We start from the raw sequence: 228947 nt of genomic DNA on the forward strand, positions 1-228947 counted from the left end.
CCGCGTCTTATTCACGAACAGAACGGCGTTCTCGGGCGCGTGAACCAAGCCTTTGCCAAACGGGTAAACACCGTAGCGTGCGGCACGTGGCCGACAGAACTGCCCGATGGTGTAGAGGGCGTGTTCACTGGCAATCCGGTACGCGCCGCTGTGCTTGAACGGGCAGGTGCAGGTTATATCGCGCCGGGTGACTGGCCGATGTCGGTGCTGGCTATTGGCGGCAGTCAGGGCAGCCGCATCCTGTCCCAAACCGTTCCGGCGGCTATTGCGTTGCTTCCGGAGGAGCTGAAGCGCCGCCTGCGTGTGTCGCAACAGGCCCGCGCCGAGGATCACGACGAAACCGTTGCAGCCTACGCGGAGTCCGGTGTCGACGCAGATGTTTCGCCTTTCTTTGACGATATTCCCGCGCGTATGTCCGAATGCCAGCTTGTGATCAGCCGCTCTGGTGCGTCGAGTGTTGCGGATATTTCCATTATCGGACGGCCCTCTATTCTGATTCCGCTGGCGATTGCCATTCGTGACGAACAAACCGCCAATGCCAAAGGGCTGGCCAGTGCGGGGGCGTCTATTGTAATCCCTGAATCCCAGCTTACAGCCGAGGTTCTGGCGCAGAATATTGCAACCGTTTTGAATGACGGGGAGGGCGCCCTGCATATGGCAAACGCCGCTTTGATGCAGGGCAAGCCGGACGCCGCCAAAGAACTTGGCGATCTGGTGGCCCAACTGGCAGGAGAATAAGATGAATTCAGCAACGAAACTGCCGACCCAGCTTGGCCCGATCCATTTTGTCGGCATAGGCGGGATTGGCATGTCAGGGATCGCCGAAGTTCTGATCAATCACGGCTACACGGTTCAGGGGTCTGACCTGCGGCCTTCCAAGATCACCGATCGTCTGGCCGATATGGGCGCGCGGATTTCCTTTCCGCAGATGGCCGAGAACCTAGAGGACGCTGAGGTCGTCGTGATCTCCAGCGCCATTAAGCCGGGCAACCCCGAACTCGACAGCGCGCGCGCCCGCGGGTTGCCGATCGTACGGCGCGCAGAAATGCTGGCCGAGTTGATGCGCCTGAAATCGAATGTGGCGATTGCAGGCACCCACGGTAAGACAACTACCACGACAATGGTTGCAACCCTGCTGGATGCGGGGGGGATTGACCCCACTGTCATTAACGGCGGGATCATCCATGCCTACGGCTCCAACGCGCGGATGGGTGACGGGGAATGGATGGTTGTCGAGGCGGACGAAAGTGACGGCACCTTCAACCGTTTGCCAGCCACGATCGCGGTTGTGACCAACATCGATCCTGAACATATGGAACATTACGGCAGCTTTGAGAACCTGCGGGAGGCGTTTCACACGTTTGTTTCGAACATTCCCTTCTATGGCGTTGCGATCTGCAACACCGACCATCACGAAGTGCAGGCGCTTGTCGGGCGGGTCGGGGACCGCAGGGTTGTCACCTACGGGTTCAACAAACAGGCCGATGTGCGGGCGGATAACCTGCGCTATGAAAACGGTCAGGCCTATTTTGATGTTTACCTTCAGACCGAAGACAAGTTCATTCAGAACGTCGTGCTGCCAATGCCCGGAGATCACAATGTATCCAACGCTCTGGCGGCGATTGCGGTGTCCCGTCATCTGGGGCTGAAACGGGCGGAAATCCGTGAGGCGCTCAGAAGCTTCAAAGGCGTGAACCGCCGTTTCACCCGCGTCGGAGAGATTAACGGCGTAACCGTGATCGACGATTACGCCCACCATCCCGTGGAAATCACAGCCGTTCTGTCCGCTGCGAAGCAGGCCACCAAAGGGCGCGTCGTGGCGGTACACCAACCCCACCGTTATTCCCGCCTGCATGATCTGTTCGAAGACTTCTGCTCTTGTTTTAACGATGCGGATGTTGTCGGCATTTCAGACGTTTACGCTGCCGGAGAAGATCCGATTGAAGGCGCGGATCGGGACGGTTTGGTGGCAGGCCTGACAGCCCACGGTCATCGCAAGGCCGTTGCTGTGCCAGATGAAGCCGCGTTACAGGCCTTTGTGGCGGAAAACTGCGAAGAGGGTGATTTGCTGGTCTGCCTTGGCGCAGGCACGATCAGCGCTTGGGCCAATAACCTGCCGAAAGCGCTTGGGTAATGTTCGGGATCGGGCTGCATTCGGCTATTTTGTTTGCGGCCTGCTGGATCGGCATCGGTACAGTCGTCGCGCTGTTGCCAGCCCGGTATATCCCGCCCGGCGCCTTCCTGTTGATGCTGCTGCTGGTGCCTTTGCTGCCCTATCTGTGGATCGCAGGAAACCCGTTTCTCGCGGTGTTGTTTCTGGCGGCGGTCGGATCTTTGCTGCGCTGGCCGCTTGTCTATCTCGGGCGCTACATCCGTTCCAAATTCACTGGCGAGGCGTTTGAGGGGCCGAAGTTTGATTTCTATTAGAGGGCAGGCATGTTTGAGATCGGGTTGAATTCGGCCATTGTCTATGCGGCCTGCTGGATCGGCATGGGGACTGTTGTTGCCTTTTGTCGTCGGCCCTATCATCCTCCGGCTGCGTTTTTGCTGCTGTTGTTGCTGATCCCTTTGATCCCGTACCTCTGGATCGCGGGAAACCCTTTCATCGCCGTGATGTTTGTGGCAGGTGTCGGTTCGATCATGCGCTGGCCGCTTTATTATATCGGACGGTTTACATGGGCGCGGATCACTGGAAAGCCGTTCACTTGGCTGGAAGAGCACAACCTTGAAGATGGCGAAAGAAACCCGAATGAGCCTGAGTATTGAGACCCTGCCGCCGGTGCGCGGTACGCTGACGCCAAACCGTCCGATGGACACGCTCAGCTGGTTGCGGGTGGGTGGCCCTGCGGAGATGTTGTTTCAACCTGCCGATTTGCAGGATTTGCAGGATTTCCTAACGGCCCTTGATCCGGCGGTACCGGTCTTTCCCATCGGGGTTTGTTCCAACCTGATCATTCGTGATGGTGGTCTGGACGGGGTCGTTGTTCGCTTCGGGCGCGGCTTCAACGGGATAGAGGTTCTGGATAACAGCCGCATCCGTGCCGGTGTCGGCGCACTGGACGCACACGTCGCGCGCAAAGCGGCACAGGCGGGGATCGATCTGGCGTTCCTGCGCACCATTCCGGGCGCAATCGGCGGCGCGGCCAAGATGAACGCGGGCTGTTATGGCACCTACATGGCGGATGTCTTTATAGAGGCTGAGGCCATCACCCGTTCGGGGCAGCGCATCACACTGAAACCTGCAGATATGGGGTTTGCCTATCGCTCCACCGCTTTGCCGGACGGAATGATCCTGACGTCAGTTACCTTGCAGGGCAATGCGGGGGAAGCTGAGGCGATTGAACAAAAAATGACCGAGGCGCTTGCTAAACGGGAAGCCACACAACCCACGAAGGAACGCTCCTGCGGGTCCACCTTCCGCAATCCGGCGGGTTATTCATCAACGGGGCAGGCGGATGACACCCACGAGTTGAAAGCCTGGAAGGTGATTGATGATGCAGGCATGCGCGGTGCTAGCATCGGTGGCGCACAGATGAGCGAGATGCATTCCAACTTCCTGATCAACAAAGGTGGCGCTTCTGCCGCAGATTTGGAAAATTTAGGGGAATTGGTGCGAAAAAGGGTTTCCGAAAACAGTGGAATAACCCTAGTATGGGAAATCATGCGCGTCGGCAAACCGGCGGCACAATAATTGATAGCCCGTGAGAGCCTTTAAAGGCCGGGGCAAAAGACGAGGCGGTCATGTCGAGCAGGGCATTTCACCGCGTAACAGTTCTAAAAGGCGGCCCTTCGGCTGAGCGTGAGGTGTCACTCTCCTCCGGTCACGAGGTCGCAAAGGCGTTGCGCACAGAAGGTTATGAAGTCACCGAACTGGACGCGGGTCCGGATTTGATGGCGGAATTGCGCGAAACGAATCCTGATGTGGTTTTTAACGCGCTCCACGGTCGCTGGGGTGAAGACGGCTGCGTTCAGGGTATCCTTGAATGGATGCGCATTCCTTACACCCACTCCGGTGTGTTCGCCTCTGCTCTGGCGATGGACAAGGAGAAATCCAAAGAGGTTTTCGCCGCAGCCGGATTGCCGGTGGCTGAACATCGCCTTGTTGCGCGCGCTGAAGTCGCCAAAGGCCACCCGATTGAACCACCCTATGTGGTGAAGCCCTTCAACGAGGGGTCTTCTGTCGGGGTGTATCTGGTGAACGAGGCCGCCAACGGACCTGCGCAGATCAGCGATGACATGCCCGACTTGCTGATGGTTGAAAAGTTTATTCCCGGCCGCGAACTGACCACCACGGTGATGGGGGATAAGGCGCTGACGGTGACTGATATTCTGACTGATGGCTGGTATGACTATGATGCCAAATACAAGCCCGGCGGCTCCCGTCACGAAGTGCCTGCAAATGTCCCTGCCGAGATTTTTGATGCCTGTCTGGATTATGCCCAGCGGGCCCATGATGCTTTGGGGTGTCGCGGGCTAAGCCGGACCGATTTCCGCTGGGATGAAACGAAAGGTCTTAACGGGTTGATCCTGCTAGAAACCAACACACAGCCCGGTATGACGCCAACATCCCTTGCGCCGGAGCAGGCGGACAATTGTGGCATATCGTTTGGTAAACTCGTGGCTTGGCTGGTGGAGGACGCATCATGTCAGCGATAGATATGCCGCGCCAGCGGTTGGTCTACCGTGATCCCGATACGCAACCATCCTACACGGAACGGATGGAGCGTTCCGCGCATCAGTCGACTGCGCGCCCTGATCCAAGTCCGAGCCGCATCAAATACCGGCTGGAACGGATTTGGCTGACGCCGCTCTATCGTTCGCTCATACGCACCGGCCTGCCGATTGCTATTGTGGTCGGGCTGGTGGCAAACCATTTTTCCGACCCGGTGGTGCAAGCGCGTCTTGCAGAAAGCGTGACCAACGCCCGCACTATGATCGAAAACCGGCCCGAATTTGCCGTCAACCTGATGCAGGTTCAAGGCGGCAGTACCAGTGTTTCCAAGCAGGTTCGCGAAGCCATTCCGATGGTGTTTCCGGTCAGCTCCCTGCAGCTGGACCTTGCCGCGCTAAAGGAAAAGATCGAAGCGATTGATGCTGTGAAAAGCGCTGGAGTGTTCCTGCGTGGCGGTGTGCTGGATGTGGAAATCGTCGAGCGTGTGCCTGCACTGGTGTGGCGCGGTGCCGATCATCTGGAGCTTGTCGATAAGGTCGGCGCACGTGCTGGCGTCCTTGAGGCGCGGGAGGGCTACCTCGAACTACCGCTGATCCTTGGGACAGGGGCGCAGGCCCATGCCAGCGAAGCGTTGCGTCTGCTGGCGGCTGCCGGTCCGCTGTCGGATCGCATTCGCGGATTGCGCCGCGTCGGGGAGCGCCGCTGGGATGTGATGCTGGATCGCGGTCAGATCATCCAGCTGCCTGTGGCGCATCCCGTCGCCGCACTGGAACGGGTTGTGGCCCTGCAGCGCGCGCGTGATCTGCTCGGGCGGGATGTAACAGTTGTAGACATGAGAGACGGGCGCCGCCCGGTTCTAAGATTAACCGCAGCGGCAGTCGAAGAACTGCACCGGCTGCGGGCCATAGCCGATGGGGAAAGCGAAACCTGATGACACAATTATACGAAACACAACGTGCTATGAGACAACGCCGTCGCGCGGCCCTGCAGCGGGGTGTTGTGGCTATTCTGGATGTCGGGACCTCAAAGATCGCCTGTATGATCCTTCAATTTGATCCGTCCGTGCAAATGAACGCGCAAGAGGGCATGACGGCAATGGCGAACCACGGCGCGTTTCGGGTGATCGGCGTGGCTACCACGCGGTCCCGTGGGGTGCGTTTTGGCGAAGTTAGCACGATGGAAGAAACCGAACGGGCGATCCGCACCGCTGTGCAAGCGGCGCAGAAAATGGCGAACACCCGTGTCGATCACGTCATTGCCTGCATGTCCGGCGCGGAGCCGAGATCTTATGGGGTGACGGGGGCTGTGCAGTTGGAAAACGGTTCGGTCATGGATTACGATATCGGCCGTGTGCTGGCGGAATGCGATGTGCCCGATTACGGCATGGGCCGCGAAGCGATCCACGCCATGCCGGTGAACTTTGCGCTTGATCACCGCTCTGGCCTGAACGATCCGCGCGGCCAGATCGGCAACCGGCTGTCTGTGGACATGCACCTGCTGACCATTGACACCGGCGCGATTGAGAACCTGCTGAAATGTATCAAGCGCTGTGATCTGGAACTGGCCGGTTTTGCGTCGTCTTCTTATGTGGCCGGTGTCTCGGCGCTGGTTGAGGACGAACAGGAACTTGGCGGCGCTTGCATCGACTTTGGCGGCGGCGCGACCAGCGTTTCTATCTTTCTGAAAAAGCATATGATTTTTGCGGATTCCGTGCGTATGGGCGGCGATCTTGTGACCTCTGACATCGGTCAGGGATTGCAGGTGGCGACCCCCACCGCAGAGCGGATCAAAACCTTCCACGGCGGCGTTGTGGCCACGGGAATGGACGACCGCGACATGATCGAGATCGGTGGAGATACCGGCGATTTTGACCACGACCGCCGCCGGATCAGCCGCTCTGAATTGATCGGGGTGATGCGTCCCCGCGTGGAGGAAATCCTCGAAGAGGTCCGCGCCCGGCTGGATGCTGCCGGTTTTGACCATCTCCCGAGCCAGCGTATTGTATTAACAGGCGGGGGAAGCCAGATTCCGGGTCTCGAAGGCCTTGCGAGCCGGATTCTCGGCCAGCAGGTGCGTCTTGGGAAACCGCTGCGGATACAAGGACTTCCACAGGCGGCAACGGGTCCTGCCTTTGCTGCAAGCGTTGGTTTGGCACTGCATGCAGCCCATCCTCAGGACGAATGTTGGGACTTTAATCTACCGATGGCGGGGCAGGGCAGACAGCCCCTAAAACGCGCTATGCGGTGGTTCAAAGAGAACTGGTAGACTAGGTATGGTTGGTTCGGCAAAATCTTGCAGAATCCCCCATATCCGTTACAATATACGCGGTAATTCCGACGATTTTTCGTGACCTGAGCGAATCAGTCGTTTAGCATACCGAATCAGGGCGTAAGCGACCGTTGAGCAGACGGCGAAACAAAAAAACTACAGGCGGATAGAACATGACATTGAATTTGCGTATGCCAGAGATGGTAGACTTAAAACCACGGATCACAGTATTCGGTATTGGTGGGGCCGGTGGCAACGCGGTCAACAACATGATCGACAAGGCGCTGGACGGCGTTGATTTTGTCGTCGCTAACACGGACGCACAGGCGCTGCAGTCCACCAAGGCAACGTGTAAAATTCAGTTGGGTGAAAAGATCACCGAAGGTTTGGGTGCGGGCGCACGTCCAAGCGTGGGTGCTGCTGCTGCTGAAGAAAGCATCGAGCAAATCGTTGATCATCTTGTGGGCAGCCACATGTGTTTCATCACCGCCGGTATGGGCGGTGGCACCGGTACGGGTGGCGCACCAATCGTAGCGCAGGCTGCGCGGGAACTGGGCATTCTGACTGTTGGCGTTGTGACCAAACCGTTCCAGTTTGAAGGCACACGCCGGATGCGTCAGGCTGAAGAAGGCGTTGAATGCCTGCAAAAGGTTGTGGATACGCTGATCATCATCCCGAACCAGAACCTGTTCCGCATTGCAAACGAACAAACAACATTCACCGAAGCCTTCAGCCTTGCAGATGATGTTCTGTACCAAGGCGTCAAAGGCGTGACAGACCTGATGGTCCGTCCGGGTATCATCAACCTCGACTTTGCCGACATCCGCTCCGTTATGGACGAGATGGGCAAAGCGATGATGGGCACCGGCGAAGCCACAGGCGAAGATCGCGCGATTCAGGCTGCCGAGAAAGCTATAGCGAACCCTCTGCTGGACGAGATTTCCTTGCAGGGTGCGCGCGGCGTTCTGATCAATATCACTGGCGGCAACGACCTAACATTGTTCGAACTCGACGAAGCGGCCAACCGCATCCGCGAGGAAGTGGACCCTGAGGCGAACATCATCGTTGGCTCCACTATGGATCCAAGCATGGAAGACGTGATGCGCGTTTCTGTTGTTGCAACAGGGATCGACGCAGCAGTCGGGGCAGGGGACATTCCTGTACCACGCCGGTCCCTGAAAGAGCCTTTGGCCCAAAGCGCCGCTGAAATCAACGTGGCTGTGCCAGCCTCTGCCCCTGTTGCAGAAGCCCCTGCCGAGCAGCAACCAGTCGCAGCACAAGAAGCCGCACCCGCACCAATGGCAGCATCAGAGCCGGTTCAATCCCAGCCGGAAACCGTTGTCGCGCAAGCTTCAGCACCCGAGCCGAGCCTGTTTGAGCAACTGCCACAGGAGACAGCGCAACACGAAGTGATCGAAGAGCCAGCCACCGAAGACGGTTTGCCTGCACCGGCCTACCAGCCCCAACAGACACAAGTTGAATCGGTCGAAGCTCCTGACAACTTTTTTGATCAACGCTCCGGTTTTGTGGCGCCACAAGCCGTTCAGCCCGGTCAGGTCAGCCCTGAAACCATGCAGCGTCTGGAAGCTGCCGTAGCCAAAGCGCCTCGTGCACAGGAAGCGGCCGCTGAGACGCCAAAATTCTTCAGCGGTGAAGCGCAAGAAGAAAAACCGAAGGGTTTTCGTCTGAACAGCCTGATCTCTCGGATGACAGGTCACAGCGATGTGCAGGCAACCGCGCACCGTGAACAGCCGCAAGTCAGCTCTGCCGCACCACAATATGCGGAAGAAGAAGAGCACGCTGATCCGGAGCAGGAACGCATTGAAATTCCAGCGTTTTTGCGTCGCCAAGCAAACTAGGGCGACCCTTAGTTAACAAGTTTTGGGAAAGGCACGTCACCGACGTGCCTTTCTTTGTTTCAGCACTGTCACATAGCGTCACAAAGCGTGAATTGAGCTTTTGCGGTAGGTTCCCTAGATAAACAGGTAAGCAAAGCCACAGGTGCATGATGCAAAGAACACTGAAAACCCCGATCGAGATTGTTGGAAAAGGACTGCATTCCGGCAAACGCGCCGCGTTGCGCGTCTCTCCGGCTGTGGCGGATTTCGGGATCTGGATCCAGCGTGTGGATGTTACCGACCGCGATAATATGATCCCCGCCCGCTATGATCATGTGAACGATACCCGTCTGTGTACCCGTCTGGCGAATGACGCAGGTGTTGAGGTGTCCACAGTGGAGCATCTGATGGCTGCATTGGCTGGTACAGGTATCCACAACGCGATGATTGAAATTGACGGACCTGAAATCCCGATCATGGACGGCAGCTCGGCCCCGTTTGTGGCAGCGATTCTCAAGGCAGGACTGAAGGAACTGGATGCGCCTTTGCAAGCGATCCGTATCTTGAAAGAAGTCAGCATCAGCGTAGACGGTTTTTCTGCCAGCCTGTCCCCGTCCGAAAAGATCGAGATCGAGTTTGCCATAGACTTTGACGAAGCAGCTATTGGTAAACAGTCAAAAACATTGCAAATGTCCAATGGTGCGTTCGTGCGAGAGCTGTCCAATTGCCGGACATTCTGCCTGCGCCGTGATGTGGACATGATGCAATCCGCAGGTCTTGCGCTGGGTGGTGGTCTGGAAAATGCTATCGTTGTGGATGGCGACACAGTGTTGAATCCCGAAGGGTTCCGCCGTGATGATGAATGCGTGCGCCACAAGATGCTGGATGCATTGGGCGATCTGGCACTGGCTGGACATCCGATCATCGGGCGATATCACGGTGAAAAGGCGGGCCACCGCGCAACGAACTTGCTGCTGCGCGAACTGTTTTCACAGCCTGACGCATGGGAAATGGTCGAATGTACCCCGAACCAGTGGCACGACCTGCCAGGCGCACACATCAAGCCGACCGACTTTGTGCTGGCTTGAACCTGTTACAAACAAACCACAAATCTTCGTGCAAAACTGGACGAAAGCGTTTTTACTCGGTTGGTTTTGTGCTAGTTAACCCGTAAAATGCAGCCTATCGTCGGGCGAGCGGGATGGGGTTATGCGGGTATGATGCACATGGGCAAGAAGGCAGTTTACGGAATACTGACAGCTTCGGTTGTTCTGGTTGCCGGCTGTGGACAGCGCGAACAGGAAGTTTCGCTTGAAAACCAGCCACCGGAAACAATTTACCAGCAAGCCGAGGCCAAACTCGCCACCCGCAAGGGAGCCGAGGATGCGGCGAAATTGTTCACCGAAGTTGAACGCCTCTATCCTTATTCCGACTGGGCAAAACGCTCTATTATTATGTCGGCTTTTGCTTACCATCAGGCGAAGCTTTATGAAGAAAGCCGCGGCGCAGCCCAACGCTATCTGGATTTCTATCCGCAAGACGAAGATGCCGCTTATGCGCAATATCTTATCGCGCTTAGCTTTTATGACCAGATTGACGATGTAAGCCGCGATCAGGGGATCACCTTTCAAGCACTGCAAGCCTTGCGCAACACGGTCGAAAACTATCCCGACAGTGAATACGCCTCATCCGCGCTGTTGAAATTCGATCTCGCGCTGGATCACCTTGCTGGTAAAGAAATGGATATCGGCCGGTTTTACATGAAAAAAGGCCACTTCGGTGCGGCGATCAACCGGTTCCGTGTTGTGGTTGAGGATTTCCAAACCACCACCCACACCCCCGAAGCCCTGCACCGTCTGGTGGAGGCGTATGTTTCGCTCGGGCTTGACAGTGATGCGCAAACGGCTGGTGCTATTCTGGGCTATAACTTTCAAGGGACCAACTGGTACAAGGACACCCATGTTCTGCTGACCGGACGGGGGATTTCCACCGAAGAGGCCAGCGCCGACAGTCAGGGCTGGCTAAAGCAAATCTGGCGTCAGGTGGCACGGGGCGAATGGCTCTGATCGATGGTTTGGCGTTGTGAACCTGCCATCCGTGCAGATGCCGGATGCTGCCACTTGATCCATAGTCTGAACAGGACATAATTCGCCATGCTGCGCGGCCTTTCTATTCGTAATATGCTGTTGATTGACCGACTGGATCTTGACTTCCAGTCAGGTCTGAACGTGCTGACGGGTGAAACCGGCGCGGGGAAATCCATTTTACTGGACAGTTTGGGCTTTGTGCTTGGCTGGCGCGGGCGGGCCGATTTGGTGCGCAGCGGGGCAGAGCAGGGTGAAGTCACAGCCGTTTTTGAAATCCCCGACGCTCACCCCGTTCACCGCGTGCTGGCCGATCAGGAACTCTCGCTTGATGAGGGAGAGCTGATATTGCGCCGCACGAACACGCCAAGCGGACGTAAGACGGCTTTTGTGAATGACCGGCGGGTCTCTGGTGAGGCTTTGCGCAAACTCTCCGAATTGCTGGTGGAATTGCACGGGCAACATGATGATCGCGGTCTGTTAAACCCCAAGGGGCATCGCCTGCTGCTTGACGCCTTCGCAGGTGTTGATCTGGCGCCGGTGCAGGGGGCTTGGAAGACGCTAAGATCGGCGCGCGACACGCTCAACAAGGCGCGGGATGCGTTGGTGCAGGCCCAAGCTGACGAAGAATATCTGCGCCACGCGGTTGAAGAGTTGGACAAGCTTGACCCGCAAGCAGGCGAAGAAGAAACGCTCGACACCCGTCGCCGCCTGATGCAAGGGGCCGAGCGTATCCGCGAAGACATCGCTAAGGCGTCAAATGCACTTGGAGGTGATGCGGCTGAAGGGGCGATGACAGACGCGCTGCGCTGGCTGGAAGGCGCTTCGGATCACGCGGGGCCGCAGCTGGAACCCGCCATCGGTGCTGTCACGCGCGCCCTTTCGGAATTGGCAGATGCGCAGCGCGGGGTCGAAGACTGTCTCAATGCGTTGGATTTCAATCCGCTGGAGCTTGAAGCGACCGAGGAGCGTTTGTTTGCGATCCGTGGTTTGGCGCGCAAGCATAACGTGGTGCCAGATGCTTTGGCAGAATTCGCCGCTGACCTGCGTGGGCGATTGGCGGCGATCGACGGTGGCGCTGACCAGATAGATGCGCTGGAGCAGGCTGTGCGGGCTGCACAGGAACGCTATGACACACTTGCTTCAAAGCTGGGAGAGGCACGCCGCAAGGCTGCACTGAAGCTCGACAAGGCGATGCTGGCCGAGCTGGCACCTTTGAAAATGGAGCGGGCGGTTTTCACCACGCAGATTACCCAAGGAGAGGCTGGATCGGACGGGCGCGATGACGTTGCCTTCACGGTTGCAACCAACCCCGGCGCACCGTCTGGCCCGATTGACAAGATCGCCTCGGGTGGGGAACTGTCGCGGTTTTTGCTGGCCTTGAAGGTGTGTCTAACCAAACGAAGTGAGGGCGTGACGTTGATCTTTGACGAGATCGACAGAGGCGTCGGCGGTGCCACTGCTGACGCTGTCGGGCGGCGTTTGGCGGCATTGGCCCAAAGCGCGCAAATTCTGGTGGTCACACATTCGCCGCAAGTGGCGGCGCAAGGGGCGCATCAATGGCAGGTGTCCAAATCCGTCAAGGCGGGCGAGACTCTTAGTACGGTGGCCAAGTTGGACGTGGACGAACGCACCCGCGAGATCGCGCGGATGCTGGCAGGGGATGTCATCACGCCCGAAGCCGAAGCTGCTGCCAAAACGCTGCTGACCCGTCGGTCCTAGGTTTTACCAATCGAAACGATTTGCTTAAGTCGGGCACAGGTGTGCCTGTGCTAGTTTCCTGTTTTAATAGGATAATCACGATTAACATACTGCAAATATGAAGCTTCTTAAATGAAGCTTCATATAACACGCTTCATATATGAAGCTTCATATTTGCAGGGTCATCCCGCGAAGATGCACCCGCACAAATAGGCGCGGGCGGCAGCACGCCTCGATGAATTTCAAACTGTTTGGATTAGAACAGAGACTGGTTTCAGGCCTTAATCGTCCGCCACGTGATCCGCGTACCACTTGCGCATCCGGTCCCGCACGGATTGATCGCCCGAAAGGCACGCCTCTTTGATGGCTTCTTTCGCCTCCGCCAAATTGACCGAGCGCAACCGATCTTTCACCGGACCAATGGAGGCAGGCCGCATCGACAGCGTGCGCAAGCCGATTGCGGCGAAACACATGGCCTCTAGCGGGCGACCGGCGTCCTCGCCACAGAAGCTGACAGGGGTATCGAACTCGAAACACCGTTCGCAGATCTGCTCCAGAAAGGTCAGGAAGCTGACATTCAGCGTGTCATAGCGCCGCCGCACCCGTTCGTTTTCGCGGTCCGCTGCAAAGAAGAACTGTTTCAGGTCATTGCCGCCGATGGAAATAAAATCCGCCATTTCAAAGAACTGGTTCGGCGCAAAGGCAAGGCTCGGGGTTTCGAGCATCGCGCCAACCTTGATGTCGCTAGGGATAACGTGACCAAGACGCAGCTCGTTTTCGACAGTTTTCTCTAGGATCGCCTTGGCGTCCTTAAATTCGTCAAACTGAGCCACGAAGGGGAACATAATGTTAACCGGACGCCCCTTGGCTGCGCGCAGGATCGCCTCAAGCTGCATCCGCATGATGCCCGGTTTATCAAGCGAAATCCGGATCGCCCGCCAACCGAGCGCGGGGTTCGGTTCATCCTCGGGCTTAAGGAAAGGCACGACTTTGTCAGACCCGATGTCGAGCGTGCGAAAGGTGATCGGCTTCCCTTTGGCTGCCTCAAACACGCGCCCGTATTGCTGGGCGAGATCGGTCCGTTTGGGCATCTCGTTTCGCACAAGAAATTGCAATTCGGTGCGAAACAGTCCCACACCTTCCGCGCCAGAACCTTCAAGACTGGGTAGATCGGCCAGCAGACCCGCGTTCATCAGCAGGTTGATGCGGGTGCCGTCTTTGCTGACTGCAGGCTTGTCACGAATTTCGGAAAACCGCTCCAGCGCCTGATTTGCCATCGCGATTTTGTCGTTAAAGGCAGTGGCCACATTGTCGTCAGGCCGCAGGTGCGCAATGCCTTGGTCGCCGTCCACAAGGATCGGGTCGCCGTTCAGGGCTTCACGGGTAATATCTTCCGCATGGATCACCATTGGAATCGCCCAAGCCCGCGCAATTATTGCAGCATGGGAACCAACTGAACCCTGTTCCAGCACGATGCCGCGTAGTTTCTTGCCGTATTCCAACAATTCGGCGGGGCCGATGTTTCGCGCCACCAGCACTGGCCGGTCGGGCAATTCATCCCCCATTGACCGCCCCTGGCCCGTCAGAATCCGCAGCAGGCGGTTGGATAGATCGTCCAGATCATGCAGCCGTTCCCGAAGGTAAGGGTCGGGCACACGGGCCATACGGGCGCGGGTGGCAGATTGCTCTTTCTCCACCGCGACTTCAGCGGCCAAACCACGGTCAATACTGGCTTCCAGCCGTGCGCGCCAGCCCTTGGAGTTTGCGAACATCCGGTAGGTTTCCATCACCTCCAACTGTTCAACATCCGTATCACTGCGCGAGGTTTTCAGCAGATCGTTCACCGAAATACGCAGGCTGTCCATCGCTTCGTTCAGACGTTCTTTTTCTGCTTCGGGATCATCGGCAACGGGATTGGTGATTACGATCTTTGGATCGTGCAACACGACAGCCCCACGCGCTGCACCTTCTTGGGCAGATGCACCGGTAAACATGATCGGGCGCTGGTGAGGCGGCGTCATCGCCTCGCCTTCGGCTACGAAAGCGCCGAGCTCTTTCATTTCAGCCAGCACCATCGCCACAACTTCAAGCGCGTAGACTTCGTCTTCGGTATAGGACCGCTGATCACGGCTCTGGATCACAAGAACGCCAAGAACCTCTCCGAGACGCTGCACGGGGACGCCAAGGAAAGAGGTATACAACTCCTCGCCAGTCTCCGGCATATAGCGGAAACCCCGTTCAACCGTGGCGTTCTGTGCGTTGATGGGTTGGGCTTCTTTCGCCACACGGCCCACCAGACCCTCGCCATAGCGCAGGCGAGTGACGTGGACGGATTCCTGCTTCAACCCTTCGGTTGCGCATAGTTCCAGCGTCTGGCGGTCCCGACGCAGATAGACCGAGCACACTTCAGTGCCCACCCCTTGTGCAACCAGTTGGGTGATGTGATCCAACCGTTGCTGTCCGTCACCGTCCTCCGCCAATGTGTCACGAAGTTTGGTGAGCAGTTGCCTGCTATCGAGCCGTGAGTGTACCACCGTACCGCCTATTCCACTGCGAGTTCGAACTCATCATGCAGTGCGCGGACGGCCAGTTCCATATATTTCCGGTCGACGAGCACAGAAATTTTTATCTCGGAGGTTGTGATGACGCGGATGTTCACCCCTTCATCGGCCAAAATCTTGAACATTTTCTTGGCAACACCTGCTTGGGACCGCATCCCGTTGCCCACGATCGAAATCTTGGCGACGTTTTTATCGGTGATTAGATCGCGGAAGTTCAGCTCTCCGGAGTCGGCAGCGGCTTGCATGGCGGCTTCGGCCAAAGGCACGTGATCGGTCGGGCAAGAGAAGGTCATATCGGTGCGACCGTCCTCTGAGATGTTCTGCACGATCATATCCACGTTCACCCCTGCGTCTGCCAGCGGACCAAAGATTGCAGCGGCCACACCAGGGCGGTCCGCAACAGAAACGAGGGTCATCTTGGCTTCGTCACGAGAGTAGGCCACGCCCTTAACAACGCGAATGTTTTCCATGATTTCTTCCTCTGAACATACAAGTGTGCCAACGTCGGCAGAGATATCGTCTTCAAAACTGGACAGAACCCGCAGGCGCACGCGGTAAGAGCGGGCGAGTTCGACAGAGCGGGTTTGCAGAACTTTCGCCCCGAGCGAGGCAAGCTCCAGCATTTCCTCATAAGAAATGCGGTGCAATTTGCGGGCATCCGACACGATGCGGGGATCTGTGGTGTAAATCCCGTCCACATCCGTGTAGATGTCGCAACGCTCTGCTTCCAGTGCGGCAGCAAAGGCAACAGCGGTCGTGTCAGACCCACCACGCCCAAGCGTGGCAATCCGCCCGTCATCCATTACACCCTGAAAGCCGGCCACAACGGCGACTTTGCAGCCGGACGCGAAAGAAGCGTCCAGATTTTCCGTCGGGATTGCATCAATCCGCGCGCTTTCATGCTTTCCGGTACACTTCAACGGCACCTGCCAGCCCTGCCAGCTGCGGGCCGGAACACCCATTTCCTGCAAGCGCAGGGCCATCAGCCCCGAAGTGATATTCTCACCCGAGGAGACAACCGCGTCATATTCCGCGCGATCATACAGTCCGTTTTCAGGGGCACTGTCGCGCACCCATCCCACCAGTTCGTTCGTTTTACCGGACATGGCAGACACAATTACAACGACCTCATAGCCGTTTTCGACTTCCTGCCGGACTTTGTCTGCAGCGTTAGCGATCCGGGCCAGATCGGCCACTGACGTTCCGCCAAATTTCATTACCAATCGGGGCATATCGGGATGGGTCCACGGCTATTGTCAATTCGCGCATCTTTTACGCCGGTTGACAGCCAAGGGAAAGAGAAAAGGAATGATGGCCATAACAGGCCGGTCAGTCGTGGGGTTAGTTTGTTTTGCGATTTCCCCAAGGCAGCGGCGCCACGGGGATGCCTTCCTCGATCAGTGCCTTGGCTTCATCCGGTTTGGCCTGCCCGTAGATCGACCGTTCCGGCGCTTCACCTTCATGGATGCGGCGGGCCTCTGTAGCGAAATCTTCACCCACGTTTTCGGAATTTTTCTCAACCATCTTGCGCAGCTCGGCCAGTGCCTGCTCCGCGGGAGAGGCTGGTGCGGACAGCGGGCCAACGGATTTTTCCGAAGTTGGCGTAACAGGGCGGGGGGCAGCATCGCGGCCGGTGCGCACTCGCGGGGCCATGACGGCTTTCTCCACTCCAAGCGCACCACAGACCGAGCAGGTGATCATATCGGCGGCAAGCAGCTTGTCGAAAGCCTCTGCCGATTGAAACCAGCTGTCAAACTGGTGGCCGTGTTCGCATTTTAAAGTGTAAGAAATCATGTCGCTGCTCTTTCTGCACCCTATAGGGAACCTAGGGTATTGTATAGCGATGACAATATTGGGGAGCGCAGTGCAAGGTCAATTACCAGTTAAGGGGACCGTTTAAGTCAGCCGCGGCGTGGCCGTTCGGGCTGCGATCCTGCGCACGCTCCCTTGGGGGAGTGCGCAGGAAGGATGTGTCAAATTGCGTGCCTGATGCCTTAGCGGGCGCGGCGGTCGCGCCGTGCGGACATTGGTTGGAAGGCAACGGCGTTATGGGCTTCGCAGTAGGGTTTGCCAGTCTGAACGCCAAGGCCGCAGAACCAAAAGTCATCTGTCGCCGGATCACCAATAGGCCATTTGCAGGTGCGTTCTGTCAGTTCCATAAGCACCAATTTCTTTGCTTTCTTTTCAACTTCGGCAACAGTGGCCAAAGCTTCGGCGCTGATTTCAGAGTTGGACGGCTGCGGGGGCAGGGGCTGTCCGGCTGTGATGATCGGTTTGCGCGCAGGCAGGCTGACAGGTTTTTCCGCAGCTTTTGAGGCAGGCGATGCCGCAGCAGCGGGTTCCTCGGCCGGTTCGGCTGCGGGTTTTGGCGCCGCTTTTGGCTTGGCAGCTTCCTTGACGGCAGGTTTTTCCTTAGCAGTTTTAGCAGGGGCTGCACGATTGGACAGGCCCAGACGGTGCACTTTGCCGATCACGGCGTTGCGTGTTACGCCGCCCAGTTCCTTGGCAATCTGGCTGGCGCTTTTGCCTTCGCCCCACATGGTCTTCAGCATTTCTACGCGGTCATCAGTCCAGGACATCGTATCACTCCACAGTCATTTCCGGGGCTTTCCCCTGCACCGCACAGAGGCTGGCGCTATTTTTCTGGTCAAACGTCATTCTACCGTGTCACAGGTCGATGACAAGCCGAAAGGAAACAGCGGGTTTCAATAAGGCGGAGTTATACCGAAAATGCCGCAGAAACGGTTCAGGGCAAACCGGTGGCGCTTCAATTTTTGATCCGCATTTCGCGCCATGCCAACAGGGCAGCGCCCCCAAGGATAACAGTCGCGCCAGTAACAGAGATCCCATCGGGCCGCGCATCAAAGGCCCAGAAATCGTAAACTGCGGCGAAAACCAGTGTCGAGTAGGAAAAAGGCAGCACGAAAGACGCCTCGGCGCTGCGCATTGCCTGAATGAACAGCGCCTGCCCGCAAACCATCAGCAATCCGATCAGGCACAGACCGATCCACTGGTCCCATGTGGGGGTGGTCCAGACGAACAATGCGGCCGTTAAGGCGAGCGTTGCACCTATCCCGTTGTTAAAAAGCAGGATTTGCATCGGCGGCTCGCGCCCTGATAGCAGTTTGATCAGCACCACCTCCAGCCCCATGAACAGGGCTGCTGCAAGCGCGAACAAAGCTGCGGGTTGGAAACTGCCACCCCCCGGTCGCAACAGGATCACTGCACCAAACAGGGCGATGCCAGCCGCAGACCAGCGCCACCTGCCAACTTTTTCGCCTAGGATGGGGATCGCAAGCATCATGCCGAACACTGGGTTCAAGAAGCTGATCGCGGTGGCGTCTGACACCGGAATACGGGCAACGGCGGTGAACATCAGCGTCACACCCACCCACCCGAAAAGAGAGCGCCCCAAATGCAAGCCGACCTGTGGATTGGAGATTTTCGGTCGTGTTATGGCTGAAAATGCAAGGAGCGCGAGAAAAGCAAAGACGAACCGCCCCGCTGAAACCTGTAAGGGATGCAGCGGCGTGCCCAGCGTCCCGAGGTATTTGGCAACGATCGTAGTGCTTGCGATCAGGCTGGCGGCCAGCAGGATCATAATGGCGGCGCGTTTGGGATTATGTGCAGCGGGTGCCATGAAAATTGCCTGAGGTAAGGAATGGCACGGACCTATCCCGCGCCCACGCGTTCTGCAAGCGCTCCCGCGCGGGAGGGGGCAATATCGCATGTGGCGCGATCTTTGCTGGACAAGGGGCAAAACAAACCCTATGCCGTTAGCATGTTCACTACCTACGAAACCCATTCGTCGCGACGCCGACGCTAAAGTTTGAAAGGCCCAACTTGCGGGCCCGTTTTCGTTTGTTTGAACCAACCCCCTATCCACAATTGACTCGATGCTTTCAATCCGGCACGGATTGGCTTCATTTTTAAGAAAAGGAAAATCCTGATGATCCCCGCAGTTCTGCCTACATACGCGCGCGCTCCTTTGACGTTTGTCAAAGGCGAAGGAAGCTGGCTGGTGGACGATCAGGATCGCCGCTATCTGGATATGGGGGCTGGCATCGCGGTGAATGCGCTTGGCCATGCTCATCCCAAGTTGGTTGAAGTCCTGCAACATCAGGCAACGCAGCTGTGGCATACGTCGAACCTTTACCAAATTCCCAACCAGCAGGCGCTGGCTGATAAGCTGGTGGAAGCGACCTTTGCGGATACGATGTTTTTTACCAACTCTGGCACCGAAAGCATGGAGTGCGCGGTGAAGATGGCGCGCAAGTATTTCAGCAACAAGGGCCAGCCGGAGCGCTATAAAATCATCGCGTTCAAGGACAGTTTCCACGGCCGCTCCCTCGGGATGATTGCCGCAGCAGGGGCTGAGAAACTGACCAAAGGGTTTGGCCCCATGATGCCCGGCTTTGTGCATGTGGACGTGAACGACGACGCCGCACTGAAAGACGCGATTGATGCGGAAACTGCGGCCATTTTGATCGAGCCGATACAAGGCGAGGGCGGTATCGTCCCTGTGTCGGACGAGAAAATGAAAGCGTTGCGCGATCTGTGTGACGAACATGGCCTGTTGCTGATTTTTGACGAAATTCAGTGCGGTATGGGGCGGACGGGCAAACTGTTCGCGCACGAATGGTCCGGTGTGACTCCTGATATTATGGCTGTGGCCAAGGGCATCGGCGGGGGGTTCCCGCTGGGTGCGTGTCTGGCAACAGAAGACGCCGCGAGTGGTATGGTTGCAGGCACCCACGGGTCCACCTATGGCGGCAACCCGATGGCTTGCGCCGTGGGTGGTGCGGTGATGGATATTGTCGCCACGCCGGAATTTTTGGGCGAGGTTTCCGAGAAATCGGGACTAATGCGGCAAAAACTGGAGGGGCTGGTGGCAAGCCATCCTGATATTTTTGAAGAAGTGCGGGGGCTGGGTCTGATGATCGGCGTCAAATGCAAGGTTACCAATCTTGACGTGGTGCGTGCAGGGTATGACGTCGGTGTCCTGACGGTGCCGGGCGGGGACAATGTGATCCGTCTGTTGCCCCCCCTTAATATCTCAGAGGCCGAGATCGGCCAGGCTATTGATCTTCTGGATCAGGCCGCAACTCAATTGAAGGCAGCACAATGACCCATTTTCTGGACATCCACAAAACCGACAAAGCCGTTCTGCGGGATATACTGGATCAGGCAAACAGCATGAAACAGGCCCGCCTTGGACAGTCTAAAGGCACGCCAGACGCAGAACAGCCGCTCGCCAACAAGATGGTTGCGCTTATTTTTGAGAAACCGTCCACGCGGACGCGGGTTTCTTTCGATCTGGGCGTGCGCCAGATGGGCGGTCAGACGATGGTGTTGTCGGGCACGGAAATGCAGCTTGGCCACGGTGAAACCATCGCCGATACCGCGCGGGTGTTGTCGCGGTATGTGGATATGATCATGATCCGCACCTTTGACGAAAGTATCCTGCTGGAACTGGCGGAATATTCTGATGTGCCGGTCATCAACGGTCTGACCGACCGCACCCATCCCTGCCAGATCATGGCGGATGTGATGACCTATGAAGAACACCGCGGGTCGATCAAGGGCAAGAAAGTGGTCTGGATGGGCGATGGCAACAATGTTTGCGCGTCCTTCCTGCATGCCGCGGGACAGTTCGGGTTTGATTTCACCTTCTCCGGTCCCGAACGGCTGGACCCCGAGGCCGAATTCGTCGGATTGGCGCGGGAGCAGGGTGTGAATGTCAGCATTGAACGGGATGCGGGCAAAGCTGTGGAAGGGGCCGATCTGATCGTTGCGGACACATGGCTTTCCATGCACGACGACCAATCCTCGCGCCAGCGGCGGCACAACCAGCTGCGCCCCTATCAGGTGAATGACGCACTGATGGCGCAGGCCAAGCCGGACGCGCTGTTCATGCACTGTCTGCCTGCGCACCGCGATGAAGAAGTCACCAGCGCTGTGATGGACGGCCCTCAATCGGTGATCTTTGACGAAGCGGAGAACCGGCTGCACGCGCAAAAAGCGGTGATGCGTCACTGTCTGGGTGTGTAAGGCCTTCAAGCGCTCCGCGCGGGGATATTTTTAGCCAGAAGAAATCAGGGGGCGTTCAGGGCAAAATACCTGAGCGCCTCTGCTACGTTTTGGGGTTGCTCCCAGTGGATTGAATGGGCTGCGTCTTTGATGGTTGAGATCTTCAGGTCGCGGATCGGGGCAAGCGCCTCTTTCGCATCGAATTCGGAAAACAGCAGATCATTCGCCCCGAGGATCGCTTGCGCAGGGCAGGGCAGGGGCTTCACATAGGGCGTGGCGTTAAATCCGGTTAGCGCATTTAACTGCAACTCCATAGAGTCTGCCGTTTGCGCGAAGGGATAAGCCTGCGATGCTGCGATTGAGGCGTCCAGATATGCCGGATCGCTGAAGAATGCGGGCGACATGAACCACGGGAACAGATTGCGCAGCCAGAAGCCCTCGGGCAGGTCGGCATTGCGCCGTATCTGCAGGGCTTGGTCAAACAGCAGGAAGTTGCGTGGTCCGTTGATCGGCGCAGAGGTCAAGAGGCTGATAGATGCGAGCCGCTTTGGCGCGCGATCTGCCAGCATCAGCGTCAAAAAACCGCCCATAGAATGGCCTGCGACGTGAACTTCGTTCAGGTCCAGATGATCGAGCAGGGCTGCAATGTCGTTTACACAGTCTTCCAGCGTGAAAGGTGCGCACTTTTGCATCCGGCCCGTGGCGCGGTTGTCCACGCGGATCAGTGTAAAATGCGGGGCCAGCAGCGGGATCAGGGGCAGCCAGCTTGCACTGTCTGACAGCATTCCCGGTATCAGCAGCAGGGGCGGTCCCTCGCCAGAGATTTCATAGTAGAGATCGACGTCAGGGCGGGGGAGTGTGGGCATCAGGTGTCCTCGGACCAGCAGGGTAACAGATCGCCTGCTTTTGGGGTCGCGGAATAGACGGCGCGGGCGATGGCGCGGGACAAACAGTGCGCGGCCGCGTTGCCGAGGGTCATCAGGTCTGCAGCTGGTTCAGCCAATCGTTTGCTGGTGGACAGCGCAAAGATCAAGTCTCCGTCGTGGGGTGTGTGGCTTGGCATGATCGCGCGTGCCATACCATCATGAGCCGCAGTAGCGAGCCGTTTGCATTCGGCTTTGGTCAGCGGTGCATCGGTTGCGATGATCGCGACTGTTGTGTTTGTCGGGGCAGCGTGGGGAACGGTGCCAAAGCGGGACATGGCCGCGACCTTGCGGCTGGGTTCGGGGCTGGCGACGCCGGTTTGCGGGCTGACACCCACACCGCCGAATTCGCCGTTCATTTCAAACGGGGCTGCCCAGAAGTGACGGCTGCCGGGTTGGGTCACGGCGCCGATCGGGTTTGCCGCGACCAGCGCCCCGACAGTGTGGCCGCTGTCGAGCACAAAGGACGCGGACCCCAGCCCCCCTTTGTGCATGGCAGACAAAGCGCCTGTGCCTGCACCAGCTGTACCAATGTCAAAGGTTTCGGATGCGTTATCGTAGGCTTGCAGGCCAAGGTCATAGTAGGGATTGCGATCCCAGTCTTTGTTGCCACCGTTAAGAAGGTCAAAGATTATCGCGGCAGGTACAATCGGGATTACAGCAGGGCCAATGGAAAAGCCGCGTCTGTTCTGGCGCAGGCGCTCCTGAATGCCTGTTGCCGCGTCTAGCCCAAAGGCCGAGCCGCCTGCCAGCACGAGCGCGTCGATCTGATCGACCAGCTTGTCGGGTTCCAGCAGATCGGTTTCCCGCGTGCCAGGCGCCCCGCCCATCACCGCAACCGATGCCACGAAAGGTGCGTCCCCCAGCAGGACTGTGGCGCCGGATTTCAGCCCGCCGTCCTGCGCGTTCCCGACCTTGAGGCCGGGAACATCGGTGATCAGATTACGCGCGCCGATCTGCATCAGATGCAGCGCCCGCCGTCCACTTCCATCGCAACGCCTGTGATCATGGAGGCTTCTTCGGAGCACAGGAAGCTTGCGGCATTGCCCATGTCTTCGGCTGTGGAAAAACGTCCGAGCGGAATGGTCGAAACGAATTTCGCGCGCACCTCGGGGGTATCTTCGCCCATAAAGGACTTCAGCAACGGGGTTTCGCCAGCCACAGGATTTAGCGCGTTCACCCGCACTCCGAATGGCGCGAGCTCTACAGCCATCGCTTTGGTTGCAGTGATCGCCCAGCCCTTTGAGGCATTGTACCAGTTCAGGTTCGGGCGCGGGCTGACACCGGCTGTGGAGGCAATGTTCAGGATTGCGCCGGCTTTATTGGCTTTCATATGTGGCACGATAATGCGACCTGCAAGGTAGATGGACTTCATGTTCACGTTAAAGACGCGGTTGAAATCTTCTTCGCTGACCTCTTCCATCGGGGCAGGAAGGTGGGTCACACCGGCGTTGTTCACCAGAATGTCCAGCTTGCCGAAACGCTCGAGCGCGGTTTGCATCATTGCCTCGACCGAGTCAGCCGAACCAACATCAGCCTGACAGCCCGCGGCTTTGTCCCCAAGAGAGGCAGCAGTTTCCGCTGCGCCGTCGCCATTGATGTCTGCCAGCAGAACCTGCGCGCCTTCTGCAATGAACTTGGCTGCAATCCCTGCACCAAAGCCAGATGCTGCGCCGGTAACAATCGCGGTTTTTCCTGCAAGTTTCATGTGTGATTTTCCTGTGTCTTGGTCTTGTGAAGTTAGGACGGGCGCTGGGGGTCAGTCCCCGCCGCCCTTTGTTAATGCTGCTTGAAATGCGGGCCGGTTTTTCATCCAGTCCACGAAAGCGGCGAGTTTGGGGAAATCTGCCGCGCGGTCCATGCGCAAGGCCACTGTGGCCGGAAAACTGAGCATGATGTCAGCCGCGGACAAATCGTCCAGCACGTAATGGCCCGAGGGACGCAGCATCTGTTCCATATAAGCGAAATGGCTGGTCAGTTCGGACTGGATACGGGGTTGCAACGGGGCTGCCGCATCCCCAAGCCGACCTGTATAGAGGTTCAGAAGGACCGGGATCATTACCGAACCTTCGGCAAAATGCATCAGCTCCATATGGGTGGTATAGGCGTCAGTGTCCTGTGCGGGTATCAGATCGGGACCGTGTTTGGCGCAGATCGCTTCGACAATGGCGGCGGATTCACAGATCAACCGACCGTCCATTTCAATCATCGGACTTTTGCCCAACGGATGTAGCGCCAGCAGTTCGGGCGGCGCGAGATTGGTCTTGGCGTCCCGTTCATAGCGGATGACTTGGTACTCCAGCCCCAGCTCCTCCAGAAGCCAGAGAATACGCAAGCTGCGAGAGCGGTTCAGGTGATGGACTTTGATCATGGTGGTTCCCCCGTTTGCGGTATGGTTCTGCCCTTACCGCTGCGAATGCAAGCCCAGTCAGACAGTATTTCGGCGCGCGACGTTAAGAAGATCGGAAATACTGCTCAATGGATTGGGGGGTTCTATACTGATTAGAAACAGTTTTTACAATCCCGAGCGGGTGTTTCTACAAGCGCGCTACCGTACGTCAGAAGTTTGACCGCATATTCTTCCAGCGGCCTTTCAGAGGAACTTATGCGTTGCTGTAGGCAAGGTTTCGCAACAGTTTTTGCGCCTTTCGGGGCGATACACAAAACAGTTGATCGCTAGAGAACTTATCGTAAGATCACTTTCGTCAGAATATTTGGCACGAATATTATTCTTAAATTATCAGATTGCGACGTATTTCTACCAGAGGTCGCAGTCCTGTGGGGGAAGTTTGAATGGCTCTTTCAACAATTGGTGAAGTTTTTAATATCAGCCCGGGCGGGCACGCCCGAACCTTTGTGGTGGACGAGAAGATTGTCTATCTCTGGTTTGTATCCGAATGGGGGCCGGGCGGGGGCTGGATCTACGGCGAACGTATGTTCTACTCGGTGCTGAATAAGGACGGCGAAGTTTTACAAGAAAAAGTCGCACTTGGGGCACATCTGGACTTTGACGTTGCGCCGGGCGGGTTTGGACAGAATGTCTTTCATGTGTCGGCCAATGGCACTGACGGACTGGTGTTTCACATCTCGCAGTTTACCCATGGCCATTCAAAAGACGGCGTCTTTATTCCCTATGACGAACATAGGGCGACCATCACGTGGGATGCCAAAGGCAAACTAGGTGATCCAGTAAAAACCGGCGAAGGCTATATGAAGTTTGAGGATTCCGACACGGCGATCCTGTCAAATGGCAACTCTGCGTTGCTGTATCTTGACAGGGTGTCCTATACCGCCAAGCTGGAAATTTTGGACGAGAACGGCGTCAGCCTATCAAAAACCTCGATTGTTGGTACGTTTGATAAGTCGGGAATATTTGCGCAGGGCGTGGATGGGCTGGAGGTCTTGCAGGTTGGAAACAAGATTATGGCTCTGCACCGCAATCCGGCGACAGATACAGTGTACGGGCAGCTGTTTAATCTAGACGGGACGGCTACCGGCGATGGAGAATTCGTGGTTTCGGATGGCACACACGGGGACTCCAGCAATGCCGCAGTTTGGCTGGATGGGGTCGTTGATGCAACGGTGTTGGCAGACGGACGCGTGGCTGTTGTTTGGAATGACAGTATGGATGGAACAGACAGCACCGAGGTTTGGCTGACGATCCTGAACGCAGACGGTTCTATCGCGCAGAAACAGACAATGGCGAACGTTAACCACACCACCGGAGAACAGTTCCACGCGCGGGTTTACGCTTTGGATGCGGGTGGGTTCGTTGTGACATTTGATAAGAACTGGGTCATCACCGGCGATCCGCAAGCTTACGCGCAACTGTTTGATGCAAGCGGCAATCCTGATGGTGATATTTTGGGTCTGGCCGATTTTGAAAGCGGCAATAGTGGCACGGGCTATGGCCATATCTTTGCGGATGGTACCGGCTTTATGATCGACTGGTATGGCAACGTTCAGCAGATCAGTGCTGGCGGCAGCGGCGGTGGATCGGACGTGATCGAAGGGACCAAAGCGGCTGACGTTTTGAAGGGGACCAAACGAGATGATGAAATCGACGGCAAGGGGGGCAATGACACGCTCAAAGGTCTTGGCGGTGATGACAAGCTGACGGGGGGTGCTGGCAAAGACAAGCTGCTGGGCAATGGCGGCGCGGATGATCTGAACGGCGGCGGTGGTCGGGACACGCTGAAAGGTGGCGGCGGGAATGACCTGCTGAACGGCGGCGGTGGTAAGGACAAACTGCTGGGCGGCGGCGGCAAGGATGATTTGCGCGGCGGTGGCGGGAATGATCGGCTTGACGGGCAGAAAGGCAATGACACCCTGCGGGGCGACGGTGGCGCGGATACGTTTGTGTTTGCCAAAAAGGGCGGCCACGACACGATTTCGGACTTTCAGGACGATAAGGACACGATCGAATTGAACGCAAACCTGTGGAGCGGGGATTTCGGCGTTGCGAAACTGCTGCGCAAATACGCAACAATCGAAGACGGCGATGCGGTGTTTGATTTCGGGACGGACACGTTGACCATTGAAGGGGTAGATGATCTGGCTGTCCTGAGAAACGATATAGATATTGTCTGAAGTAGAGGGTCGTATTCGACTGGCTTGCGCGGCGTGCCTTAGGGGCGCTGCGCAATCCAGTCTATCTGGGTAATTCCGGCCAGTCGTGCGAAGCGGGTCAATTCGCTTTCAAACTTGCGCAGGCGGGGCGGTCCCCATGTGACCTTGGGTTCGGGCCAAAAGCCGGTGACTTGCATGATGTTCTTGGCGCGATCCGCCCGCAGCTCGACCCGTCCCACGAACCTGTCCCGTTCCAGTAGGGGGTAGACGTAGTATCCCCAGCGGCGTTTGGCGGCGGGAACGAACATTTCATTCACATATTCGAATCCGAACAGGCGCTTTAGACGGTTCCTGTCGCGGATTGCCGGATCAAACGGGTTGAGAATACGCAGGCGGCTGCTTGGGGCCGGGCATTCTGAAAGACGCTGCTCGATGTCGGGGGCGCCGAAAACAGGGTAGGCGCTGCCATCGGCCAGTTCGATTTCCACAGGCACCAGTTCTTTTTGTGCGGCGACCCAACTGCGGGTTTCCTTGGCGTCCATTGCCTCCCAGAACCGCTGGATTTCGCCTTGGGTGCCAAAGGACAACCGCGCCAGTGCATTGCGGCAGAGCCAGTCGATCTGGCCGGCATCATCGGCGGTTGGCTCACGCAGATGCGCAGGCACCACGCGATCCGTCAGGTTGTAGTACTTCACAAAGTTTATGCGATAGCAGGTGGATAGCTCCCCCGCGTACCACATTTGATCCAACGCTTTTTTATGGGGTGGGCGCGCCCACATTTCCCGCGGGCCTTCGATCTTGGTGTCAAAGGCATGGGTGGACAAAGCGCCTTCGGACTCTATCCGCTGCAAGATTTCCTGCTTGGCCGATTTTGCCAGACCGGATTGATACCAAGGCGCGCGGGCCACCCGTTCCCCCCAGCGGCGGAACTGGCGCGCCCACATGGGGTAAAACGCCATCGGCAGCAGTGATGCGTCATGGGTGAAATGCTCGAAAATCTGGCGGTGCGTGCCAAGTAGGGGCCAAAGCATCTTTTCGCGGTAGTTTTGGTTGCGCGACCACAAGATATGATGATGGGCGCGGGTCACATTTCGGATAGTGTCGATCTGGACGAACCCCAGATCGTGGATCATCTGCATCACATCAAGCGGGCCGGTGGGGCTGGCCGAGAGGCCATTACTGTGCAGCCAAAGCGCACGGGCCTGTTTGTTGGAGACCCTAAGCATGGGCCTTCTGCATGGCGGCGCGCAGATCGTCGGGGATCGGTTCGGCACTGCGGCTTTGCAGGTTCATCAGGACCAGCGTGAAGGTGGAGTTGAACACCTCCGTGTCGCCCTTCATGAAGTGGTGGCAAACCTGACAGGACTTGCCCCCGATCTTTAGCAGTTCGGACTGGATGTTCACCGTCTCGCCGATGTGCAGTTCACGAATAAAGTTGGAGTTGGCGTTGACCACCACAAAGGCCAGTTGCCGCCCGTCGCGGATGTCCCGCGGCGTTAAGGTCCATGCGGCTTGCAGGGTGAACCCCGCGTCCGAACACCCGTCCAGATACCGCGCCACGTTCATGTGGCCAAGCGGATCACAATCGGAAGGGCGGACAGTGAAATTATGGGTGTTCAGCAAGGTTTTCATCTGTCTATCCAAGGTCGACGCGGCCCGAGCATGCTCGGGCCCGTTAGGTTGGTTTGCAATCAGCCGTGCAGAGCGGCGACCGTTTTCAGTTTGGAGAAGCCGAACAGGGCTTCGAACCCTTTTTCACGGCCATGACCGGATTTGCCGACACCGCCAAAGGGCAGTTCCACACCGCCACCTGCACCATAGTTGTTCAGGAACACCTGACCGGTATCAATCGCCTTAGCAAGCCGCATCTGACGCGCGCCGTTTTGCGACCAGACCGAAGCCACCAGCCCGTAATCGGTGCCATTGGCAATCGCGACCGCTTCTTCTTCGCTGTCAAACGGGATAACCACCTGAACGGGGCCGAAAATCTCGTCTTGCGCCAGTGTGTGATCGGCGCTGACACCTGCGAACAGGGTCGGGGCCACGTAATGCCCGCCCTCGGGGGCGTCATCGACGATCACGGCCTGCGCTGCTCTCTCCAGATCTTTGCCTTTGTCGAGAAAACCGGTAACGATCTGTTTCTGACGGGCAGAGATCAGCGGACCAACGTTCAGGTCGGACAAGGCCGGACCGACGCGCAGTTCACCGTATTTAGCGGCCATTTTCGCCAGCACCTCGTCATAGACGCCACGCTGCACGAGGATACGAGAGGCCGCCGAGCAGGTCTGGCCCGCATTCTGGATGCCACCATTCACCAGAAACGGCAGGGCAGCGTCGATATCCGCATCATCAAACACCAGTTGCGGGGATTTCCCGCCCAGCTCCAGCGTCACCGGAATGACATTCTGCGCCGCAGCGGTCTGGATGCGCACACCGGTTGCAACCGACCCCGTAAAGGACATGTGATGCACGCCTTTATGGGAGGACAACGCCGCACCAGCCTCGGCGCCGAGTCCGGGAACCACGTTCAATACACCCGCGGGCAGACCGGCCTGATGGGCCAGATCGGCAAAGGCTAGGGCTGTCAGGCAGGCTTCTTCCGCCGGTTTCAGCACACAGGTGTTGCCCATCGTCAGCGCCGCGCCGACCGAGCGACCGATGATCTGCATCGGATAGTTCCACGGCACGATATGGCCGGTTACGCCGTGGGGTTCGCGCAGGGTGTAGACGGTGTAACCATCGAGGTAGGGGATGGTTTCGCCGTGCACCTTATCGGCGGCACCGGCGTAGAATTCCATGTAACGGGCCATCGCAACCGCGTCTGCGCGGGCCTGTGTCAGCGGTTTGCCTACATCGGTGGATTCCAGCCGTGCCAGTTCTTCGGTTTTGGTCAGGATCAAATGGCCAAGCTTGGCAAGGATGCGACCCCGTTCAAACGCAGGCATCCGGCCCCATTCGCCCTTGCGCGCTGCATCCGCGGCGGCAACGGCAGCGTCTACATCCTGTGCGGTGCCCCGCGCAATCGTGCCGATTTCGGCGCCGGTGGATGGATCTGTCAGGCCCAGTTGCTCCCCGCCTAAGGGGGCAACCCATTCACCGTTGATGAAACATTTGGTTGGATCGAACCACAGATCGGGGGGAAGGGGCATCAGAAATTCCTCAGGTCTTCGGGCAGGCGCGGGGCGGCTGCAATTAGGGTTTGTGTGTAAATATCGGTCGGGTTGTCGAAAACACTTTGTGTTTCGCCCTGTTCGACGATTTTTCCATGCTGCATTACCAGAACACGGTCGGTGATGGAACGCACCACAGACAAATCATGGGAGATAAACAGATAGGTCAGTCCGTGGGTTTCCGACAGTTCGGCCAACAGATCAAGGATTTGCGCACGAATTGACACATCAAGGGCCGACACGGCCTCGTCCAGAATAATCAGTTCCGGCTTGATGATCAGGGCGCGGGCAATTGCGATGCGCTGACGCTGGCCGCCGGAAAATTCGTGGGGGTATTTGAACGCATCATCCGGCGTCAGCCCAACCGATCGCAGGGCCTCGGCGATCCGGTCCTCACGATCGGGCGGGGTGGTATCAAGCAGATAAAAGGGTTCAGTGATCAGCCGGTCCACGCGGTGGCGGGGATTAAAGCTGCCATAGGGGTCTTGAAACACTACCTGCATCTTGCGCCGCACCGCGCGGTTCGGTTTTTTGCCGGTAAACACAGGTTCGCCAGAAAGCAGGATCTCACCGCCCTGAATTTCCTCAAGCCCCAGAATAGCCCGCGTCAGGGTGGATTTCCCACAGCCGCTTTCGCCTACCAGCCCGAGGCTCTCGCCCTTGCGGATAGTGAAAGACACGTCGTTGACGGCCCGAAAGCTTTCGGGTTTGGCAAACAGCTTGGTGCGGGGCAGGGCGTAGTCCCGCAGCACATTGCGAACTTCCAGCAGGGGCGTTTCCCCTTGGGGTGGTTCGCGGTCCGGCACATGAGCAGACGCCGCCAGCAGAGCCTTGGAGTAGGGGTGCTGCATGGTCTGGAACAGGCGGTCGGCGGGACCGTGTTCCACAATCTGCCCCTGTTGCATGATGTGGATATAGTCCGCCATATCCGCCACCACGGCGAGGTCGTGGGTGATGATCATCAACCCCATCCCGTCCTCGCGTACCAGACGGGTGAGCAGGGTCAAAATCTCGGCCTGTGTCGTCACATCCAGTGCGGTGGTCGGTTCATCCGCGATCAGCAGCTTGGGGCGCAGGGCAATTGCCATAGCAATCACAACCCGCTGGCGCTGGCCGCCTGACATTTCATGGGGATACCGCGAAAGCGGGAAGCGGCTTTCCGGCAGCTCCACGCGGTTCAGCGCATCCCGCGCCCGCTCCAGTGCCTCGGCTTTGGAGGTTTGGGGTTCGTGGATCAAAATGGTTTCTGCCACCTGCTGCCCGATGGTATGCACAGGGTTCAGCGCGGTCATGGGTTCCTGAAAGACCATCGAAATCTCGGCACCGCGAATGGCGCACATATCCGTTTCGCTGGTGCTTAGGATGTTTTTGCCGTTAAACCGGATATCCCCTGTCGCCGTCAGCCCCTCGGGCAACAGTTGGGTCACACAATAGGCGGTCATGGATTTGCCAGACCCGCTCTCGCCAATGATGCCGACGATCTGGCCTGCATCCACTGACAGGGATACATCCCGCAGGATCGGTTTCTTGCGGATCGACAGGTTGAGGTTGGAAATAGACAGTAAGCTCATCGTTTTTCCCGCCTGATACGTGGGTCGAAAATATCCCGCAGCCCGTCCCCCATCAGGTTCAAACCCAAAACGGTGAAGACAATCGCAAGCCCGGGCAGCAGGGCCATATGGGGCGCAAAGGAGATCATTGTCTGGGATTCCGCCAGCATACGCCCCCAAGACGGGATCGGCGGCTGTGCGCCAAGGCCAACATAGGACAGGCCAGCTTCGGCCAGAATGCCAAGCGAAAACTGGATGGTGCCCTGTACAATCAGTAAGTTGGTGACGTTGGGCAGGATGTGTTCAAAGGAAATCCGCGCCGGACCCTTACCTGCAACCTGTGCGGATAAAACATAGTCCCTCTTCCACAAAGACAGCGCCGCCCCGCGGGTTAGCCGTGCAAAAACTGGCACGTTGAAAATGCCGATAGCGATGATCGCATTCACCGCAGACGGTCCGAATATCGCTGTGATCAGGATGGCAATCACCAGCGATGGAAAGGCAAAGACCAGATCGTTAGAGCGCATAATGATCTCGTCCATCAGCGATCCTTGCGACGCTGCTGCCGCAAGCCCCAAAGGCACGCCAATCACAATCCCGATCCCAACAGCAACGACCGCCACCGCAATAGACGTGCGTGCGCCGACCATGATCATCGACAGGATATCCCGACCGAAGTGGTCAGTCCCGAGCAGATACCCCTCGCTTAAGGGTTTCTTCAGCTTGTTGGCAATATCGACCCCGCTGGTGTCGTGGGGGGTCCACAGGAAAGAAATCAGCGCTCCGGCCACAAAGACCGAGGTCAGCAGCAGGCCGATTGCAAAGTTCCGGTTGGTAAGTAAGGCTCTCATCGGTTGCCCCGCAGTCTTGGGTCTACAATGGCATAGGCAATGTCGACGGCGAAATTTACGATAATCACGGCAAAGACCAGCAGCATCACAACGCTTTCTACCACGATCAGATCCCGCTGGCTGATGGCCTGAAATACCAGACGCCCCAGTCCGGGCAGGAAGAAGACGTTCTCAATGATAATGGCACCGGCCATCAAGAACGAGAATTGCAGCCCGATAATGGTCAGCACCGGAATAAGTGCATTACGCAGGGCGTGGCGCCACAGGGTTTGGCGGCGTGTCAGCCCTTTCGCGCGGGCGGTACGTACGTAATCTTCAGACAGCGTATCTAGCAGCGCAGAGCGCATGACCCGCGCAAGAATAGAGGCTTGGGGCAAGGCCAGCGCAATTGCAGGCAAGGTCAGCGCTTTCATGGCCAGCAGCGGATCCTCCCAGCCCGGAAAACCGCCCGCCGAAAACCAGCGCAGGTTGATCGCAAAGACAAGCACCATCAACATAGCAAACCAGAAGTTCGGGATTGCCACGCCCAGTTGGGTGATGCCCATCACCCCGACATCCGTAGCAGACCCGCGCCGTGTTGCCGCCAGAATACCGGCAGGAAAGGCGATCAGCGTGGACAGGGTCAGCGCATATATCGCCAAAGGCAGACTGATCCAAAGCCGATCTCCGATCATCTCGGAAATTGGCGTGCGATAGGTATAAGAGGTGCCAAAATCCCCCCCGAGCAAACCGGTCGCCCAGTGCAGATACCGCTGCCACAGCGGCACATCGAGCCCGAGCTGTTCGCGCAGTGCAGCGATGGTATCGGGTTGGGCATTCATCCCGAGCATGAAACTCGCCGGATCGCCGGGGACGACCTCAACGGTTGCGAAGATCACAATAGATGCAACAATCAGGCTGAGGATAAGAGACTGGAGTCGTGATAATGTATAGCGCAGCATGGGGCGGAGATTAGGCAGGAGAGCGCGGCTGGTAAAGAGCAGAATGCAAAGGATTTCAGTCCCTTGCGAAGAAGCTTGTAACCAGATGGTCCAGCCCCTTGTTTCTTTGGCAATTCGTCGCGCCGCACCGGGCTGTCCGCGCCAGCCTCCCTGAACCCACGACGCAATATCAACACATTTATAGCACAATTTTAAGCACTTCCTGTTCTAACTTTAGGCAAGTTGCAGAGCTCGCAGAGAGAATCTCTCGGGTGATTAGATGCGAGAACGCGGTATGAGGGGTGCGTAATGAAAATTCTGGCGGTCGATGATGATACTCTCGCGCTTAACGTGTTGCAGGCTACGCTTGAGGCGGGCGGCTACACGGATATTACGGCAGCACAAAGCGGCGCCGAGGCGCTGGCTTCACTGGAAAATACCGATACGCCGTTTGACTGTTTCCTGCTGGATATTCTGATGCCGGATATGGACGGGGTGGAATTGTGTGCAGAGATCCGCACCAAAGCTGCTTATCAGAAAACCCCTGTCCTGATGATCACGGGCCTGAGCGATCAAAGCTCTATGGATCGGGCTTACGGCGCGGGGGCCACGGATTTTGTCACCAAGCCGTTCAACGGATTAGAGTTGGGCGCGCGCATCCGTGCGGCAAACATCCTTAGCGCGCAAGTAAACCAGCACAAACAGTTTGAAATCGTTGCGCTGCAATGGCGCGAGAAGCTGGACGCGCTGAACGCGCTTAATCTTTCCGAAGCGATCACCCTGCAAGGGTTTGACGGGGCGGTAGACACATTGATGCAGGAAAACATTCTGATGCGGATGCCGGACACCGGATTTTCCGGCTGCCTGCTCAGCGTTCGTTTGGTGAATGTTGCCGCTGTGTTTGATCAGCTTTCCGCAACAGACTTCCGCGCCTTCATCAACAGCACCGGTGCGCAGCTGCGCAATGCGGTTGCCGGTCGGGGCGCCTTGATCGCTTATGAAGGGGACGGCAACTTTCTGGTGATGTCACCACGCCCGATCCCGAAAAACCGCGCGATGGCCTATCATACGACATTGGCACCGGAAATCGCCGAAACCGCGCAGAAATTGGGCTTTGACGGCGAAGCGCAGATCCTTCTGGGAGAGCCTAAGCCCTTTCAGACCGATAACACCGAAGCGCGGATTAACAGCCTGACTGTTGCACGCAAAAGCGTTCTGATGCGCGACCTTACAGAGCGAGGCGACACTGCGGTAGCGACCCTTCGTCCCAAAAGCGAACCAATGGTAACAACTGCCCCTGCCGCTTCGTCGCTGTTGAGTGACGTGTCCCAACTGCTCACGCGGCCCAAGGCAGTTGGCCGGTCCCGATAAGACACGCCAAGAATTCCTGCTAAAACGCAAAACGCCCCGACCTAGGGTCGGGGCGTTTGTTTGGGATCGGTCGGGGGCTTACTCGGCCCAGCCAACTGCAGTCAGATCAACCGCTTGGGTCGGCGCATCTTTCCACAGCCCTTGCAGATCGGCTTTGGCAATTGTCGGAATTGCCAGCTGGAACAGATAGGCGTTCACGTAATCTTCAGAGATCATGTTCTGCGCCTTCTTGATCATCTCTGAGCGTTTGTCCGTGTCAGCCTCAACGCTCAGGTCTTCGATCAGGCCTTGGAACTCTGCGTTGTCATACTGGAAGTAGTAATCGGGACGGGCATAGATGCCGATGTCAAACGGTTCAGTGTGGGACACAATCGTCAGACCAAAGTCCTTGCCACGGAAAACCTGCTCCAGCCATTGCGCCCATTCCAGATTGCTGATCTCGGCGTCAATTCCCACTGCACGCAGTTGGGCGGCGATGATTTCACCGCCGCGACGGGCGTAAGAGGGCGGTGGCAGTTTTAATGTGGTTTTGAACCCGTCAGCAAATCCGGCCTCGGCCAGCAGTTTTTTGGCCAGCTCGGGATCGTACTGGCTGTTGCCGGTCAGATCGACATAGTCAGGGTTATGGGGCGCAAAGTGGGACCCGATCGGGGTGCCCAGACCGAACATAGCGCCGTCGATGATCGCTTGACGGTCAATCGCATGGGCCAGCGCCTTGCGCACTTTGACGTTGTCAAACGGGGCTTGTTTGTTGTTGGTGCCCAGAATGGTTTCCCCTTCTGTGTTGCCAAGGATCACCTGAAAGCGGGGGTCTGCTTCAAACTGGGGGATGTTTTCGGGGGCGGGGTAGCCGATGAAAACGTCAATGTCTTCTGCCATCATCGCAGCAAAACCCGCTGTCGGGTCAGAGATGAATTTGAACGTCGCTTTGTCCAGTTTCGCCGGTGTGCCCCAGTAATCCGCGTTGCGGGTCAGATCGATTTTGTCGCCCTGTACCCAGTTGTCAAATTTGAAGGCACCGGTGCCAACCGGATTTTGCTTAATGGCCTCGATGCTTTCGGGTGCAACAATGACCGCATCGCCCCAAGCGAGGTTGAACAGCAAGGAACCATTCGGGGCGGCAAGCGTGATCTTTACCGTTTTAGGGTCCACGGCCTCTACCGCCGAAATGCCGGCGAACAGTGCTTTTTGCGCATTTGCACTGTCTTCAGCGCGGGCGCGATCAAGCGAGAATACAACATCGCTGGCATCAAAATCAGTGCCATCGTGGAACTTCACGCCCTCTTGTAGATGGAAAGTGTAGGTCAGCCCATCTTCGGAAATGTCCCAAGATTCTGCCAGTCCGGGGTTCACGGAGCCATCCGGCCCAAAGCGTGTGAGCCCCTCAAACACATTGGCATAGACCACGTTGTCAATCGCACCAGCGGCTGCTGATGTGGGGTCGAGGTGGGGCGGTTCCAGCTGCATCGCTACGATTACATCGGTCTTGGCAAGTGCCGATGTCGCAAGCAGGACAGCGCTGGCCGTCACTGTAGCTTTGAAAAAGGTCATAGAAGTCTCTCCGTTGATTGGCGCCTGATTTTTGGATGGCGCTTAAATTTGCCGGTTCAGTTGACGCGGATTGGCGCGATCGGTCAAGAGCGGGCGCTGTGGGATTGCGTCAGGCCAAGGGGAATTCGGCAAATTCCCCCTGATATAGAGTTAGGCCGCTTTTTCGACCAGCAGGTCAATCAGGCTTTGTCCCATGATTTTGGCACTGTCCAACATGGCGGATACTTCGACATATTCGTCAGGCTGGTGGGCCAATTCCAGAATCCCCGGACCGTAAGCGATGCAGTTTTTCAGCTGACCGATACGGTCGATGTGCTTCTGGTCGTAGGATCCGGGCGAAACCACATATTCCGCCGGTTTGCCCAAAACATTCTGGATCGCGCTGGCCACGGACGTGACCACAGGGGCGTCTTTGGCTGTCATGGTCGGAATGATCCGCTGAATTTCGCGGATTTTATAGGCGAATCCCTCCCGTTCCGATTTCACCTTTTCCAGAACGTCAGTGATCTCTTTTTGGACATCATCGATGTTTTCTTCGATCAGAAAGCGACGGTCAATCACCATGCGGGCGCTGTCGGGCACGCAGGGGCTGGGTAGGCCGGTAAAGCCCGCTTCCGGTTCGTTCTGCCCGCCGTGGAAGGAATTGATGTTCATAGTGGACTGACGCGCGCCTTTGGGGATCACCGGCATATCGGTGCGTTTCTGCGCGAGTGCGGGATAAAGTTCGGTTTCCATCTCGTTGAGAACCGCCCCCATGTGACGCACAGCGCAATCGCCCAGAAACGGCATGGACCCGTGGGCAATCCGGCCTTTGGTTTCGATTTCTGCCCACCACGCACCGCGGTGCCCGAGACAGATGGAATCAAGGCCAAGCGGTTCGGGAATGATCACATGCTGCACGCGCGCCGGCGCAAAATAGCCCTTTTCCGCCAGGTAAGCTACGCCGCCAAAGCCGCCTGTTTCCTCATCCGCGGTGCCGGAGATTTCCACGGCTCCAGAAAAGTCGGGGAAGGTATCCACGAAAGCTTCGGCTGCGATGATTGACGCGGCGAGCCCGCCTTTCATGTCACAGGCGCCGCGTCCGTAAATCTTGTCTCCGTCCAGTTCACCGCCAAATGGATCGCGGGTCCAGTCCTGACCGAGTTCCACAATATCGGTGTGGCTGTTAAAATGAACGCACTCGCCACTGCGTGCACCTTCGCGCCGTGCGACAATGTTCCAGCGGGGGTATTTTTCGCAATCCCCCGGCGTGTCATGGGCGCGGATCAGTTCACACTGAAAGTAGCGCGGTGCCAGACGATCGCGCAGATATTCGCAAATCAGGCGGTAATTCTCGCCTGGCGGGTTGAGTGTGGGAATCCGGATCAGATCCTGTGTCAGAGCGATAAGATCGTCCTTGCGGCGATCCAGTTCCGTGTTCAGTCGGTCTATATTATCTTGATGAGCCATGGCGTCACCTTGCGCCGGAACCATGTGCGTTATCAAGAGCTTAAAATGGGGTTTGCGCAATTTTTACAGTGCCTTATTGTGAGGCAAAACCAATAGAGATGGCAGCTATGACCAGATCGAAATTGCGACAGGCCGCTGAGGAATTATTCGAGGCAGCGGTAGGGGCTGCGGACCCTGCCGGCGCTGTGGCGCGCGCTCTTCAAGCTGATCCGCTGCCAGATTGTGCAGGCCGACTGGTGGTTCTGGCGGTTGGAAAGGCGGCTTGTGCGATGATGAAGGAGGCGTTGTTACATTTGCCTGAACCATCATTGGCAATAGCTGTGACCAATCACGAAAACTTGGCCGATCTGGACAGTGTGCAAGGCGTGCGCGTGATCTGCGGCGAACATCCGGTTCCAGGCACAGGTAGCGTAATTGCCGGAGATGCGCTGTTAAGCGCCGTGGAGGGGCTTGGCGCGGATGATCAAGTGCTTGCGTTGGTGTCCGGTGGTGGATCGGCGCTGGCCATTGCGCCGGTGGCGGCAATCTCTTTTGAAGAAAAGCAACAGGCGGGGGCGGTGCTGCTGGGCAGCGGGCTGGACATTAACCGCATGAACCTTGTGCGCCAGTGTCTCAGCCGGATCAAGGGAGGCGGGTTGCTACGCGCCGCTGCCCCTGCGCAAGTACACAGTCTGATCTTGTCTGACGTGATCGGTGATGATCTGCGGGTGGTCGCGAGCGGACCCACCGTATCAGCGGTCGGCACCTGTGCTGCGGCGCAGGCGGCGCTTATGGACGCCGGTGTATGGGAGGATATGCCAGCCGCCGTACGCCAGCATCTAGACCAGGGGGAGACCGCGCCACCAGTGACCGCAGCGACAGCCCTTAACCGGATTATCGGGTCCAATCGGGTCAGTCTGGAAGCGGTGCTTGCGGCCTGTCCGGCGGCGCGGATCGTGGAGGATGCCCTGTGCGGTGATGTGGCAGAGGCGGCAGCGTTTATCCTTGCGCAGGCACAGCAATCCCAAAGCGGAGAGGTGCTGGTGTTTGGCGGTGAAACGACCGTGCGGCTTGTCGGGGACGGATTGGGTGGTCGCAATCAGGAACTGGCCTTGCGCGTCGCGCTTGGTGCGCAGGCGCTTGGCGATGACTGGGTATTCCTAAGCGGAGGCACCGATGGGCGCGACGGGCCAACCGACGCGGCTGGGGGGCTGGTGGACAGCGGGACCATCGCGCGCATTGAAGCCGCTGGGCTGAATCCGCAGGCCATGTTGGCGCGCAATGACAGCTATCACGCTTTACAAGCCGCTGGCGATTTATTGATCACAGGCGGCACAGGTACAAATGTCGCAGATGTGCAGCTGTTCCTGCGGCGTTCTTGACGCCCGCGACACCGCAGGGTTTATTGTGCCGATACACTGAGGACCCCATGTTCAAACGCCGACCTAAAGTCATAATCGAAGCCGAGCATGTGACCTTGCGCATGCCTGTGATGGGGGATCACCTGTCATGGGTTCATCTGCGTCAGGACGGTGAGGATTTTCTGAAGCCGTGGGAGCCGGTCTGGTCTCCCGATCATTTCTCGCGCCGTGCCTTTAGCAACCGTGTGTTCTGGGCCCGCAAGACCTATGAGTCCGGAAAGGGCTTGCCTTTATTCATTATTCGCAGGGACGATCAGGCGTTGCTTGGGGCGATCACGCTGGATAATATCCGGCGCGGTCCGGCGATGGCGGGCACGCTTGGTTATTGGATCGGGTCGGATTATGCCCGCTCCGGCTATATGACGGATGCGATCGAAGCGTTAGTTTATTTTGCGTTTCATCAGTTGGACCTTAGCCGGATCGAGGCGGCTACCCTGCCGGAAAACGCGGCCTCTCGCGGGTTGTTGGAAAAGACCGGTTTCAAATACGAAGGGGTGGCACAAAGCTATCTGCAAATCGCAGGGCGCTGGCGGACCCATGTGCTTTACGCGAATTTGCGCAGTGATCGGCGCGGGAAAACCGACGCAGGGTAGGGGCGCTGGGCGCTTTTACGCGCTATCCGGTCATCAATTTTCAAAGATTTCCGAGGCGGTGTGTCCGGTGTATTTTGATGAGCAAACCATCGTTTGTTAACTTTATGAAGCTTCATATATGAAGCTTCATATTTGCAGTATGATGATTGAATAAGAGTAAGCATTAGAAAATCTTAAATGTTGTAGTGTTTCCGTTGCCGCCCAATTTGCAGCAACGTCCCGTTAACCTTTCAAGTTGGTTAGGGACCACCCGTTGCAACTGGCATAGAGCGGCCTCATTCCCGCTTGTTCAGATAATTCCCCCGAAGTCGCGGGACTTCGCGTTAAACTGGTAAGGGAATCACCTAAAGGAGTGTAGCCATCCGGTGTTTTCTGATCCTGTTAAGTGTCCTTTTTGCGCAAACCGCTGTGGCACAGACCCGCTCGCCGAGCCATTGTCTCGCATTTGCTGAAAACGGTCCGCCGATACACCGCGCTGCGCTAACGGTGGATCAGGTGCAGATTACCTACGCCGATCATTCCATGTATGTCATTGATACTTTTGGCGGTATGCGGGTGGTAACGGATTATAACGGATACATCGGGCAAACCGAAAAAGCCCCCGATGTGGTGACGATGAACAAGGGCCATTCCAGCCACTACACCAGCCATCCAGACCCGCAAATCCCCCATGTGCTGCGGGGTTGGGACCCCAAGGGCGGTGTGGCGGATCATGAACTGGAACTGGGCGAGATGCTGATCCGCAATGTCACAACAGACATTCGCAGCGTCTATAGCGGGCAGGAGCCTGACGGAAATTCCATTTTTATCTTTGAAGTTGCGGGCCTGTGTATCGGCCATCTGGGTCACCTCCATCACATTCCGACGGACGAACAATTTGCCCGTATCGGAAGGCTGGATGTGGTGATGGCCGCCGTGGATGGCAGTATGACGCTTGATCTGCTCTCGATGGTGACGCTTTTGAAACGGTTGCGGGCCTCTGTGGTGCTGCCGATGCACTGGTTTGGTCAGTCGACGCTCAACCGGTTTGTGGCCGGAATGCGAGACACTTTTGAAATCGTGACCTTGCCCGACAGCAGCTTTGTGATCAGTCAGGATTTATTGCCAAACCGCCCGACCGTTATGATCGTCCCGCCCCGTTTCATCACCGAATACGAATAGCGCTTCTTGTGCGCCTCTGTTGGATTGGCTAGTCCTTTGCCAGACAGGAGCCTGAACATGCTGAACCCCGCCACAGAAACTCTCCAGAACCAACTGAACGCAGAATCTGCCGGACTGGCCGGTCCGGTGCCGCCCGCCTATCTTGAAGAACCGCGCGGTATGATGCTGGGGATTGGTGGCATTTTGGCCCGCCCGCGCTCAGTAGAGGAGGTCTCTTTGGTGCTTCGGACATGCAGCGCGGCCCGCGTTGGGGTGGTGCCTTATGGCGGAGGAACCGGACTGGTCGGCGGCCAGCTTCTGGCAGAGGGGCCAGCGCCGCTGATCTTGTCGCTGGAGCGGATGAAGGCCCTGCGCCACGTCGATCCGGTGGGCAATACGATCGCGGTTGAAGCAGGTATGACACTGGCCGAGGTTCAGTCGGCGGCTGAAAGCGCGGGTCGGATGTTTCCGCTCTCGCTTGCCTCTGAAGGGTCCTGCCGCATCGGGGGCAACCTTGCCACCAATGCAGGGGGCGTGCAGGTGCTGCGCTATGGCAACACGCGGGAGCTGTGTCTCGGGGTGGAGGCTGTCCTGCCTGATGGCACGATCCACCACGGGCTAAAGCGTCTGCGCAAAGACAACACCGGCTATGATCTGCGCAACCTGCTGATCGGTTCCGAAGGCTCTCTCGGGGTGATTACGGCGGCTGTTTTGAAACTGGTGGCAAAGCCGCTAGAACTGGCCACATGTTTCGCGGTGGTGCCCGATCCGAAAGCCGCCGCGCAGTTGCTGGCGCGGATGCAGGAAACGCTCGACGGGTTGGTCAGTGCGTTTGAACTGGTACATGGCACCGGCTTTGATCTGCTGTCCGAAACCATGCCGGAAATCCGTTTGCCCTTTGCCGAGCGATCCGAATGGATGGTCCTCGCCGAATGCGGAGGTGGAACCGGCAGTGGCGTAGACAGTCGGTTGATGGACGTGCTGGAGCAAGCTGTTGAGGACGGGTTGGTCGAAGACGTCGTACTGGCCCAATCTGCCGCCCAGCGGGATGCCTTCTGGACCGTGCGCGAATCCCTCCCCGAGGCAAACAAACGTGTCGGTGCGATTTCCAGCCACGATATTTCGATCCCGATCGACAGACTGCCAGAGTTTATCGCCGAAGGGCAGCAGGCTTTGAAACAGTTCGGCCCTGTGCGGTTGAACAGCTTTGGCCATCTTGGGGATGGCAACCTGCACTACAATGTGTTCCCACCGGCCGGAGAGCCCAAAGCCGATTGGGTGCACCTGAAACCCGATGTTATGCGGATGATCCACGATCTGGTGGATGCCTATGACGGCTCAATCTCGGCAGAGCATGGGATCGGCCGCTTGAAGGCCGCCGATCTGCAACGCTACGGAGACCCTGCGAAACTGGCGGTGATGCGCGGGATCAAACAGGCGATTGATCCGCTCGGTATCATGAATCCGGGGGCTGTGATCAGCGTTTGATCCCGATCACACTGGACGGGGATCAGTCCCCGTCATAGGCGCAAAGCGCTGTGACCGGCACGCCAAGATCACGCACCACTTGCGCCCCGCCAAGATCGGGAAGGTCGATGATAAACGCCGCGTGCACAACTGTCGCGCCAAGCCGTTCCACCAGCTTGATCCCCGCCGCCGCAGTGCCGCCGGTGGCGATCAGATCGTCGATCAACAGCACCTTGTCGCCCGCTTTCAGCGCATCGTCATGCACTTCGATGGTCGCAGTTCCATATTCCAGCGTGTAATCCTCTGACAGGGTTTTACCCGGCAATTTGCCCTTTTTGCGCAGCGGAACAAATCCGGTGCCAAGCCGCTCTGCCACCGCGCCACCGATGATAAACCCGCGGGCCTCCAGTCCGGCGACCGCGGTGATTTCTGTGTCTTTGAATGCGTCGACAATCTGCGCCACCGCCAGTTTCATGCCCTCGGGGTTGCCAAACAGTGTTGTGACATCGCGAAACATCACGCCTTTCTGCGGAAAATCGGGAATGGTGCGGATGAAATCGGTAATGTCACGGGTCATGGAATGTCTCTTTCAGGGTCGTGTTTAGGGGCGGCGTATCACAGGCAATAGCACGGGCACCACCCCGTCCTTGCGCCTGACGCTTCGGCGCTTGTTTTAACGTTTTGCGGTATCAATCAGTGTTTGTAAAACGGCCCCGTCTTCTGAATAGGACAGCGGCCCCATGACTGGCAGTTTTTGTAGGATCGACAGAACGGTGGGTGACGTGATCGCAACTGTGTGGCCCAGTTTGTCGTCAGAATCGTCAATGTCGGTGACGTTGACGAACTGCACACCGTACCGGCGCAGGGTTTCGGTGTCCTTCAATTGCCCGACCCGATTGCTCTGGCCGGTTAGAAAGGCAGATGCTTTCAAGGCAAGATCCGCTTCATCCCCGAAGATAACAAACGGTTTAGGCAGCGGTTTGATCCGACTGAGCTGCATTTCAAACAGGTTAGTGTCAATATCAGGAGAGATCAACACCACCCCAGCCAGCTTGCGCGCGACCTGTTTCTTACCCTCCAGCGAAATCTGACGCAGAGTTTCCACCACCAGATTGGATCCGATAGAATGGGCCACAATCACAATCCGCTCATAAGATTGTGCGGCCAGTATCTCTAGCAAGGATTGCAGGCCGTCCCGCGCAAACAGCACACTGTCCCGATCACGGGTGTATTCCAGCGTGTTTTGCGTTGCGGGCCATGAATAATGAACTGCTGTGCTGGTGCTTTTCAGGTCGTGGGACAGCTGGGCCATCCTGTAAGTGCCTTCGGCAAACGTGATGTTGAACCCGTGAACGTAGACAATCGCTTCGCGCTGGGCCTTTTGCGCACTTGTTCCCAATGCGGCGCCAAAGTCTTGCGCAGAACCGTAGCGCACGATTTCTCTCGTGGCGAACTCGGTCGCCGGGTCTGTGCGTTTTTCGGGTTTCTCCGGCCATTCGATCCGTCCCGGTTGATGGGTCGGGGGGATGGAAATGTCCAAGCGTGCAAAGGACAGCACAGAGGTGCGCAGGCTGGAAAAGACAAGGCTGCCTTCGGCAGGTTGTCGGGTGGTGGCGATAAAGATGTTTTCAATCGCGGCATCGGGCGGCGTGTTTTTGGCCACCGTAATCATGCCCCGATCCGCGCAGGCGGCCAGCAGCAGCGCCAGTATCATCCCGCGCCCCACAAGCGCCATATGCGATAGGTTCATAGAACGCGACCCGCAATAGCATCAAGCTTGGCAACAAGGGCGGGATCGCGGTCTTGTGGTCCTGTCAGAACGGCAAACTCCAGCGCCTTGTCACACCCGTGCGGGCAATCCTTGCGCTTTGCGCCCAGCAGGTCGGGCAGGCGGGCTACCAGTCCTTTGGCCTTGGAAGAATTGCCCATCAGGGTCGCGATAATCTGCGTCACATCCACTTCGCCGTGATCGGGATGCCAACTGTCATAATCGGTGATCATCGCGACAGAGGCATAACACAGCTCCGCCTCACGGGCGAGCTTGGCTTCGGGCATATTGGTCATGCCAATCACATCACAGCCCCAGCTTTCGCGGTACATGCGGGATTCTGCCAGTGTTGAAAACTGCGGCCCCTCCATCGCGAGGTAGGTACCGCCATCATGCACGACTATTCCTTCGGCACGCGCGGCCTCAAAGCAGGCTTTACCCAAACGCGGGCAGGTCGGGTGGGCGACCGAAACATGGGCAACGCAGCCCGGCCCGAAGAAGGACTTCTCGCGCAGATAGGTGCGGTCAATGAACTGGTCCACAATCACAAAGTCGCCGGGTGCCATTTCATCACGGAAAGATCCGCAGGCCGAAACCGAAATCACATCCGTCACACCAGCCCGCTTCAGCGCGTCGATATTGGCACGGTAGTTGATGCTGGTAGGCGTCTGCACATGACCGCGCCCGTGACGGGGTAAAAACACCATCTTCACCCCGTTCAACCGTCCGACCAGCAGGTCGTCCGATGCTTTTCCAAACGGGCTTTCGACGGTGATCCACTGGGGGTTTTCCAAACCCTCAATGTCATACACGCCGCTGCCGCCGATAATTCCGATCACTGTGTCCATCTGCACACCCCTGTTCTTGTCTGCTGCCTTGGATCTATTTCTGACCGGGTCGGTTCAAAGAGAAAATATCCGTCACGGCGGAATAGTCCCGATAGCCAAGCCGCGCCATCGGTTGGTAGCTGGTCACATCCAGTATACCATCGGTGATATGTTCGTCGCGGATGTGGATGCCGACCACTTCGCCAAGCACCATGACAGCGCCGCCGGGCAGTTCGATTTCCTTGAACAGCTTGCACTCCAGCGCCGCAGGGGCCGCAGCCACGAAAGGCGCTTTCACCACGTTGGGGGTGCCTTTTTCCAATCCGGCGACGGTGAATTCATCCTCATCAGGTGCGTAATGGCCCGAAGATAGGTTCATCGCATCTTTCAGGGCATGGGACACGATCGAAACACAAAACTCGCCAGTATCGCGAATGTTCGTCAGGCTGTCCTTGACCTCATCCCGTCCGATCTTTTTACCGGTGGTAGAGAACATCACCATCGGCGGGTCATCAGCCACACCGTTGAAAAAGGAGTAAGGCGCGAGGTTCGCGGTTCCGTCACGGGTCAGCGTTGAAATCCAGCCGATTGGTCTGGGAGAAACAATCGCTTTGTAGGGATTGTGGGGAAGGCCGTGGTCATCATGGCCGGGGCGGTAAAACATTAGAGTTGTCCGGTTTTCAATTGCGTTGCCCCTTTTGTAGCGGTCTGCTATCGCCGGTGCCAGTAGTTTTCCCCGCAACGCTCTGTTGCTCTCAAAGGTTTGACTTTCAACGATGTTTCAACTGACGCCTGAGACAGAGACCGACCGGGACGAGGTCGAGTATCTTTACGACCTGTGTTTTGCACCAGGTCGCGAAGCGCTCAGTTCTTACCGGTTGCGTGAAGGGGTGAAACCTGTGGCGGGGCTGTGTCTTGTGGCGCGGGATGATTACAACGTGCTTGCCGGTGCGATCCGCTATTGGCCGGTGGTTGTTGGCACGGCCCGCCACGACGCGCTGCTTCTGGGGCCGGTGGCTGTACACCCGACCTATCAGGGCGAAGGCCTTGGCGGCCTTTTGGTCCGTGACAGTCTTGATCGGGCGGCAAATACCGGCTGGGGACGTGTGATCCTTGTGGGCGATGCCCCGTATTACCGCAAGTTCGGCTTTGAAAAGAGCAGGACAATGACTTTCCCGCCGCCAACAAACCCCGATCGCCTGTTGTGCCTGCCGCTCCAACCTGATGCGTTTAAGGGCGTAGAAGGCCTGATTGACCGCGCGGTCTAACGCGCACTCCCAAGCACAACCATATCCATTTTCACTAAAATATCCCGGGGGTCCGGGGGCAGCGCCCCCGTCCGGTAGGGTTAATTCGCAGACACAATCTTTCCCGGATTCATAATGCCGGTGGGATCGAAGGCCCGCTTTATATCAGCCATAACATGCACCGCATCGCCATGTTCGTCGTCAAGATACTTCATCTTGCCCATACCGATCCCGTGCTCTCCGGTGACAGTCCCGCCAAGTTCCAGCGCACGCATGTTCATGCGGTGGGTCAGTTCCTTGGCAAGGGCAAACTCCTCGGCGTTCTGGCGGTCAAACAGGAACAGCACATGGTAATTGCCGTCCCCGACATGCCCCACAATCGGCGCCTGCCATCCGTGGGCTTCCACATCTGCAATGGTGTCTTCGATCGCTTGGGCCAGCTTGGAGATCGGTACGCAGACATCAGTAGACAGCCCCTGTGCGCCCGGGCTCTGGGCCTTGAGCGCGAAATAGGTATTGTGACGGGCATGCCAAAGCTTGTTGCGGTCCTCGGCTTTGGTGGCCCACTGAAAACCGCCGCCGCCGAATTCCTCTGTGATGTCCTTCATGCGCTGGACTTCTTCGGCCACGCTGGTTTCTGTGCCGTGGAATTCCATAAACAAATGCGGGCATTCGCGCATGGTCATTTTAGAATAGGCGTTGATCGCACGGATGCTCAGCGGGTCGATAAACTCCATACGTGCCACCGGCAGGCCCATTTGCACCGCCATAATCACAGAGTTCACTGCACTTGCGGTATCTTCGAATTCGCAGACCGCAGCCGAAACCGATTCCGGTTGCCCGTGCAGTTTCAGCGTCAGTTCCGTAATAATCCCGAGCGTCCCTTCAGAACCAATAAACAGCCGCGTCAGATCATAGCCGGCGCTGCTTTTCTTGGCTTTGGAGCCGGTGCGGATGATCCGCCCGTCCGCCATAACTACTTCCAGCGCCATGACGTTGTCCTTCATCTTGCCGTAGCGCACAGTGGTGGTGCCCGATGCGGATGTTGCCGTCATGCCGCCGATGGTGGCATTGGCACCCGGATCAACCGGAAAGAACAATCCGGTGGCGCGCAATTCTGTGTTCAGCGTTTCCCGCGTGATGCCAGGTTGTACCACGGCGTAAAGATCTTCAGGCGCCACATGCAGTAGTTTGTCCATAGAGCCGAGGTTGATCGTAACACCACCCCGCACCGCCAGCGCATGACCTTCAAGCGAGGTCCCGACACCCCAAGGCACCACCGGACAGCCGTGTTTGTGGCAGATTTTCATGATTTCGGACACCTCTCGGGTGTCTTTCGGAAAGGCTACGGCTTCGGGCGGGGTGTTTTCAAAATAGCTTTCATTTTCACCGTGTTGGTGACGGATGGCCTCGGCGGTGGACAGCCGATCGCCCAAAAGGACTTGAAGTTCAGAAATAGCGGTTTGATTGTCGGACATTCGTCTTCCTCCTAATTGAAGCGCAACGTAAATCCATGTAGGCAAAGTGAAAAGCGCAAAATCCTGCTAGGGTCCAGTCTGCGGAGTAGCAACATGTCCGGCAATCGCCCCCAGAGAGTCTCGCGGCTGTGGAATCGCGAAGGCATGCCGTCCTTTCGCAAGGATGGGGTGAATTCCCTTATGTTCTGGGGGCTTGCCTTGGTCATCGGGTGTGCTGCGGGTTGGGCAACGCTGGGGTTTCGGGTCGGCATTTCCGCATTGCAGACGTGGATTTACGGCGAAAGTGATGTGCAGCTTGCCTCTGCCGCCAGCCAGTTGCCGTGGTTCTGGGTGCTGGTGGTGCCGGTCATCGGCGGGCTGATCGTGGGTATAATCCTGCAACGCTATACGCCTGACGGGCGGGTGCGCACGGTGGCCCATGCGATAGAGGGTGCGGCGCTGAATAACGGGAAGGTAGAGGGTAAGGCGGGGCTGGCCTCGGCTGTGGCGTCGTTCATCACACTTTCAACTGGCGGGTCGTCGGGGCGGGAGGGGCCGGTGGTGCATCTGGCAGCGGTGATCTCCTCCAAAGTCTCGCGTCTGATCAAAGCCAACGGCATAACGGCGCGGGATCTTCTGGGCTGTGCAGTGGCCAGCGCTGTGGCGGCGTCTTTTAACGCTCCGATTGCTGGAACGATCTTCGCGATGGAGGTGGTCCTGCGCCATTATGCAGTACATTCCTTCGGCCCGATCGTGCTGGCATCGGTCTGTGGTGCCCTGATCAGCCGCTTCGGGTTTGGCGACATCACTGAATTTACCCTACCATCCCATGAGCTGGAATTTTACGTGGAGCTGCCGGCCTTTGTTCTGCTGGGCATCGTGTGTGGCATCGTGGCTGTTATTATGATGAAATCCATCTTCCTTGCGGAAGACTGGGGCGATGAATGGCAACAGCGCTTCAAGATTCCGGGCTGGTTGCGGCCTGCAATTGCGGGGTTGGTGCTGGGATCAATGGCGATCTGGGTACCCAATATCATTGGTGTCGGTTATGAAACCACGTTTCTGGCGCTGACCGGACAGATCACCTTTTGGGGGGCTGTTGGGCTGGCGGTTGTGAAGGTGGCCGCGGTTGCTGTCACGATGGCGGGGCGGATGGGGGGCGGTGCGTTTTCCCCTGCGCTGATGCTTGGCGCGTTGACGGGGCTGGCGTTCGGCTGGGTGGCGACCGCGATTTTCCCGACCGTTTCTGGCACACTGTCGCTTTATGCGCTGGCGGGGATGGGGGCGGTCGGGGCGGCGGTGCTGGGCGCACCGATTTCCACAACGCTGATCGTGTTTGAGATGACGGGCGACTGGCAGATGGGGCTTGCGGTGATGCTTGCGGTGGCGCTGTCGACCACGGTTGCTGGCAGATTTGTGGCGCGGTCGTTCTTTCTGGAACAACTGGAGCGGCGCGGCGTGCGTCTTGCTGCGGGGCCGCAGGCCTATCTGCTGGCCACACTGCCGGTGTCCAAACTGATGCGGGGGCTTGATCATCCGCGTATGGGCAGCCGCGAACTGTGCGATACGCTGATCAAAGAGGGTGCTTATGTGATGGAAACCAGTTCCCTAGAGGCGGCGTTGCCCCTGTTTGACGGGGCCACCCACCAGTTCCTGCCTGTGGTGTCTACTAACGATTCCGGCGAAGTGGAGGAACTGTTAGGCACGCTGTTTCAGGTCGATGCCCTGCGCGCCTATAGTGAGGCAATGGCCGAAACAGTGCGCGAACATCACGCCTGACCCATCCGGCCATCGCCCGATTAATTGCGCGGCGATCAGCTTACCAGATCAATGGTAACAGCGCCTTTATGGAATGCCAGATGACCGGCAATTTTTGTCATGGCGTCTATAGGCGCCTCATAGGACCACGCCACGTTTTCGTCGCGCCGGTTTTTGCCCACCAGATGATAATAGGTGGCATCGCCCTTATGGGGGCAATGAGTGGTCTTGTCTGAAGCGTCGAAAAACACCATTTGCAGATCGTCGCGCGGCACGTAGAGCACGGGCTCATAGCCGTTTTCACGCAACAACAGCGCGCGGGAAGTGTCACCGATCACGGCGCCTTGCGCACGGATGCTCCAGTTACCCGGTGCCGGCTCGATCACGATTTCCGGTTCTGTCCCCATTATGTCTCTCCCAAATTCAGTCGTTCATTCAATAAAGCGCCACGGCCCGCTTACCCCCTGTTCGATCTGGCAGTTGCGCAGGTCGAGGGGGCGGGGTGATGACCGGCCGGACTTTAGATCCGTGGCCAGTTTATCATGGCTTTGTAACGTAGTGTTATACTGCTGCGCAGGCCTGTTCCAGCCAGTTTAGTGTCGCAGGGCCGCAACGTCCCGCCAGTTTGGCCAGAACTTCTGTGTGGTAGCTGTTTAGCCAGTCCCGTTCCGTTTGGGTCAACAGAGCGATGTCGATCATTTTGCGGTCAATTGGCGCAAAGGTAAGCGTGCGGAAATTCAGCATTTCCCGATCATCGCCGCCTGCAATCGGCGGGGCTTTTTGCACAACAATCAGGTTTTCAATGCGGATGCCAAAGGCACCCGGTTTGTAATAGCCGGGCTCATTTGACAGGATCATGCCTTCCTGCAAGGCCACATCGGATGCTCGGGAAATCCGCTGCGGTCCTTCATGCACCGACAGATAAACCCCGACGCCGTGACCGGTGCCGTGATCGAAATCCAGCCCCGCCTGCCACAGCGCGTTGCGGGCGAGCGCGTCAATGTCCCGTCCGCTGACCCCTTTGGGGAAACGGGCCATGGACAAGGTGATCATCCCCTTTAGCACCAGCGTGAAAGCGCGGACCGCTTCGGCGGGCGGCGTGCCAATGGCAAGCGTGCGGGTAATGTCCGTGGTGCCATCAAGGTATTGCGCGCCGCTGTCCACCAGCAGCAGGTTATCCGGCTCGATCTGGCGGTTGGTCTCTTCGGTCACGCGGTAGTGCATGATCGCGCCATTCGCGCCGGTGCCGCAGATGGTGTCAAAACTGATATGGCGCAGCTTTCCAGTTTCCGCGCGAAAAGCCTCAAGCTGTTTTACTACGTCGATTTCTGTCACGTCCGGCGCAGGGCCGAGGCTGTCGACCCAAGCAAGGAAGTTACACACCGCAGCGCCGTCCCGCAGGTGGGCCTCTGTGGTGCCGGAAAGTTCCACCTCGTTCTTGCAGGCTTTGGCCAGCAGGATCGGATCGGCGTCATAGGCAACAGGGGTTCCAGCCTTTTGCAATCTGGCATCAAGCCAGACAGGCGCGGTGGATTTATCCACTAGAACAGGGCCTTGCAGCCGATCAACTGCCGCCCCCAACGCAGCGGGATCGTTAATGCCCCCATCGTTTCCAAGATGGGCGCGCAGGGTGTCATCTACTTTGGCAGGGTCGATAAACAGTTCGGCGTGGCCACTATCATCAAGCGTGGCAAAGGCCAGTGCCACAGGGGTATGCCCCAGATCGCTGCCCCGAGTATTCAACAGCCATGCAATGGAATCCGGTTGCGTCAGCACAGTCGATTTATGGCCGGACTGGCGCAGCTTTTCCGCCATGCGGCCCCGTTTATCAGCACTGGATTCGCCTGAAAGCGCAATGTCGTAAGGCACCATCAGGTCTTGGGGCGGGGCTGGGCGGTCCTGCCAGATTACGTCCACCAGATTATCACAAGGGCGCAGAGTAACACCGCTGCCCTCCAGCCGCGCCTTGGCCGCGTCGATTTCGCCTTTGGTGTGCAACCACGGATCAAAGCCGATGACGCTGCCCTTGGGGGCGTTCGCCACCAGCCAGTCGCCGAGTTTCGTTTTAGGCCAGTCCACCGGCGTGAAATGTTCCAGATCGACCTGTTCGCGCACCGCCAGACGATAGCGCCCGTCGATGAAAACCGCCGCGCGATCCTGCAAAACGACGCAAAACCCTGCGGAGCCTGTAAATCCCGTTAACCAAGCCAGCCGCATATCCGCATCGGCCACATATTCCCCTTGATGGGCATCCGCGCGCGGCACCACAAATCCATCGAGCGCACGGTCTTTCAAGACGTCGCGCAACTGCGCCAGCCGTGGTCCGCCGGTTTGTGGTGTTGTGGTGGCCTCAAAGCTTTGGAACATGCGGGTTTCTGCCTGTTAATTGTCGAGTGTATCGGGGCGCAGCAGGGGCCAAAAGGCCCCCGCAAGCAGGCAACCGTCAGGCGCTGCGGCGCAGCACCATTTTCGGGCCGGAATTTCCGGTCGGGTCAAACAGTCCGGCCAGTTGTTCGGTAATGGCACCGGCAAGCTGTTCTGCATCGGTAATGGTTACGGCCCGTTCATAATAGCGGGTCACGTCATGGCCGATCCCTATGGCAATCAATTCCACCTGTTTGCGCTTCTCGATCATCTCGATCACATCGCGCAGGTGTTTTTCCAGATAGCTGGCAGAGTTCACCGACAAGGTGCTGTCATCCACCGGCGCACCATCGGAAATCACCATCAGGATGCGGCGCTGTTCGGGACGGTTGATCATCCGCTTGTGCGCCCATTCCAGCGCCTCGCCGTCGATGTTTTCCTTCAGCAGACCCTCTTTCATCATCAGGCCCAGATTGGGCCGCGTACGACGCCACGGGGCATCCGCACCTTTATAGATGATGTGGCGCAGGTCGTTCAGGCGGCCCGGCGTCTGTTCACGCCCGCCCTTAAGCCAGTTTTCACGGCTTTGCCCGCCTTTCCACGCCCGCGTGGTAAACCCGAGGATTTCACATTTCACCTGACAGCGTTCCAGCGTGCGCGCCAGAACGTCCGCACAAATCGCGGCGATCGAAATGGGTCGTCCGCGCATAGAACCGGAGTTATCCAGCAGCAGCGTCACCACAGTGTCTTTGAACTCTGTGTCGTTTTCCACCTTGAAAGACAAAGGCGTAGTGGGGTTGGAAATCACCCGCGCCAGACGCCCGGCGTCCAGAATGCCTTCTTCCATATCAAACTGCCAGCTGCGGTTCTGCTGGGCTTGCAGGCGGCGTTGCAGTTTGTTTGCCAGTCGCGAAACCGCCCCTTTCAGGGGATCAAGCTGCTGGTCGAGATAGGCACGCAGCCGCTCCAGTTCTGCCGGTTCAGCCAGTTCTTCGGCCAGAACTTCCTCGTCAAACTCGGTGGAATAAACACGGTAGTTCGGATCCGCATCGGAATGGGCCGCAGGCGGGGGCGGATCAAGCGGGGGTTGCCCGTCGGGGGCTTCCATTTCTTCGGCGTCGTCCAGCTCGTCCCGTTCCTCCATAGAGGTCTGGGCCTGTTGCTGTTCGTCGGTTGCTTGCTGGTCCTGCGAGGCTTCGCTGTCGTCGTCTTCTTCGGACTGGTCGCCGCTGTCGGTATCAGGGTTTTCGTCTTCCTGATTATCCTCTTCGGCTTCGTCCTGACGGTCCGGATTTTCCTCGTCCGGATCATCGCCAAGCTGTTCGCCGTAGCCCAGATCGTCAATCATCTGGCGTGCAAACTTGGAAAACGCCACCTGATCGTCCAGCACATCATCCAGATTGCCCAGCGTGTCGGCGGCTTGGGATTCAATAAACCCGCGCCACAGCTCCATCACATGGGCCGCAGCAGGGGGCAGATCGCGCCCCGTTGCCAGATGGCGCACCAGATAGCCAGCAGCCGTGGCCAGCGGTGCACCGGCGGCGTCTTGTATCTGGGCAAAGCCCATTTTGGCGGCTTCGTTGCTGATCTTGGCGTCGATATTTCCCGCCGTGCCAGGCATGGCCCGCGCGCCCATCGCTTCACACCGGGCGGTTTCCATCGCTTCGTACAGCGACCGCGCCATTTCACCTTGGGGTGCATAGCGGTTGTGCGTGGTTTCATTGTGGTAGCGGTGACGCAAAGCATAGGCGTCCGCCGTGCCACGCGCCAGCAGAACCTCGTCCCGCGTCATCCGCCGTGTCACCTGTGGCAGTCGCATGGCGTCATTGGACTGTCCGGGAGGGTCCACCGTATAGGTGACGTTCAGCTCCGGCTCGTTCGCCATCGCCTTGGTCGCCTCGGCCAGCGCCTTTTTGAACGGATCAGCGGGATTGTCGTTTGGTTTGTTCATAGACGTCCCGTCCTTTACCTTTCACTCTTCCATCAACACAACCTAACACAGGTCGCGATTTTTGCTTACCCCAAGCTCACGCTTGCTGCACTTTCCGGCAGTTCTTCGTCGAAACAGCGCTGGTAGAACTCAGCCACTGTCTGGCGTTCCAGTTCGTCGCATTTGTTCAGGAAGGTCAGGCGGAAGGCAAAGCCGATGTCGCCAAAGATGCGGGCGTTCTCGGCCCAAGCGATCACGGTGCGCGGGGACATAACTGTGGAAATGTCACCGTTCATAAAGGACGTGCGGGACAGGTCCGCGACTGTCACCATCTGGGCGATATCCTTGCGGCCTTTCTCGGTGTTCCAATGCGGGTTCTTCGACAGAACGATCGCGGCTTCTGCATCATGGGACAGGTAGTTCAGCGTTGCCACCAGTGACCAACGGTCCATCTGGCCTTGGTTGATCTGCTGGGTGCCGTGATAAAGTCCGGTCGTATCCCCAAGACCCACGGTGTTGGCGGTCGCGAACAGGCGGAACGCAGGGTTCGGCGTGATGATTTCGTTCTGGTCCAGCAGGGTCAGCTTGCCGTCGGTTTCCAGCACACGCTGGATCACGAACATAACATCCGCGCGGCCTGCATCATATTCGTCGAACACGATGGCAACAGGGTTGCGCAGCGCCCAAGGCAGGATGCCTTCGTGGAATTCTGTGACCTGTTTGCCGTCCTTCAGTTTAATCGCGTCCTTACCGATCAAATCGATACGAGAGATATGGCTGTCGAGGTTCACCCGCACAGCTGGCCAGTTCAAACGGGCCGCAACCTGTTCGATGTGGGTGGATTTACCAGTGCCGTGATAGCCCTGGATCATCACGCGGCGGTTGTATTGAAACCCTGCCAGAATAGCGAGCGTGGTGTCGGGGTCGAATTTATAGGTGCTGTCCGTTTCTGGAACGCGGTCTGTGCGCTCGGCGAAGCCCTTGACGGTCATATCGCTGTCGAGTCCGAAAACCTCTCTTACAGAGACTTCCTCGGTTGGTTTTGCGTTCATATCCAGAAAATTATCGGCCATTTATATCGTCCTGCGTCATCGAAAGAAGTACCCTTGCGAAGGGCGGTCTATGCTTAGTGGAATATATTCAAACAGGGCGCAAGGGGGGCGGGGTAATTTGACCCGCTCAAACCCGCCTGACATAGCGTAGATCGGCGCGAGTAGTCCGCTGATACGGAAAGCTTACGGAAAGAAATTCTTAGGGATGTTTTGAAAAAGACTTCTAAACAAGACGGGGGAATGTAAAAGGATTGTAAAATTTAAGTAAAATATAGCGCGTAAGGATTCAGTATTTATGGTCGCCAAATTCATTTCGTCTGTTAAATTTTTCATAGTTATTCTGCCAGCCTTACTGACGTTGTTTCTTGTGTTACGGGCTATCTATGATGCGAATGTATCCGATTACCGGTATGCACTGGCGCTGTTGGTGATTTTTGCCGCGAGCCTGCTGGTGCGCCCTCCTTATGAACCGGATGAAGCCCGCCGTCGCAAACGCTGGGGGCGGCTGTTGGTGATCCTGCTTCCAGTGCTTGTTCTGGTCCCCGCGACCTTTGTGGTTCTTGTCTTTGGAAAGATGGATATGGCGGCTTTCGTGTTCCATCTGGTCTTCGGGATGGATGGGACCCCCACGGCAAACTTTGTGCCTTACGGGTTCACTGTGCTGGTTTACTGGTCCGTATTCCTGGCCAGCCTGTTTCGGGCGCAATATTGGCTGGAACGGGTGCCTTTCAGCACCGTTGCGATCGCGCTGATGCTGCTGGCGGTCAACCCCGTTGTTTGGGATCTGGCGAGCCAATCGCTCGCAGATACTTACAAGCAACGCCCGTCCTTTGTTGAGGATTTTAAACACCCTGAACTTAAGAAAGGCGCGAACAAGCCCAATCTTGTAATCATCTATCTGGAGGGACTGGAACGCAGTTACAACACCCTACCGCCTGCGATGGCCGAAGCCTATGCGCCTCTGGACGCGCTTGCGCTGGAAGGGATTAATCTAACCGGCGTGGACCAGTTGCACGGCACAGCATGGAGCCTTGCTGGAACCGTGGCAAGCCGCTGCGGTGTGCCAGTCTTACCCAACGGTCTGATTTCGGCGCGCGATTACGGCGACGTCAAACTGATCGCCCCGAACCTGACCTGCCTCGACGATATCCTGCACGCCAAAGGCTATGACGTCAGCTATATTTCGACCACCCGCATTCTGGGAAACAAGATGGGGTTTTACGGCTTTGACAATTACTTCACGACCCATGGCACCGAGCAGATTTATGATTTGGGAAATATAGAATACGAAATGACCGCGGATGTGGCCAAAAGCTTTGCCAATGACTGGGGGTTGCGGGATGCCCATGCCTTCGCGAAGGCCGAGAAGCTGATCGCCGCCGCTTTGGATAAAGACGCCCCTTTTGCCGTCACCGTAGCAACCATGGATACCCACGGGCCGGTCGCGCTGATGTCGCAGAGCTGTACCGGTGGGTCAAACAAGTTCAAGTCGTCCAACATGATTGACGCTGTGCATTGCACCGCGCGCCTGACCAGTGCGTTCGTCGAAAAAGTGCGCGATATGACCAAAGGCACCGACACACGGATTGCGATCATGAGCGACCATCTTGCCCATCATAACAACCTCTACCACTTGCTGGAAAAAGCGCCGCGGCGCAATACTGCGATCCTCCTTGACGGGCCTTTTGCGCCACAAGTGATAGACAGTCATGCGGCAATGTTTGACATATTCCCGACCCTGTTGCATTGGCTGGGATGGCTGGAAGGAAAGCAGGCTGGTATCGGGGTGTCGTTGCTCTCCGATGAAGCGACATTGGTGCAGACCCACGGCGTAGACGAGGTGAACGCACGTTTGAAGGTAGATCTGGACCTCTCCCGTGTGATCTGGAACATGGATGGGCATTCGGAATGACACAGAAGAAACGGGCGGATTTTAAACTTGGCGGGGTCATGGTCGCGGCGGGGAGCCGTCAGACGATCGATCTTCCGGTCAGTGTGCTGGCAGATCATACGCCGGTGTCTCTGTCTGCCCATGTGATCCATGGCGCGAAAGACGGTCCGACCGTATTCGCCAGTGCTGGCGTCCACGGGGACGAGGTAATCGGCGTCGAAATCCTGCGCCGTTTGTTGCAGTTTGACGGCTTGAACCGGCTGCGGGGCACACTGATCGTCGTTCCGATTGTGAATACCTACGGATTTTTGATGCGCTCGCGTTATTTGCCGGACCGGCGGGATCTGAACCGCTCTTTTCCGGGGACGAGCAAGGGGTCTCTCGCCTCGCGGTTGGCGAATATCTTTCTGGAAGACATCGTGGAACGCTGTGATCTCGGGATCGATCTGCATTCTGCTGCGATCCACCGCACCAATCTGCCGCAAATCCGTGTGTCCAAGGGATCGGAACGTTTGATGGAGTTGGCACAGGTGTTCGGGCCGCCGGTGATCCTGACCTCTGGCCTGCGTGAAGGCAGCTTGCGGCAGGCCGCACAGGAAAAAGGCGTTGAGGTGCTGCTGTACGAAGCGGGCGAGGGGCTGCGGTTTGATGAAATGGCGGTGCGCGCCGGTGTGGCTGGTATCCTGCGGGTGCTGCGCCATCTTGATATGGTGGCCGCGAAAGGCATCGCCAAGCCTAAGGAACAGCCGGTGTTTTGTGCGGGCAGCAGTTGGGTGCGCGCGCCGGCGGGCGGGTTGATCCGCATTTTCAAAGGCGATGGGGATGTGGTGGAAAAGGGGGAAACGCTGGCCGTGGTGTCTGACCCGTTCGGAGAGTCAGAGGCCGAACTGCTTGCACCCATAAGCGGTGTCATCATCGGGCGTGCCGTATTGCCGGTAGTGAACGAAGGCGATGCGATTTTCCACATCGCCAGCGTCGGTTCTACGCAAGAAACCGAAGATACGGTCGAAGGATTGGCCCAGCAGCTGGAACTGGATCCGCTGTTTGACGAGGATGAAATTATCTAGAGTGCAATCTTCTAGAAAGTGGCGAGGGGGCTGTCTGCCCCCATGCCTGACGGCATTCCCCCGAGGATAGTTTTTCCAACAAGAGCCTTTGGGGGGCGGTCTTATTTGAAAATTTTACTGACTTTGATCTGGTCCCAAGCCCAAACCACCTGTTGCAGACGATCTTCGTCGGCGCGGTTGCCGCCGTTCAGATCGGGGTGCAATTCCTTGATCAACTTTTTGTATTGCTTGCGTAATTCGGCCTTGGTCCAATTGTCCCGCGCTTCAAGAATGTCCACGGCTTTACGCTCGGCAGGGGGGAGGCGGCGGGTTCCGGCGGCCGGATCAGCCTTGCCCGGATTGCGGGTGGCGTTCTGGCCGAGCACTTCGTGGGGGTCTTCGATGCCAAGCCGCGCCCAAGCCTTTTGCTCTACAGAGGGGCGGGCGCTTTCCCCTTTTTTGCCAAAGGGTTTTGTGTCCCGTTCCCAAACGCGGTCTGCGGCGAATTGTTTGTCCATTTCTTCTTCGGAGTGGTTCTCAAAGAAGTTCCACTTGGAGTTAAATTCGCGGATGTGCGTCAGGCAGAACCAGTAGAATTCTTCCAGATTGTCGGGATGCTTGGGCGCGCGGTATTTGCCCGGTTCGCTACATCCGGCGTGTTCGCACTGGCGGGAGGAAGTCTCAAACGCGCCGGACATGCCCCGCCGTCCCTTAGCGCGGCGTTTTTTGTCTGCAGAGACGGAAATATCGAAGTTAAACGGCGTACGTTCGGCCATGTGTGTCTTCCTTTAGCAATGCGTTCCTGTCCGGCCCGAAAGTGACGGGCGACCGCTGGTCCGGATCCGGGTGCTGGCATATTCATCGCTTTGCGCGTAAAGAGCTCTCGACTCGGACAGGGGACTTTAGCCTATTGTGGCAGAGCGCCAAGAGGCATTTTAGGTTTGTGGGGAAAAAGATGGTGATGAAGCAGCGGATGGAGCAGAAATTGCAGGCGGAATTCGCGCCGCAACTTCTTGAGATTATTGACGAAAGTGAACAGCATCGCGGACACGGTGGGTACCGCGAAGGGGGCGAGACACATTTTCGTATAGTCATGCGCTCAGACAAGCTCTCAGGGATGAGCCGCGTAGCCCGTCAGCGCGCGGTCATGGCTTGCGTCAAGTTAGAACTGGAAGAACGGGTCCATGCGCTGGCACTGGACGTGAGCGCACCGACACCGGTGTCAGAATAAGACGAGCGGTGGAGATCGCCTAACGGTCGATCTCTTTGTCTTTATCGGTAGGTTCGGCGAAAGGGCTTTCATCCTTTTTGCCCCGCATCGGCGGATCTTTGGGGTGGCGGTCCTCTTTGCCCTCGCCCCAGCCTTTCGACAGACGGGGTTCATCTTCCGGATCTTTTGGTTTGGAAGGGGCGGGATCATTTGCGCTGTCCTGTGTGACAGGGGCGCGGGAAGGTGCCGCCACAGACGCGGGAGGGGCAGCCACTTCGGGATCGGTGTCATCTGCTGGCGTCGCGGGCGCAACCGCACCGACAGGCGCGGCTTCAGCAGCAAGCGCACGGCGGAACACCAGAATGGTCTGATAAGTCTCTACGCGGGATTTCAGCAGACCGGGCTTTTCTTCAACCGGCATGCTGTCAGAGCGCAGGTATTCCCAGCCCTCTTTCGCCAAATCATTGATAGTATCTGTCAGAACTGCCGCAAAACGGCCGGCCGTTGTTTTAACGCCCTTCACCTTTTTGGGGCGGTTGGGGGCAGGAACGGCTTTGTATTCGTAGCGTTGCATTGGCTGGCATCCTTCGTCGTAGCGACTTGGGTTTTGCCTGATTGACGCGCACAGGGCAAGTGCCTTCCTGCACGCCAACGGCGGGTTGGCTGATGCGTGCCTACTTGCGTTTGATGCCGATGGACCGGTTCAGCCGTTCGGGCGTGCCAAGGGTGCTGTGGGCCTTCAGGATTTCAGCCATGCGGGTCTGGATGTTCGCAGGCATCGGCGCCACACGGGGGCCGGACATATCCACATGCAGGGTCAGCGCCTCGGCTGTGGCTGCCAGCCAACCATCCGCGTGGTAAAGCTCCTGATAGGTGTGAAAGCGCTTTTCGTCGTAATCCACCAGTTGGGTGGTCACATAGACGTTGTCCCCTTCATGCAGCTCTCGCACGTAACAGATGTGGAACTCCGCCACATAGGTCGTATGTTTGTGATCGCGCGCATAATTCGGCCCAAAGCCGATTTGTTCATAGGCCTCATCCACCGAGGTATCAAACAGCACGCTGTAATAGGCCATATTCAGATGACCGTTAAAGTCGATCCATTCAGGCAGAACGGTTTTCGGGGAAGCGCGGAAAGGGGTTTGCATAGGATGTCTCTTGGTCATTGGAACTGCCAGCAGACTAGCGGGGGCGGGGTCCAGCAAGCAAGGGGGGTGACCAAGTGGCGTAGCGTGGTTTTAGATGTCTGCGCGTGCAGGGAGCCGCCAAATGACCGTCAGGGAGTGTCTCCTGTTTGAGGAGCGCCTGACAAATGGCCGATCAAGATGATCCATTTCCAAATGAACCATCCTGATCTGCTTAGGCAGGGTTAACCTGCCAGCTTCGCCGCGATGATTTCGTTCACCGCTTTCGGGTTGGCCTTGCCGCCCGTGGCTTTCATCACCTGACCGACAAACCAGCCTGCGAGCTTGGGGTTCTCTTTGGCTTTGGCCACCTGCGCGGGGTTGGCGGCCATGATCTCGTCCACTGCGGTTTCGATTGCTCCGGTGTCTGTGACCTGTTTCATGCCGCGGTCTTCCACGATCTGTGCAGGGTCGCCGCCTTCGGTGTAGACGATTTCAAACAGGTCTTTGGCAATCTTGCCTGAAATGTCGCCTTTGGTGATCAGCTTGATGATGCCGCCCAATTGGTCAGGCGTAACAGGGCAGGTGGAGATGTCCTTGTCGTCCTTTTTCAGACGGCCGAACAATTCGTTGATCACCCAGTTCGCGGCCAGTTTGCCATCGTTTCCATCGGCCACTTTTTCAAAGAAATCGGCGTTTTCCACGCTCGCGGTCAGGACGGAAGCGTCATATTCGGACAGGCCAAAGTCCGCCATAAACCGTGCGCGTTTGGCGTCTGGTAGTTCTGGCAGGCCGGCTTTGATGTCGTCTACCCAGTCCTGTTCAATCTCAAGGGGCAGCAGATCGGGGCAGGGGAAGTAGCGGTAATCGTGGGCCTCTTCCTTGGAGCGCATGGAACGGGTTTCGTTCTTATCCGCATCATACAAGCGGGTTTCCTGATCGATTGAACCACCGTCTTCCAGAATGGCAATCTGGCGTTTGGCTTCATAATCAATCGCAAGCTGCATGAACCGCATGGAGTTCATGTTCTTGATCTCACAACGGGTGCCCAGCACGCTGAAGTCCATTGTTTCTGCAAATTTTTCGTAATCACCGGGGCGACAGACCGACACGTTAACATCCGCCCGCATGTTGCCGTTTTGCATGTTGCCGTCACAGGTGCCCAGATAACGTAGGATCTGGCGCAGTTTGGTGACATAGGCGGCGGCTTCTTCGGGGCCGCGAATATCAGGGCGGGACACGATTTCCATCAGGGCAACGCCCGTGCGGTTCAGGTCAACGAACGACATGTTCGGGTCCATATCGTGTACGGATTTACCAGCGTCCTGTTCAAGGTGGATGCGTTCAATCCGGACCAGACGGCCCACGCCCGGTTCCATATCCACCAGCACCTCGCCTTCGCCCACAATCGGGTGGTACAACTGGCTGATCTGATAGCCTTGCGGCAGGTCGGGGTAGAAATAGTTTTTGCGGTCAAATGCGGAAAACAGGTTAATTTCCGCATTGATGCCAAGGCCGGTGCGCACGGCCTGTTCCACGCAGTATTCGTTGATCACGGGCAACATGCCGGGCATGGCCGCATCCACGAAAGACACGTTAGAGTTCGGCTCTGCGCCGAACTCGGTCGAGGCGCCGGAGAACAGCTTGGAGTTTGACGCCACCTGCGCGTGGATTTCCATGCCGATCACAAGTTCCCAATCGCCGGTGGCACCGGAAATGACTTTGGGTTTCGGGGCGGTATAGGTCAGATCGAGCATGTGCAGGGCCTTTGCGCAGCGTTGTGGAATACGGCCTGCGTTCTAGGCCCATAGAAGCCGTAGTGCAAGCCGCTTGGCGTGTCAGAGCGGGGGAAACCGTCAGTTCAGGATTTTACCGACGATTTCTGCTGTATCTTTGGACAGATCGGGCAAATCCGCGATCCGCTGCAACTGCGCCTGCATCAACTGCTCGCGCGATGCATCATAGCGGCGCCATGTTTCAAACCCGCCGCACATCCGCGCGGTGGTTTGCGGGTTCACAGGGTCCAGTTTAATCAACCAGTCCGCGAAGAATTCATAGCCCGCACCGTCCTTACGGTGGAAGCCCGCCAAGTTCATCATGGCAAACCCTGCAATCAGGCTGCGATAGCGGTTTGGGTTCTTCCAGTCGAAATCCTTATGCTGCGTCAGGGCGCGGGCCACATCGACCGCCTTATCCGCAGGGGCGCTGGCCACCTGTACGGTGAACCATTTGTCGATCACCAGACGATCCGCCTGCCATTGATCGTAAAACGCCTGCACTTCTGCATCGCCTTGATCGTGGCGGATCAAGGTGGATAGGGCGGACAGTTGTTCCGTCATGTTATCAGCGGCTGCGAACTGGGCTTTGGCAGTGGCGCAATCGGCCTCTACGTGGCTGATCAGCGCCAGAACCGCACCGCGCAAGCTGCGTTTGCCTGCGGCCTCGGCGTCCGGTGTATAGGGGCCGGGGGTGGCAAGATCGCTGTAAAGCCCTTGCAGGTCGCCCGAGAGTTCAGTTGCCACCGCTTTGGCCAGCGTTTGACGGGCCGCATAAATCGCATCGGGGTCAGGCGATGTGCCTTGCTCGAATATCGCCTGCGCCAGCGCATCTTCGGAAGGCAGCGACAGAACCAGTGCGCGAAATGCGGGGTCGAGTGCTTCGTTCACCGCAACCGCACGCATCGCTTTGGGGAAGGCAGGATCTACATCAGCGTCGTTCAGGATCATGCCCTGCAACAACGACAATGCATAATCGCGGCCCGCTTCCCACTGATTGAACGGGTCGCTGTCATGGGTCAGCAGAAACGCCCGTTCCGCATTGGTGATCTGGCGTTCTAGTACCACAGGGGCAGAGAAGCCGCGCAGCAGGGACAGGGTGGGCTTGTCCACCAGTCCGTTGATCTCAAACGACTTCAATCCTGCGTCCAGCACCAGCAATTGTTCCGGCGCGGCCTCTGACCCGTCAGGGGAAAGGAACCCTGTGCGGATCGGCACGACTTGGGGCTTTTTGCCTGTCTGACCCGGTGTATCAGGGTTGGTTTGCGTGAAGGTCAGGGTCAGCGTATCGCCGGAAAAATCCTCGGTCACGGTGATGCGCGGCGTGCCTGCTTGGGAATACCACAGGGCGAATTGGGACAGGTCGGTGTTGCAGGCATCTTCAAACACTTTGATCCAGTCTTCGATCGTGCAGGCCTGCCCGTCGTGGCGTTCAAAATATAGATCCAGCGCTTTGCGGTAATTGTCTGCACCCACCAAACTGTGCAGCATCCCGATGACCTCGGCGCCTTTTTCATAGACGGTCGCCGTGTAGAAGTTGTTGATCTCGATATATTCTTCGGGGCGCACCGGATGGGCGAGCGGGCCTGCGTCTTCGCGGAACTGACGCGCGCGCAGTTGCAACACATTCTCGATCCGGTTCACCGCATGAGAGCGTGCATCGCCGCTGAACTGCTGGTCGCGGTAAACGGTCAAACCCTCTTTCAGGCACAGTTGGAACCAGTCGCGGCAGGTGATGCGATTGCCGGTCCAGTTGTGGAAGTATTCGTGCGCGATAATGCCTTCGATCAGTTCGTAATCGCGATCAGTTGCGGTTTTTGGGCTGGCCAGCACGTATTTGGAGTTGAAGATGTTCAGCCCCTTATTCTCCATCGCGCCCATGTTGAAGTCATCCACGGCAACGATCATGAACAGGTTCAGGTCATACTCACGCCCGTATTCGGTTTCGTCCCAACGCATGGAGCGTTTCAAGCTGTCCATCGCATAGGCGCATTTGCTCTCATCCCCGGGGCGCACATAGATTTGCAGTTCAACCTCGCGTCCGTTCATCGTGGTGAAATGATCGTCGTAGGACACCAGATCACCGGCCACCAGCGCGAACAGATAGGCGGGTTTGGGCCACGGATCATGCCATTTGCCATCCCCCAGATTGTTCCCGTTGGACAGAAGCACCGGCACATCGCCTTCGATTTCTACCGTAAACACTGCCATTACATCGGGACGGTCGAGATAATAGGTGATCTTGCGAAAACCCTCGGCTTCGCACTGGGTGCAATACATGCCATTCGACATGTAAAGCCCGTTCAGCGAAGTGTTGGCCTGCGGGTTGGTTTCCACTTCACACTCCCAAAGGAACCCGTCTTGGGGCACCAGATCGGCGGGAATGCTCAGCCCTTCGGCGTCAATCAGGATTTCATCGGCCTTCAGCGCCGTGCTATTGATGCTGGCGCTGATCAGCTTCAGATCCTGACCGTGCAAGCGTAGATCGTGCGGCCCATCAGTGCGATCCGTATTGCCCTTGAACGCAATTCTGGAGCGAACCCGCGTTTGTGTTGGGTGCAGTTTGAAATGCAGATCAACGGTTTCGATCCAGAATTCCGGTTGTTGATAGTCGGACAGACGGATGGTCGGCGGGGTTGTGGATGGGCGCATGGATAATCTCCTGAGTTGGGTGCAAACTGCATGGGAACAGCAGGCAGGTTCAAGAGCGTTTTTCGCAGCGCAGCGGCAGCACGCGGAAAAACGCGGTTTTGTTCCTGACTTGCGCCGGATTGGTGCCAAGTCAATTTGACTCGTGTTGCACTCTGGCTTAGGTAATCCGGTGAAACATTCAGAGGTATACCATGGTACGCAAAGACAAACACGGGTTGCAGGTAGATGCACAGCTGGCAGAGTTTATCGAAATGCTTGCGCTGCCGGAAACCGGCGTCTCTGCGGACCGATTCTGGAGCGGAATGTCCGCGCTGGTGCATAACCTTGGCCCCAAAAACCGCGAGCTGCTGGAAAAGCGTAAAGAGATCAAAGCGCAGATCGATGGTTGGCACATTGAACGGCGCGGGCAGGATCATGATCCTGCTGAATATAAGGCTTTTCTGCAAGAGATCGGCTATCTGGTGCCAGAGGGGCCGGATTTCCAGATTGAGACCACCAATGTAGACCCTGAAATTGCCGAACTGCCCGGACCGCAACTGGTGGTGCCGATCATGAACGCACGCTATGCGCTGAACGCAGCAAATGCCCGTTGGGGCAGCCTTTATGATGCGCTTTATGGCACGGATGCGATGGGCAGCACAGCACCCAAAGGCGGCTATTCCGCTGATCGCGGCGCAGAAGTCATCGCTTGGGCAAAGTCCTATCTGGACGAGACCTTCCCGCTGGCCAGCGGTTCCCACGCAGATGTGGCGCAATACAGCGTTGTGGACGGAGCCTTGCAAGCGGATGGCGTGGCGCTGGCCACACCGGAACAGTTTGCCGGATACCGTGGCGACGCTGCAAACCCGAGCGCGGTTTTGCTGAAAGCCAACGGATTGCACGCGGAACTGACCATCGACCGTGATCACCAGATCGGCAGTGCCGACAAGGCGGGTGTGGCGGATATTCTGTTGGAATCTGCTATGTCTTCTATCATGGACTGCGAAGATTCCGTGGCGGCGGTCGATGCCGAAGACAAGGTGTTGGCCTATACCAACTGGTTGGGTTTGATGAAGGGTGATTTGTCAGAGAGCGTGACCAAAGGCGACAAGACGTTTACCCGCGCGCTGAACCCTGATCGGGATTATACCGCACCGGACGGCAGCACGTTGACCCTCAAGGGCCGCGCCTTGATGTTGGTGCGCAACGTGGGCCACCTGATGACCAACCCTGCCATTCTGGACCGTGACGGTCTGGAAGTGGGCGAGGGGATCATGGACGCCATGTGTACCACCCTTTGCGCGATCCATGATTTGCAGCGCGACAGCGGCAATTCTGTCAAAGGCTCGGTCTATGTGGTGAAGCCCAAAATGCATGGCCCCGAAGAAGTGGCCTTTGCGGATGAAATCTTTACCCGCGTCGAACAGGCGCTGGGCCTGCCGCAATACACCGTGAAGCTGGGCATTATGGACGAAGAACGCCGCACGACGGTGAACCTTGGCGAATGTATCCGCGCCGCAAAAAATCGTGTTGCCTTTATCAACACAGGTTTTCTGGACCGGACCGGCGATGAAATCCACACCTCGATGGAGGCCGGCCCCTTCCTGCGCAAGGATGACATCAAGGGAGAGCCTTGGATCGCCGCCTATGAAGATCACAACGTCGATGTGGGGCTGGCCTGCGGATTGCAGGGCAAAGCGCAGATCGGCAAGGGCATGTGGGCCATGCCCGATATGATGGCCGATATGCTGGCCGCCAAAATCGCCCACCCGCAGGCTGGCGCAAACTGTGCTTGGGTGCCAAGCCCGACCGCCGCCACATTGCACGCAATGCACTATCACAAGGTAGACGTGCTGGCCCGCCAGAAGGAAATTGCTGCGGGCGGGGCGCGGGCCTCGGTCGATACGATCCTGCAAATACCAGTTGCACGCGGGCAGAACTGGTCCGACGCGGAAATCACCCGCGAAGTGGAAAACAACGCGCAGGGTATTCTGGGCTATGTGGTGCGCTGGATTGATCAGGGTGTGGGCTGTTCCAAAGTGCCTGACATCAACAACGTTGGCCTGATGGAGGACCGCGCCACCTGCCGGATTTCCAGCCAGCACATCGCGAACTGGCTGTATCACGGCGTGGTCTCGCGGGATCAGGTGATGGAGATCATGCACCGCATGGCCTTGGTCGTGGATGAACAGAACGCTGGTGATCCGACCTATGATCTAATGGGGCCGGACTTCAACGGCTTGGCTTTTCAGGCTGCTTGTGATTTGGTTTTCCGTGGAACCGTGCAACCCTCGGGCTATACCGAGCCAATCCTGCACGCACGGCGTCTGGAGTTGAAAGGAACCCGTTAAATGGCTGGTTTGAATTTGGCAAAATGCCGTAAAATTGTCCGCGCGGCTTTCGCAAAGGGTAAGGAAATGGGGATGGAACCCCTGTCGGTTGTGGTTCTGGATCAGGGAGGCAATGTGCTGGCGTTTGAACGGCAGGACGGTGCCTCTGCGGGGCGCTTTCAAATTGCTGACGGCAAAGCCAATGCCGCGCTGATGCTGGGCAAGCCGAGTTCCCATGCGATGGAGCGGGCAGAACGCCAACCGTATGCGACTGATGCGCTGAACGGGGTGTACGGGGGGCGGTTTGTGCCCCTGACCGGCGGCGTGCTGGTCAAGGACAAGAAGGGCGTCATCATGGGCGCGGTTGGTGTCACTGGCGATACATCTGAAAATGACGCGCTTTGTGCGGTTGCGGGGATTGAAGCAGCGACGTTTTTCGCTGAAGCCTGATCTGTTTCTTCCGAGGCAGCTTTGAGTATTTGTTGAACATTGAAGCCGGTTCCGCAGTGTTCTTTGTGCGGGGCTTGCAATCCCTTGGTGCTTCGGACTACTTCTTGAGCATGCAAAAACAAAAGAGAGTGACATGGTGCGCCCAGTAGTCGGAATAAGTGGTAACGCCCATATGATCAACGACGAGTATGCGGTGCAGGCCTGTGGTTTGCACAACCTGTATGCCGTCTCCGAAGTCTGCGAAGCCACAGCACTTGTGGTGCCTGCGCTACCGGATCTGAACCAGATCGACGAACTGTGTGCGGTGTTTGACGGGTTCGTCTTTACCGGCGCGCGGCCGAACATCCATCCCGAAGAATACGGCGAGACCGCGACGCCTGCCCACGGGGATTTTGATCGGGATCGTGACCGTCTGACCCTGCCGCTGATCCGCGCTTGCGTGGAACGGGGCGTGCCGGTGCTGGGTATCTGTCGCGGCTTTCAGGAATTCAACGTGGCCTTTGGCGGTACGCTCTACCCCGAGATCCGTGATTTGCCCGGACGGATGAACCACCGGATGCCGCCCGATGGAACGATCGAAGAGAAATTCGCCCATCGCCACGACATTACCCTGACCAAGGGCGGGATGTTCGAGGGAATCTTTGGCAGCGATGTGGTGTTGACCAATTCCCTGCACGGGCAGGGGATCAAGGAAGCAGGCGAGCGGGTTGTCGTGGAAGGGCATGCGCCTGATGGCACGCCAGAAGCGATCCGCATCGAGGGCGCGCCGGGGTTTGCCCTTGCAGTGCAGTGGCATCCGGAATGGAATGCCGCGAATGACCCTGTTTCGCGCCCCTTGTTTGAGGCTTTCGGGCAAGCGATGCGGGAGAGCGCGGCACAGCGGCGGGCGGCCTGAAGGGCCGAACAGGGTGTATCAGGGCGGACGTGATTGCCACCTGGTGCTTAATCGCTGTATGTTTTAAGGGCTTCCCCAAACACATGCGGACCGCCCCTGTGCGAACAGAGGCGGTATTCTATCAATCGTCGGCTTTGACAGTCTGTTTCTGCGTGCCAAGCCCTGCGATGTTTAGCTCCATCACATCGCCATCCTTCAGGAAGGTCGGGGGTTTCATCCCAAGGCCCACGCCCGGCGGTGTGCCAGTCGCGATTACATCGCCCGGATGCAATGTGAAGAGATGGGAGAGATGTTCGATAATCTCGGCTACGGTGAAAATCATCGTGCCGGTATTGCCAGTCTGCATCCGCTTGCCGTTCACATCCAGCGTCATGTCGAGCGCTTGGGGATCGGGGATTTCATCCCGTGTCACCATCCACGGGCCTGTCGGTCCGAAGGTGTCGCAGGATTTTCCTTTGGTCCAATTTCCGGAAAGATGCTTTTGGTAGTGGCGCTCTGACACGTCATTGACGACGCAATATCCTGCTACATGGTCCAGCGCGTCTTCTTTTTTCACGTATTTCGCGGTCTTGCCTATGACCACGCCCAGTTCGACTTCCCAATCGGTCTTGGTCGATCCGCGCGGCATCACCACGGTGTCGTTGGGGCCGACAATGGCGGAATTCGCTTTCATAAACAGGATCGGGTGGTCCGGAATGCTCGCGCCGGTTTCTGCGGCGTGATCGGAGTAGTTCAACCCGATGCACATGAACTTGCCGATATTGCCAACACAAGGCCCGATCCGCGGTGATCCTTCAACTGCGGGCAGACTGGCAGGGTCGAGCGCTGCCAGTTTCGCCAGCGTTTCGTCAGATAACTGCGAGCCGTCCAGATCGCTGATATGATCCGACAGGTCCCGCAGCGTTCCGCTGTCGTCGATCATTGCGGGTTTCTCGGCACCCGGGGCACCGTATCGGAGAAGTTTCATGGGGTCTTCCTTATCTTTGCTGCATAAACAAGTCCAACGCGCGCGCGAATTGAGCCTGCCCATTTAAGGGCGCAGTTTCACCCTTTGCGCGCTAAACTGCAAGGGTTTGGTCCGCGAAGTTTCGTGCCTAAAGATTGACAGCAGAGTTTGAACAAACAGGGCCAAATCGCTTGTTCCTGACGGGCAAGTTTGTATGACTTATGGTTGTAGAAGGTTTTGGAGTCCGTCACATGCTGAACCCCTTTCGTTCCGGCAGGAAAGCCCGTTTTATCAATCTGTTCAAAGGGGCACGCCGATGATCCGTTTCTTGCATTCTTCCGACCTGCATCTGGGCAAACCCTTTGGCCGCTTCCCCGAAGAGGTGCGCGGCCGCCTGCGCGAGGCGCGCAATGATGTGATTGCCCGTCTGGCCCGCACCGCACGGGACGGCGGCGCGGAGGTGGTCCTGCTGGCAGGGGATACGTTTGATGCGGAAACCCCGACACCATCGCTGGTGCGCCAGACGCTCAACGCCATCGCACAGGATTCCGGTTTGCGCTGGGTGATGATGCCGGGCAACCACGATTCCCTAGCGGCGAGCGAACTTTGGCGGGTCATTTCAAACGACAAGCCGGACAACCTGACGGTGGTTCTGGATAGCCAGCCTTTGACCATTGGCGCGGGGGCTGTCGTGCTGCCTGCACCCTGTACCGCACGCAATCCGGGGCGCGACCTGAGCGAGGCAATGGACCAGCCCACACCTGAAGGGGCCATCCGCATCGGGCTTGGCCACGGCGGGATCACGGATTTCAGCGGTGGTGGCGAAAAGACCATCTCCGAGGACGGTTCGGCGGCGATCATTCCGCCCGATCGGGCCGAACGCTCCGGTCTGGCCTATCTTGCGCTGGGTGACTGGCACGGGCAGATCGAAGTGGGTAAACGCACATGGTTTTCCGGCACGCCGGAGCGGGACAGCTTCAAACACCAGATGCAAGCGAGCGCCAATCTTGTGAGCGTGCAGGGCAGTGGGGCATTGCCAGACGTTAAGACGGTGCCGACCGGCGTGATCCAGTGGCTTGACCTCGGGTTGGAGTTGATGCCGGACGGGGATTGCGTGGACCAGTTGCATCAGGGGTTGCCGGAACTGTCGCGCCGCCGCGATGTGCTGGCCCGTTTGCGGGCGGAAGGGCGGATCGGTCTGGCGGAAAAAACGGCGCTGGTGCAGGCTGTGGCACAGGTCGCGCCGGATTTTCTATGGTTTGATGACGATCTGAGCAGGCTGCGTCTGACCCATGACACCTCTGATCTGGACAGTGTGGACACGGCGGGGGCGCTGCGGATGGCGGCGCAAAATCTGGCGGAACGCTCCGACGATGCCAACTTGTCCGCGGATGACCGCGAAGTTGCGGAAAACGCCCTGTCGATGTTGTTCACTTTCGCATCGGAGGCCCCATGAAACTGCGGTCTCTCAGCCTGACGAACGTGCGCAAATTTGGCGGTAAAACTGCTACGATCCGCGACATCGGGGATGGTGTGACGGTGATCTCCGAAGCGAACGAGTTTGGTAAATCCACCTTCTTTGATGCGCTGCATGCGCTGTTTTTTGCGAAATACAGTGGCATGGGCAAGGATCTGAAGTCTCTGCAACCCCATTCCGGCGGCGCGGTTAAGATCAGCGCCGAGATCGAAATCCCGAGCGGGCGCTTTGTGATTGAAAAGTCGTTTCTGGCGCAAAAGCGGGCGAGTGTCAGCAAGGCAGGCGGTGCGCTGGTGGCGCAGGACGACGAGGCCGAAAGCTGGATTGCGGCGCTGATGGACAACGGGCTGAACGGTCCGGCGGGTTTGCTTTGGGTGCGGCAGGGCACAACGGGGCTGGAACCTGTGGCGGACAAGACTGAAAAGGAACGCCTGCTTGGGGCGCGGCGTGATTTGCTGTCCTCGGTCGCGGGAGAGATCGACAAAGTGACGGGTGGGCGGCGCATGGACCGTGTGCTGGCCCGTTGTCAGGACGAATTGTCAAAGCTTGCCACGGCGAGCGGTAAGGCGCGGGCGAACGGTCCGTGGAAGCAGCTTCAAGATGAAATCACCCATCTGGAGGCGCGGGAGGCCGAGCTTTCGACCCTGCGGCAGGAACTTTCAGACAACCTTGCGGGGCGCAAAACCTGCGAGTCAGAACTGGCGAGGACGAGCGAACCTGACGCGCGAAACCAGCGGAAAGAGGCACTTGCGTCGGCGCAGGAACGGTACAAAGAGGCACAATCACATGCCACGAAATGCGAGCAGGTTCAGAAAGATCTCGACCTGAAGCATCTGCAATCCGATGCCGCGCAGGCCACGCTGAACGCGTTGTTGCAGGCGGGGGATCAACTGCAAAAGGCACAGCAGGAAGACGCGGATCTTCAAGGTGCGCTGGATACGGCGAAGCAGGACCTCGAAGCGGCGCAGAAGCAAGGGCAGCAAGCAGAGGCGCGGTTAAAACAGGCGCAAGGAGCGGTTAAGTCCTTGCGCGAACAGGAAAAAGCCGCACAGCAGGCGGTGCAGTCCCGTCAGGCGCGCGAACAGGTAAAGCAGTTGGTAGAGCGGCTGGAAAAGGGCGAAACCCATCAACAGGCTTTGGAAGACGCCAAGGCACGGCTCGATGATATCGTCATCACGCCCGCATTGATGCAAACCGTTACCAAAGCGCAAAACCGTCTGCAACAGGCCACCGCGATGGCAGAGGCGCAGTCGGTCACGATCACGCTTCGCTACAGCGGTGCGGCGCGGGTTTGTGTGGAAGGACAAGACGTTCGTGCGGATGAAGCGCTGCCCGTGCCGTCCCGCCGCAATTTCGATCTGCCGGGCATCGGTTCAATGGTCGTTGATCCGGGTCGGCGGGAGGACAGTGATCAGGCCGCAGAGGAACTGAAACAGGCGCAAGCGGGATTTGAGGCGGCATTACAAAAGGCGCAAGTGGCCTCGGTCGAGGAAGCCCACACCGCCCTTGCCGCGCGGCAAGAGGCTGCGCAGCGCAAGGATCTGGCGGAGGGGGTGATCGGCTCTCTGGTGCCCGAAGGGATGGAGGCTTTGCGCGGATCGCTCGCCAAGGCGCGGCTTGCGGCGGATGCGGTACCTGCAGGCAAAGACGAGGGCGCCTATGATCTGGACGGGTTGGCCATAGCGCTGGAAAACGCCGAAGCTGAGGAAAGCGAGGCGCGTGCCGGTTATGAACGCTGCCGCGATGTGTTTACCCGCGCACGGGAAGCCGAAGGTTTGATGCGCGAAAAGCGGGGCCGCGCTGGTGCTGCGCTGGTACAGGCCAAAGCGGCTTATGGTGATGCAGACAGTTTTGAGGATCGCAAATCCGCCGCCGCACGGCAGGCCAGCATCGCCCAAACCGCTGCGCAGGATGCGAAGGAAGCGCTTTCGATCCTGCAACAGAACGCGCCCAATCTGGACACGGCGGCTGCGGATTTGAAACGTGCCTCCACAGTGGTGGAGAATGCAGAAAAGCGGATCGGTCAGTTGAGGAGCCAACTTGTCGAGTATAACGCGCATATTAAGGCCCGTGCCGAGGACGGGGTCGAAGAAAAGTTGGAAGAGGTAAAGGGCAAACTTGAAACCGCCCGCACGCGCGAAGCCCGTTACAGCCGCGAGGTGGCATCGCTGAACCTGTTGGTGGCAGAGCTGGAGGGCCGCCGCACACAGGCGCGGGATGTCTATTTCGGGCCGGTCCAGCAGGAGCTTCAACCGCTGCTCTCGATCTTGCATGACGATGCGGCACTGGAATTTGACAGCAGCCGCCTGTTGCCAAACGGGCTGGAGCGGGGCGGCCAGCATGAAGAACTGGACGCGCTGAGTGGTGGTACGCAGGAGCAGATCGCCATCCTGACACGGCTGGCCTTTGCCCGTCTATTCGCCCGCCAAGGCCATCCGATGCCGATTATTCTGGACGATGCGCTGGTCTATTCGGACGACGACCGGATTGTGAAAATGTTCACCGCACTGCACCGTGTCGCCACTGATTTGCAGGTGATCGTCTTTTCCTGCCGCCAGATGGCTTTTGCCCAACTGGGCGGGGAACAGCCCGAACTGGTGATAGAGCAGATGGCCTGACCCGATGACAGGGCAGGCCGCCTTCGCCTAAAGGTCTTTTACCAGCCGCAGCGCATCGTAGATCGCCGCGTGGGTGTTGCGGGCCGACACCGCATCGCCGATACGGAACAATTGGAAGCTGCCGTTTTCATTGCGTTCAAGGCTCTGCGGATCGCCATTGATCAGCGCGTCATGATCCACCGCCCCGCCATTGCTGCTGTGGGGTTTAAGGTCATGGTAAAGATCGTCTAAGGGCAGGGTGCCATAGTTCACCACCACCTGATCGTAGTCCTTTTCCTTTGTGTAATCGCTGTAATCCGTGCCAATTGTGGCCCGCAATTTGTTGCCGTCCTGCGTCACTCCCGTCAGACGGCGGGTCACAGTGAAGGTGACATCCTTATCCTGCAAGGAGCGCATGTAGGGCACTAGATTCATCGCCATCACATCCGGCGAAAAGGTCCGGTCCGGTGTCATAATCTCGACTGTTGAACCGGCCAGCGCTGCGGTTTCAGCCGCTTGTAGGGCAGGGTGGTCGCCGCTTTCGTCATAGATCAGAATGTTCTGCGCCGGTTTCACGTCCCCCGCAATAATATCCCAAGCCGAGACCACATGCGCGGCATCTTTGCCGGTTTCAAACAGTTCCAGATTGGGTATGCCGCCCGTCGCCACGATGACCACATCAGGGTTCAGCGCAGTAACATCTGCGGGTTCGGCCCATGTGTTGAAATGGAAGGTAACGTCCCGCGCGGCACATTGGGACATGCGCCAGTCGATGATGGAGATCATTTCGCGGCGGCGCGGATTCTGTGCGGTCAGGCGGATCTGGCCCCCCGGATCGGGCTGCGCTTCAAACACGGTTACGTTATGCCCGCGCTCGGCAGCGACCCGCGCAGCCTCCAGCCCCGCCGGACCGGCGCCGATGATCACGACCTTGCGCGTGGTTTCAGCAGGGGGAATGTCATGGGGCATGGTTAGTTCACGCCCCGTCGCCGCGTTATGGATACACAGCGCATCGCCCGCCTGATATATCCGGTCCAGACAATAGGTTGCCCCAACGCAAGGGCGGATGTCATCCTCGCGCCCTTCGATGATCTTGCGCACCACGTGGGGGTCCGCCATATGGGCGCGGGTCATGCCGACCATATCCAGCAGGCCTGCGTCTATGGCATGGCGTGCGGTGGCCACGTCGGGGATTTTGGCGGCGTGAAAGGTGGGCATGCCGGTGCGTTTCTTCACCTCTCCGGCGAAGTCCAGATGGGGGGCGTTGGCCATGCCCTGCACCGGAATAACATCTGTCATCGCCGGATCGGTGTGGATGCGCCCGCGAATGACGTTCAAAAAGTCTAGCTGCCCTGTTTCGGCCAGTTTTTCCGAGATCGCCAAACCTTCTTCGGCGCTGATACCTCCCTTTTGCGCCTCGTCCGCGGTGTAACGAAAGCCGATGATGAACTCCGCGCCGACCCGTTTGCGCACCGCTGCCAGCACATCCATCGGAAACCGCATCCGGTTTTCCAGCGTATCCGCACCATAAGGCCCGACCAGATCATTAGTCAGGGGGGACCAGAACTGATCCAGCAGATGGCCGTAAACCTGAAGCTCGATCCCGTCCATGCCACCCGCTTTCATCCGCTCCGCTGCGTCGGCGAAATCAGTGATGATCCGCTCTATGTCCCAATCCTCGATCAGCTTGGGAAAGGCGCGGTGGGCCGGTTCACGGTGTTTGGACGATGAAACCGAGGGCAGCCAGTCCCCCTTGTTCCAAGCGGTGCGCCGACCCAGATGGGTTAGCTGGATCATCACCGCACAGCCGTGTTCATGGCAGCCATCTGAAAGCTGCTGAATCCACGGCACAACGTCGTCACGGTAAGCCAGAATATTGTTGAACACCGGCGGGCTGTCCCGCGACACAGCCGCAGACCCCGCCGTCATCGCCAGCGCCACCCCCGCTTTGGCCCGCTCTGCGTGATAGGCGGCGTACCGTTCCTTTGGCATCCCGTCTTCAGGATAGGCGGGTTCATGGCTGGTGGTCATGATCCGGTTGCGCAGGGTCAGATGTTTAAGTTGATAGGGCTGAAGCAGGGGATCTTTGGTCATGGCTTAGGCTCTGGTTTGGAAGGGAAATGCATTTCTGTCACAGCAGAGCAACTTGACCCGTGTGTCAAGTCATCAGTAATACGGTCATCCCCCTGTTTCCGGAGGTTGCAATTCCGCGCAATCTGCCGACAAATCAGTTGTATGGGCCAGTAAAGCCTGAAAACTTTGCTAAGGGCGGGGACGCATTGATCGCACCAGAGATCAAGACCTGCACCAGCCAAGCGCTTGCGCCGCAAGCGCCCTTCCGCCAATGCCCTTTCCATTTGAGGCGGTTCTGTGCGAAGTAGACCGCTGAACCTCCGCTGCCCGCCAGCGCCCCGCATCCAAAGCCCTGCAGGCGACGAACAAAGTAAATGTCATGAGTGTTAAAGCCGTTACCCCAAACACCCGTCCTGATCCACGCCTGTCCGTGGCCCCGATGATGGATTGGACGGATCGTCACTGTCGTTATCTCCATCGGTTACTGTCGCGCCATACGCTGCTTTACACAGAAATGGTAACGGCGCCTGCGGTGATTCACGGGGATGTGGATCGCTTGCTCGGGTTTGATCCGGCGGAGCATCCGGTTGCTTTGCAGCTGGGCGGCTCTGATCCGGTGCAATTGGCAAAGGCAACGCGGACGGGGTGTGAGTTTGGCTATGGCGAAGTGAACCTGAATGTCGGCTGTCCGTCTGATCGGGTGCAGTCGGGGCGTTTCGGGGCCTGTTTGATGAAGGAACCTGCGCTGGTGGCTGACTGTGTGCAGGCCATGATTGAGGCCTCAACAGGGGCCAAGATCACGGTGAAATGTCGTATCGGTGTTGATGACCAAATTCCGGCGGATATCCTGCCAGAGTTCCTCGATACAGTCGCGGCACGGGGAATCAATTCTTTCACAATTCATGCACGAATGGCGTGGCTGGACGGGCTAAGCCCGAAAGAAAATAGAGATATCCCACCTCTGGACTATGAGCTGGTGCATCGGATGAAGGCGGAGTTTCCAGAACTGGAAATCATTCTGAACGGCGGGATTGCAGATCTTGATACCGCGATAGAACATATCGAGCGCGGGTTGGACGGGGCGATGATCGGGCGGGCGGCCTATCATACGCCCACGGATATTCTGGCCACAGCGGACCGTCGCGTGTTCGGGGAGGGCAGTGACACAACAGCCGAGCAAGCGGTGGCTGGAATGCTGCCCTACATAGAGGATCACCTCGCCAAAGGTGGGCGGCTGAACCAGATCACGCGGCATATGCTGGGGCTGTTCACTGGGCGTGCGGGCGCGCGCCAGTGGCGGCGCACCTTGTCCGAGCAGGCCCACAAACCGGGGGCAGGGCCGGAAGTGGTGGAACAGGCCTTGACGCATCTGACGCAAACGGCTGCGTAAAAACGCTTTTATCCAGACAGGATCGGGGCTATCCAAAGCCGACCTGACTGGAAAGCGAGACTATGCCTGATTTGTCCACCCTTCTGCCGATGATTGTTTTACTGATGGGAATCGGCGCATTCGCTGGCGTTTTGGCAGGTTTGCTCGGGGTGGGGGGCGGTATTATTCTTGTGCCGGCGTTCTATTACGCGTTTTCGGGCCTAGGATATGACAACGCGCAGTTGATGCAGATTTGTCTGGCGACTTCGCTAGCGACAATTGTCTTTACCTCCATGCGCTCTGTGCAGTCCCACAACAAAAAAGGCGCTGTGGATTGGAGCATTTTGCGGGGCTGGGCACCCGGTATCGCGGTTGGTGCTGTGATTGGGGTGATGGTGGCGACCGGTTTGCGTTCGACCCAGCTGATGGTGATCTTCGGCTGTCTAGGCATTGTGATCGGTCTCTATCTGGCGTTTGGCAAGGCCCATTGGCGGTTGGGCGAACAGATGCCCCGTGGAATTGTGCAAAGCCTGCTGTCCACGATCATGGGCTTTATGTCGGTGCTTATGGGTATCGGCGGCGGCAGCTTTGGTGTGCCTACGATGACGCTGTTTGGCGTCCCGATCCACCGCGCTGTGGCAACGGCTGCGGGGTTTGGGTTGGTGATCGCTGTGCCGTCGGTCATCGGTTTTCTGCTTGGCCATCCCGATCCTGTGAATTTACCTCCCTATACAATCGGTTACGTAAACATTCCGGCCTTTCTGCTGATCATCTGTATGACCTTGCTGACCGCGCCACTGGGGGTGAAGATCGCCCATGCGATGGACCCGAAGCCGTTGAAACGGGTGTTCGCGTTCTTTTTGCTGTTGGTTGCAGCGAATATGCTGCGCAAGGTCTATTTCGGCTGAACAAACACAGGCAGTCTGGCTTTGCAGAGGTGGTCCGCAGCCAGATCTATCGGCGCGTTTGGGTGAGGATCATCTTATCCTGTCGCACGATGGTTTCATCAAGTTTGGACAGGAAGCTGCTGCCAAGCAGATTGGAATGGTGCAGTCCTTCCGGCGTTACGGCGGCGTTCACATGGTGTACTAGGATGGCATCGCCAATACCGACCTGATCAAGCGTTACAAGCGCAATATCAAGGGGCCCAGAGGCCGTTGTAACCCGCGTATCAAACACCAGCCCATCCATGTCCACACCAGCCGCTTTCGCTGTCGCGTAATTGATCAAGACCAGCGAGGCGCCTGTGTCGATCAGTGCCTCTGTCTTGGTGTCATTAAAGGTCGCCGCAGTGGAATACAGCCCGTTTTCCGCAGTGATATAGTGCTGCGAAACGGTTTCAAGCGATGCCGCAGACAGGATGATCGTCTCGTTTCGGGCCAGCAGCGTTTCGCGTTGCCATTCCACCGAATACTCCAGCAACCCCAGAAAAATCGTAACAAACAGGCCCCAACCCGCGTACCGCAGTGTGTTGCCTCTTGAGGGCGTGTTGCGCAGGATTTGTCCGATCACCAGCCCGAACAAAAAGATCAGGGCGATTGCGGACCACTTCAGATTGGTGTCCAGTATCAGATCGATCAGCTGAACGTCAGCCCGCAGAAAAACCAAGCCCAATACGGCCACAATGGCCACGTAAATCCACCGCATAGTGTATGCCTTTAAAAAATGCACTCAATATGTGGAAGGTTAAGGAAGTTTTAACGGTTTGTCACCTTTCGCTTTCAAAGCTGTGACAGGTGAGCAGTCAGTCCCGTTTGCGCCCTCGCCGCTTGCCCCGTAGTAGGGATGCGCGGGCAGGCAGTTCTGCTTTGACACGGGCGCGGTCTTCGTCGTTCATCTTCGACCACTGGGCGATTTCATCCATAGTGCGGTGGCAACCGATGCACAGGCGGGCTTCGGGATGGACGACACAGATTTTCACGCAAGGGCTGTCGATCTCGTTGCGTTTCCAGACCTCATCCATCAACCGGCCCTCCGAATGTGGGAAAACCGGTCGAGCGCCCCTTGCAAGATGTAACCGGCGGCCACATGATCAATCAGTCCGGCCCGTTTGGCACGGGACGTGTCAGCCTCGATCAGGGCGCGTTCGGCGGCCACTGTTGACAGCCGTTCGTCCCACAACAGGATCGGCAGATCACGGCGGGCGAGAAAATTGCGCGCAAACGCTCGTGTGGACTGGCAGCGCGGGCCTTCTGAACCGTCCATATTGCGCGGCAGTCCCAGCACCAGTCCGATGGCATTGGTGCTGTCGATGATCGCCTCTAAAGCTGTCGCATCCACGCCGAACTTCTTGCGCCGGATGGTGTCCCGCGGGGTGGAGATGGACCAGAAAATATCGGACACCGCCACACCGATTGTCTTATCCCCGAGATCAAGCCCTAGCAGTGGCGCATTCGGTTTGACCTGTTCGAGAAAGTCTTCGGCGGTTTCATGGGGGTTGCTCATTGGGAGACCTCCGCATCCTGTGCCGCCGCGCGCAACAGATCGAGCGCCGCGGGGCTGTTGGCAAATGTGGTTTTTGCCTCTTTCCAGATGGCACTGGCCTGTGCGGTTTCACCCAAAACACCGTAAGCGCGGATCAGTCGGGCCCATTCGGCTGCGGTTCCGCCCTCTGTGGCCAGCCGTTCCGACAAACCGGCAACCATTCCGGCGATCATCGCGTTGCGGTCTTCCTCGCTCATTTGTTCGGCGCTTTCAACGGCTTGCGCATCCGGTCCGGGGGCGTTCAGATCAGGGGGGGCTATGCCTGCGGCGCGGGCGACATCGCCGATCTGGGCGCTGATCAGCGGTATCCAGGGTGCATTTGGCGGGCTTTCCTGTAGCAGGCTCATCCACATCCGGTAGGCGACATCAGGGCGGCCGGTTTGGGCCAGCGACAGGCCCGAATAATACCGTGCCCGAGGATCGGTCGGATCTGCATTTAAGGCCTGAACCAGCGCCCGTTCGGCCTCTGGCGAGACATAGCCCCCTGCCGCGAGTATCAGAATCTCGCTAAGGTCGGTAAAATCCGACCCTTTCGCCTGATCGCCAAGAACGCCCATGAGCTGTTGTTGTGCGGCTCGTGCTGCAGATAGATTGCCAAGCCGCGCCTCGTTGTCCACCAGCAGGCGCAGTCCTGTGGTATCGTTTGGGTTCTGCTCCAGTGCCTCGCGCAGTTTTTGCACCAGTTCGGCGTGGGCCGGATCGATTTCAACCGGCAGGGACGGCGCGCTCGCTTCGGCGCTCAACTGGTCAGGACGGTTTTCCCGCGCCTGTTGTGCTGCCTCGACCCGCGCCTGAAGCGGCATGTCCGGCATGCCGGGACGCCCGATTTCGAAGTAAAGCCACACAGATCCGGCCAAAGCCACCCCGACCAGCCCAAGCGCGACCGCCGCAGGCCCCCGTTCGGCACTGTCTTCACCCGCATCGGATTGCGCGCGCCGATCCGCAGCCAGCAAACGGCGGGCGACCTCGGTGCGGGCGGCTTGCGCTTCGGCAGGAGCCAGCACACCGCGGGCAAGATCCCGTTCGACTTCAGCCAGTTGGTCCTTGTAGACACCAACGTCCCGCGCTCCGGCTGTCGCCACCGCGCTGCGCCGTGTCACAAGCACGCGCACCATTGGCACCGCGACCAACACAATTACCCCAGCAGTCACAAGCCAGAACATGAGCGCCCATCCTTTCACAAATTGCCTGCCCCGAATACCGCGCGGATTGCCCAAGCACAAACCTTTAAGCTGCGCGATCATGGCGCAGGGGGGCGAAATCGCCCGATTGTCGGAAAATCGGCGTCAGATGTCGCAGGGAAAATCCTGCACCCCTGCCAAAACCGCAAAACCCAAGTAACAGGCCCGCATTGGGCCTTTTGCCCCGCCATCTGACCGGAGTCCGCCCCATGAGACGCTATTCTGCCTTTGCCATCGCCCGTGAAGCCGCCCGATACCATTCGGGCTGGGAGAGGGCTTGGGCCTCGCCGGAACCCAAAAGCGAATATGATGTTATTATTGTCGGCGCGGGCGGTCATGGTTTGGCGACCGCCTATTATCTCGGCAAGAATTTCGGCATCACCAATGTTGCGATCATTGAAAAGGGCTGGCTTGGCGGTGGTAATACGGGGCGAAACACAACAATCATCCGCTCGAACTATCTGCAAGACCCCTCGGCGGCGATCTATGAAAAGGCGCGCTCTCTGTACGAGACGATGTCGCAGGATCTGAACTACAACGTGATGTTTAGCCCGCGCGGCGTGATGATGCTGGCGCAGACCGAACACGAAATCCGCGGCTATCAGCGCACCGCCCATGCCAATGCCCTGCAAGGTGTTGCGACCGAGTTCATCGGGCCACAGAAAGTCAAAGAGCTTTGCCCGATTATCGAACTCAAAGGGCCGCGCTATCCCGTCCTCGGCGCACTCTGGCAGCCGCGCGGTGGTACAGCACGCCACGATGCGGTGGCATGGGGCTATGCGCGGGCCTGTTCGGATATGGGCATGCACATCATCCAGAAATGCGAAGTCACCGGCGTGCATCAAGACAAGGGTGAAGTGACCGGTGTGCAAACCACAAAAGGGCGCATCGGCTGTAAGAAACTTGGCATGGTGGTGGCAGGCAACGCCAGCGCGCTGGCCGATATGGCGGGCTTCCGCATTCCGCTGGAATCCGTAGCACTACAGGCGCTTGTGTCAGAACCGGTCAAGCCTTGTATGGATGTGGTTGTCATGGCCAACACGGTGCATGGCTATCTGTCCCAGTCCGACAAAGGTGAAATGGTGATCGGCGGCGGCACGGACGGGTTCAACAACTACACCCAGCGCGGCAGCTTCCATCACATCGAAGAAACCGTCCGCGCGTTGGTGGAAACTTTCCCGATGATCTCGCGCCTCAAAATGCTGCGCCAGTGGGGCGGGATCGTGGATGTGACGGGGGACCGTTCCCCGATCATCGGCAAAACACCCCTTGGCAACACCTTCATCAACTGCGGCTGGGGCACTGGCGGGTTCAAAGCCATTCCCGGCTCCGGCTGGGCCTTTGCCGAAACCATCGCCAAAGGCGCCCCCGGCGAACTGGCCGCGCCATTCGGTATGGACCGCTTCATCGAAGGCCGCTTCATCGACGAAAGCGTCGCAGCAGGGGTGGCACACTGATGAACCATCAACCCTGCGCAACTGCTGCCCGCTCGCAATCCCCATTCATTCGTGAAGGAGTGACCCCATGCTGATCCTGACATGCCCCAATTGCGGCGTCGCTGCCGATGAAACTGAACTTTCAGCCGGCGGCGAGGCACATCTGACCCGCTATGGCGCCGGATCGTCTGACGCGGATTTTGAAACCTACATGTTCATGCGCAAAAATGCGCGAGGCGTGCATTTTGAACGCTGGCGCCACAGCTACGGTTGCGGCAAGTGGTTCCACGCCGCCCGCTGCACCACCACTCTGGAAGTGTTTGGCACCTATCCCGCCCAGACCACAGAACCACCGGCAGAACTGATCGAAAAGATCAAACAAAAACGCCCCGATTTCGAAGGATTCTCCAAATGAGCCTTCTTCTGGTCCTCAATATCCCCGCCGGAGGCTTCTGCCCCCGCAACAATCGCGAGGTTCGAACATGAGCACACGTCTGCAAAACCACGGCCGCCTGATTGATCGCAGCGCGCGGTTGGAATTTAACTGGAACGGCAAACGCCTGCAGGGTTTCAAGGGCGATACCCTTGCCTCGGCCTTGCTGGCCAATGGCGAGATGCTGGTCGGGCGCTCTTTCAAATACCACCGCCCTCGTGGCATCGTGGCCGCTGGACCCGAAGAACCTAATGCGCTTGTTGGATTGGGGCAGGGCGGCAAATACGAACCGAACCAGCGTGCGACGACCACCGAACTGTTCAATGGTTTGACTGCAAAGTCCCAGAACCACTGGCCGAGCCTTGAATTTGACGTGGGCGGCGTGAACCGAGTGATGACCCGCTTTTTCCCTGCCGGATTTTATTACAAAACCTTTATGGCGCCGTCGTTTGCGTGGAAACATGTGTTCGAACCTGTGATCCGCAAGGCCGCCGGTCTCGGTGCGGCCCCTGATCCTGAAGAACGGGATGCGGATCGCTATGAATATTTCTACGCCCATTGCGATGTGCTGGTTGTGGGCGGCGGGATTGCCGGCCTTGCTGCAGCGCTTCAAGCGGGTAAGTCAGGTGCCAAAGTGTTGGTGTTGGAACAGGAAAACCACTTTGGCGGACGTGCGCCAGTGGATGGTGTGACGGTTGAAGGAAAACCGGCACAGGAGTGGATCGATGCAACGGTTGCGGCGCTGGAAAGCATGGACAATGTAACCGTACGTACCCGCACCATGGGGGCAGGGGTATACGACCACGGCTATGCGCTCGGTTATGAGCGGTTGAGCGATCACGCACCCGAAGTTGCAGGACCGCGCCACCGTCTGTGGCGGATCCGCGCCAAGCGTATCCTGACCGCCACTGGTGCAATTGAACGTCCGTTGTCTTTCGCGGGCAACGATGTGCCCGGCGTGATGCTGGCCGGTGCTGTGCGCGATTACATGGTAAACCACGGCGTGTCCGTAGGGGATCGTGTGGTGGTTGCCACCAACAACGACGATGCCTATCGCACAGCCATCGCGTTGAAAGACGCGGGACTTGACGTGCCAGCGGTGATTGACGCCCGCAGCACGGCGACAGGTGCGCTTGTTGAAAAGGCCCGCGCGATGGGCATCCGCGTTGAAACCGGCACGGCGATTTCTTCGGTCTACGGTAATAAGAAAGTTACGTCTGTCGGGCTGTGTAAACAGTCGGGCGAGGGCACCAAAACGGATGAACTCGAATGTGATGCGGTTGCCATGTCCGGTGGCTGGTCTCCGGTGGTGCATCTGTGGTCCCACTGCGGCGGCAAGCTGAACTGGGACACAGAGATGGCGATGTTCCGTCCCGATCCGTCCCGCCCGCCAATGGGCGCGGACGGCGAGGGTTTCGTTCTGGTCGCGGGTACCGCCAACGGCCACCTTGATGCAGCCGATGCGATTGCAGATGGTCACGCCGTCGGGGCGCAGGCTGCAACCGAGGCTGGGTTCGACGCAAAAGACAGTGCCGCACCCGTGGCAGTGTCCGAAGCCGAAGGTCCGATCCATGCAGTCTGGTCGATGCCGCAGGGGCAGAACAAAAAGCTGCAAATGAAAACCTTCCTCGACTATCAAAACGATGTGAAGGTTTCGGATGTGCGCTTGGCCGCGCAAGAAGGCTATGAAAGCGTTGAACACACCAAGCGTTACACCACGCTCGGGATGGCGACGGATCAGGGAAAACTGTCCAACATCAACGGTCTCGCGGTCCTGGCGGACAGTCTGAACGCGGAAATTCCGCAAGTGGGCACGACCACATTCCGCCCGCCGTATCACCCGATTTCTATGGGTGCGATCGCGGGGGAGGCCCGTGGCTCCCTTTTCAAAGTGCTGCGCCAGACCCCGATCCACGAATGGACCGACAAAAACGGTGGTTTTTGGGAGCCGGTTGCAGACTGGCGCAGGCCCTATTGTTACCAGCAAGCGGGCGAGAGCGTGAAAGAGGCCGTGAGCCGTGAAATCCTGCAAACCCGCAACAGTGTGTCGATCCTTGATGCCTCCACCCTTGGCAAGATCATTGTCAAAGGGCCGGACGCGGGTAAGTTCCTCGACATGCTTTACACCAACATGATGAGCACGCTGAAAGTCGGGCGCTGCCGTTATGGTCTGATGTGTTCGGAAAACGGGTTTCTGTCCGATGATGGCGTTGTCGCGCGGCTGGATGAGGACACGTTCCTGTGTCACACCACGTCCGGCGGGTCGGATCGCATTCATGCGTGGATGGAAGAATGGCTGCAAACCGAATGGTGGGACTGGAAAGTCTACACCGCCAATGTCACCGAGCAATATGCACAGATCGGTATCGTCGGCCCCAATGCCCGCAAGGTGCTGGAGAAGATGGGCACCGATATGGACCTGAGCGCCGAAGCGCTGCCGTTCATGGCGTTTGCTGACGGGGAAATTGCGGGCATCAAAGCACGGCCCTACCGGATTTCCTTTTCGGGGGAATTGTCCTACGAAGTTGCGGTTCCTGCAGCCCAAGGACAGGCGTTCTGGGATGCGGCTCTTGCTGCTGGGAAGGAATTTGGCATCACCCCATACGGCACCGAAGCCTTGCACGTTATGCGCGCTGAAAAGGGCTTTATCATGATCGGGGATGAAACCGATGGTACGGTGATCCCGCAGGATCTGGGGCTGAACTGGGCGATTTCCAAGAAGAAGGAAGACTTTCTTGGTAAACGCGCCCAACAGCGTCCCCATATGGTGGACCCCAAACGCTGGCGACTGGTTGGGTTGGAAACCGAAGACCCAGCGGTTGTGATCCCTGACGGGGCTTATGCTGTGGATGGCACTACACGGGCCAACGGCGTGAAAAACATGATCGGGCGGATTACCTCCACCTACTATTCGCCAACGCTGGATCGGTCGATCGCGATGGGGCTGGTCGAGGACGGGCCGGAACGCATGGGGGACACGATCATGTTCGCGCGCACCGATGGCACCACTATAAACGCCAAAATTGTCGATCCGGTATTTCTGGACAAAGAAGGAGCACGGCAAAATGTCTGATGCAGTCAGTGTTGTAAACGGTGCGCAGTTCGACGGCGCGGTTCAAGTTCGGGATGCGGGTCTGGTCGGTATGGTCACACTGCGCGGAGATCTGGATTCACAGGAACTGGCCAAAGCGGTGAAATCCGCGATCGGTCTGACCCTGCCGGATGCCCGCGGTGTCAAGGCAGGCACCAAAGGCGGTGTTGCGTGGATGTCCCCGGATGAGTTGCTGTTGTTTTGCGACTACGACGAGGCAGATGCGCTGGTCGCGAAACTCGACAAAGCACTTGCCGGAGAGCATTTTCTGGCGGTGAACGGATCGGATGCGCGGGCCAGCTTCACCCTGACAGGGGCGGGCGTGCGCGAAGTTATCGCCAAGGGCAGTCCTGCCGATCTGTCGCCAGAGGCGTTCAAACAGGGCGAGATGCGCCGGTCCCGTTTGGGGCAGGTGGCGGTGGCCTTTTGGCTGTCTGCACCCGACACGATGGAACTGGTCTGCTTCCGCAGTGTCGGCGCATTCGTTTATGACTGGCTTTGTGTGGCGGCAGCGGAGGACACTCTGCCGGAATATTTCAACGCTGGTTGACCCATTTTCAAGATTTCATCGGGGCGGGGCCGCGTGGTTTTTATAATCCACATAACGGCCCCGCCTTATTTATCGGCTTAAATGTGGCGGTTTGCCTTAATTGTCCAAGTAATTGCAAACCATAGAGATTTATCTAATTTTACGCGCGTAAACTTCTAATCCGTTGACCCGTCAACCTCAATAATACCTTCAAATCGGTTAGAATTATCCCTATTTCAGCCCGAATTCAAAGCGACAACAGGTTTCAGAAAACGAAACCGAGGCTCTAACCGGTTGCAGTCCGGTCCAAGGAGAGAAACAATGTTGAAACTTTGTAAGATTGTCGGACTTTTTGCCCTTGCAGCGGCGACCACGGCCTGCACATCCAATCCGTCTTCCCGCAACGGGATGATAGAGGCACCGCGTCCGGTATCCGCTGTAGCGGCCTCGCAAACGCAACTTGGCTTCTTCCCTGAACCCTTGGCCACAACCGTTGCAGCCGCTCCGGCTGAGATGCCAAAACTGGCATCGCCCTATAAGGTTGTGGATGTTCAGGTGGAGGTGCCGGACTACCTTGTGGTGTCCGAAGCTGATGTGTTCCTGCCCAAGGCGGACATTGTCTGGCGTGAAGATCCCCTTGGAAACCGGTACGAACAGGTAGAAGCCATTGTGGAAGATGCGCTGCGCAAGGGAACATCGCCCTTGCTGGGGGAAAAGGAAGTGATCCTTGTAGCCCGTGTCGGCATGTTCCATGCGCTGACCGAAAAAACCCGCAACTCTGTCGGTGGTAAGCATAACGTCCAGTTTGAATATGTGTTGCTGGATGCGAAAACCCGTCAGCCCGTAACGGCGGTGCAAAAGGTCGATGCTTCGCTGAAGGCTTTTGGCGGCAGCCGCGCTTACCGCGCCATGCGACAAGGTCAGACCCAGAAAGTGCGGATCACAAACCATGTGGCCGGTATTGTCCAGACTGCGCTGACCATCGGCTCTGACGCCTGAACAAAAAACGAATTTCCATTCAAACGGTCCCTTGCGGGGCCGTTTTTTGTTTCCTCTTATCGAGAAAGGGCGCTAGGAGGCAGGTATGACACAAAACCGATCAGAACTCCGCTTTCGCCCCAATAAATCGCCACAACGTATTCGCCACGGGTTTCCCTGGGCTTATGACAACGAAGTCGTCACCGACCGCCGTACCAAAAAGATTGCGCTCGGTACGATTGTTGATCTGCTGGACAACGACCGGAACTTTGTCGCGCAGGCGGCGTTTCATCCAGACTCCAAGATCGCAGCGCGGGTGCTTGAACGGGACCGTGATGTGCAGATTGACGCGAAATGGCTGGAGTCCAAGCTTCGCTTTGCACGGGATCACCGCGACCGGATGTTCGACACGCCGTTCTACCGCCTGATCCACGCCGAGGCTGACGGGCTGCCCGGACTGATTATCGACCGTTTCGGTGATGTCCTTGCTGTGCAGCCGAACGCCGCTTGGATTGAGAACCTCCTTCCGGACCTGCAAGAGGCGTTGAAAGCCGTGTTTGATGCGCCGGTTATTATCAAGAACGCCAGCGGTCGGGCGCGGGGGCTGGAAGGCCTGTCCGAAGAAACCGTGGTGCTGGACGGATCGGTTGACGGCCCCATCCCTGTGCAGATGAACGGGGCAACCTACATGGCCGATGTGCTTGGCGGGCAGAAAACCGGCCTGTTCTATGACCAACGCCCCAACCACGCTTTTGCTGCGAAACTGGCCAAAGGCGGCGATGTGCTGGATGTGTTTTCCCATGTTGGCGGGTTTTCCCTTGCCGCGCTTGCAGGTGGGGCAACGCATGCCACCGCCGTAGACGGCTCCGCTGCCGCGCTGGAACTGGCGAGCAAGGGCGCAGCGGCCACGGGGTTTGACGACAGGTTCGACACGATCAAGGGCGATGCGTTTGAGGTGATGACCAAGCTCGCCGATGAGGGGCGTTCGTTTGACGTGGTTGTCTGCGATCCCCCGGCCTTTGCACCGGCCAAACCGGCCCTGCAGGCGGGGTTGCGGGCCTATGAAAAGGTGGCGCGTATGGGCGCGGCGCTGGTGCGGCCGGGGGGGTATCTGGTGCTGTGTTCCTGTTCCCACGCCGCCGATCTGTCGACCTTCCGCCAAGCCAGCCTGCGTGGTGTAGGCAAGGGCGGGCGCACGGGGCAGATCGTCTACACCGGTTTTGCCGGAGAGGATCACCCCGTCCATCCGCAACTGGCAGAAACCGCCTATTTGAAGTCCATTTTCCTGCGGTTGGTATGACCACCCGCGTCCTGATTGACGCTTGTGTGCTCTATCCGTCGATCCTGCGTGCTGTCGTGCTGGGTTGTGCAAAACAAGGTGCGTTCGAACCGCTTTGGTCTGGGCGCATTCTGGGAGAATGGCGGCGTGCGGCCCATAGGAACGAGATCGGGCCGATGGCAGACACCGAAATCGCGCTGTTGCGGGCCGACTGGCGCAGCGCCGAGGTGGATTTTGCGAGCGTTGAACTGGACGATCTGCACCTACCCGATGAAAACGACCGGCATGTTCTGGCGGCGGCGATTGCGGGGCAGGCGGATGAGCTGCTGACCGCCAATACGGGGGATTTCCCAACACGGGTTCTGGCGCGCTACGGTGTGCTGCGCCGCCATCCCGATGAATTCCTGCTGGAACTGGCGCTCGCAGATGCGGTGATGGTGGGTAATGTGATCGACCGCGTTCACAATGACGCCGAAGCGATGAAGGGCGAACGGGTCAACCGGCGTAAAATGCTACAGCGCAGCAGTCTGCCCCGTCTCGCCAAATGGGACGGGGCGCAGCAGGGCGCTTAATCCGCAGCGGGTGCAGCCTGTGTTTCGGTTGCGTCTGCTTCGTTGCTTGCAGGCGCTGTCGGGCTACCGCCAGCGGCGTCGGATTCTTCTTGTGTGGCCTGTTTGCCGTTGGCCCAAAACCCGTCATATTCTTCGCCGGTGGCATAAACCATCTTGCCGCTGCCCTGACGCTGGCCGTTCTTGAATGTGCCGGTGTAGATATCACCATTGGCGTAGGTGGCGACACCGGCGCCGTTGATTTCACCGTTCTCCCAATTCCCGACATAGCTGAACCCGTCGGGCAGGGTGATCTTGCCACGGCCCTGACGTTTCCCGTCCTCATAGGCGCCTTCATAGATTGAACCGTCCTTGAACACGGCGCGGCCTTCGCCTTGGCGCACGCCTTCGACCCATTCCCCTTCATAGGAGTGGCCATCCGCATAGGTGATCTTGCCGGTGCCGTGGTTCTTGGCGTCCTTGAGTTCCCCCACGTAGATCGTACCGTTCACATCGCGCACGGTGCCTGTGCCCTCAATGCGGCCTTCGGTCCATTCGCCCTCATAAGACGAACCGTTCGCATAGACGATCTTGCCTTCACCGTGGGGCAGACCCTTGGCGAATTCGCCGGTGTAGACCGCGCCGTCACTGTAGCTCAACGATCCCTGACCGGACATCTGTCCGGCTTCCCAGTTGCCACTGTATTCATAGCCGTCCTGTCCGGTGAACTTGCCGTCCCCCTGACGTTGGTCGCTGACGAAATTGCCCACAAAAATATCGCCGTTGGCATAGGTGATCTTACCGGCGCCATTGCGTTTGCCCTGTTCCATCTGGCCTTCGTACACATCGCCGTTGGCTTGTTTCAGAACGCCGGTGCCTTCAATCTGGCCGTTTTTCCATTCGCCATCATAGGTCAGCCCGTCCGGCATGGTCAAAAGACCTTTGCCCTCGCGCATACCTTCGACCACATCACCCTGATAGGTCGCGCCGTCGTGATAGGTTATCAGCGCCTTGCCGGTTTTCTTGCCATCCTGCCAGTCCCCTTCATAGCGATAGCCGTTCGGGCTGGTCATTGTGCCTTTGCCGTCATGCTGTGCCTGAGAGAAATCACCCTCATAGACCACGCCATTGGCGTATTTTGCAACGCCGCTGCCTTCGATCTTGCCGTTGACCCAATCGCCTTCATAGGTTCCGCCATCGGCAAAGGTGATTTTGCCTTTGCCTTCGGGTTTACCAGCAACAAAGGTGCCTTTGTAAACTGAGCCGTTGGGGAATTTCGCGCTGCCTTGCCCCTGAATTTCCCCTTCCACCCATTCGCCGGAATATTCATAGCCGTTTGGCAGGCGATAGGTGCCGGTGCCGTGTTGCTTGCCGTCTTTGAAGGTGCCTTCATAGACCCCGCCGGTGTCATATTGTTTGGTCACAACCTGTGCTGTGGCCTGTGCAAAGCCCGCGGTAGGCGCTGTGGCCAGAAGGGTTGCAACAAGAAGGGTGCGGGGAAGCGGCGTCAGTTTGTTCAAATTCTCTTCGCCGGCGCGGGGCCGGGCTCCCTGATGATTGGTCTATCTGTTTGCGCCCAACGTTAAGGCTTTGGAAAATTCATGACAAGGGTTCTTGCGTCTTGTGCTTTGTGATCCAAATAGGTCTAACAAGGCAAAAGAAAATCACCAACGGCGGCTCCAATGACAGAGAAACTGCGTCTCACGCTTGCACAGTTAAATCCAACGGTCGGGGATCTGGCCGGAAACATGGCCAAAGCGCAAGAGGCCCATGCCGCTGCGGCCGAGGCTGGTGCGGATATGCTGGTGCTGCCGGAGATGTTTATAACCGGATACCAAACGCAGGATCTGGTGATGCGTCCGGCCTTTGCTCTGGACGCGATGGAACACGTTTTGATGCTGGCAAAAGCCTGTGACACAGGGCCTGCCATCGGTGTCGGCGCGCCATTGCTGGAAGACGACCTGCTGTTCAACGCCTATTACATCCTGCGCGGCGGTGAAATAGTTGCGACCCTGCGCAAACATGAACTGCCCAACACCCACGTCTTTGACGAGGTGCGCCAGTTCAGTTCCGGCCCGATTGCCGGTCCTTATAATCTGGGCAATGTGCGCATTGGCACGCCGATCTGTGAAGACGCATGGCATGTGGATGTGCCCGAAGCGCTGGCGGAATCCGGTGCGGAAATTCTGGTGGTGCCTAACGGGTCGCCCTATTACCGCAACAAATACGACCGGCGGTTTTCTGCTATGGTGTCCCGCGTGATCGAAAACGACTTGCCGCTGGTTTATCTGAACATGGTGGGTGGTCAGGACGATCAGGTGTTTGACGGCGGTTCTTTTGTGCTGAACCGTGGCGGCCAACTGGCGATGCAAATGCCTCTGTTCGACGAGGCTATCGCCCATGTGGACTTTGAAAAGGGACCGGAGGGCTGGGAAGCGCTTGACGGGGAGAAAATCATCCCTGTGGACGAGTGGGAGCAGGACTACCGCGTGATGACCCAAGGTCTGCGCGATTACATGGGTAAGACCGGCTTTAAGAAGGTTCTGTTGGGGCTTTCAGGCGGTATCGATTCCGCCATCGTTGCGACAATTGCCGTGGACGCGCTGGGCGCTGAAAACGTGCGCTGTGTGATGCTGCCGTCCGAATATACCGCGCAGAACAGCCTTGATGACGCGGCAGAGCTGGCCGCCAATCTGGGGGTGAAGCTGGATACCATTCCAATTGCAAAAGCCCGCGCTGCTGTGACCGAAACTATGGCCCCTTTCTTCAAGGGGATGGAGCCGGATGTGACCGAGGAGAACATCCAATCACGCCTGCGGGGTCTGCTGTTGATGTCCCTGTCCAATAAATTCGGGGAGATGCTGCTGACCACCGGCAATAAATCAGAGGTCGCGGTGGGGTATGCTACCATCTACGGCGATATGTCGGGGGGGTATAACCCGATCAAGGACCTCTATAAAATGCGGGTGTTTGAAAGCTGTCGCTGGCGCAATGCCAACCACCGTGACTGGATGATGGGGCCGAAAGGCGCGGTTATTCCGGTGAACATCATCGACAAACCCCCAACAGCAGAGCTGCGCGAGGATCAGAAGGATTCAGACAGCTTGCCGGAATACGAAGAGCTGGATGCTATTCTCGAACTGCTGGTGGATCAGGACTTATCGGTGGCCGAAATTGTCGCGCTCGGGTTTGACCGCGCTGTGGTAAAGCGGATCGAGCATCTGGTCTATATTTCTGAATATAAACGGTTTCAGTCTGCACCCGGTCCTCGTCTGACCCACCGTGCGTTCTGGATGGACCGGCGCTATCCGATTGTGAACCGCTGGCGGGATACCAGCGGTGAAGGTCTCTAGCGCTCCGCGCGGGGATATTTGAGGAAAATGGAAGGTGGCGCGGCGGGTTATTTCCAGTAGGGCGCGCGCCAGCCTGCTGCGACGGCTTCGCCCTCGTCGCAGAACCAGCGCTCTCCTTTGGACAGGCTGATTTTTGTGCGGTTGTACCAAGGGGACCACGGGGCGTGGTAGATTTTGCCCCCCGAAGAGATGTTTCCCTTGATCGCGCAACCGTCAGGGGCTTTTTGCGCGGCGACTGTCCAACGGGCGGCGCGGTAGTCCCACGGGGTTTGTGACGCCGCCTGCCAGATGCCACGCTGTTGCGCTTTGGCGCGGTTTTGGTCCGATTCATATTCGTCCGAGAATTTCAGGAAGGCCCAAGCCATGCCTTGCGCGACCATTTCGCGGGCAACATCGGTTGATCCGGCAAAGCAGCGCGCGACGATGCGGCCATATCCGTCAGTGGCAAGTTCCTGACAGGTAACTGTTTTTCCCCGCGTCAGCGCGAAAAGCGCATCTGTCGCCGCTGTGCCGCAGGCCCAGTCCTTGCCGGTGTCGGTCTTGCATTTCTGCCCCGCCTCTGGTGCGTCGATGCCGTTGATCCGGTAGCGAATGCCCCCCAGATCCAGCGTGTCCCCGTCCACAATCCGCAAATTATCCGCAGCAACTGGCGCGCACAGGCACGCCAGTGCGATCAGCACTCTTAACATTATCCACTCCTCAATCCCCACCTGTGGTTTAGCAGAACGGATCGGGAACTTTAACCATTTCTTTACAAATTCGTTAACGGCCTTCGCTCTTGGCCTTTGCCGCCTGTCCCTGTATGAGGGGCGCAGATTTATTCCGAAGGTAAAAGCCAGATGACTGTCACCCGTTTTGCTCCGTCCCCTACAGGTTTCCTGCATGTGGGAAACCTGCGAACTGCGCTGTTCAACTACTTGATCGCACGCAAGCAGGGGGGGCAGTTTATCCTGCGTCTTGACGATACGGACCCCGAACGCTCTACGCAGGAATTTGCGGATGGTATTCAAGAAGATCTGGAATGGCTTGGCCTGACATGGGACCGGATGGAGCGCCAGTCAGCGCGGCTGGACCGTTATAATGAAGCAGCGGATGAGCTGCGCACGGCGGGGCGGTTTTACGAGTGTTTCGAAACTCCGGTCGAACTGGATCTGAAGCGCAAGAAGCAGCTGAACATGGGCAAGCCGCCGGTATACGACCGCGCCGCCCTGTCGCTGAGCGAGATGGAAAAAGACGCATTGCGGGCAGAGCGCAGCGGTCACTGGCGGTTCAAGCTGGATCAGGAGCGGATCGAATGGAACGACGGCATTCTGGGCGATTTGTCTATTGATGCGGCCTCTGTGTCCGATCCGGTTCTTATCCGCGGTGACGGGCAGTTCCTCTATACGCTGGCCTCTGTCTGTGACGATGTGGATTTCGGCATCACCCATGTGGTGCGCGGGTCCGATCACGTGACCAACACCGCAACGCAAATCCAGATAATCGAGGCGCTGGGCGGTACAGTTCCGTCCTTTGCCCACCACTCGCTGCTGACAGGTGCGCAGGGTGAGGCGCTGTCCAAACGGCTTGGCACGCTGGCGCTGCGGGATTTGCGGGAACAAGGGATCGAGCCTATGGCGCTGTTGTCGCTGATGGCGCGTCTTGGGGCGAATGAACCTGTTGAACTGCGCAGTTCTATGGAAGAACTGATCGAGGGGTTCGACCTGTCACAGTTCGGGTCTGCGCCGACGAAATTCGACGTGGCTGATCTGGGTCCAATGACCGCCAAGACGGTTGCGGCCCTGCCATTCAGCGAAATGGAGCAGAGCCTTGTCGATCTCGGCGTGCCTGCCGATATCGCGCCGGCATTCTGGGAGGTTGCACGGGAAAATGTCTCCACCCGCGCCGGTATCGCAGAGTGGTGGGCCTTGTGCCGTGACGGGGCAGAGCCGATGATCGCCGCCGAAGATGCGGATTTTGTGACTACGGCCAAAGGCTTGCTGCCGGCCCAGCCTTGGGACGGGGATAGCTGGAAAAGCTGGACGACTGCCGTGAAAGAAGCCACGGGGCGTAAAGGGCGGGGGCTGTTCATGCCGCTGCGCAAGGCGCTGACGGGGATGGAACACGGGCCGGATATGTCCAAACTGATGCCGCTGCTGCAAAAGCACCGGCTCTGATCTCTTGTCCCGACCGGCCCGTTATGGGGTCAGGTCGGGGCGATGATCCTAGCACCCACCATATTGATATGATCATCCACCAGTGCGGTTTCTGTGTCTGACAGAAGCCCTGCGCGGGGGTAAAGCGGTGTGGCACGGTCATTCAGGATTGGCGTGTCCCAGCCGCTGGTGGAGCGGAAGAAACCCCGAACGCCATCGGTGCCGAACACCTGATGGAACCCCTGTACCACGCAATCAAGATAGCTGAGAAGGATAGGCTGGTTCAGGTTTTCGAGCGACACCGCCGCCGCGCTGGCCTTATACATGGCAACACCGCTCAGCGGTTCCACGTCCAGCACCAGCCGGTCATAAGCGGCTTCGCGCAGATCCAGCGCGTCCCAGCCTATATCACCCACATCGGCCACCAGACCGGAAATAGAGGAGAGCGGATCGGGGGTCACGCTGAGGAACGCAACATCCCGTTGGGAAGATTGCACCCAATGCCGCCGCCAGCCCTGAAGCGTGGTAGGCCGCAGGTTCTGATAGCTGTGCGTGCCTGCATTCACCAACGAGCCGTATCCGAAAAAACTACCGGTCATACGATCACCATGCGACCGGCGCGCGGCCGCCTTGGGATTTGGCTATGTTGATGGTCTGAATGGTGCGTGACACCTGAGAGATCCTCTGGGCTGACGGCGGATGCGTGGCGAGCAGCGCTGAAGAGCCTCGGGTCCGTTCAAACGTGCGGGCACCGATGGTCGCGTTGTAACCGGCGCGATCTGCAATATGGGCCGCAATTGTATCGGCCTCCAGTTCAAACTTTTTGGAGTAGCTGCGCCCGCCAATGGCCCCGCCGATGTCTACACCGACCTGCGCATCGCCACCGCCGACCGCAACCAAAATACCACCGAGCACCGCTCCGGCAAGCTGGTTGGCCTGCGTCTGTTCAATATGGCGCGCAATCTGGTGGCCTGCTTCATGGCCGAACACAAAGGCAATTTCGTCGTCATTGCGGAAGCTGCGCAACATATTGACGTTAAAGGTAATAACGGGGCGGCCATCACGTCCGATGGTTTGATACGCATTTGGCGGTTGACTGGCGTCAGTATTCACTTTGACCTGAAAATCGCAGAAGTTGTGGGACTTGTTGGAGTGGAAGGTCCGGCAAACCGTTTGCGCGACGGGCTCTACGCGGGCGGCCACGCGGTAATAGGCGTTCACGGCGGACTGGGTGTCCCGCATGGCAACGGGGGCGGTCGTTTGTTGCGTGTTTGGCGTCGGGCTAGTTGAGCAGGCGGCCAGCAGAGCTGTGGCGGCGGAAGCAATCAGTTTGCGCATGTAATCCTCTGTCAATTGCGGGGATGGACGATCTGTCAGCCCAGTGAGCTTTCCGGTGGGCTTTGGTTTTTAATACGGAATCCCCCAAGTCGGGGCAACTGTTGTGTCAGGCACTGCGCAGCAAATGGCCAAGCCGGGGTTCTGGGTGTGCCTATAAAATAGCCATCTAAGTTAGGTCGTTGTCATTTCAAGCTAAACTGTAAAACCGCGCGTATTTTTACGCACTTACGGCCAATTCATTATAGGGAATCGCGGAAAGTTTCGTTAACCTGTGACCACAATCCCCACCAACGGGGAGCAATTTGGGAGGAAACCATGAAAAATGGTCTGAAAACACTGGCGCTAACTGCGCTGGCTGCAAGCATCGCATCCGAAGGTTTTGCGGAAGAATGGAACGTCTCGGTTTGGGGCAAGCGTCGCGCTTTCACCGAGCATGTTGAGAAGCTGGCGGAACTGGTTTCTGAAAAAACCAACGGTGAATTCACGATGAACGTGTCCTACGGTGGACTGTCAAAGAACCGCGAGAACCTTGACAATATTTCCATCGGCGCATTCGAAATGGCGCAATTCTGTGCCGGGTATCACCGCGATAAGAACCGTACGATCACCGTTCTGGAACTGCCGTTCATTGGTGTGTCCAATCTGGAAGAAGAAGTTGCTGTCAGCCATGCGGTTTACGCCCATCCGGCGGTGCAAGAAGAAATGGCGCAGTGGAATGCCAAGCTGCTGATGACTTCGCCGATGCCGCAGTACAACATCGTTGGCACCGGTGATCCGCGCACGAAGCTGGCTGATTTCGAAGGAATGCGGGTCCGCGCGACTGGCGGTCTTGGGAAAGCATTTGAAGCGGTTGGCGCGGTTCCGACATCCGTGACCTCTGCCGAAGCGTATCAGGCGATGGAATCCGGTGTTGTGGACACAGTGGCATTCGCGCAGCACGCGCATCTGTCCTTTGGCACGATCAATCAAGCGACATGGTGGACGGCTAACCTGAACCCTGGCACCGTGAACTGCCCGATCGTTGTGAACATCGACTCCTATGAAGGCCTGTCAGACGAGCACCGCGAAGCGCTGGACAGCTCTGTGGATGAGGCTATCGCCCATTACCTTGATAACTATGGTAAACTGCTTGCCAAGTGGGATGAGGTTCTGGCCGAAAAGAACGTTGAGAAAGTCATGCTCCCGGAAGAGGAACTGGCCGCGTTCCGTGCCAAGGCTGCTGATCCGATCCGTGCCGAATGGATTGCAGATATGGAAGCCCAGAACCTGCCTGGTCAGGAACTGTACGATCTCGTTATGGAGACACTGAAAAAAGAACGCGCAAGCAACTAAGCGCGGCTTTTCGGTAATTACACGGCCGTCCTCTTTGCTAAGGGGGCGGCCCTTTTTAACTCTGGAGGAGGTCTCACATGGCGTCTTCGGCAGCCGTCCTACAGGACGATAGCCTATTAAGTCGGTTGGACAGTTTTCTGCTGCCCATCGAACGCTTTTGCGCCCTGATCAGCGGAATTGCAGTGTTTTCACTGATGTTTCTTGCCGCTTATTCCGTGATCGGACGCAAGTTTTTTAACAGTCCCTTGTCGGGTTACGTGGACTATATCGAAGCCGCCATGCCGCTGATTGCGATCATGGGCGTGTCTTATGTGCAGCGCGATGGCACCCACATCCGCATGGATATTGTGGTGGCCGCGCTGAAGGGGCGGGCGCTCTGGCTGGTGGAGTTTCTGACCGTAGTCATCATGCTGGTGCTGATGGTCGCGCTGGTCTGGGGGGCTTGGGCCCATTTCGACCGCAGTTTTGATCTGACCAAACCACTGTGGAGCCGTGACAGTTCGATTGATATCGGACTGCCAATCTGGCCAAGCAAATTGATCGTACCCATCGCCTTTGCGGTGCTTTGCGTGCGCCTTGTGCTACAGGCGGTCGGCTATGGCCGCGCCTTTATATTGGGGTTGGAACACCCTGTGGCGGTGCCGCTGGTGTTGTCGGTTGAAGAACAGGCCCGCGCCGAAGCGGCCCAGCTGGAAGGGCATGATTGATGGATAATATTACCATAGGCCTGTGGACCACGGGCGGTATGCTGGTTCTTGTTGTGCTTGGAATGCGGGTGGCTTTTGCAGCGGCACTTGCGGGTTTCGTCGGTTTGGTCTGGCTGCGCTGGAACGGTTACGATTACGATCCCGCGCGCTTTGGCAAAGCCTTGCAAATCAGCGTCAAAATCGCGGGGCAGGTGCCCCATTCCAAGGTCAGCTCACAAGTTCTGAGCCTGATCCCAGTCTTCATCCTGATCGGTTATCTCGCCTATTACGCCAAGCTGACAACGGCCCTGTTTGAGGCCGCCAAACGCTGGATTGCATGGGTGCCGGGCGGCCTGGCTGTGGCCACTGTTTTCGCCACCGCAGGGTTTGCGGCGGTATCGGGGGCGTCTGTTGCAACGGCTGCGGTCTTTGCACGGATCGCCATCCCCGAGATGTTGAAGATCGGCTATAACAAACAGTTTGCTGCCGGTGTTGTTGCGGCGGGTGGCACGCTTGCCTCGCTTATTCCGCCGTCTGCAATTCTGGTGATCTATGCGATTATCGTCGAACAGGACGTGGGCAAGCTGTTGCTGGCCGGTTTTGTGCCGGGTGTCTTTTCGGCCATCGTCTATGCGGTCCTGATCATCAGCATCGCGGTCGGGTTCAAATCCGTTGGCCCGCCAGTGCGCGGTTTTACATGGGGGCAACGGTTTGCATCGCTGCCAGCCGCCATGCCAATTGTGCTGGTGGTCGTGATCATCATCTTCTTCGTCTACAACCCCTTCGGAGAGGCTTGGGGCACACCCACAGAAGGCGGCGCAGTCGGTGCGTTCATCGTGTTCCTGATGGCCCTGTTCCGCGGTATGCGTCTGGGAGAGCTGAAAGACGCCTTGCTGGAAACGGCCAAGCTGACGGTGATGATCTTTACAATCATCTGGGGCGTGCTGATCTATGTGCGCTTCCTTGGATTTGCCAAGCTGCCGGATGCGTTTTCGGACTGGATCACCTCACTGGACCAGTCCCCCATGCTGACGCTGGTGCTTATCCTGCTGGCCTATGCGGTGCTTGGGATGTTCATGGACGCCATCGGGATGCTGCTGCTAACCCTGCCGATTACCTATCCCGCAGTCATGGCGTTGAACGGGGGCGAGATGGTCACGGCGGCGGACAGTGCCTTTGGCATGTCGGGCGCGATGTGTGGCATCTGGTTCGGGATACTGGTGGTGAAAATGGCAGAGTTCTGTCTGATCACCCCGCCCATAGGCCTGAACTGCTTTGTTGTGGCCGGTGTGCGCGACGACCTGACGGTGCAAGACGTGTTCAAGGGCGTAACACCCTTCTTCATCGCAGACGGCGTCACAATCGCGCTGCTGGTGGCATTCCCGGCCATTGTGTTGTGGCTGCCGTCACTGGCTTAAAACGAAAGGGGCGGGGATTTTATTCCTCGCCCCGCTTCAAAAGACCAAAGTCAGATAAATTCAAAATTGTCTTGTGTCAGGTCATCGGGATCAATTTCAAAAAGCAAGATTTCTGTCCCGCTTGATAATGTTACCATCGTGCCCGTGTCGCCCCTCTCAATCGTCAGGTCGTCAAAATCCGCCCCTGAAATTCGCAGTCTGCCCGTTTCTACAGCGAAGCGCGCCACAACATCGGATCCTTCGTCTATCGTACTGTCATAGAGCAGGGTTGCAGACTCTGCGCCCGCGAAGATCCGGTCATCGCCGGTGCCGCCCGACAGCGTGACTTGGGCAGCAGACGTCATGGTGATCCAATCATCACCTGCACCACCGTATGCGTTGTAGTCAGAATTGGAAGAGTCGTATGAGTCAATTCGGTCATCACCACGGCCGCCATACACAGTGTTGTGACCGTTGCCTCCGAAAATGCGGTCATTTCCGTTCCCCCCAAAAAGGAGGTCATCACCGTGCCATCCAATTAACAAATCGCGGCCATTATTTCCGTAAACTGTATCATTACCCGAACCTGCAAATATTGAGTCATTGTAAGACGATCCGGTAATATGATCGTCGCCGTCTTTTGCGTAAACTGTATCCTCGCGGTAGTTGACGGTCAGTTCATCTGCGCTGTCCGTACCATACAGGTGCAATCCCTTGATATCCTCTAAACCGAAACTGTCGGCCGAAACCTTCAATAGTTTAATTTGCGTGCCGTCCGGACGGGTCAGCACCAGATCCTTACCGTCCGTTTCAATCAAAAGTTCTGCGGAGTTGATCCTCTGATAGCGGTCAAATTCCAGCGTATCTTTTTCAGGATTGAAGTCGGTGATCGTAAAATTTTCCGAACCGTCCCGCAGCTTTACCGTATCCGCGCCTTTTCCTGTAGTGATCGTAACTTCTGCGCCGCCAGTTTTGAAAACGTCGCTGCCACGTCCGCCATACATCGTGCTGCTGCCGCCCCAAACCGTATATTCATCGTTTCCACCTCCGCCGTATAGTTCGGACTTAAGGTGGTGGGCACCAATTGAATCGTGCCCTTTGCCGGCTTTAATGTAGTAGAAGGTTTCGCCGGGAGCCCCGGAATAGCCGGGATTTCCAGAATAGAAAGTGTCGTTGCCAGCACCTCCGTACGAGAAATTTTCGTCCTGTGTGTGGGAATAAGTCGAATAAAAGACATCGTCGCCTTTCCCGCCGTATACTTCATCGCTGCCACGGCCAGCGGTAATTTTGTCATCTCCGCGCCGCCCCCAGATGGTGTCGTCGCCGCCATAGCCGTATATACCATTATCGTGCCGGTTTCCGATCAGGGTGTCACCTGCATCAGTGCCGTGCCGGTCACGTTTGTGATATGCTGCACTTTCGGAGAAAGTTGTTAATAACGGGTTTTTCAATAAATCGTTTGAAGCCATAGGTATTCTCTTGTCTGCTAATAAATTTTCTTAAAACTGTCCCGACCCGACTCAAATTAGTGACGGTCGGTTAAGGGAAGTTTAACCTGCGTAGCGCTATTTTACCACACGTTGCAAAATCAAGTGCCCGACTTCCTTGCTGATCGACTGGTGACTTTGCCAGACGGTGCCTGCGCTATCGACCCAATAGCTGTTCTGAAAGGCGCGTTTGTCATTGCCGCAAAGCTCTGTGTATTGGCGTACGCTGTGGTTGCGGCCAAAGATTGTGATGGTCTCGCCTGCATCTTTCGGGGCAATGGCGCAATTGTAGGCGTAATCTGCCAGAATACCTTCGCCGGTCAGGCTGCGCTGTGTGCGGGTGTAGGTCTTGGGAAAGGACCCGCGAAACAGGGAGGACGGCGAAAGGGAAAGGTCCTGGGCGATCAGGTCCACCTGTAATCCCCGCGTGGCTGTCACGATGCCTGATTGCAGGGTCACTGTAGATTGGTCACTGCCCATATAGGTGCGATAGCGCCCGTTCACGGCCAGTTCCACTGCGGGTTGGGTCACGCCAAAGCGTGGCACCGTAACATAGACCACCGCGCGGCCAAGGGCGGCCATTTGCGCGCGGGTTGCTTGTGGGGCGGATTGATCCGCGTCGGCTGTCTCCACGGCCCCCTTTTGCAGGCGCGCTTTGGCCATGCCAAGAGCGATGTCACCTATGCCAGGTTGGGTGCTGTGTTCCGAACTACAAGCGGCCAGAAACAGGGACAAAACTGCAACGGCAATACAGGCCAACCTTGGTTTCAGCTGTGCCATCACCGCCAGAACCGTGCCCAGCCTGCTTCAAGTCCGGGGCGCTGATATTCGCTGACTGTGTCAAACAGGCGGTTGTTCACGTCCAGACGGGCGCCGCCATCACGGGCCAGTGTATTCATATCAATCGCATAGGTCTTGCGGTTGGGTGTCCCAATCCCCCAGCTGAGCGGAATGCTCATGCGCAGGCCCTTAGTGAAACTGCCTTCGCCGTATTCCTCGGGGGAGGAATCCGTCACTGTGGCATAGGCACCGATGGTCCAGCCATTGGCAAAGACGCGGTCCATAGACAGGGTCGCGCCCCAGTCTCCGGCAAGGTAACGGCCCAGATCAAGCTGCGCATCAAGACCGGGAGTCACGCTCCAATAAGCCGAGAGATGGCCCGTGACCACGTCATAATCCCGAAAGCCGAACAACTGGTCGAAATCCCGTTGTTTGACGTAGTTAACCTCTGCACCAAGCCCCCAGTTCTGGCTTGCTGGTTTCCAAAGCAGCTCGGTCGAGATACCGCCGAACATGGGTTCCAGATAGCCCACAGAAACGCGACCAAACAAATCGGGGGCGGGTTTGAACATCATATCCGCTGTCAGCGTCTCAATTGCGGTTTTTCCTTCGGACTTGTAAAGTGCCCGATCAGTGCGCACGCGGGGTAGACCCGAGGGCGGCGGGGTTTCATCCTTCTGGTTGCCAAACACCCGCTGGGTCACAGAGCCCGACAACGAAAAACCCGGCGCGATATAGTAGTCCGCGCTGGCCCGCAGGCCGCCGCTGGCCCGCAGGGGACCGGAACCGTCAAACAGCGACATGGATACATAGGGCGCTATATTCCAGCGCAAGTCGGGGTAAATATCCTGTGCAAAAACGCCATTGTCCGGCAGCGTGCGGGAGCTGCGGACTTCGGCACGGTCGAGCATTTTCTCGGTTCCCATCGGATCGTTTTCCAGACGCTCCAGATCGGAACGGCGGATTACCACACTGGACGCGGGCAGGCCGTTCACCACAGGGGTGATCACGAATTCCTCAACCGAATGGGGCAGCACAAAAGCCATTGCACGGGCAGCGCGACCAATGGCCTGTGCACCGGAATTGAAAGTGTCATTGCGCAAGCGCAGCTCGGCAGAGCGCCCGTTCACCGCTACCGCTTCAACGGCAAGCCCTTGTTCCTTGAGCACGGTCTCAAATTTTTGACGGGCGGTGGTAGAATAGTTCGTATCTTGCGCCCAACCTGTGCTTTTGGAGTAATTCACCGGACGGGCGATCACGGGCAGGGGCGCCCGTTCGCGTGTGCCAACAGCGGGCGGGCGTTTGGGATTGATAGCCGTAGAAAAGCGCAGGGCAACTTCGGAACCATGTAGATAATACAGTCCCACGCTCAGATTGTCCCGGCGCTTGAATTCCATGCCAAAGTTGAACGGGCTGTCACGCTCAACCGCACCGGAAGCAACCTCGCGGGTGTATTCGTCCGAGGAATATTCCGCCTTCAGCGTTAACCCTTTTACCGGGGTGGTCCAGGCAAGCCCGCCAAACACACCGACATCGCCACTAAACCACTGTTCGGCAGTTGGAACGCCGCCTTGTGCATTCGCGCCAACCCGCACGGTGGAGCTATCGCTCAGACGTCCCCAGCCAAGCCCCGCCGTCACGCGAACCTTTGGATGGACTGCTTTTGTGGCGACAAGGTATTCCGCACCATAAGCACCCTTACCCATAAAGTCGCGCAGGCCAATCGCCACGCCGGGCAATGTGTCAGTTTCTTCAAGCAGTTGGAATTGCAGATCGAAAGAGCGGTCGTTGTCCTCGCCCGCGATGGTCCAGTCATTAAGCTCGGAATACCGAAACGAGGCCGAGAGCCGTTTTGTCAGTTGAAAGGACAGCGTAACCTTACGATCAGAAGCGGAGCCTGATATCGTTCCAGTGACCTGCCCGTCGGGCTGGGGTTCGGCACCGGGCATGTCGATCAGACCGGAATTACCATATAGGTTCAAAGAGGGCGTCGCCTGCGCGTTTACCAGTCCTGCTGTCATTGCCAAAACGGAAATCCCGCCAAACGCCGCTTTTACCAGTTTTGCCATTTCCAGCCCCCGACTGACACTTTTAAAAGTCTTTCATGCCTTTTGGCATAAACACCATGAAACCGAAAGTCTTTCGCAGCGGTTTGGCGTTAATAATCTCCCTGAAATCTGCTGTTTTGCAGGTTTCCCGACGGATAGCGCATGTTGTGCGGGCAAGATGCGAAATATATCAGATGTCTGGGCCGGAATTCGATCCTGCAGGGTGGTTGCGCATCTGATTATATTCTGTATTTTCCCCGCCGAACCGCAGGCTTGCCAGTTGTACTGATAACGACCGGAAATCAGCGATGAAATCTTCCCACGCAAGAGTTGACTCTCAGCTTCGGTCTTCCTAAATAGTGCTCTGTTAGCACTCACGGGAGGCGAGTGCTAATGGTCTGATGGCCTCCCGAGAAATGAAAACCAAGAGTTAAGGAGCACTCTCCATGGCACTCAAACCTTTGCACGACCGTGTACTGGTTCGCCGCCTTGAAGGCGACGAAAAAACCGCAGGCGGTCTGATCATTCCGGATTCTGCAAAAGAGAAACCGGCTGAGGGCGAAATCATCGCTCTGGGCGAAGGCGCGCGCAAAGATAGCGGCGAACTGATCCCAATGGCTGTTAGCGTTGGCGATAAAGTGTTGTTCGGTAAATGGTCCGGCACCGAAGTATCCGTTGATGGCGACGAGCTGTTGATGATGAAAGAATCCGACATCCTCGGCATTCTTTCCTAAACCGAACCGAAATACGAATAGGAGCAAGCTACAATGGCTGCAAAAGACGTAAAATTCGGCACCGACGCACGGAACCGCATGCTGGAAGGCGTGAATGTTCTGGCCGATGCTGTTAAGGTAACGCTGGGCCCCAAAGGCCGTAACGTTGTTCTCGACAAATCCTTTGGCGCACCACGCATCACCAAAGACGGTGTGTCCGTTGCCAAAGAAATCGAACTTGAAGGCAAGTTTGAAAACATGGGCGCACAGATGGTTAAGGAAGTTGCTTCCCGGACCAACGACACAGCAGGCGACGGTACAACAACCGCGACTGTTCTGGCCCAAGCCATCGTTAAAGAAGGCATGAAATCGGTTGCTGCTGGCATGAACCCGATGGACCTGAAGCGCGGTATCGACACAGCTGTGGCGAACGTCGTGGATGCGATCAAATCCATGTCCCGTCCGGTTAACGACAGTGCAGAAGTTGCACAGGTCGGCACCATCTCTGCAAACGGCGAAAAAGCAATTGGTGATCAAATCGCCGATGCTATGCAGCGCGTTGGCAACGAAGGTGTTATCACTGTTGAAGAAAACAAAGGTCTGGAAACAGAAACCGATGTTGTTGAAGGCATGCAGTTCGACCGCGGTTACCTGTCCCCTTACTTTGTGACCAACCCTGAAAAAATGACAACAGAGCTGGACGACGCACTGATCCTGCTGCACGAGAAGAAACTGTCTTCCCTGCAGCCAATGGTGCCTCTGCTGGAAACTGTTATCCAGTCCGGCAAACCGCTTGTTATCATTGCTGAAGACGTTGAAGGCGAAGCCCTGGCGACCTTGGTCGTGAACAAACTGCGCGGCGGTCTGAAAATCGCAGCTGTGAAAGCACCTGGTTTCGGCGATCGCCGCAAAGCCATGCTGCAGGACATCGCTGTTCTGACCGGTGGTCAGGTGATTTCCGAAGATCTGGGCATGAAGCTTGAAAACGTTGGCATGGAAATGCTTGGCACGGCCAAGAAAATCCAGATCACCAAAGATGAAACAACAATCATCGACGGTAACGGCGAAAAAGCTGAGATCGAAGCACGTGTTGCACAGATCCGTGGTCAAATCGAAGAAACATCTTCCGATTACGACAAAGAAAAACTGCAAGAGCGTCTGGCCAAACTGGCTGGTGGTGTTGCTGTTATCCGCGTTGGTGGTTCCACAGAAGTTGAAGTTAAAGAACGCAAAGACCGCGTTGACGACGCACTGAACGCGACCCGCGCTGCGGTTCAAGAAGGTGTTGTTGTTGGTGGTGGTGTTGCTCTGGTGCAGGCTGTTAAAGGTCTGGTTGGAATGGAAGGCGCAAACGCTGACCAGTCCGCTGGTATCTCTATCGTTCGCCGCGCGCTTGAAGCTCCTCTGCGTCAAATCGCTGAAAATGCTGGTGTTGACGGTGCAGTTGTTGCCGGTAAAGTTCGCGAAAGCGACGACAAAAACTTCGGCTTTAACGCACAGACAGAAGAATATGGCGACATGTTCTCCTTCGGCGTAATCGACCCTGCCAAAGTTGTGCGGACTGCTCTGGAAGACGCTGCTTCCATCGCTGGCCTGTTGATCACAACAGAAGCAATGGTTGCTGACAAACCTTCCAAAGACGGTGGTGCCGGTGGCGGCATGCCAGACATGGGCGGAATGGGCGGCATGGGCGGCATGATGTAAGAACCGGCTTTGGCCTTTGGGCCAAAACGGTTCCGCCTGTCAGGGTTTTGGCGATAACGCCAAGACCCGAACAGGCCAGCCCCACTGACGTTTTAGTCAAAAAGAACGGCCTCGCAGGTTCCTGCGGGGCCGTTTGCATTTTTGCGCGCTTGGATGCAATATAGCAAATTACGATAACATCATTAAAACTTTTTTTAAGGAGTTAGAAATGGCGGAAGAAAATCAATCTCGAGATTTTCTTGAATTTCAAATGATTAATGAAAAGATAATTGAAATCGCCAATTCATCTATCAAAACGCTTGTACTGATTAATGGCGCCGCAGCGGTTTCACTTCTTACGTTTATTTCGTCGCAGTTAAATTCTACCAACTATAATTCGAATTTGATTACATTGGCGACTGAACCACTGACGATGTTCGCGCTTGGCGTGTTTTTCGCATGCCTTGGAATGCTTTTCAGCTACCTTACGCATTATGCCACTCTTGTTCGGATCAATAAACGAAAAGGTGAGGATAAGGGCGCGTGTATTTGGAGATGGGTCAAGCGTGTCGTGCATCTAGTTTCAGCGGTGGCGATTTCCGGTTCGTTGGCTAGTTTTCTTTTGGGTATTGTTCAATTCAGAGATGCAATAACTGTCGTTTTTTACTAAGCTAGTGAAGCGCTGTACTACCCACTTCGCACTGACGTTTTCGTCATAGCCAAATTTTGCGATTGCGCCGTGTGGCGCCGACTGCTTCAAACCTGTCATGCAATTGATCCTACTGACCATCCTGACAATGATCGCCTTCGCGGCCAATTCGGTTTTGAACCGGATGGGATTGGCGGGTGGCCTGATTGATCCTGCCAGTTTCGCGCTGGTGCGTGTGGCGAGCGGGGCAGGGGTTCTGGTTCTGCTGGTGGTTTTGCGACAGGGGCGGTTGGCGGGATTCTTTGAACCGGCAAGGCCTTGGGCTGTGATCGGACTGGCGGCCTATATGCTGGGGTTTTCTTTTGCTTATGTAGCATTAGATGCGGGAACGGGCGCGTTGATCCTGTTTGGTGGCGTCCAGATTACCATGTTTGCGGGCGCGGTTCTGGCAGGCAAGGCGCCGGTGCCGCTGCAATGGCTTGGCGCGGGGATTGCTTTTGGTGGGCTCGCCTATCTGCTGGCACCCTCCGCCAGTGCGCCGGATTTGACGAGCGCGGGGCTGATGACGATCGCAGCTTTGGGGTGGGGTGTCTATTCGCTGATCGGTCAGAAAACGGCAGATCCACTGGGGGCAACGGCGGCAAATTTTGTGCTGGCCCTGCCGTTCGCACTGGTCGGGCTGCCGCTGGTTTCTGCGCTTCATCTGACACCGGCTGGTGTGATACTCGCCTTTTTGTCAGGCGCTGTAACTTCGGCCCTTGGCTATGCGCTGTGGTATTGGGTGTTGCCGCAACTGGCCACGGCCACTGCTGCGGTGGCACAGCTAAGCGTACCCATCATCGCAGCTTTTGGCGGGACGGCGCTGTTGGGTGAACCAGTCAGCCTTGAATTTGTGATTTCTGCTGGGCTGGTGCTTGGGGGGATCGGGGTTTCGGTGTTCGCTACAAATCGCCAATAAGGTGGCCTCTTTCTTGACAATTCCGGTGCCGCCACCTTTATGCTAGACCATGAAAGCAACCCTGTTCACAGTCTGGATACTTGGAATGGTCACATTCATCGCCCCCGCCGCCCGTGCCGGCGAATGTGTGATCCTGTTGCACGGTCTGGCCCGCAGCGCCACGTCGATGTTGCTGATGGAATGGCGGTTGAAGCGGGCGGGCTACCACGTTGTAAACCTTGATTATCCCAGCAAGGACGCCACGATTGAAGAACTGGCCAACAGCGCTGTTCCTGCCGCCTTGCACAAATGCCGATCCGCCAAAAAGGTGCATTTCGTAACCCATTCAATGGGTGGAATTCTTCTGCGCTATTACATGGGAAATGTGTCCCAGCCCCCCGCGCGGCTGGGCCGTTCCGTGATGCTGGCACCGCCCAATAAGGGCACAGAGGTTGTGGATCAGATGACCGATGTGCCGGGGTTCGAATTTTGGAACGGGATCGCAGGCATGCAGCTTGGCACGGGACCTGACAGCCTGCCTGCGAAGTTGGGGCCGGTGCGCTTTCCTGTGGGTGTGATTGCGGGGGATCAGACGATGAATCCGCTGCTTTCCTCGCTGATCGACGGGCCAAACGACGGTAAAGTCAGCGTCGAAAGCACCAAGGTCGAGGGGATGGCGGATCACATCGTTCTCCATGTGACCCACACATTTATGATGAACAACCCGAAGGTCTATGAACAGGTAGAGTATTTCCTGAAATTCGGCGCGTTCAAGCGGGACCCGTGATCTTGTTCACATGGCCCATCTTGCGGCCCGGTTTTGCCTCGGCCTTACCGTAAAGATGCAGTCCCACGCTTGAGTCCTGCGACAGGGTCGCAACGTCGTTCACTTCTTCACCGATCAGATTTGTCATCACCACATTGGAGTGCCGTTTCCCGTCCCCCAAAGGCCAACCCGCAACCGCGCGGATGTGCTGTTCGAACTGGTCGATGACACAGCCGTTTTGCGTCCAGTGACCGGAGTTGTGCACCCGCGGTGCGATCTCGTTCACAATCAGACCATGCGGTGTCACGAACAGTTCCACACCCATGACGCCGACATAATCCAGCGCGTTGAGGATTTGCCCCGTCAGGATAATCGCATCTGTGTGCTGGCTGCGGTTCAGCTTGGCGGGCAGGGTGGTGGTGTGGAGGATCCCGTCACGGTGGACGTTTTCACCGGGATCAAAACAGGTCACGGCGCCGTCCTGCGCCCGTGCGCCAATGACCGAGACTTCGTGGGTGAAATCAATGAAACCTTCAAGAACACAAGGGGTTTCGCCCAGTTCCTGCCATGCGGATGTTGGATTTGTGCTGTCTTTCAGGCGCACCTGACCCTTGCCGTCATACCCGAACCGGCGGGTTTTCAGGATCGAAGGCACGCCGACTTTCTCTACTGCTGCGGTGAGATCCTCGGCGGTTTCTACGTTGGCATAGGGCGCGCATTTCAGGCCTAGCGAGGTCAGGAACTCTTTCTCGACAATCCGGTCCTGAGAGGTTGCCAGTGCGCGTCTGTTGGGCAGCACGGGCCGGATGGTTTCGATCAGGTCCAGCGCCTCTGCGGGGATGTTCTCAAACTCGTAGGTGATGACATCTACTGACTGAGCAAAGCTGCGCAAGGCGTCTGCGTCCTCGTAAGGGGCGGTGGTCACACGATCGGCCACGTGTCCGGCCGGGGGATTGGCGCCCGGTTCGAAAATGTGGGTTTTGAACCCCAAACGGGAAGCGGCAACTGACAGCATTCGCCCCAATTGTCCGCCGCCCAGAATTCCGATGGTCGCGCCGGTTTGCAAAGGATCAGTCATCAACAGGTTCTTCCGGAATAGAGGCGCTGAGAGCTGCGCGCCAGTCTTCGAGTTTTTCAGCTAGTTCCGCGTCGGAATTGGCCAGAATCGCCGCTGCCATAAGGCCGGCATTGGCAGCACCCGCAGGGCCGATGGCCATTGTGCCAACGGGGAAGCCTTTGGGCATCTGAACGATGGAATAAAGGCTGTCCACACCCGAAAGCGCCTTGGTTTGCACCGGCACACCCAGCACGGGAACGCGGGTTTTGGAAGATACCATGCCGGGCAGATGGGCCGCCCCGCCAGCACCGGCGATTATCACCTGTAATCCCCGTTCGGCCGCGGTTTTTCCATAGGTCCAGAGACGGTCGGGGGTGCGGTGGGCCGAGACGATCTTGCTTTCGTAAGCAACGCCCAATTCATCCAGAATATCAGCTGCATGTTTCATTGTGGGCCAGTCCGACTGGCTGCCCATGATGATCCCGACTTTAACCTGTGTCATCCGGTAATTCCGCCTGTTTGATAATGAAGGCCGCACTATAGGTAATATGTGAATTTAGGCAATAATGTCGGGCGTGATTTCATCTTCCAGGCGGCGGATTTGATCCTTGATCGCCAGTTTCTGACGCTTCAACCGTTGCAGGGTCAGCGCATCGGCGTGGCCCTTGTCGTGCAGGGCGTGAATGGCTTCGTCCAGATCCCTATGCTCCTGCCGTCGGGTTTCCAATTTGACGCGAAGCACCTCTGTGCGATCCATCTGCGGTGAAGCTGTCATGGCAGTCCTGAAAATAAGTCTCCTGTCATCATCTTAACGTGATCTGAAACGGCTTAACAACCAATCGTTTCAATAAGTTCTTGAGAATCCGGCAGGGCCACCCCATATTCCTTACAGGGTCGCCGCTTTTGGGGCCTAGCTAAAGTCGCTTAACCGTAAAGGGCTTACTGTATGACAAAAATATCCTTTGCCTCGCATCCGTTTTTGCTCGGGTTCGAACAACTCGACCGTTTGGTCGAGCGGACCGCGAAATCGGGGAACGAAGGTTACCCCCCTTATAATATCGAACAAAGTGCTGATGATTCCTATCGCATCACGCTTGCGGTTGCCGGTTTCCGCGAGGAAGATTTGGCAATCACGCTGGAGAACGCCCAGTTGGTCATCCGCGGGCGTCAAGTGGACGACAGCGATGGGCGCGTCTTCCTGCACCGTGGGATCGCCGCCCGCCAGTTCCAGCGCTCTTTCGTGCTGGCCGAAGGCGTAGAGGTTGCTGGCGCTTCAATGGAGAACGGGTTGCTGCACGTGGACTTGCGCCGCTCTGTTCCCGAGACGGTGGTTCAGACCATCGAAATTAATAACAAGTAGGAGGCACGATTATGGACGTTAAGTTTAATTTTCCCTTTAAATTCGATGATCGCACGGTTTATGTGCGGCCGGTTGAGTTTTCGGATCTTCCCGAGGATCTGCGAGAGCAGCTTCAAGGAGATGAACATATCTATGCCATCCACTCTGAGAACGGGGAGCGATTGGCGCTGGCCAAAGATCGCGACATCGCTTTTGCGCTGGCCCGAACAAACGAGTTTGAACCCGTAAGTGTTCACTAAAGCGAAACGCTTTAGAAAAGGTTAATATAAACGCTCAAAGCGGGTTTCGACCCGCTTTGGTCACTCCGATCTGGTCCGCAAAGCGCGCGCCTGAATGGATCGGGCCTGAAAAGGCCCTGCCGCATTCCCGAAATATTGGCTTTCAGAGCGTCCCTCTATCGTTCTTGCGCTTTCAGGCTGGAACGGGGCGGATGTTGGGACGCCGGTTAATAATTGGTGGACGTATGCCTTGAAACAGCTGAACCGCTGTATCCAAGTCCGCTTTTGCTTGGGCTCAAGCTCCGGTTTTGGAAATTCCTTCCGCACGGGTTGAAAGGCGGGACGGCTTTTTGATTCTCTGGGCGCAGGGGCTTCGGTCTGGCCAATTGGAACTGGCATACTCTTTACTCCGATATTCAAACTTAGGGACGGTACTAGTCCCTGACTTAACGGAAAGCTACGAGCCGAATGTGTCGAAAATTTGAATAAATCGGTCAGGTTTTAAGGAATTGGCAGTCACCCAATTCATGCAAAAACCCGGCGCGATGGCCGGGTTTTCACTGGTTTCAAAGGATCGCAGATCAGGCAGCGATCAGACCCATGCTTTCCAGCTTTAGCAGAACCTGATGGGCGCAGTTGTCCACATCTGTGTTCTCTGTTTCGATCCGCAGTTCAGGGTGTTCTGGAACGTCATAGGGGTCTGAAATCCCTGTGAATTCCTTGATTTTGCCTTCGCGGGCCAGTTTGTACAGGCCTTTGCGGTCACGCCGTTCACACTCTTCAATAGAGGTGGCAACGTGGACTTCAAGGAAGGCACCAAACTGTTCGATATCTTCGCGCACAGCCCGACGAGTGGTCGCATAGGGCGCGATCGGCGCACAGATAGCGATACCGCCGTTTTTGGTGATCTCGGACGCCACATATCCGATGCGACGGATGTTCAGATCGCGGTGCTCTTTAGAGAAGCCCAGTTCCGAAGACAGGTTCTTGCGCACCAGATCACCGTCCAGCAGGGTTGTCGGACGACCACCCATTTCCATCAGTTTCACCATCAAAGCATTGGCGATAGTGGATTTGCCAGAGCCGGAGAAACCGGTGAAAAACACAGTAAAGCCTTGCTGTGCCCGTGGTGGACGGGTGCGGCGCAATTCTGTCACAACGGCAGGGAAGGAGAACCATTCAGGGATTTCCAGGCCTTCAGACAGCCGGCGACGCAATTCTGTGCCGGAGATGTTCAGGATGGTCACGTCATCCTTATCTTCGATTTCGTCCGCTGGTTCGTATTGTGCGCGGTCTTGCACGTAAACCATGTGTTTGAAATCGACCATTTTGATGCCCATTTCTTCTTCGTGGGCACGGAACAGGTCTTGCGCGTCGTAAGGACCGTAGAAATCTTCGCCTTGGCTGTTGTTGCCGGGGCCAGCGTGATCGCGGCCAACGATGAAGTGGGTGCAGCCGTGGTTTTTACGGATCAGACCGTGCCAGACAGCCTCACGCGGGCCAGCCATACGCATGGCAAGGTTCAGCAGGGACATGGATGTTGTCGATGCAGGGTACTGGTCCAGAACAGCCTCGTAGCAGCGCACGCGGGTGAAGTGATCGATGTCACCCGGTTTGGTCAGGCCAACAACCGGATGGATCAGCAGGTTGGCTTGCGCTTCTTTTGCGGCGCGGAAGGTCAGTTCCTGATGGGCGCGGTGCAGCGGGTTACGGGTTTGGAACGCAACCACTTTGCGCCAGCCCATTTTGCGGAAGTAAGCACGCAGTTCGTTTGGCGTGTTGCGACGGGCGCGGAAATCATAGTGCATCGGTTGCTGGATGCCGATGATCGGCCCGCCAAGGTAAACTTCGCCAGCAGTGTTGTGCAAATAGTTCACGGCAGGGTGGGCCAGATCGTCTGCGCCAAAAACCTTTTCAGCCTCAAGCGCTTTGTTCGGGGTCCAGTTGTCTGTCACAGACATAACTGCAAGAATAACACCTTCAGGATCGCGCAGTGCGATATCCTGACCGATTTCAACAGACTCGGCGAATTTTTTTGGCACGTCGAGTGTGATGGGCATCGGCCACAGTGCGCCGTCTGCCATACGCATGTTTTCAACAACACCGTCGTAATCGGCTTCTGACATGAAACCTTTCAGCGGGTTGAAGCCACCGTTCATCAGCAGTTCGAGGTCGCAAACCTGACGGGCTGTCAGATCCCAAGACGGCAGCTGTGCCGCTTCGAATTTCATCTTTTCGGCACTGTCGTGTGAAACGTAGAGCTCCGAAATAGGGGCGAGATTGTTTTCCATCATTATAGTCCTGTGTTTAAGTGGAACCAGATTGGACGTGGTCCCGGTCAATTCAGCATGCAGCGCGTCATATTCCGCGAATTTACGTGCCAGAAAACTGTCGGTGAGCCGGATTTTCTCCGCCTCACCCCGTGAGGTAAGCGTATAGGTGAACCGCTGGCGTTTATCCGGTCCGTTGCGGTCGCTGATCCTGACCAGCTTGGCCTCGGTTGCGGATTTCAGCAGGGCATTGAGGCGACCCAACGACACCCCGATCGCAGCGGCAAGCGCGCGCTGCGAGGCATCTGAAGCACGATCAATCTGGCGGAGGAGCCGGAAGAGCTGATCTTCTTCATCGTTATTGGGTTTTGCGCTCTGCAATGTCCATACCTGCGAATCAAAGTTTGTTCACGCGTGAACACATAGGCTGGAACGCGCCGTGGGCAAAGTGTTTTCTGTGGTATTGGCAGGAAAGGGCCGGATGTGACTCCGGAGCCACAGGGATGAAGGACAAAACGCAAAAGCCCCGACGGTTCGCATCGGGGCTTTTCCAATCTCACAGCTGAAAGCCGCTTTATTCGTTTTCGGCCAGAAATCGTTCAGCTTCCAGTGCGGCCATGCAACCCATTCCGGCGCTGGTGACAGCTTGGCGGTATTGGTGATCGGTCAGATCGCCTGCCGCGAACACGCCCGGAATAGACGTAGCAGTGCTATCAGGTTTGGTTTTCACATAACCGCCCATGTGGGTTTCCAACTGATCCACCACCAATTCGCTAGCTGGGGCGTGGCCGATGGCAACGAAAACACCTTTGCAGGGGATTTCAGTGATTTCACCGGTTTTCGTGTGTTTAACCTTAACGCCTTCAACGCCAAGCGGATCTTCGGTGCCGGTGACTTCTACCAGTTCATGGAACCACAGAGGTTCGATCTTGGGGTTCTTTTCCAGACGGTCGATCAGGATTTTTTCTGCGCGGAGTTCATCGCGGCGGTGAATCAATGTGACCTTGCTGGCGAAATTGGTCAGGAACAGCGCTTCTTCAACAGCGGTGTTGCCGCCGCCGATCACAACGATTTCCTGTCCACGGTAGAAGAAACCGTCACAAGTGGCGCAGGCCGATACGCCAAAACCTTTGAACTTTTCCTCTGTTGGCAAGCCAAGCCATTTGGCCCGCGCGCCCGTTGCCAGAATAACCGCATCGGCCGTGTAGGTGGTGCCGCTGTCGCCTGCCGCTGTGAAAGGACGTTTGGACAGATCCAGATCGTTAATGATGTCGCCGACGATTTCACAGCCCATTGCCTTGGCGTGCGCTTCCATACGGATCATCAGGTCGGGGCCTTGGACTTCGGTGTCGCCGGGCCAGTTTTCGACTTCGGTTGTGGTGGTAAGCTGGCCGCCTGGCTCTATGCCTTGCACCAGAAGTGGTTCGACCATGGCGCGGGCACCGTAAACGCCGGCGGTATAGCCGGCAGGGCCGGAGCCGATGATCAACAGGCGGGTGTGGCGGGTCTCTGACATGGGGAATCTCCGGTCCGTCTTTAAGGTTTTGCCTTATATAAGGACGCAAAGGTCTAAGGGAAAGCAGAGGATTGTCACGCTGTTGCGATTGCCCAAAGACTGGGGTAGGTGGCGGCCACGGAAATAATATTGCGCAGCTGCGAAATATTATTGCGCAGCAGATGCGTTCTGCGTAATTTGCCGCGACGGCTGTGGAGATATTATGCCTACAATCAAACTAGATCCCATTGATCGCAAAATTCTGGCCGAGTTGCAAAACGACGGGCGCATGACGAATGTGGAACTGGCCAAACGGGTCGGCATTTCCGCGCCCCCCTGTCTTCGCCGTGTGCGCACGTTGGAAGAAAGCGGCTTTATTCGCGGGTACCACGCCGAAGTGGACGAACGGGTGCTGGGGTTTGAAGTTAAGGTCTTCGCTATGGTCGGTCTGCATTCCCAAGCAGAAGCCGATCTAAGCGCGTTTGAAGCCCAGTGCCGCGAATGGCCGTTGGTGCGGGAATGTCATATGTTGAACGGGGAAACGGATTTTGTTCTGAAATGCATGGCGCCGGATCTGACGACGTTTCAGACTTTTTTAACTAACCATCTGACGGCTGCTGAAAATGTGGCGAGCGTGAAGACTTCGCTGGTGATCCGGGGGGCCAAGGATGAGCCCGGCGTGCCGTTCAGCATTCTGGAAGCACGCTCGGTCGACGACTAAGCCGCGTTTGCGGGACATTCGAACAGTTTTATAAAAAAAAGCCCCCGCCACTAGGGCAGGGGTAGCTTTCAGGTGGACGTGCACCGTCGTCCTGAGGGAATGCTGCTGCGGTTCACCCGCGTTTAGCTGGCTGCTTTCAGCTTTTCTTTCTGGGACATTTCGGCTGATTCTTTGAGAACCCATTTCATCCAGCGATTGTTCTTTTTCATCTGTCTTACTCCAAGAGAGTTTCTGTTCCGTTAAGACAGTTTTACCGGTGGATTGCGCCGTAAACTGTGCTGGAAAAAGGTGCTTTTGTGGAGATTGCCCCAAATAGACTAAAGAATGTGGCAAGCTTGCGGTATCGTTCAGTCAATTGAAATAGTTTGATTTTTTACGATTTCCCATCGCATGGGGCGCTTCAAATGTGACGAAATACGACCCCGATCAGACACATTTTCTGATGTTTCGCTACAATATGATGGTTGAAATCAAGCGCCCGTAATCCGCTTCTTTGCGGTGGGTGGCGCGGCGGTAGGAATAAAAGCGATTCTCGTCGAGATAGGTACAGTGCCCGATCCAATGGGCCTCGGCCAATCCGGTTGCGCGCAGTTGATGCAGGCAAAAGCCGGGTAGATCGAACAAATAGCGATCCTCGGTGCCGTTGGTGAAAAAACGGGTGAACTCTGGGTCTTCGTCCATGAACTGTTCAAAGAACTCCGGTCCGACCTCATAACTGCGCTGGCTGATGCAGGGGCCGATGCTGGCCTTGATGTCTTCGCGCCGCGCGCCAAGGTTGACCATTGCGTCCACGGTGCCAGAGATCACGCCCCCGATGGCGCCTTTCCATCCGGAATGGGCCGCGCCGATCACACCTGCATTTGCATCGGCAAACAGGATTGGCGCACAGTCTGCGGCCAGCACGGACAGGCCAATATCTTTACAATTTGTTACCAGCGCATCGGCTTCCGGACGCTCCGCCGCGGTGCCTTCTGTCACCACATGCACCCTGTCGGAGTGGATCTGGTGAACGCCCGCCAGCAAATCGTTCGTCGTGCCCATCGCCTTGGCCACCATTTTGCGGTTCAAAGTAACCACTTCGCGTTGGTCACTGGACCCGAGCCCGCAGTTCAGGCCGCTGAAAACACCCGAAGACGCCCCGCCGCGACGGGTGAAAAAGCCGTGGCGTACGGGGGCGAGGGTATCAGAAGTCAGAATTTCCAATGTCATGCTTAAAACCCCGCCGGTGTTGGCCCGCCCGTCGGCAGGATTGCCATTACCTTGAATAACTCGCCCATTTCATCGGGATGCGTCAAGCGGTGATGGGCGGCGATGTGGTTTTCCAGTTTTTCACCGCTCATTTTCTGTGCCAGTGCCTGCGCGCGCGTGGTTATGCCTAGGCGTTCCAAAAACGCGCCTTGCGGGACGGGGCCGCAAATATCTGCCGTGCGGATCGACTCTTGCAAGGCGGCAAAATTCACATGGGCTGTCAGATCCGCCTGACCGGGCGTGCTAAGAGGATCGACTTTTTCATGTCCCCGCAGCGCCTGCAAAGTGTCGCCGCCCCCCGATCCGCCGTAATCGACAACCAGCGCACAGCCGCCGTGCCGCACGATGACGCTTGCGATGTCCTGCACAACGGCATTCGCGGCGGGGCAAAGCTCTAGTATTGTGCCTTCGGGCGCGTCTTGGGGCAGTTCGCTTTTCACCGCTCCGGCGGGGCGGCGGCCAAAGCATAATTGCCCGTCCTGATTGCCAACCACCTGTTCGTCCCAGCCGGTTTTCGTGGCAATGAACTGGTTAATGGGCAGACAATCGAGAAACTCGTTCGCGATAAGAAACAAGGGCAGGGCGGGCAGATCGGTGGTGCTGTTGATCCATTGCGGATCGTGGGTTGCCAGACGCTCCGCCTGTTGCGTTTTAAGGTGGGGGTTAACCTCACACAGGTGCAACTGCGCGGCTTGGTGAAACCCCGGAACAGATTGCGTTGCCCGCAGGATGTCCTCCATCAGCTGTCCCGATCCGGGGCCAAGCTCGGCGAGACAAAACGGGTCAGGCGCCCCCTGATCAAGCCAGTTTTGCGCCAGACACAGACCAATCATTTCACCAAACATCTGGCTGATTTCAGGGGCGGTGACGAAATCTCCGTCACGCCCCAGCGGTTTGGCCTGTGTGTAATAGCCGTGGTCGGGGTGATAAAGACACTGGGTCATAAACTCGGAAATGCTAAGCGTGCCGAGCCGCCCGATCTGGCGCAGCAGGATGTCGTTCAGTGCAGTCATTTGCGGCGTACATAAATCAGAAGGGCGAGACCAAAAGCAACCATCGGCAGGGACAAAAGCTGCCCCATTGTCAGGCCAAAGCTGTCAGGGTTTTCCCCAAATCGCAGCACATGCCCCCACGGGTTTGAGAAATCGGTGAACTGGGAATCGCCCTGCCGGAAGAACTCCACCACAAAACGCGAGAGACCGTACCCCATGAAAAACAGCGCGGTCAAAGCGCCGGGCGTTTTCAGCCAACCACGACGGTAGGCAAGATAGCCGAGCAGTAGGAAAAGCACGACGCCTTCCAGTATCGCCTCGTACAATTGGGAAGGGTGGCGCGCGCAGACTGCTTCGGCCCAGCCGACGGGACAGTCCGGTGTATTTGGAAAGACCACGCCCCAAGGCGCTGTTGTCGGGCGGCCCCAAAGTTCACCGTTGATAAAGTTGGCAACCCGCCCGAGGCCAAGCCCGATAGGCACCCCGATAGCCAGAATATCCCCTAAGGAAAACACTGAAATCAGATGCTTGCGGGCGTAAAGTAAAGTCGCCACCACAACGCCGGCAAAGCCGCCGTGAAAGGACATGCCGCCTTCCCAGACGCGCAGCACCATCATCGGATCATCCAGATAGGCTCCTTTGGAGTAGAACAGCACATAGCCCAACCGCCCGCCGAGTATCACGCCGATGATCGCCCAAGTCAGGAAATCTTCGGTATGTTTCGGGGTCATCGGCGGGGTGTTATCCTGCCAAAGATGCTCTCGCCGCAGAGCGCGGTTGGCCCAGCCCCACGCCAGCAGAAAGCCTGCGATATAGGCCAGCGCATACCAGCGGATCGCAAGGGTGAAGCCCATAATATCAAAAGAGATCAGAACCGGATCGATGTCGGGGAAGGGTAGTGCTGCTATCATCGGAATGCCTTTTTTCCGGCCCGCAATCGGGGCGAAGGGTCGCGTTACGCTTTTGGGGCTTTGCTTTTGCCCGTTTCGACCCCATATAACGATGAAACACAGCAATGATAAGGGGGCCGCCATGCAGACCCGTAACAAACTGTTCGAAGATCTGAGCCAAGTGATGACAAACGCGATGGGCGTGGCCCAAGGCGCGCGCACCGAGGCGGAAACTGCCATGAAAAGCTGGATGGACCGCTGGCTGGCCGATCGCGATTTTGTGAGCCGTGAAGAGTTCGACGCCGTGCGTCTGATGGCCCAGAAAGCGCGTGAGGAAAACGCTGCTTTGTCCGCCCGTCTGGACGCGCTGGAAGGTAAGGCTGATAAAAAGCCTGCCGCAAAGAAAACTACTGCTAAGAAGTAAGGTAGTTTCGGGCTAATTGCTCCGGTCTGCCGTCATTTGCGGCGGCACATGTTTGCGATTGGCTCTCGACCTATCCGCAGGGGCGTGGTTTTTAGGATCAAAGCGAAAGACTTGATCTATGGACCTCTGGATTCCCATCAGCATCGGCGCAGCGTTCAGTCAGAACCTGCGCTTTATGCTGCAAAAACATCTCAAAGCCACAGGGCTGAGCACGGCAGGCGCAACATTCGCGCGGTTCCTGTTTGCCGCCCCGCTTGCCGCTGCCTTGTTGTGGGTGCTGGTCCGCGCAAACGGCTGGAGCCTACCTGCGCTGTCTCCCCGTTTCTTTCTGTTTGCGGGCATCGGCGGGTTGGCGCAAATTCTGGCAACGATGTGCGTGGTTGCGCTGTTTTCCCGCCGCAACTTTGCCGTTGGTATCACCTTCAAGAAAACCGAAACGATTCAGACCGCATTGATCGGTGTCATCGTGCTGGGGGAGGGGATTTCCGGCTATGGGCTATTGGCCATTCTGATCGGGCTGGTTGGTGTGATCCTGCTGTCCGACCCGCCAGAGCGGCAGGGACGCGGCGGGTGGCGGCGATATTTTAACGGTGCTGCGGGGCTGGGACTGGCTTCTGGCGCGCTGTTTGGTGTTTCTGCCATCGGGTATCGTGGTGCTTCCCTGTCGCTGGGGGAGGCGCATTTCCTGTTGCGTTCGGTCTTTACGCTGATGTGTGTGACCACCTTCCAAACCGTGATCATGGCGGTTTGGCTTTCCCTTCGCGAAAAGGGAGAGATTGCCAAAGTCCTGCATCACTGGCGGATTACAGCACTTGTAGGACTGTCCGGCATGATCGGATCGCTTGGCTGGTTCACCGCCTTCACGTTGCAAAATGCGGCCTATGTAAAGGCGCTGGGGCAGGTGGAGTTGATCTTTTCCTTCCTTGCCTCTGCGCTATTCTTCAAAGAGACGACGACCTTGCGGGAATTATCCGGCATCGGATTTGTCGTGTTGTCGATCCTTGTGCTCGTCTTGTTCCTGTAACGGCACGGCCGCTAGATCATCCCCACGGCCCGCAGTTCGGGGCGATAGCTGCGGGACACCGGCACATCGGCCCCGTCTGACATGCGCAACCAAACCTTACGGTCCCGCTTGATCACGCCGGTGACTTCGTTGAAATTCACCCAGTGAGAGCGATGAACCTGCGAGCCGTCAAAGCTCTCTAGCATTTGGGTTGCATCGGACAGGCGCATCAGCAGCAGCTTTGGCCCTTTCTCGGTATGCACCTCAACGTAGTGGTCGGCACTTTGCATCCGCACCAGTTTGCTGCCTGCGTCCGGTCCCAGCTTGCGCAGGATCAATCGCGCGGCCTGTGCGCTGCTTCCGTGGCTGAATTGATCGCGTACGATATTACTGCCGCGAATGATGAAGAAAAACACCGGCATCAGGAAGATGCCCACCATCATATTTAACATATACCAGCGCAGATCCGCACGAGACAGCACAGATCCCGAAATATCCACCGCAATCAACGCCAGCCCAAGGCTCAACGCGCCGACAACAACACAGATCAGCGAAAGCGCCGCGATTCGCTTAACGACCGGGCTGTCGGGATAGATCCGCGTCAGTGTCAGAAAACCCAGTCGATACAATGGGTAAACGATCAAAATGCACATCAGGATCACAGCGATATTTTTAAGGGACACCGGTGATTGCGACGTCAGCATCGGGGGCAGGGCGTTCAATACAATCAACACAGTATAGAGACAGCTTGCCAACCACATGACAGCGGGTAGCGCATGCAGCACATTTCTGTCCCGACCGGAAAAAATGATGTGAATATTCATGGATCTGCCCGTTTTATTGGGATTTTCGTGGATTGCACCATGATGAGAGAGGAATCAGGCGGAAATGTGTCAGGCGCGGGGCGGTGCTGTGTTCAGTCCGTGTCTGTCATTAGACGCTTCGTGAATGGTGCAGGGTCAAAGTTGGGTGTACATTTCGCGAAGCGCCAATTTGAATTTTAAAAAGTGGTGTGCATTTGGCGAATAATATGTGTCATTTCGCGAATAGGGGCTGGAAAACAAGGGGTTTTGAAGCGATAAACATTCTCGACTTCAGGGCGCAAGCCGCCCACCTCCAGGTCAGTCAGGTGCACCGCACCGGTTGTGATAAAAAGGCCCCGTTTCACTGACAGCGGCCACATTGCCACAACGCGCATCGCTAAGGCAGCACGCTCGTCCCGTGCATCCCCTGCGATACTGACGAAAAAAGACGCTCCCGGACATTGCCTCCTGGGAGCGTTTTTTTATGCCTGATAGCGATCGGATTGCATTCCGCTGTGGCAGCGGCATAGCACGCGGCCAGCGGCGCTGTGGGCAAAGAAAAGGCCCGGGGCGACGTTCGCCTCCGGGCCGGTGTTTCGCGCCGCTGTAGGTGTGGTTCAGGCGGCTCTGTGACGGTCGTAATAGAGCGCTTGTACATGCTCTGCCTCGGCGAAGAACAGCCAGCGGGCGGCAAAGACCCCCACCAGATGCAGGACGATGGCGAGAAGGGCGCTCAGGTGGCCGGGGGCGGTCAGCAGTAGCAGGGCGCAGGGCAGGACGCCAAGGCACAACAGCGCGATCACACGCAGCTTCAACGCATGTTTACGCCCGACTTCATGGGCCATCTCGCGCAGCAGATAATTGGTGCCGCTGTGCGGGCTTTCCAACAGGCGGACCTTGCCAAGATGGCCAAGCCCTGTCGCAGCCTCAATGGTACCACCAGCGGCCTTCAGACGGCCATCGCCGATGGTCCAGTGTGCGTATTGCAGGATTGCAAGGATCACCATCAGACCAGCGGCGAGATAAACCTGACCGGACAGCAGCGCGCCGCCAGTAAGGGCGTAGACCAGAAACAGAACAGGCGTGAGCGGCTGGTTCCAGCGGGGCACCGTCTTTAACTGTCCGTAAATCATTGAGGTGCAATATACCGATATCAGGCTGAGAATCGAACCGATGATCCCGACAACAGGCAAGCGGAGGTCCAGAAAAATCAGACAGGCGGCATAGATGCCCATGACGCATAGCGACAGAACCGCGAACACGCCTTCACGGGAGAGCCAGCTGGTGCGCCACTGGGTGAATGCTTTGAGTGCGCGTTGCGGATTTCCAAGGTGGAAGGTGGACGCGATCAACCCGCCTACGGCCAGTGCATAGGCGATGAAGAAGAAGATGAAGGCGGTCATGCCGGTTACGTCGGGGACGTTTACCCCCAAAAAGGCGAGCAATCCAAAGCCAAGCCCTGAAAGCGCGGTGAAGACAATAACGGATGGTGCGGGATGCATCAGATAGCCTCCAGTGCTTTGTCGAGCCAGCCCAAAAGGCCCTTGGCAGAAGTCGAAGTGGATCCTGTGGAAGAACCGGATTTTCCGGCACTTCCGGTATCAAGGAATGGTGCGAGAATATCGATGTCTCCGTCTGTCTGGATATCTGCCTTCGGACGGGGCGGCAGGTAGCGGTTCACAGGATTGGTGCCCTGTTCGGGGAACAAGGGAACTGCGCCCCGTTCTGCGGACATGCGGGATACGTTGCTGTCGGGATCGGCAAAATCGCCAAAGTGACGGGCGTTTGCGGGGCATGTACGCACGCAGGCCGGTTCGCGGTCCACTTCGGGCAGGTTTTCGTTATAGATGCGGTCGACACAAAGGGTGCATTTCTTCATTACCCCTTCAGCGGCATCCAACTCCCGCGCGCCGTACGGGCAGGCCCAGGCACACAGGCCACAGCCGATGCAGTCGGACTCGTTCACCAGAACGATCCCGTCGTCCACGCGCTTGTAACTCGCACCGGTTGGGCAAACAGTGACACAAGGCGCATCATCGCAGTGCAGGCAGGATTTAGGAAAGTGAACGGTTTGGGCCGGCTTGTCGGCGGCTTTTACCTCAAACGTATGAATGCGGTTCAGAAATGTTCCGACCGGCTCTGCGCCATAGGCATCCTGATCTGACAGGGGCGCACCATAGTTGGAGGTGTTCCATTCCTTGCAGTTGATCACGCAGGCATGGCAGCCAACGCAAATGTCCAGATCAATGGCAAGGCCCAGTTTCTTGTGGGTGGATTGGGGTAGGGTGGTCATTGTGAAACTCCAAGGGCGTTTGCTGCAAAGGCGGCAATCTCGTCGTTGAAACGGGCCGGATGTTCGGCAAAGGGCGCGTGTCCGGTTTCGGCATAAAATGTTTGGGTGCAGTTTGGCAGTGCCTCAACCGCGGCTTCCCCAACGGCGGGCAAAACGATGTCGTCCTCTTCGCCGTGAATCACGAGCGAGGGTTTTGTAAAGGCCTGCCAGCTTGGCCGGCAGTCCCAATCGCCCGCAAATAGAGCGCGGCGCACCATCGCGGGCACCAGCATATTGGCCGCAACCAGCGTCGCATAACTTGCCCGATCAAGCGGTCTGAATGTGCATTGTTCGACGAATTTAACAGTCGCGGGGATAAGGCGGTTCTGATCGGAGGTGTAAAGATCACGGTTCAACGCGGGGCTGCCGTCCCCCATCATCCACGGCTCTCGGTGTTTGCCGATGGCAATGATACCCCCCACAAGAACGATGCCGCCAATAGCGTACTGCCCGTATGTGGCAAGATACGAAGAGATCACCCGTGCACCATAGGACCAGCCGATCAGGATCGGGCTTTTGAGGCCAAGTTCGGTGATCACCGCATAGATGTCATTGGCCCAGAGCGTTTCGTCGGTGTAATCTTCGACCGCTGAAGGCGTATCCGATCCGCCGTGCCCCCGCAGGTCGAGCGCGACAACGCGGAATTTTTCAGCCAGGGGTGCTTGGGCCTGCCAGCAGACATTATGCTGTGCCCAACCGTGGATGAACAACAGGGCGGGCGCGTCCTCTGGCCCTTGGTCCGTCACATGAATTTTGCAGCCACCGCCGCCGGAGACATCGTGGGTGCGCATCAGAAGTCTTTCCCGTAGCGGATGTTTTTCGGTCCTTGACCCACAGGAGATTTCTGCGCCGGAACCTCTGGTTCGGATTGCAGGTTGTCCGGTGTCGGGGCCTTGCGAATATTAACGCGCAGGTCATACCACGCGGCCTGTCCTGTCACGGGATCAGAGTTTGACCAGCGCAGACCATCGCCTTTAGGTGGTAGAAGTTCGTGGATCAAGTGATTGAGCAAGAACCCTTTTTTCGTCTCAGGCGCATCTTCATCCAGCGCCCATGCACCTTTGCGTTTGCCAATGGCGTTCCATGTCCAGACGGTGTTGGGGTTCAGCGCATCCATACGCACCACGGGCACCTGAATTTCGCCGTGATGAGATTTGAGATAGGCCCAATCGCCTTCTTCGAACCCGTGCTCGGCCCAGATTTCACCGGACACATACAGAGGGTTGTGGCCGTGGATCTGACGTAGCCACGCATTTTGCGAACCCCATGAATGGTACATGGCCGCAGGGCGTTGGGTCAGCGCGTGAAGGGGGTATTCTTCCCCGTCCACCAGCGCTTCCTCAAAGGGTTGCCACCATGTGGGCAGCGGGTCCATCGCCATTTTCAACTGTTCGCGCAGATGATCGGGTGGCTGCAATTCGCCTTTCCCTTCCGCTGCCAGACGGAATTTCTGCATCTGCTCTACATAGATGTTGAACGTGTAGGGGGAGGGTTTGTCAAAAATGCCCCGCTCCACCGCCCAGTCCTGATAGGCTTTGTTCCACGGCTTGTAGAACAGCGCCTCTTCGGGGATGTGGTCCATATAAAAGCCGCCGTTTTCGATGTAGCGGTCGATTTGATCAGGATTTGGCGCACCCCGACCGGAGCCTTTTTCATCTTCTCCCCGCCAACCTGCGAGCGGTCCGACACCGGGGCGGCGTTCATGGTTAACGATGTAATCGGCGTAATCCTGATATTTGGCGGAACCGTCCTCGTTTAAAAAACCGGGCAGTTTCATCTTGGCGCCAAGCTGGATCAGGGCGGATTGGAACCCGCGCACATCGCGGTCCGGTTCCACGACGGGCCAGCGGATGCTGTCGCACATGGCTTCAGCCTCTGATATCGGGCGGTCCAGCAGGGAAATACAATCGTGCCGTTCAAGGTAAGTGGTGTCCGGCAGGATCAGATCGGAAAATGCCACCATTTCAGAGGAATAGGCGTCCGAATAAATAATCCGTGGAATGACGTATTCACCATCCTCGGTCTTATCCGTCAGCATATCCATCACACCACGAGAGTTCATGGAGGAATTCCACGACATGTTCGCCATATACATGAACAGCGTGTCGATCTTGTAGGGATCACCGGCATGGGCGTTAGAAATCACCATGTGCATCATACCGTGGGCCGACATGGGGTTTTCCCACGTAAACGCTTTGTCAATCCGCGCCGGTGTGCCATTTGCCTTGATCGCAAGGTCTTCAGGGCCTTGCGGGAAGCCCAGATGCGGCCCGTTCAGCGGGCTGTTGGCCACGGGTTTGGCATGGGGGCGCGGGTGGCCCGTTACGGGTTTGGGGTAGGGTGGTTTAAAGCGAAAGCCGCCCGGAACCTCGACACTGCCTAGCAGGATTTGCAACACGTGCAGGGCGCGGCAAGTCTGGAAGCCGTTGGAATGGGCTGAAATTCCGCGCATGGCGTGGAAGGCCACGGGGCGACCGATCATCTTGTCGTGTTTCTCGCCTCGGAAATCGGTCCACGGTTGGTTAATGACGATTTCTTCGTCAAATGCGGTGCGGGCCAGTTCGGCGGCCAGACGCCGGATAGTTTCGGGTTTGACGCCGGTACGTTCCGATACGTTTTCCGGCGCGTAATCATCCACCAGATATTTTTCCGCCATCAACTGGAACGCGGGCCGATAAAGCGTGCCTTTATGGGTGTAATCCGTGGCGAGTTCCGGTTTCACCCCTTGCTGGTCAAAGGGCAATGGCTCGCCAGTGGCACGGTCGAGCACCTGCGGTTTGCCGTCGTTATCATAAAAGAACAGCCCGTGATCGTCCGATGCAGGGTCGCAATTCACCAGATAGGGCGCGTTAGTGTAGCGGATCAAATAGTCCAGATCCACCTTACCAGCGGCCAGCAATTCGCGGATCAGGGACAGGATGAACAACCCGTCCGTGCCCGGTGTGATACCAACCCATTCATCCGCAATCGCGTTATAGCCTGAACGCACAGGGTTCACGCCGACAATTTTGGCGCCCCGTTCCTTCAGGCGGGAGAGGCCCAGTTTGATCGGGTTGGAATCGTGATCCTCGGCTACGCCGAAGATCATGAACATTTTGGCCCGTTCCCAATCGGGTTGGCCAAATTCCCAGAATGCACCGCCCATGGTGTAGATGCCAGCGGCGGCCATATTTACCGAGCAGAACCCGCCGTGGGCGGCGTAATTCGGGGTGCCGAACTGTTGCGCCCAAAAGGATGTGAGGGATTGGGACTGATCACGTCCGGTGAAAAACGCCAGCTTTTCAGGGTGTTTTTCCCGCAGTGGGGTCATCCAGTCGGATGCGATCTGGAAGGCTTCGTCCCAACTGATTTCCTCAAACTCGCCCGAACCGCGGGGGCCGACCCGTTTCATCGGCGCTTTCAGGCGGGCAGGGGAATAATGCTGCATGATCCCCGCAGAGCCTTTGGCGCAAAGCACACCGCGGTTGATCGGGTGATCGCGGTTGCCCTCGATGTATTTCACCTTGCCGTCCTGCATATGCACATTGATGCCGCAGCGACAGGCGCACATGTAACAGGTGGTTTTGCGGATTTCGTCAGAAACCTTGGGGGAGGTATCCAGATCGGGTTGGATGTGTTTGTTCATTTTGTTCTCCGTTCCAAGTGTTATCCGGACTATTGTCCTAAAGTTCCACCGGTTATTTGGAATTTTGTTTCGTCAGGTGCGGGTCAGAATGGCCGCCAGCGCGGCAGAAGCCAGTCGAGCGGCAGGCGGATCGGCGCGGGATGTCAGCAGTACAGGCACTTTGGCGCCCATAACGACCCCCGCAGCGCAGCCACCGGACAAATAGACCAGCGATTTGAAAATTGCGTTGCCGGAAACAATATCGGGCACCACAAGGCAATCCGCCTGACCCGCCACGGGATCGTCGTCCAGTCCTTTGATTTCAGCAGCTTGAGGGGAGAGCACAAGATCCAGCGCCAGCGGGCCCGAAAAATCCGCGCCGCTGATTTCCTCTCTGGCCCAATCGCAAAGCTCAGCCGCTTCCATAGATGAGGGCACAGAGGGAATGGCGCTTTCGGTGGCCGAAAGGAACGCCACCTTTGGCCGCTCTATGCCGCGCGCACGGGCAAGTTTTACCACGGCATGAACAGCCGACTGGCGAGTTTTTAAATCCGGTGTCACATTCACTGCGGCGTCTGAAATCAGCAGCGGTGTGTCATGGTTGGGTGGGGTGATGTGAAACACATGCACCAGACGATCCGTGGTGCGCAGCCCGTTGTCCCGTGCCAGCACACCTTTCATAAACTGATCCGTATGAAGATGCCCCTTCATCAGAACATCTGCCTGACCTGACCCGCAGAGCGAAGCCGCTAGGGTCGCCGCCTCGGACTCTCCGCTGGTGTCGTGTAGAGCATACCCCGAGATGTCCCAGCCGAGTGTTTCGGCCTCTGCGCGAATGGCATCAGCTTCTCCGACGAAGACCGGCGTCATGATGCCGGCCTCTGTTGCCTCTTTCGCGGCTTGCATCGGCAGGGGCGCACCGGCCCGGGCGATTGCCACGCGGGGCGGGGTGCCTTGTGCGGCTTGTGCGATCAGGGTCGGGGGACAATCGGGCGCTGTGCTGGACAGAAATGCTGAACGTTTGCGGGTCATCGGTTTCCTCGGAGCTTGGGGTAACTATATCAGTTATAAACGGAAAATTGCTTAGGGCCAGATGTTCGCGCGGATAGGGCCAAAATGCGAAAGGCCCCGATTTCCGGGGCCTTTCAAAGTCTTGCAATCAGGCGTCGGGGTTACCCGCGACCCTTCCACGGCACCAGTTTATTCTCTGCCATGCGCATCAGAACGTCGATGCCATACCCGATCACACCGATGATAATGATGCCGATAATCACGATATCCGTCAGCGAGAACTTCGATGCAGCGATGATCATCTTACCGGCGCCTTTTTCAGCGGCAACCAGTTCAGCAGCAACAACCGTACCCCAACAAACCCCCATCGCAACCCGTGCGCCGGTAAAGATTTCAGGCAGGGAGTTGGGCAGGATCACCTTGCTCAACAACTGTCGGCGCGTTGCACCAAGGGAATAGGCGGCATGAACCTTGGAGATGTTCACCCCAGACACACCCGCGCGGGCGGCGATGGTCATAATCCAAAGCGCGGCGAGGAACAGCAGAGAGATTTTACCCTGTTCACCGATACCGAACCAGATAATAACCAGCGGGATCAGTGCAAGCGGAGGCACCGGACGCATGAACTCCACGATTGGATCAAACCAGCCGCGCAGCCATGAATTCAGCCCCATAGCAAAGCCGAGCGGGATGCCGAAAAGACAGCCAAGCGAGAAACCAATCACAACGCGGATCAGTGACCAGAACACGTTCTCCCAAAGACCAACGCCCTGATAGCCCTCTTTGTTAAGCGTGATGAACGACGACCAAACCTTTTCCGGCGGCGGCAGGTAAAGTGCCTCCATGGTTAATCCGGTGGAAGGGCGCACGGACAGCGATCCCTGTTTGGTCATGTAGATCTCACCCTTGCCAAAGGGTACTGTCTCTTCGCGGGTCACGGGGGTGCCGTTGATTTCGATGACTTCGTAACCGTCTTCTTTGCCACCTTCATCATTGTTCTGCGCCTTTAGAACCTTGGTGCGGCGTTCCACGATCTGAACGTAGTCGTTCTTGGCAAACCCTTCGCCGAGAGGCATTGATTCAGGTTTGTCGGGGCGTTCCGCATCCGATCCGTAGACCTGCACAAAGACAGTCGCTGTATCAGTGTCACCCTGTGCGTTGCGGGCGGTGTATTCAAACTCGGTCTCGCCCACAAAGGGAGGGGGCAGGACGGTCGGGATCAGCGACGATCCGGTGGCGATGCACCACAACAGAAAGATCGTCACAATCGCTGCGACAGACGCGAATCTGTTTGCGGTGACAGCGCTTTCATCCCCGAAGGTCACGGTTTTCAGGCTGGTATAGCCCTTGGCCGCGCCACGGCCGCGTGCATAGAGCCCGTGAAGATAGGATAAGCCCATGCTGACCAGAAGGAACACTGCCATGATGATAGTGATCCCCACCACCATGCGCAGGGTCGTTACGATAACGTCAAAAACTTCCTGTAGCATTATGCAGACTCCGTCCGGCCCATGATTTCTTCTTCCATGTCCCAAATCATGGACAGGATCTCATCCCGTTTCGGTCCGAAATCAGGATGGCGTTTGACCTCTCGCAGGTCGGCACCAACGCCCATTTCAGCGAAGGGCAGGTTGTATTCCTTATGAACCCGTCCCGGACGCGGCGCCATAACCAGCAGGCGTTCGCCCAGCAGCAGGGCTTCTTCAACGGAGTGGGTGATCAGGATAATGGTCTTGCCGGTCTTCTTCCAGATATCCAGAACAAGGCTTTGCATCTTCTCCCGTGTCAGCGCATCAAGCGCGCCAAGGGGTTCATCCATAAGGATAATATCGGGATCATTAGCAAGGCAACGGGCAAGGGCCACGCGTTGTTGCATGCCGCCGGACATCTCGTAGATCATCTTTTCTGCAAAATCCTGCAAACCGACAATGCCGAGCAATTCGGTCACTTTGGCGTCGATCTCTGCCTGCGGCGTGCCTTTCATCTTTGGTCCGAAGCCGATGTTTTTGGCAACATTCATCCATTCAAACAGCGCACCTTGCTGGAACACCATGCCTCTTTCGCTGTGGGGGCCGGTGATTGCGTGCCCGTTCATGGACATTGTGCCATCTGTGGGGGCTAGAAAACCTGCAAGGATGTTGAGGAGGGTGGTTTTGCCACAGCCCGAAGGCCCGAGCACAGAGAGAAGTTCGCCTTCGTTAATCTGTAAATTGATGTTCTTAAGCGCTTCGACATTGCCGCCGTTGGGCAATTCAAAGGTCATAGAAACGTCGTCGATGACCAGACCTGTCATTTAAATTCCATTCGTGAACAGAGATGTGGGTAGCGGAATAGAACCGCGGCTTGAAACAGGTGCCGCGGTTCCTTTTACCATCTAATTGACGAAATCTTCAATTATTTCATCATCATCTTTTTGGCTGCTTCCAGATAGCTGGTGTTCACAACAGCGGAGTAGTCGCTTAACGCTTTGATTTTCCCGCCTTCTTCCAGCGCAGCTGCGGAGTCTGTCAGGTATTCGGTGACAAAGCCGCCCATCCATTCTTCGGACAGTTGCTCATCGATGGTCGGGAAGGCGAAGACGTCAATGACGGCTGTTGTGCCTTCCATGTCCATACCGGCCTCTTTCTGGATCGCTTCCATCATCGGTGCGCGGTCATCGGCGTATTTTGCGTTCATTTCCGCAGTGATGGCCAGAAATTGTGCCAGAATGTCCGGATTTTCTTCGCCAAAAGCAGTCGGGATTGATGTCAGGTCAAAGACTTTGCCGACAACTTTCTCTTTTTCAGCGCCGGAAATGATGGTGTTGCCGTATTCTTTCATCGCCCGTAAGGAACCACCCCAGCCACAGGCCATTGCCAGATCGGTGTTTGGTTGGCTGAAGGCTGCAGCGGAATCAGACGGGGCCATATCGACGATGGTCAGGTCGGATTCGGCAATGCCCAGATATTTGATCTGTGCAAGAAAACCGGAATGCGCGGCTGTGCCCAGCGGAACGGCAACTTTTTTGCCTTTCAGCTCTTCAGCGGCGTTGTCCTTAGTGATTTCCAGCTCGGAACGCACAACGCAGTTGTCGTTGTCAGAATAGGACACAGCAATATCAACTGCTTGCAGGTCCTGACCGGCAGCAGTGGCAACCAGAAACGGTGTCACGCCTTGGGAATAGGAAATATGAACATCGCCCGAAGCCATTGCAGCGGACATGGCGGTGCCGGCATCAAATGCCACCCATTTAACAGGAATGCCCATTTTTTCAGAGTAAAGCTTGTTGTGCTGTGCGAACTGGTTCGGCGTCGGCCATTCCAGAAAATAGGCAACAACCAGTTCGTCCAGCGCATAAGCTGCGGAACCTGATGTGGCGGCCAGTGCAACAGCCATCGCAGTCAAAGTTTTAGTGAATTTCATAGATAGTCTCCCTGAGTGGCGGAACCTTCATAGAGATCCCGCTCCGTTAGTTTTCGGCTCAACCGCGTATCAGCGCAGACAGAACTGCTGACAGGTGGTCGAAATTTCCTAAATTAGGATAGCGCCAGTTGGCCTATTGGATGATTCCAATAAGTGAAGTGTCTCAAAACTGGGCAAAACTACCTAGAAGTTTCTTATTGTTTTCGAAATGATGGAAATCCCTTTTGGGATCATGCGGCTGTCGATTGAGGAATAGGCCAGCCGGTAGTGGTTTCTCGGGCCGTCCGGGCCTTCAAAAAAAGGTGCGCCGGGCTCTATCAACACGCCTTCAGCCTTCAGAGAGCGGGCCAGATCAATGGTATCTACGTGATCGGGCGCGCGCATCCAGAACGATGAACCACCAAAAGAGGCACTGCCAGCGACTGTCAGCTCGTGTTCTTCCAGCGCTTTGGCCATGACTTGGCGCCGCTCAAAATAGGCGTCCTTCATGCGCCGGATCAGCGCATCGTAGTGTCCAAGCGCAAGGAAATTGGCCGTGGTGCGCTGCATATGGCCGGGGGGATGCCGCAGAACGGTGGTGCGCAGGGCGCGGGCTTGCCGGATCAGGGGTTCAGAGCCCACCAGATACCCGAGACGCAACCCCGGAAACAGGGACTTTGAGAAGCTGCCCACATAAATCACCCGCCCCTCGGTATCGAGCGACTTAAGTGCTGGGGAAGGGGCATTCAGGAAGGACATCTCAAATTCATAGTCGTCCTCTACCACGATCATATCCTGCGCGCTGGCCAGCTCCAGCAGTGCGTGACGACGGGCCATTGGCATGGTGGCTGCGGTCGGGGCGTGATGGCTCGGCGTGGTGAAAACAACGTCTGTATCGAGGGGAACGAGATCGGGGATCATACCGTTTTCATCAATATCTACAGGCGCCAGCGCGCAATCCGTGTGGCGCAAAATATCCCGCACGCCCGGATAACCGGGGTTTTCAAAGGCAGCCTTACGCCCCTTGCCTAGCAGCAATTGGCCGACCATCCACAAAGCATTTTGCGCGCCCACCGTTAGCAATATCTGGTCTCGGTTCGCTTGAATCCCGCGCCTTGTGAGGGTATGACGCGCAATGAAATCAATCAGTTGGGCGTCGTCTTCTTCGGCGTAGTCCGATGTCAGGCTGTCGAACTCTTTCTTGCCCAAAGCCTGATGAGCACACAGCCGCCAGTTGGAATGGCTGAACAATTGCGGGTCGGCCTGACCGTAAATGAACGGGTAGGGGTAAGACTGCCAGTTGAAACTTTTGGCCACCATCGGTGCGCCAGTGTAGCGGCGTTGCAGGGCGGTGGACCAGTCGACCTTGTCGGTGCGATCCGCGGTCGTGCCGTCAAAGGTAGAGGTCGGCGCATCATCAGCCACAAAATACCCCGATCGGGACCGTGTCGCAAGATACCCGTCCGCAACAAGTTCCTGATAGGACAGTGTGACGGTGATCCTCGAAATACCCAGATGCTTGGCCAGTTTGCGGGACGACGGCAGGCGTTCGCCCGGCAGGAAACGGCGCGACAGGATGGCCGAAGCCACGATCTGCCGGATCTGGCTTTGCAAACTGCCTTCAAAGGCAGGGTCGAGAAAGAAAAGGTCTTCGGATAGGGCCATAACGCATGCTTAGCTGGACTTAGGCGCGCGGTAAAGTGGACTTATCGTGTGAGGCTATAGTTTCAGAAACTGAGAGCGTTCCCCGTCATGGCTGAAGAAAGGCACCGGATGCTCTCCGTCGGGCTGGTTCAGTCGGTTCTGCACCTCTGCCAGCACCACTTCGGTGATGAAAGGAAGATCGAAATCCCGCGACTTGGCAAGTGGAATCCATTGCAGATGGGATAATTCATCCTGCGCACGGCCAAAATCGTCCGGATCGTCCTGAATAAGCTCTGCGCGGCCCAGAAAAAAGCGCGCATCAAAGCGGCGGGGGCGGCCCGGAGGCGTGATCGCGCGGAAAATGAACTCTAGCCCGGTCGGATCGGGCAGACAGCCAGACAGAAAAAAGCTTTGCCAGTTGTCCGGTTGGGTGTGCGCCATTTCCGGTGCCTTATCAGAGCACTGGCCGATACGCTGGCCGGTTTCTTCCCACATCTCGCGGATCGCAGCTGCCAGAAGGGAGGGACCAAGTGACGGATCCGATTGTACCTTCAGACGCTCCATACAGGCGTTTTGCGCTGTATTGGACAGGGTGACTTCGGCATCGGTGGGATCAACCGCACCACCTGGAAAAACGAATTTATTGGGCATGAACACAGCGGCTTTGCCCCGCTGCCCCATCAGAACCTGCGGTCCCTCGTCGCTGTCGCGCACCAGAATTACCGTTGCTGCGTTCTTGATGGGAATGTCATTCATGTTCTGCGCCTGCCTTAATTGCTTGCGCACATATAAATCCCCAGCCCGCGGCCTTGTCCAGCTATTCCGCCGCGACTGGCGCAACGTCGCGGCCAAAACCGTGCATCCGCTTTGCCCATTGCAATCCAACAAAAACGCCTTTGATCCGCGGCAGCATATAAAGGGCCAAGGCTACAAACGCGACCATGAAGCCGACCGTCAGCACCAGCGCATTGGGGCGGAAGGTTTCAAACACAAACATTATCAAAGGGGCAAGCAAGTGGCCGCAAATCAGGATGGTGACATAGGCTGGTCCGTCATCTGCACGGTGGTGGTACAGCTCCTCAGAGCAGACCTCGCAGGTGTCACGCACAGTCAGATAGCCCTTCAACAACGGACCGGTGCCGCAGTTGGGGCATTTGCGCCGCCACCCGCGCAACATGGCAGGCTTTGCCTCGCGCTCTGCTACGTTCGGGTCAATGATGTGGTCGTTGTTTTCCATCGGATACCTTTGGATCAATACTATGATCATAATTTTCCATACGGTCAATTTAGAGCCATCATTTCCAAAAAGAACTGGGACAAGCTGTCTTGCGGCGGGATGTCGCAAATTTCGGGTGCGAGATATTTTTTAGAATATTGCGACGGAACCGGCGGCGTCTGTGCGTATCAAACCCGACACAACACGGTCACACTGAAAACTTAACGAAGGAAAACACGATGAAAAATTCTGTAAGATTTGGCCTCATGGGCGCTACAGCCTTGATGATCGCGCTTTCGGCAACAACACCGACTATGGCGAAACCCCGCGGCGGCATGCAGTTTGAGAGGCTGGATCTAAACAGCGACGGGTTCGTTGACAGGGCGGAATTGATCGCAGCCCGCGACGCCCGCTTTGATGCAATGGACGCCGATAAAGACGGCGCTGTTACCAAGGAAGAAGCCCAAGCACACCGCAAAGCGATGCGCGCCGAGATGAAGGCCGAACGTACCGAATCCGGTAAGGACAAAAAGGAAGGCAAAGAAGGTCGTAAGGACTGGGGCGAAAAACGCGCTGATCGCGGCCAGATGTTCGACAAGCTGGACACGGACAACAACGGCTCTTTGTCAAAAGAAGAGTTTGAAGCCGCCCAAATGCATCACGGCAAGAGAGACGGGCGCAAAGCCCACCGCGGTGATCGCATGATGGCAAAGATGGATGCCAACAAAGATGGCAAAATCACCCGTGACGAGCTGGGCACCAAAATGGCTGACCGTATGATCAAGCATCTGGACACAGATGGCGACGGCAAAATCTCCAAAGCCGAAGCAGAAGCCGGTCACGGTAAAAAGCACGGTCGCGGCGAATAAGCCACACCAACGCAATGTCCGGGCCTTTGGTCCGGGCATTGTGCCATTGCAGCGATAAAGGGTATGCCCGTGCACGATGATGCCACTTGATACCAACGACGATATCAACGACGACGCGCTTATGGTTCTGTTTGCCAATGGTGACGGGCAGGCGGCTTCTGTGCTGGCTTACCGCCACACCGGACGGGTGCTTGCGCTTGCCTTGCGGATGCTGGGCGATCAGGCAGAAGCGGAGGATGTGGCGCAGGAAGCCTTGATGCGCTTGTGGAAGATTGCTCCGGACTGGCGACAGGGGGAGGCAAAGGTTTCGACCTGGCTCTACCGCGTGGCCAGTAATCTTTGCACAGACAGGTTGCGTAAACATGCGGGCAAACGGGCGACGGAGGACATTGATAATGTTCCCGAACCCAAAGATGACACCCCCTCTATTGAGGCGGATCTGATCGCGCGGGATCGGGCAGATGCTTTGCAAGCCGCACTTCGAACCTTGCCGACGCGCCAGCGCAAAGCAGTAAGTTTGCGGTTCCTTCAGGAGTTGGCGAACCCCGAAGTGGCCGAAATAATGGAAATCTCTGTCGAAGCGGTGGAAAGTCTGCTGTCGCGGGGGAAACGCGGGCTGGCACAGGCGCTGGAGGCGCAGAGAATGGAACTGGGATTGGATACATAGATGGCACATTCAGATAAAGGCCAGGACGAAGAGATGTTGGATATGTTCTTTGATGCCGCAAAGGCGCAAGAGCCTGTGCCCGGTTCAGACCTGATGGCACGGATACTGGCCGATGCGTCGCAAGTTCAGTCCGGTTTCCAAACCGTACCTGACGCAAAACCTGTGCCCACGCCTGCACGAACGACACAAAGTATCCTGACACGAATTTTTGCAGTATTGGGCGGCTGGGCCGGTGCGTCGGCGCTGACAGCATCAATCTGCATTGGTGTGCTTTATGGGGCCACAGCCCCCGATACGGTCCGCAGCTATCTGCCCTCCTTGAACGAACAAACAGCGGAACTGGACTTTAGCTACTTGGGACTTCTGGACGAAACCGTCGCAGATCTGGAAGGGTGAACAGAATGACACAAACGACCGAGATCAAGAAAACCCGCAATTGGGGCAAAATCGCCCTGATTGGTTCGCTTGCCCTGAACCTGCTGGTGGTCGGGCTGGTGGTGGGGGCTTTTGCCCGCTTTGACGGCCCTCCGCTCGGGCGGGCGGGCATGGGATTGGGGGTATTTATCAAATCCTTACCCGAAGCCGAACAGGATATGGTGCGCGCCGCTTCCGGATTGCGCCCCGAGGATCGTACAGAAACCATGAAGGCGTTTAGAGCTTCAAAGGATGCGCTGGGCCGCGCCTTGCTGGCGCAACCATTTTCGGAAGAAACGGCCCGTGCTGCAATCCAAGCGCATCACAGTATCTCGCTTAGACACGCAGAACGGTTGCAGGACGCATTGGTCAAAGCTGTCGCAGATATGACCCCGCAAGAGCATGACGCCTATGTGGAACGGGTGCGACAAGAACAGGAAAAACGGCGCAAGCGTAAGAAAAGCCGCTAATTTTCCCATTGGTTCGGGGCTGGGTCAGGCGGCCTGATCCCCGAATATTACGCGGTTGCGCCCTGAATCTTTTGCGCGATACAGCGCACGATCGGCAAATTCGAGCACTTCCATCGCTTCGCCGCCCCCAAACCCCGCACTGGTACTGACCCCGATACTGGCAGACACAGTAATCCGGTTGCCGCTTTCGTCGAGAAACGGACTGTGGCAGATGGCACGGCGCAGGCGGTCGGCGATCTCTTGCAGGGTCTCAAGCGGGGTGTCCCTTAGAATCACTAAAAACTCTTCCCCCCCGTAGCGACACAGCAGATCGGCACCACGAATGTTGCGCAACAGGCGTTTGGCGGCCTCTTTTAACACACGATCCCCTGTAAGATGACCATAGGAATCGTTAACGCTTTTGAAACGATCAAGGTCCAATATCATCGCCGTGACCGAGGTTTGCGGGCGGGCAAGCTGCTGGTCAAGATATTGCAACCCGTAGCGCCTGTTGTAGAGGCCGGTTAACGGATCGGTGAGGGCAGATTTCAGATGGTTCGCCACGGCCCGTTCGGTCCGGTAGGACATTTGTTTCTGCCAGATCATCCGGCGCAAGGTTGTGGCAAAACGGGACGGGCTTGCGCTGGCGGAAATGAATTCCTGCGCACCCAATTCCAGGGATCGGGCTGCGTTCGGGCTGCTGGTGTCGCAGGCATATAGGATCGGAGTTTCCCTGTCGGGATTACGCTTGCGCAGATCGCAGATGGTCTGAAACGCTGCTGTTCGCCCGAGACTAGCTTCATCCACCAGTGAAATATCGGCAGGGGGGCGCTCTGCGCTGTCTTGTGGCGTGCGAAACATCTTAAGGAGAGGAAAATCACGACTTAGAAGGGTTGCGACACTTTCCTGAAAAGTGGTGTTGAAAATCGAAAGGGCACATGAAAAATCGAGAGCGACAGCTTTGGAAAATGGTGGAGGATAAAAGACCGACGGCTCTGCAAATCCCATCTGGGTGATCGTAGACTGGCGGGCCATCAACGCATCGAGCTTTTCCTTACCGCGGATCAACATGTTAATCCGTGCCGCCATCAACCAGCGTTGCGTGGTATAGGCCATAACATCATCCGCCAAACAGTCGTGGGCCGCATCCCAAACCGTCGTATCCGCGCTGTCATGCAGGAAGATCACCGGAATATGCGCCGTATCCTGAGACTGCGTCAGGCGATTGATATTGGCGAAACCGGCGATCCGTTCGGCCGCGTAAGACAGTATCACCAGATCAGGCGGGGCGAACCGAAGGCTTTGTGCCAGCTCGGTCCCGTCCGATGCCAGCGCTACGTCAAAGAAATCCCGTGTCAGCTGGGACTTCATCATCATCCGGTTGGTGACCTGTGGGTCAAGAAGCAGTATTCGTCCAGGCATAAGTGCAGTCCTGCGGGTGGTTCCATAAATATGGTACGGTCTAGGATTTCAAACACGACGCGAGCAGCGGTGTTGCTGACAGTTAATCTTAATAGTGTTAACGAAACCTTTCTGAACTTGGAAAAATTTGAATCGGATTGAAGCGGGATGAAGCAAGAGCAAGCGGAAATTATTGCATTACAAGCACTTGCTTGGGTTGTGGCAGAAGATGACCTGCGGGATGTGTTCTTAGGCGCGAGTGGTGCGAGCGTTGAAGACCTGCGCACCCGCGCCGCTGATCCTGATTTTCAAGGTGCGGTCCTTGGCTTTTTGTTAATGGATGATGCTTGGGTCACGGGGTTTTGCGACGCCCATGGCCTGTCCTATGAAACCCCATACGAGGCGCAACAATCCCTGCCGGGGCAGGGGGAAGTACACTGGACCTGACTTTGGATTCAAAGGTCGATTTCCAGCACGCCCCCCGGTTTGGCGGCGCGGGACTGGCACAGGATCAGGGCGTTCTCGCGCTGGGCATTAGACAGAACAAAATCGCGATGCTCTACTTCGCCTGAAACGATCCCGCATTTGCAGACGCCGCAAATCCCGTCCGAACATTTCACATCAATGTTCACGCCAGCTTCCAACAGAACATCGGTCGGGCTGCGGTCTGCCGGAATTTCAAAGCTGCGGCCCGATTTCGCCAGTTTCAGAGTGAAGTCATGGTTTTCATATTCAGGCGTTTCGGGAACCGAGAAATACTCCAAGTGGCGGTTGTCTTCGGGAAAGCCGTTCGCTTCGGCCGTGTCCATGACCGATTGCATGTAAACGTCAGGCCCGCAGGTGTAGACATGGGCGTCCTTTGCATAGGTCAAGATGGCGGAGAGATCGGCGCGGCTGCCTTTGTTGGAATAGTGACAGGAAACTTTGTCAAACCACGGTTGTTCCGCCAGTATTTGTGCGAAAGCTGCATCTTCTTCGCGCGAGCAAGAGTAATGCAAGGCAAAGTTTCGCCCCAAAGCATGCAGTCTGTGGGCCATTGCGATCATCGGGGTGATGCCGATTCCGCCGCCCATCAGATAGGTCATGCTGGCGTCTTCGACCAAAGGGAAATGGTTGATGGGTTTGGAGATAAACACCATGCGGCCCTGTTCGAAAATCCGCGACATCAGCTTGGAACCGCCGCGGCCCTGATCTTCGCGCAGCACTGCGATCTGGTATTTGCTGCGGTCTGCGGGGTCATGTGACATGGAATATTGCCGGAAAAACTCTGGCGCGACCACCACGTCGATATGCGCACCGGCGGTGGTTTCGGGCATTGGGCTGCCGTCCGGATTCGAAAACTCGTAAAGCGTCACGCTGTCGGTCAGATGCTCCACCTTGGACAGTTGCACGCGCATCACGGGGGCGTCGTCGGGGTTGCTGTTTAAATAGGTATGTTCTGTCGGCAGGCCCGCAGCACGGCGGCGTTTATGTTCTGCCGCTGGTATCATGTCCTGATAGGCTTGGATTGCGGCTTCGCGGTCCATCGGGAAAGGCCACGGATAGGGCGGTGGCAGCAGATTGGCAGGATAAACCGCGAGCGTCTGATCTTCGTATTTCAGGTCCAGATCGGTCGAAAGCCCGCGCAGGTTGGTTTCCTTAACAGGTGTGGTATAGGGGCCTTCATCCGTCATTTCCAGATCCCACCACCAGCGTTTTGTGGCGTTGATCTGTCCGTTTCCAGCCAGATCATCCAGCTTTGCCAGTGCCTTAGCCGCCTTGGGCAGTTTCATCGCGGCCCAGCGGAACGGGGCTTCTGCAAACAGGCCTTCAAGGTTCCACGGGCAGGTTTTCATGCAGCGCCCGCACATGGCCCCGCCTGCGGTGGTGATACGGTAGGTGGTGCATTTCTGGCTGTCGGATTTCCAGATTTCATAGCCGTTGAACATCAGTTTCGGTCCGGCTGTGATTGCGCCCGACGGACACTCGCGGGCGCATTTGTTACAGCTCTCGCAGAAGTTTTGCAGGCCAAAATCAATCGGTTTGTCATGGGTCATCGGCATGTTGGTTGTGACCGTGCCGGATTTCAGACGCGGACCAAGGAAGGGGTTCAGGATCACCTCGCCAATGCGGGACACCTCGCCCAGACCGGAGAGCAGCATCAGTGGGGGTTGCACCACTTCAGAGCCCATCACCGTATGAACGTTGGCGGTATAGCCAAGGTTGCGAATTTGCTGACCCAAGACACCACCAAGCAGGGAAAACCGCAGATAGGCACGCATGGACTGGGCGCAGGCGATCCAGTCGTCCCCCGAAGCGCCTTCCATTGTTTCATGACCCTGATCGATCACCACGGATATGGCGTTGGAGTGATAGGGCGTCAGCTCTGCGCCCGTTGCGTCATGGGAATAATAGCACCAGTCCGGACAGGCAGACAGGCCGACTGCGTCGCAGCCAAGGAAATATGCGGTGGCTTTCAGGTTGGCTGCATTTCTGTCGGGGTCAGACACGCTCGGGTGGATCTGGTCGGCTTTGCCGCCGTCTTGCAGCAGAACAAAGGCACCGAGGGCTGGGCGGAAGGCAAAGGCGGACGCGGATTTACGCACGTAATTCCCGTTCTTCGCCGCCTCTTGCGTGTTCGGGCCAAGGTCTCCGAACAGGGTGCGGGCGAACATATCGGCCCGTTTGGGCACGCGGGCCACATTAGGCGCGTCGATGTAGGTGGTGGGGTCATCAACCCGTTTAAGCTTTTCGTAAGGATGGGGGCCGTCCGCGAAGTTGCGCTTGGCAAAAGGATCGCGGGTGCGTTCGGATTTGGCGTGTTTACCGGTGCCAAACTTATAGGAATAGAGCGGTGGTTGGACGTCTGACAGCGGTTGATCCGGCGCCAGTTCAAGCGTGGTAGTCACCACAGCCAGCCCATAGCGGGTGCCAAGGATCGGGTTGCAGGCCACTCCGTCCTGAATGGTGGCCAGCCCGCCCGCAACTGCGGCGCGGGACAGGTCCAGATCAGCGGCGGAACCGGAATGGGCGCGGGCGTCATAGCCAAGCGTGCGGATATAAGATGCCAGCACGGATGCGGTTTCCGAAGCGCGCAAAGCTGCGCGGTGGGTTTGCGCGTCTTTGATCCAGTCGCTGCCCGGTTCATCCGGTTTGGGATCGCGTGGGTATTCAAACAGAAAGGTGATGGCATGCTTGTGATGGGTGCAGGTGGTCGGCGGCGCTTTCATGGACTCGCGCAATCCGGCGAGGATCATGTCGATACCTGATGCCAGCGTTTTCACCTGTTTCGTGCGCAGGGTTTCGGCCAGACGGTCCACATCCGGATTGCTAAACGGGGTGTCCAGCCACATATCCGGCGCGATAAGGCTGGTGCCCACCATAGACGCATCGCAGTAATACCCGAATGCTTTCAGGTGGTTGGCCCGTTCCTGCAGATCATCGGGAATAGTGGCGATTTCCTTTTTCACCATCCCTTCGCGGATCGCATCCATCATCGCCTGATACTCCCCCATCGCGTTGATGACAGAGGTTGGATCGGGATTGTGGAACAGCACCTGTGGGGTTGGCGTCAGGCGGGTCAGGTCCGGTTGGTCGGCCCTGCGGCTCAGGCGCTCCAGCGGATAAGGGCCTAGGTGAACGGGGCGGTCTTTGTAGGAGAAAAGTTTCGTCATGGATTAAACCCCTGAAGCGGTGGAAGCTGCGGAAGCGGTCAGTTTTTCCAGCAGTTCTGTGAGAGTGGCCTGTTCCTGCGGAGACAGGGTTTTGTCTAAATGGGCGCGCAGGTCATAGGCCAGTGGCAAAGAGCGGGACAGCTTTGCCTCGCCTTCAGTCGTGAGCTCTACAGTGGTGGTGCGCTTGTCTTGGGTGCCGGATACACGCCAGAGCAGCCCGTTTTTCTCCATCTGTTTTAGCGTGCGCGATGCCGCTGGTCGGATGATCCCGATATAATCGGCAATCCCCGACGGCGTTGTGATGCCCTGTTCCCCGACCGCGACCAACACGCACCACATTTGGCGGGTGAGCCCCAGATCAGAGAGATCAGAATCAAAGGCAGCGTTGTTGCTGCGCGCGGCAATGGTCAGGCGGTAGCCAAGACCGTCATGGAGGTCGAATGGATGTGACATGGTTAACGGTGTTAATCATTTTGCTGCCAATGTCAATCTGAAACAATTCTTGGCTGGATCGCCCCCGCCGGAGCCTTTAGGGCTGGCGGGGACAGGTAAAGCACACAAAGGCGGCAGGGTATGACGATCAAGGGTTTGGTTTTTGACAAGGACGGCACGCTGTTTCACTACGGCGCAACGTGGTTAATCTGGTGCGATCTGGTGCTGGAGGATCTGTCACAGGGCGATCCGGAAAAGAAAAAAGAGCTCGCCGATGCGGTCGGTTTTGATCTGGAAAATAACAGCTTCCTGCCCGGCAGTCTGATCGTTAACGCTTCCGCTGGGGAGATTAACGGTGTGTGGGCCAGCCTCTTGCCAGATTTTAGCGATTCGGATGTGGATGCCGTGGCCGTGAAGCACCTTGGCAGCCTTCCATCCGTTCCCGTCTGTGATCTGAAAGAGCTGTTTTCAGCATTGCGGGGGCAGGGTTACGCGCTTGGCCTTGTGACCAATGACTATGAAGAGGGCGCTTACCAGCAGTTAAAGCAGGAAGGTATTGCGGATCTGTTCGATTTTGTTGCCGGTTTTGACAGCGGGCACGGGGTGAAGCCTGGGGCGGGTCCTTTGTTGGCGTTCGGGGCGGCAACGGGCCTGACGATGGCGCAGGTCGCTATGGTCGGGGATTCCACCCATGATCTGGGCGCGGGCCGTGCTGCTAAAGTGGCGATGAATATCGGTGTTTTAACCGGGCCTGCGGAAACTGATGACATCGCTCATCTGGCGGATGTGGTGTTGCAAGACATCTCAGGCATCGCAGCAGTCCTGCGTTAGCTGCTCTGGGTGGTCATCAGCGAAACCTGACCTTTCCGGTCCACTGAAGGTTTCAAACCGAACTCCGCCTGATACAGCCGCGACAGATGGGAGGGGCTTGGAAAGCCGGTCATCAGTGCGATTTCAAGGATCGACAAGTTTGTGTGCCACAGCAACTGGCGCACTTTTTCCAGACGCAGTTTGCGATAATACCGCGCCGGAGAGGTGTCGAGATGGCGCACGAACATGCGCTCGAGCGAGCGTACGGTCTTGCCCGCAGCCTTGGCCACGATGGGAATCGGAAGGGTGGATTCCATATTGGCAATCATCGCCGCAATCGCCTGCTGCATCGGCTTTGGCAGCGTATCATATTGATGCAACGAATAGGGCCGCTGCCCGACGGAGGCCCCTCTGATCCGGTCGATCTGGTATTGATTGCCCACTGCATTTGCCACGGCAGCCCCGCTGTAGCTGGCGATGATGTGAAGAGCGATATCCATCGACGACAACCCGCCTGATCCGGTCCAACGATCCCGATCCATCACATACAAGTTGGGGGAGACTTCCAGTTCGGGGAATTCCTCGGCAAAGGCGGGCTGGTTTTCCCAGTGCAGTGTGAACTGGTACCCGTCCAGAAAACCGGCCCGTGCAAGCATAAAGCTGCCAATGCACAAAGCGCCAAACACCTCGGACTGTCGGGAAAACCGTTGCAGTGCCGTGTTCAATGCGGCGCGTTGGGGCGGATTTGACTCCATGCCAGCGCAGACAAAGAAATAGTCAAACCGCGCCGTGCTCTTGATGGATTGGGTCGGCATCACCGCGAGCCCGTCAGAAGCCGTGACAGGTGCGTCATCAACCGACAGAAACTCCCAAACAAAATTTTCCCGCCCAAGTTCACGATTGGCAGAGCGGAAGGGACCGGTCATCGCGGTGATACACAGCGAAGAAAACTGGTCAATCAGGAGCAGGCCGATACGGATTCGATCCGTTTGTGTGGGCAAAGTGTCAGGCATGAACACATATTCCAGCTTGGATTCGTCCCATCTAAGGCCAGATTTCGACGAATGTCTCGCCGGATTCGACAGCAAATGTCGTATTCCTGACGCTGAAACCGACATCCTGCTGCCAGTCTGAGCCGTGTCAGACCCAATTTCGGGCCGACCGAGCACCGGAGACCATCATGGCAGCACGCACCAGAAGCGGAGGACGCGCGGGCAACACGCGCCGGACCTCCCCTCATGCGATTGAGCAGATGCCCTGGCGCATTGTGCGCAACCGTGACCGCCCGACCGAACCTTTGGACGCAGCGGGTGTGGAGGCTATCCACAACGGGGCCATGCATATCCTGTCGCGGATCGGGATCAAAATGCTGAACCCCGAAGCGCTTGAGATCCTGTCACGGGCAGGGTGCAGGGTTGACGGGCAAACGGTGTTTATGGACGAAGATTTCGTGATGGCGCAGGTCGCGCTTGCGCCGTCTAAATTCACCATCACCCCGCGCAATCCGGACCGCAAGGTAGAGATCGGCGGCAATTGCCTGACCTTTGTGAACGTCTCTTCCCCGCCGAACTATTGGGATCTTGAGACTGGTAAGAAAACCGGTGATTTCAGTAGCTTCCGGAATTTAATGAAACTAACTGGGTATTTTAATTGCATCCATGTGGCCGGGGGCTATCCGGTTGAAGCTGTGGATATTCACGCCTCTGTCCGGCACTTGGATTGCGTGCAGGAAAAGCTGCTGCTGACCGATAAAGTCGTGCACGCCTATTCGCTTGGCAAGGAACGTGTTGAGGACGTGATGGAGATGGTGCGGATCGCGGGCGGGCTGAGCCACGAAGAATTTGACGCCGCGCCGCGCATGTATACCAACATCAATTCGGTTTCGCCTCTGGTGCATGATTTTCCGATGCTGGACGGCGCAATGCGCATGGCACGGCGGGGGCAGCCGGTGGTGGTGACGCCTTTCACGCTGGCAGGCGCGATGGCCCCTGTAACCATGTCAGGCGCAGTGGCGCTCAGCATTGCGGAAGGGCTGGCGGCAATCGTGTTGTTGCAGCTTATCAACCCCGGAACGCCGGTGGCGATCGGGACGTTTACATCAAATGTGGATATGAAATCGGGCGCACCGGCCTTTGGGACGCCGGAATACATGCGGGCCACCCAGATGACCGGCCAGATGGGGCGGTTTTATGGGTTGCCGATCCGTTCCAGCGGCGTTTGCACTGCCAATGTGCCGGACGGGCAGGCGATGTGGGAAACGTCGAACAGCCTGTGGGCTGCGGTTCAGTCAGGGTCAAATTTCGTATACCACGCAGCGGGTTGGCTGGAGGGCGGGCTGATCGCAAGCCCTGAGAAATTCATCATGGATTGCGAAGTTCTTCAAATGATCCAGCGTTATATGGAGCCCGTTATCACCAATACCACCCCCGAGGATATCGCGCTCGACGCGATTGCTGAAGTCGGGCCGCAGGGACATTATTTCGGGGTGCAGCACACGCAGGACCGCTATGAAACCGCGTTCTACAGTCCCATTGTAAGCGATTGGCGTAATTATGAGGCTTGGTCGCTGGCCGGGGAAGAATGGACAGTGGCGCGCGCGCACCGGATTTATAAGGACATCTTAAAGGAATACACGCCGCCGCCGATAGATGCTGCGATCAAGTCCGAGCTGGCAGCTTTCGTTGCGCGCAGGAAGGAAGAAGGCGGCGCGCCAACGGATTTTTGAAGAGTTGAATAAAATCCGTTTTACTACTCCCCGTGATCTGCGCGAGAAACTAGGGATTTGTTAACGCCTGTACCGTCATTTTCGGTCTAATACAAAAGCGGGTGTAACAATGCATGGCACAATAAACTGCGGTTTGCAGATCTATGTTTGCGAGATTTTTGGCGCGGATATGTGGGAAGAATCCTGCACCCACGCGGGGCTGTCCGGTTTCAGCTTTGAAACCATGCTCTCCTATGAAGATAGCCTGACAGAGCGGCTTTTGAGCGCGCTTACGCACGTTCTTGGCCGTGACCGCGCCGACCTTCTGGAAGATTTCGGCACGTTTGTCGTTTCCGAAGAACGCCTGAAACCCGTCCGCAAGTTGTTGCGCTTCGGAGGGGAAAGCTACGTCGAGTTCTTACAATCCCTTGAAGATGTACATGACCGCGCAAAAATCGCCCTGCCGGATCTGGATGTGCCTCGGTTCGAACTGGAAAACCACGGTGGGGACAGGTTCACAGTACACTATAGTTTCGAAAAACTTGGGTTTGGCGCGGTGTTTTTGGGCCTGTTGCGCGGGATGGCAGATGATTACGGCGCGCTGATCCTGATCGATCATATTCCGGCGAAAGGACATGAATGCGATAAAGACAGGTTTGAAATATCACTCATGCAACTGACGGTGCCTGATGCGTTGCAAAAACCGACGGCACTGTGCTTATGAGCGTGGTGTCATTCCCTGAACTTTCTGTGGATACGGTTGCCAAGGCCATACCGGATATGATCCAACTTCGAACCGTGTTGAATACCGCGCTACCGTTTCACCTGATGATTGATCAAGGCGGGGGCATCACCCATGCCGGCCCGAGCTTTCAGAAACTATTTCCAGATGAGCAGATCATCGGTGCGCAGTTTTTTGATCTTTTAAAGGTCAGACGTCCCGCAGGAATAACCGACGCATCAGGGCTGCGGGCGATCAAGGGGGAACGACTGATCCTATCGGCGCCGACCCTTGATTGCGCCAAGCTAAAGGCCGTCGCCATTCCATTGGGGCAGGGGGCGCTGCTGATTGATCTTTCCCTCGGGGCTGGCGTGCTTGATATTGTCAGCCGTTGTAACCTTAAGAACAAGGATTTCTCTCCGGCGGACCCAACCGTGGACATGATCTACATGATGGAGGTGCAATCGTTCGTATACCAACAGCACAAAACCCAAAGCCAGAAACTGCAGGGAGCAAAGGTCCAGGCCGAAGAGAAGGCTTACACCGATGCGTTGACCGGACTTGCCAACCGCCGCGCGCTTGAAAGCCACATGAAACGGTTGTTGCGTCGCAGCAGGGGCAAGGGGTTCGCGCTGATGCAGATCGATCTGGATCACTTCAAAGCAGTAAATGATACGCAGGGTCATGCGGCAGGGGACAGAGTGTTGCATGAGACAGCATGCAGACTGCGCCGTCAGATGCGCGCGTCGGATTTAGTGGCGCGTGTGGGGGGAGACGAGTTCGTCATCATAATGTCAGATTACGGAACGGCCGAAACAGTCAGGGTCGTCGCAGAACGCCTGATTGACGATTTGCGGCAACCCTTCCAGTTCGGGGATGTGGCCTGCCGTATCGGTGCAAGTGTCGGGGCGACGATCGTTTCAGCTGGATCAAAGCGGTCTCCCGAAGAAATACTGGCGACTGCGGACCGCGCGCTCTACACGTCAAAAGACAAAGGTCGCGGGGTTTTCCACCTTATGTAGGAAGGTGCCTCATTCAGGTCACATTCCTTGGCATTTCTGCTGAGAATCGGGGGCGACGTAGGGGAAACCAGTGGGGATTTGGCCTAAAAACTGTCTGCTCCTGCACGAAATGCGGCTCAAATACGGCGAATGGGCCGCCCGAAACGCAGTGTTTCCATAGGTTGCATAATCAGAATGAAGGTGCCAGATATCGGCTGCGCGGTGTTGTAATTTGCCAAGCTGTCGAAGGCTTTGTGCCTTTGGATGATGCACAGACGACTGTCTCTTATTGGTTTGATTTGATTGTATACTTTGGGATATAAGGACATGGCATTGGCATAGGGTGACGTGATTAAAACCCGTGAAAGGCCCTTCAGCGGTAGCTCTGTTCAATAGCGCTGTGACGCCTCCAATTTTCCCTGATTTCGTCTAAAATCGCCCCATTTCACAGCCAAGTCGATGAAATGTGGAAGAAATTTGTTCACCGGCTTCGGGATTTTTGGTAATTATAAGAAACCGCCACTGTGGCGCGTGTATGTAATTAGACGGTTCTCTGGTTCTTTCGAACCGTCGCTTAAGAGAGTGTGAGAGTAAAATGATGAAAGCTATCAAACCCAGTGCCATCTCGTCCGACCGCCGCTTCGTGCTGGCCGACAAATTGCGTCCGCAAGTTTGGCACGAACGTCAAAAAACCGAATCCGATTTTGGTGCGCCAACACCTGCAACACGCCGGTTCGATGGCCGTGATGAGGGGATGACTCCAGATCCAGAACTGCAAGATGCTATCAAGGGTGTATTGGCCGGTCTTAACGCCTAACGCAGCAATCTGGTGACTTTGGACAATCGTTCAACGCCGAAAACCTATCGATCAGACTCCGGGACGCGCGCAATCACACTCGCGCAGTAGTGCTGGGGTCTTTATTTGCGCAAGTTTGATACGTTGTACCGGCAGGCCGTTCAGGCGTTCCCTGTGGCGGCTTCCCAGATTGCGTTCAATTGGCTGGATAACGTCATAGGATTGAACGGTTTTGGAATAACGTCCAGAGCATCGGTTTTCTCCATCAACTGGCTGGACGCTTCGCTGGACTGCGCTGTCATAAACACGGCAGGGGTATTGGCAAATTCGGGCATTTTACGGATGTGGGCCAAGACCTCATCGCCCGTCATCGTAGGCATCATCTGATCCAAAAGGATCAGGTCGGGGTTAAATTCCCTAATGCGTTCAAGGGCTTCGTGTCCGTCAAGATATTGAGCGAGTTCCATACCACCAACGACCTCGAGAGCCATTTTGGTGATTTCCTGAATGTCCTCGTCATCTTCTACGTGCAAGACACGTTTTAATTTGGTCATAACACTACCCATCTAAATTATTCTGATGCCGCGTTTCATTTTGAAATGCAAGCAGAAGTTGTGGATGTAGCATAATTGCAACCAATTCTGTGATTCATGCGCGGATTGGCAGGCTGCCGGAAAATAACCTTAGCGTGTAAAAGGTTTGAGCGTACATACATAAAGAAAAAATAGGCGCAAGTTTTCATGATGGGTATGAAACATAGTGTCCGTGCAGTTAAAAAAGCGAGTTTGCTGCAGGCGGCAATTCTGTTGATCGGCTTTGGTGGTGTTATATATGCCAACGAAGTTTTCAATTTGCAAAAAGAGAAAGAGGAACTGCGCGCAGAGATGCGGGATATCGCAGAGTCCATGCGTGTTAAGGTCGAAACCGAGCTGAACCAAGTGGTGCTTTTGGCCAATGCGGTGGGGCTAGCGATCGAAATAGAGCCGGAAACATTCGATCAGGAACGTCTCTCAACTATCGCGAGGAAGCTGACAGACAGGGGTTCAAGCGTGATAAACGTCGCTGTAGCGCCCGACCTGATTGTCAAATACGTCCATCCTGTCGAGGAAAATGCGTCAGTGATCGGTTTAAATTACCGGCAGAATGGTGCGCAATATGCAGCGGCCCGACGGGCGTTGGTGTCGCGTGAACCGATCTTGGACGGCCCTCTCGACCTTATTCAGGGTGGGCAGGGGTTTATCCTGAGAACCTCCATCGAAGTGCCAGGCGATGCGGGGGTGATCGCGACAAATTGGGGGATTATCTCGGTTGTGATGGATACGGCCAAATTTATTAGCCTTATCCACGAAACTCATTCCGGCACGACGACACCTCACACAATGGCGATCCGCCGCGTCAGCGAAAATGCGAAAATTCAGTCAACTTATGATGCAATTGCAGGTGATCAGAGGTTGTTTGATCGCAACGCAGTTGTCCTGGATGTGCCCGTCCCGTCAGGTCTGTGGCAAATTGTGGTGCAGCCGCCAGAAGGATGGCCCATTGTTTCCCAGAAATTCGCGCGGAACCTGATGTATTTCGGCGTGGCCTTTTGTGTAACTCTGGCACTGTTCCTTCTGATTGTCACGTTGCGTAGTGGGCGTAAGCTTGCCGAGGTGCGCATGCGCAATGCTTTGGAGGCCGGCGATCAGGGGTTTGCTTTATACGATCCGGAAGACCGGCTGATCCAGTGCAATTCCCGCTACATGAGCGACAACAACCTCACCCCTGAGATGTTGGCTCAAAAGCCGACTTTCGAACAGCTGGTGCGAATTGCGGTGGCCGAAAACCGGTTCACCGATGATGCTGTAAAGGACGAGGCGTGGATTCAGGAGCGGGTTAAGATGCGTCAGGAAACCACTGCGGTGCAGCATGCACGGTATCCGGGGGGGCGGTGGTTGAAAGTCTTTACCAAGCGGGTGGATGACGGATGCCTTATCGTGTTTACGATGGATGTTACCGAAATTATCAAAGCGAAAGAGGCTGCCGAGGTTTCGGAAATTGCCAAGACGCGGTTTATGGATGCGGTTAGCCATGAACTGAAGACTCCGCTTAGCATCCTGCTGGGATACAACGCTTTTCTGGAAAACCCTATGCATTTAAAATCTGTCTCTGCATTGCAAGGGCAGGCGTCCCGAGAAGCATTATTGCAGGTTAATACGGTCACAGATGAAGTCAAATCCCATGCGCAGCGGATTTCTGCTGCGGGGGAGCATCTGCATACTCTGATCAACAAATTGCTGGAGTTCACCCAGAAAAGCAGAGACGAATTTACCGGTGAGGGCAAAGATTTCCGTGCCGGTCAACTGGTTGGTCCGATTGCTGAACGGTTCCGGAGCGAGGCGTCAGGCAAGGGGCTGGAGTTTTCGGTTGTGATCGAAGAGACCAATATCCATGCCGATCCGGTTTATGTGGATCGCTCGCTCAGCCGGATGGTCAAAAACGCCATTCAGACGACTGATAAAGGGGCTGTTAAGGTTTCTGTGTATCCCAAAGGGGATAAAGTTCTCATTGAGGTGCGTGACACAGGCAATCAGGTGCTCACCAATCTGGACGGGACACCGTTGACCTCTAGTGATTTCCAATCGGATCTGGTGGATTTTATCAAAGCCGAAGATCCTGATTCTAACGTGCCAAATCCCCAGAGTATGGGGGCGGGGATTACGGTTGAAATAGATGGGGTTAGGGGGAAGCTGGTGACATTGGAGCTACCCCGCACAGCCCAGCAAAAACAAGTCGCTGTGGAAGAAAGAAGGGTGGCCTGACGGAGCGGTGCGAAATTGCCACTAAAATTTTCAGTGTCACGCACCTGACCCCGATTGTTTCCCTAATTATGACAATATCGCGAAGTAGTTTCTATTGTTAACAAGGCGCGTGTTCTCTTTAGGGGGTGAGAGCACGAAGGAGGGTGAAGCCGTATGAGCGTTTCAGAGTACAATAAAAAGGCGAAAGCCGGTAATTTTGTAGTTGCTGTGGCCGTGCTGGTCTGTGGCATCGCTTTCGTGCTTTACCGTGTTGGATTGCTGTCCAAGATGGTCTCGCTCAACGACATGGCGACCGCGCTTGGACTGGTTGCTGTGGTGTTGTTGTTTGGTTTGGTGATCGCCTATCAGTGGCACATCAACGCCCAACGACGGCAGCTTATGGACCGTGATCGGGAGATTTCTTTCGTTCAGTCTGCGATGGATTTGCACAGCATTGTCACCGTAACCCAGCCGGATGCGACCATCCTGTCCGTTAACGATAAGTTCTTGAAAGAATTCGGGTTTACCAAATACGAGGCATTGGGGAAGAAGATGGATTTGATCCACGCCAATCTGGGCGATAAATCTGTCTTTGAGGATATCCTTAAGGCAACGTCCGAAGGGCGTAGCTGGGAAGGGCGTCACGCTGCGCGTACAAAATCAGGTGAGATCCGCTATTACCGCGCGACCATCGTGCCACAGTTTGATGACAAGGGCACCCACATCGGCAATGTGTCGATCCGCCACGATATAACCGACCTGCGCAAGGCGGAAGAAACCAAGCGCACCAACGCCATCCTTAGCAAGTTGCACGACGAAGTTTATATTTTCGATTCAGAGACCTTGGACATTGTCTACATGAACGAACGGGCGCTGGAGCGGTGTGACTGGACCGCTGAAGAGAGCACGACAAAGCGTGTGATGGACACAGATGCAGGGTTTGACGAAATGGCTTTTCGTGCCCACACCCAGCCGCTGCTGGATGGGAGCAAGGGTTCGGTCGTGATCGCGGTGAAACAGACCAAGGGTTATGTCGAGGTTCACACCAGCCTGCTGGAACAACTTGACGGGTCCACCGTGTTCGTTTCAGTGGCGCGGGATATTACGGACCGGATGGCCATTGATAAGGCGAAGATGTCCTCTGTTTCGGTTGTCAGCCATGAACTCCGCACCCCGATCACTTCGATCAAAGGATCGTTGCAACTGCTTGAAGCGCAGGCTGCTGAATCGTTGAACGACAGTTCGAAATCACTGGTCGCCATAGCGCTGCGCAACTGTGACCGCCTGATGTTCATCGTAAACGACATCCTTGATATGGAAAAAATCCATTCTGGAAAGATGGAGTATGATCGCAAAACCAACAGCCTGAATGCGCTGCTGGAAGAATCGATTGAGGTCAACAAAGGCTATGGGGACCAGCACGGCGTACGGTTCAATTATGTTCCCAACGGGGACGAGGCACTTGCCGTGTGTGATCGGGACAGGATGATTCAGGTCATGTCGAATCTGATGTCCAATGCGGTGAAATTCTCTCCCAAAGGCAGCACGGTGGAGATTGCTTTGCATGATGATGTGAAGAATTGGTGTATTTCTGTCGCAGACGTAGGACCGGGAATCAAACCCGAAGATCAGACGCGCCTGTTTGAAAGCTTTTCGCAGGCCAAGCCCGCAGATGGCAAGAAACGGGTTGGCACGGGGCTCGGGCTCGCGATTACAAAAAAGATTGTGCAGCATCACGGCGGGACATTGGGCCTGAAAAGCGAAGTCGGCACGGGGACGACGTTTTTCGTGTATCTCCCTAAACTTGAGCAAATGGCCGCGTGACTGGGGCAGGGGCGCCTGTCTGGCGGGCCTTGCACCAGTGGAATTTATCCAACCGTTAACCCAAGCGCGATCTTGGTTGCCAGTCTGTCACGCCAGAAGGGCTGCGCGCCCAGATCTGTCGGGGGCTGGCTGCCGTTTCCCGCAGATTGATACAATAGAAGGGGGGATGGTACCAGCGCCCCGGCTCGAACGGGGGGCCTCTTGATCCACAATCAAGCGCTCTAACCTACTGAGCTACGCCGGCACTGGGGCTGCGTTTAAACTTAGCCCGAGGGAATTGCAAGACTGATCTGGCTTGAAAATGCATGGAATTTCAGATAGCGCCAGATCAATCATCAGGAGTGTGACATGGGTATCAATACAGAACGCGATTTAGAGGCCAATTTGCAGATCGGACCAACCACAGACGGTATGGTGCGCTTGTTCATCGAAGGCAACGGAGTAGAAATTCCGCTCGATTTCGATCCGGACGAGGCGATGGAGATTGCCGAGGAAATTAAAGCGGCGGCGTCCCAAGCGGCTGCGGTTTCCAAATAACAGAATCGGGGCGGGCGCTGGTCCGCCCCGATCTTTTCAATCCACAGATTGACAGTTCACGGGCAAGCGGATCAAACTCCGCGGGATGAAATATCCCGCACAACACCCCGCCCCCGATGATGCCGACGACCGGCGCGCAATCCCCCCCACCGTCTGCTACCCGATCGACAGTCTGCCGCGCCCCGATATGGCGCTGTACACGGCTGCAAGAGAGGGCATGGAGAAAGTAGACGAGCTGTTGGTCCCCGCACGCGATGCCCGCTGCTGGAGCCTGCCAGCGAGTCACTTCTGCCGAATCGTCAGCGTTGAGGGTCCACAGGTCGGGGATCTGAACCTCTGGCATCGTGACGATCTGTCAGAACGGTTTTATTCTGGCAAAACCCGTGCCTTACACGGAACCCATGTTTCGACAGGGGATCGGCTCTGGTCCACGATTCCAACCGTGCGGCCACTGGCAACTGTGACGGACGACACGCTCGACTGGTACGGCTGGGACGAATACGGCGGGTCGGTGCATGATGTGATTGGCACCCGCTGCGATCCCTACACGAACCACATCCTGAACGGGGTGGATTATCATTATTGTTGCCATTCCAACCTAAGCCGCGCGCTGGCAGATTTTACAGCGCTTCCTGTGCAAGAGGCTGAGCTGCTGGTGCATGATGTGTGCAACGTGTTCATGGCTACAGGGTTCATGCCGGACACCAAGCAGTATTTCATGAAGGCCAGTCCGGTGCGCCCTGGCGACTATTTCGAATTCTTTGCGGAAACCGATTTGATTGGTGGTTTGTCTGCCTGTCCGGGCGGGGATTGTTCCGCCCAGCATTCCAGCGACACGGCCGCCTGCTATCCATTAAAGGTGCAGGTGTTCAGGCCAGCCGAAGGGACGCTTGAGGGGTGGAAACCCGCGCCGCGCAATGGCTATTCCCGCACGCACGGGCGCTAGAATCGGCAAAGGCCTTTTCGGTTGGAAGGGCCTATAGCGGACATGTCGTTAAGGTCTCATGACTAATTTTCGGGGGGATTGCTTTAATTCTTGAGGTAACACCGTTCAAACTATTCTCCTGCGCGATCAGCTTGAAAAGTGACCCAAGGTCTTTCCTGCATTGGAATTGCCAAACGTTGATTGCGTCGCGATGCTGCTTTTCGACAGATTCCAAAATACTTGGTTAGACATGATACCGATAAATCCCCCAGCGGTTCTGAACCCTCAAAGCGAGACTGTTGTTTCGCGTATCCGCGCCAATGCCAAAGCACATCCGGATCGGTTGGCCTTAGTCTGTGAAGGGTCGCAATTGGATTGGGGTGCATTCGATACGCGGATCAATCGCGTTGCGAACCTATTGGGGAATCTGGGGCTGGGGAAAGGCGATCATATTGCGATCATCTCTCCCAACTCCATACCTTATGCAGAGCTGTTTATGGGTGTTCTGCGGGCAGGGGCGTGCTTTACGCCGTTGTCTTCGATGGCCTCGCCCGAGGCCTTGCAAAAGATGCTCTCGGATTGCGGGGCATCTGCGATATTTGTGGCATCGCAATACCTGCATCTAGTGGCGGATTTTGTCACGGAACTGCCGATCAAGCGCTTTGCGATTGATTTCGAGCATGCAGATTTCGAAAGCTACGAAACGGCTATGGCGCAGGCTGCAACGACGGACCCGATGGTTCCGATTAAGATGAGCGACCCGTTCAACCTGATCTATTCTTCCGGGACCACAGGAACACCCAAAGGTATCATCCACAACCACCAAATGCGCGCCGCGCAGATGGATCGGGTGTCGCCCAATGGCTATGATGATAATGCGCGTACGTTGATCTCGACTCCGCTTTATTCCAACACCACGATTGTGTCCTTTGTTCCGACGCTTTTTGGGGGCTCAACCGTTTATCTTATGCCCAAATTTGATGCGCGGGGTTATCTGCAAATTGCAGAGCGCGAGAAGATCACCCATACGATATTGGTGCCTGTTCAATACAAGCGCATCATGGATGTTCCCGATTTTGAGAGTTTCGATTTGAACTCTATGCGGATCAAATTCTCGACCTCTGCCCCCCTTCGCGCGGATGTAAAACAAGACGTGCTGGACCGTTTTCCTGGCAAGCTGATCGAATACTACGGTCTGACAGAAGGCGGCGGTGTGACTGTATTGGTGGCCGATGATCATCCAGACAAGCTGCACACTGTTGGCCAGTTGGCGCCTGGAAATGACATCCGCCTGATCGACACGGATGGTCAGGAAGTTCCCCAAGGCACTGTTGGCGAGATCTGCGGGCGTGGGCCGACCATGATGTCAGGATATTATGGCCGCGACGATCTAACGGCAGACTATATTTGGCGCAATTCGCAGGATGACATCTATTTTCGATCTGGTGACATGGGGTGGTTTGACGAGGACGGGTTTTTAGTGCTTTCGGATCGTAAGAAAGACATGATCATCTCTGGCGGGCTTAACATCTACGCCAATGACCTCGAGTTGGTGTTGCTGGGCAATCGGGATGTCATAGATGCTGCGGTCATTGGTGTGCCTTCGGACAATTGGGGGGAAACCCCATTGGGCCTCGTGGTTCTGCGTGAAGGGTCTATCGAAACGAGCGAAACCTTGTTGGAAAATGCAAACCGAAGACTTGGCAAAAGCCAACGCCTCTCGGCAATCGAGATACGAGACAGTTTGCCCCGCAGTAGCATTGGCAAAATCCTTAAAAAGGAACTGCGTATTCCTTATTGGGACATCGAAAAGGAAAACACATGAGTGATACTGAAATGAACGGCGCCGAAAGCCTTGTGCACACATTGCTCGAAAACGGGGTTGAGGTTTGCTTTACCAACCCCGGCACGTCAGAGATGCATTTTGTGGCCGCTCTTGATCATATTCCCGGCATGCGCTCGGTCTTGGTGTTGCAAGAAAGTGTCGCGACAGGGGCGGCTGATGGGTATTACCGGATGTCAGGAAAACCCGCTTCGACTTTACTCCATCTCGGCCCTGGTTTGGCAAATGGGGTGTCAAATCTACACAACGCCAAAAAGGCGGGATCTGGCGTGGTAAACATTGTGGGCGAACATGCCTCGACACATATCGCGCTGGATGCACCGCTTACTTCTGATATCGAAGGGATCGCGCGACCGGTATCGCATTGGGTGCGCACCACTAAAGGTGCTCCGACGGTTGGCAAAGATGCAGCAGAGGCTGTGCAGGCCGCACGTGTCGCACCTGGCCAAGTCGCCACGTTGGTTCTGCCGAGTGACACGGCTTGGGATGAAGGCGGCGTAACACATGCTGCCCATGAACCTGCAATGCCAGCGCCTTTCGACAGCGGCATGCTGGCCGACGCTGCAGAGGCGTTGGATGGTCCAGAATGTCTGCTGCTGCTTGGCGGTGCAGCCCTGAGCGAAAGCAATTTGGAGATGGCCGGTCGTATCGCCGCAAAGACCGGATGCCATTTGCTTTCGGAATGGTCAAACGCGCGTCTTGAGCGCGGCGCGGGCCGCGTCTCGGTTGGCCGTGTGCCTTACCCGATCGACATCGCGCTAGAAGTGCTGGAACCCTATAAACGCATCGTGTTGATTGGGGCCCGTGCGCCCATCGGCTTTTTTGCTTATCCGGGCAAGCCAGCAATACTCACCCGTGAAGGGGCGGACATCATCACGCTTGCAAAGGCCGATGCGGACCTCACGTCAGCCCTTGAAGCCCTATGCGAAACAACGGGCGCTACAGCGACACAACCCGCACATGTCGCCACACCAGACGTTCCACAGCCCCAGCACGGGCCTATCAATCTGGAAAACCTTGCCGCTGTCATCGCCCGAACGATCCCCGAAGACGCCATTGTGGTCGATGAATCCGTAACGACCGGACGCGCCTTTTCGCCTGCCACAAAGGGTGCTGCCAAACATACTTGGCTTAACAATTGTGGCGGCTCGATTGGATATTGTCTGCCTGTTGCCGTCGGAGCCGCTGTTGCTTGCCCGGATCGAAAGGTCATGGCTTTGACTGGGGACGGTTCGGCCATGTACACGATCCAAGCACTTTGGAGCATGGCGCGCGAAAACCTTGATGTCACGATCCTGATCTTTGCCAACCGCAGCTATAGGATTCTGCGCGGTGAACTGACGAACGTGGGTGTGCAAAATCCGGGTCCCCGTGCAATTGATATGCTGTCCTTGGATCGTCCCGATTTGCAGTGGGTAGAGATGGCGAAATCAATGGGGGTCGAGGCCTGCCGCGTGACCGATTGTGAAACGCTTGAAGCGGCCATAGAGACAGGTCTGGCGATGCCGTCGCCCTACTTAATCCAAGTAGACTTATGACATCGCCGATATTTCCCGTTTAAGGTTAATCATGAAACTGCACCCGACCAAACGCGCAACCTGAACGACTACATCAGTAAGGCAGTGTTCCGGTTCTGCGTTTGATTTAAGCGATCGTTGCCTCTTGTTCATCTTTTTGTACCTGCCCAGCACGCCAGGAGGCGATCAGCGGAGGCAATGCGATGGCGAAACCTACGACTGTTAAGGCCGCATGGCTTAGCCCAAAAACGCCACCAACAGGGGCCGCTACCAGCAGGCCTGCGACGAACAATGCCACGCGCATCGCAGCAGAAACAGAGCTGGAGTTTAGAGGGCCCACAAAACTGACGAACCCTTGCAAGGCGGCGGAAATAAACCACACACCGATCAATGCACAGACCAGAACGATTACGACCTCTAGGGGGGGACCTTGGCCGATTAGTGCTGGATTGAGGACAAAGAAGAACGGGATCACGTATATCACACCGCCCAGTTTCATTGCTTCAAAACCCGTTTTGAAAGGGTTTGCCTTAGCCATAGAGGCGGCAGCGAATGCACCCAAGGCAACGGGAGGCGTGATAAAACTGACCATGCCCCAATACAAGATGAACAGGTGCACAGCCAGTTCATTGAGCCCCGCCTGCACAAGAGCCGGAGCCAGCACCACAGCCAGAAAGATATAGCAGGCCGTGACGGTCATCCCCATGCCAAAGATAAAGGAGGTCACGGCCCCCATCAACAGCAGCATCGGCAAAGAGTTACCCGCCATATGTACCAGTTCATTGGCAAGTGGCCCCGTCAGACCAGTCGCCTGAAACGCGCCCACAATCATTCCGATGCCCAACAATACAGCGACAAGTTCGGACAATGTGCGCCCGACAGACACGATAATGTTCAGAAATCCCTGCCACGATACACGGTCGTTTTTGTTGAACTGGTTGACCAACAGCAGCAATGTGACCGCGTAAAACGGGGCAGTCTTCTCCCAACGGAACGCCACCATTAGGAAAATCAACAGCCCGAACACTGCGATATAAAGCCAGCCCTCGCGAAGCGTCTTCATCACGGCGGGCCGGTCTACTTTTGCCAAGCCCTTGAGGCCGCGTCGCGCAGAATACGCATCGACCTGCACAAACAGCCCGAAGAAATACAGCAACGACGGTATCGCAGCAGCAAGCATGATTTCCACATACGGACGACTGAGCCATGACGCGATAACAAAGGCTGTGGCCCCCATGATGGGTGGCATCAAAACCCCACCCGTGGACGCGCAGGCTTCGGTTGCAGCGGCATAGCGCGCGGAGAAACCTGTCTTTTTCATTGCGGGGATAGACACTGCGCCAGTGGTCAGCACATTTGATATGACCGATCCGGACATCGACCCCATGAAACCCGATGCAAAGATCGAAACTTTGGCCGCCCCACCGCGGTATCCACCAACAAGAGCCATTGCAAGATTATTGAAGAACTTGCCACCACCGGTGAATTGTAACACCGCGCCAAATAGGATGAACCCGATCACAAGGTTCCCAAAGGCACGCATCGGGATCCCGAACGATGCCTCAGATGAAATCATGAAGTATGGGACAACATCCGTGAAAGGTTGGGTAAAGCCGTTTAAGGGATCAGGGACATGTTCTGCGAACGTCGGGTACAGCGAAAACACAAATACGATGGCAAACAAGACCAGTCCGCCTGCGCGCCGTGTTCCCTCTAGGATCAAGACATAAAGCGCAATCGATGCCCAGACAGCCATAGGAGGCGCTGCATATTCCCAACCGCCATCAAGGCTGTCTCCGGCCGTCACCGCAAAGAACCCGACCACCACAAGTGTTGCGATAGCCAAAAGCCAATCATACCACGGTACATGAGCAGAGGGAGGCCCCTTTGCACGAAAGGTAATGAAGGTGAGGCTCAGGAAAAGCCCTGCCAGAACATATAGATACATCCCTTCAAGCAGAGAATACCCGCCAAGTCGTAAATTGAATAGCTGGTTGATGGCAACGCCGATGGCGACCAATGTAAAGACAATGATCATCCAGCGTGCAGGACCATCAAAAGTCAGTCGCTCCGATTTGCGTTCAGCCTCAATTGCAGAATTGCCACGATCATTCGTGTTGTTTTGCTCTGTCATTTTGTTCTCGTTGTTTTTGGCTCTATCCCGCGGTCTTGGCCTAGGATCGGGCGAACGGATGCAGGTAGGCGCGAACGCCTACCTGTCTTGCAGATTGTCCGGTTCAAAAGACGACGGCAAAACCACCTGCTTCAAGTGCAGAACGGCGTTTTTCTTCCCAGGCTTTTTCCCAATTGTCAGGTGCTTCAGCCTTGAGTTCTTCCCAAGCAGCCATCAGGGCCGCCTGACGCGCGATCAGGTTGTCGTTGTGCGCCTGTGCCGCGTCACTCCAGACACCAATCTCGGTGTAATAACGGATCGCACCTTCATGGTAGGGTGCAACCCACAGGAAGTTCTGCTTATCACGCGCCCAACCGTTTATGCCTGGTGCGTTGCCTTTGTAGTCGTCAAAAAAGACGTCCATAGCTTTGGTCATGTTATAGGTCAGGTCTTCGTCTTGGACCGCGTAGGTCATCAAAACCGGATACGCATAACCAGCCGTCGGCGAACCATCCGTACCATCAATCGTTGCTCCGACTTTTGCCATCATCGGTGTGAAAAACGGAGCAATCGCTTGCATGCGAGCGATGCCTTCGGCGTTGTTGGCGTCAATCGGTGGCCAATAGACACCGCGCGGACTAGAGGCCGCTTCATACGCACGTCCCGAATTGGTTGACGCAAACGCGGCATCTACGCTGCCGTCGATCATACCGGCCCAGCTGTCACCGAACCCACCGAACTCAACCTTTTCCACATCGTCCCAAGTTAACCCGCCATAGGCAAGATATGCGCCATTGTTCACGTTCAACGCGGGTGCACCTTTTACCCAGGCGACACGCATGCCTTTAAGGTCGGCATAGGTAAATCCTTCGCAGCCGGGTTTACCTGCTTTTTCGCATGCTTCGGCTGCAACCGCCAAAGACAGTCCCACTGTACCGCCATTGTTGGCGGCGAGAACGCGCACAGGCTGTGGCCCCCAGTTTTTAGCACCGAATTGGAACACACCTTCCTGCGCCATAAACGAGCCTCCCACCCCGTTTGCCGAAAACTGTACTTTGCCTTGGCGTAATGGTTCCGTTCGGGCGATGTCATTCTTGCCTGGCAACACACGCAAATTCACGCCATTGGCTTCTTGCAATGCAGCACCAATCGCGACGGACTGGTTGTATCCAGCTGATCCAGTTCCATAAGCGGTCCAAGTTAATTGTTTAGGCAGATCCGCTTCTTGCGCGACCAATGGCCCTGAAGAAAGGCAGACGGCTGTCGCCAATAGAATTAAACGCATTTAAATTCCTCCCTGTTGAAAGTTGGTTTCGTCTTCTGGCAAATCCAACAATGACTTTAAGCTGACGATAGCAGCAGGCTTAGAGTCAATGAGCAGGTGCTGCCGACTCGGTTTACGTGGCGTAATATTGCCTAACTCTATCGCGGTGGTCGGCGGCGTCCTACAAAACCTTCCAGCAAGCAAGCGAGGGCAGGGCCATGACAAACACCAAGGTCGCAGACTTTGACGCACAAATCTCGCGTCATGAATTGGAGTCAAACGCCGCCAAAGGGGCCAGCGCCCTGTGCGCAATCGGAGGCGGGAAAGATGTGCCTGTTGCCGTCATCATGCGCAATGATTTGACCCATCTTGAAATCATGCGTTCTGCCGCACAAGCCGGAACGGTCATTGTCGCGCTGAACTGGCACGCAGCAGCACAAGAGGTCGCCGCGATTTGCGACGACAGTGGTGCAGATATTGTCGTCATTCATCGCGATCTGATTGAGGCGCTGAAACCTGCCCTTGTTGGACGCAAGGTGATCGGGGTCACCCCCGGTGCTGCAATGTGCAAGGCTTACGACATTAGTCCCGGGGCAGCACAGGCGAGTCCTGAAATCCCGGAATGGGGCGATCTGGTGCTTGCGCAGGACCCATTGAGCCAGCGCGAATTGATGCGCCCGTTGCTGCGTTATACGTCTGGCTCGACTGGGGCCCCTAAAGGGGTGCGTCGGCTTGGGGGCGGCCCGACGTCAAATTTTGAAGATGTTCTCGCCCGCGTTGGCAAAGAAATGATGCGCTTCAAACCGGGCGCGCGCTATTTCACGGCGGCACCCATTTATCACTCGGCGCCTTCCACGCTCACAAACGCAGCCCTAGTGTCGAAAGGCGTGTCGACCTTTGTAGCGCCAAAGTTCGAACCAGAGACATTCTTGGCAACAATCCAAGCGCAAAAGATATCACACATCTATTTGGTCCCCACAATGATGAGCCGATTATTGAAACTGCCCGAGGACGTGAAGGCTCGCTACGATGTGTCCTCGGTCGAATTCTGCGTCTCAACCGGATCACCGTGGCCCAATGATTTGAAGATGGCTTTGATTGATTGGTGGGGGCCTGTTTTTTGGGAAAGTTACGGCGCCACAGAGATCGGTTTTATGACAATGGCATCGTCCAAGGACGCGCTTGCAAAGCCCGGTACAGTCGGAAAGCCGCAGATGGGGTGTAGTGTCCTTATCCTCGATGAAGTCGGTGAAAAACTGCCAGCAGGCGAAGTGGGCGAAATCCATGCGAGAATGGATGCCTTTGGCGACTTTAACTATTCCAATGACTCCAAAAGCCGACAAGCGTCTGAAAAGCATGGTCACTTTTCAGTAGGGGACTTGGGGTGGTTGGACGAAGATGGTTATTTATTCATAACGGATCGAAAGAAAGACATGATCATTTCGGGGGGTGCCAACATCTTCCCCGCCGAGATCGAGGCGATCTTGATGCGCGCACCGTTCATTCGTGACGTTGCAGTCTTTGGCGCACCAGACGCTGAATTTGGCGAACGGGTCGTGGCCGCCGTGGAAGTATCCGAGGGCAGTAATCCCACTACGCAAGATGTTCTCAGCTTTCTGGAGGGCAAACTCGCCCGCTTCAAACACCCCCATACCATCGATTTTCACACGGCTCTCCCACGGGAGGACAGCGGCAAGATTTTCAAGCCAAGATTGCGCGCGCCCTATTGGGAAAACGCCGGTCGAAAGATCTAATTGCCAAAACAAGCCAGCTTGTGGTCACTTCTGCCTTGTCGCATTAGCGTCGTTAAGAAAACCTAATCAGAAGTTTCCGTGACTGCCGCTCATCGTCCTTTTCAACCTATCGAACTGCGTCGCCTTAAGGCTTACAACCACGTCGTGATTTCACCGATGTGTCGATATTCGGCTCAATAGGGACCTTGGTGCAATCCACATCGAATGGCGGCAACGATTCCTAACATGCAACGAGGGAGCAGGTCACCTTGAGCTTTTCAAGTAAATTTGCTCCATTGGCGTCGGAGGAAAGTTCATAATGAAAGAAGACCTAACAGCACATTCTAGACATGACAGATCACGAATTGAGAAAATCGCGCGAAGAAATATCAGTTCAGAATGCACATTGATCTTAACTGGAGGATTTGCAGTTCTGACGGTTACATTGCTATTTGTCGCCAATCACATTTTTCTGCCAATCTCCATAGAGTTAGGAATGAGACCTACAGCTGTCTGCATCATTCTTTCGCTTGGTATGTCCATCTGCTGGGCGGTACTGCACTATTTCTATTTCCGCCCCAAAATTAACAATGCACGCATGCTAAGCTCCAAGTTCTTGTATGAGTATCAAGAAAAAAAGCGGCTTGAAAACGAAGCAAAAATTCAGAATTTATAAAGTAGGCAACAACAGTGGGAAGAAGCCGCTGATTGAACAAATTCAGTGGCTAAGTCCCGCTGCGCCGATCCTAGATGCTGCACGATAGACGAACGTACGGTCTGGAGAAGTGGCCCAGACAGGCCTGAGCCACCTCCCGTCCGTGCTTTTGTCAGAGCGATTGGACGGAAGGATGTTTCGCCTCCGGCGGTCATATCGTCAAAGCCATAATGCATAACATTAGTTAGTCGGAATGCATCAGATACAAAAAGCATCTACAAATTTATCTTACATTGCACGGGTGAAGAATTGCTTCGCATTGGAGTCGGCAACTCATACACATCGCTTCTCGGACGGCCTTCCTCATGCATTGGCGGAAATGGTATTTTTAGGTGTCTCACGGTGTAGTCCGACACCACTTGGCGGCGAACCGACTTTCGTTGCGACCAGAATGAATGGCAGTTGTGCGAAGGAAGTGGAGTTTGTAGTGTTTCGCGAACGGCCCGATGTATGAACTGGCTGCTGTTCGCAAATGATTTCTGGCATATTCTCGGAAGTCGCTCATATGTATCCGGCCTGTTGATCGACACGCGGGTCGTGGCCTTGTTGGGGTTACGCACGCGCAGTTTTATGTCTCAAAATGCTCCAGTCCATGCGCGCCAGTTTATTTGCGAGGGCGATGGCTGCCTTTTTTCGATGTATGCGTTCTGACGCACTTATTAGCCACTGGCCAAAGCTAAAGTCGGGCCATCGATGTGGCCGCATCATGATGACTTTTGCTGCTTGGGCGAAAAGCATCCGTAGATATCGACTTCCTCGTTTTGAGATCCGCCCCAAGATCGTTCGTCCACCGGTGCTGTATTGTCGGGGAACGAGGCCGACCCAGGCTTCAAAGTCACAACCTCGATCGAAGGCCTCGCCTTCACCTACGGCCGCGACTATCGCCGTGGAAATCATCGGCCAATACCAGGGACCGTCATGACATTTTGGCAGTTCTCCTCGGTACATCCCAATAGCGGCCGTTGACGCAGACTGCAGCTAATATCCGGTTAAAACCCGTGTTGTCCAATGCCGCACGGCGCACGAATATCCGTTTGAACGCCGCCAGAACTGTCAGCGGTCCGTCGTAGGGTCGTTCGCCGTTTCAGAAATGAGTAGCCCAGCGGGGATGGCTCTCGTCAATGATCAGGGCGTGGCTATGCCTGCGATGCCCTCGCAGATGGGGATGATCAAGCGGCAGGTTGTCGTGAGTATGCTCTGTTTCCACAGGGTCGTTCGCGGGCCAGATATGCAAGGCAAGGAGCACTCCGCTGATTGCGAGAGACACCAGTCCGATCAGCGCCGGAAAAATGCCGTAGACCGTCAGCAGCCAGCCGGACAGCGGATAAGTCACCAACCAACAGGCGTGGGACAGCGCGAACTGTGCCGCGAACAGCGCGGGGCGGTCCCCTGCATGGGCGGAACGGCGCAGTAACCGGCCCGAAGGCGTCAAGACGGCGGAATACCCCAGCCCTACCAGCAGCCAAGCCAAAAGCAGAACGGTCCAACCAAGTCCCGCCACCATGACCGACACCCCCAGCCCCAGCAGAGACGCCACCATCAACAACGCACCGGCGAGCATTACGGGCCGGTTAGGCAGTTTATCCAGCACGAGCGGGAGCGCCAGCGCTGCCATCATGGAGCCCGCGCCGAAAGCAAACATGGTCCAGGCCAGCGCACTCTCGGACAAACCGAGCTCTCCGCGCACCAAAACAACCGTATTGACCAGCACCATCGCACCTGCGGCAGCCGCAGCGAGGTTCAGTGCCAGAAGTCCTCGCAGGCGTGGGGTCGCCAAAAAGATGCGGATCCCGCGCGTTGAGCGATCATAGACACCACGCGGCCCGGATGGGCGGGGGGCGGGCAGCAGCACCGAGACAACCAGGAGCGCCGAGACGGCAAAACCAGCTACTGTGCCAAAGAACAGCGCGTCGTAGGACATCACTGCCAACAAGAGCGCGGCGAGGGTCGGGCTGACGATATTTTCCAGATCATAGGCAAGCCGGGACAGCGATAGCGCGCGGGTATACTGCGCCTCGTCGGGCAAAACGTCAGGAATCGTTGCCTGAAATGTCGGCGTAAATGCAGCAGAGGCCGACTGCAGCAGGAAGATCAGGACATAGACTTGCCAGACCTCGGTCACGAAGGGCAATGCCAGCGCAACACCCGCGCGCACCAGATCAAGCGCCACCAGCAGCGCGCGGCGCGGCACCCTGTCCGCGAAGGCCCCGGCAACGGGAGCGATGCCCACATAGGCTATCATCTTGATTGTGAAAATGGTGCCCAGCACCATTGCAGCACCGCCGCCCGCAAGATCAAAGGCCAGAAGCCCGAGTGCTACAGTCGCGAGCCCGGTTCCCAGAAGAGTGACGACCTGAGCCAGAAACAGATGGCGGTAAGTGCGGTCGGATAGAATTTCGAGCATAGCGAACCTCAGAGATAGCGGGCGATGGCACGCAGTTCCTCGCGATCTGTTGCTGGGTCTTCCGTGTCTAGGCAGTGATCCATATGGTCGTGAATCAACGCTCGTTTTGCGTTGGTGATGGCCTTTTCGACCGCCTGCATCTGCTGGACAATTTCCAGGCATGGCCTGCCCGCCTCGATCATCCCGATCACGGCGCGCAGATGGCCGTCAGCACGTTTCAGCCGGGTGATCAGGGCGGGGTGGGTTGCATGAACATGGGAATCTGACATATGAATGATTTATCCTCCCTGGGGGGATATAACAAGATGATGTTTCTTCACACTCCAAGAGCGACGAGCAGACAGGCAGAACTAATGGTAACCTTGCGGACAACCGGAACAGCCGTCATCGCGACGCTTCTCTGTGCGGCTGTTTTCGTCTGGTCCGTGATGCCCACCACCTCTCATGCACCAGCGATCCTCGAGGTGCTTCAAGAGTACGCGGAAAAGGTTTTCGATCATGGTCATTCGCACGGTCTGGAAGAAGATTTGGCTTGGGCCGCACACGGTCACAATCACGATAGTGTAGACCACGATCACAGTCAGGCGGTCGTCGTTGGCAACAATCTGTCGCCGCAGCCGCTAGATATCTATAAAACTGCATGGCGGCTGAGTTCGACGACAGCGGACACGTTAAAGAGATACCAGATCGAAAGACCTCCGCGCGTCTGATCGACGGCGCGTCATTGGCGCGTTTCATTCGATCTTCAATACTCATGCGGAGTTTATTCTATGACTGCAGTCCAACGTGGCTGGACCGATCCCGGCATACGCCGGAGAGCGTTTCTGCCTTTCCTTACACTATCTGTGCTCTTTCTGGGCGCGGACAACGCGCTCGCCCATAATGTCACCGAAGGAGACGCGGGCTATATTCAGGAAATCTGGGGCGTAAATATCGTTCCCTTCATGTATCTCGGTGCCAAACATATGGTGACCGGCTACGATCACGTCCTGTTTCTGTTCGGCGTCGTCTTTTTCCTTTACCGGATGAAGGACGTCGCTATCTATGTCAGCCTTTTCGCCTTAGGCCATTCAACCACGATGCTTCTCGGGGTCTGGTTTGGCTGGGGCATCAACGCCTACATCATCGATGCCATCATCGGCCTCTCGGTCGTCTACAAGGCGCTCGACAATCTTGGCGCTTACCAGCGATGGTTCGGTTTCCAACCCGACACCAAGGCCGCGACGCTGATCTTCGGATTTTTCCACGGCACCGGCCTTGCTACCAAGATCCTCGACTACGAGATCGCTTCGGACGGGCTGCTTGCCAACCTGCTGGCGTTCAATGTCGGCGTCGAGCTCGGCCAGATCATGGCGCTTGCCGTGATCCTCATCGTTATGGGCTTCTGGCGGAAGTCCCCGAACTTCTTTCGCCAGGCCTACACCGCCAACGTCATCATGATGTCCTTGGGATTTATCCTTATGGGCGTACAAATCACCGGCTACTTCGTAGCCACCTGAGAAATTGGAGATAGATATGTTCAACACACAAAAACCAAGCCTTGAAGAGTTGCCAAGCTCTGCCCAGCTTATCCGCTCTACGGGCATCGCTGCGGCCAGCGCCGTAGCAATCCTCGTTACCGTCGTTCTGCCGGCCGAATACAACATCGACCCGACCGGGATCGGCGGCGTGATCGGACTGACGGAGATGGGGGAGATTAAAGCCCAGCTTGCGGAAGAGGCAGAGGCCGACCGGCTGATGGAGTTGGAGGCAGGGAAGCAGTCGAACCTGATGAACGATATCTTCGGGCTCTTCGTCGGCACGGCACAAGCGCAGGACGCCGAAGTCTGGCGCGACGAGACCACCTTCACTCTGGCTCCCGGTGAAAGTGCCGAATGGAAACTGGTCATGGAAGAAGGCCAGACTGCGCAATACCGGATGCACGTTGACGGCGGTCGCGTAAATTTCGACCTGCACGGTCATGGCGGCGGTCAGTCTGTGACCTATGAGAAGGGCCGCGGGTCCACCGGAAATGAAGGAGAGATCGTGGCCGCGTTCGACGGCGAGCATGGCTGGTTCTGGCGTAATCGCGATAGCTCGGACGTGACTGTGACCGTGCAGCTGCGCGGCGAATATGCGGAATTCAAAGACGCCAGCTAATGATCGGGGCTGCCATTGTTGCGCAACGTAGGACTGGCAGCCCTATGCAACCTCCTTCAAGGTGATCGACTTCGCCGATTGTGTTGAAGAACTATTCCTTGATCGTAGCACAGGCTGCTGATTCAATCTGTTTATTGATTGGGGGATATGGCGATGATGGGACCAGGGCAGGAGGCGCAGGCAGCACTGTTTTATGAGTTTTCACGGAAGATCATGTTCCCCAAGACCACCCGTTGCGTTCGATTGATCGGTTCGTTGACCTGAGTAGTATTCGTGCGCATCTTGCCGATTTCTATAGCCACACTGGTCGCCCCTCCATTGATCCTGAATCGATGATCCGGATGTTGTTTGTGGGCTATTGCTCCGGCATCCGGTCCGAGCGCCGCTTGTGCGAAGAGGTTCACCTGAACTTGGCCTATCGCTGGTTCCGCCGCCTCGACCTGAGTGACTGCATCTTGGAACATTCGACCTTTTCCAACAACCGCCACGGACACTTTCGCGAGAGTGATCTTCTGCGTCACGTATTTGAGATGACTGTCGCCCGCTGCATGGAAAAAGGATTGGTAAGTGGCCAAGGATTTGCCGTCGATGCCAGCTTGATCAGTGCTGATGTCCAGAAACAGAACTCCAGTAACCCTGAAGACCGGGCAGTCCGGCTGGCCGACGTCGATGACGCACCACGCGCGGTGCAGGAATATCTCGACGCGCTGGACGACGGAGCCTTTGGTGCGGCCACCACGACCAAACCCAGGTTTACGGCTCATGCTGATCCGGCCAGCCAATGGACTGCCGCACGCAAAGGCCCCCGCATTCTTTGCGTATTCTGCCAATTATCTGATCGATACAGTTCATAGTATCATCGTTGATGTCGACGCCAGCCGCTCGAACAGAACCGCCGAGGTCGGCGCAATGGGAAGGATGCTCAACCGGACCGAAGAACGCTTCGGGCTGAAGCCTGACTGGATCGCAGCCCCCTCTCATTGATTGCTCTGCAATCAACTGCCGGGCAATGGATACCGCGTATGGTGCCGCCGGCAATCTGCCGAGAGGGACAAAGGTGAAAGCAAGGACGGCACCTTCTCGCGGTCCGACTTCACTTGGGACGACGAGCACGACCGCTACATCTGCCCAGGTGGCAAGGAGATGTTGCACACGAGGCGAAACTACTCGGATCCGGCCCGAAATGCGCCCGTTTGGAAAGCCAGCAATTTTCGAGCAATGAAGTCAGATTGCACAGGATGTGACTTGTAGGCAAAGTGCTGCCCGAACGCTGAAAGGCGTTCGGTTCATCGAGAGAAATATGAAGGTGTCAGAGACTTTGCTCGGGTATGCACAGCGCTTGAATGGCTGCTATTGCACTGTAGACTAAGCACCGGTCGCTACTACCTCCGCGAGTGGCCCTGTGAAGATTGGTTGTTCCAATTCTCATCTAAGCGAGCTCCATGGACTTGGCCGGAGCAACTGGTTGTGCCCGTTTTACCTTTTTCTCTCCCAGCATTAGCATGGCGGGGGTGACGATTAAGGTTAGCACAGTCGCGATGACAAGGCCTCCGGCAATGGCCGAGCTAAGTTCTGTCCACCATTGGGTTGAAGGTGCTCCGTATACAATCTCTCGACTGAAGAAGTTTAGGTTTACACCGATAACCATGGGCATCAGGCCGAGTGCCGTTGTAACGGACGTCAGAACCACCGGGCGCAGTCGTTGTGCGCCGGTGCGCAGAGCGGACTCCAACGGCGACAGGCCTGCTTTTTTCAGGTCGTTGTAGGTGTCGATCAACACGATGTTATTGTTCACCACAATGCCTGCCAGCGCGATGACCCCAATGCCGCCCATGACCACGCCAAAGGGACGGCCGGTGATGATCAGGCCGAATAGGACGCCGGCGATAGAGAACACAATTGCGCTCATCACAATGAAGGCCTGATAAAAGCTGTTGAACTGGATCACGAGGATCACAAACATCAGGAAGATTGCCGTGATGAACGCACCAACCAAAAATGTCATTGCATCAGTTTGGTCCTGCGCTTCGCCGGCAAAAGTAGCTTCGACCCCGGCCGGTAGGTCCATTGCATCAATTGCCGCCTGTAACGCAACCACCTGATTGTTCACAAGAATGCCGGGCACGACATTCGCTTCGATGGTTATGATCCGTTGTTGGTCAATACGGGTGATGGTGCCAGAGCGGGGGGCTGGCTGGAAGGTGACAAAGTTCGTGATCGGGACAAGTCCGGACGACGTGGGCACGCGCAACGATTGCAACTCTTCGAGCGTGCGTTCACCGGCCGGGAAGCGCACATTAATGTCGACCGATCCTTCGGCATCCTCTGGGCGGTAATCAGCCACAGTGATGCCGCGTGTCAGCAAGCGCACCGCCTGTCCGAGTGTCGAGATGTCAGCACCGAAGCGCGCGGCTTCGGAGCGGTTCACGGTGAGAAGCCATTCCACGCCGGGCAGGGGCCTTGTGTCGGTCACATCGGTGAACCCGCCAATCTTTTCCATTGCGACCCGAATGGCCTTGACCGCTTCCTGTTGCGCGGCAGGGACTCTGGACCGGACGCGCAGGTTCACAGGCTTGCCCGCCGATGGTCCTTGTGACGCTGTCTGAACCTGCACGTCGACACCCGCGATCGTTGACATGTCGGCGCGGATATCCTCGCCGATTTCGGCGGCGGTGCGGCGCATGTCCCATTCGGTGAATTCGATCTGGATCGTGCCGATAAGGTCAGCTGTGTCCTGATTGGAGCCGCCCGAACGAGCGTAAACCGAAGCGATCTCGGGGTAGTCGAACAATCGTTCCTCGACCTTGCGCACCAGCGCGTCCTTTTCGTAGATTGAGAAGTTATCGCGTGCGCGCACCTGCACCTGTGCGAAGTCAGGTTCAATCGAGGGAAAGAAGCTGATGCCATTGCCGAATTGGCCATAGGCCGAGAACCCGGTGAGGAGAAAGCTGACCGCAATGATCAACGTTGCCCAAGGTCGCAGAATCGCGAACTCCAGCACTCGAACATAGCCGCCGGTAAAGCCGCGAAGCGTGCGCGGGTCGCCGTTTTCGGCTGCATACAGGATTTGCTTGGAAGCAGCCGATTGCGGTGGCTTTTTACCGATGATGCCGCCAACCACGGGGATAAAGATCAGGGCCATGAATAGTGATGCGGTCAACGTCAGAATAACGGTGATCGGGAGAAATTTCATGAATTCGCCGACCATGCCGGACCAGAACAGCAATGGAAAGAATACCGACAGGGTCGTTGCTGTGGAGGCGATGATCGGCCAGGCCATGCGCTTGGCAGCAAAGGTGTAAGCAGCTTTCGGGGGATCGCCCTCCTGCAAACGCCGGTCGGCAAGTTCGGTCGTGACGATAGCACCGTCCACGAGCATCCCCACGACGAGGATCAGCGAGAACAGCACAATGAGGTTCATGGTCGATCCCATAAAGTAGAGTATCGCAACCCCGGCGAGGAAAGCCCCGGGAATAGCGAGTCCGACCAGCAGTGCCGACCGGATGCCGAGCGCCCAGACGATGACAATCATCACTAGGATTACGGCAGCGATCACGTTTGCTTCAAGATCGCTGAGCATGGTCTTCACCTGTTCGCTCTCGTCCTGTGTATAGTTGATCTGCACGGAGTCGGGCCACTCTGTCTGCGACGCAGCGATTACGTCGCGCACCTCGGCAACAGTGTCGATGATATTGGCCCCGGACCGCTTTTTGACTTCGAGTGCTAAGGCGGGCTGACCGTCGATACGGGCAAACCCGCTGGGATCCTCGAATGTGCGGCGGATTGTGGCGATATCAGAGAAAGTTACCACCGTGTCGCCGCGCACCAGCACGGGCAGGGACATCACGTCCTCGACATCCTCGATCAGGCCGGGCACCTTGAGCACGATGCGCCCTGCGCCGTTTTCGATGGCACCTGCTGCGATTAACTGGTTATTGCGATTAATCTGGCCGATCAGTTCCTCAAAACTGATATTGTAGGTCTCGAACACAGTTGGATCGATCAACACTTCGAGCAATTCGGTTCGCTCACCGCCCACGTCAACTTCAAGAACACCGGCGAGTCCTTCGATACGGTCCTTCAGATCTTCAGAAAGTGTGTTCAATGTCCGCTCGGGCACGGGCCCCGACAGGATTACCGTCAGGATCGGGAACAGGGCGGTGTTGATCTCGTTTACGACCGGATCGGTGGCATCTGTGGGCAGATCCGTAGTAGCACGGTCGACAGCTTCCTTGACTTTGTCCAGCGCCACCTCGGCGTCAAACCCCGGCTCAAACTCAAGCTGCAAACTGGCATAGCCTTCGCCGCCGTTGCCTGTCATCTGTTTAAGGCCGGTAAGGCTGCTCAGTTCTGTTTCGAGTGGCTCAACCAAAAGCCGTTCTGCGTCTTCAGGCGAAATACCGTCAAGGCCGGTTGAGACGTAAAAGATCGGGATCGGCACCTCGGGCGAGCTTTCCTTGGGGATCGCAATATACGCATAGGCGCCAACGGCAAGGATCATAAAAAGAGCCATTACGACCACACGGCTGCGACTGAAGGCTGCGTCGATGATGGCGTTCATTGGGTAGCCTCTGTATCATTCAGGGCATCTGGGGTGCCTTGGTCGATGATCTGCCCGTCCTTCGGCGTCTGGATTTCGGTTTCAGGCAAGCCCGTCATGGGCTCTCGCGCCACAGTGTCCGCCATTTCGTTCTCGAATTGCGGGTTCACCTTTTCTCCGTCGTTCACGAAACCCTGACCGATCGAGATAATTTGCGCTTTTTCTGGCAGTCCCGACACCCAGATGCCATCGGTTTGGGCGCGGACGATGCCGATCTGATGGAATTCCACCACTTCGTCGGCATTTACGGTCTTGATCCCCAGCGTCCCGTCGGTGCCGAGCGACAGGATTGCGGGTGAGATAAAATGCGCCGTAACCTCGCCTGTGGGGATGCGCAATTGTGCGCTGATCCCGGCCGGGATCGCGCCGTCGGTATTCGCTACCCTGATCCTTGCCATGAAGGTTCTGGTTTCCGCGTTTGCGCTGGTTGCCACGAAATTCACTTCGCCAGTGGATGTTTCGCCGGTGATGAACGCGACCTCGGCGGTCTGGCCAACCTTTACGTCGCGTAGTGATTGCTGGGGGATCTGGATGCTGATTGTCAGTGGCGTATTGTCAACAACACGTCCAACTTCGGCCCCCAAGGACACGAATTCGCCAATGTTTATGTCAAGCGCCTCTAGGCGGCCAGCGAAAGGCGCACGAATTTCGGTGTCCCCAATGGCCTCTTCGGCAGTGCTGACGCTCGCTTGGGCCGCCGCAAGGGTGGCCCGTGCCTGAGCGACCCGATCGACGGTGGCAACGCCGCGTTCGACCAACGCAGTGGCGTTGTCAAATTCCCTTTGCGCGCGCTCCCGTTCCTGCTGTGCGCGGTCCAGATCTGCCTGACGGGCAGCAATATTAAAGCGGGCGATCACCTGCCCAGCCAAAAGGTCGTCCCCCATCTCGACCAGTAGATCACTAATCTGGCCAGATGTCTCCGCGCGAACTGCGGTGTCGCGGTCCGGCAATGCTTGCCCTTCTGCAACAAACACCTGTTCGATCGGTTCGGCGACTGAACGCTGCACGGCGACCGTGACTGTGCGTGGTGCGGCGGAGGTCGTGGCCGGCTCTGCTACGTCTTCAGATGGCAGGATGTAACCACTTCCCATCCAACCTACGATAGCCAACGCAAGGCCTCCCGCCACCCAACGCGACCTGTTTGATCCACGGTCGCTGTCGAAATGCAGAGGCTCGCGCGTCGAAGCCGTTGCCGTGTCCGCTGGCGGGACTTCATTCGTCATCGCGGTCATTTCCCCTTCTGCCTTCTCTGGCAGAATGCCATCGTTCTTGTCGGTCTGTTTCGGCACGTCAGTCGCCATTCTAGAACTCGTATTTGTCATGGTCTCGTCTCTTTGGAACGCGCAGTGGCGCCCGGTCAGGGTTTCCAAGTCGAAACCACGGTTTAGGATTGAAGCGTCGCCTGGCCTCGCCCCGCGACACCAAAAGATCAGTCTGCGCGGACCCATTCCCATGCGGCGTCATCTTGCGATGAATCGAACATTCTCATTTCAACGGGAAGCATGGCTGCCACAGTAGTGGCCATCGCAGCCATCCACTTTGGCGCGCCAACAACAGCGTAGCGCCGTACATGTTTGATTGCTGTCATTTTGGTTCCCCAGAGAGAGCCGCGCGTCAGGATCGACAGGTCCATCCCGTCGTAATGCCGAATCCGGACCAGCAGATTTATCTTTTCGTCACCTTTCATTTGGGCTTCGAGGGGAGCAAGCAACTCGTTCACGTCTTCTGCGGAAATTCGACCGTCGATTTCATATGCGAGAACGCCATCCTTACCATCCGAAAGCAGGCTTATTCCGTTGCCCTGCGACGCGCCATGCGGTGCTGGCAGGTCGGAAACAAAGCTCTCTGCGGCGGCGACTTGAGAAGTTGCGAACGACCGCATGTCGATCATCGGTAGGATCGGGTCGACCCATTTCAGTAACGCAGCAAGCGCCTGCAAATCCGACACGATCGCCATGCGCGAAATTTTCGTCCATTGGGACATCATTGCAAACTCGAACTTTGCATCCTCGGCTATTGCGTCTGCGGTCAGATCCTTCAGGCCGTCCGCACGAACGATCAGCCCGAAAGGTCCCTCGCCTTGAATGATCGGAGTCAGGTCGCGCTCCATCGTCCGGATGTCAGATTTGGTCAGAACACCTTCCAGCGTGAGTTCCCAAACATTCTTTTCTAGCTCTTTAACTTTCAGCATGATCTATCCTTTCTGCCATAGTTGTCTCTGGTGTTTTCCGCGGGCTTTCCGCTTTTCAGCACCAAACAATTGCTTTCAGCATAAGTCGGAATTCCTTTGGATTCGTCATCGTGACGCTGCCTTGTGGCAAACCAAGCATCCGGTCAAACAGTGCGCCCTCCGCGATCATCCGAGTGTCGAGTATAGAAACGGCGCGTTCCAGATTGCCCTCTTTTGCCACTTTAAATGACTGCTCCAAGGTTGCACGGCGGGCTTGGCTCATAGCCATGATTGTCTCTCCGACAAGTGTAACATCGGGCACGTCGAATGTGCCGTCTTCGGTGCCTTGGCTGATAATATCTAGTAATACAGGCAATGCAGCCGCCGCGGCTGCGGCAGTGATCCGGCCAAACAGGATGTCATTTCCCGGGCGCAACATAACTTCCATGAAGAATTTCATTTGGGGAGCCTGTTCGGCTTTCCAGCGATAGGTCTCGGCGAGAAAGGCATTGAAACGTGCAAGTGCATTTCCGGACGCTGCTGCGCGCGCTGCTTGGGCCGAGTCGAGTGCTTCGCCCGTGAAACGCTCGACTATTCCGTCCAGAAGATCTTCCTTTGCGGTGAAATGATGATAAAAACCACCCTTGGATATACCCGCCTCTGCTACAACATCGGCCACTGTCACTTCTTCCCAGCCGTTGGCAAAGAACAGTGTCTGAGCCGCATCCAAGATGAGTGCACGCCGTTCCTCTGGAGCAAGGCGCTGGCGCTTTGGCATCCCTTCAGGGGGTGAGTCTGATGCGCGTTTCATTAACAATTCCATTACAAACCGACGGTCGGTATGTAGGTAGTAGAAGTTGAATCTTAGTCAAGTGGCTTCTGCATACTTCGCTTTGTTCACGCTTCGACCTGCCCGCACAGGGTGCTTGGTCCGAGCCTCTCACGACCCGCAATTTACCCTAGCACTCCCAACGACAGCCCCTGTGTCATAGGCGCTTTGTACGTTTTGGGGCAGCGATGTACCTAAGGCGAGTTTCCGCCGAAACTGCCGAACTGGTGGTTGTTCTAAGCGTTAACATCGTTAAAGCCACACCAGCAGTCAGTTTGACGGGATTGTCGAAGTTGCAAGGTCTTGCACATTGATTGCCATCCGCGTTAATGGCGCGAGAAATAGGCACAATTATGCCACGCGTTCCAGTCGCTTGATCTTGGAACACAAACGCCGGAGGGCATTATGAACGAAGCTACACTGCGTCGGGCAGTTATACAGGATCATGCAGCCTTTCTAGACGGGGAACATGATTTCCAAGAGGATATTCTAAAACTCGCCGGTAGCGATCTGGTGGGTACGATTCTTGAAACCGTTATGCTGGCCACCAACATGCGCTTTGCTGCGGTTGCCCGCGTTACGAACGATCGCTGGGTCGCCTGTCGGACAGTGGACGAAGTGAACTTCGGTCTGGCGGCAGGGGACGAGATCGATATTCAATCGACATTTTGCCAGACGGTGCGGGACACCTCTGACAAAGTTCTGTTCAACGATGTGGCCACGGATGAGGTTTATCTCAATCATCCGATTGCAGCGAAATTCGGTATCGTCAGTTATGCTTCGATCCCTATTTACCGTGGTGACGGAAGCTTTTTTGGCACGCTTTGTGCGATTGATACGGTGCCGCGCAACGTCAAACACCCGCGTGCCGTGGCGATGCTTGAGATGTTTGCCGATGCGATTGGCAAAAGTCTGGAAACCGAAGAGCGTCTGGAAGCCCAAGAAAAACAGGTAGAGCAAGAACGCGAAATGATGCGGATTCAGGATGAATTCGTTGCAGTGCTTGGCCATGATCTGCGCAATCCGGTTGCCGCCCTGCAGTCCGGTATCCGCTTGCTCGGCAGGCAACCCCTGCCAGATGGGGCGCGCAAACTGGTTCCTGTGATGCAGGCTTCACTGCTGCGGATGAGCGACTTGATCGACAACATCATGATGCACGCCAAGGCCCGCTTGGGGGGTGGTATCCGTATTGAACCCGTGGCGGATGCTCCTTTGGCTCAGGCCCTGACCCATATCGTTGAGGAAACCCGTGTGGTGAACACTCAGCAGGTCGAACTTGACCTGTCGTTTGACCGCCCGTTGTACTGTGATGCGCCCCGTGTGGCGCAGGCTGTTGCGAACCTGTTGTCTAACGCGGTGCGCCACGGAACATCCGGTACGCCGATCAGGTTGCGCGGGACAAGTGATGCGTCCGGAATTGAAATTAGCGTGACCAATCAGGGGGAAGGGGTTCCCGAAGACATGCTACAAGAGCTGTTTCACCCGTTTCGCCGTGGCACCCAAACCCGTGGCGAAGGGCTTGGACTTGGTCTTTACATCGCAGCTTCGATTGCTGCGGCACATGGCGGGCGGATTGATGTGTCCTGTGAAGATGGCACAACGACCTTCACCTTTGAGATGCCCTTGCTATCGGAAGCGGACTGACCGCGTGACTGCCGGTCTACGGTTGTGGGCGCGGTATTCCACGCCCCAACCTTCAATTCGCTGCGGCCTGTATTCGCCGGTTTATGTACTGCGCAAATTCATAATTCGGGCGTTCGAGATGGGACAGGTGTCCCGGAGCGGCGCCTTGGGATGACAGCCCTTTATAGACCTTTTCGGTGCAGCCCTTGTCCTCTTGATTTACCGCATCAAGCAGGGTTTTCAATGCCTCGAAATTCTCTTGCGCGTCCGGATCATCTGCATAGTCGTCCGACATACCGCCGCCAAAGCTGATGTGGACATGATCAACACCGTCCGGATGCAACGAGAGATACCAGAAATATCCGGGCGTCAGGGTGATCAGCAAACTTGGATAAATGGCCAGAAGGAACGTGGTGCGCCTGCGGTCCCCTGTCATCCGTGTGTTCGACGGATGGGCCATAGCAATGCGCAGAGAATCGTCCTTTAAAATCGTGTGGTAGTTGAATGTATCCTCACCCGGCGGGCAGATCATTTCGTCCAGTTTCGACAGGCCGCCAATGGTGCCAGCATGACAGACCGGCAAGTGATAACTCTCCATGAAATTCTCGGCGAGGACTTTCCAGTTTGTGTTCCAGCGGTGGGTTTCAGCGAAGGTCTGTGTGTACCCTGTCATGTTGTAGTCGCCAATCAGATCTTCGACCGAAGCCAACTGCGCCGCCACATCCGGCGCTTCGCGGTTCAGGGTCACAAACACCCAGCCGAGCCATTCCTGACAGCGCACCTTGGGAAGGTGATAGTCCGATTTACAAAAGCCCGCATTCTGGGTCATCGCCGGGGCGCCGCGCAGGGAGCCGTCTAGATTATAGGTCCATGCGTGATAGGGGCAGACAATGGCGCGGGTGTTGCCGCTGCCCTCTAGCAGGGTGGACATGCGATGGCGGCAGACGTTGGACATCGCCTTTAGCGCGCCTTCATGATCGCGCAAAACGATAACCGGCTGTCCGGCGAGCTCGAGCGTTGTGTAATCGCCAGGCTGTGACAGGGCATCAGCCCGCCCGACGCAAAACCAGTCCTTGGCGAAAATGGACGAAAGTTCCTTCTTCAGGAAAGCTTCGCAGGTATAGACAGATGGTGGCATGGCGCGGGCCCGCTCAAAGGCGTGGGATACGTTTTCCTGCAATTCGAGGGCGGCGTCTTTCACGGTTGTCTTCCTTGGCTGGGGTTATGCCCCCGAACATGGGGCAGTTTTCCAGCCATTTGAAGGTGTTTCTCTTAAAGACTTGCTTAGCGACAGGCTAACCTGTCGTTTGCCTGCGGCACAGCCAGTCTACTCTGCCGGTTGGGACTGTCCCTGCCGCATTTCGCGCACCACAGCCACCAGAAAGACCACCATTGATAACAGCGTCAGGATAGAGCCGATCTTGGCCAGCCCTTCACCCTGACCTTGCTGGGCCATGACGATACCGGGAACAATGCCAATCAACCCCAAAGCTGCAAGGCCAAAGTGAATACGGGGCAACATGCCTTCTGCTGCACTTGGCACCAGATGATAATAGAACGCAAAGATCGCCATGGTCACCCAACCAAGTAGGTTAAGATGGGCATGTGCCGGGGACAGTGAATGATCCCCGGTGGCGGCCATAAAAATGCCCCAGATCATCCCGCAAACGGCGGATAGAATGGCAAGAACCAGAAATCCGAATGATACACCGCGCATGATTAATCTCCTCATATGGCCCTGCGGTCGCGCTGGCTGGCCGAAGGGTGTTTAAATTCATTGGTGTACTGACGAAAACAATCCTGTGCGGATGCCGCCAATTGGAAAGAAAAATCCTGTAATTGAGAATATTTTAGTAAAAGTCAGGTCATATGAAAAATCGGTAAATAGTATATATACTATTTGTATGGTAAATTTATCCAGCTTTGATCTGAACCTGCTTCGCGTTCTCGATGCGTTGCTGCGCACACATTCCACGGTACGCGCCGCACATTTGGTGGGGCTGTCCCAACCCGCTGTGTCTGCCGCGCTTGGCCGATTGCGGCTTGCGCTAGGGGACGAGTTGTTTTTCCGGCAGGGGCTGGCGCCAACCCAGTTTGCGCAGTCTCTGGAGGCACCTTTACGCAATCTGCTGGATCAGATGGAAACCCTGCTTCAGGGGCCAGCTGACTTCGATCCCACCCGTTCGGAGCGCAATTTCAAAATTTCGGGGAGTGACTTTTTCGCGGAGATGTTGATGCCAAGCCTTGCAGAGCGGCTGCAATCCGTCGCCCCCGCCATGCGCGTGCATTTGGTGGACTTCGTGCAAGACAGCTACCTCAACATGATGGAGGAGCATGAGATCGACCTCGCCTTGCTGCCGAATATAGACCTGCCGGACTGGGCCGAGAGCCGCGTGATGTTCCAGTCTGGCTTTTCGGTTATCGCGCGAAAGGACCACCCCCGGTTTGAACAGGCAGGGGTGCAACCAGACGCGATGGTTCCTATCGACTTGTACTGCGACCTCGGGCATGTGCTGTTTTCAACCCAAGGCAACAGCAGCGCCATGGGGGATTCCGCCCTTGCAGCCATTGGCAGAAAGCGCCGCGTGGTTATGACAATGCCTGTGTTTTCAGGAGTTTATCGCGCTGTGGCCGGTTCGGATCTGATCGCGCTTTTGCCAACAGCTTTTGCCAGACGCATCGCCCCGGCGGCGAACCTTTCGGTTTACAAGATGCCCATGCGGATCAAGAACACGCAAATCGTCATGGTCTGGCATCGTCGCCATTCCGCCAGCCCAGCCCATATCTGGCTGCGCGGCCAAGTGGCAGGGCTGCTGTCCCCCTTTGACGAGGCGTCTGCGCCGGACGACTAAACGGTCTATTTATCCAGTAGCGGGCGCTTCCTCATCCAAGGCTTTAACCGCTTCGTGTTGGCTAAGGAAAATCTCTCCGGTCAGTTCATCGAGGAAATAGCTGCGTTTCAGCCTGTCCATCACCGGTCCCTTTACCTCGCTCAGGTGCAGGCGGATGTCGGCTTCGCGCAGCCGCGTGTTGATCGCTTCCAGAGAGTCGAGCGCGGACAAATCCACCTCGTTCACGGCTGTAAACATCAGGATTACATCTGTTAGGTCTTTCTTGTCAGCGGCGTATTGCGCCACATGGTCCTCAAGAAACCGTGCGTTCGGGAAATAGAGGCTCTCGTCCACCCGCAAAGACAGCACATGGGGCTGGGTTTCTACGCTGTGACGCCTGACATTGCGGAAGTGCTCGGTGCCGGGAACCCGCCCCACAACGGCCATATGAGGACGCGAGGTTTTGTAAAGATGGATCAGGATTGACGTTATCACGCCGGCTGTAACGCCGACCTCTACCCCCAGCAGCAGGGTCAGCAGTATGGTTGCGGCCACTGCCGCGAAATCGGCGCGGCTGAAGGTCCATGCCCGCTTCAGGATCGAAAAATCTACAAGGCTTAGCACCGCCACGATGATGGTCGCGGCAAGCGTAGCTTTGGGCAGATAATGGATCAGCGGTGTAAGAAACAGCGCGGCCAGCATCAATCCAATGGCGGTGAATGCCCCCGCTGCAGGCGTTTTAGCCCCCGCATCGTAATTCACAACCGAGCGGGAAAATCCGCCCGTGACCGGAAATCCACCCGTTAGGGACGCGCCGATATTGGCGGCACCAAGTCCGATGAGTTCCTGATCGGGATCAATCCGCTGGCGTTTCTTGGCGGCAAGGGTTTGGGCAACCGAAATACTTTCGACAAAGCCGATGATGGAAATCAGCAGCGCAGGCACCAGCAGTTGCGAGATCAGATCAGGCGAGAGAGAGGGCAGGGTAAGGGGCGGCAGGCTTTGCGGGATCGCACCGACAATCGCGACGCCCTGATCGGCCAGTTCAAACCCCCAAACCGCCAGTGTGGTGGCAATGATCGCAAGCACCGGACCCGTCTTAACGCCAATGTCCACCAACAGGGGCGGCAATCCGATTTTTTGCAGCAGCGGTTTTAAACCGCTGCGGACCCAAAACAGGAAGGCGGTGGCGCTTAGGCCCAGAACGATGGTGATCGGGTTGGCGGCGTAAAGGTTGGACCAAAGGCTTGTGGTGATCTCGATCAACGTGTGACCCTTGGCCTCGATCCCCAGAATGTGGCGCAATTGGCTGGCAGCAATCAGGATGCCGCTGGCTGTGATAAATCCGGCAATGACCGGATGGGATAGGAAATTCGCCAAAAAACCCAGCCGGAACACCCCAAGCGTCAGCAGCATCAGACCGGACAAAAACGCCAGCGTCAGCGCCGCAGCGATATATCCCGCCGTGCCACTGTCCACGATATTCCCCACCGCCGCTGCCGTCATCAAGGAAACAACCGCCACCGGCCCGACCGCAAGCACCCGCGAGGTGCCAAAAACCGCATAGAGCAGGATCGGCGCGATAGAGGCATAAAGCCCGGCCTCTGGTGGCAAACCGGCCAGCAGCGCATAGGCCAGCGACTGGGGGATCAGCATGACCGTGACAATCACAGCGGCGACCATATCCCCGACAAACCGATCACGATCATAGCGCCGTCCCCAGTCAAGAATTGGAAGATATTGCGATAGGGCTGGCAGTTTCATTGCTTTGGTTCCGGTTTGTCTGGGAAAAGAAACGCGGCCCACAAGCCGCGCCTCAGGTCTTAATCAAAGCGGTTTGCAGGTACTTTGAGATAGTGATGGCCATCATCTTCCGGCTCTGGCAGTCGTCCGCCACGCAGGTTGATCTGTAAGGCCGCAAGGATACGCATCGGCAGAGAGAGCGTCGCATCCCGCGTCTGGCGGCGCTCTATGTAATCCTCACGTTTTGTGCCGTCCTTCACATGGATATTCTGCGCCTTATGTTCCGCCACAGTGGCTTCCCACATGGGTTCTTTCCGCTCTTTCGTGCCGTAATCATGGCCGATATAAAGCCGCGTTTCGGCGGGCAGGGCGAGGATGCTTTGGATTGAGTCCCACAAAGCCTCTGTGTCGCCGCCCGGAAAATCACTGCGCGAGGTTCCGGCATCAGGCTGCATCAGCGTGTCATGCACAAAGGCTGCATCGCCGCAGACATAACTGACAGAACCAAGCGTGTGACCGGGGGAGAGCATGACCTCTACTTCAAGATCACCAATGGAAAACCGCTCGCCTTCCGCGAACAGCTTGTCGAAATCCCGTGTCGGCTCAAACGCGTCCGGCAGGTTGTAAAGATCGGCCCAGATCGCAGCAATATCCGGCACAAGCGCCCCAATCGCGTTGGGCGCACCCGTCCGTTGCTTCAGGTTTGCCGAGGCCATCACGTGATCCGCATGGGGATGGGTGTCGAGCACCCATTCCACGCTCAGACCGTTTTCCTTCACAATATCAAGCACCTGATCCATGCTATGCGTGCTGAAGCGATAGTTCTTAGGGTCAAAGTTCCAGACCACATCAATCAACGCAGCCTTGCGCGTCTTTGGATCAGCGCAGATGTACTGGATCGATCCGGTGTCGGGTTCGTAGATGCCCCAAACATCCGGACTGGTCGGACCGTTGGACGGCGAATGGCGCACCACCGGCGTGTTCAGCGGGTCGGTCATGACGGGGCTCCTTGTTGTTTGGCGCGGCCCAGATCAGGCGTATTGCGGGCGAGCCACATGCCGATCAGCATGAAGGGAACGAAAATCAGCGTTCCGCTTGCGCCGATGGGAAGGGCCGTCAGGGCAGGGCCGGGGCAAAAGCCGCCCAGTCCCCAGCCAACCCCGAAGATCGCTGCACCGCTCAGGAGTTTGGGGTCGATTTCTGATCGCGTTGGTATGTGGAATTGGGGATGGAATAACGGCTTGTCGCGTTGACTGGTCAGCAGGTAAAATCCCGGCATCGTCACTGCAATCGCGCCGCCCATCACAAAGGCGAGGCTGGGGTCCCATGTGCCAAACACATCCAGGAAGTTCAGCACTTTGGCCGGATCGGACATGCCGGATATGATAAGGCCAAAGCCAAAGATCAGGCCGGAGAGTAGTGCAAATATCTGTTTCATATCATGCTCCTATAATGTGGCGTGCAACCAGAACGGTCAGGAATGCGGTGGCCATGAATGTGATCGTGGCAAGGATGGAGCGGGCAGAACCGCGACTGATGCCGCAAACTCCGTGGCCGGATGTGCAGCCATTGCCATAGGTTGCGCCAAACCCGACGAGCAATCCGGCTATGGCCATCAGCAGCGGGCTTGAGGGCACCCACTGTTGCGGCCAGTCGCCCGAGACTATCATCCAGATCGGTGCCGCGAGTAGCAGGCCCAGCACAAAGAGCGCGGAAACGCCCCGCGCTTCGCCTTTGGTGGACCGTGCAAAAATGCTTGACGTGAGCCCGCTAATGCCTGCGATCCTACCGTTCGTTGCCATCAGCAACACCGCTGAAGCACCGATCAACATACCGCCGCCCAGAGACAGCCAAGGGGTGAATTCCGTTTCCATAGTCAAACTCCTTTTGGGGACGGTTGCCTTTAGGGCTTGTCCGATTCTCATGAACCTATATATTCATCTTACTGTATATTCAATGAGGCGCATATGAATATTCCTGATGACTTTCTCGAAGGCGACATCCAGAGCGCGGCAAACCTTATGGCGATGCTGTCCTCGGAGGCGCGCCTGCAGATCCTGTGCCGTCTGGTAGGAGGGGAGCAGTCGGTCGGTGATCTTGCACAGGCTTGTGGCGTGTCCCAGCCAAAAATGTCCCAACAACTCAAGCGGTTGAAAGAGGCAGGGCTGGTGGAGGGGCGCCGGAGCGGGCAGACGATTTTCTATAGTCTGACCAGCGCAGAAGTCGCGGCGGTGCTGGAAACGCTGCACCGGTTATATTGCGCGAAACCAGCAGGCTAAGCGGATGGACCAGCCGTTTGCGGATCAGGCGGTCTGATCGAGCGGTATGGAAATCGCAAAGGTCGTACCCGCGCCAAGCGTGCTTTCGTAGCTGATCGTACCGCCATGTTGCAGCATGATCTGACGAGAGATGTGCATCCCCAGACCGCTTCCGGTGATCTTGCGCTCGTCGCCCTCGGCAATCTGCGAGAAACGCCCGAACACTTTTTCCTCAGAGTTCGGGGGAATGCCACGGCCGTTGTCTTTGATGAAAATCGTCGCCGTATCAGCGGTGGTTTTCAGGGAAATCCCTACCTCTGTGCCACTGTCCGAGAATTTCATTGCGTTGGATAATACGTTAACAATCACCTGCCGGAGGCGGACGCTATCGGCAAACACCGGCACCAGCGGATCAAGCGGGCTATAGGCCAGCGTGATGTTCTTCTCGGGCAGAAAGGTTGCCATGCTTGCAATCGCGTCCCCGAGGATTTCCTGAAGGTCGCCAGCCTCTCTGTTGAGATTGAAGTCCGAACTGGCCAGCGCCTGCGTGTCGAGCAGATCATTCACCAAGGCGGCCAGGGATGCCGCGTTTTTGGTCATCAACCGCATCAGGCTATCCGCCTGCGTGTCCGAGATTTTAGCCTTGCTGTTGGTCAGCAGCGACAAGGAGCCGTTGATTGCGGTCAGCGGGGTGCGCAATTCATGGCTGACAGTGGCCAGAAACTGCGCCTGAGAACGTTCCGCGGCAATGGCCCGATCTGCGGTCTGTTTCTGGGTGGTGATGTCGACAAAGGCCACTGCCCAGCCAAGCAGCGGCTGTCCCTGTCCCAAGGCAATCGGATAGGCCCGAGCGACGAAATGCTTGCCGTCATGGGGAATTTCCACGTTCTCGGGCAGGGTGGTCCGGTCGATCAACTGGCGGAAAACCGGACCAAAAGCGGGCAAGTCCTGAGGTGGGGTTTTCAGGGTCTGGTCATAACGGGTGATAAAATCCCGCGCCGACTGATTGGTATTGTGCAGAGTGCCGTCACGATCCAGCACAAAGACCAAATCGCGGGAGTTGTAGAAAAACAGATCCCGCGCGATGGCATTCATATCGATCCAGCGCCGGTCGGTGATTAGCCAGAAAATCAGGATCACCGAAACCGCAAAGGAAAACGGCGTCGGGTCCACATCGAATATCTTAACATCAAAACCCACGTGCAGAACATTGCTGACGATCGGGATAATCGTAGTGAGAAACAATTTAACAAAAAAGCTGCGCACGGAGGGATCAGCGCGAAGCGCGGCCCGCCCGGCAATCAGCGTGCAGCCCATAGTCAGCACGTAAAGATAGGCAATGGAAAAGTAAAAATACGGCCCGTGTTCATAGTAAACATAAGGAAATGTTGCATCGGTGCGCAGGGTTGTACCCGCACTATAGAACAGCCCGTGCAGTGGATTGGTGGCCGCCAGCGCAAAGACAAACGCCGGCATGACAAAGCTGCATAAGACGACGATGCGCCGAGGGACCGGGCGCGACAGGGTGTATTCAAACAGGAAGAACGACCAGAAGGTCGGCAACAGGACGATACCGGGCCATGCGGCTTTGGCCCAAAAGACCTTGCAGGTTTTTCCCGCGCTGGAAATTTCAAACCCGACCGACGCGAGCCACCACAACATAAACACAATTCCAAGGATGAACCATTTACTGCCCGGCAGACTGCGATGGCCACGGATCCAAAAGGCCAGCGCTGCTACAACAAGCGAGGTTGCGAGGATGAATTGTACGGCGGGAATACCAAGATCTATACGCAGGCATTGGGAAAGCTGGGTCGTCATGGTCGGTCTCGGCACAAGTTACTTAGAAATACTAGAATAGATCTGCAGGTTGGGCCGAGCTTTACACGGTTAACCGAACGAAAGGGAATTCATTTCAACACAAATGAAAGATAACATTTTTTGGCGCATTGGCACAACAGTCAGACGCGTTGTCCCGATCGCGCCGATAATACCGCAAGCGTGGCGACAGCGGCCATGACCACAGCCCCCCCGAGGATCTCCCGCGCGGTCATGGCCTCCCCAAGAAGCCCCCAGACCCAGAGAGGCGACAGAACGGATTCCAGCAGCACCAGCAGGGACACTTCGGAGGCGGGGGCATAGGGTGCGCCCCATGTGACAAGCCCGATGCCAACGCCGATGGTAAACGCCCCCATGATCGCGCTGATCACCAGATCGCGGAGCGGGATGGACAACCCGTCGCCAAGCAGGAACGCGCATCCAGCGGCAAGCAGACCCGCCAGCACGCCGCCCAGAAATGTCCCCCCCAGCACATCCTCTTTGCCGCCCGCCCGCGCCGTGACCAGCATCAAGGCGAAGAATGCGGCAGAGCTGAGGGCGAAAAGATTGCCGAGCGTCTGCCCGAGGGCGAGTCCCTCTCCGGCCATCAGCGCAATTCCCAGCACCGCGACCACAATGATGCCACACACGAGCGGGCGCGGGCGCTCCCCCAACCATCCCCAAGCGAGCAGGGTGGCAAACAGCGGGGATGATGCAAGGATAAACAGGGCAGAGGCTACAGAGGTGTTCAGCAGTGCAAAAATATAAAAGGTAAAGGCAAGCGACAGAATCGCCCCCAGCGCCCAATCCTTGCGATCCAGCGTCGCCAGAAACCGCAGCGGGCCGATTCGCCGTCGCAAACACGCCATGACAGCTATCATCCCCGCCAGTGTCACCGACCGGTAGGCGAGAATCTGAAACCCGTCCGCCTGTTCAATCAACCGCACACAAAGGGCGGCAAGGCTCATGGCGGTGGCTCCGAGCAGGATCAACAGGGTGGCGTGGGATTTTGGCATTGGGTGGCCCTTGAATTACGGCGTGCCACCGTCAAAGCAGGGTCGGACATCTGTGTCTAGGGAATTAACGACCCTTCGTGCGGGGAAAGGGGCAGATCGAAAAGGCACAAAACAAGGGGCAAACGGGTGCGCGAAAATCTTTCTCGAAGAATATATCAAACTTAGTTGCAGAACCGCTTGACGGGGTAAACATAGCCCCCTAAAACCCCGCTCACGCCTTACGCTGTAGGGCGCAGATTCAGTACGCGGTTGTAGCTCAGCTGGTTAGAGTGCCGGCCTGTCACGCCGGAGGTCGCGGGTTCGAGCCCCGTCAACCGCGCCACTGAAACGCTTGGGAAGGCAAACGCCTCGGTATGTATGTACCTCGTGCGGTTGTAGCTCAGTTGGTTAGAGTGCCGGCCTGTCACGCCGGAGGTCGCGGGTTCGAGCCCCGTCAACCGCGCCACCCCAAACGGTCTGATACAGATAAAGCGGTCCTTCGGGGCCGCTTTTCTTGTTTCAAGACGTCTGTAATTTCAACAGCTTAGAAGGCGCAGCCCACGCAATTTCCGGGCTTTGCTAGAGCCGGAAAAAGGCCTTAGCTTTTGGTAAGTGCATCCGGCAAATCAATACCCGCGACCTGTTCGGGAATCGGATCCTGCGCAAGCGGGTGCGTATCCAGTTTGAAGTCTTGGGGATTGTCGAGCGCCTGCCATTCGCCATTGATGAAGATTTCCAAAGCTCCGAAACTGGCTTTGTATTGCATTTTCGGACTGCCCGGCACCCAATAGCCAAGATAGATATAGGGCAGTTCAGCCTCGCGTGCGATTTCGATGTGATCGAGGATCATATAGGTGCCAAGCGAGCGGGTGTGCAGATCGGGATTGAAGAAGCTGTAAACCAGTGACAACCCGTCCTCCAGCACGTCGGTCAGGCAGACTGCTGTAAGCTCGCGCCGGTTTTGACGGCCTGTTGGAGGGCTGTGATACTCCACCACGCGGCTGCGCACAGGGGTTTCTTCGATCATGGAGGCAAATTCAAACACATCCATATCGGCCATTCCGCCATCGGCATGACGCGCCCCGAGATAGGTGCGGAACAGATCGAACTGTTCTTCTGTGGCCCAAGGGCTGGTGGCCTGACGGGAGAAATCCCTGTTCCGGTTCAAAATCCTGCGGTGGCTGCGCCGTGGCTTGAAATCTGCGACACGAATGCGCGCGGACAGGCAGGCGTTACATTCTGCACAGGACGGGCGGTAAAGTACGTTTTGGGACCGGCGGAACCCTTGTTTAGACAGCGCGTCATTCAGCACAGACGCATGGTCCCCTTGCAGAGCAGTAAACAGTTTGCGTTCAACCCTGCCATCCAGATAGGGGCAGGGCTGGGGTGCGGTCACGTAAAACTGTGGTGCCAGTGGCAGCGTATGGCGCATGTCAGTTCCTTGGGCAGCGGTCCAGCCCAGAGCCTAGCGCGGGACCCTATATTTTTGCAACCCGCTATTCTGACGGGGGCGGACTCAATCTACCGGGCAATTTATAACAACTGTCCCGAGCAGCAGATCATGTAGCGTCTGACCTTTGTCGTTCAACAGGATAGACAGAATATTGGCAAAAATGCCAAGCACCGACATAAAGATAAAGATAAACAGGCCGGTATGGAACATTGCTTGTGCTGCGTTTAGCCGGTCGCCGGTACTGTTGCGCACCTCAATGCCGACGGCCCGCATGCCAAGGGTTGCAGAGCATCTGTGCAGGCAGAAAGCACGGTAGCAAAAATTAGCGACCAGAGCGAGAACAGGAATGAAAAACGCCATCAGTCCGAGGCTCGCAATGATGAATGCCAGACAGATGCCGATGACAACGATCAGGTCCAGTACCCAAGCCACAAGCCGTTTGGCAGGAACGCCATCATAAAACTGTGCATCTAGTCGGGGATCGGGGTGTTGGGTAATTTGCATGATCGCTCATATGTGGGTAACGCTGCCCTTTTGCAAGAGCAGCGCAGCTTCAGGGAGGGCTTGAACTAAGGCCGAGTTTACACGGTTTTAGGTTCGGGTGAAGACGGAGCGGCAACATCGCGCGCCCGTTCGTTCATGAACTGGTCAAATTCCGTCTTGTCCTTGGCATCGCGCAGGCGTTGCAGGAAGCTTTGGAAGGCGGTTTGCTCGTCCTCTAGCCGTTTCAGTGTATCGTCGCGGTAGGCGTCAAATGCTGCGTTGCCGGACGATTGCGTGTTGCTTACGCGGCGGGCGGCGGATTTGGATGAACGGCTACAGAAAAACGAACCTGACATACGATTGCTCCAGATCATGTAAAAGAGAATTGCGAGCCCGACGGGCCAAAAGAAGATAAAGCCGAGGATCATAGCGGCCAGCCAGGCCCCTTTGCCCCGTTCGTCGAGCCAGCTTTCGGTGGAAGAAAACCAGGTTGCGGGCGTTGACATGTGTACTGTCCTTTCAAGTTGCGTAATGTGAATGTTAATTACATTTACATATTTTGGGGTTCGGAAGGAAATTTCAAGAGGCAGGCGTAAAGTTTTTCGAAATAGAGGAATACTGGCGTGAACGACAAACCGCGCAAACGGGTCAGTCTTTGCCAAGCACCCCAAGCCCGCGCAGATATATTCCCATGCTGCTTTCCAGCAGGTCCTCGGCAGAGAAAGGGGATCTTGTGCCCGGTTCGCCGCGCGCAAACAGTTCAACCATGCCGTGACACAGCGCCCAGACATGGTGGCTGATCATGCTCGCTGGCGGGCGTTTGTCTGCGGGGAGGTGACGGCAGAGATCTTCGGCAGCTTGCGTCAACACATTCATTGCGCGGTTGGCCACTGTGGCCAGTTCGGCATTGGCGTTGATCTGCACACCGCTCTCAAACATCGCAATATAGTAGCCGGGATATTTGCGGGCAAAGGCAAGATAGGCGCGCCCTGTGGATTCAAACGCCGACAGGGCCGAGGGCTGACCCTTTTGATAGGCGAACTCCATTAAGTCGGCGAAAATTCCAAACCCTTGACGGGCAATTTCCGCGATGATTTCCTCGCGGCCTGAAAAATGGCGGTAGGGCGCAGCGGCAGAAACATTGGCCTGTTTCGCCGCCTCGGCCATGGTGAATCCGGTGGGGCCTTTTTCCTCGATCAGGGCAATGGCCGCCTCGACCAAAGCCTCTTTCAGGTTGCCGTGGTGGTATCCTTTGCGGGCCAAATCCTGCGCTGCCTTTTCATGACGTTCCGAACGGAGATAGCGTTTCGCCTGCGCCGGTTCAAGCGGGGATAGCGGCGTTGATCTGGCAACTTGTGTCGCTAAGCGGCGTGGGAACGATACGTTTACAGCAACATATCCGGACCGCCGGTGATCTCTGGATCAGGGGATTTCACCACGCTGTCGTCCCGCCCGTCATAGGGAATCTGACACAGCACTTTGCGGATCGCGGCAATACGGGTGCGGCGCTTATCGTCGGACCGGATCACCGTCCACGGGGCGTGTTCACTGTGCGAGCGCGCGAAAGTTTCGCTGATCGCCTTGGTGTATTCGTCCCATTTGTACAGACCGGTCACATCAATCCCCGACAGCTTCCACTGTTTCAGCCGGTCGCTTTCACGGTCCAGAAACCGGCGTAGTTGTTCGGCGCGGCCCACGGTCAGCCAGATTTTCACAAGGATCACACCATCATCCACCAGCATGGCTTCAAAATCGTTCACCTGATTAAAGAAATGGTCCCGCTGGGCGTCTGTGCAAAAGCCGAAAACTTTTTCCACCACGCCGCGATTGTACCAGCTTCGATCGAACAGGACGATCTGTCCGGCAGAGGGCAGGTGCTTGATATACCGTTGGAAATACCACTGGCTGCGCTCCTCGTCTGACGGTTTGGGCAGCGCGACCACTTTGGCAATCCGCGGATTCAGGTTTTCGCGAAACCGCTTGATCGTGCCGCCTTTGCCAGCTGCATCGCGTCCTTCAAAGACTACGGCCACCCGCGCACCGGAGTCAGCGGCCCAAGCCTGCATTTTAACCAGTTCGACCTGAAGATTTTCCAGCGTATCCTCGTAATCGTCCTTATCCATACGCTTGTCATAGGCATAATCGGGGTTGAGGATTTCGTTCTTCTTGCCGCCTTTAATGGCGTCGCGGATGGATTTGGGCGCATCCTGTTCAAAAAACTTGGTAATCGCGCCGTCAAAGGGTTTGTCTGTCTGGGCCATCGTATCCTCTTAAGCTTTGGGGCGACTATGGCGCTGCCGTTCGGGAAGTGCAACGCCCTGCCAGCGCCCTAGCGGGACAGACGTTTTACAGCGGCAAGGATTTCGTCCTGCGCATAGTGATGGACCGAATGGCCGACGCCTTCGACCTTGGTGTAAGTCACGTTCTCCAGTTGCTTGGACAGAACGTCTGCATGGATAGAAGGCGGCACGGTTGTGTCTTCTGCACCGTGAATGATCTCAACCGGCATATGCAGATCGGGATAGCGCATGGATTGGTCTTCAATCTGGGGCAACAGGCCATGCACCTGCCGCCCGTTGGCTCGCAAGGTGATCTTGCGCAGGGTCAGGGGCGCGCCGATATGATCAAGGTAGCCTTCGGGGGTGGGTTTCGGGGTGAAAATGGAGGTCAGCGTCCCTTCCACCAGAGTACGGGGCGCAAAGGCCGAGAGGGTGGTCCCGAGCAGGGGACCCGTCACAGGACCAGCAGCCAGCGCATAAAGCTTTGAGGGTGGCGAGACCCAAGGGTTCGACACCGCATTCATCAACAGTAGGCCTTGGGTGGCAGACGGGTAGTCCAGCGCCCACCGCAGCGCCACAGCACCGCCAAAGGAATAGCCCCCGACAATCGCCTGCGGATAGCCAAGTGCATCTGTCGCCGCCTTCAGCAATGCCGCCTGTTCTGCAAGGCTTTCGCCCCGTTCGTGCAGAATATCGGTAAACCCGTGGCCAGGGCGATCAAAGGCGATAACTGTATGGCTTTGTGCCAGTTTTCCAGTCAGCCCGAAGGTGAAATCCCGCAGGTTTCCCCCCGCGCCGTGGATCAGCACCACCGGAGGGCCCGATCCTTCAATCACATAGTGGATACGGGTGCCGTCTATGGTGATGAACTGACCGACGGGGGGATAATCACGGTTCGCACGGGCATCATTGCGCGCGCTTTTGTAACTGGCCACACCGGAGCCGAGCGCAAGGGCGACTCCGGCGGTTGTGGCCAGTTTGCGGATCATTCAGCGGTGCCGATTTTTGCCATATCAAACGGTGTGGTCTGATAGATCTCGTTGATCCAGTTCCCGTAAAGCAGATGCCCGTGGCTGCGCCAGCGGTTCAATGGCGGCTGGGCTGGGTCATCGTCAGGATAGTAGTTCATCGGCACATTAATCGGCGTGCCATTGGCAACATCGCGGTCATATTCCTGCTTTAGCGTATCGCGGTCGTATTCAAAGTGATTGAACACATACAGCGCACGATGCGCATCGTCCTGCACCAGACAGGGGCCGGACTGATCCGAAGTGATCAGGGTTTTCAGCCCCGCAGCGTCCAGTTCGTCCTGCCGCACCTCTGTCCAGCGGGACACAGGGATCACCAGATCATCAGAGAACCCGCGCAGATAGGGCGAACCGCTGGCGACCCGTTTATGGCGGAAGCAGCCAAACGCCTTTTGATCCAGCATATGCTTTTTCACACCGTGGAAATGGTTCACCATCGCCATGCCGCCCCAGCAAACGCCGAATGTGGACAGCACATTGGTCTGGGTCCATTCCATGACCTCAACCATTTCCTCCCAATAGCTGACCTCTGGAAAGGGCATGTGTTCAATGGGGGCGCCAGTGATCACCAGACCGTCGAACTTGCGGTGCTTTACGTCCTGAAACGACTGATAGAACGCCTCCATATGGTCTTGGGACGTGTTCTTGGACTGGTGTTCGGTCATGCGGATCAGGGTTAGATCAATCTGCAATGGGGTGGCCCCGATCAATCGCGCAAACTGGGTTTCCGTTGCGATTTTTTTTGGCATCAGGTTCAAAAGGCCGATTTGCAACGGGCGGATGTCCTGCCGCGCTGCATCGTCGTCTGTCATCACCATAACGCCCTCGTTTTGAAGAACATCAAAGGCGGGGAGGGCGGAGGGGATCGTTATAGGCATTCTATGCGTCCAACGTAATTATAGGGTAACTCAGGCAAGCGTGCGGGCGATGAGTTCATTGAAATCACCGGCAGAACGGACCATCGCCATGTCATCAGCCTTAACCGTGACGCCCCAACGGTCCGCAATCTGGCGATACCGTGGCAGGCGATGGTCCAACAACATTCGATAGCCCCAGCGGATGAAATCATCGGGGTTCACTTCCGGCTCGCTCAGCGCGTTATTGGCAAGGTATTCCGACCAAAGCTGTTCGAGGAAATCCGGCTGGTAATACATCGGCTTGGGTGCCTTGACAAAACGACGGACCAGTTCTTCGATATGGCTGTCCGCCCCTTCGATCCAGACCGGCAGCACATGTTCGCACAGCTCGCTCATCACCGGATCGGCGGGGCTTTCGGCGTTGATTACCTCAACCATCGAACCGGAGGTGTCACAGACGAAATTGTCATAGCCATAGATGTTCTTGGCGCGGTTGATGAAGTGAACCGTGTCATGCAGCGCGCGGGTCTCTGCCTCGGCGTGGAGCGCTTGGCGTCGGGTGTATTCGCGAAACGGAATGCCGCCCAGATCAGGATTGCCCGGTTTGCCAAGGTAGGTGGACAGGGGCGACAGGTTCTCAAACGTGATATTGGAGCCGATATAAATACTGTCATTGCGCAGCAGGTTCGCCAGAAACGGATTCTTCATCGCTTCGGCTTTGAAGTTATCGACGATATGTTCGCCCATATATCGTGTGCCAATGCGGTAATCGACGGAGTAGTGGAACCAGCCTTCATCCCGCAAGGTATTGGACACAAAGGTTTTCCCAAGGCCGGACATGCCAAACAGCATCACCCGTTTTTGCGGTGCATCGCGCCAGTCTTGTGCGGAGTTGTAAAGCATATCGTCGCGCCTGTTGGCTTGGTGGTGTCACGGTGCCTTGTCCGGCCTGTTGGGCTGAACAAGGCGTTTCAGCGCGGTGTTAGCGCGAATGACACGATTGGGCAAGCTGGGAGCAGGCCGCGCGCATTCGGGATGAGCCGCTTTACCGTGCTGTGGCGCCTCTGGTTGTTACGAGCATTGCAAAATGTTCTGCCGACTTTGGCAGGTGAGGCGGTGCTGCCGCTTAAATCAGTGCCGCTTGCCTCATTCATCACGGTGTTTGGCATTTATGGCGTCGGCTTGCTTGTGCGTCAGGAGACGTATTTGGACGATAGGCCGCTGTTGTTTGTCGCAGTCAAAGTGATCGTTAGCCCGCCTGCGTGCGCTCAGTGTCGGATGAAATCAATCTGCGCGCCGGTGATCCTACTAATCACGCCACCGGTGTTCACAGCGCGATAAATCGAGCGTGGCGGGCGGGCCGTTTCGTCAACGCTGCGCTGAACCCAGTCTTTTTCTTCCATTAATTTCAAAGACTGGGACAAGGCGCGATCGGTAATCACGCTCAGGCTCCGTTTGATGTCGTTGAAACGGCGCGGCGTCTGAAGCGTGGTCAGCACCGGCAGCGTCCATGACTTTCGAAGCAACCGCTGATCCGCCTCAGAGGATGCACGTTGAACCTGATAAGCAATTGCAGCGGCCTCTGTTCCAAGTCGGGTAAGGCGGAACTCCGGTCGCAGCGGATGTCCATGTCCGGGGTTCCGTTCCAACAACCCGTTGTCAACGAGATGCGCCATGCTTTGCGCGAATGCAGTCCTGCTGGCACCAGTCGCCGCAAGCAGTGTCGCCTGTCGGCCTGCAACACCTGCGTGCAGGTTGGCCAAAATCGACAGAGCCCAGGCTTTGGAGGTGATATTGACAAAGGCTTCAATGTACATAAAGTATAGTTAGTATATTTTTAGACAAAAGGAAAGCCTATGGGCCTCATTACACCGGATGAAACAATTAACATCGCGTTTTCGGTCAGAGATCGCCACGCAAGCGCCAAGTGGTTTGAAACGATGTTGGGATTTAAGACGATCTATCACGCGGACGAAGCTGGCTGGTCGGAACTTCAAACCAATACAACCGGTGTAACAATTGGTCTTGGTGAGTACACACAACCCGCACCTGGAAATTGTGTGCCGGTGTTTGGGATCGCCGATCTGGCCTCCGCGCGGCAGGCGTTAGAGCAAGCTGACGTCAAGTTTGATGGGGAGACCGACGTGGTGGAAGGCATGGTAAAGACGGCGACGTTTTATGATCCGGACGGGAATGCTCTGATGCTCGCAGAGGATCTGACCACAGGCTCCTAACTGCCTTGAACTGAAGCGTAGTCCTAAAAAATTGCCAATATCCTTTTGCCGCCACACGCCTGTGTTCGGGGCGCAGTTCTGCGATGACCATCGGAGTAAGGATGCGGAGCATTGGTGTTTACACTGATCTCTCCCTGTCATCTATTCGACGTAGGTATGATCCCGTGCTGGTTCAATTGATTTAATGCGCAAACCTTTCATCTGAACTTGAAGGGACGGGGGTGTTCCATCTGCAGTTATCCATCAAATGTGATCCAAGTGGTTAACAGGCGCGTAACGGTTTGCAGATACTCTGAAGGGGAACCGATCTTCGGGGTATTAATAAAAAACAACTTCATGTTGGGAGGCATTCACTTATGGCTAAAAGCCCCTTTTTCCTTGGCAGCCTTGTTGCGCTGCTTTTATCGTCCCCTTCCTATGCAGACGTTCAGGTGCAATTTGTGGAAGGTGCGCCGAAAGACCGGTTTGTCATAGAAAATGATGGCAGTTGCGACCTTGGTCCGGCAGAGTTCACAATCGATTTCGCTGTATCAAATGCTGGCTTGATCTTTGATGTCACTGATACGGGTGCAGGTGTTGAAGTGTTCCAACCGTTTGAAGCGACAGACGGTGCGCAGCACCTCGCAAGGCTTCCGATGATTTCGGATGATGATCAACGTGCCACCCTTATGATGAAAGGTCTGGCCCAGAACGAAAAGATTGCGTTCACCATTGATGTAGACGACACGAATGGAACACCGGAAATCATCGTTGCAGACAGTGAGATCAGCGGCACGGCAGTTTCTTTGGTGGCGGATAGTACCACCTTTTCGGCTGTCATGGACAACGGGGCGCAAGTGTCCATCAAAACCGCGCCATGTAACACCTAAGCTCTGATCCTGCCCCGCTCGCACAACGCTTTTTGTGGTTTGTTCGTTGTGGTCTGGTGATGGTTCTCCCTAAGTCAAAGTCAGTGGAAATGTTATGAAATTACGATTGATATTAGGCGACCAGCTTAGCCAGAACATTTCAAGCCTTTCCGATGTGGACGCGCAAAAGGATGTTGTCTTGATGTGCGAAGTCCGCAGCGAGGCAACCTATGTAAAGCACCACAAGAAAAAGATCGCGTTTGTCTTTTCTGCGATGCGCCATTTTGCTGACGCGCTGTCAGATGAAGGCCTGAATGTCCGATACGTGCGCTATGATGACCCAAAAAACGCGGGGTCGTTGCGCGGGGAAGTCGCCCGCGCTTTGGACGACTACGACATTGACGAAGTGATTGTGACAACTGCTGGCGAACACCGTCTTGTTCAGGACATGGCTGGTTGGGCGGAAAAGTTGGACGTAGCGGTCTCCATCAGGGATGATGATCGCTTCCTGTGTAGCGCGGCGGAATTTGCCACATGGGCGGAAGGTCGTAAGCAATTGCGGATGGAATATTTCTATCGCGAAATGCGCCAGAAATACTCCGTATTGATGGACCAAGATGGCCCGGTTGGGGGGCAGTGGAACTACGACGCGGAAAACCGCAAACCAGCTGAGGCGGGATTGGACGTACCAGCGACCTATAAGGCGAAACCGGATGCGATCACGCAAGAAGTTATCGATTTGGTTAACGCCCATTTCACGGACCATTTCGGAGACCTGACACCGTTTCACTTTGCGGTCACGCGCGATCAGGCCATTTCTGCGTTAGAAGAATTTATCGCGCGTCGGTTAAAACTGTTTGGCGATTATCAGGATGCGATGATCCAAGGTGAGCCTTGGATGTACCACAGCCATATCGGTCTTTACGTCAATTGCGGGTTGCTGGACCCGTTGGACTGTATCGAACGCGCGGAAGCGGCTTATCACAAGGGCGCGGCCCCATTGAACGCGGTCGAGGGGTTCATCCGTCAAATCCTCGGATGGCGCGAATATGTGCGCGGGGTGTATTGGCTTAAGATGCCGGATTACAAAACCGCGAACTATTTTGATGCCGACCGTGCCTTGCCCGACTTCTACTGGAGCGCCGAGACGCAGATGAATTGCATGCGGCAGTGCATTACCGAGACCAAACAAAACGCCTATGCGCATCACATTCAACGGCTGATGGTGCTTGGGAATTTTGCATTGATTGCGGGCTTGGACCCTGACGAGGTCAATAATTGGTACATGTTGGTTTACGCAGACGCCTATGAATGGGTCGAACTGCCGAATGTCTCGGGGATGATTTTATATGCAGACGGCGGATTACTCGCTTCTAAACCCTACGCGGCCAGCGGTGCCTATATCAACAAAATGTCCAATTATTGCGGTTCTTGCAAATACAAGCCCACGGTCAAGAACGGGCCAACCGCGTGCCCTTTCAACTACCTTTATTGGGATTTCATTGCGCGAAATGAGGGCAAGCTAAGGGGAAACCCGCGGATGGGTTTTATGTACAAAAGCCTCGATCGTATGGGGGATGAAAAGCGCCAAGCGGTGCAGGACGACACCCGTAGATTTTTCAAAGCGATAGAAGCAGATGAAAAAGTCTGACCTGCCGCACAAGAACTGCGCTTGTTGCGGTCTGCCGTTCGCGTGGCGCAAGAAATGGGCCAAGGTTTGGGATGATGTAAGATATTGCTCAGAGCGGTGCCGCCGCACGCGCACGCCCACAAAATCCAGCAAAGGCAGTGCAGCATGATGCCGAAACCAGATCCTTCCGCAATTCTACCATCAGAAGTGGTCGCGTTTGAACCGACGCGCAAAGCCGGACTTGAACGGCTGGACAATTTTGTCGCGCGCACTGGCGCGCATTACGCATCCCATCGGAATTATGATTATGGGCCGCAGCACCGCAGCTCTGTTTCGGCCCTGTCGCCGTGGATCAGACACCGGCTGATCACTGAAGAAGAGGTGCTGAGAAAAACACTTGCGCACCATGGCCCGAGTGCTGCCATGAAGTTTATAGAAGAGGTGTTCTGGCGCGGGTACTTCAAGGGATGGCTGGAACAACACCCGAGCGTTTGGACAAGCTATCAAACGGGTCTTCAGGCTGCTTTGGCAACATTGAAAACCGATGCGGTGCGTAATCTGGATTACAACGATGCAATCGCTGGGCGCACAGGGATCGCGTGTTTTGACCATTGGTGCCAAGAGCTTGAAAGCACGGGTTATCTGCACAATCACGCACGGATGTGGTTTGCATCAATCTGGATTTTCACTTTGCGATTGCCGTGGGAACTGGGGGCCGATTTCTTTCTGCGTCATCTGATTGACGGTGACCCTGCGTCTAACACGCTAAGCTGGCGTTGGGTTGGCGGCTTGCATACGAAGGGCAAGACGTATCTGGCCCGCGCCTCAAACATCGCGAGTTTTACCAACGGTCGTTTTGAACCGACTGGGCAGCTTGCGACACATGCGGACCCCCTGTACGAGGATGCAGAGCACCCGTTCGTTCCGCTGTCCCAACCCGTATCACAGGTTCCGGAGGGTTACTTGCTGTTGATTACTGCGGAAGATTGCCTGCCGGAGCAGACGCAAACAGGATCGCCAAAGGGTGTTTTGGGCCTTGTTGGCATGGCACCGCCCCGACAGAATAGCAATGTGACTGCGTTTCAAAAAACTGCTGTTGAGGAGGCGGTGAAGCGAACAGATCCAAACGGGGCTACCTTTGTGCCGACAGGGAACTGGGCAGAAACCATCATCAATGCTGCCACCGATGCGGGAACCAAGGATGTTCTTACTCCTTGGGCGCCGGTTGGACCAACAGCATCGTACCTTGCCGCTGCACGGCCCCAGCTATTGGATGCTGGCATCCGCTTGCATGAAACCCGCCGTGCCTATGACACACTCACATGGCCACACGCCGACAGGGGCTTTTTCAAACTGAAGAAGAAAATCCCCACAATCCTAAGCGCGCTTGACCTTTCCTAGCCCTAAGACCTGCCGAACCTGAAACGCAGTGAAAGATTCCGTCACACCATGAAAACCACCGACGATATCCCGCCAGAGCACATCAGCGAAATCATCCAAATGGCCTTATCTGATCATGTTAGCTTTGCTGATATTCACGCCGAATACGGAATCAGTGACAAACAGGTAAAACAGCTTATGCGATCAGAGCTGAAAAGCAGCAGTTATAAAACCTGGCGAAAACGGGTGCGGGCCTTTGGGGATCGCAGAGCTGTATATAAGTAACTGACAATACCTCAGGGGCCAAACACGGACTTACATCCGATACGATCCGGGCGTCCGGTTGGTCCATTTGCGAAAGGCGCGGTGAAAATTCGACGTGGCCGAAAAGCCGTTGTCAAAGGCGATTTGTTCGATGCTGTCTGTGCCATGTTGAAGCGCTCGGATCGCGATGTCGCGGCGTAAGGCGTCTTTAATATCCTGAAAGGATGTCCCTTCCTCTTTCAGGCGTCGGTTCAGTGTTCGTGGCGTCATCTTAAGGGCGTGGGCCGCATCAGGCAGCTGGCAGATGTGCCAGTTCGCACCGTAAAGGAATGCCCGAACCTGTAGGCTGTTTGTATGGACGCGCGATCCCGTGAAGATCCAGTCTATCGGTGCGCGTTCAAGAAAGTCTGACGCTTCTGCGGAACTGCGGCTCATCGGGCGCGGGAAAAGTTTCGGGTCAAAACATATGCTGGTTTGCTGTGCGTCGAACCTGACAGGGCAGGGGAAGACGACCGCGTAATCTGCGGCGAAATCTGGTCGAGTGAAGGCAAAGTGAACCGCTTTGACAGGCGTTTCCGACCCGCTCAGCCAAGATAAAAGCCCGTGTGCCAGTTTTAAAATCAACATGTGGCCAAAACGCTGTGGGCGGATCGCGGGCGCGTAGGGGACCAAGGCAAGCTCGAGGGTCTCTGGGCCGCTGCGTAACTCAAGTCGAAAATCGTCTAACAACAGATTCCAGAAGGTCGAAAACCGGTAGAGTGCGGATGTCAGGCTGCCTGCCTCGCGCAGGACGGTGACAAGATGCTGCAACGCACGGGGACGTATTGGACGGCTCCAAAGGCCCATCATTTCGTCTTGGGTTTCTGGCGCGGCAAGCTGATAGAGCTTGGCAAATTCATTAAGGGTCACGCGCTGCCTGGCAGCCATTGGACCTGATTGCAGCCCCGAGCGTGCCAGTAAAGAGCCCATTTCCTGCGCCGTGCAGCGGCCTTCCAACGCCTCGAGCCAATCCTGAATAAAGCCCGATGAGACGGTGGTGAGAGTTATCGGGTCATAGCCGGCCATGGAAACCTCTATTTGTCGCAATCGGATATAATCTTGGCAAGAAATGAGCTTATCGGATAGGTTTGCTATAAGTAAATGACGTGAAGCCATAATTTTACGTGGGAGCCAGACATGTCTTATCAACCGCCTGTTCAGGATCTGATGTTCTGCATCAAGCATTTATCCCATTGGGATCAAGTATCTGCACTGGAAGTCTATTCCGATTATGACCTGTCCGATATAGGAGCAGTACTGGACGCTTACGCACGTTTTTGCAGTGAACAGGTTGCACCGCTGTCTTATGACGGCGACACGCTTGGCGCACAGTTCGACAACGGGCGCGTGACTTTGCCAGACGCCAACATGCAAGCCTACGCGCGTTTTGTTGAAAACGGGTGGCAGGCGTTGACCCATCCCCCTGAATACGGCGGCATGGGGCTGCCGCGGGCCGTTGGTGCGGCGGCGGTTGAAATGCTGAACGCGGCTGATATGAGTTTTGGTCTGTGCCCGCTGTTGACCGATGGCGCAATCGAAGCGCTGCTGCTGACCGGATCGCAAGACCAGAAAGCCACCTATCTGGAACCGCTGATTGCGGGGCGCTGGTCGGGCACCATGAACCTGACGGAACCGCAAGCAGGCAGTGATCTGGGTCGTGTGACGACCAAGGCGGTTCTGCGAGAGGGGGGCAGCTATGGCATTTCGGGGACCAAAATTTTTATCACCTATGGTGCCCATGACCTGACGGAGAACATCATCCACCTTGTGCTGGCGCGTACACCTGACGCGCCAGCCGGCCCAAAAGGGCTGAGCCTGTTTATCGTGCCACAAACCATGGTGGAGCCGGATGGCACGTTGGGCGCCAGAAATTCGGTCAACTGTGTCAGTATCGAACATAAACTGGGCGTGCGCGCCAGCCCGACAGCCATTCTGGAATACGATGATGCCACTGGTTTCCTGATCGGCGAGGAGAACTGCGGACTGGAATATATGTTCATCATGATGAACGCCGCGCGTTTTTCGGTGGGAGTGCAGGGGATTGCAACGTCGGATCGGGCCTATCAACGGGCACTGGCCTATGCGCGCGACCGCGTTCAAAGCCGGCCTGTGAATGGCCAAAGCAAGGATGCTGCCGCTATTATCGAACATCCTGACGTGCGCCGGATGCTTTTGCGGATGCGCAGCCTGACCGAAGGCGGACGGGCGATGGCCACGGCAACCGCGGGGCTACTGGATATTGCCCATCATCAAAACGATCCCCAGATGGCCGCACTGGCCGAGTTCATGGTCCCGCTGGTTAAGGGATTTTGCACGGAACGGTCCGTAGAGGTCGCGTCTTTGGGGGTGCAGATCCACGGTGGCATGGGCTTCATCGAAGAAACCGGTGCCGCGCAGCACTACCGCGACGCCCGCATTTTACCGATCTACGAAGGCACTACGGCGATCCAGGCCAATGATCTGTTAGGGCGCAAAGTGATGCGGGACGGCGGCGAAACCGCCCGCCTGTTTGCCGCGCGCATTGCCCAGACCGAGGCTCAGCTGGCCACCGGAGATGCTACCCTGCAAGCAATTGGTGCAAGTCTGACACAGGCCCGAGGCACGTTTGAAGCAGCGTTGGACTGGATGCTGGACAACAGCCGCCGCGACATTGACGCCGCCTTTGCGGGCTCTGTTCCCTTCCTGATGCTGGCAGGCACATTGGCCGCTGGATGGAAGCTGGCCAAGGGTGCCATTGCGGCACAAGAAGCCCGCGACGCCGGAGAGGACACACCGTTCATGGCCCAGAAGATTGCCACTGCACTGTTCTTCGCCCAGCACATCTTTCCCGATTGTGCCGCCGAACACACCCGCATCCTGCATGGCTCTCGCAGCCTGCTGGACGCGGATTTTCCAGAATAATCACTCGAAAGGACCAATCCTATGAACGACGTTGTAAACCCAGACAGCTATGAGCGCCTTTCAATTTCAGCGCGCGACAACGGTCTTTACGTTGTGACACTGAACCGGCCCGAAAAGCGCAACGCGCTGGATGTGGTGACAATCGAGGAGCTGATCCGTTTCTTCAGCGGCGCGCGAATGGCGGGCGTCAGGGCTGTGTTGCTGGCAGGGGAAGGCGATCACTTTTGTGCGGGCCTTGATCTGGTTGAACACTGGAAGGCCGACCGCAGCCCTGATGATTTTATGCACGTCTGTCTGCGCTGGCATGAAGCGTTCAACAAGATGGAGTATGGCGGCGTGCCGATCATTGCAGCACTCAACGGCGCGGTTGTCGGCGGCGGGCTGGAACTGGCAAGTGCCGCGCATCTGCGCGTTGCTGATCCAAACACCTATTTTGCCCTGCCAGAAGGCCAGCGCGGGATCTTTACCGGTGGCGGCGCCACAATCCGGGTTTCGGATATGATCGGTAAATATCGCATGATCGACATGATCCTCACTGGACGGGTGTATCAGGGACAGGAAGCCGTTGATCTGGGTCTTGCCCAATACATCACCGAAGAAGGCGGCAGTTTTGACAAGGCGATGGAACTGGCTGAAAAAGTAGCGCAGAACCTGCCGCTGACGAACTTTGCAATCTGTTCGGCGGTCAGCCACATGAACAATATGTCCGGTATGGACGCCGCCTATGCCGAGGCTTTTGTGGGTGGGATTGTGAACACTCAGTCCGCTGCCCGCGAACGTTTGGAAGCCTTTGCCAACAAAACCGCCGCCCGCGTGCGGCCAAACAGCTAGGGCAAACTAAGACGGGGGCGCCTCTTTCACAAGGCCGCCCTCTGTCTTCCCCTGTTCTGTCGCCTAGGTCGGATTATCTGATATTTCTGGGTCGGTCTGCGACTGATTTAAAGCCTGTCTACAGCACCTCTCCAGTTTTTGTGGTTGATGAATTGCCGTCCCACCAAACCGGACTTGGCATTCCGCGCAAAGTGGCATTCGGATACAACGCGGTAAGCGAGGATTTCGCAGATTACACCGTGGTTGCGCGGGAGCGGGCGAGGTTGGCTTTGTTCTCGGCGCGGATGTTTAGGTAATTCGCCCCAAAGACGAGCGCTGCGCCAATGAAGATCGCAGCAACCAACGGTTCGCCATAGAGGAAAAACGCAACCACAGCGACAAGGGGCAGGCGCAGGAATTCCAGCGGCGCGACGATTGTGGCGGGGGCGAGTTTCAGCGCAGTTGTGATGCAGTAGTGCGCAATCAGGCCGCCAAGACCGACAAAGAAGACCCAAGGCAAATCAGCAAGGCTCGGCAGTGTGATGTCCATGTCATAACCCGCACAGGCCAGCCCTAGAACCCCTTGAATGGCGGTTAACCAGAACATGATGGACGTGGTGGGTTCCGTCCGGCTGAGGCTTTTGGTGGCGATTGTGGTGAACGCAAACATGACCGCACAGGCTGCAGCGGCCCCTGTGGCCAGTGTGATGGGCGCACTTTCGGGGCGGGCGACAATCAGGATGCCGACAAACCCGAGGATGAACGAAAGGATGCGCGTGCGGCTCATCTTTTCGCCCAGAAACAACGGGGCGAGCAGGGCAATCCACAGTGGACTTGTGAATTCAAAGGCGAAGAGCTGGGACAGCGGGATGTAGATCAGTGCATAAAGCCACAGGTTCTGTCCGGTGAAATGGAACAGGTTGCGCACAGTATGCAGGCCAAGGCGGTTGGTCGAGATTTCCCCCATCCGGCCGTTCAACGCGGCGAGGCACAGCACAACCACCAGCCCGATGGCTGAACGGTAGGTCATGATCTCAAAGGTATCCAGCGAGGCGGCAAGTTCGCGTCCCGAAACCGCCATGAGCGTGAAACTGAACATGGCGCCGGTCATGAACATCGCGGCTTTTAGCGGTTGGGATTGCTCGTCGCTGGCTGGTGGGCGCATTTCGGGATCTTTAAGCTTGGGAATACAATATCTTGATGCGCTATGGGTAGCGGAGATATTGGGCGGGTTCAACACACCTTTCCCAATGTAAAAAGGGGCCGCGTAGGCCCCTTTTCTAATCAGTATCTCGTGGTTTACTTGCCGGTCGCGCGGGACCACCAGCCGGAGCGCTTTGGCTTGGGCTTGGCTGGGGGGGCTTCCGGCTCTTGGGCTTTCACCTCGGGTTCCGACGCTTTTTCGGTTTCCGGTTCTGCAGGTGCCTTGGTGATCGGGATCTCAACCGCTTCGGGTGCAGCAGCAGGGGCGGGCGGCGCTGCGACTGCCTCTGGTGCTGCGGTTTCCACCGCTTTTGGCTCTGCTGCCGGTTCAGTCGGTTTTTCAGGTTCTACTGGCGCATCTGCCTTGACCTTGTTTGCCTTGGCCGCAGCCGGTTTGCGGGTGCGGGGTTTGCGCGCTGGCTTAACCGGTTTTTCTTCGGCTGGATTAGCAGCTTTTTCAGCTTCCTTCACAGGTGCTTCTTCAGCCGCAGGCTCGGCGTTTTGATCCCCGGCAGGTGCGTCGCCTGTTTCGGAATTCGCCGCATCTTCGGTCGCTGCGGAGTCTTTGGATTCCTCCTTGGATTTCGCAGAGGAGCGACGACGGGACGTGGTGCGCGATTTCTTCGCCGGAGCATCCTGCTTTTCGCCAGCAGCCTCGCCGGATTTGGCATCGTCGGCCTGTTGCGGCGCGGCAGTGTCTTCGCCTTTTGCATCGCCGGCAGCAGCGTCTGCGCCGTTTTGGTCGCCATTCTCGCCGTTTTGGGAGTCGTTGCGATCTTTGCCGCCCCGACGCCGACGACGCCGGCGCTTTTTCTTGGGCTGATCGTCAGAGGTTTCTGCCTCGGCTTCGGGCGCATTATTCGCCTTTGCTGTTGGGGCTTGTTCCTCTTCTTCAACCTCAAAGGGCTCAATGCTGTCGATGGTGACAGCCGCGTGAACCGGTGCTTTGGGGATGCGACGTGTGGAAGTTTTGAACTTCTCGATCTTATGATCAGGGCTGATCAGATGCATATCTGCTTCGATCCGCACGGCCATGCCATAGCGGGCTTCGATCATGGCGATATGTTCGCGTTTCTCGTTCAGCAGGTAGTTTGCAATCGCCACAGGAGCTGTGACCAGAACCTCGCGGGTGCGTTTGCGGGTTCCTTCATCCTCCAGCTCGCGCAGGATCAACAGCGCCATGCTGTCATCCGAGCGGGTGAGGCCGGTGCCGTGACAGGCCGCACAAGGCTGTGTGGTCGCCTCAAGCATGCCGGGACGCAGACGCTGGCGGGACATTTCCATCAGACCAAAGCCCGAAATGCGACCCACCTGAATGCGCGCACGGTCGTTTTTCAACCGGTCTTTCATACGTTTTTCAACGGCAGCGTTGTTCCGGCGTTCTTCCATATCGATAAAGTCGATCACGATCAGACCGGCAAGGTCGCGCAGTTTTAACTGGCGGGCCACTTCTTCGGCGGCTTCAAGGTTGGTGCGCAGTGCAGTATCCTCGATCGAGCCTTCTTTGGTGGATTTGCCGGAGTTCACGTCGATGGCAACCAGTGCTTCGGTGATGCCGATCACGATATACCCGCCGGATTTCAGCTGAACGGTCGGGTTGAACATACCGTCAAGGTAGGATTCTACCTGATAGCGCGCGAACAGCGGCAGGCTTTCAGCATAATGGCGCACGCGGGTGGCGTGGCTTGGCATCAGCATCTTCATGTATTCTTTGGCCACACGGTAGCCCGCTTCACCCTCAACGAAGATTTCGTCAATGTCGCGGTTGTAAAGGTCACGGATCGAGCGTTTGATCAGATCGCCTTCTTCATAGATACCCGCAGGGGCGATGGATTTCAGGGTCAGGTCGCGGACCTGTTCCCACTGGCGCATCAAATATTCATAGTCGCGTTTGATCTCGGTCTTGGTGCGTTTTGCGCCAGCGGTTCGGATGATCAGACCCGCGCCTTCCGGCACTTCGATTTCGTTCGCGATGTCTTTGAGTTTCTTACGGTCGGAGGCATTGGTGATCTTACGGGAAATACCACCCCCACGGGCCGTGTTTGGCATCAGAACACAGTAGCGTCCTGCCAGCGACAGATAAGTCGTCAGTGCCGCGCCTTTATTGCCGCGTTCCTCTTTGACAACCTGCACCAGCAGGATCTGGCGAACCTTGACCACTTCTTGAATCTTATAACGCCGCGCCCGTGGTTTGCGGGGACGGAATTCGGCGCGGACATCGTCTGCTTCCGCTTCGGCATCATCGGTTTCGACTTCTTCCGTGGCGTCGTCTGTTTCAACAGCTTCGACCTGAGGCTCCACGATGGGGGCTTCGTCTGGTGTTTCTTCAGACTGGGCAGGTGCTTCTTCTGTTTGCTCCGGCGTAGCTGCGACAGCATCCTGCGCTTCAGCAGGGACTGGAGTGTCTGTCTCTACCGCAGGCGTATCTGTTGCCGCTTCCTGAGGAGCGTCATCAACGGCCTGTGAAGCAGTCGCTTTTTCACCGGTCTCGGGCACATCCACCAGACCGGAGTCATCGGAGTCCAGATCAATCACGTCAGATGAAATAACTTCATCCTTAGAGGTTGCTGCACCATCACTGGCGGCTTCGCTCTTTTTCGAACGGGACGAACGACGGGAGCGTTTCGGCTTCTCGCGGTTTTCTTCCTCGGCCATTGCCTTGGCGTATTCGGCTTCTTCGGCCAGCAGCTTTTCGCGGTCGGCCACAGGAATCTGGTAATAGTCGGGGTGGATTTCCGAAAACGCGAGGAACCCGTGCCGGTTTCCGCCGTAATCTACAAATGCCGCCTGAAGCGAAGGTTCGACCCGTGTTACTTTTGCGAGATATATGTTGCCAGCCAGCTGACGTTTGTTTTCGGATTCAAAGTCGAATTCTTCTACCTTGTTTCCATCGACCACCACGACCCGGGTCTCTTCCGGGTGGGTGGCATCAATAAGCATCTTTTTAGCCATAGTGTATCTTTCGCACGCACGTCCGCACAGGGGCGGACCCCGCTGTTTCCAGGGGGAGCCGATGTAGAGTTTGCGTGGTAAATTGGGGCGATTTGAATGGCGTCGCTGTCGTCCAGACGCAAAAACGGGGCAGGCGGTTTGCCTGCTCCCTGCGTGTAGTCAACATAGTCAACGCGTTTCATCGCGGTTATCTCCAGCATCCTTATGGTCGGATGCCAAGCTCTGGCGCGGGCTCTGCTGTTAAGGCGCGGCCTGCGCAATTCGGGTGGCCGGTTGGCCTTGCCGGTGAAGGCGATCCTGACAGCGGGCGCCGCTTGGGGCCCAGACCATCATCGCGTTTCATCAGCGAAACTGTTTAAGCAGGGGTTCTGTGAACCGCTGTTACAAATTAGTCTTATGGGGTGGATTGGGGAATTACAATCGGTTTTTAGCTGCGCTATGGTGTGCGAGCACGGGAAACTCCCGTTAAAGTGATCTCTGGAAAAGAGGCGAGGCGGTATTATGAGCAGCGGTTTTATCAGACAGGCAGTCCTTGGCGCGACCCTGTTTGCAGGTGTGGTGCTGGCAGGGGTTCACCCTGTTTTGGCGCAGGATTTACAGGCGCTTGCGCGAGTTGATGTGTCGCGCTCCACTATAAAGGACGGATCGGGAGATACCGTCAATCTGAGATTGCAATTATCCCAGCCGGTGCCGTATCGGGTCTTTGCTCTGAACGATCCGCCACGCATTGTATTTGATTTCAAAGAAATCGACTGGAGCGGCTTTGAACCCGGTCACGTCGATCAAAGTGATGTGGTTAAAGGCCTACGCTATGGCATTTTCCGGCCCGGCTGGTCGCGACTGGTGCTTGATCTGGCCTATCCGATTCTGCCGCAAAAGGCCGAAATGCGGGTGGATGACGTACGCGGCACTGCGGTGCTGGACGTTCGCATGGCCTCTGCCGGTCAGGAAGAATTTGCCCTGAAATCAGCCAAGCGGGAAGAGGACGGCTGGGCCCTGCCCAAACCGACAGAGGCGGGCAAGCCAAAGCAGCGCCAGTTGGGCGACCGGCCGGTGGTGGTCGTAATTGACCCCGGTCACGGCGGCGTAGACGGCGGGGCTGAACGTGACGGTTATGAGGAAAAGGACCTCGTGTTGCAATTTGCGCGGGAACTGCAAGAAGCTTTCATCCGCACGGGGAGGTTTCAGGCCAAGCTAACCCGCTCGGAGGATGTTTTCCTTTCGCTGCCAGACCGGATTTCTGTGGCGCGGGCGTTGGGTGCGGATGTGTTCCTTTCCATTCATGCCGACGCTCTGGCAGAAGGAAGTGCAACGGGAACAACGGTTTACACCCTATCAGCTAAAGCGTCATCAACGATGGCGGCGCAACTGGCAGAACAACACGACCGTTCGGATTTGCTCGCTGGGGTGGACCTGAGCAATCAGGACGACCAGATCGCTGCAGTGCTGATGGACATGGCCCAACGAGAGACCGGTGTGCGCAGTGATATGCTAGCGGAGATGCTGGTAAACGGGATCGCAAAATCCGTTGGCCGCATCCGCAAAAGACCTCACCTGAGCGCAGGTTTTACCGTGCTCAAAGCCCCGGACATCCCGTCGGTTCTGGTAGAACTGGGCTTTATGTCTAACAAAAGTGACCTTAACAATCTGCTGACTGCGCGCTGGCGGGGACAGGTGATTGCGGGCATCCTTAACGCCCTGGACGACTGGACCGTAGAGGACGCTGCACAAGGCCGCCTGCTGCGCCAGTAATGGCGGGGGCGCCCTTGGTGTTCAGGAAGGATTGACGGGCACGTAAAAGAATCCCTTTATCTTTCGCGCAAAACCCCTAAATCAGCTTCAACAAGTCGTATTTGGGCGAGTTTGAGCCAAATCAGCTTCAGGGCTGCTTTGACCCGTGTCATGCGGGTTGGTAAGATACCTTGCAAGAGTTGGGGAGTCGCGCGGGTGCTGCGTTTTATACTAAACATATTTGGCTGGATTTTCAGCGGCTTAACCATCGGTGCTGTCATGGTCGTCGTTGCTGTGGGTGCGGTCTTTTGGATGTACGGCCGCGATCTGCCGGACCATCAGGCGCTCGCCAGCTATGAACCTGCCACCATCAGCCGCGTCTATTCCGGTGAAGGTAAGGTCATGGACGAATTTGCCCATGAACGGCGGATGTTCACCCCCGCAGATGAAGTGCCGGACGTTGTAAAGCAGGCATTCGTAAGCGCCGAAGACAAACATTTCTACGAACACAAGGGCTATGACCTACAAGGGATCGTTAAGGCCGCGCTGGATGCGGCACAAGGTGGGCGGTTGCGCGGGGCTTCCACCATCACACAGCAGGTGATGAAAAACTTCCTTCTGGACGGATCGCGGTCTTTTGAACGGAAAATCAAAGAGATCATCCTTGCGACGCGGCTTGAAGAGACACTCGATAAGGATAAAATCCTCGAATTGTATCTTAACGAGATTTTTCTCGGTCAGAATTCTTACGGGGTGACCGCGGCGGCAGATACGTATTTCGGCAAGAACCTCGAAGAGGTCACAGTGGCAGAGGCAGCGTACCTTGCGGCTCTGCCCAAGGCGCCCAGTGACTATCATCCGGTGCGCCAGAAAGAACGGGCGATCGCGCGGCGAAACTATGTGCTCGGCCAGATGTACGAGAACGGTTATATAGATGAAACCACTTACAACACCGCAGAAGCGAGCGATCTGTTAACCGTGCAATCCGGGGATTTCACATCCTCGCGCGCAGAACGCCCGCCACGGGACTACTTTACCGATGAAATCCGCCGCCAACTGTCGGGTGACTTTGGCGAGGACGAGTTCTTCGGCGGTGGCCTGAGCATCCGTGCCACTATGGATCCGGTGCTTCAGAAAGAGGCGGCGAAATCGTTGCGGGCCGGACTGGAAAAATACGACCGCAATCTTGGCATTTATCGCGGGCCTGCTGGCAAGATAGAGCCTGCAAAGCTCGGCTCTGAGGCAGAATGGCGCGACGCACTGCGCGATGTAAATACGCCGCGAGATATTGAAGGTTGGCATCCCGCCGTGGTGCTAGAGCTGGGCGATACATCCGCACGGATCGGGATTGAAGGGGTGGAAGAGGACGAAGACGGTCACTTCCTTCCCAAGCAAGAGTTCAACTGGCGCCCGCTGCTGGACAACGGGCGGGCAGGCAAGCGGGCGAATAAGCCTGCGGATTTGTTGTCTGTTGGCGATGTGATCTATGTGCGGGCCGTTACCAAAGACAGCGACGGGTCCTTTGTCCGCTGGAGCTTGCGCCAGATTCCCCGCATTCAGGGTGGTTTCATGGCAATGGACACCAACACAGGTCGTGTTCTGGCGATGCAGGGTGGCTTTTCCTATCAAGCCTCCGTGTTCAACCGCGCAACACAGGCGACGCGCCAGCCAGGTTCATCTTTTAAACCCTTTGTTTACGCTTCCGCGCTAGACAGTGGATATAGCCCGTCCACCATCGTGGTGGATGCCCCGATCGAAGTACAAACACCGCAGGGTTTGTGGCGACCAAAGAATGCGTCGAATAAATTCTACGGTCCGGCCCCATTACGGGTGGGGATTGAACGGTCCCGTAACCTGATGACCATCCGGCTGGCGCAGGATGTGGGTATGAATGTGGTCGCAGATTACGCCGAACGGTTCGGGGTTTACGACGATATGGGCGAATACCTTGCGAATGCGCTCGGTTCGCAGGAGACAACCTTATTCAAGATGGTTGCAGCCTACGCAATGTTCGCCAACGGCGGGGAGCGGGTTGAACCAACATTGGTGGACCGTGTGCAGGATCGTTGGGGGAAGACGATCTATCGTCACGACAAGCGCGACTGCGAAGGGTGCGAATTGGCCTCTCTGGAGGAGGGCGTGTCGCCGCGCATCGTTTCCAACCGCGAGCGGGTGATGGATGCTGTAACCGCCTATCAGCTTACGTCCATGATGCGGGGCGTCGTGGAACGCGGTACCGCGAGTGGGACGGTGAAGCTCGGCGTGCCAGTTGCGGGTAAGACAGGTACAACAAATGATGCGAAGGACGTGTGGTTTGTGGGCTTTACCCCGAACATTGTTGCGGGGTGTTACCTTGGCTATGATCGGCCCCGTGCCCTTGGACGCGGCGCCTCTGGCGGTGGCATGTGTGGTCCGGTTTTCAACAGCTTTATGAAAAAAGCGATCAAGCTTTACGGTTCTTCCGATTTTGAAGTGCCGCCCAACACACGCTTTATTAAATTTGACCGCTACTCAGGCGCGCGCCTGCCACCGGATGCCACCGGACCTAATGTGGTATCCGAATTGTTCCGCATGGGCGAAGAGCCGGAATATGGTATGTTCAGCATCATCGACGGGGGCTTCGCAATGGGCGAGGATTTGCAGCTTTACGGGCGCGGTGAGGATGACTCGGAAACCGTAATAACCACATCCACCGGCCAGCAGAAAGTGATCCCGCCGAAAGCATCGTTCGGATCGTTGTCATCGGGCGGATTGTATTAGGATTTCACCGTTGGGGGATTATTTTGATCCCCCCGCAGACTGGCCAATGGTGGCCGCAGGCATTTTCGCCAACCAACTTTGTAGGAGAGATTTATGGGACTTTGGAGTTTTGTGAAGGATGCCGGTAAATCGGTATTCGGGGGCGCTGCGGAAGCGGCTCCGGCGGAAGATGCTTTGAAAAAAGAGATCGCGGATCTTGGTCTGGATGCCTCTGGGCTCGATATCAAGGTGGACGGCGACACGGTTTCCGTTGCCGGAACGGCTGTCAGCCAAGAAATGAAAGAGAAAGTCATTCTCGCCGTGGGCAACGTCGAAGGCGTGGCTGCGGTGGACGACAGTGTGGGCGGGGATGATCCTGTGTTCCACACAGTCGAGAAGGGTGATACGCTCTGGGCGATTTCACAAAAGGCACTGGGTGACGGGAACCGTTACAACGAGATTTTTGAAGCAAACAAGCCAATGCTGTCCCACCCCGACAAGATTTATCCCGGTCAGGTTCTGCGGATCCCTATGGCCTGATCTGCGCGTCCGGGCGCTCAGCACGCCGGTCATAAGCGTAGATTGCAACGACTATAAACCCCGTCTTGTCAGGCGGGGTTTTTCTTTGCGCCGGTGCATTTATATAAAATTAAAGGACTGATATCGCATGTAAATTCCATTTAAGACCCTGCAAATATGAAGCGTCTTAAATGAAGCTTCATACAACACGCTTCATATATGAAGCTTCATATTTGCAGGGTGATGAGGCCAGATCCGTGGCAGCCCAGTCTGTCCAAACAGGGTAACACTTCACCGGATGTCTTGCGTGATTTGCGCTTAAGCAGCCTATAATTTCATCGGCGTGTTTGCGCCTAAAATAAGGGTCGGAAACATGCTCGCGTCAAGTTTCGTTTTTTCCCCAGCGTAAACCTTGCCCTACAGGGATTTTAGCCCCATGCTATGAGCCGAAAATACAGGCGCCCGAACGCCTTTCTGGGAGGATAAATTCATGGCCATCTTACGTGATCTGGCATCCGTTATTGAAATCGAATCCGAAATGCCGGTCGAGGACCGATGGACTGCGCGCACTGTTTATGAACGGCTGGAACAAACCTGCGAAGCCAATGGCAACCGGGCGGCGGTCAGCTTTCAGTTGTTGTCCGGTCCGACCGATCCCAACATCACGCTGACATGGAACGAGACCAAACAAAAGGTCACGCAGGCCGCCAATCTGTTTCGGTCTCTTGGCGTGGGGCCTAACGATGTGGTGGCGTATCTGCTGCCCACAACCCACGAAACCGCAATCACCATGATGGGCGGGATGACCGCAGGTATCGTTGCGCCGATCAACCCGACACTGAAGCCCGACCAGATCGCGGCCCTGTTGCGCGAAACCGGCGCCAAAGTTCTGGTAACGCTTAAGGCGTTCCCCAAGGTTGAAGTGGCGCAACTGGCTGCCGAAGCGGTGGCACAGGCCCCCAATGTAGAAACCATTGTTGAAGTGGACCTGCTGACCCATTTGACGGGTTTGAAGAAGTTTATCGTGCCCTTGGTGCGCCCGAAAGTAGAGGCGAAACACAATGCCAAAGTGCTCGACTTTAATAAGGCACTGGCAGCACAACCCGGTGACAAGCTGACCTTCCAAGAGGATATGAACGATCCCTTCTGCGCCTATTTCCACACCGGTGGCACCACAGGCATGCCGAAAATCGCGCAACACCGGCATTCCGGTATTCTGTACAACGGGATGCTCGGCAGTTTGATGCTGCTGAAAGAGACCGACATCGTGATCTGTCCGCTGCCCATGTTCCACGTTATGGCCGCCCACGTGTTCTGGGCCGCAATGATCACCTCGGGCGCGCATATCGTCTTCCCGACCCCTGCGGGGTATCGCGGCGACGGGGTGTTTGATAACTTCTGGAAGCTGGTAGAACGTTATAAAGCTACGTATATGGTCACAGTTCCCACTGCTGCCGCTGCGCTGATGCAGCGCCCTGTAGACGCGGATATTTCGACGCTGGAAGGTGCGATGTGCGGGTCTTCCCCGCTGCCTGTCGAGCTGTTCCGCCGTTTTCAGGATGTGACCGGCGTTGAAATTCTGGAAGGCTACGGCATGACCGAAGCCACCTGTCTGGTGTCTGGCAACCCGAAATACGGTGAGAAGAAAATCGGCTCTGTGGGTCTGCGTTATCCTTATACGGATGTGAAAATTCTTGATTGTTCCGAAGACGGTACCATCAAAAAGGAATGTGGCGTCGATGAGGTTGGCGAGATTTGCGTCAACAATCCCGGCGTGATGGTGGGCGAGACCTACACGGATGCTTCCAAGAATGTTGGCCTGTTTGCCGGAGGCACCCACCTGCGCACTGGCGATCTTGGACGGTTTGACAGTGACGGCTATCTTTGGATCACAGGACGGGCGAAGGATTTGATTATTCGGGGCGGTCACAACATTGATCCCGCGTTGATCGAAGAGGCGCTGGCTGGTCATAAAGATGTAGCCTTTGCGGGTGCTATTGGCCAACCGGATGCCCACGCGGGTGAGCTGCCTTGCGCCTATGTCGAGCTTGTGGAAGGGGCTTCGGCTTCGGTTCAGGACCTGATGGCCTTCGCAAACGAGCATGTGCCAGAGCGTGCGGCCCAGCCGAAATACATCGAAATTCTGGACGAATTGCCAAAAACCGCCGTGGGTAAAATCTTTAAACCTGACCTGCGGCGCAAGGCAATCACGCGGGTTTATGATGCTGCTCTTGCGGATGCAGGTGTTGGCGCTTCTGTGGCTGAAGTTGTTGAGGATAAAAAACGGGGTCTTGTGGCCCAGTTGAAGAAATCCGACCCATCCGTGACAGATTCGCAGGTTGCGGACGTGCTGGGCGGTTTTATCAACCCTTGGGAATGGGCTTAGCGTCTTTTCCAGTATTAAGAATTGAAGAAGGGGGCCGCAGCCCCCTTTTTTTATGAGTATTTTTGGAACATTGAAACCCGGCGGGTATTAGGAATTGCCAGCGAAGCGGGTTTGCATTTCGTCCCGTGCGTCGTCTGTGATTTTGGCGAACATCACTTCGGGTACGGTGAAGGCATGTCCGGCTGGCAGCGCGTTCAGGGCATCGGCCGCGCTTTCGGGCCAGTCGGCTTTGGCATTCATCGCTGTCAGCATTGTTGCCGCTGCATCCGGAATGAACGGTTCGGACAAGGTGGCGTAGAACGGGATAAGGTTCAGTGCGAAGCGCACAGATGTTGCAGCGGCCTCGGGGTCTTCCTTAAATTTGGACCAAGGGGCGGCGTCTTGTAGGTATTCATTGCCAAGGGTCCAGATCGCCCGCAGCTCGTTCGAAGCTTTGCGGATTTCCATCGCCTCCATGTGGGACTGGTAGGTGTCCAGACGGGCCTGCAGCGCGTCGATCACGGCGTGTTCGGCCGCGCCGTAAGCAGGGCCTTCGGGAACAACTTCACCGAACTTGGAACGGCAGAACTTGGTGACGCGGGACACGAAGTTGCCAAGCACATCGGCCAGATCCTTGTTCACTGAAGACTGGAAGTTTTCCCAAGTGAATTCGGAGTCCGAGGATTCCGGCACATGGGACAACAACCACCAGCGCCAGTAATCGCTGGGCAGAATGTCGAGCGCCTGATCCATGAACACACCGCGCCCTTTGGAGGTAGAGAACTGGCCGCCGTCGTAGTTCAGGTAGTTGAAGGATTTGATGTAATCCACCAGTTTCCAAGGCTCCCCCGATCCCATGATTGTGGCGGGGAAGGAGAGGGTGTGGAAGGGGACGTTATCCTTGCCCATGAACTGGACGTATTTCACATCATCCGCGCCTTTGTCGGTGCGCCACCAGCGTTCCCAATCCGCATCGGTCTTACCGTTTGCATCTGCCCATTCGGCGGTGCCTGCGATATATTCGATAGGGGCGTCGAACCAGACGTAGAAGACCTTGCCTTCCATGCCGGGCCAGTCTTTGGTCCCCCGTTTGACAGGAATACCCCAGTCCAGATCCCGCGTGATGCCGCGATCCCGCAGGCCGTCACCGTCATGGAGCCATTTCTTGGCGATTGAGGTGGTCAGCACCGGCCAATCTGTTTTGCTGTCGATCCACTCGTCCAATTGATCGCGCATGGTGGATTGGCGCAGGTAGAGGTGCTTTGTCTCGCGCACTTCCAGATCGGTCGAGCCGGAAATCGCAGAGCGGGGGTTGATCAGGTCAGTCGGGTCGAGCTGTTTCGTGCAGACTTCGCACTGATCGCCGCGCGCGTCTTCAGATCCGCAGTTGGGGCAGGTGCCCTCAATATAGCGGTCCGGCAGGAAGCGACCATCGGCGTTGGAGTAGACTTGCGTTTCAAGCACTTCCTCAATCAATCCGGCATCCGCCAGTTTGCCCGCGAAATGTTGGGTCAGCCGGTGGTTGCGTTCAGAAGAGGACCGTCCGTAGTGATCGAAAGACAGGCGAAACCCTTCGGCCAGTTCGGACTGCACCGCGTGCATCTCGCGGCAGTAGTCTTCAACCGGTTTACCCGCTTTCGCCGCAGCCAGTTCGGCCGGTGTGCCGTGCTCGTCCGTGGCGCAAATGAACATCACCTCGTTCCCGCGCGCGCGATTGTAGCGGGCATAAAGATCGGCGGGCAATTGCGAGCCGACGAGATTGCCGAGGTGTTTGATCCCGTTGATATAGGGAATGGCGGAGGTGATCAGGATGCGGGCCATAGATACGTGCCTTGGATTATGATGCGTGGGAGCGTGCTGCGTGGTTTAGCGGAAGACTTACCGCCAAGCCAGAGGGGAATCAAAGGGGCGCTGCCCCTTTGACACCGGGATATTGGTGGAAAATGGGAATCAGGCGGCGTGAACGCCATCTGCGAGGGTTCTGACAAAGGCCAGAACATCCGCTGCTGGTTCACCCGCGCCGAGTTTTTCGACAATCGCAGAACCAACCACCGCGCCATCGGCAACGGCTGCCATTTCTTGTGCGTCCTGCGGGGTTTTGATCCCGAAACCGATGCAGACTGGGATGTCTGTGCTTTGTTTGATCCGCGCCACTTCGGCACCTACGGTTTGCGCGTTGGCGGAGCCCGAACCAGTGATGCCGTTGATCGCCACGTAGTAAATAAAGCCCGAGGTGTTTTGCAGCACTTTGGGCAGGCGTTTGTCATCTGTTGTCGGCGTTGCGAGGCGGATGAAGTTCAAACCGGCGGCATTGGCGGGCAGGCAGAGTTCATCGTCTTCTTCGGGGGGCAGGTCCACCACGATCAGCCCGTCGATACCGGCGGCTTTGGCGTCTGTGACGAACTGGTCCACGCCGTGGTAATAGATCGGGTTGTAATAGCCCATCAGCACGATCGGAGTTGTGTCATCGCCCTTCCGAAACTCTGCCGCCATGGCGAGGGTTTTTTTCAGGGTCATCTGCGCAGCAAGAGCCCGCTGGCCGGCCAATTGGATCGTCGCACCATCAGCCATCGGATCGGTGAAGGGTACGCCCAGTTCGATAATGTCCACGCCCGCGTCCGGTAGACCTTTCATCACTTCCAGAGAGGCGTCCATATTTGGATCACCGGCCATGATGTAGGAAACAAACGCGGATTTTCCGGCAGCTTTCAGTTCAGCGAATTTTGCGTCGATACGTGACATGGTGATACCTCTTTCGTTTGGATGATGAATGCCCGTGCAGCGCGTTAAATTCAATGGGGCAATGCAAGGATCGAGCCGGTTCGATCACTTTTTGTGAACTTCGGGCCCACAAATGGACATTTGCGCAGGTCAAGGCCCACGCTTAGATGGGCAGAAAGCAAACGATAGGAACCTGTTATGGAAATTCAAAGAATCGCTGCGTTTTCACTGAATGATGCTGGTGGAAATCCGGCGGGTGTCGTAATTGCTCCGGCCTTACCGCCGGTGGCGCAAATGCAAAAGATCGCCGCCGATGTGGGGTATTCGGAAACGGTATTCGCTGCACCGCAAGATGACGGATATCGGGTGCGGTATTTCGCGCCCGAGGCAGAAGTCTCGTTTTGCGGACATGCCACCATCGCCCTTGGCGCTGCACTCGGGGCGGCCTACGGAGAGGGTGTTTATTCGCTTTCCATCAACGATGCGGACATCAGTGTAGAGGCTTTCAAATCGGGCGCAGCTTGGGGGGCACGTCTAGTCTCACCTGACACCCGACAGGAAACCGCGCCCGAAGACCTGAAAACCGGTGTTCTTGAGTTGTTCGGATGGACGACAGAGGATCTGGACAGCGGGCTGGAGCTTATACTGGCTGAAGGCGGGGCACGCCATCTGTTGGTGCCGCTGCGAAGCCACGATTTGCTGCGCGAGATGTCCTATTCTTTCGATGATGGCGCAGCTTTGATGCAGGCTCATGCGCTGGTTACGATCAATTTGATCTACCGACAGGACAGCCAGACCGTTTACAGCCGCAATGCCTTTGCGGGGCACGGGGTTTATGAAGATCCCGCAACTGGGGCTGCTGCCGCCGCACTGGCGGGATACTTGCGCGACACTGGGCGGGGTAATGCGCCGTTCACGATTTTCCAAGGTGAGGATATGGGCGCGCCGTCCCGTTTGGTTGTCGCGCCGCTGGCCACAAAAGGGGCCCCTGTGCGTGTGGAAGGAGAGACCCGCATGATCGTTTGACCTGCCACCCCCGGTAATCCCAAAGGGGTTTGCGTCTTCTGGGTTGCGAAACGGCCCTTTGCAGCCTAGAAGGCGACAACAAATTTCGGAGACTGAAATGGGCTTTAAAACTGGGATTGTGGGTATGCCGAATGTGGGGAAATCCACATTGTTCAACGCGCTCACCAAGACGGCAGCAGCGCAGGCGGCGAATTTCCCGTTCTGCACAATCGAACCCAACGTGGGGGAGGTGTCTGTACCGGATAAACGGCTGGACACGCTTGCAGAGATCGCCAAGTCCAAGCAGATCATTCCAGCGCGGATGACGTTTGTGGATATTGCGGGTCTTGTCAAAGGCGCGAGCAAGGGGGAGGGGCTTGGGAACCAGTTCCTCGCCAATATCCGCGAATGTGATGCCATTGCCCATGTGCTGCGGTGTTTTGAAGACGACGATATCACCCATGTTGACGGCCGTGTGAACCCTGTTGAGGACGCACAGACCATTGAAACAGAACTGATGCTGGCCGATCTGGAAAGCATCGAAAAACGCCTGACCGGTCTGGTGCGCAAGCTGAAAGGCGGCGACAAGGATGCGGTTCTGGCGGACACACTGCTGCGTCGTGCCAAGGCCGCCCTGGAAGAGGGGCGTCCCGCGCGCACAGTAGATGTGGCAGAGGACGAGCGCAAAGCTTGGGATATGCTGCAAATGCTGACCAGCAAGCCGGTTCTATATGTGTGTAACGTAGAAGAAGAAAATGCTGCCGAAGGGAACGAATATTCCGCGGCTGTGGCGAAAATGGCCGAAGAGGAAGGCGCGGCGAGCGTTGTGATCTCAGCAGCGATTGAAGAAGAAATCAGCCAGCTTGAAGGCGAAGAGGCTGATATGTTCCTTGAAGAGATGGGGCTGGAAGAGGCCGGACTGGCACGCCTGATCAAGGCGGGTTACGGATTGCTGGACCTGCAAACCTATTTCACCGTTGGTCCGAAAGAGGCTCGTGCCTGGACCATTCCGGTGGGCACTGCCGCACCGCAAGCCGCTGGTGTCATCCACGGAGATTTCGAACGGGGCTTCATCCGTGCCGAAACCATCGCCTACGACGATTTCGTTGCCAATGGCGGAGAGCAGGGTGCCAAGGAAAAGGGCAAAATGCGGGCCGAAGGGAAATCCTATGTGGTGTCCGACGGCGATGTTTTGCACTTCCTGTTCAATACCTGACGCAAGACTGTAAAAGTTAAAGACAGTTCCAAAACCCCCGTCGCCTAGATTTTAAAAGGCGGCGGGGGTTTTTCTTTGAAGCTGAAGGAGCGTTCTTCGGAAACGCTCCAATTGGGCGAATTGGGTGGAGCGTTTTGGCGTTGTATGTCGGCGTTTTAACCATCTGCCATTCTGCCAACTTTAATACAATTTGAATATCGACATTTTGTTAGAGCGATAAATTCATTGCAAAAAATTTCCTACCGCCAAGATTGACCGGCATTAACTTTAGCTTTTCCAAAAGTTGTAAAAGCTACAAATTGATCTAGTAAGTTTCTGTTAAAATCTGTCGCGCACTCCGGTCATCAGATGTAATGCGCGACGGTTCCAACTGCCAAATCGGGGAGCCCAGCGCCAAACCAACGGTGCCGGAATGTTAACCTTTCAAGTTGAGGCGACAGTGACAGATACCAAAAAGCTGTTGCTGCAAGGGGTGTCGGATATCGATCTGGTCGCCCTTGATCGTGGCTGGACTGTGGTTGTTGCCAGCACAGCGGATAGTGCGCTTACGAGCTTTGATTTCACCGGTGGACAGATCGGGGAGGTGTTAGACACACAAAGATTCACCGACAGTTCCGGTACGCGGACGGTTTGGGATATGACGTTTGTCACCTTGGGCGGTTCTGTTGGATTGATCCCCGCCACCCGCTACGAAGATCAGGCCGTTATTTACAATTTCACAGACGGTGGTGATTTTGCGCCAAGCGGTTCTGCGGGTACGATGGCTGGGTTGGGTCTGACGTTGGCAATCGAAATCGACAGCGGGACTTTTGTTTTTGCCGGTGCGGACGGTTTGACGAGCTACCGCTTCGGGGCGGGGTTCGATTTGGTGGAAGAAGCGCATTTCGCCGATACATCAAAGCGGTTTCTCGGGGATGTCAGTGCAATGGCCCGCGCAAAGGTGGAAGGCACCGATTATCTGTTTGCGGCTTCGGCCTTTGATGCCGGGCTCAGCAGTTTTCGGATTAAAAGCAATGGTGCTTTGCAGTTTATTGACGATGTAGCGCCCGCGGACGGTTCGGGGTTTTCCAAACCACAAGCGCTTTTGGCGGTTTCTGTGGAAGGGGTAGATTATCTGGTCATGGCTTCCGCTGGCACGTCGAGCCTGACGGTGTTCTCTGTCGCTTCGGACGGTGAATTGCATGAGGTGGAGCATTTGCTCGACACGCTTGATACCCGTTTTCAGAATGCCACTCATATTGAAAGCTTCGTGTATGACGACCGCAGCTTTCTGGTGGTGGCGGGATCAGATGACGGGATTTCCGTGCTGGAACTTTCCGCCTCCGGTACGCTGAGCCACATGGGAACGTTGGCGGATACTTACGATATTACGCTCGACAATGCGTCGGGTCTGGCGGTGGAGGTGATCGACGGGGAGGTGGTTCTGCTGGTCAGCTCTGACACGGATCACGGCTTTACCCAGATCACCATAGACATGAGCGCGCTGGAGGCGGTGATGCGCGGCAGTGCGGGGGCGGACTGGATGAAGGGATCGCGGGAGGCGGATTACATTGACGGCATGGACGGGGATGATTTGATCGAAGGGAACAGCGGCGCGGATGTGATCATCGACGGTAAGGGGAGCGATGTTCTTTTGGGGGGCGGCGGGGCAGACGTGTTCCGCTTTGTAGAGGATAACACGCCGGACGAACTGGCGGATTTGCGGCCCAACAATGATATGATCGACCTGTCCAATTACGCGGGCATCAACCGGTTCTCTGATATTGATGTGATGGATTGGTGCGACGGGGTGATGATTGTGGTCAACGCGGACATCATTCTGGTGCGGGATTATTCCGGTGTGACCTTTGAGGTGGACACGTTTGATGCGTCAAACTTCATCTTCTGAACGCAAAACAGGCGCGGGTTGCCGCGCCTGTCTTTGGGGTTTGTGGCTTTACTCGGCCGCGTCCTGATAGCTTTCCATAGGTGGGCAAGCGCAGATCAGGTTGCGATCCCCATAAGCGTTATCGACGCGGTTCACGGGGGACCAGTATTTGTCCACACGGAACGCACCGGGAGGATAACAGGCCTGTTCGCGGGTGTAGGGGCGATCCCAGTCACCCACCAGATCTTCCACCGTGTGAGGCGCATTCTTCAGCGGGTTGTTCTCGCGGTCGATGCGGCCTTCTTCAATGTCCTTGGCCTCGGCATAGATCGCCAGCATTGCATCGCAAAAGCGGTCCAACTCGGCTTTGGTTTCGGATTCTGTCGGCTCGATCATCAGCGTGCCAGGCACAGGGAAGGACATGGTCGGTGCGTGGAAACCGCAGTCGATCAGGCGCTTGGCCACATCGTCCACAGTGACGCCTGCGCTGTCCTTCAGCGGGCGCGTGTCGATGATGCATTCATGGGCCACGCGGCCGTTTGGTCCTTTGTAAAGCACATCAAACGCCCCTTCGAGCCGCTTGGCGATGTAGTTGGCCGACAAGATCGCCACTTTGGTCGCCTGTGTCAGACCCTCGCCGCCCATCATCAGGCAGTAGGCCCAGCTGATTGGCAAAAGGGACGGAGACCCGAATGGCGCAGCCGATACAGCGCCCGAACCGCTGTCATCATCAAGATGGCCCGACAGGTGGGGGATCAGGTGGGATTTTACACCGATTGGCCCCATGCCCGGCCCGCCGCCGCCGTGCGGGATGCAGAAGGTCTTGTGCAGGTTCAGGTGGGACACATCCCCGCCGATTTTACCGGGCTGGGATACACCAACCATCGCGTTCATATTGGCACCGTCCATGTAGACCTGACCGCCAAAATCATGAGTGATCTGGCAAACTTCGGTCACGGTGGCTTCAAACACGCCGTGGGTGGAGGGATAAGTGATCATACAGGCGGCCAGATTGTCACCGGCGGCCTCGGCCTTGTTGCGGAAATCCTCTACGTCGATATCGCCGTTTTCAGCCGAGTTCACCACAACCACCTTATAGCCCACCATCTGTGCAGAAGCAGGGTTTGTGCCGTGTGCCGATGTCGGGATCAGACAAATGTTGCGGTGATCGTCGCCGTTGGCTTTGTGATAAGCACGGATCGTCAGCAGGCCGGCGTATTCCCCTTGCGCACCCGAATTGGGCTGCATGGAAATCGCGTCATAGCCGGTGATCTGGCACAGTTTGTCTGACAGGTCGTCGATCAGTTCCTTGTAGCCTTCGGTCTGGTCCGCAGGGGCAAAGGGGTGAATGAGCGAGAATTCAGACCATGTGACCGGCATCATTTCCGCCGCAGAGTTCAGCTTCATTGTGCAGGACCCAAGCGGGATCATCGCACGATCCAGCGCCAGATCGCGGTCCGCAAGACGGCGCATGTAGCGGGTCATTTCCTGTTCGGCGCGGTTCATATGGAATACCGGATGGGTCAGGAAATCCGACGTTCGCACCATGCTCTGTGGCACGCGGTAACGGGGGGTGAAATCCTCGTCTGTGCGAGTCAGCCCGAAGGACTGCCACACGGCCTCGATGGTTTCAGGGCGCACCCGTTCGTCCAGTGTGATCCCGATTTTGGTGTCGCCTACCTTGCGGAAGTTCAGACCGTGTTGCACGCCTGATTGCATGATAACCGATTGCAGGTGGCCGACTTCAACCGTGATCGTGTCAAAGAAGGTTTCAGGTTCAACCTTCAGCCCCATGCTTTCCAGCCCTTCGGCCATGCGCACGGTCTTGCGGTGGATGCGCTGGGCAATTGCCCGCAGCCCGTCAGGTCCGTGGAACACAGCGTACATAGATGCCATCACCGCCAGCAGTGCTTGTGCGGTACAGACGTTCGATGTGGCTTTCTCGCGGCGGATGTGCTGCTCGCGGGTTTGCAGGGCAAGGCGGTAGGCGCGGTTGCCCCGTGCATCAATAGACACACCCACCAGACGGCCCGGCATCGCGCGTTTATATGCCTCTTTCGTTGCCATATAAGCCGCGTGCGGACCGCCGTAACCTTCGGGAACACCAAAACGCTGGGTGGAGCCAACAGCAATATCCGCCCCCATTGCACCCGGTTCTTTCAGCAGGGTCAGGGACAGCGGATCGGCGGCGATCACACCAATGGCCTTGGCATCGTGCAGCGCTGAAATCTGGTCGGTGAAATCGCGCAGATGCCCGTAAGTGCCCGGATACTGGAAGATCGCGCCAAACACAGCGGTTGCGTCCAGATCGGCTTCAGGGTCGCCAATCACCAGTTCGATATCCAGCGGTTCCGCCCGTGTTCGCATCACTGCGATGTTCTGAGGGTGGCAGTTCTCGTCAATAAAGAACGCCTTGGATTTGGATTTGGCGACCCGCTGGGCCATCGTCATGGCTTCGGCGCAGGCGGTGGATTCATCCAGCAGGGACGCATTGGCGATTTCAAGACCTGTCAGGTCACAAACCATAGTCTGGAAGTTCAACAGCGCCTCAAGCCGCCCCTGAGAGATTTCGGGCTGGTAGGGCGTATAGGCCGTGTACCACGCCGGATTTTCCAGAATATTGCGCTGGATTGCTGGCGGTGTCACTGTGCCGTGATACCCCTGACCGATCAGCGAGTGCAGAACCTTGTTTTTCTCCGCTGTGCGGCGCATGTGATAAAGCACTTCGCGTTCTGATTTGGCCCGTTCCCAGACCAGAGGCTCCTTGCGGCGGATCTCATCCGGTACGGTTTCGTCAATCAGCGCGTCGAGCGACCCTGTCCCGAGCAGTTTCAGCATGTCGCCCATTTCATCGGGGGAGGGACCGATGTGGCGGCGGTTTGCAAAATCGTAGGGCAGATAGTCGGTGGCTTTGAACGGCATAGGGTGGCTCCTTGCGGCGATGTTCAGTCAGGCGGGGTTCAGACAGTTCGGCGCGTCCGGTTCGAAAAAAGCGGGCGCAGGATTGGTTTTTGAGGCCGGTTGGTTGGCGTCAGTCCGGCGGGTTGTGTTGCAACACGTTGATCAGCGTTCCAAACGGGTCGCGCACAAAAAAGCGGCGCACGCCCCAGTCTTCTGTGACAGGCCCGTAGACGGGTTGGTGTCCAGCGGCGGTGCAGCGTTGAAGCAAGCTGTCAAGATTATCCACCTCGATGGAAAGGGACGGGACAGGGGTATCATTGCCCCCTTGCGTCATAAGGCTGATCTGGGGTTTGACCGGCTCTGCGCCGCCAAAGGTTCTGATCCAGCCCATATCCATCAACGTGTCCATGCCCAGTATGTCGCCATAAAACGCGTGCGCTTTGGCAGGGTCGTCACAGGCAATATCGGGCACGATCCGCAGCACCGCCATCCGATCAGGCGATCAACGCGTTATAGGCGGCTTCGTCCATCATGTCGTCCAGATCGGCCATATTGTCCGGCTTCATCTTGAAGAACCATGCCTTGCCCAGCGGGTCTTCGTTGACCAGCGTCGGGTTCTCCAGCAGTTCGGTGTTCACTTCAACGATCTCGCCATCAATCGGGGCCATAATGTCAGAGGCCGCTTTCACGCTTTCGATGACAACGATGTCTTCGTCTTTGGTCACTTCGGTGCCCACTTCGGGCAGTTCCACGAACACCAGTTCGCCAAGGGCGTCAGCGGCGTGTTTGGTGATGCCAACGACTACAATATCGTCTTCGGCCAGCAGCCATTCGTGTTCTTCAGTAAATTTCATAGGTCTGTTCCCTGCGTCTGGTGGGGTTATCGTTTAAAGTTTGCGGGTGTGAAGGGCAGGGCTGCAACGCGCACGGGCAACCGTTTGCCGCGCAGTTCTGCGTAAAGAGTGGTATCTGTTTGGGCCAGTTCCGTTGTGACATAGCCCATTGCAACGGGGCGTCCCACTGTCGGGCCAAAACCGCCCGAGGTGATGCTGCCGATTTGCTCTGCGCTGTCGCTATCCGCGAAAAGAGGTGTGCCACCGCGCATCGGGGCGCGGCCTTCCGGCGCGATGCCGACCCGTTTGCGCACTGTGCCTTCTGCCATTTGGGACAGGATCACATCTGCGCCCGGAAAGCCGCCTTCGCGATCGCCACCACTGCGCCGTGCCTTCTGGATCGCCCAGTTCAAAGCCGCCTCAATCGGGGTGGTTTCGGTGTCGATGTCATTGCCATAAAGGCACAAACCACCCTCTAGCCGCAGGCTGTCCCGCGCACCCAGTCCGATCATTTCGACCTCGTCCATCGCCAGCAAATCCCGTGCAAGGCCGGTGGCTTGATCTGCCGGAATTGAAATCTCGTAGCCGTCTTCACCGGTGTAGCCGGAGCGGGAAATCCACAATTCAACATCTTTGTAAGGCAGGGTTTTTACGTCCATAAAGGACATATCCGCAACCTCGGGGATCAGGCGGGACAGGGCGGTTTCCGCCGCTGGCCCCTGAAGCGCCAGCAGGGCGCGGTCGTCGTGCATTTGCAGATCGCAACTGTCAGACAGATGGGCCTGGATATGGGCAAAATCATCGTCCTTGCAGGCACCGTTCACAACCACATAAAGGTGATCCCCCCGATTGGCGAACATAAGATCGTCACGGATGCCGCCCTGATCGTTGGTTAGCATGCCATAACGCTGCCGCCCGTCTTTCAGGCCGAGCACATCCATCGGGATCAGGCTTTCAAGCGCGCGCGCTGCATCTTCAAGCTTGCCTGATTTTGGCGTGATTATCACCTGACCCATATGGCTGACATCAAACAGGCCGGCGGCATTGCGGGTGTGATTGTGTTCCTTCATCACGCCAAGGGGAAATTGCACGGGCATTTCATACCCCGCGAAGGGCACCATTTTGGCGTCCAGTTCCACGTGAAGATCATACAGCGGTGTCTGTTTCAGATCGGACAATCCGGCCTCCTGTTCGTATCAGCCGGTCGGATTTCCGGCATCGGTCTGGCTGCGCAATTGCGCAACCGCGATGCCCCCTCTGTACCTTTTGCCTGAGATCGCTATCCCTTCGGCGGACACGTATGTGCCTCTCTCCAGAGTCTGTAAGATCGGCGGTCCTTTTGCCTGAGAGTTTCCGGGGCGGTTGCTCCTTCGGCACCAGCTGGGCTGGCTTCTCCCGACTCGATCTGCTGTGCACCATAGTATGCAATCAGATTCTGTTCAAGGTATCGCAGCGGTGATTTTGCGGTGGAATTCAATCTGTTTCACGATAGGTTGCAGGCAATCAACAGTCTTACGGAGAACGACAATGCGCTATCTTCACACAATGGTCCGCGTGGCCGATCTGGATGAATCCATGGACTTCTGGTGCAACAAGATGGGGCTGGTCGAAACCCGCCGCACCGAAGTTCCCGAAGGCAAGTTTACCCTGATCTTTCTTGCTGCCCCCAAGGACGAATCCCACGCCAAAGAACATAACGCACCGGAGCTGGAACTGACCTACAACTGGGACAGCGACGAGAAACTTGAAACAGGTCGTAGCTGGGGCCATCTGGCCTATAAGGTGGATAACATCTATGAAACCTGTCAGGCGCTGATGGATAAGGGCGTTGTGATCAACCGCCCGCCACGCGATGGTCGCATGGCTTTTGTAAAATCCCCTGACAACATTTCTATTGAATTGCTGCAAGAGGGCGACAGCCTTGCCCCTGCCGAGCCTTGGGCCAGCATGGAAAACACCGGCGAGTGGTAACAACCCTTTGTAAAAGTCCCCCGTCCGGCATGATCGGGCGGGGGCGGCACCATTGGCGTTCGCCATATGTCAGTTCGCTGCCTGCTGGCGCTAGACAATCCGATGGCTGTTTCGCATCTGTGTCAAAACACAGGGGTAGGTGAACAAGTGTCTTCCGATCAACTGGATATCCGACAGCGGTGTAACAACAGCCTTTTGCGCAGTTGGGAACACTATGGACGATCTGACACGCTGGTCCTGTGCTTCACTGGTATCGGGCGGGTCGATCAGGACTGCCCACCGCCGGAATTTGTGCGCAGCGCCACCGCTGGTGGCAGGCACCATGTGCTGTTTCTATCGGACCCGAACCGAAGCTGGCTGAATGAACCGGGGCTGGTGCCCCTTATGCAAGAAGAGATCGCGCGCTTCCGGCAGGCGTGCAATCCCCGCCGCGTTGTGGCTATGGGCCATTCGATGGGTGGGTTCAGTGCGTTGGTCGCACCGTCATACACCACCGTTCACCAAGTGCTTGCCTTCGCGCCGCAATACTCGGTGCATCCCGATCTGGTGCCGGACGATCACCGTTGGTCGAACTACCGCACACGGATTAAGACTTTTACCATCCACTCCATCGCGGATCATCTGAATTCGCAGACCAGCTATTGCGTGATCCACGGTCGTCACGGACGCGAAGCCCCCCAGCGGGACCGCTTCCCGCGTCCGCCAAACCTGCGCCACTACGTGATGCCGCGCACCAATCACAATGTGCCCCAACGGCTCAAGGCGCTCGGCTGTCTACCAGAGGTAACCGCGCTTGCGATTGAGGGGCGCGCCCGCAAACTGCTGATGCTGATGAAGGCGCGTGCCAATGCATCTTTGCGACCCGCCGAGGCGAGGGAGACACCCTAAAGGGGGAACCAAGGGCGGGGAACCTGCGTTGGGTAGCGTAAGAGATTGCGCATTAACCAACATGGAAGGGTCCAAAATGACCGATAAAAAGTCTCCTCCAACCACCACAGATGCAGGTATCCGCGTTCGCAGCGACGAGCACTCGCTCACGGTCGGGCCTGATGGCCCAATTGTCCTGAACGACCACTACCTGCTTGAACAAATGGCCAATTTCAACCGCGAACGTATCCCTGAACGCCAGCCCCACGCCAAAGGCTCCGGTGCTTTTGGGACGTTTGAAATAACCGCAGATGTGTCCAAATACACCAAGGCCAAGATTTTCCAGCCCGGCGCAAGTTGCGATGTTGTGATGCGGTTTTCCACCGTTGCCGGAGAACGCGGCAGCCCTGACACATGGCGCGACCCGCGCGGCTTTTCGGTGAAAATGTATACCGAAGACGGTAACTTTGACATGGTCGGGAACAACACGCCGATCTTCTTTATTCGCGATCCCTTGAAATTCCAGCACTTTATCCGCAGTCAGAAACGCCGCGCGGACAACAATCTGCGCGATCACGATATGCAGTGGGATTTCTGGACACTGTCGCCCGAAAGCGCCCATCAGGTGACTTACCTTATGGGGGACCGTGGCATCCCGCGCACCTGGCGCGAAATGAATGGCTATTCCAGCCACACCTATTCGCTGGTGAACGCGGATGGCGAACGGTTCTGGGTCAAGTTTCACTTCCATACGGATCAGGGCGACGGGAACGCCTACCTTAGTCAGGATGAAGCGGACAAGCTGGCGGGTACGGACGGGGACTATCACCGCGCCGACCTGTTCAACCACATCGCTGACGGGGACTTCCCAAGCTGGACGCTGAAGTGGCAAATCATGCCGTTCGATGACGCTAAGACATATCGTTTTAATCCGTTCGATCTGACCAAAGTTTGGCCGCACGAGGATTATCCGCTGATGGATGTGGGCAAGCTGACCCTGAACCGGAACCCGACGGATTTCCACACAGAGATCGAACAAGCCGCATTCGAGCCCAACAACATGGTGCCTGGCGTTGGGCTGTCGCCTGACAAAATGCTGCTCGCCCGCGGGTTTTCCTATTCTGACGCCCACCGCGCGCGCCTTGGGGTGAATTACAAGCATATTCCGGTGAACAGTCCGAAAGCACCTGTTCACAGCTACTCCAAGGATGGGGCGGGGCGGACTGTGAAAGTAGAAGATCCGGTCTATGCGCCGAACTCCTATGGCGGACCGTCTGCCCAACCCGAAGCGGGCGAGGAAGCAGGCATCTGGCACGCAGACGGAGAAATGGTCCGCGCCGCTTATACCCTGCGCAAGGATGACGATGACTGGTCGCAAGCCGGCACACTGGTCCGCGATGTCATGGATGATGCCGCGCGGGACCGTCTGGTGCAGAACGTCACTGGCCACCTGACCGCAGGCGTCAGCGAAAAAGTCCTGCAACGCGCGTTCGAATACTGGCGTAACATTGACGCTGACACTGGCGTGAGGATCGAAAAAGCCGTTCGCGACAAGTTGGGAGGCAAATCCAAAGCCCCCGGCATGGCCTCCGCCAAAAGCATTGGCGGCTAACGTAAATAGGCAAACGTACGGGGCGGTTTGCGCCCCGTACGGAATTTTTGTTGCTTTTAAAATTAAGCGGAGTCAAATTTAACCCAAGACAATTCCGAATATTTTTTCAATTTTTTCAACGATGGGGAAGTCTATGGTTACGATTAATTCACATTTCGATGGCAGCAGCGATATTGAGAATGAGCCGGTTGGCGAGAATGACAGTGCGGACCTGACGTGGTCGGGGTACCTCCCATTCTACTCGGTCTATGACGACAGCGATGACCGGTTTTACAACGTCAATGCCAGTTTCAGCGGATCAAACTGGACAGTCGCATATATGGCGTTTCATGCCAAAGGTGGCAGCAAAGCAACCATTTCCGATGGCGGGACCAATACCAATATCGGGGTTCTGGCGCTGGGCG

Annotated in this window: 201 protein-coding genes, 3 tRNA genes, 2 pseudogenes and 1 riboswitch (2 of these 207 cut by a window edge); of the genes and pseudogenes, 101 read left to right on the forward strand and 105 right to left on the reverse strand. The window is 56.6% G+C overall.

What is annotated here, in order from left to right:
* The 12 genes from IEX10_RS02290 to recN all read left to right on the forward strand — a co-directional run.
* Positions 1-738 carry the 3' portion of a UDP-N-acetylglucosamine--N-acetylmuramyl-(pentapeptide) pyrophosphoryl-undecaprenol N-acetylglucosamine transferase gene (locus tag IEX10_RS02290; protein ID WP_188670502.1) on the forward strand. Its footprint begins 351 nt before the window's first position, so only the last 738 of its 1089 coding nucleotides appear in the window; its start codon lies off the left edge, out of view; it ends in the stop codon at positions 736-738.
* A gap of 1 nt (position 739) precedes the next feature.
* Positions 740-2134 (forward strand): UDP-N-acetylmuramate--L-alanine ligase, encoded by a 1395-nt coding sequence (gene murC, locus IEX10_RS02295; protein ID WP_188670504.1) that lies wholly within the window; start codon positions 740-742, stop codon positions 2132-2134.
* On the forward strand, positions 2134-2427 hold the full coding sequence (locus IEX10_RS02300) for a DUF2484 family protein (protein WP_188670506.1): 294 nt from the start codon (positions 2134-2136) through the stop codon (positions 2425-2427). Before murC ends, IEX10_RS02300 begins: the two co-directional genes overlap by 1 nt.
* 9 nt (positions 2428-2436) lie before the next feature.
* Positions 2437-2766 (forward strand): DUF2484 family protein, encoded by a 330-nt coding sequence (locus tag IEX10_RS02305; protein ID WP_188670508.1) that lies wholly within the window; start codon positions 2437-2439, stop codon positions 2764-2766.
* A complete protein-coding gene (murB, locus tag IEX10_RS02310) occupies positions 2750-3691 on the forward strand; it encodes a UDP-N-acetylmuramate dehydrogenase (protein WP_188670510.1) in 942 nt (313 codons plus the stop codon). The genes IEX10_RS02305 and murB overlap by 17 nt, the downstream gene beginning before the upstream one ends.
* A gap of 50 nt (positions 3692-3741) precedes the next feature.
* Positions 3742-4656 (forward strand): D-alanine--D-alanine ligase, encoded by a 915-nt coding sequence (locus tag IEX10_RS02315; RefSeq protein ID WP_188670512.1) that lies wholly within the window; start codon positions 3742-3744, stop codon positions 4654-4656.
* Complete coding sequence (locus IEX10_RS02320) at positions 4644-5603, forward strand: cell division protein FtsQ/DivIB (RefSeq protein WP_229678403.1); 960 nt, start codon at positions 4644-4646, stop codon at positions 5601-5603. The genes IEX10_RS02315 and IEX10_RS02320 overlap by 13 nt, the downstream gene beginning before the upstream one ends.
* Positions 5603-6937, forward strand: a complete 1335-nt coding sequence (gene ftsA / locus IEX10_RS02325; protein ID WP_188670514.1) for a cell division protein FtsA — start codon at positions 5603-5605, stop codon at positions 6935-6937. The genes IEX10_RS02320 and ftsA overlap by 1 nt, the downstream gene beginning before the upstream one ends.
* A gap of 176 nt (positions 6938-7113) precedes the next feature.
* On the forward strand, positions 7114-8799 hold the full coding sequence (gene ftsZ, locus IEX10_RS02330) for a cell division protein FtsZ (RefSeq protein ID WP_188670516.1): 1686 nt from the start codon (positions 7114-7116) through the stop codon (positions 8797-8799).
* A gap of 149 nt (positions 8800-8948) precedes the next feature.
* Positions 8949-9866 (forward strand): UDP-3-O-acyl-N-acetylglucosamine deacetylase, encoded by a 918-nt coding sequence (gene lpxC, locus IEX10_RS02335; RefSeq protein ID WP_188671592.1) that lies wholly within the window; start codon positions 8949-8951, stop codon positions 9864-9866.
* Positions 9867-9995: 129 nt separating this feature from the next.
* Complete coding sequence (locus IEX10_RS02340; protein WP_373287401.1) at positions 9996-10844, forward strand: outer membrane protein assembly factor BamD; 849 nt, start codon at positions 9996-9998, stop codon at positions 10842-10844.
* Between the two features lie 87 nt (positions 10845-10931).
* Positions 10932-12584 (forward strand): DNA repair protein RecN, encoded by a 1653-nt coding sequence (gene recN / locus IEX10_RS02345; RefSeq protein ID WP_188670520.1) that lies wholly within the window; start codon positions 10932-10934, stop codon positions 12582-12584.
* A gap of 260 nt (positions 12585-12844) precedes the next feature.
* Here the strand turns inward: recN and ptsP are convergent, their stop codons facing one another.
* From ptsP to IEX10_RS02370, 5 genes are all read right to left on the reverse strand, one after another.
* Positions 12845-15097: a phosphoenolpyruvate--protein phosphotransferase gene (gene ptsP, locus IEX10_RS02350; protein WP_188670522.1), complete on the reverse strand. Its 2253-nt coding sequence runs from the start codon at positions 15095-15097 to the stop codon at positions 12845-12847.
* Positions 15098-15105: 8 nt separating this feature from the next.
* Positions 15106-16356 (reverse strand): aspartate kinase, encoded by a 1251-nt coding sequence (locus IEX10_RS02355; protein ID WP_188670524.1) that lies wholly within the window; start codon positions 16354-16356, stop codon positions 15106-15108.
* A 109-nt stretch (positions 16357-16465) separates the two neighbouring features.
* On the reverse strand, positions 16466-16918 hold the full coding sequence (locus tag IEX10_RS02360) for a DUF1178 family protein (RefSeq protein ID WP_188670526.1): 453 nt from the start codon (positions 16916-16918) through the stop codon (positions 16466-16468).
* A 200-nt stretch (positions 16919-17118) separates the two neighbouring features.
* Positions 17119-17703 (reverse strand): GcrA family cell cycle regulator, encoded by a 585-nt coding sequence (locus tag IEX10_RS02365; protein ID WP_188670528.1) that lies wholly within the window; start codon positions 17701-17703, stop codon positions 17119-17121.
* A 188-nt stretch (positions 17704-17891) separates the two neighbouring features.
* The gene (locus IEX10_RS02370; RefSeq protein WP_188670530.1) at positions 17892-18764 is read right to left on the reverse strand and encodes a DMT family transporter; all 873 of its coding nucleotides are present in this window, start codon (positions 18762-18764) and stop codon (positions 17892-17894) included.
* Between the two features lie 309 nt (positions 18765-19073).
* Between IEX10_RS02370 and IEX10_RS02375 the strand changes: the two genes are divergently transcribed.
* A complete protein-coding gene (locus IEX10_RS02375) occupies positions 19074-20252 on the forward strand; it encodes an aspartate aminotransferase family protein (RefSeq protein ID WP_188670532.1) in 1179 nt (392 codons plus the stop codon).
* Entirely contained in the window at positions 20249-21175 is a 927-nt protein-coding gene (gene argF, locus IEX10_RS02380; protein WP_188670534.1) for an ornithine carbamoyltransferase, read from the forward strand. Before IEX10_RS02375 ends, argF begins: the two co-directional genes overlap by 4 nt.
* Before the next feature lie 44 nt (positions 21176-21219).
* Here the strand turns inward: argF and IEX10_RS02385 are convergent, their stop codons facing one another.
* Genes IEX10_RS02385 through IEX10_RS02400 form a run of 4 tightly spaced genes read right to left on the reverse strand, consistent with a single transcriptional unit; the run spans position 21220 to position 24448 of the window.
* Entirely contained in the window at positions 21220-22020 is an 801-nt protein-coding gene (locus tag IEX10_RS02385) for an alpha/beta fold hydrolase (RefSeq protein WP_188670537.1), read from the reverse strand.
* Positions 22020-23039, reverse strand: coding sequence for a P1 family peptidase (locus IEX10_RS02390; RefSeq protein ID WP_188670538.1), 1020 nt, complete (start codon positions 23037-23039; stop codon positions 22020-22022). The genes IEX10_RS02385 and IEX10_RS02390 overlap by 1 nt, the downstream gene beginning before the upstream one ends.
* Positions 23039-23785, reverse strand: coding sequence for an SDR family oxidoreductase (locus tag IEX10_RS02395; RefSeq protein ID WP_188670540.1), 747 nt, complete (start codon positions 23783-23785; stop codon positions 23039-23041). The genes IEX10_RS02390 and IEX10_RS02395 overlap by 1 nt, the downstream gene beginning before the upstream one ends.
* Positions 23786-23836: 51 nt before the next feature.
* On the reverse strand, positions 23837-24448 hold the full coding sequence (locus IEX10_RS02400; protein WP_188670542.1) for a glutathione S-transferase family protein: 612 nt from the start codon (positions 24446-24448) through the stop codon (positions 23837-23839).
* A 422-nt stretch (positions 24449-24870) separates the two neighbouring features.
* On the opposite strand from IEX10_RS02400, the gene IEX10_RS19920 reads away from it, so the two are divergent.
* The gene (locus IEX10_RS19920; RefSeq protein WP_229678405.1) at positions 24871-26667 is read left to right on the forward strand and encodes a calcium-binding protein; all 1797 of its coding nucleotides are present in this window, start codon (positions 24871-24873) and stop codon (positions 26665-26667) included.
* Positions 26668-26705: 38 nt separating this feature from the next.
* Here IEX10_RS19920 and IEX10_RS02410 read toward each other — a convergent pair whose 3' ends face one another.
* The 6 genes from IEX10_RS02410 to IEX10_RS02435 are packed head-to-tail and all read right to left on the reverse strand — an operon-like array spanning position 26706 to position 33158.
* Positions 26706-27872, reverse strand: coding sequence for a winged helix-turn-helix domain-containing protein (locus IEX10_RS02410; RefSeq protein WP_188670544.1), 1167 nt, complete (start codon positions 27870-27872; stop codon positions 26706-26708).
* Positions 27865-28278, reverse strand: coding sequence for an acyl-CoA thioesterase (locus tag IEX10_RS02415; protein WP_188670546.1), 414 nt, complete (start codon positions 28276-28278; stop codon positions 27865-27867). Before IEX10_RS02415 ends, IEX10_RS02410 begins: the two co-directional genes overlap by 8 nt.
* 59 nt (positions 28279-28337) lie before the next feature.
* Positions 28338-29795, reverse strand: a complete 1458-nt coding sequence (locus IEX10_RS02420; protein ID WP_188670548.1) for an aldehyde dehydrogenase family protein — start codon at positions 29793-29795, stop codon at positions 28338-28340.
* The gene (locus IEX10_RS02425; RefSeq protein WP_188670551.1) at positions 29795-31387 is read right to left on the reverse strand and encodes an ABC transporter ATP-binding protein; all 1593 of its coding nucleotides are present in this window, start codon (positions 31385-31387) and stop codon (positions 29795-29797) included. The genes IEX10_RS02420 and IEX10_RS02425 overlap by 1 nt, the downstream gene beginning before the upstream one ends.
* The gene (locus tag IEX10_RS02430; protein WP_188670553.1) at positions 31384-32217 is read right to left on the reverse strand and encodes an ABC transporter permease; all 834 of its coding nucleotides are present in this window, start codon (positions 32215-32217) and stop codon (positions 31384-31386) included. Before IEX10_RS02430 ends, IEX10_RS02425 begins: the two co-directional genes overlap by 4 nt.
* The gene (locus IEX10_RS02435; protein ID WP_188670554.1) at positions 32214-33158 is read right to left on the reverse strand and encodes an ABC transporter permease; all 945 of its coding nucleotides are present in this window, start codon (positions 33156-33158) and stop codon (positions 32214-32216) included. The genes IEX10_RS02430 and IEX10_RS02435 overlap by 4 nt, the downstream gene beginning before the upstream one ends.
* 288 nt (positions 33159-33446) lie before the next feature.
* On the opposite strand from IEX10_RS02435, the gene IEX10_RS02440 reads away from it, so the two are divergent.
* The gene (locus tag IEX10_RS02440; protein ID WP_188670557.1) at positions 33447-34508 is read left to right on the forward strand and encodes a response regulator; all 1062 of its coding nucleotides are present in this window, start codon (positions 33447-33449) and stop codon (positions 34506-34508) included.
* 78 nt (positions 34509-34586) lie between these two features.
* On the opposite strand, the gene IEX10_RS02445 is transcribed toward IEX10_RS02440, so the two are convergent.
* Complete coding sequence (locus IEX10_RS02445; protein ID WP_188670559.1) at positions 34587-36059, reverse strand: ABC transporter substrate-binding protein; 1473 nt, start codon at positions 36057-36059, stop codon at positions 34587-34589.
* Between the two features lie 150 nt (positions 36060-36209).
* Positions 36210-37508: an acetylornithine deacetylase/succinyl-diaminopimelate desuccinylase family protein gene (locus IEX10_RS02450; protein ID WP_188670561.1), complete on the reverse strand. Its 1299-nt coding sequence runs from the start codon at positions 37506-37508 to the stop codon at positions 36210-36212.
* A 107-nt stretch (positions 37509-37615) separates the two neighbouring features.
* Here IEX10_RS02450 and IEX10_RS02455 point away from each other — a divergent pair, with 107 nt between their 5' ends.
* From IEX10_RS02455 to IEX10_RS02470, 4 genes are all read left to right on the forward strand, one after another.
* A complete protein-coding gene (locus IEX10_RS02455) occupies positions 37616-38869 on the forward strand; it encodes a glycerate kinase type-2 family protein (RefSeq protein ID WP_188670562.1) in 1254 nt (417 codons plus the stop codon).
* 47 nt (positions 38870-38916) lie between these two features.
* Positions 38917-39501: a GNAT family N-acetyltransferase gene (locus tag IEX10_RS02460; RefSeq protein ID WP_188670564.1), complete on the forward strand. Its 585-nt coding sequence runs from the start codon at positions 38917-38919 to the stop codon at positions 39499-39501.
* 408 nt (positions 39502-39909) lie between these two features.
* Positions 39910-40662, forward strand: a complete 753-nt coding sequence (locus IEX10_RS02465) for an MBL fold metallo-hydrolase (RefSeq protein ID WP_229678406.1) — start codon at positions 39910-39912, stop codon at positions 40660-40662.
* Positions 40663-40719: 57 nt separating this feature from the next.
* Complete coding sequence (locus tag IEX10_RS02470) at positions 40720-42129, forward strand: FAD-binding oxidoreductase (RefSeq protein WP_188670566.1); 1410 nt, start codon at positions 40720-40722, stop codon at positions 42127-42129.
* Positions 42130-42151: 22 nt separating this feature from the next.
* On the opposite strand, the gene IEX10_RS02475 is transcribed toward IEX10_RS02470, so the two are convergent.
* From IEX10_RS02475 to IEX10_RS02490, 4 genes are all read right to left on the reverse strand, one after another.
* Positions 42152-42685: an adenine phosphoribosyltransferase gene (locus IEX10_RS02475; protein WP_188670568.1), complete on the reverse strand. Its 534-nt coding sequence runs from the start codon at positions 42683-42685 to the stop codon at positions 42152-42154.
* Between the two features lie 96 nt (positions 42686-42781).
* Complete coding sequence (locus IEX10_RS02480; protein ID WP_188670570.1) at positions 42782-43858, reverse strand: alpha/beta hydrolase; 1077 nt, start codon at positions 43856-43858, stop codon at positions 42782-42784.
* Entirely contained in the window at positions 43855-44724 is an 870-nt protein-coding gene (locus IEX10_RS02485) for an S-methyl-5'-thioadenosine phosphorylase (protein ID WP_188670572.1), read from the reverse strand. The genes IEX10_RS02480 and IEX10_RS02485 overlap by 4 nt, the downstream gene beginning before the upstream one ends.
* A 34-nt stretch (positions 44725-44758) precedes the next feature.
* Positions 44759-45367, reverse strand: a complete 609-nt coding sequence (locus tag IEX10_RS02490) for a flavin reductase family protein (protein ID WP_188670574.1) — start codon at positions 45365-45367, stop codon at positions 44759-44761.
* 112 nt (positions 45368-45479) lie between these two features.
* Here IEX10_RS02490 and IEX10_RS02495 point away from each other — a divergent pair, with 112 nt between their 5' ends.
* Positions 45480-45971: a GNAT family N-acetyltransferase gene (locus tag IEX10_RS02495; RefSeq protein ID WP_188670576.1), complete on the forward strand. Its 492-nt coding sequence runs from the start codon at positions 45480-45482 to the stop codon at positions 45969-45971.
* An 80-nt stretch (positions 45972-46051) separates the two neighbouring features.
* Here the strand turns inward: IEX10_RS02495 and IEX10_RS02500 are convergent, their stop codons facing one another.
* Entirely contained in the window at positions 46052-47428 is a 1377-nt protein-coding gene (locus tag IEX10_RS02500; RefSeq protein WP_188670578.1) for an FAD-binding oxidoreductase, read from the reverse strand.
* A 93-nt stretch (positions 47429-47521) separates the two neighbouring features.
* Between IEX10_RS02500 and IEX10_RS02505 the strand changes: the two genes are divergently transcribed.
* A complete protein-coding gene (locus IEX10_RS02505; RefSeq protein ID WP_188670580.1) occupies positions 47522-49186 on the forward strand; it encodes a chloride channel protein in 1665 nt (554 codons plus the stop codon).
* Between the two features lie 35 nt (positions 49187-49221).
* On the opposite strand, the gene IEX10_RS02510 is transcribed toward IEX10_RS02505, so the two are convergent.
* From IEX10_RS02510 to cobS, 4 genes are all read right to left on the reverse strand, one after another.
* Positions 49222-49572, reverse strand: a complete 351-nt coding sequence (locus IEX10_RS02510; protein ID WP_188670582.1) for a DUF427 domain-containing protein — start codon at positions 49570-49572, stop codon at positions 49222-49224.
* A gap of 154 nt (positions 49573-49726) precedes the next feature.
* Entirely contained in the window at positions 49727-51532 is a 1806-nt protein-coding gene (locus tag IEX10_RS02515) for an aminopeptidase P family protein (RefSeq protein WP_188670584.1), read from the reverse strand.
* A 76-nt stretch (positions 51533-51608) separates the two neighbouring features.
* Positions 51609-53480, reverse strand: coding sequence for a cobaltochelatase subunit CobT (gene cobT, locus IEX10_RS02520; protein WP_188670585.1), 1872 nt, complete (start codon positions 53478-53480; stop codon positions 51609-51611).
* 65 nt (positions 53481-53545) lie between these two features.
* Positions 53546-54532: a cobaltochelatase subunit CobS gene (cobS, locus tag IEX10_RS02525; protein ID WP_188670587.1), complete on the reverse strand. Its 987-nt coding sequence runs from the start codon at positions 54530-54532 to the stop codon at positions 53546-53548.
* 274 nt (positions 54533-54806) lie between these two features.
* Between cobS and IEX10_RS02530 the strand changes: the two genes are divergently transcribed.
* Positions 54807-56423, forward strand: a complete 1617-nt coding sequence (locus tag IEX10_RS02530) for a sulfatase-like hydrolase/transferase (RefSeq protein WP_188670589.1) — start codon at positions 54807-54809, stop codon at positions 56421-56423.
* Positions 56420-57469, forward strand: coding sequence for a succinylglutamate desuccinylase/aspartoacylase family protein (locus IEX10_RS02535; protein ID WP_188670591.1), 1050 nt, complete (start codon positions 56420-56422; stop codon positions 57467-57469). The genes IEX10_RS02530 and IEX10_RS02535 overlap by 4 nt, the downstream gene beginning before the upstream one ends.
* Before the next feature lie 101 nt (positions 57470-57570).
* Here the strand turns inward: IEX10_RS02535 and IEX10_RS02540 are convergent, their stop codons facing one another.
* The gene (locus IEX10_RS02540; protein WP_188670593.1) at positions 57571-58224 is read right to left on the reverse strand and encodes a J domain-containing protein; all 654 of its coding nucleotides are present in this window, start codon (positions 58222-58224) and stop codon (positions 57571-57573) included.
* Between the two features lie 179 nt (positions 58225-58403).
* On the opposite strand from IEX10_RS02540, the gene IEX10_RS02545 reads away from it, so the two are divergent.
* Positions 58404-58679: a BolA family protein gene (locus tag IEX10_RS02545; protein ID WP_188670596.1), complete on the forward strand. Its 276-nt coding sequence runs from the start codon at positions 58404-58406 to the stop codon at positions 58677-58679.
* Between the two features lie 19 nt (positions 58680-58698).
* Here the strand turns inward: IEX10_RS02545 and IEX10_RS02550 are convergent, their stop codons facing one another.
* The 4 genes from IEX10_RS02550 to pepN all read right to left on the reverse strand — a co-directional run bounded on the left by IEX10_RS02550 (position 58699) and on the right by pepN (position 64209).
* Positions 58699-59232 (reverse strand): DUF4177 domain-containing protein, encoded by a 534-nt coding sequence (locus IEX10_RS02550; protein WP_188670598.1) that lies wholly within the window; start codon positions 59230-59232, stop codon positions 58699-58701.
* A 100-nt stretch (positions 59233-59332) separates the two neighbouring features.
* Positions 59333-59806: a thioesterase family protein gene (locus IEX10_RS02555; protein ID WP_188670600.1), complete on the reverse strand. Its 474-nt coding sequence runs from the start codon at positions 59804-59806 to the stop codon at positions 59333-59335.
* 221 nt (positions 59807-60027) lie between these two features.
* Positions 60028-61539, reverse strand: a complete 1512-nt coding sequence (gene gatB / locus IEX10_RS02560) for an Asp-tRNA(Asn)/Glu-tRNA(Gln) amidotransferase subunit GatB (protein ID WP_188670602.1) — start codon at positions 61537-61539, stop codon at positions 60028-60030.
* Positions 61540-61638: 99 nt separating this feature from the next.
* Positions 61639-64209 carry an aminopeptidase N gene (pepN, locus tag IEX10_RS02565; RefSeq protein WP_188670603.1) on the reverse strand — a complete coding sequence of 857 codons (2571 nt, stop codon included), beginning with the start codon at positions 64207-64209 and terminating at the stop codon, positions 61639-61641.
* 191 nt (positions 64210-64400) lie between these two features.
* On the opposite strand from pepN, the gene IEX10_RS02570 reads away from it, so the two are divergent.
* The 3 genes from IEX10_RS02570 to IEX10_RS02580 all read left to right on the forward strand — a co-directional run bounded on the left by IEX10_RS02570 (position 64401) and on the right by IEX10_RS02580 (position 67863).
* Positions 64401-66539, forward strand: a complete 2139-nt coding sequence (locus IEX10_RS02570; RefSeq protein ID WP_188670605.1) for a malate synthase G — start codon at positions 64401-64403, stop codon at positions 66537-66539.
* The gene (locus IEX10_RS02575) at positions 66540-66968 is read left to right on the forward strand and encodes a GlcG/HbpS family heme-binding protein (protein WP_188670607.1); all 429 of its coding nucleotides are present in this window, start codon (positions 66540-66542) and stop codon (positions 66966-66968) included.
* A 133-nt stretch (positions 66969-67101) separates the two neighbouring features.
* Positions 67102-67863: a gamma-glutamyl-gamma-aminobutyrate hydrolase family protein gene (locus tag IEX10_RS02580; protein WP_188670609.1), complete on the forward strand. Its 762-nt coding sequence runs from the start codon at positions 67102-67104 to the stop codon at positions 67861-67863.
* 121 nt (positions 67864-67984) lie between these two features.
* Here IEX10_RS02580 and IEX10_RS02585 read toward each other — a convergent pair whose 3' ends face one another.
* Positions 67985-68830, reverse strand: coding sequence for a fumarylacetoacetate hydrolase family protein (locus IEX10_RS02585; RefSeq protein ID WP_188670611.1), 846 nt, complete (start codon positions 68828-68830; stop codon positions 67985-67987).
* A 295-nt stretch (positions 68831-69125) separates the two neighbouring features.
* On the opposite strand from IEX10_RS02585, the gene IEX10_RS02590 reads away from it, so the two are divergent.
* Entirely contained in the window at positions 69126-70265 is a 1140-nt protein-coding gene (locus tag IEX10_RS02590) for a metallophosphoesterase family protein (RefSeq protein ID WP_188670613.1), read from the forward strand.
* Positions 70262-72904 carry an AAA family ATPase gene (locus IEX10_RS02595; protein WP_188670615.1) on the forward strand — a complete coding sequence of 881 codons (2643 nt, stop codon included), beginning with the start codon at positions 70262-70264 and terminating at the stop codon, positions 72902-72904. The genes IEX10_RS02590 and IEX10_RS02595 overlap by 4 nt, the downstream gene beginning before the upstream one ends.
* 27 nt (positions 72905-72931) lie before the next feature.
* Here the strand turns inward: IEX10_RS02595 and IEX10_RS02600 are convergent, their stop codons facing one another.
* Positions 72932-74977, reverse strand: a complete 2046-nt coding sequence (locus IEX10_RS02600; RefSeq protein WP_188670617.1) for an NADH:flavin oxidoreductase — start codon at positions 74975-74977, stop codon at positions 72932-72934.
* Between the two features lie 358 nt (positions 74978-75335).
* On the opposite strand from IEX10_RS02600, the gene dusA reads away from it, so the two are divergent.
* A complete protein-coding gene (gene dusA, locus IEX10_RS02605) occupies positions 75336-76346 on the forward strand; it encodes a tRNA dihydrouridine(20/20a) synthase DusA (RefSeq protein WP_188670619.1) in 1011 nt (336 codons plus the stop codon).
* A gap of 62 nt (positions 76347-76408) precedes the next feature.
* Positions 76409-77233: a sulfite exporter TauE/SafE family protein gene (locus tag IEX10_RS02610; RefSeq protein ID WP_188670622.1), complete on the forward strand. Its 825-nt coding sequence runs from the start codon at positions 76409-76411 to the stop codon at positions 77231-77233.
* A gap of 46 nt (positions 77234-77279) precedes the next feature.
* Here IEX10_RS02610 and IEX10_RS02615 read toward each other — a convergent pair whose 3' ends face one another.
* The 4 genes from IEX10_RS02615 to ccmI form a co-directional block, all read right to left on the reverse strand.
* Positions 77280-77972: a retropepsin-like aspartic protease family protein gene (locus IEX10_RS02615; protein WP_188670624.1), complete on the reverse strand. Its 693-nt coding sequence runs from the start codon at positions 77970-77972 to the stop codon at positions 77280-77282.
* Positions 77973-78069: 97 nt separating this feature from the next.
* On the reverse strand, positions 78070-78288 hold the full coding sequence (locus IEX10_RS02620; protein WP_373287404.1) for a DUF1289 domain-containing protein: 219 nt from the start codon (positions 78286-78288) through the stop codon (positions 78070-78072).
* Positions 78288-78770, reverse strand: coding sequence for a Holliday junction resolvase RuvX (gene ruvX, locus IEX10_RS02625; protein ID WP_188670628.1), 483 nt, complete (start codon positions 78768-78770; stop codon positions 78288-78290). The genes IEX10_RS02620 and ruvX overlap by 1 nt, the downstream gene beginning before the upstream one ends.
* The gene (gene ccmI / locus IEX10_RS02630; protein WP_188670630.1) at positions 78767-79972 is read right to left on the reverse strand and encodes a c-type cytochrome biogenesis protein CcmI; all 1206 of its coding nucleotides are present in this window, start codon (positions 79970-79972) and stop codon (positions 78767-78769) included. The genes ruvX and ccmI overlap by 4 nt, the downstream gene beginning before the upstream one ends.
* A 227-nt stretch (positions 79973-80199) precedes the next feature.
* Between ccmI and IEX10_RS02635 the strand changes: the two genes are divergently transcribed.
* From IEX10_RS02635 to IEX10_RS02665, 7 genes are all read left to right on the forward strand, one after another.
* Complete coding sequence (locus IEX10_RS02635) at positions 80200-81447, forward strand: sarcosine oxidase subunit beta family protein (protein ID WP_188670632.1); 1248 nt, start codon at positions 80200-80202, stop codon at positions 81445-81447.
* 67 nt (positions 81448-81514) lie between these two features.
* Positions 81515-81841, forward strand: a complete 327-nt coding sequence (locus tag IEX10_RS02640; protein ID WP_188670634.1) for a sarcosine oxidase subunit delta — start codon at positions 81515-81517, stop codon at positions 81839-81841.
* Positions 81842-81908: 67 nt separating this feature from the next.
* Positions 81909-84932 carry a sarcosine oxidase subunit alpha family protein gene (locus tag IEX10_RS02645; protein WP_188670636.1) on the forward strand — a complete coding sequence of 1008 codons (3024 nt, stop codon included), beginning with the start codon at positions 81909-81911 and terminating at the stop codon, positions 84930-84932.
* Entirely contained in the window at positions 84925-85500 is a 576-nt protein-coding gene (locus IEX10_RS02650; RefSeq protein WP_188670637.1) for a sarcosine oxidase subunit gamma, read from the forward strand. Before IEX10_RS02645 ends, IEX10_RS02650 begins: the two co-directional genes overlap by 8 nt.
* A 300-nt stretch (positions 85501-85800) precedes the next feature.
* Complete coding sequence (locus IEX10_RS02655; protein ID WP_188670639.1) at positions 85801-86478, forward strand: DUF6778 family protein; 678 nt, start codon at positions 85801-85803, stop codon at positions 86476-86478.
* 85 nt (positions 86479-86563) lie between these two features.
* Complete coding sequence (locus tag IEX10_RS02660) at positions 86564-87757, forward strand: RSP_2647 family RNA methyltransferase (protein ID WP_188670641.1); 1194 nt, start codon at positions 86564-86566, stop codon at positions 87755-87757.
* On the forward strand, positions 87754-88308 hold the full coding sequence (locus tag IEX10_RS02665; RefSeq protein WP_188670643.1) for an RSP_2648 family PIN domain-containing protein: 555 nt from the start codon (positions 87754-87756) through the stop codon (positions 88306-88308). Before IEX10_RS02660 ends, IEX10_RS02665 begins: the two co-directional genes overlap by 4 nt.
* Here IEX10_RS02665 and IEX10_RS02670 read toward each other — a convergent pair.
* Positions 88305-89804, reverse strand: a complete 1500-nt coding sequence (locus IEX10_RS02670) for an MORN repeat-containing protein (protein WP_373287405.1) — start codon at positions 89802-89804, stop codon at positions 88305-88307. The genes IEX10_RS02665 and IEX10_RS02670 overlap by 4 nt on opposite strands.
* Positions 89805-89966: 162 nt before the next feature.
* Between IEX10_RS02670 and IEX10_RS02675 the strand changes: the two genes are divergently transcribed.
* Complete coding sequence (locus IEX10_RS02675; protein ID WP_188670646.1) at positions 89967-91637, forward strand: NAD+ synthase; 1671 nt, start codon at positions 89967-89969, stop codon at positions 91635-91637.
* Positions 91638-91684: 47 nt separating this feature from the next.
* Here IEX10_RS02675 and IEX10_RS02680 read toward each other — a convergent pair whose 3' ends face one another.
* On the reverse strand, positions 91685-92326 hold the full coding sequence (locus IEX10_RS02680) for a thermonuclease family protein (protein ID WP_188670647.1): 642 nt from the start codon (positions 92324-92326) through the stop codon (positions 91685-91687).
* Positions 92327-92476: 150 nt separating this feature from the next.
* Here IEX10_RS02680 and gltX point away from each other — a divergent pair, with 150 nt between their 5' ends.
* Complete coding sequence (gene gltX / locus IEX10_RS02685) at positions 92477-93793, forward strand: glutamate--tRNA ligase (RefSeq protein WP_188670649.1); 1317 nt, start codon at positions 92477-92479, stop codon at positions 93791-93793.
* A gap of 29 nt (positions 93794-93822) precedes the next feature.
* Here the strand turns inward: gltX and IEX10_RS02690 are convergent, their stop codons facing one another.
* Together IEX10_RS02690 and IEX10_RS02695 are read right to left on the reverse strand one after the other, a co-directional pair.
* On the reverse strand, positions 93823-94371 hold the full coding sequence (locus tag IEX10_RS02690; RefSeq protein ID WP_188670651.1) for a gamma-glutamylcyclotransferase family protein: 549 nt from the start codon (positions 94369-94371) through the stop codon (positions 93823-93825).
* A 4-nt stretch (positions 94372-94375) separates the two neighbouring features.
* Positions 94376-95110 (reverse strand): M48 family metalloprotease, encoded by a 735-nt coding sequence (locus tag IEX10_RS02695; protein ID WP_188670653.1) that lies wholly within the window; start codon positions 95108-95110, stop codon positions 94376-94378.
* Between the two features lie 315 nt (positions 95111-95425).
* Here IEX10_RS02695 and IEX10_RS02700 point away from each other — a divergent pair, with 315 nt between their 5' ends.
* From IEX10_RS02700 to IEX10_RS02710, 3 genes are all read left to right on the forward strand, one after another.
* On the forward strand, positions 95426-96442 hold the full coding sequence (locus IEX10_RS02700; RefSeq protein ID WP_188670655.1) for a C4-dicarboxylate TRAP transporter substrate-binding protein: 1017 nt from the start codon (positions 95426-95428) through the stop codon (positions 96440-96442).
* A gap of 77 nt (positions 96443-96519) precedes the next feature.
* Positions 96520-97149 (forward strand): TRAP transporter small permease subunit, encoded by a 630-nt coding sequence (locus tag IEX10_RS02705; protein WP_188670657.1) that lies wholly within the window; start codon positions 96520-96522, stop codon positions 97147-97149.
* On the forward strand, positions 97149-98546 hold the full coding sequence (locus IEX10_RS02710; protein ID WP_188670659.1) for a TRAP transporter large permease: 1398 nt from the start codon (positions 97149-97151) through the stop codon (positions 98544-98546). The genes IEX10_RS02705 and IEX10_RS02710 overlap by 1 nt, the downstream gene beginning before the upstream one ends.
* Before the next feature lie 50 nt (positions 98547-98596).
* On the opposite strand, the gene IEX10_RS02715 is transcribed toward IEX10_RS02710, so the two are convergent.
* The 3 genes from IEX10_RS02715 to IEX10_RS02725 form a co-directional block, all read right to left on the reverse strand.
* Positions 98597-99994 (reverse strand): calcium-binding protein, encoded by a 1398-nt coding sequence (locus tag IEX10_RS02715; RefSeq protein WP_188670661.1) that lies wholly within the window; start codon positions 99992-99994, stop codon positions 98597-98599.
* 96 nt (positions 99995-100090) lie between these two features.
* Positions 100091-100792 carry a YjbF family lipoprotein gene (locus IEX10_RS02720; protein WP_188670663.1) on the reverse strand — a complete coding sequence of 234 codons (702 nt, stop codon included), beginning with the start codon at positions 100790-100792 and terminating at the stop codon, positions 100091-100093.
* Positions 100792-102861 (reverse strand): YjbH domain-containing protein, encoded by a 2070-nt coding sequence (locus tag IEX10_RS02725; protein ID WP_188670665.1) that lies wholly within the window; start codon positions 102859-102861, stop codon positions 100792-100794. The genes IEX10_RS02720 and IEX10_RS02725 overlap by 1 nt, the downstream gene beginning before the upstream one ends.
* A gap of 425 nt (positions 102862-103286) precedes the next feature.
* Between IEX10_RS02725 and IEX10_RS02730 the strand changes: the two genes are divergently transcribed.
* The 5 genes from IEX10_RS02730 to IEX10_RS02750 all read left to right on the forward strand — a co-directional run bounded on the left by IEX10_RS02730 (position 103287) and on the right by IEX10_RS02750 (position 107609).
* Complete coding sequence (locus tag IEX10_RS02730; RefSeq protein ID WP_188670667.1) at positions 103287-103574, forward strand: co-chaperone GroES; 288 nt, start codon at positions 103287-103289, stop codon at positions 103572-103574.
* A 33-nt stretch (positions 103575-103607) separates the two neighbouring features.
* Positions 103608-105257: a chaperonin GroEL gene (groL, locus tag IEX10_RS02735; protein ID WP_188670669.1), complete on the forward strand. Its 1650-nt coding sequence runs from the start codon at positions 103608-103610 to the stop codon at positions 105255-105257.
* 208 nt (positions 105258-105465) lie between these two features.
* Positions 105466-105906: a hypothetical protein gene (locus tag IEX10_RS02740; RefSeq protein WP_188670670.1), complete on the forward strand. Its 441-nt coding sequence runs from the start codon at positions 105466-105468 to the stop codon at positions 105904-105906.
* Between the two features lie 97 nt (positions 105907-106003).
* Positions 106004-106843, forward strand: a complete 840-nt coding sequence (locus IEX10_RS02745; RefSeq protein WP_188670672.1) for a DMT family transporter — start codon at positions 106004-106006, stop codon at positions 106841-106843.
* A 49-nt stretch (positions 106844-106892) separates the two neighbouring features.
* On the forward strand, positions 106893-107609 hold the full coding sequence (locus IEX10_RS02750) for an esterase/lipase family protein (RefSeq protein WP_188670674.1): 717 nt from the start codon (positions 106893-106895) through the stop codon (positions 107607-107609).
* Here IEX10_RS02750 and IEX10_RS02755 read toward each other — a convergent pair.
* From IEX10_RS02755 to IEX10_RS02765, 3 genes are read right to left on the reverse strand one after another with little or no spacing between them, the layout of a single operon-like run.
* Positions 107593-108666, reverse strand: a complete 1074-nt coding sequence (locus IEX10_RS02755; RefSeq protein ID WP_188670676.1) for a 5-(carboxyamino)imidazole ribonucleotide synthase — start codon at positions 108664-108666, stop codon at positions 107593-107595. The genes IEX10_RS02750 and IEX10_RS02755 overlap by 17 nt on opposite strands.
* Complete coding sequence (purE, locus tag IEX10_RS02760; protein ID WP_188670678.1) at positions 108659-109147, reverse strand: 5-(carboxyamino)imidazole ribonucleotide mutase; 489 nt, start codon at positions 109145-109147, stop codon at positions 108659-108661. Before purE ends, IEX10_RS02755 begins: the two co-directional genes overlap by 8 nt.
* Before the next feature lie 54 nt (positions 109148-109201).
* Positions 109202-109420, reverse strand: coding sequence for a YdcH family protein (locus IEX10_RS02765; RefSeq protein WP_188670680.1), 219 nt, complete (start codon positions 109418-109420; stop codon positions 109202-109204).
* Positions 109421-109591: 171 nt separating this feature from the next.
* Between IEX10_RS02765 and IEX10_RS02770 the strand changes: the two genes are divergently transcribed.
* Positions 109592-110005, forward strand: a complete 414-nt coding sequence (locus tag IEX10_RS02770; protein ID WP_188670682.1) for an Hsp20 family protein — start codon at positions 109592-109594, stop codon at positions 110003-110005.
* 11 nt (positions 110006-110016) lie between these two features.
* Positions 110017-110244 carry a DUF1150 family protein gene (locus tag IEX10_RS02775; RefSeq protein ID WP_188670684.1) on the forward strand — a complete coding sequence of 76 codons (228 nt, stop codon included), beginning with the start codon at positions 110017-110019 and terminating at the stop codon, positions 110242-110244.
* A 560-nt stretch (positions 110245-110804) separates the two neighbouring features.
* On the opposite strand, the gene IEX10_RS02780 is transcribed toward IEX10_RS02775, so the two are convergent.
* Positions 110805-112874 carry a bifunctional sulfate adenylyltransferase/adenylylsulfate kinase gene (locus IEX10_RS02780; RefSeq protein WP_188670686.1) on the reverse strand — a complete coding sequence of 690 codons (2070 nt, stop codon included), beginning with the start codon at positions 112872-112874 and terminating at the stop codon, positions 110805-110807.
* A gap of 193 nt (positions 112875-113067) precedes the next feature.
* Positions 113068-114009, reverse strand: a complete 942-nt coding sequence (gene trxB / locus IEX10_RS02785) for a thioredoxin-disulfide reductase (protein ID WP_188670688.1) — start codon at positions 114007-114009, stop codon at positions 113068-113070.
* Positions 114010-114211: 202 nt separating this feature from the next.
* Between trxB and IEX10_RS02790 the strand changes: the two genes are divergently transcribed.
* Complete coding sequence (locus IEX10_RS02790; RefSeq protein WP_188670690.1) at positions 114212-114709, forward strand: Lrp/AsnC family transcriptional regulator; 498 nt, start codon at positions 114212-114214, stop codon at positions 114707-114709.
* A 450-nt stretch (positions 114710-115159) separates the two neighbouring features.
* On the opposite strand, the gene pgeF is transcribed toward IEX10_RS02790, so the two are convergent.
* The 3 genes from pgeF to lgt are packed head-to-tail and all read right to left on the reverse strand — an operon-like array spanning position 115160 to position 117860.
* Entirely contained in the window at positions 115160-115918 is a 759-nt protein-coding gene (gene pgeF, locus IEX10_RS02795; protein ID WP_188670692.1) for a peptidoglycan editing factor PgeF, read from the reverse strand.
* A gap of 2 nt (positions 115919-115920) precedes the next feature.
* Positions 115921-116970 carry a class I SAM-dependent methyltransferase gene (locus IEX10_RS02800; protein ID WP_188670694.1) on the reverse strand — a complete coding sequence of 350 codons (1050 nt, stop codon included), beginning with the start codon at positions 116968-116970 and terminating at the stop codon, positions 115921-115923.
* Positions 116967-117860: a prolipoprotein diacylglyceryl transferase gene (lgt, locus tag IEX10_RS02805; protein ID WP_188670696.1), complete on the reverse strand. Its 894-nt coding sequence runs from the start codon at positions 117858-117860 to the stop codon at positions 116967-116969. The genes IEX10_RS02800 and lgt overlap by 4 nt, the downstream gene beginning before the upstream one ends.
* Before the next feature lie 121 nt (positions 117861-117981).
* On the opposite strand from lgt, the gene IEX10_RS02810 reads away from it, so the two are divergent.
* Together IEX10_RS02810 and IEX10_RS02815 are read left to right on the forward strand one after the other, a co-directional pair.
* Positions 117982-118263 (forward strand): accessory factor UbiK family protein, encoded by a 282-nt coding sequence (locus IEX10_RS02810; RefSeq protein ID WP_188670697.1) that lies wholly within the window; start codon positions 117982-117984, stop codon positions 118261-118263.
* A gap of 118 nt (positions 118264-118381) precedes the next feature.
* On the forward strand, positions 118382-119287 hold the full coding sequence (locus IEX10_RS02815; protein WP_188670700.1) for an EamA family transporter: 906 nt from the start codon (positions 118382-118384) through the stop codon (positions 119285-119287).
* 11 nt (positions 119288-119298) lie between these two features.
* Here IEX10_RS02815 and IEX10_RS02820 read toward each other — a convergent pair whose 3' ends face one another.
* The 12 genes from IEX10_RS02820 to IEX10_RS02875 all read right to left on the reverse strand — a co-directional run bounded on the left by IEX10_RS02820 (position 119299) and on the right by IEX10_RS02875 (position 133278).
* The gene (locus IEX10_RS02820; protein WP_188670702.1) at positions 119299-120090 is read right to left on the reverse strand and encodes a LytTR family DNA-binding domain-containing protein; all 792 of its coding nucleotides are present in this window, start codon (positions 120088-120090) and stop codon (positions 119299-119301) included.
* A 596-nt stretch (positions 120091-120686) separates the two neighbouring features.
* Positions 120687-121571 (reverse strand): dimethyl sulfoxide reductase anchor subunit family protein, encoded by an 885-nt coding sequence (locus tag IEX10_RS02825; protein ID WP_188670704.1) that lies wholly within the window; start codon positions 121569-121571, stop codon positions 120687-120689.
* A complete protein-coding gene (locus IEX10_RS02830) occupies positions 121571-122362 on the reverse strand; it encodes a 4Fe-4S dicluster domain-containing protein (protein WP_188670706.1) in 792 nt (263 codons plus the stop codon). Before IEX10_RS02830 ends, IEX10_RS02825 begins: the two co-directional genes overlap by 1 nt.
* Positions 122359-123192, reverse strand: coding sequence for an alpha/beta fold hydrolase (locus tag IEX10_RS02835; protein ID WP_188670709.1), 834 nt, complete (start codon positions 123190-123192; stop codon positions 122359-122361). The genes IEX10_RS02830 and IEX10_RS02835 overlap by 4 nt, the downstream gene beginning before the upstream one ends.
* Complete coding sequence (locus tag IEX10_RS02840) at positions 123192-126026, reverse strand: molybdopterin oxidoreductase family protein (protein ID WP_188670711.1); 2835 nt, start codon at positions 126024-126026, stop codon at positions 123192-123194. The genes IEX10_RS02835 and IEX10_RS02840 overlap by 1 nt, the downstream gene beginning before the upstream one ends.
* 72 nt (positions 126027-126098) lie before the next feature.
* Entirely contained in the window at positions 126099-127037 is a 939-nt protein-coding gene (locus tag IEX10_RS02845) for a bifunctional enoyl-CoA hydratase/phosphate acetyltransferase (RefSeq protein ID WP_188670713.1), read from the reverse strand.
* A 140-nt stretch (positions 127038-127177) separates the two neighbouring features.
* Positions 127178-128506, reverse strand: a complete 1329-nt coding sequence (locus tag IEX10_RS02850) for an ABC transporter permease (protein ID WP_188670715.1) — start codon at positions 128504-128506, stop codon at positions 127178-127180.
* Positions 128506-129309 (reverse strand): taurine ABC transporter ATP-binding protein, encoded by an 804-nt coding sequence (locus tag IEX10_RS02855; RefSeq protein WP_188670717.1) that lies wholly within the window; start codon positions 129307-129309, stop codon positions 128506-128508. The genes IEX10_RS02850 and IEX10_RS02855 overlap by 1 nt, the downstream gene beginning before the upstream one ends.
* Positions 129310-129410: 101 nt before the next feature.
* The gene (locus tag IEX10_RS02860; RefSeq protein WP_188670718.1) at positions 129411-130418 is read right to left on the reverse strand and encodes a taurine ABC transporter substrate-binding protein; all 1008 of its coding nucleotides are present in this window, start codon (positions 130416-130418) and stop codon (positions 129411-129413) included.
* 183 nt (positions 130419-130601) lie between these two features.
* Positions 130602-132062, reverse strand: coding sequence for a MocR-like pyridoxine biosynthesis transcription factor PdxR (gene pdxR, locus IEX10_RS02865; RefSeq protein WP_188670720.1), 1461 nt, complete (start codon positions 132060-132062; stop codon positions 130602-130604).
* A 54-nt stretch (positions 132063-132116) separates the two neighbouring features.
* Complete coding sequence (locus IEX10_RS02870) at positions 132117-132797, reverse strand: NUDIX hydrolase (protein WP_188670722.1); 681 nt, start codon at positions 132795-132797, stop codon at positions 132117-132119.
* Between the two features lie 61 nt (positions 132798-132858).
* Positions 132859-133278, reverse strand: a complete 420-nt coding sequence (locus IEX10_RS02875; protein ID WP_188671600.1) for a DUF983 domain-containing protein — start codon at positions 133276-133278, stop codon at positions 132859-132861.
* A gap of 218 nt (positions 133279-133496) precedes the next feature.
* Here IEX10_RS02875 and IEX10_RS02880 point away from each other — a divergent pair, with 218 nt between their 5' ends.
* The 4 genes from IEX10_RS02880 to IEX10_RS02895 all read left to right on the forward strand — a co-directional run bounded on the left by IEX10_RS02880 (position 133497) and on the right by IEX10_RS02895 (position 135677).
* The gene (locus IEX10_RS02880) at positions 133497-134126 is read left to right on the forward strand and encodes an EF-hand domain-containing protein (RefSeq protein WP_188670724.1); all 630 of its coding nucleotides are present in this window, start codon (positions 133497-133499) and stop codon (positions 134124-134126) included.
* 76 nt (positions 134127-134202) lie between these two features.
* On the forward strand, positions 134203-134793 hold the full coding sequence (locus tag IEX10_RS02885; RefSeq protein WP_188670726.1) for an RNA polymerase sigma factor: 591 nt from the start codon (positions 134203-134205) through the stop codon (positions 134791-134793).
* Positions 134794-135189, forward strand: a complete 396-nt coding sequence (locus IEX10_RS02890) for a hypothetical protein (protein ID WP_188670728.1) — start codon at positions 134794-134796, stop codon at positions 135187-135189.
* 5 nt (positions 135190-135194) lie between these two features.
* Positions 135195-135677 carry a periplasmic heavy metal sensor gene (locus IEX10_RS02895; RefSeq protein WP_188670730.1) on the forward strand — a complete coding sequence of 161 codons (483 nt, stop codon included), beginning with the start codon at positions 135195-135197 and terminating at the stop codon, positions 135675-135677.
* A gap of 24 nt (positions 135678-135701) precedes the next feature.
* Here IEX10_RS02895 and IEX10_RS02900 read toward each other — a convergent pair whose 3' ends face one another.
* Complete coding sequence (locus IEX10_RS02900) at positions 135702-137078, reverse strand: diguanylate cyclase (RefSeq protein ID WP_188670732.1); 1377 nt, start codon at positions 137076-137078, stop codon at positions 135702-135704.
* A 147-nt stretch (positions 137079-137225) separates the two neighbouring features.
* Between IEX10_RS02900 and IEX10_RS02905 the strand changes: the two genes are divergently transcribed.
* Positions 137226-137504 carry a DUF3572 domain-containing protein gene (locus IEX10_RS02905; protein WP_188670734.1) on the forward strand — a complete coding sequence of 93 codons (279 nt, stop codon included), beginning with the start codon at positions 137226-137228 and terminating at the stop codon, positions 137502-137504.
* Between the two features lie 8 nt (positions 137505-137512).
* Here the strand turns inward: IEX10_RS02905 and IEX10_RS02910 are convergent, their stop codons facing one another.
* Together IEX10_RS02910 and IEX10_RS02915 are read right to left on the reverse strand one after the other, a co-directional pair.
* Positions 137513-140710, reverse strand: a complete 3198-nt coding sequence (locus IEX10_RS02910; protein WP_188670736.1) for a 2Fe-2S iron-sulfur cluster-binding protein — start codon at positions 140708-140710, stop codon at positions 137513-137515.
* 3 nt (positions 140711-140713) lie between these two features.
* A complete protein-coding gene (locus IEX10_RS02915; protein WP_188670738.1) occupies positions 140714-141163 on the reverse strand; it encodes a MarR family winged helix-turn-helix transcriptional regulator in 450 nt (149 codons plus the stop codon).
* A 120-nt stretch (positions 141164-141283) separates the two neighbouring features.
* On the opposite strand from IEX10_RS02915, the gene IEX10_RS02920 reads away from it, so the two are divergent.
* A complete protein-coding gene (locus tag IEX10_RS02920; protein WP_188670741.1) occupies positions 141284-141973 on the forward strand; it encodes an HAD family hydrolase in 690 nt (229 codons plus the stop codon).
* On the opposite strand, the gene IEX10_RS02925 is transcribed toward IEX10_RS02920, so the two are convergent.
* A complete protein-coding gene (locus tag IEX10_RS02925) occupies positions 141970-142965 on the reverse strand; it encodes a GlxA family transcriptional regulator (RefSeq protein ID WP_188670743.1) in 996 nt (331 codons plus the stop codon). The two genes, IEX10_RS02920 and IEX10_RS02925, sit on opposite strands and share 4 nt — an antisense overlap.
* A 167-nt stretch (positions 142966-143132) precedes the next feature.
* Between IEX10_RS02925 and IEX10_RS02930 the strand changes: the two genes are divergently transcribed.
* The 4 genes from IEX10_RS02930 to IEX10_RS02945 all read left to right on the forward strand — a co-directional run bounded on the left by IEX10_RS02930 (position 143133) and on the right by IEX10_RS02945 (position 147195).
* Positions 143133-144677 (forward strand): trimethylamine methyltransferase family protein, encoded by a 1545-nt coding sequence (locus IEX10_RS02930; RefSeq protein WP_188670745.1) that lies wholly within the window; start codon positions 143133-143135, stop codon positions 144675-144677.
* Positions 144678-144786: 109 nt separating this feature from the next.
* Positions 144787-145380, forward strand: coding sequence for a heme NO-binding domain-containing protein (locus IEX10_RS02935; RefSeq protein ID WP_188670746.1), 594 nt, complete (start codon positions 144787-144789; stop codon positions 145378-145380).
* On the forward strand, positions 145377-146399 hold the full coding sequence (locus IEX10_RS02940) for a GGDEF domain-containing protein (RefSeq protein WP_188670748.1): 1023 nt from the start codon (positions 145377-145379) through the stop codon (positions 146397-146399). The genes IEX10_RS02935 and IEX10_RS02940 overlap by 4 nt, the downstream gene beginning before the upstream one ends.
* Before the next feature lie 574 nt (positions 146400-146973).
* Positions 146974-147195 carry a hypothetical protein gene (locus tag IEX10_RS02945; protein ID WP_188670750.1) on the forward strand — a complete coding sequence of 74 codons (222 nt, stop codon included), beginning with the start codon at positions 146974-146976 and terminating at the stop codon, positions 147193-147195.
* A 140-nt stretch (positions 147196-147335) separates the two neighbouring features.
* Here IEX10_RS02945 and IEX10_RS02950 read toward each other — a convergent pair whose 3' ends face one another.
* A complete protein-coding gene (locus IEX10_RS02950) occupies positions 147336-147728 on the reverse strand; it encodes a response regulator (protein WP_188670752.1) in 393 nt (130 codons plus the stop codon).
* A 195-nt stretch (positions 147729-147923) separates the two neighbouring features.
* Between IEX10_RS02950 and IEX10_RS02955 the strand changes: the two genes are divergently transcribed.
* On the forward strand, positions 147924-149975 hold the full coding sequence (locus IEX10_RS02955; protein WP_188670753.1) for a PAS-domain containing protein: 2052 nt from the start codon (positions 147924-147926) through the stop codon (positions 149973-149975).
* A gap of 153 nt (positions 149976-150128) precedes the next feature.
* Positions 150129-151778, forward strand: a complete 1650-nt coding sequence (locus IEX10_RS02960) for a PAS domain-containing sensor histidine kinase (RefSeq protein ID WP_188670755.1) — start codon at positions 150129-150131, stop codon at positions 151776-151778.
* A gap of 167 nt (positions 151779-151945) precedes the next feature.
* On the opposite strand, the gene IEX10_RS02965 is transcribed toward IEX10_RS02960, so the two are convergent.
* A tRNA-His gene (locus IEX10_RS02965) sits at positions 151946-152022 on the reverse strand.
* Between the two features lie 104 nt (positions 152023-152126).
* Between IEX10_RS02965 and IEX10_RS02970 the strand changes: the two genes are divergently transcribed.
* The 4 genes from IEX10_RS02970 (at position 152127) to IEX10_RS02985 (ending at position 156621) form a co-directional block, all read left to right on the forward strand.
* Positions 152127-152315 carry a DUF6324 family protein gene (locus IEX10_RS02970; RefSeq protein ID WP_188670757.1) on the forward strand — a complete coding sequence of 63 codons (189 nt, stop codon included), beginning with the start codon at positions 152127-152129 and terminating at the stop codon, positions 152313-152315.
* A gap of 85 nt (positions 152316-152400) precedes the next feature.
* Positions 152401-153261, forward strand: coding sequence for an urea carboxylase-associated family protein (locus IEX10_RS02975; protein ID WP_188670759.1), 861 nt, complete (start codon positions 152401-152403; stop codon positions 153259-153261).
* Positions 153262-153490: 229 nt separating this feature from the next.
* Positions 153491-155065, forward strand: coding sequence for a class I adenylate-forming enzyme family protein (locus IEX10_RS02980; protein ID WP_188670761.1), 1575 nt, complete (start codon positions 153491-153493; stop codon positions 155063-155065).
* Entirely contained in the window at positions 155062-156621 is a 1560-nt protein-coding gene (locus IEX10_RS02985) for an acetolactate synthase large subunit (protein ID WP_229678407.1), read from the forward strand. Before IEX10_RS02980 ends, IEX10_RS02985 begins: the two co-directional genes overlap by 4 nt.
* 106 nt (positions 156622-156727) lie before the next feature.
* On the opposite strand, the gene IEX10_RS02990 is transcribed toward IEX10_RS02985, so the two are convergent.
* Both IEX10_RS02990 and IEX10_RS02995 read right to left on the reverse strand, forming a co-directional pair.
* Positions 156728-158734 (reverse strand): TRAP transporter permease, encoded by a 2007-nt coding sequence (locus tag IEX10_RS02990; protein ID WP_188670763.1) that lies wholly within the window; start codon positions 158732-158734, stop codon positions 156728-156730.
* Between the two features lie 103 nt (positions 158735-158837).
* Complete coding sequence (locus IEX10_RS02995) at positions 158838-159998, reverse strand: TAXI family TRAP transporter solute-binding subunit (protein WP_188670766.1); 1161 nt, start codon at positions 159996-159998, stop codon at positions 158838-158840.
* Positions 159999-160195: 197 nt separating this feature from the next.
* On the opposite strand from IEX10_RS02995, the gene IEX10_RS03000 reads away from it, so the two are divergent.
* From IEX10_RS03000 to IEX10_RS03010, 3 genes are all read left to right on the forward strand, one after another.
* Positions 160196-161731 carry an AMP-binding protein gene (locus tag IEX10_RS03000; RefSeq protein WP_188670768.1) on the forward strand — a complete coding sequence of 512 codons (1536 nt, stop codon included), beginning with the start codon at positions 160196-160198 and terminating at the stop codon, positions 161729-161731.
* A gap of 298 nt (positions 161732-162029) precedes the next feature.
* Positions 162030-162386, forward strand: coding sequence for a hypothetical protein (locus tag IEX10_RS03005; protein WP_188670769.1), 357 nt, complete (start codon positions 162030-162032; stop codon positions 162384-162386).
* Between the two features lie 489 nt (positions 162387-162875).
* The gene (locus IEX10_RS03010; RefSeq protein WP_188671645.1) at positions 162876-163076 is read left to right on the forward strand and encodes a hypothetical protein; all 201 of its coding nucleotides are present in this window, start codon (positions 162876-162878) and stop codon (positions 163074-163076) included.
* 56 nt (positions 163077-163132) lie between these two features.
* Here IEX10_RS03010 and IEX10_RS20170 read toward each other — a convergent pair.
* The 3 genes and pseudogenes from IEX10_RS20170 to IEX10_RS03025 form a co-directional block, all read right to left on the reverse strand.
* Positions 163133-163351, reverse strand: a pseudogene (locus IEX10_RS20170) (transposase); the annotation flags it as partial.
* A gap of 158 nt (positions 163352-163509) precedes the next feature.
* Positions 163510-164829: an MFS transporter gene (locus IEX10_RS03020; RefSeq protein ID WP_188670771.1), complete on the reverse strand. Its 1320-nt coding sequence runs from the start codon at positions 164827-164829 to the stop codon at positions 163510-163512.
* 8 nt (positions 164830-164837) lie between these two features.
* On the reverse strand, positions 164838-165098 hold the full coding sequence (locus IEX10_RS03025; protein WP_188670773.1) for a metal-sensing transcriptional repressor: 261 nt from the start codon (positions 165096-165098) through the stop codon (positions 164838-164840).
* On the opposite strand from IEX10_RS03025, the gene IEX10_RS03030 reads away from it, so the two are divergent.
* The 4 genes and pseudogenes from IEX10_RS03030 to IEX10_RS03045 all read left to right on the forward strand — a co-directional run.
* The gene (locus IEX10_RS03030; RefSeq protein WP_229678408.1) at positions 165099-165539 is read left to right on the forward strand and encodes a metallophosphoesterase family protein; all 441 of its coding nucleotides are present in this window, start codon (positions 165099-165101) and stop codon (positions 165537-165539) included.
* 60 nt (positions 165540-165599) lie between these two features.
* Positions 165600-166328, forward strand: coding sequence for a HupE/UreJ family protein (locus tag IEX10_RS03035; protein WP_188670775.1), 729 nt, complete (start codon positions 165600-165602; stop codon positions 166326-166328).
* A gap of 16 nt (positions 166329-166344) precedes the next feature.
* Positions 166345-166968 carry a transmembrane anchor protein gene (locus IEX10_RS03040; RefSeq protein WP_188670777.1) on the forward strand — a complete coding sequence of 208 codons (624 nt, stop codon included), beginning with the start codon at positions 166345-166347 and terminating at the stop codon, positions 166966-166968.
* Positions 166969-167121: 153 nt separating this feature from the next.
* Positions 167122-168294 (forward strand): annotated as a pseudogene (locus tag IEX10_RS03045) (transposase); the annotation flags it as partial.
* A gap of 103 nt (positions 168295-168397) precedes the next feature.
* Here the strand turns inward: IEX10_RS03045 and IEX10_RS03050 are convergent.
* From IEX10_RS03050 to IEX10_RS03065, 4 genes are all read right to left on the reverse strand, one after another.
* Positions 168398-171529 (reverse strand): efflux RND transporter permease subunit, encoded by a 3132-nt coding sequence (locus IEX10_RS03050; protein WP_188670779.1) that lies wholly within the window; start codon positions 171527-171529, stop codon positions 168398-168400.
* A complete protein-coding gene (locus tag IEX10_RS03055) occupies positions 171526-172869 on the reverse strand; it encodes an efflux RND transporter periplasmic adaptor subunit (RefSeq protein WP_308420676.1) in 1344 nt (447 codons plus the stop codon). The genes IEX10_RS03050 and IEX10_RS03055 overlap by 4 nt, the downstream gene beginning before the upstream one ends.
* 128 nt (positions 172870-172997) lie before the next feature.
* Positions 172998-173759: a SpoIIAA family protein gene (locus IEX10_RS03060; protein WP_188670781.1), complete on the reverse strand. Its 762-nt coding sequence runs from the start codon at positions 173757-173759 to the stop codon at positions 172998-173000.
* A 55-nt stretch (positions 173760-173814) separates the two neighbouring features.
* The gene (locus IEX10_RS03065; protein WP_188670783.1) at positions 173815-174549 is read right to left on the reverse strand and encodes a TetR/AcrR family transcriptional regulator; all 735 of its coding nucleotides are present in this window, start codon (positions 174547-174549) and stop codon (positions 173815-173817) included.
* A gap of 423 nt (positions 174550-174972) precedes the next feature.
* On the opposite strand from IEX10_RS03065, the gene IEX10_RS03070 reads away from it, so the two are divergent.
* On the forward strand, positions 174973-176211 hold the full coding sequence (locus tag IEX10_RS03070; protein ID WP_188670785.1) for a GAF domain-containing sensor histidine kinase: 1239 nt from the start codon (positions 174973-174975) through the stop codon (positions 176209-176211).
* 52 nt (positions 176212-176263) lie between these two features.
* Here IEX10_RS03070 and IEX10_RS03075 read toward each other — a convergent pair whose 3' ends face one another.
* Entirely contained in the window at positions 176264-177328 is a 1065-nt protein-coding gene (locus IEX10_RS03075) for an aromatic ring-hydroxylating oxygenase subunit alpha (RefSeq protein WP_188671608.1), read from the reverse strand.
* 189 nt (positions 177329-177517) lie between these two features.
* Entirely contained in the window at positions 177518-177907 is a 390-nt protein-coding gene (locus tag IEX10_RS03080) for a hypothetical protein (RefSeq protein WP_188670787.1), read from the reverse strand.
* 187 nt (positions 177908-178094) lie between these two features.
* Between IEX10_RS03080 and IEX10_RS03085 the strand changes: the two genes are divergently transcribed.
* Entirely contained in the window at positions 178095-179042 is a 948-nt protein-coding gene (locus IEX10_RS03085; RefSeq protein ID WP_188670789.1) for a LysR family transcriptional regulator, read from the forward strand.
* A gap of 9 nt (positions 179043-179051) precedes the next feature.
* Here IEX10_RS03085 and IEX10_RS03090 read toward each other — a convergent pair whose 3' ends face one another.
* The 4 genes from IEX10_RS03090 to IEX10_RS03105 are packed head-to-tail and all read right to left on the reverse strand — an operon-like array spanning position 179052 to position 182638.
* Entirely contained in the window at positions 179052-180785 is a 1734-nt protein-coding gene (locus IEX10_RS03090) for a SulP family inorganic anion transporter (RefSeq protein ID WP_188670791.1), read from the reverse strand.
* Between the two features lie 59 nt (positions 180786-180844).
* Positions 180845-181762 (reverse strand): MBL fold metallo-hydrolase, encoded by a 918-nt coding sequence (locus IEX10_RS03095; protein ID WP_188670793.1) that lies wholly within the window; start codon positions 181760-181762, stop codon positions 180845-180847.
* A complete protein-coding gene (locus IEX10_RS03100; RefSeq protein WP_188670794.1) occupies positions 181759-182202 on the reverse strand; it encodes a YeeE/YedE family protein in 444 nt (147 codons plus the stop codon). Before IEX10_RS03100 ends, IEX10_RS03095 begins: the two co-directional genes overlap by 4 nt.
* Before the next feature lies 1 nt (position 182203).
* Positions 182204-182638, reverse strand: a complete 435-nt coding sequence (locus tag IEX10_RS03105; protein ID WP_188670796.1) for a YeeE/YedE family protein — start codon at positions 182636-182638, stop codon at positions 182204-182206.
* A gap of 93 nt (positions 182639-182731) precedes the next feature.
* On the opposite strand from IEX10_RS03105, the gene IEX10_RS03110 reads away from it, so the two are divergent.
* Positions 182732-183043 (forward strand): ArsR/SmtB family transcription factor, encoded by a 312-nt coding sequence (locus tag IEX10_RS03110; protein WP_188670798.1) that lies wholly within the window; start codon positions 182732-182734, stop codon positions 183041-183043.
* 24 nt (positions 183044-183067) lie between these two features.
* On the opposite strand, the gene IEX10_RS03115 is transcribed toward IEX10_RS03110, so the two are convergent.
* Together IEX10_RS03115 and IEX10_RS03120 are read right to left on the reverse strand one after the other, a co-directional pair.
* The gene (locus tag IEX10_RS03115) at positions 183068-184843 is read right to left on the reverse strand and encodes a sensor histidine kinase (protein ID WP_188670800.1); all 1776 of its coding nucleotides are present in this window, start codon (positions 184841-184843) and stop codon (positions 183068-183070) included.
* A gap of 140 nt (positions 184844-184983) precedes the next feature.
* The gene (locus IEX10_RS03120; RefSeq protein WP_188670802.1) at positions 184984-185856 is read right to left on the reverse strand and encodes a DMT family transporter; all 873 of its coding nucleotides are present in this window, start codon (positions 185854-185856) and stop codon (positions 184984-184986) included.
* Positions 185857-186101: 245 nt separating this feature from the next.
* Between IEX10_RS03120 and IEX10_RS03125 the strand changes: the two genes are divergently transcribed.
* A tRNA-Asp gene (locus IEX10_RS03125) sits at positions 186102-186178 on the forward strand.
* A gap of 46 nt (positions 186179-186224) precedes the next feature.
* Positions 186225-186301 (forward strand) — tRNA-Asp (locus IEX10_RS03130).
* Between the two features lie 132 nt (positions 186302-186433).
* Here the strand turns inward: IEX10_RS03130 and IEX10_RS03135 are convergent.
* From IEX10_RS03135 to IEX10_RS03175, 9 genes are all read right to left on the reverse strand, one after another.
* Positions 186434-187267, reverse strand: coding sequence for an arginyltransferase (locus tag IEX10_RS03135; RefSeq protein ID WP_188670804.1), 834 nt, complete (start codon positions 187265-187267; stop codon positions 186434-186436).
* Between the two features lie 84 nt (positions 187268-187351).
* Positions 187352-187792 carry an RDD family protein gene (locus tag IEX10_RS03140; protein ID WP_188670806.1) on the reverse strand — a complete coding sequence of 147 codons (441 nt, stop codon included), beginning with the start codon at positions 187790-187792 and terminating at the stop codon, positions 187352-187354.
* A gap of 77 nt (positions 187793-187869) precedes the next feature.
* Complete coding sequence (locus IEX10_RS03145) at positions 187870-188277, reverse strand: DUF2852 domain-containing protein (protein WP_188670807.1); 408 nt, start codon at positions 188275-188277, stop codon at positions 187870-187872.
* A gap of 142 nt (positions 188278-188419) precedes the next feature.
* Positions 188420-189034 (reverse strand): TetR/AcrR family transcriptional regulator, encoded by a 615-nt coding sequence (locus tag IEX10_RS03150; protein ID WP_188670809.1) that lies wholly within the window; start codon positions 189032-189034, stop codon positions 188420-188422.
* 122 nt (positions 189035-189156) lie between these two features.
* Complete coding sequence (gene ppk2 / locus IEX10_RS03155; protein WP_188670811.1) at positions 189157-190032, reverse strand: polyphosphate kinase 2; 876 nt, start codon at positions 190030-190032, stop codon at positions 189157-189159.
* A gap of 68 nt (positions 190033-190100) precedes the next feature.
* The gene (locus tag IEX10_RS03160) at positions 190101-191039 is read right to left on the reverse strand and encodes an alpha/beta fold hydrolase (RefSeq protein ID WP_188670813.1); all 939 of its coding nucleotides are present in this window, start codon (positions 191037-191039) and stop codon (positions 190101-190103) included.
* On the reverse strand, positions 191036-191956 hold the full coding sequence (metA, locus tag IEX10_RS03165) for a homoserine O-acetyltransferase MetA (protein WP_188670815.1): 921 nt from the start codon (positions 191954-191956) through the stop codon (positions 191036-191038). Before metA ends, IEX10_RS03160 begins: the two co-directional genes overlap by 4 nt.
* Positions 191957-191986: 30 nt before the next feature.
* The gene (locus IEX10_RS03170; RefSeq protein ID WP_188670817.1) at positions 191987-192838 is read right to left on the reverse strand and encodes an ATPase; all 852 of its coding nucleotides are present in this window, start codon (positions 192836-192838) and stop codon (positions 191987-191989) included.
* Positions 192839-193203: 365 nt separating this feature from the next.
* On the reverse strand, positions 193204-193752 hold the full coding sequence (locus IEX10_RS03175) for a winged helix-turn-helix transcriptional regulator (protein ID WP_188670819.1): 549 nt from the start codon (positions 193750-193752) through the stop codon (positions 193204-193206).
* Positions 193753-193791: 39 nt separating this feature from the next.
* On the opposite strand from IEX10_RS03175, the gene IEX10_RS03180 reads away from it, so the two are divergent.
* The 6 genes from IEX10_RS03180 to IEX10_RS03205 all read left to right on the forward strand — a co-directional run bounded on the left by IEX10_RS03180 (position 193792) and on the right by IEX10_RS03205 (position 198312).
* Positions 193792-194169: a VOC family protein gene (locus tag IEX10_RS03180; protein ID WP_188670820.1), complete on the forward strand. Its 378-nt coding sequence runs from the start codon at positions 193792-193794 to the stop codon at positions 194167-194169.
* 356 nt (positions 194170-194525) lie between these two features.
* On the forward strand, positions 194526-195038 hold the full coding sequence (locus IEX10_RS03185; protein ID WP_188670822.1) for an aggregation factor core: 513 nt from the start codon (positions 194526-194528) through the stop codon (positions 195036-195038).
* 94 nt (positions 195039-195132) lie between these two features.
* A complete protein-coding gene (locus IEX10_RS03190; RefSeq protein ID WP_188670824.1) occupies positions 195133-196668 on the forward strand; it encodes a cryptochrome/photolyase family protein in 1536 nt (511 codons plus the stop codon).
* Positions 196655-196816 (forward strand): DUF2256 domain-containing protein, encoded by a 162-nt coding sequence (locus IEX10_RS03195; protein WP_188670826.1) that lies wholly within the window; start codon positions 196655-196657, stop codon positions 196814-196816. Before IEX10_RS03190 ends, IEX10_RS03195 begins: the two co-directional genes overlap by 14 nt.
* Entirely contained in the window at positions 196813-198048 is a 1236-nt protein-coding gene (locus IEX10_RS03200) for an FAD-binding domain-containing protein (protein WP_229678409.1), read from the forward strand. Before IEX10_RS03195 ends, IEX10_RS03200 begins: the two co-directional genes overlap by 4 nt.
* 48 nt (positions 198049-198096) lie before the next feature.
* The gene (locus IEX10_RS03205; RefSeq protein ID WP_188670828.1) at positions 198097-198312 is read left to right on the forward strand and encodes a TIGR03643 family protein; all 216 of its coding nucleotides are present in this window, start codon (positions 198097-198099) and stop codon (positions 198310-198312) included.
* Positions 198313-198342: 30 nt separating this feature from the next.
* Here IEX10_RS03205 and IEX10_RS03210 read toward each other — a convergent pair whose 3' ends face one another.
* A complete protein-coding gene (locus IEX10_RS03210; RefSeq protein WP_308420677.1) occupies positions 198343-199515 on the reverse strand; it encodes an AraC family transcriptional regulator in 1173 nt (390 codons plus the stop codon).
* Here IEX10_RS03210 and IEX10_RS03215 point away from each other — a divergent pair.
* A complete protein-coding gene (locus IEX10_RS03215) occupies positions 199468-201231 on the forward strand; it encodes an acyl-CoA dehydrogenase family protein (RefSeq protein WP_188670829.1) in 1764 nt (587 codons plus the stop codon). The two genes, IEX10_RS03210 and IEX10_RS03215, sit on opposite strands and share 48 nt — an antisense overlap.
* Before the next feature lie 21 nt (positions 201232-201252).
* Complete coding sequence (gene dmdD, locus IEX10_RS03220) at positions 201253-202062, forward strand: methylthioacryloyl-CoA hydratase (RefSeq protein ID WP_188670831.1); 810 nt, start codon at positions 201253-201255, stop codon at positions 202060-202062.
* Positions 202063-202294: 232 nt separating this feature from the next.
* Here the strand turns inward: dmdD and IEX10_RS03225 are convergent, their stop codons facing one another.
* Complete coding sequence (locus tag IEX10_RS03225; RefSeq protein ID WP_188670833.1) at positions 202295-203206, reverse strand: DMT family transporter; 912 nt, start codon at positions 203204-203206, stop codon at positions 202295-202297.
* A 134-nt stretch (positions 203207-203340) separates the two neighbouring features.
* On the reverse strand, positions 203341-206196 hold the full coding sequence (locus tag IEX10_RS03230) for a ribonuclease E/G (RefSeq protein WP_188670835.1): 2856 nt from the start codon (positions 206194-206196) through the stop codon (positions 203341-203343).
* Positions 206197-206697: 501 nt separating this feature from the next.
* Between IEX10_RS03230 and IEX10_RS03235 the strand changes: the two genes are divergently transcribed.
* The 4 genes from IEX10_RS03235 to IEX10_RS03250 all read left to right on the forward strand — a co-directional run bounded on the left by IEX10_RS03235 (position 206698) and on the right by IEX10_RS03250 (position 213571).
* Positions 206698-207948: an N-acetylmuramoyl-L-alanine amidase gene (locus IEX10_RS03235; protein ID WP_188670837.1), complete on the forward strand. Its 1251-nt coding sequence runs from the start codon at positions 206698-206700 to the stop codon at positions 207946-207948.
* Between the two features lie 195 nt (positions 207949-208143).
* Positions 208144-210687, forward strand: a complete 2544-nt coding sequence (locus tag IEX10_RS03240) for a penicillin-binding protein 1A (RefSeq protein WP_188670838.1) — start codon at positions 208144-208146, stop codon at positions 210685-210687.
* Positions 210688-210780: 93 nt separating this feature from the next.
* Complete coding sequence (lysM, locus tag IEX10_RS03245) at positions 210781-211206, forward strand: peptidoglycan-binding protein LysM (protein WP_188670840.1); 426 nt, start codon at positions 210781-210783, stop codon at positions 211204-211206.
* Positions 211207-211675: 469 nt separating this feature from the next.
* Positions 211676-213571: an acyl-CoA synthetase gene (locus tag IEX10_RS03250; protein WP_188670842.1), complete on the forward strand. Its 1896-nt coding sequence runs from the start codon at positions 211676-211678 to the stop codon at positions 213569-213571.
* Positions 213572-213658: 87 nt separating this feature from the next.
* Here IEX10_RS03250 and metG read toward each other — a convergent pair whose 3' ends face one another.
* Both metG and trpA read right to left on the reverse strand, forming a co-directional pair.
* Positions 213659-215371 carry a methionine--tRNA ligase gene (gene metG, locus IEX10_RS03255; RefSeq protein ID WP_188670844.1) on the reverse strand — a complete coding sequence of 571 codons (1713 nt, stop codon included), beginning with the start codon at positions 215369-215371 and terminating at the stop codon, positions 213659-213661.
* A 129-nt stretch (positions 215372-215500) separates the two neighbouring features.
* Positions 215501-216292: a tryptophan synthase subunit alpha gene (gene trpA / locus IEX10_RS03260; protein ID WP_188670846.1), complete on the reverse strand. Its 792-nt coding sequence runs from the start codon at positions 216290-216292 to the stop codon at positions 215501-215503.
* Between the two features lie 177 nt (positions 216293-216469).
* Between trpA and IEX10_RS03265 the strand changes: the two genes are divergently transcribed.
* The 3 genes from IEX10_RS03265 (at position 216470) to IEX10_RS03275 (ending at position 220380) form a co-directional block, all read left to right on the forward strand.
* Positions 216470-217297, forward strand: coding sequence for a PhzF family phenazine biosynthesis protein (locus IEX10_RS03265; RefSeq protein ID WP_188670848.1), 828 nt, complete (start codon positions 216470-216472; stop codon positions 217295-217297).
* A gap of 97 nt (positions 217298-217394) precedes the next feature.
* Positions 217395-218492 carry a redox-regulated ATPase YchF gene (gene ychF / locus IEX10_RS03270; protein ID WP_188670850.1) on the forward strand — a complete coding sequence of 366 codons (1098 nt, stop codon included), beginning with the start codon at positions 217395-217397 and terminating at the stop codon, positions 218490-218492.
* 412 nt (positions 218493-218904) lie between these two features.
* Entirely contained in the window at positions 218905-220380 is a 1476-nt protein-coding gene (locus IEX10_RS03275; protein WP_188670852.1) for a hypothetical protein, read from the forward strand.
* Between the two features lie 48 nt (positions 220381-220428).
* On the opposite strand, the gene gcvP is transcribed toward IEX10_RS03275, so the two are convergent.
* From gcvP to gcvT, 4 genes are all read right to left on the reverse strand, one after another.
* Complete coding sequence (gene gcvP, locus IEX10_RS03280) at positions 220429-223281, reverse strand: aminomethyl-transferring glycine dehydrogenase (RefSeq protein ID WP_188670854.1); 2853 nt, start codon at positions 223279-223281, stop codon at positions 220429-220431.
* Between the two features lie 109 nt (positions 223282-223390).
* Positions 223391-223750: a VOC family protein gene (locus IEX10_RS03285; protein ID WP_188670856.1), complete on the reverse strand. Its 360-nt coding sequence runs from the start codon at positions 223748-223750 to the stop codon at positions 223391-223393.
* 4 nt (positions 223751-223754) lie between these two features.
* Positions 223755-224114, reverse strand: coding sequence for a glycine cleavage system protein GcvH (gene gcvH / locus IEX10_RS03290; RefSeq protein WP_188670858.1), 360 nt, complete (start codon positions 224112-224114; stop codon positions 223755-223757).
* 26 nt (positions 224115-224140) lie between these two features.
* Entirely contained in the window at positions 224141-225271 is a 1131-nt protein-coding gene (gcvT, locus tag IEX10_RS03295) for a glycine cleavage system aminomethyltransferase GcvT (protein ID WP_188670860.1), read from the reverse strand.
* A 143-nt stretch (positions 225272-225414) separates the two neighbouring features.
* Positions 225415-225501: riboswitch (glycine riboswitch) on the reverse strand.
* A 119-nt stretch (positions 225502-225620) separates the two neighbouring features.
* On the opposite strand from gcvT, the gene IEX10_RS03300 reads away from it, so the two are divergent.
* The 4 genes from IEX10_RS03300 to IEX10_RS03315 all read left to right on the forward strand — a co-directional run.
* A complete protein-coding gene (locus IEX10_RS03300) occupies positions 225621-226064 on the forward strand; it encodes a VOC family protein (RefSeq protein ID WP_188670862.1) in 444 nt (147 codons plus the stop codon).
* Between the two features lie 66 nt (positions 226065-226130).
* Complete coding sequence (locus IEX10_RS03305) at positions 226131-226952, forward strand: alpha/beta hydrolase family protein (protein WP_188670864.1); 822 nt, start codon at positions 226131-226133, stop codon at positions 226950-226952.
* Between the two features lie 76 nt (positions 226953-227028).
* Entirely contained in the window at positions 227029-228543 is a 1515-nt protein-coding gene (locus IEX10_RS03310) for a catalase (protein ID WP_188670866.1), read from the forward strand.
* 133 nt (positions 228544-228676) lie between these two features.
* A protein-coding gene (locus IEX10_RS03315; RefSeq protein WP_188670868.1) for a calcium-binding protein crosses the window boundary here: on the forward strand, positions 228677-228947 show its start. 1064 nt of this gene lie beyond the right edge of the window; the window shows 271 of its 1335 coding nt (coding positions 1-271); the start codon lies at positions 228677-228679; its stop codon lies off the right edge, out of view.

Origin of the sequence: Neptunicoccus cionae, from assembly GCF_014643735.1 — a bacterium.
Taxonomy (GTDB): Bacteria; Pseudomonadota; Alphaproteobacteria; order Rhodobacterales; family Rhodobacteraceae; genus Amylibacter; species Amylibacter cionae.

What these genes read in the sequence shown, in the direction of transcription:
- IEX10_RS02945 (WP_188670750.1), top strand. Translation starts at nt 146,974, where the DNA reads ATGATGAAAGCTATCAAACCCAGTGCCATCTCGTCCGACCGCCGCTTC.
- IEX10_RS02315 (WP_188670512.1), top strand. Translation starts at nt 3,742, where the DNA reads ATGTCGAGCAGGGCATTTCACCGCGTAACAGTTCTAAAAGGCGGCCCT.
- IEX10_RS02470 (WP_188670566.1), top strand. Translation starts at nt 40,720, where the DNA reads ATGCTGAACCCCGCCACAGAAACTCTCCAGAACCAACTGAACGCAGAA.
- IEX10_RS02590 (WP_188670613.1), top strand. Translation starts at nt 69,126, where the DNA reads ATGATCCGTTTCTTGCATTCTTCCGACCTGCATCTGGGCAAACCCTTT.
- IEX10_RS02810 (WP_188670697.1), top strand. Translation starts at nt 117,982, where the DNA reads ATGCAGACCCGTAACAAACTGTTCGAAGATCTGAGCCAAGTGATGACA.
- murB (WP_188670510.1), top strand. Translation starts at nt 2,750, where the DNA reads ATGAGCCTGAGTATTGAGACCCTGCCGCCGGTGCGCGGTACGCTGACG.
- IEX10_RS02555 (WP_188670600.1), bottom strand. Translation starts at nt 59,806, where the DNA reads ATGCAAACCCCTTTCCGCGCTTCCCCGAAAACCGTTCTGCCTGAATGG.
- IEX10_RS02895 (WP_188670730.1), top strand. Translation starts at nt 135,195, where the DNA reads ATGACACAAACGACCGAGATCAAGAAAACCCGCAATTGGGGCAAAATC.
- IEX10_RS02690 (WP_188670651.1), bottom strand. Translation starts at nt 94,371, where the DNA reads ATGACCGGTAGTTTTTTCGGATACGGCTCGTTGGTGAATGCAGGCACG.
- IEX10_RS02950 (WP_188670752.1), bottom strand. Translation starts at nt 147,728, where the DNA reads ATGACCAAATTAAAACGTGTCTTGCACGTAGAAGATGACGAGGACATT.
- IEX10_RS02745 (WP_188670672.1), top strand. Translation starts at nt 106,004, where the DNA reads ATGCAATTGATCCTACTGACCATCCTGACAATGATCGCCTTCGCGGCC.
- IEX10_RS02530 (WP_188670589.1), top strand. Translation starts at nt 54,807, where the DNA reads ATGGTCGCCAAATTCATTTCGTCTGTTAAATTTTTCATAGTTATTCTG.
- pdxR (WP_188670720.1), bottom strand. Translation starts at nt 132,062, where the DNA reads ATGGCCCTATCCGAAGACCTTTTCTTTCTCGACCCTGCCTTTGAAGGC.
- dmdD (WP_188670831.1), top strand. Translation starts at nt 201,253, where the DNA reads ATGAACGACGTTGTAAACCCAGACAGCTATGAGCGCCTTTCAATTTCA.
- IEX10_RS02940 (WP_188670748.1), top strand. Translation starts at nt 145,377, where the DNA reads ATGAGCGTGGTGTCATTCCCTGAACTTTCTGTGGATACGGTTGCCAAG.
- IEX10_RS02855 (WP_188670717.1), bottom strand. Translation starts at nt 129,309, where the DNA reads ATGACAGGTCTGGTCATCGACGACGTTTCTATGACCTTTGAATTGCCC.
- IEX10_RS02550 (WP_188670598.1), bottom strand. Translation starts at nt 59,232, where the DNA reads ATGCAACGCTACGAATACAAAGCCGTTCCTGCCCCCAACCGCCCCAAA.
- IEX10_RS03065 (WP_188670783.1), bottom strand. Translation starts at nt 174,549, where the DNA reads ATGAAACGCGCATCAGACTCACCCCCTGAAGGGATGCCAAAGCGCCAG.
- IEX10_RS02300 (WP_188670506.1), top strand. Translation starts at nt 2,134, where the DNA reads ATGTTCGGGATCGGGCTGCATTCGGCTATTTTGTTTGCGGCCTGCTGG.
- pepN (WP_188670603.1), bottom strand. Translation starts at nt 64,209, where the DNA reads ATGCGCCCATCCACAACCCCGCCGACCATCCGTCTGTCCGACTATCAA.
- IEX10_RS02970 (WP_188670757.1), top strand. Translation starts at nt 152,127, where the DNA reads ATGGGTATCAATACAGAACGCGATTTAGAGGCCAATTTGCAGATCGGA.
- IEX10_RS02395 (WP_188670540.1), bottom strand. Translation starts at nt 23,785, where the DNA reads ATGAAACTTGCAGGAAAAACCGCGATTGTTACCGGCGCAGCATCTGGC.
- IEX10_RS02765 (WP_188670680.1), bottom strand. Translation starts at nt 109,420, where the DNA reads ATGACAGCTTCACCGCAGATGGATCGCACAGAGGTGCTTCGCGTCAAA.
- lysM (WP_188670840.1), top strand. Translation starts at nt 210,781, where the DNA reads ATGGGACTTTGGAGTTTTGTGAAGGATGCCGGTAAATCGGTATTCGGG.
- IEX10_RS02990 (WP_188670763.1), bottom strand. Translation starts at nt 158,734, where the DNA reads ATGACAGAGCAAAACAACACGAATGATCGTGGCAATTCTGCAATTGAG.
- IEX10_RS02815 (WP_188670700.1), top strand. Translation starts at nt 118,382, where the DNA reads ATGGACCTCTGGATTCCCATCAGCATCGGCGCAGCGTTCAGTCAGAAC.
- ppk2 (WP_188670811.1), bottom strand. Translation starts at nt 190,032, where the DNA reads ATGGCCCAGACAGACAAACCCTTTGACGGCGCGATTACCAAGTTTTTT.
- IEX10_RS02835 (WP_188670709.1), bottom strand. Translation starts at nt 123,192, where the DNA reads ATGCGCACCCACGATGTCTCCGGCGGCGGTGGCTGCAAAATTCATGTG.
- IEX10_RS02900 (WP_188670732.1), bottom strand. Translation starts at nt 137,078, where the DNA reads ATGCCTGGACGAATACTGCTTCTTGACCCACAGGTCACCAACCGGATG.
- IEX10_RS02580 (WP_188670609.1), top strand. Translation starts at nt 67,102, where the DNA reads ATGGTGCGCCCAGTAGTCGGAATAAGTGGTAACGCCCATATGATCAAC.
- IEX10_RS02495 (WP_188670576.1), top strand. Translation starts at nt 45,480, where the DNA reads ATGTTTCAACTGACGCCTGAGACAGAGACCGACCGGGACGAGGTCGAG.
- lpxC (WP_188671592.1), top strand. Translation starts at nt 8,949, where the DNA reads ATGCAAAGAACACTGAAAACCCCGATCGAGATTGTTGGAAAAGGACTG.
- murC (WP_188670504.1), top strand. Translation starts at nt 740, where the DNA reads ATGAATTCAGCAACGAAACTGCCGACCCAGCTTGGCCCGATCCATTTT.
- recN (WP_188670520.1), top strand. Translation starts at nt 10,932, where the DNA reads ATGCTGCGCGGCCTTTCTATTCGTAATATGCTGTTGATTGACCGACTG.
- IEX10_RS03010 (WP_188671645.1), top strand. Translation starts at nt 162,876, where the DNA reads ATGAACTGGCTGCTGTTCGCAAATGATTTCTGGCATATTCTCGGAAGT.
- IEX10_RS02905 (WP_188670734.1), top strand. Translation starts at nt 137,226, where the DNA reads ATGAAGCAAGAGCAAGCGGAAATTATTGCATTACAAGCACTTGCTTGG.
- IEX10_RS03160 (WP_188670813.1), bottom strand. Translation starts at nt 191,039, where the DNA reads ATGATCCGCAAACTGGCCACAACCGCCGGAGTCGCCCTTGCGCTCGGC.
- IEX10_RS03175 (WP_188670819.1), bottom strand. Translation starts at nt 193,752, where the DNA reads ATGTACATTGAAGCCTTTGTCAATATCACCTCCAAAGCCTGGGCTCTG.
- IEX10_RS02445 (WP_188670559.1), bottom strand. Translation starts at nt 36,059, where the DNA reads ATGACCTTTTTCAAAGCTACAGTGACGGCCAGCGCTGTCCTGCTTGCG.
- IEX10_RS02870 (WP_188670722.1), bottom strand. Translation starts at nt 132,797, where the DNA reads ATGAATGACATTCCCATCAAGAACGCAGCAACGGTAATTCTGGTGCGC.
- IEX10_RS02935 (WP_188670746.1), top strand. Translation starts at nt 144,787, where the DNA reads ATGCATGGCACAATAAACTGCGGTTTGCAGATCTATGTTTGCGAGATT.
- IEX10_RS02750 (WP_188670674.1), top strand. Translation starts at nt 106,893, where the DNA reads ATGAAAGCAACCCTGTTCACAGTCTGGATACTTGGAATGGTCACATTC.
- IEX10_RS02535 (WP_188670591.1), top strand. Translation starts at nt 56,420, where the DNA reads ATGACACAGAAGAAACGGGCGGATTTTAAACTTGGCGGGGTCATGGTC.
- IEX10_RS02920 (WP_188670741.1), top strand. Translation starts at nt 141,284, where the DNA reads ATGACGATCAAGGGTTTGGTTTTTGACAAGGACGGCACGCTGTTTCAC.
- IEX10_RS02930 (WP_188670745.1), top strand. Translation starts at nt 143,133, where the DNA reads ATGGCAGCACGCACCAGAAGCGGAGGACGCGCGGGCAACACGCGCCGG.
- IEX10_RS03210 (WP_308420677.1), bottom strand. Translation starts at nt 199,515, where the DNA reads ATGCTTGATGCAGAACATCAGATCCTGAACAGGCGGTTGATAAGACAT.
- IEX10_RS02830 (WP_188670706.1), bottom strand. Translation starts at nt 122,362, where the DNA reads ATGACCACCCTACCCCAATCCACCCACAAGAAACTGGGCCTTGCCATT.
- IEX10_RS02975 (WP_188670759.1), top strand. Translation starts at nt 152,401, where the DNA reads ATGAAATATCCCGCACAACACCCCGCCCCCGATGATGCCGACGACCGG.
- IEX10_RS02850 (WP_188670715.1), bottom strand. Translation starts at nt 128,506, where the DNA reads ATGCTACAGGAAGTTTTTGACGTTATCGTAACGACCCTGCGCATGGTG.
- IEX10_RS03080 (WP_188670787.1), bottom strand. Translation starts at nt 177,907, where the DNA reads ATGCGCGGTGTATCATTCGGATTTCTGGTTCTTGCCATTCTATCCGCC.
- IEX10_RS02320 (WP_229678403.1), top strand. Translation starts at nt 4,644, where the DNA reads ATGTCAGCGATAGATATGCCGCGCCAGCGGTTGGTCTACCGTGATCCC.
- IEX10_RS03230 (WP_188670835.1), bottom strand. Translation starts at nt 206,196, where the DNA reads ATGGCTAAAAAGATGCTTATTGATGCCACCCACCCGGAAGAGACCCGG.
- IEX10_RS02570 (WP_188670605.1), top strand. Translation starts at nt 64,401, where the DNA reads ATGGTACGCAAAGACAAACACGGGTTGCAGGTAGATGCACAGCTGGCA.
- IEX10_RS02955 (WP_188670753.1), top strand. Translation starts at nt 147,924, where the DNA reads ATGAAACATAGTGTCCGTGCAGTTAAAAAAGCGAGTTTGCTGCAGGCG.
- IEX10_RS03300 (WP_188670862.1), top strand. Translation starts at nt 225,621, where the DNA reads ATGCGCTATCTTCACACAATGGTCCGCGTGGCCGATCTGGATGAATCC.
- IEX10_RS03170 (WP_188670817.1), bottom strand. Translation starts at nt 192,838, where the DNA reads ATGCTTTACAACTCCGCACAAGACTGGCGCGATGCACCGCAAAAACGG.
- IEX10_RS02435 (WP_188670554.1), bottom strand. Translation starts at nt 33,158, where the DNA reads ATGCTGCGCTATACATTATCACGACTCCAGTCTCTTATCCTCAGCCTG.
- IEX10_RS02480 (WP_188670570.1), bottom strand. Translation starts at nt 43,858, where the DNA reads ATGAACCTATCGCATATGGCGCTTGTGGGGCGCGGGATGATACTGGCG.
- gatB (WP_188670602.1), bottom strand. Translation starts at nt 61,539, where the DNA reads ATGCTCGATCTGACCTATACCGCCCCGAAACCCAAAGTCATTTCCGGT.
- IEX10_RS02425 (WP_188670551.1), bottom strand. Translation starts at nt 31,387, where the DNA reads ATGAGCTTACTGTCTATTTCCAACCTCAACCTGTCGATCCGCAAGAAA.
- IEX10_RS02995 (WP_188670766.1), bottom strand. Translation starts at nt 159,998, where the DNA reads ATGCGTTTAATTCTATTGGCGACAGCCGTCTGCCTTTCTTCAGGGCCA.
- IEX10_RS02510 (WP_188670582.1), bottom strand. Translation starts at nt 49,572, where the DNA reads ATGGGGACAGAACCGGAAATCGTGATCGAGCCGGCACCGGGTAACTGG.
- groL (WP_188670669.1), top strand. Translation starts at nt 103,608, where the DNA reads ATGGCTGCAAAAGACGTAAAATTCGGCACCGACGCACGGAACCGCATG.
- IEX10_RS02725 (WP_188670665.1), bottom strand. Translation starts at nt 102,861, where the DNA reads ATGGCAAAACTGGTAAAAGCGGCGTTTGGCGGGATTTCCGTTTTGGCA.
- metA (WP_188670815.1), bottom strand. Translation starts at nt 191,956, where the DNA reads ATGCCTATAACGATCCCCTCCGCCCTCCCCGCCTTTGATGTTCTTCAA.
- IEX10_RS02925 (WP_188670743.1), bottom strand. Translation starts at nt 142,965, where the DNA reads ATGCCTGACACTTTGCCCACACAAACGGATCGAATCCGTATCGGCCTG.
- IEX10_RS02385 (WP_188670537.1), bottom strand. Translation starts at nt 22,020, where the DNA reads ATGCCCACACTCCCCCGCCCTGACGTCGATCTCTACTATGAAATCTCT.
- IEX10_RS03195 (WP_188670826.1), top strand. Translation starts at nt 196,655, where the DNA reads ATGAAAAAGTCTGACCTGCCGCACAAGAACTGCGCTTGTTGCGGTCTG.
- IEX10_RS03070 (WP_188670785.1), top strand. Translation starts at nt 174,973, where the DNA reads ATGAACGAAGCTACACTGCGTCGGGCAGTTATACAGGATCATGCAGCC.
- IEX10_RS02740 (WP_188670670.1), top strand. Translation starts at nt 105,466, where the DNA reads ATGGCGGAAGAAAATCAATCTCGAGATTTTCTTGAATTTCAAATGATT.
- IEX10_RS02455 (WP_188670562.1), top strand. Translation starts at nt 37,616, where the DNA reads ATGACCAGATCGAAATTGCGACAGGCCGCTGAGGAATTATTCGAGGCA.
- IEX10_RS02845 (WP_188670713.1), bottom strand. Translation starts at nt 127,037, where the DNA reads ATGACCCGCAAACGTTCAGCATTTCTGTCCAGCACAGCGCCCGATTGT.
- IEX10_RS19920 (WP_229678405.1), top strand. Translation starts at nt 24,871, where the DNA reads ATGGCTCTTTCAACAATTGGTGAAGTTTTTAATATCAGCCCGGGCGGG.
- IEX10_RS02840 (WP_188670711.1), bottom strand. Translation starts at nt 126,026, where the DNA reads ATGAACAAACACATCCAACCCGATCTGGATACCTCCCCCAAGGTTTCT.
- IEX10_RS03235 (WP_188670837.1), top strand. Translation starts at nt 206,698, where the DNA reads ATGAGCAGCGGTTTTATCAGACAGGCAGTCCTTGGCGCGACCCTGTTT.
- metG (WP_188670844.1), bottom strand. Translation starts at nt 215,371, where the DNA reads ATGGCCCGCATCCTGATCACCTCCGCCATTCCCTATATCAACGGGATC.
- IEX10_RS03100 (WP_188670794.1), bottom strand. Translation starts at nt 182,202, where the DNA reads ATGAAACAGATATTTGCACTACTCTCCGGCCTGATCTTTGGCTTTGGC.
- IEX10_RS02695 (WP_188670653.1), bottom strand. Translation starts at nt 95,110, where the DNA reads ATGCGCAAACTGATTGCTTCCGCCGCCACAGCTCTGCTGGCCGCCTGC.
- IEX10_RS02775 (WP_188670684.1), top strand. Translation starts at nt 110,017, where the DNA reads ATGGACGTTAAGTTTAATTTTCCCTTTAAATTCGATGATCGCACGGTT.
- IEX10_RS02720 (WP_188670663.1), bottom strand. Translation starts at nt 100,792, where the DNA reads ATGGCACAGCTGAAACCAAGGTTGGCCTGTATTGCCGTTGCAGTTTTG.
- IEX10_RS02660 (WP_188670641.1), top strand. Translation starts at nt 86,564, where the DNA reads ATGACACAAAACCGATCAGAACTCCGCTTTCGCCCCAATAAATCGCCA.
- gltX (WP_188670649.1), top strand. Translation starts at nt 92,477, where the DNA reads ATGACTGTCACCCGTTTTGCTCCGTCCCCTACAGGTTTCCTGCATGTG.
- IEX10_RS02700 (WP_188670655.1), top strand. Translation starts at nt 95,426, where the DNA reads ATGAAAAATGGTCTGAAAACACTGGCGCTAACTGCGCTGGCTGCAAGC.
- IEX10_RS03105 (WP_188670796.1), bottom strand. Translation starts at nt 182,638, where the DNA reads ATGGAAACGGAATTCACCCCTTGGCTGTCTCTGGGCGGCGGTATGTTG.
- IEX10_RS03145 (WP_188670807.1), bottom strand. Translation starts at nt 188,277, where the DNA reads ATGTCAACGCCCGCAACCTGGTTTTCTTCCACCGAAAGCTGGCTCGAC.
- IEX10_RS02730 (WP_188670667.1), top strand. Translation starts at nt 103,287, where the DNA reads ATGGCACTCAAACCTTTGCACGACCGTGTACTGGTTCGCCGCCTTGAA.
- IEX10_RS02710 (WP_188670659.1), top strand. Translation starts at nt 97,149, where the DNA reads ATGGATAATATTACCATAGGCCTGTGGACCACGGGCGGTATGCTGGTT.
- IEX10_RS02825 (WP_188670704.1), bottom strand. Translation starts at nt 121,571, where the DNA reads ATGCATCCCGCACCATCCGTTATTGTCTTCACCGCGCTTTCAGGGCTT.
- IEX10_RS02665 (WP_188670643.1), top strand. Translation starts at nt 87,754, where the DNA reads ATGACCACCCGCGTCCTGATTGACGCTTGTGTGCTCTATCCGTCGATC.
- ftsA (WP_188670514.1), top strand. Translation starts at nt 5,603, where the DNA reads ATGACACAATTATACGAAACACAACGTGCTATGAGACAACGCCGTCGC.
- IEX10_RS03190 (WP_188670824.1), top strand. Translation starts at nt 195,133, where the DNA reads ATGAAATTACGATTGATATTAGGCGACCAGCTTAGCCAGAACATTTCA.
- cobS (WP_188670587.1), bottom strand. Translation starts at nt 54,532, where the DNA reads ATGGCCGATAATTTTCTGGATATGAACGCAAAACCAACCGAGGAAGTC.
- IEX10_RS02600 (WP_188670617.1), bottom strand. Translation starts at nt 74,977, where the DNA reads ATGACCAAAGATCCCCTGCTTCAGCCCTATCAACTTAAACATCTGACC.
- ftsZ (WP_188670516.1), top strand. Translation starts at nt 7,114, where the DNA reads ATGACATTGAATTTGCGTATGCCAGAGATGGTAGACTTAAAACCACGG.
- IEX10_RS03185 (WP_188670822.1), top strand. Translation starts at nt 194,526, where the DNA reads ATGGCTAAAAGCCCCTTTTTCCTTGGCAGCCTTGTTGCGCTGCTTTTA.
- IEX10_RS02365 (WP_188670528.1), bottom strand. Translation starts at nt 17,703, where the DNA reads ATGTCCTGGACTGATGACCGCGTAGAAATGCTGAAGACCATGTGGGGC.
- IEX10_RS02540 (WP_188670593.1), bottom strand. Translation starts at nt 58,224, where the DNA reads ATGGCCGAACGTACGCCGTTTAACTTCGATATTTCCGTCTCTGCAGAC.
- IEX10_RS03275 (WP_188670852.1), top strand. Translation starts at nt 218,905, where the DNA reads ATGTTAACCTTTCAAGTTGAGGCGACAGTGACAGATACCAAAAAGCTG.
- IEX10_RS02875 (WP_188671600.1), bottom strand. Translation starts at nt 133,278, where the DNA reads ATGGAAAACAACGACCACATCATTGACCCGAACGTAGCAGAGCGCGAG.
- IEX10_RS02680 (WP_188670647.1), bottom strand. Translation starts at nt 92,326, where the DNA reads ATGTTAAGAGTGCTGATCGCACTGGCGTGCCTGTGCGCGCCAGTTGCT.
- IEX10_RS02640 (WP_188670634.1), top strand. Translation starts at nt 81,515, where the DNA reads ATGCTGATCCTGACATGCCCCAATTGCGGCGTCGCTGCCGATGAAACT.
- IEX10_RS03095 (WP_188670793.1), bottom strand. Translation starts at nt 181,762, where the DNA reads ATGACCGACCCGCTGAACACGCCGGTGGTGCGCCATTCGCCGTCCAAC.
- IEX10_RS02615 (WP_188670624.1), bottom strand. Translation starts at nt 77,972, where the DNA reads ATGCGGTGGATTTACGTGGCCATTGTGGCCGTATTGGGCTTGGTTTTT.
- IEX10_RS02500 (WP_188670578.1), bottom strand. Translation starts at nt 47,428, where the DNA reads ATGTCCGACAATCAAACCGCTATTTCTGAACTTCAAGTCCTTTTGGGC.
- IEX10_RS02490 (WP_188670574.1), bottom strand. Translation starts at nt 45,367, where the DNA reads ATGTTTTACCGCCCCGGCCATGATGACCACGGCCTTCCCCACAATCCC.
- IEX10_RS02960 (WP_188670755.1), top strand. Translation starts at nt 150,129, where the DNA reads ATGAGCGTTTCAGAGTACAATAAAAAGGCGAAAGCCGGTAATTTTGTA.
- IEX10_RS03090 (WP_188670791.1), bottom strand. Translation starts at nt 180,785, where the DNA reads ATGAAACTGCCAGCCCTATCGCAATATCTTCCAATTCTTGACTGGGGA.
- IEX10_RS03035 (WP_188670775.1), top strand. Translation starts at nt 165,600, where the DNA reads ATGACTGCAGTCCAACGTGGCTGGACCGATCCCGGCATACGCCGGAGA.
- dusA (WP_188670619.1), top strand. Translation starts at nt 75,336, where the DNA reads ATGAGTGTTAAAGCCGTTACCCCAAACACCCGTCCTGATCCACGCCTG.
- IEX10_RS02915 (WP_188670738.1), bottom strand. Translation starts at nt 141,163, where the DNA reads ATGTCACATCCATTCGACCTCCATGACGGTCTTGGCTACCGCCTGACC.
- IEX10_RS02460 (WP_188670564.1), top strand. Translation starts at nt 38,917, where the DNA reads ATGTTCAAACGCCGACCTAAAGTCATAATCGAAGCCGAGCATGTGACC.
- IEX10_RS02390 (WP_188670538.1), bottom strand. Translation starts at nt 23,039, where the DNA reads ATGCAGATCGGCGCGCGTAATCTGATCACCGATGTTCCCGGCCTCAAG.
- IEX10_RS03115 (WP_188670800.1), bottom strand. Translation starts at nt 184,843, where the DNA reads ATGACGACCCAGCTTTCCCAATGCCTGCGTATAGATCTTGGTATTCCC.
- IEX10_RS02890 (WP_188670728.1), top strand. Translation starts at nt 134,794, where the DNA reads ATGGCACATTCAGATAAAGGCCAGGACGAAGAGATGTTGGATATGTTC.
- ccmI (WP_188670630.1), bottom strand. Translation starts at nt 79,972, where the DNA reads ATGTTCTGGCTTGTGACTGCTGGGGTAATTGTGTTGGTCGCGGTGCCA.
- IEX10_RS02755 (WP_188670676.1), bottom strand. Translation starts at nt 108,666, where the DNA reads ATGACTGATCCTTTGCAAACCGGCGCGACCATCGGAATTCTGGGCGGC.
- IEX10_RS02610 (WP_188670622.1), top strand. Translation starts at nt 76,409, where the DNA reads ATGCCTGATTTGTCCACCCTTCTGCCGATGATTGTTTTACTGATGGGA.
- gcvH (WP_188670858.1), bottom strand. Translation starts at nt 224,114, where the DNA reads ATGAAATTTACTGAAGAACACGAATGGCTGCTGGCCGAAGACGATATT.
- IEX10_RS02800 (WP_188670694.1), bottom strand. Translation starts at nt 116,970, where the DNA reads ATGACTGCACTGAACGACATCCTGCTGCGCCAGATCGGGCGGCTCGGC.
- IEX10_RS03250 (WP_188670842.1), top strand. Translation starts at nt 211,676, where the DNA reads ATGGCCATCTTACGTGATCTGGCATCCGTTATTGAAATCGAATCCGAA.
- IEX10_RS02620 (WP_373287404.1), bottom strand. Translation starts at nt 78,288, where the DNA reads ATGGATGAGGTCTGGAAACGCAACGAGATCGACAGCCCTTGCGTGAAA.
- IEX10_RS02450 (WP_188670561.1), bottom strand. Translation starts at nt 37,508, where the DNA reads ATGGCTCATCAAGATAATATAGACCGACTGAACACGGAACTGGATCGC.
- IEX10_RS02770 (WP_188670682.1), top strand. Translation starts at nt 109,592, where the DNA reads ATGACAAAAATATCCTTTGCCTCGCATCCGTTTTTGCTCGGGTTCGAA.
- IEX10_RS03075 (WP_188671608.1), bottom strand. Translation starts at nt 177,328, where the DNA reads ATGCCACCATCTGTCTATACCTGCGAAGCTTTCCTGAAGAAGGAACTT.
- argF (WP_188670534.1), top strand. Translation starts at nt 20,249, where the DNA reads ATGACCCATTTTCTGGACATCCACAAAACCGACAAAGCCGTTCTGCGG.
- IEX10_RS03310 (WP_188670866.1), top strand. Translation starts at nt 227,029, where the DNA reads ATGACCGATAAAAAGTCTCCTCCAACCACCACAGATGCAGGTATCCGC.
- IEX10_RS03285 (WP_188670856.1), bottom strand. Translation starts at nt 223,750, where the DNA reads ATGGCGGTGCTGCGGATCGTGCCCGATATTGCCTGTGACGACCCTGCC.
- IEX10_RS02360 (WP_188670526.1), bottom strand. Translation starts at nt 16,918, where the DNA reads ATGATTTCTTACACTTTAAAATGCGAACACGGCCACCAGTTTGACAGC.
- IEX10_RS02400 (WP_188670542.1), bottom strand. Translation starts at nt 24,448, where the DNA reads ATGATCAAAGTCCATCACCTGAACCGCTCTCGCAGCTTGCGTATTCTC.
- IEX10_RS03050 (WP_188670779.1), bottom strand. Translation starts at nt 171,529, where the DNA reads ATGAACGCCATCATCGACGCAGCCTTCAGTCGCAGCCGTGTGGTCGTA.
- IEX10_RS02705 (WP_188670657.1), top strand. Translation starts at nt 96,520, where the DNA reads ATGGCGTCTTCGGCAGCCGTCCTACAGGACGATAGCCTATTAAGTCGG.
- IEX10_RS02885 (WP_188670726.1), top strand. Translation starts at nt 134,203, where the DNA reads ATGATGCCACTTGATACCAACGACGATATCAACGACGACGCGCTTATG.
- IEX10_RS03135 (WP_188670804.1), bottom strand. Translation starts at nt 187,267, where the DNA reads ATGCGCCATACGCTGCCACTGGCACCACAGTTTTACGTGACCGCACCC.
- pgeF (WP_188670692.1), bottom strand. Translation starts at nt 115,918, where the DNA reads ATGACATTGGAAATTCTGACTTCTGATACCCTCGCCCCCGTACGCCAC.
- IEX10_RS02545 (WP_188670596.1), top strand. Translation starts at nt 58,404, where the DNA reads ATGGTGATGAAGCAGCGGATGGAGCAGAAATTGCAGGCGGAATTCGCG.
- trxB (WP_188670688.1), bottom strand. Translation starts at nt 114,009, where the DNA reads ATGTCAGAGACCCGCCACACCCGCCTGTTGATCATCGGCTCCGGCCCT.
- IEX10_RS02635 (WP_188670632.1), top strand. Translation starts at nt 80,200, where the DNA reads ATGAGACGCTATTCTGCCTTTGCCATCGCCCGTGAAGCCGCCCGATAC.
- IEX10_RS02410 (WP_188670544.1), bottom strand. Translation starts at nt 27,872, where the DNA reads ATGCTTAGGGTCTCCAACAAACAGGCCCGTGCGCTTTGGCTGCACAGT.
- ychF (WP_188670850.1), top strand. Translation starts at nt 217,395, where the DNA reads ATGGGCTTTAAAACTGGGATTGTGGGTATGCCGAATGTGGGGAAATCC.
- IEX10_RS02880 (WP_188670724.1), top strand. Translation starts at nt 133,497, where the DNA reads ATGAAAAATTCTGTAAGATTTGGCCTCATGGGCGCTACAGCCTTGATG.
- IEX10_RS02860 (WP_188670718.1), bottom strand. Translation starts at nt 130,418, where the DNA reads ATGAAATTCACTAAAACTTTGACTGCGATGGCTGTTGCACTGGCCGCC.
- IEX10_RS02645 (WP_188670636.1), top strand. Translation starts at nt 81,909, where the DNA reads ATGAGCACACGTCTGCAAAACCACGGCCGCCTGATTGATCGCAGCGCG.
- IEX10_RS02655 (WP_188670639.1), top strand. Translation starts at nt 85,801, where the DNA reads ATGTTGAAACTTTGTAAGATTGTCGGACTTTTTGCCCTTGCAGCGGCG.
- IEX10_RS03020 (WP_188670771.1), bottom strand. Translation starts at nt 164,829, where the DNA reads ATGCTCGAAATTCTATCCGACCGCACTTACCGCCATCTGTTTCTGGCT.
- IEX10_RS02475 (WP_188670568.1), bottom strand. Translation starts at nt 42,685, where the DNA reads ATGACCCGTGACATTACCGATTTCATCCGCACCATTCCCGATTTTCCG.
- IEX10_RS02595 (WP_188670615.1), top strand. Translation starts at nt 70,262, where the DNA reads ATGAAACTGCGGTCTCTCAGCCTGACGAACGTGCGCAAATTTGGCGGT.
- IEX10_RS03225 (WP_188670833.1), bottom strand. Translation starts at nt 203,206, where the DNA reads ATGCGCCCACCAGCCAGCGACGAGCAATCCCAACCGCTAAAAGCCGCG.
- IEX10_RS03205 (WP_188670828.1), top strand. Translation starts at nt 198,097, where the DNA reads ATGAAAACCACCGACGATATCCCGCCAGAGCACATCAGCGAAATCATC.
- IEX10_RS02715 (WP_188670661.1), bottom strand. Translation starts at nt 99,994, where the DNA reads ATGGCTTCAAACGATTTATTGAAAAACCCGTTATTAACAACTTTCTCC.
- IEX10_RS03085 (WP_188670789.1), top strand. Translation starts at nt 178,095, where the DNA reads ATGGTAAATTTATCCAGCTTTGATCTGAACCTGCTTCGCGTTCTCGAT.
- IEX10_RS02820 (WP_188670702.1), bottom strand. Translation starts at nt 120,090, where the DNA reads ATGAATATTCACATCATTTTTTCCGGTCGGGACAGAAATGTGCTGCAT.
- IEX10_RS03305 (WP_188670864.1), top strand. Translation starts at nt 226,131, where the DNA reads ATGTCAGTTCGCTGCCTGCTGGCGCTAGACAATCCGATGGCTGTTTCG.
- IEX10_RS02575 (WP_188670607.1), top strand. Translation starts at nt 66,540, where the DNA reads ATGGCTGGTTTGAATTTGGCAAAATGCCGTAAAATTGTCCGCGCGGCT.
- lgt (WP_188670696.1), bottom strand. Translation starts at nt 117,860, where the DNA reads ATGATAGCAGCACTACCCTTCCCCGACATCGATCCGGTTCTGATCTCT.
- IEX10_RS02675 (WP_188670646.1), top strand. Translation starts at nt 89,967, where the DNA reads ATGACAGAGAAACTGCGTCTCACGCTTGCACAGTTAAATCCAACGGTC.
- IEX10_RS02650 (WP_188670637.1), top strand. Translation starts at nt 84,925, where the DNA reads ATGTCTGATGCAGTCAGTGTTGTAAACGGTGCGCAGTTCGACGGCGCG.
- IEX10_RS03180 (WP_188670820.1), top strand. Translation starts at nt 193,792, where the DNA reads ATGGGCCTCATTACACCGGATGAAACAATTAACATCGCGTTTTCGGTC.
- gcvP (WP_188670854.1), bottom strand. Translation starts at nt 223,281, where the DNA reads ATGCCGTTCAAAGCCACCGACTATCTGCCCTACGATTTTGCAAACCGC.
- IEX10_RS03140 (WP_188670806.1), bottom strand. Translation starts at nt 187,792, where the DNA reads ATGCAAATTACCCAACACCCCGATCCCCGACTAGATGCACAGTTTTAT.
- IEX10_RS02430 (WP_188670553.1), bottom strand. Translation starts at nt 32,217, where the DNA reads ATGAGAGCCTTACTTACCAACCGGAACTTTGCAATCGGCCTGCTGCTG.
- IEX10_RS02910 (WP_188670736.1), bottom strand. Translation starts at nt 140,710, where the DNA reads ATGACGAAACTTTTCTCCTACAAAGACCGCCCCGTTCACCTAGGCCCT.
- IEX10_RS02790 (WP_188670690.1), top strand. Translation starts at nt 114,212, where the DNA reads ATGCCTACAATCAAACTAGATCCCATTGATCGCAAAATTCTGGCCGAG.
- IEX10_RS03030 (WP_229678408.1), top strand. Translation starts at nt 165,099, where the DNA reads ATGAATGATTTATCCTCCCTGGGGGGATATAACAAGATGATGTTTCTT.
- IEX10_RS02485 (WP_188670572.1), bottom strand. Translation starts at nt 44,724, where the DNA reads ATGGACACAGTGATCGGAATTATCGGCGGCAGCGGCGTGTATGACATT.
- IEX10_RS02420 (WP_188670548.1), bottom strand. Translation starts at nt 29,795, where the DNA reads ATGCCCCTTCCCCCCGATCTGTGGTTCGATCCAACCAAATGTTTCATC.
- ruvX (WP_188670628.1), bottom strand. Translation starts at nt 78,770, where the DNA reads ATGAGCAACCCCCATGAAACCGCCGAAGACTTTCTCGAACAGGTCAAA.
- IEX10_RS02980 (WP_188670761.1), top strand. Translation starts at nt 153,491, where the DNA reads ATGATACCGATAAATCCCCCAGCGGTTCTGAACCCTCAAAGCGAGACT.
- IEX10_RS02355 (WP_188670524.1), bottom strand. Translation starts at nt 16,356, where the DNA reads ATGCCCCGATTGGTAATGAAATTTGGCGGAACGTCAGTGGCCGATCTG.
- IEX10_RS02305 (WP_188670508.1), top strand. Translation starts at nt 2,437, where the DNA reads ATGTTTGAGATCGGGTTGAATTCGGCCATTGTCTATGCGGCCTGCTGG.
- IEX10_RS03040 (WP_188670777.1), top strand. Translation starts at nt 166,345, where the DNA reads ATGTTCAACACACAAAAACCAAGCCTTGAAGAGTTGCCAAGCTCTGCC.
- IEX10_RS03110 (WP_188670798.1), top strand. Translation starts at nt 182,732, where the DNA reads ATGAATATTCCTGATGACTTTCTCGAAGGCGACATCCAGAGCGCGGCA.
- IEX10_RS02585 (WP_188670611.1), bottom strand. Translation starts at nt 68,830, where the DNA reads ATGAAACTTCTCCGATACGGTGCCCCGGGTGCCGAGAAACCCGCAATG.
- IEX10_RS02505 (WP_188670580.1), top strand. Translation starts at nt 47,522, where the DNA reads ATGTCCGGCAATCGCCCCCAGAGAGTCTCGCGGCTGTGGAATCGCGAA.
- cobT (WP_188670585.1), bottom strand. Translation starts at nt 53,480, where the DNA reads ATGAACAAACCAAACGACAATCCCGCTGATCCGTTCAAAAAGGCGCTG.
- IEX10_RS02370 (WP_188670530.1), bottom strand. Translation starts at nt 18,764, where the DNA reads ATGGCACCCGCTGCACATAATCCCAAACGCGCCGCCATTATGATCCTG.
- IEX10_RS02375 (WP_188670532.1), top strand. Translation starts at nt 19,074, where the DNA reads ATGATCCCCGCAGTTCTGCCTACATACGCGCGCGCTCCTTTGACGTTT.
- IEX10_RS02340 (WP_373287401.1), top strand. Translation starts at nt 9,996, where the DNA reads ATGATGCACATGGGCAAGAAGGCAGTTTACGGAATACTGACAGCTTCG.
- IEX10_RS03055 (WP_308420676.1), bottom strand. Translation starts at nt 172,869, where the DNA reads ATGGCGACTGACGTGCCGAAACAGACCGACAAGAACGATGGCATTCTG.
- IEX10_RS02440 (WP_188670557.1), top strand. Translation starts at nt 33,447, where the DNA reads ATGAAAATTCTGGCGGTCGATGATGATACTCTCGCGCTTAACGTGTTG.
- IEX10_RS03060 (WP_188670781.1), bottom strand. Translation starts at nt 173,759, where the DNA reads ATGCTGAAAGTTAAAGAGCTAGAAAAGAATGTTTGGGAACTCACGCTG.
- IEX10_RS03005 (WP_188670769.1), top strand. Translation starts at nt 162,030, where the DNA reads ATGAAAGAAGACCTAACAGCACATTCTAGACATGACAGATCACGAATT.
- IEX10_RS02515 (WP_188670584.1), bottom strand. Translation starts at nt 51,532, where the DNA reads ATGTTCCAAAGCTTTGAGGCCACCACAACACCACAAACCGGCGGACCA.
- trpA (WP_188670846.1), bottom strand. Translation starts at nt 216,292, where the DNA reads ATGTCACGTATCGACGCAAAATTCGCTGAACTGAAAGCTGCCGGAAAA.
- IEX10_RS03265 (WP_188670848.1), top strand. Translation starts at nt 216,470, where the DNA reads ATGGAAATTCAAAGAATCGCTGCGTTTTCACTGAATGATGCTGGTGGA.
- IEX10_RS02985 (WP_229678407.1), top strand. Translation starts at nt 155,062, where the DNA reads ATGAGTGATACTGAAATGAACGGCGCCGAAAGCCTTGTGCACACATTG.
- IEX10_RS03215 (WP_188670829.1), top strand. Translation starts at nt 199,468, where the DNA reads ATGTCTTATCAACCGCCTGTTCAGGATCTGATGTTCTGCATCAAGCAT.
- IEX10_RS03000 (WP_188670768.1), top strand. Translation starts at nt 160,196, where the DNA reads ATGACAAACACCAAGGTCGCAGACTTTGACGCACAAATCTCGCGTCAT.
- IEX10_RS03200 (WP_229678409.1), top strand. Translation starts at nt 196,813, where the DNA reads ATGATGCCGAAACCAGATCCTTCCGCAATTCTACCATCAGAAGTGGTC.
- IEX10_RS03025 (WP_188670773.1), bottom strand. Translation starts at nt 165,098, where the DNA reads ATGTCAGATTCCCATGTTCATGCAACCCACCCCGCCCTGATCACCCGG.
- purE (WP_188670678.1), bottom strand. Translation starts at nt 109,147, where the DNA reads ATGACACAGGTTAAAGTCGGGATCATCATGGGCAGCCAGTCGGACTGG.
- IEX10_RS03120 (WP_188670802.1), bottom strand. Translation starts at nt 185,856, where the DNA reads ATGCCAAAATCCCACGCCACCCTGTTGATCCTGCTCGGAGCCACCGCC.
- IEX10_RS02415 (WP_188670546.1), bottom strand. Translation starts at nt 28,278, where the DNA reads ATGAAAACCTTGCTGAACACCCATAATTTCACTGTCCGCCCTTCCGAT.